Genomic DNA, 230,686 nt, shown 5'->3' on the forward strand with positions numbered 1-230,686 from the left:
TTCTGCAATAAGCTGGCTGACTTACTTTCCAATGGGTGTGTGTCATGCCGTCGATAGAAACAACCGCCTCCCGCACTGCCAGCGAAAGCTCCAGCGGTGCAGGTTTGTCCATCGCGATTCTCGCGCTGGCGGGCTTCGTGATTGTCACCACTGAATTTCTGATCATCGGTCTGTTGCCGTCACTGGCCCGCGATCTGGGAATCTCCATCTCCGCTGCAGGCCTGCTCGTCACGCTGTTTGCCTTCACGGTGATGCTCTTTGGTCCGCCGCTGACCGCCATGCTTTCGCACCTGGACCGGAAACGGACGTTTATCGTCATCCTGCTGATTTTCGCTGCGTCCAACGCCCTCGCGGCGGTATCGAGCAATATCTGGGTGCTGGCGCTGGCGCGATTCATCCCGGCACTGGCTTTGCCGGTGTTCTGGGGCACCGCGAGCGAAACCGCCAGTCTGCTGGCCGGACCCAAACGTGCCGGCAAGGCAGTGGCGCAGGTTTACCTGGGCATCTCGGCCGCCATGCTGTTCGGTATACCGCTCGGCACTGTGTTCGCTGACATGGTCGGCTGGCGGGGCGCGTTCTGGGCGCTGACCCTGTTGTCTGCCCTGATGGCCTTGTTGCTTGCGCTGTCGATGCCGCGCCTGGAACCTACCGCAAAGGTCGGTCTGGCCGAGCAGGCGAAAATTCTGCGTGATCCGCATTTTCTCGCCAATCTGCTGCTGTCCATTCTGCTGTTCACTGCGATGTTCGGCGCCTACACCTATTTGGCCGATACGCTGGAGCGCATCGCCGGTGTCGAATCGGCGCAAGTGGGCTGGTGGTTGATGGGCTTCGGCGCAGTCGGTCTGATCGGCAACGCATTGGGCGGCCGCTTCGTAGACCGCAGCCCGCTGGGTTCGACGGTCGCTTTCGCCCTGTTGCTGGCGCTGGGCATGACGGCCAGCGTTCCGGCAGCCGGTTCGCTGCCGTTGCTGGCCGTGGTGCTGGTGGTCTGGGGGATTGCACACACGGCGTTGTTCCCTATCTGTCAGATCCGGGTCATGAAAGCCGCTCCTCATGCACAAGCCCTGGCCGGGACGCTGAATGTGTCAGCAGCCAATGCCGGGATAGGTCTGGGGTCGATCATCGGAGGCCTGACGATCGAACACCTCGGGCTGAATGCAGTGGGCTACGTCGCAGCGGTGGTTGCGCTGCTGGCCATCGCAATTGCCTGGGTGACGAAACTTCAGCAACACAGAGCATCGATGTAACTCTTTCTCGATACTTGTACTTGCCGGACAGCGTGTTTGCTCCACCGCAGGCACACTGTCCGACTGCACGGATGTATATCCGACTTATATACTTCGTCATAATTTTGAACCTGCTTTTACGCCTGAAATGTCAGTTATTTGACTCCCAAACAAATACCCCGCCTTAATACGTCGATATTTGACGCTTATTCGCAAAATAATCTTCCCATGCCATTACTGAACGCTCAAACTCCAGCTTCTCGGTCGAGGGGTAAGGGTTTCTGACCGATTCAAAAGTAATGTCCGGTAAGAAACTATGAGCACATATCACCGCAGGGGACTGGCATTCGCCAAGCGGATTTATGCCCCGCGAACACTCGGTGTCAGCGTTGGCTTTATTACCGTCGCCGTGTCGTTGTACTACGTGAATGCTGCACACTGGGTCTGGCTGCTGGCAGTGTTCAATACACTGATATGGCCGCACCTGGCCTATCAACTTGCCAAACGCTCACACCAACCTTATCAGGCCGAATGGCGCAATCTGTTGCTCGACTCGTGCACGGGCGGGTTCTGGGTAGCCGCGATGGGGTTCAGTGTGCTCCCCGGCGTGACGTTGCTCGCGATGATGGCCATGCACAACATGGCCGCTGCCGGACCACGCTTGATGCTTCAGGGGCTTTGTGCCCAGGCACTGGGCGTGTTGATCGGGATGGCGCTGCTCAATCCGGTCGTCGACCCGCACAGCAACATGACGCAGATCTACGCCTGCCTCCCGGTACTGGTCGTCTATCCGGTCTTCGTGGGCTGGCTGAGCCATCAGGTCACGCTCAAGCTCTGGGAGCACCGGAACATCCTGCGCAAACTCAGCCGCACCGACAGCCTGACCGGCCTGCTCAATCACGGCTCATGGAAAGACCTGCTCGATCTGGAGTTCGCCAAAAGCCGCAGCCTGCATCGCCAGTGCGTGATCGCCTTGATCGACATCGATCATTTCAAGATCATCAACGACACCTACGGCCACCTTGTAGGCGACACGGTGTTGCAGAATATCAGCGAAGCGCTGGTCGAGAATCTGCGCGATACCGACCTGATCGGACGCTGTGGCGGCGACGAGTTTTGCGTCATTCTGCCGGACACCAGTTCGCGGCAGGCGGAGGAAATCCTCGAACGCCTGCGTCAGGCAATCGACGAGTTCACCTACGCCCTGCACTGTGAACTCAGGGTCAGCCTGAGCATTGGCATCGCCGTTTATACTCCTGAACTGACCGACGCCTCGACCTGGCTGCATGAAGCAGACAAAGCGCTGTACTTCGCCAAAAGTACCGGCCGCAACCGGGTGGTCAATGCTCAGGATGCGCCATCGGAACGACAGACGCTTGGGGCCAAGGCCTGATCGTTCAACGCTGGCCCTTGAGCAACCTATCGAACAGGGATGAGAAACTCTTGAAGCCCATTGCCTTCAGGAAAGTTTCGCGCATGTCGGACCGCAGGCTTTCCAGGGTTAATTCCTTGGGTTTGCTGGTTTTCTTTGCCGATAGTGTTTCGCGAGTGTCACCTTCGCCGGGGGTGTATTTTTCTTTGGACAAGGTTCTGATGTAGTCGTTTTTCTGACTTTTATACGTAGCGAAATCTGCGCCCAATGGCTGATCGCGTTCCCCCGCCGTTGAAAACCTGTTGATCACTTTTTCCATGAATTCAAAATTGTTGTGGCCAAGGGATCCGTAATCCTTGTCAGTGATAAAGCGAATAAACCCCTGATCCAGACGCGTCGTTTTTAACCCCTCGCCCTCGACAATACGCTTGGCCGTGACCGCGTGCTGATCGGTAAAACTGTAGAAAACCTTGTGCCCCTCCATGTCATATACGTTGCCTTGGTTATGGCGAGACCATATTCTTCCATCGTCTTTCTCTCTATACGACGCCAGCGCGAAAGCCAGGTCGTCGACATAGCCCAAGTCTGCGCCTTGGTCATCCGCCCACTCATAGACGTCGCCAAGTAATCTTCGGTCATCCCGGGTTAAAAAAGAGGCTTGAGGCATGGACGTTCCGCATTCGGCTTTACCCAGAAGGGGCGCAGAAAGACCGGGGTCCGCAAGTCCGAACACTCTATGTTTGAGAAGGGCCTGACCACTGATGCTCACTGCAGAATCAGGGGGATTTGATCGGAGTAATGTGCTGGCAGACGCAGACACAGACACATTCTTCACTGCCCTTTTATCGTCGAGTTGTTGCGCGATTATCAGTGCTTCTGCTCCAGAACTTATAGCTCGCATAACGTTGGCTCCTGCCAGTTAAAACCCTGGCGATTATCGCCAGGGATTAGCAATCAGTAAGACAAATGGAAGGTGACTGTTTCAGCCCCTAGGGAGGCGCTGATTTATTCGATTTTTCGTCCCTGCAACGCTCTGGAGGCCTTGATTTATCTGGGGGCAACAGCTGGGTTTTAGAATAAATCAGCGTCTCCCTAGGGAGGCGCTGCAAAAATAGCCAACTGTCCCCACCCTTGGCACACTAAGTTCCTTCAACAGCCTCCCTCTCCGTGAGCGTTACGCGCGTGCAGAAGACCTTCTCCGAACTCGAATATACCGGCAAGAAAAAGCAGACTCGCCGAGATCGCTTCCTGGCTGACCTTGAACAGTTGGTGCCCTGGGCCCTGCTGGAGGCGCAAGTGGCGCCGTTTTATAGCAACACCGCAGGCAAGCGCGGACGCCCTGCGATAGGGGTGTCGCGCATGTTGCGCATGTACGTCGTGCAGCAGTGTTTCGGTTTCTCCGATGAAGGTTGCGAAGATGCCGTCTACGACAGCCAGGCCATCCGCGGTTTTATGGGTATCGACCTGGGTCGCGAGTCTGCACCGGATGCCACCACCTTGCTGCGTTTTCGCCGCTTGCTGGAAGTCCATCAGCTAACCCGGCTGCTGTTTGAAACGATTAACCAGCATCTGGCCAGCCGGGGGCTGCTGCTCAAGGAAGGCACTATCGTCGACGCTACTCTGATCGCCGCGCCGCCCTCGGTCAAGAACCGAGAAGGCAAGCGTGATCCTGAGATGCATCAGGCCAGGAAAGGCAATCAATGGCACTTTGGGATGAAGGCCCACATTGGTGTAGACGCCACGTCGGGGCTGGTGCACAGCGTAGTAGGGACGGCCGCTAACGTGGCGGATGTCACCCAGGTTGGCCAGTTGCTTCACGGTGACGAAACCTATGTTTCGGGTGACGCTGGATACACCGGTGCGGCCAAGCGACCGGAGCATGCTGAACGGGACGTTATCTGGTCGATTGCAGAACGGCCAAGCAGTTACAAGCAGCACGGCGAAGGCAGCGTGCTGTATCGGGTCAAGCGCAAAATTGAATATGCCAAGGCGCAACTGCGTGCCAAGGTCGAGCACCCCTTCCAGGTAATCAAGGTGCGCTTCAATCATCGCAAGGTTCGCTACCGTGGGCTGGAAAAGAATACAGCGCAGTTGTTCAGTTTGTTTGGGTTGGCCAATCTGATGCTGGCCAAGCGGTATTTACAACAGACGGCAGGATAAATCCGTCTGAAAGGCGGGACTGGCCCGCCTTTCAGCAAAATGAGGGCAGAAATCTGCTCGAGAAACGTAAAATAAGGCCGGCAGGTTGAAAAAAACCGGCTTGGAAATGGGGACGGTGCGAACGGGTTAATTGTTCAGCGTCTCCTTAGGGAGACGCTGATTTATTCTAAAACCCAGCTGTTGCCCCCAGATAAATCAAGGCCTCCAGAGCGTTGCAGGGACGAAAAATCGAATAAATCAGCGCCTCCCTAGAGGTTTACTCTTCCAAGGACCACTTTCAGCGTTGTGCGTAATCATTACATCGGACGAATAGCTGAAACCGAATTTATTGAATTTATCAGTACTACCCGCCACGCCTGGAGTGATAGGTACACAATCAGAATCATGTACACCGCCGCTTCTGAAACAAATATTTGCATGCTCACCCACGCTTTCCGGAAACGATGTCGCTGTCCAGGAAAGCTTTCGTAATCGAGATTTATTAGCCGCGCCTTGGGGATAATCAGCCAACCTCAATTGGTGCCGGGAAAAGCATTATGGTTTGGTCCATTGATCGTTATTGGCGTCCTTGTTGTAGTCACCGAATAATCGGCTGCCTGACTGGCAGCGGATACCAACAATAGAACCAAAGGCACTATATTTTTCATCATTGTTACTCCAATAGTTAAAAACAAAATATTTTTTGACGCGTGAAGGCACTGACGCCGGCAAATTTTCGCAAAATCAGCAATGTGTTACCGAAGGGTCTAGCGCTCATCAGCATTTGAAATTGGTTATTAAAAAATCAACATCCACTTATAAAAAATTTTGCCAGCTGACTTCTGCCAACATCAGATTGAATGACGTTCACTTCCGGCAAATATCTGACATTCCGTGTCATCACCTACCCCACACGCTCCCAATCAATGGACAGCTCAAAAGAAGACAGGTTATTCAACAACCATTCAGGCGAGTGCATATTCAGCAGTGCACTGATGGGCTGATCCAGTATCAGCTTGCCGTAAAGGGTTTCTTCATGATCAAGGTGCGCCTGCTGGACAGCCCGATAGTGGAGCGGGTAGATACTTTTTTCGATGGGCAACAGCCTGTCGAAGTGTTCCAGCAGACCATGGAAGACAATCCGGCGCTCGACGGTTTCCCGTGTGGTGGCGATCAGTTTGACGAAGTATTCGCTGTCATGCTGGCGCAGCGCTTCACGGGCGGCGTATCGTTCAACCAGTGTATGCAACGAGCGGTCGTCGAACACGATGCAGCACAGGTCTTCTCGCAACATGCCTTTGAAGGGGTTAGCCGCTTCAGGCCGACGACAATGCTGACCCAGCGCGAACTGGACGGCACGCTCGGCCAGGCTCTGACGTTTACGCCCGCGCAACCATTCCAGGTCTTCGAGCGAAGGTGCCTGACGTCCATACAGTCGGAGCTGACGGGAGAGTTTTACAAAAAGACCTGCGGGGCCCGACAACGCTGCCTGTTGCTCCACCAACTGAGGGACCGGGAGCGCGGATTGTCGCGTCGCCAGTTGCTGAAACTCTGTTGTCAGATTCAGGCCGGATCGGTAAGGGTCCAATCGCATTGACTGATCGGATACTGACTCGCTTTGACGCAGACAAACAGTCATGAATGACTCCTTTATTATTTGGTTTTTGTACTCATCCCTTTGTACAGACAGCCAGACAGAGGGCCAACCCTGTAACCACCAGGAAGCAACATGCTTTTTATCGATGCAGTGGGCAGTGTCCGGAGATACTGAGCGCTTTAATAAGTAGCGCTTATTTCAAGACACATTATGTATGAGCCCGCTCATTGCACAATCCGACAGATGTAGGGGGTGGCGTATTTTTTATCGGTATCAATAGCGATACACAGCGAGCCATAAGCTCGGCGCGGGTTCTGACCTGATTTTTTCTGAGCAGCGAAGACACGTGATCGCGTACTGTATAGCCGCTGATACTGAGCTGCCTGGCGATTTCCTTGTTCGTGAAGCCCTGCAGCAACAGGTCTAGAACCTCTTGTTCTCTCATCGTCACCCACATGATATTCCCTCTTGCCATCATTTTGCCCAAAGACAATTTGTAAGATCAGTCCTACACTTGCAGCCCATGACTTAAAGAATAAATCGGCACAGAGTTCGTTTTATTTAGGTTTATTTCTTCCATTATCCGTACACCTCTCCATGACGCTCTATGACGAATACCCTGATCAAAAAATTAACGTAGTCTTAAAATCTCAACATAAGGAAACTTCCTACAGAAAATACGGAAAACCCCTATATTATTATTTCGCGATCCCCACAAAAAGGCGCAAGCTGACCCGTTTGCTATAGCACAGCTAGAGCAGACCAAGTTAAAAGCAACGCATAGGCGGACAGCCGCAAGATAAACTTGCGCAATGAGAATTACAATCAGTTGTTACAATTACACAGAGGAACTTGCGGAACTTTTCGTTTTTCTTGACTACGCAGCCTTTATGTTCCGACGTCTGCCGTACACCGTAGCAGTGAGCAACCCTGTGATGCCCATGATGAAGCTGTACAACACGCAGACCCAGATATTCCAGGGCATCAGCGCGATCAGCATCAGTGGCGTTGTGCTGGCCCAGAGCGCGTAGGCGATGTTGTAGGTGAAGGAGATGCCCGAAACACGAATGCTCGCCGGGAACAGCCCGATCATCACCGAAGGCACCACACCGACAATACCGCACGCCATCCCGGCAATCGCGTAGGCAACGCCGAGGGGCAGCCACTGCTCGATGAGGCTGGCGTACAGCACGCCGATACCCATCGGCATCAACAGGCTGTAGATCCTGGCCGCACGCCACGCACCGATTCGGTCGACCAGCCTCCCCGCCAGCACGCAGCCGATGTTGAGAAACACGATGCCGATGGCGCTCAGCGCGAAGGTGTCGCCGGCGCTGATACCGAAACGCTGTTGCATGACGGTCGGGGTAATCACCACCAGCACGACCACTGCGGAGGTAAGTACGAATGTCAGCAGTGCCGCAGGCAGCAGGGATTGCCGGTGATCACGCAGCACATGGCCCAACGGCAGCCCTGCCTGATGTTCGCGTTGGGCGTGCATCGCGATGAATACTGGCGTTTCGTTCAGCCAGCGGCGCAGCCAGACACCCACTACACCGAACAGACCGCCGAGCAGGAACGGTATACGCCATGCCCAGTCGAGGATCTCTGCCGGGCTGAAGACCCGTGCCAGCCAGGCGGCGGTGAGCGCGCCCAGCAGATAACCGAACGTCAGGCCCGCTTGCAACACGCCCAGTGCGTAGCCGCGACGGCCCTCGGGCGCATGCTCGGCGACGAACACCCATGCGCTTGGCACTTCACCGCCCACGGCGGCACCTTGCAGAATACGCAGCGTCAGCAGCACCAGCGGTGCCCAGTAACCGATCTGTGCGTAGGTGGGCATGACACCAATCAGCAAACAAGGCAGAGCCATCATCAGAATACTGAGACTGAACACTCGCTTGCGTCCCAGTCGATCGGCAAAGTGCGCCATCAGTATTCCGCCCAATGGACGTGCCAGGTAGCCGGTGACAAAGATTCCGAAGCTTTGCAGCAGACGCAGCCACTCGGGCATGTCCGGTGGAAAGAACAGCTGGCTGAGGGTCAGGGCGAAGAACACGAAAATGATGAAATCGTAGATTTCCAGCGCCCCGCCCAACGCCGCAAGGCTCAGGGTCTTGTAATCGGCTTTGCTGAAGGGCTGCGGAGTGGGCTGTACGATGACCGTCATGAAGCTTCCGAAACATGGCTGAAAAGAGCGCCCGGCGCTCGCAGGGCGCGAAGAATAGCAAAGCTTGCAGGCCCACTGATACGGAACTGAGGTGTGTTCGAGGATATAGGCCGTTCAGGACGCTCCGCGTACCAGTACGGTCTATCCGCTCAAAAGTTGACGGTGGCCGACAGTCTGGCCGTTCTGGGTGCCCCCATGAACAGGTAGTCGTCGCCCAGGTATTCACCGGCATCGCGCCAATAGCGCTTGTCGAACAGGTTGTCCACGGTCAGGCGCAGGACGGTGTCGTAGCCGCTGATTCGGGTGCTGTAACGGCTGCCTGCGTTGAACAGCGCATAGTCATTGACCTGCACCGTTCCTGCGCGGTCGGCATATTTGCTCGCGCTGTATTGCACACCGCCAAGCAGCGCCAGACCGCGGATCGGCAGGCTGTAATCGGCTTGCACGGCGGCGCGGTATCTGGGCACGTTCAGCGCCTGATGGCCGTCATAAGCCTCGGTGCCGCTGCCTTCGACGCGTGCGCGAATGGCCGCCGCACTGGCCGAGAGTTGCAGACGTTCAGTCACCCAACCGCTGGCGCCGAGCTCCAGCCCGGTGTTCTTCTGTTCGCCCTGCTGAACATAGGTAAAGGTGCCGTCATCGTTGGGCCTGGAATACTGATACGCCTGCCGTGCCTGAAACAGCGCAGCCGTGAGGCTCAGGCGCTGCCAGTCGTATTTGATGCCCGCCTCCAGTTGCCTCGACACGGTCGGCGCGAGGATTTCGCTGGCATTGCGGGTGAACCATGCGGCAGTTCCGCCCAGTGTCAGGCCCTTGCTGTAGCTGGTGTAGAGCGAAAGGTTGTCTACCGGCTTGTAGATCAACGCCGCCTGAGGCAGGAATACCGAACGCTCGGTATACCGCGCATCACTGCCATCCTCGGCGAACGCCTGTTCATCAAGCCGCACCTGGCGACCGCCCAGCACAGTCTGCCAGTGTTCGTTGAAGCTGATCCTGTCAGTGACGAACACCCCGTACTGACGACTGTCCAGACGGCGTTCGGTCGACGGCAGGGCCTTGGTCGACGGTGCAACGGCTTCCGGCGACTGGTTGATGTTGCCCGAGCCAACCAACTCGTTGAACGTGCCACGCGTGTCCACCGTGCGCCGATAGGCACTGGTGCCGAACGTCAGCTCATGTTCGAGCGAAGCGGTCGTGAACGTGCCGGACATCGCGGCCTCGACTTCGTCGTTGCGACGCGTGTCATCCGGGCTGCGAAAGTCATAGATATCGTAGCCGCCCTCGGCGCTGAAGTGATTGGGCACCGCCTCTGCCGCGCAACTGGCCGAACCGTAGCAGCCCCACGCGAAAGCGCTGTAGTCGTCGATCACCACCCGGCTGCGCGAGGCGCTGAGGCTGCCCTTCCAGGCATCGCTGAAGCGGTATTCGAAGCGACCGTTCAGGTTCAGCGAATCGATCCCGACCGGGTTGGACCAGCGCTGATAACCCAACAGCTTGCGCGGCGACGCATCGTGGGGCAGCGTCGTTCCACCGAGCAGTTGATAGCCCGGCACCGAACGCTGCTCTCTGGTCTGGTATTCGACGTCGAGTTGCAGCAAGGCGCGCTCGCTGATGTTCCAGTCGAACGCCAGCGACGCGAAATCGCGCTGGCCATCAGCGTGCTGCACATAAGAGCGGATGTCTTCATGGGCGAGGTTGGCGCGCAGTCCGAACTGTTGCTCGCTGCCAAACCAGCCGCCGAGGTCGGTCGCCAGATAACGCTCGCCGTGTTCGTTGGTGGACACCGTGACCGACCGCACGTCCTGCGCCCGTTTGGTCTGATAGTTGATCACGCCACCCGGCGCTGACACGCCACTCTGCACACCGGACAGGCCCTTGAGCAATTCGACCTGCTGTTTGTTTTCCAGTGCTACGTTCTGCTCACCGGTGATGCTTCGGCCATTGATGCGGTAACTATTGGCCGCGCTCAGAGCGAACCCGCGCACCACAAAATTTTCGTAGTAGCCCACCGGCGCGTAGCCGTCACCCACCGAGGCGTCGTTACGCAGTACGTCACTCAGCAGCCTGGGCTGACGATCCTTGAGCAAAGCTTCGGTAAAGACCGATACCGACGCGGGCGTGTCCAGCAACGAGGCCTGATCAAACCCGGCAATCGTCGCCCGATTGGCTTGGTAGTCAGTGGCGCTGTCCTGATCGCTGCGCCCCGTCACATTGACCGCCTCCAGATTCACAGCCTCGGCCGCCAGCACTGGCGAGGCGACGGCCATGCTCAAGGGCAACAGACGCCGGGCGAATCGCAACGCTGGTCGGTAGGGCGTACTCATGGGGATGACTCCGAAGGGGCTGGCCTGGACAGCCGCGAGGCACCTTCCGGCAGGGGGCCACCTTTTACGTTCAACGGTGGTTTTTTTCAAGCCTGACGTGCCAAGCTGGCAGCAAGCATTGCGCTGGAAAATTATACTTACGAAGCAGGCGACAGGCTCATGGACAAAAAGAAAGGCGCACACGGATAATTAAGGGTGGATTAAGTCTGCATGGTTAATCTGGCTTCAACAAGAAAGCGGACCCCATCAACGCATCACATATCCATTAAAACAGATCAACCCGAAGGAAATGTCATGAAACTTATCTCTGCCCTCTTCGCTGCCGCTACTCTAACCGCTGCTGCCGGAGTTGCCCAAGCCGATATCGGCCCTGATGAAGTCGTTCGCCTGCACAAGGCTGGCACTGTCGGCGATTTCGAACAGTTAAACAAGCAGGCACTGGCCAAGCACCCAGGATTCACCATCCACGACACAGAACTGGACAAAGACCGCGCCGGTCGTCTCGTTTATCAGATCGAATTGAAAAACACCAAAGACAGAACCGAGTGGAACTACGACGTTGACGCCAAGACCGGTGAAGTTGTGCGTGACGCCAAGGACAATTGATCCTGTCACCCAACTCGTCAACGATATAAAGAAAATTCCCACACTCTTGTGGGAATTTTCTTTTTCTTACGATTGAAACTTGGTTATTTAGCCAAACCCACTTTCAACACACTTCCATTGTCATCATCGGTCAGCAAGTACAGATACCCGTCAGGCCCCTGACGCACATCGCGTATGCGCTGCTTCATGTCTTTGAGCATACGTTCTTCATGGACGATCTTGTCGCCATCGAACTGCAAGCGAATCAACTCTTCAGTCGCCAGCGCGCCAATGAACAGGCTGTGATCCCACGCCTTGAACTGGTTGTGGTCATAAAACGCCATACCGCTCACCCCCGGCGATTGCTCCCAGACCTGAAACGGTACCTTGGTGCCTTCTACAAACTTGCCTTTGGCCTCGGAAATCGGCACGCCCGAGTAATCAATGCCGTGCGTGGCAAGCGGCCAGCCGTAGTTTTGCCCACGCTCGACGATATTCACCTCATCGCCGCCTTTGGGGCCGTGCTCGTCCAGCCACAACGTACCCGTCCACGGGTTGAGGGTCGCACCTTGCGGGTTACGGTGGCCATAGGACCAGATTTCCGGACGTACATTTTTCTGCCCAACGAACGGGTTGTCTTTCGGTACACCGCCGTCCGCATTGAGGCGCACGACCTTTCCTTGCAGTTTGTCGAGGTCCTGGGCCGTCGGGCGATTATTGTTCTCGCCCAGTGCGATGAACAGGTAACCGTCCCGGTCAAAGACCAGCCGCGCGCCGAAGTGGTTGCCGACCGACAGTTTTGGTTCCTGGGTGAAGATCTTTTCAAATCCTTCCAGCCTGGTCATGTCAGCGGACAGGCGGCCTCGTCCTGCGGCTGTGCCGGCTTTGTCGCCCTCGGCAGCGGTTTTGCCGTTGCCTTCGGAATACGTCAGGTAAACCATCCGGTCTTTGGCGAAGTCCGGAGACAGCACCACGTCGAGCAAACCGCCCTGCTTCTGCGCCCACACTTCCGGCACGCCTGAGAGAGGTGCCGACAACTTGCCGTCGGCCGTCACCAGCCGCAGATTGCCGGAACGCTCGGTGACCAGCATGCCTTTCTTATCGGGCAGGAAGGCCACGGCCCATGGATGATTCAAGCCGCCAGCCACTTGGCTGACAGTGACGGTGCCCAGCTCGCTTTTGTAGTTCTCTGTAGCGGCGCCGGCAGTCAGTGGCAGGCTCAATATGGCCGCCGTACACAGTGTCGCGATCAGGGTTTTTCTCAACATGGGCGATTCCTTATGCATTGAGTGGGCGCGCCGCCTGACAAGGGGCACGCGGTTTTGATGATTCAGTTGTCGCGCTGAAGTGAAGGTGGAGGTGAAATCGAAGGCGTGGCAGGACGCGGTGTCGTCTGGCGGGATGGCTGACCATTGCCGATACCGCCGTTTTCCAGCGTCGGCCTGCGCACCGGCGGCGCAATGTTCGGCGCGCGGCCGGGCGGTGTACTCGATTCGGTCCCCTGACGGCTGTTGGGGTTGGCCCGACGGATCGGACCGTCAGTGGAGTTGCTGCTGGCACCGTTGTTCAGCGTGCTGTTCGGCAGGGTTTGTGCCTGGGCGACACTGACACTCGCTGACACGCCGAGCACGATCCAGACGATATTGCGCGCAAAACTGTTCATCATGACCTCTGCGAAACGGTGAAGACTCGGGTGTTGGATGACAGATGAGCCGTCAGGTTCGACCGGGCGATCCCGATGAGCAAGCAAAGCGGTGCGAGAGTTTGTAACAAGAATGGTCGGCTTCTGCCAACGCCCATCAGTGCAGAGCCAGGCAGAAGGCGGATTCGGAGCGGTTTGACGTGCAGAACGTCAGGGGCTGCGAGCAATGATCGGTCAGTTCAGAAAGCTGTTTTCGCTGAATTGAGCGGCATGCTGAATGTAAAAATCGTGCCCTGCTCACGGGTTGAGCACACGCTCAGCGTGCCCCCATGAGCCAGGGCAATCTCGCTGGCGATGTACAGCCCCAGACCCAGCCCGGCCTGAGGCGCGTCCGTCACCGGCCGCGAGTAAGGCTGGAACAGTCGCGAGCGAACACATTCGGGGATTGGCTCACCCTGATTGGTCACTCTGAGCAGAAACAGCTCACCTTGCACCTCTGCTGCGACCTGCACCGGGCTGTCGGCATCGCCATGGGTGATCGCATTGGAGACCAGATTCGAGAGCAGTTGCGCGATCCGCTCGTGGTCGCAACGAATGCGCTCCAGCCTGCCAATGCCGGACTCGATCAATCGCGACGGATAGACCCGCTGTATCTCCGACACCACGTGCTCAAGCGTGTTGTCCAGGCCTTCGGCATCGTGAATGCTCAGCGGGATGCCGTGCCCCATTCGGCCACGGGCAAAATCGAGCACGTCATCCACCAACTGGGATGCGCGCTTGCCTGACGTAAGGATGTGCCGGGCGATCTGCAGGGTTTTTTCGTCCGGCGTATGGCGCTGCAACAGCTCGGCGCTGGCCGTGATGGCAAACAACGGATTGCGCAGGTCATGACCGAGAACGGCAATGAACTGCTCGCGCAGCTCGGCCACTTCGCGCTCTGCCAGCAAGTCGGCCTGCACCTGCTGCATGCTTTCCTGAGCCTCGATCTGCAAGGCCAGCAGACGCGCGAACGACACCATCATGGCCTGAATGGGCGTACCGTTGAGTTTCGCGGGCTTGGGGTCCAGCGCGCAGATCGTGCCGAAGAAGCTGCCATCGGTAAGAAACACCGGCACCGAAATATAGCTTTGAAAGTTGTACAGCCGTGGAGTGTGATGCTCGCAGAACAGCGCATCCTGAGCCACATGATCAATCACCACCGGCTGATGAGAACTGCGTATCTCGTGACAAATGGTGCTGGTCAGCTCCAGCTCGCCGCCGGGCTCCAGACCAAAATTGAGGTTGTCCCGTACGGCGCAGGCGGTCCACGAACTTTCCGTGACGCGCGCGATAGCAGCGAAACCCAGGCCAGTGGATTCAGTGATGACCTGCAAAATGGCCGGCACAGCACTGATTCGGCTGATGGTGGCGATATCGTTTGCAACGGAGTGCCGCATTTAGGACCTGTCAGCAAGCTTGCGGGGGAATAAAGCCCGCCATGGTAAGGCCGTCGCGGCTTTTGTGCACCAGAGAAGTTAAAGCCCCCGGATGACCGGCTCACCTGCGCAGAAACCGTCCGAAATACCTTGGGACACACGGACCTGTTACCTCTGAGCCCGAGTGTCAATCCGGGGCAGCAGGCGTCAGGCTGCCGGGCGGGGGAAAGTCGCCGTGAAGGTGGTGCCTTCCTCTGCCGAGGAACGCACCGTCACCTCGCCCAGATGCGCCCGGGCGATTTCGCGGACAATGAACAGCCCAAGCCCGACCGTACGGGTTTCGTCACTGTCGCTGACCACGCGCACTACCGGCTCATACAGGTCATCGACTTTCTCCATGGGTATCGGCTCACCGAAGTTGTGCACGGACAGCCTGATCACATGCCTGTCGAATGACGAGACGATCAAGATGTCGCTGCCCTGAGCACCGTAGGCAACGGCGTTGCTCACCAGGTTGCCCAGCAGTTGCAGCAATCGGTCCGGGTCGGCCGTGCAGGCGCCCTCGCCTTCGCTGCGATGAATCAGGACCCGCTCGGGGAACGCCTGACGCAATTCTTCGACGCCACGGGCGATAACAGCGTGCAGGTCGATTGGCTGCAAGGCAACGGTAATGCCGCTGCCGACGCGCGCGTGGGTGAAATCCAGCAGGTCGACGATCATGCGGTCGGCACGGTCAGTCGAATGGTGGATGTGGCCCAGAATCCGTTCTTGCCGCGATTCCAGTTGCGTACGCTCCAGCAGGCCAGCCGCCATTTTTATCGCCGCCAGAGGGTTGCGCAGGTCATGGCTGACAATGCCGATCATCTGTTCGGCAAAAATCGCCCGGATCTCGGCTTCGGCGTGGGCCAGACGCAGACGATTGCGGGCAGACGTCAGCTCTGTCTGAACGGTCATCTGGTGCTGCAGCAGTTCCTCGGCCAGCCGGTGTGCCGCGAGCAGTTCGCGCTCGTATTTATTGCGCTCTTCGGCGAGGAACACCGCCACTTCATGCAGAAAACCGGACGGGTACTCACGGCGCACGGCGTTGAGCATCATCGGCACCGAATGACCGTCGGCGTGGATCAACTCGACTTTGACTTCAGCGATAGACCCCTGAGTCTGCAGCATCGGAGCCCAGTGCGTCTGCAGAAAGACTTTGCCTGCCATGTTCAGCAAGTCCTGAAAACGACGACCCAAGACCGCCTCGCGCTCCAGGCCCAGCCAGCGGCAAAAGGTCAGGTTGGCACGCTCGATGGTGCCATTGGGCAATGTAACCAGCAGTCCGCAGGCGGCGTGCTCGTACAGCACTTCTGTCCCCGGCAGACTCACCTGTTCAACCGCCATGCTCGACGCTCCCGTCAGCATCCAGAAACAGCTTCATGGCTGTGATGCAAGCCTCCGGCGCGCTCATGTGCGGGTAGTGCCCGACGTTGTCGATCATGTACAGCGCGCTGCCTGGAATGACCCGATGCATGTACTCGCCCACCTGAACGGGCACCACCAGATCATCACTGCTTTGCAGGATCAACGTTTTGCTCTGGAGTTTTTCGACATCGGCGCGGTGATCGGACAGAAAGGTCACGCGGGCAAACTGCTTGGCGATCTCGGCGTTGGTGCGGCACAGACTGCCTGCAAGTTCCTCGCCCAACTCAGGACGGTCGGAAGCACCCATCAGGGTCGGCGCCATAGTGCTCGACCAGCCCAGATAATTGCTTTCGAGGGTTTCCAGCAGCGAGTCGATGTCGGCACGGGTGAATCCACCCACGTAATCGCCGTCATTAAGATAATGAGGCGACGGGCCGATCATGATATGGCCGGCAAACCGGCCCGGCGACTGGAGTTCGGCAAGCACGGCGATCATACAACTGACCGAGTGCCCGACATGAATGACCGGCCCGCTTCCGGCAAACTCGTCGACCAGTTCCAGCAGATCAGTTGCGTAGCCTTTGAGCGACGCATATTTGTGCGGGTACCAGGCCGAAACGTCGGAATTGCCGCTGCCCACCAAGTCAAACAGCACGACCTTGAAACGCTCGGCAAAGTGCGGAGCCATGAACCGCCACATGTGCTGATCGCAGCCAAAGCCGTGGGCAAAAATCAGGGTGGCCGGTCCGTCGCCCATGATTTTCACGTTGTTGCGCTGTAGGACCGACATGTCGGGCTCCAAAAAAGATAGCCACGCAACCGCCACGGTGCATGCATTTAATGAGGGTTAGAAGAGACTACCATCGTTAAAGGCACACTAGTGGCACAAACGGAATTTTAACGGTGCCGTTTAATGCGATTGCATTACCGTTTTTATCCTGCGCCCGACGCCCCCATCCAACTGACACTTGCGCCCATGCTCCGCGCAGGTAACGGAGCATCAGGTTTTTACGCCTCACTCACCGATGTCTTCGTTCCACAGTTCAGGCTTGCTTGTAATGAAGCCCTGCATCATGTGCCTGCACTCGGCGTTATCCAGCACCTCGATGCTCACGCCGCGGGAGCGCAACAGCTCTTCTTCGCCCATGAACGACTGGTTCTCACCCACGATCACGGTGCGGATGCCGTAGAGCAGGATCGCGCCGCTGCACATGGCGCAGGGTGACAGCGTTGTGTAGAGCACCGCGTCACGGTAGACGCTGGCCGGTTGGCGACCGGCGTTTTCCAGCGCATCCATTTCGCCATGCCGGGTCGGACTGCCTTCCTGAACGCGACGGTTGTGGCCGCGGCCAATGATCTTGCCGTCATGCACGATAACCGAGCCGATGGGAATGCCACCCTCATCAAGCCCGAGTCGTGCTTCATCAATTGCAGCTTGCATGAATGCGTCCATGATCTTGCTCCGTGTCGTTGACTGTCAGTGTTGCAGCGCCGTGTCGGCCGCTCACTTTCACCATACCGGCAAAAGCGGCGGCGCGCGAGGTCGCTCGATCACCCGGCCAGCCGTCTGGCCAGGCTCACAGACCGGCACTGACCTTGTTCGCGACATCGACAGGCAGCCAGGCTTTCCAGATCTCCGGATGCTGTTTCAGGAAGTCTTGAGCCACGACTTTAGGGTCCCGATGTTTTGCGCTCATTTCGCCCAGTGTCGTGTTGAGCAAATCAATCGGCAGATCGACTTTTTCGAAGACGCTCACCAATTCCGGGTACTGCTTCTTGAACTCGGCAGAAACACCGACAGACAGATTGGCAGGCAGAGACGCACTGCCACGCGGAGCAGGATTGCTGGGCATCGGTCAGGGTTTTCCAGGCGTCGGCGACAAAAGGCGGTTCTTCCAGCTTGATCAGCTTGTAGCTGCCCAGTAGTGGCGTTGGCGACCAATAGTAGAACAGCACCGGCTTGCCGCGACGAATGGAGGATGCGATTTCCGCGTCGAGCGCTGCGCCCGAGCCGGTGCGGAAGTTGACGAAGCTGTCATTCAACCCGTAAGCCTTGAGCTTCTGGGTGTTGACGATCTCCGAGGTCCAGCCGCTCGGGCTGTTGAGAAATCGCCCCTTGTCCGGCGATTCCGGATCTTTGAAGACATCCTTGTAACGCGCCAGATCGGTCACCGACTTCAAGTCAGGCGCCATGGGTTTGATGCCCTTGGCCGCGTCACCTTTGATCACGTATTCCGGCACCCACCAGCCCTCGGTCGCGCCTTTGACGATATCGCCCACGCCGAAAACCTTGCCTTCGGCTTCAGCCTTGATCCATACCGGACTGCGCCCCGTCCACTCCTCGGCGATCACTTGAATGTCGTTTTTCGCCAGCGCGGTCTCCAGGCTCACGGTGCTGCCGGGCAAGGTATCGGTCGGGTAGCCGTAACCTTTTTCAACAAGGGTGCGCAGCACTTCGGTGATCAGGCTGCCACTTTCCCAGGTCAACGCGCCAAAGCGGATCGGCGCAGCGTTGTCAGCCGCAGATACTGACTGACCCAGTAGCCCCAGCGCCAGCAGTGAACAGCCTAGCAGTCGTGTCAGGAGTCTCATGTACACCTCGGATGGCATGGCAGGATCGGATTAGCTTGGGAAGCCTGAAAGTATCGACATCGGCACGGCACCATTAGTTGTCGCGGTATGATGCTAGCCCTTCATTCCGAGCTGTCGAGCCGCCCGCGATGTCCGACATCACCTTTTGTACGCTGCCTGACGATTGCCGCCCCTTGCTGGGCAAGTTCTATCGCGAGCATCAGTCATTGATGCGCGCCGCCAGCAAGGGCGAGGTGTGGGTGGCCAGACAACCGGACATTATCGGCGCGTTGAGCCTCAGCCCGGTGGCGGACGGTCATTGGCTGACCGCTCTGTTCGTGGCGCCTTCGATGCGCGGCAAGCACGTGGCACACGGCCTGATCGGCGCTGCAACCCGCTCGCGGGAAGGCCCCGTCTGGTTGTTTTGCCATCCTGATCTGCTGGCGTTTTATCAACGTATGGGTTTTGACGTTGCCCAGCGTTTGCCACAGACCCTGGGCGAGCGATTGATGCGCTACAGCCGCAGCAAGCCGCTGATTGCACTGTGTCGATAGAGATGTGGAGAAGCCTGAGTTGCTGGCCGATCATTCGTCAGCGTTGGGGTCCATGTCCGGAAACATGACGTCCATGAAACCGAACTTGCTGAAGTCGGTGATGCGCGACGGGTACAGACGGCCGATCAGGTGATCGCATTCATGCTGAACAACCCGCGCGTGAAAACCGTGGGCGATGCGCTCGATCGGCTTGCCTTCGGGATCGAAACCCTCGTAACGGATGCTCTGGTAGCGGTCGACCATGCCGCGCAGGCCGGGCACCGACAGGCATCCTTCCCAACCCTCTTCAAGCTCTGGGCTAAGGGGCGTAATGACCGGGTTGAGCAGGATGGTCTGGGGAACCGCTTCGGCCTGCGGATAACGCTCGTTGCGTTCGAAGCCGAAGATGACCAGTTGCAGGTCGACACCGATCTGCGGTGCGGCCAGCCCCACGCCACTGACGCTGTGCATGGTTTCAAACATGTCGGCAATCAGCGTATTCAGCTCGCTGCTGCCGAACATTTCCGTGGGCACTGGAGGGGCAATACGCAGCAGACGCTCATCGCCCATCTTCAGAATGTTACGGATCATTGCCACCTGCCCTTTATGTAAAAAGCGATCTTGCCACAGTTACCGATCAGGTTTCATCAGGCTTGGCCAGCGGTACGGAGTGATCGCGCCCCAGACCGGACACATGCTGTTTACCGCCGTCCTCGTTCTGCTCGTCGCCAAGACCATCGCCCGGCTCTTTTTCGCCGGCTTCCTTGCCTTCGGCCGACATGTGCTCGATCACCGCATTCATTTCCGCACCCAGCAGCAGCACGGCAGCCGAAATATAGAAGTACAACAGCAACACAATGATCGCGCCGATACTGCCGTACATGGCGTTGTAGTCGGCGAAAGTCTTGACGTAGAAACCGAACGCCAGCGAGGCCACGATCCACACCACAACCGCCAAAACCGAACCCGGCGTGATGAAGCGGAATTCCTGTTTGACGTCAGGCATCACGTAGTAGATCAGCGCGACAGCGATCATCAGCAGCAAAATGATGGCCGGCCAGCGCAGGATGGTCCACAGCGTGACGATGAACTCTTCCATGCCGACCTGGGCAGCGATCCAGTTCATGACCTGCGGCCCGAGCACCATGAAAGCCGCCGCTGCCAGCAACATGCCGGCAATCCCTATGGTGTACAGAATCGACAGAGGAAAACGCTTCCAGATCGGCCGGCCTTCGACCACATCGTAAGCGGCGTTCATGGCGCTCATCATCAGGCGCACGCCAGCAGAAGCGGTCCACAGTGCGATCACAATACCGATCGACAGCAGCCCCCCCTTCGATTGCTGCAACTGATCGATGACCGGGTTGACCTGTTCAAGGGCCTGAGGTGGCAACAGGAACTCGGATTGCAGCCGCAGCCAGGAGAAAAAGTCCGGCAAATGCAAAAAGCCGATCAATGCGATCAGGAACAGCAGGAACGGGAACAACGAAAACAGCATCTGGTAAGCCAGTGCCGAGGCATAGGTGGACATCTCGTCATCGAGAAATTCGTTAACGGTGCGCACCAGCACTTTACTGACTCGCAAATGACGCAAATGGGGGAAAATCATGGCGCTTCCTCTCGCTCCCTACTGGAATACCTAACATCCTGAAGACCGGAATTTGCTGCATCGGCCGGTACTTCCAATGGAACGGTCCTGCGATTACCGATGGCACATTGACTGGACAGGTCATGAAAGGTTTCACTTCCCCGGAGCAGAAAGCATAACGGCCATCCGCAGATGGCCGTTAGCAGTGTCGCCTGTTCCGGTGTTCAAACGCCGGAAACGGTCAGCTTACACCTTGTCGATGCCTTTCTTGACAGCATCTTTCACTTCGCCTTTCGCCTGCTGGCCTTCGCCTTTCAGCTCCTGCGCCTTGCCTTCACCCTGCAGTTTAGTATTGTCGGTAGCCTTGCCAACAGCCTGCTCGACGTTACCAACTGCTTCGTTGGCCATGCCTTTGATTTTATCGCTGGTGCTGCTCATCGAAAATCTCCTGGGTCTGCTGAAGACCGCACTGTAATCGGATGTCGTACTCGACATAACGATTGACCCGCGCCCCTCGCCAAGAGTTGCAAGAATATTTCGGCGCGTTTGTACCGCTCGTCTGCTGCCGTGCGTGCCTGCATTTCATGCGTTCACGGCGAGTTGCGGCGAACTTTGTGCGAGAATGCGCGGCACCGTTGTGCCGGCAAGGCCGACAGGCTGAACAATCCGATTGGCAGGAACATTATGAAACTCGATAAAAAGCTGGCCATTGCGCGCAGAAACCAGGATCTGGGCGGCGCAGTGCTTGGCGTCAACAACACCCACTTTGCCGTGCTCGACCCCAAGCGCAATATCTGGTGGTTCGACCTGCCGGTCCCGCGCCTGCAAGTTGGTCAGTACGAGTGGCTGCACCTGCTGATGCATACGCCTGAGACCGATCAACTGCTGCATCTGAAAGTGACCACAGTCTTCATGCGCGATCACATGGAAGGTCTTGAGGTGCGCAATGCCGACAAGCGCAAGCCCACCGTCAGCCTGGAGTTGAGCGCCGACAAGGACTCGTTCCTCAAAGACATGCGCCCCAAGGGCAGCAACCTGAGCTTTGCCGGCTTTCTGCAAAAGTAAGCATGCTGTTGCGCTGCATGAAAGTCGCCTGATTGCGACTTTCCAGGCTGTCGGCAGGGTTGCTGTCAGCCGACAACATCAAGTGAAGCGATATCAAGCAAAGCGGCGTACCGCCAGATACCCCGCCGTCCCGGCCAGCGCCGAAACTACCGTACCCCAAGCCAGATCCACCAGCGCCAGTTGCGCGGGCCAGCCCTGCAGCGTCGCCCAGTTGGTCAAATCATACGTGCCGTAAGCGACCAGCCCGAGCAGACCGCTGTACAGCGTCGCCCGCCCCAAACGTTGTTCGCGGACCGCAGGCATCACGCCGAACACCACGACGCCCACCCCGTAAAGCAGATAGAACGCTACAGCTGGCCCGATCACCGGCGTGGGCAGCATCAGTGGTCCCAGCCATTCGCGGTAAGTCGGCCCCATGAAAACCCCCAGCCAAAGGCCATCAAGGATCAGAAACGCCAGCAGTGTGGCGAAGTAAGCCGCGAGATATTTTTTCATGGAATTCCTTGGTCAAGATATTGCAGTCTGGGCCTGATTCGCCTGTTTTCGCCTTGTCTAACCTTCGCTCGTGACGTTTTTACACACTCTGAGTCAGACCAGATCGATACGATCGGCGTGAATCACGATTTGTCCCTGCTTGTATAACGCACCAATGGCCTTTTTGAAGTTGCCCTTGCTGACGCCGAACAGACCGCTGATGACCTGCGGATCGCTCTTGTCGCTGACCGGCAGCGTGCCGTTGTTTTCGCGCAGTTTGGAAAGAATCTTCGAATTCAGGCTGCTGGCCGCTTCTGCGCCAACCGGTTGCAGGCTCAGGCTGATGTTGCCATCGGCGCGAATTTCCTTGATGAAGCCTTTTTCCTGCTTGCCGGCACGCATGAACTTGAACACTTCGTTCTTGTGAATCAGGCCCCAGTGCTTGTTGTTGATAATGGCCTTGAAGCCCATGTCGGTCGCCTCAGCCACCAGCAGGTCAACTTCCTGCCCGACGCTGTAGTTGGCCGGGGTCTTGTCCAGATAGCGGTCAAGACGCGCAGTGGCGGTGATGCGCCGGGTGTGCTTGTCGAGATAGACGTGCACCACGCAATATTCGCCGGCCTGCAAGGTGCGCTTCTCTTCGGAATACGGCAGCAGCAGATCCTTGGGCAGACCCCAGTCGAGGAACACCCCGATACTGTTGACTTCGACCACCTTGAGGCTGGCAAACTCCCCCACTTGAACCTTGGGTTTTTCAGTGGTGGCGATCAGCTTGTCTTCGCTGTCCAGATAAACGAAGACGTTGAGCCAGTCTTCATCTTCGGTCGGCACATCCTTGGGGATGTAGCGATTGGGCAGCAGAATTTCGCCGTCCTGCGCGCCGTCCAGATACAGACCGAAGTGAGTGTGCTTGACGATTTGCAAGCTGTTGTAGCGCCCGATTAAAGCCATTTCCAGATACCCTCATTACGTGGGCGGCATTCTACCCGACTTTGTGTCCGGGTTCGCGCTGCGTAGTCCAGGAGCAAACGCGTCATCCGCTCGTCAGTTGCCCTGACAGGCTCACGTCAGCCTGGCGCGCCTGCCGCGCGCAGTTACCCGCGTTCTTTTCATTAAAAACAGTTATTTACGCTGGCCAAGGAGCATTTCTACGGCGGATGCCGTCTTTATATGTCACCTGACAGCTGCCATATTTGCCAAGCAGGATTCCGGCATTTCCTGTATTCTGGCTGGCCGTATTACGTTTATGAAGGTAAATGGCAGCCATGCGTATCAAAGCATCCCACTCGAAAGCCAAACCCGCCCCAGCCGTTGAAACGAGCGACTCGATCAATGCGCAAATCGCGGCTTTCCTGAAATCCGGCGGCGAAATCCAGCAAATTGCCAAAGGCGTGAGTGGCCAGACTTTCGCACCGTCCAAACAGATCAATCTGGGTAAAAAGTAACACTGCCTGCGCCAGTCGATCTCTACGCGTCTTGCCGCCAAGGCGCTAGATTGACGATCCTTCGCTGGATATTCTTCCGGTCTCGCTGCTACTCTCTTCTCTGATATCACTATGGCCACGAGCTGGATCACGCTCTGGACGCTGTCTCATTTGCGGAATGCTCGAATGAAGAACTGGATGCTTTTCGGCGCACTTGTCTATCTCGGTGGCTGCGCGTCGCACCACTGCGAAAATGGCCCCAATGACAGTCAGCTTACCGACAGCCCTTGCCGGGCAGAGCATCTGCTGTATCAGAACGACATGCTCCAGGCCAAACTGTTGATCAGCGAAGACAATCGCGAAAATTACGAACTGGCAGAAGCTATCCTGCGCCGTGCCGGCATCGATGATGCGTCGGGCGAAGCAGAGTTCTATCAGGCAGTATTGCTGATCCGCCAGCAGGCCGATCAGAAGCAGATCGTCGACCTGTTGCAAACCGCTGCAAAACACAAGCACCCGCTGGCCATCGCCCTGCTCTCCCAGCAACTGAGCATCAGCGACCCGACATTGTCCGAGCACTATCGCTCCGAGTACGCCGAACTGGACGTCGCCAAGAGCGGTTATCCATCCTTTGAGCAGGCCCTGGTGGTCATCCGCGGGCTGGTCATTCCGTCCGCCAACGTGGCAACAGTCGACCGATAGACCGGCGGATCGACGAACGGTCATTCCGGGCGGTATTTCAACGGTATCCTTACAGCGCTCTAGCACGCGGCTTGTGTCGGCTCCCCAGCCATTTTTCGATACGCCATTTCTGACCACACTCCTCGCAGATCAAGGAGTGAGCCATGCTCAGCCATCGCTTACATGTGCTGTCTTTCAGCGCTCTGATTTTCTGTCATACCGTTTCTGCCCAGGTTCTGGAGCGGGACCTGGGTCAATTCGACCTGAAACTTGCCACCACCCCCACACGCAGCATGGCGCAAGGGCTGGTAACGCCCAGTGGCAGTTCGGACTCGTTTCATGGCGGGCTGGACCTGACCCTTCAGAGCGGCTTCTACTTCGGCCAGTGGACCCCCAACATGGGCTTCGCCTCCGACTCGGGGATGGAGCTTGACTCGTACATGGGCTTCAAAAAACCCTTCGATAACACGCTGGGCTACGAGTTGGGAATGATCCGCTACAGCTACCCGGATACCGATCAGGTCGACAGCCACGAGTTTTACGCCGGGCTGCGCATGCTCAACAGCCGGGTAGGCGCAGCATTCAGTAACGATGTCGGCAGCCGCGACAGCACCGTGTTCGTCGACCTCGGGGCTATCGAACGATTGGGCGTGGGCGTGCGCATGCAGTACGCCAATCATCAATTCGACATTCCGCAGGCGTCTACCGATGGCAGCCTGATCAGCGGTTTTAACGACTGGTCACTGAACTTGTCACGCCCCTGGCTGGGCATCGACATGAACCTGATCTACAGCGGCTCCAGCCTGAGCGGCGGTGACTGCAGCGTTTACAGCGGCCACAATGCGCGGTGCGACGGCACATTTACGCTAAAAGCCGTGCGAGCGTTTTTTTAACTCACCCGCCGGGTTGAACTGCCAGCCACTACACTCCTCTACTGCAGGTCAGTACGCCAAGGAGTTGTCATGCCGTCTCTTTTCAAAGGCTTCATTACGCTGTTGATGACCGTCTCACTGCTTGCCGGATGCAATCAGGTGGGCTTGGCGTATCGCAATCTCGACGTGATCATTCCGTGGACGCTCAGCGACTATCTGGACATGAACTCGGAACAGAAAGGCTGGCTGGATACGCGCCTCAAAGAGCATCTGAGCTGGCATTGCAGCACCCAGTTGCCGAGCTATCTGGCCTGGCTGGACAAGCTGGAGGACATGGTCAAGAACGATCAGGTGACCTACGAGGGTCTTGAGGCCCGCACCCGTGAGGCCAAAGAGGCGATATCTAAGATTTCCCGAGAAATCACGCCGTCTGCCGTCGAACTGCTGTCGCGCTTTGATGACAAGCAGGTGCAGGAGATGCAGGAGTCGTTTGCCAAGGATCAACGCAAACGCGAGAACAAATACCTCGACCAGCCGCTTGAGCGCCAGATCGCCGAGCGCGCCGACCGTATGCAAAAACGCCTGACGCCGTGGATCGGCAAGCTGAATCAGGCACAGAAAGATCGCATCCAGAGCTGGTCCGCCTCACTCGGCGAACAGAACAAGGCCTGGATCGACAACCGCACGCGTTGGCAAAACCTGTTCCTTGCCACCGTGCAGCAGCGCCAGTCCAACGACTTCCCGCAGCGCATCGCCGCCCTGCTGCAAGATCGCGAGACATTCTGGACACCGGAATACCGCAAAGCCTACGACCAGACCGAAAAGGCTGCAATCTCCCTGATCGTCGACATCACCGCCATGAGCACCCCGGAACAACGCACCCGCTTGCTGAGCCGGATAGCCGACATGCGTAAGGATTTCACTGATCTGGATTGCCTGAAGTCGCAGCAGTAAGCGCTAGACAGAGGTCCCTGGATGCTCGCAGAGCAGGCTCGTGTGGAGACCAGGGGATGCTTCGCTTGTGTAGAAGCGGATTGGGCGACGCTTCGCTTGAGTGGGATCGGACCGGGCGACGCTTCGCTTGTCCGCGAACTGCCAGGAACCGGCAGCAAAACCAGTACACAAGGTACATCAGAGGTAACCGATTCAGGGCCGCTTCGCAGCCCATCGCAGCCGTCGTAACCTCCTGAATCTCCCACGCCCTCCGGGCAGAAGCAGCTCTGGAAGCCTCTTCGCGGACAAGTCCGCTCCCACAAAGTCCGTGCTACACCTCGTGGGAGCGGACCGGGCGACGCTTCGCTCGTCCGCGAACTGCAGGGAACTGCCGGGAACCGGCAGTGCAACGCTGAACAAGGCCTTAGGCAATCTGTGGCTTGGAGGCGATGACGTCGAACGTCGCCGGGTCGAGCGGATCGTCGTGCTCATTCAAGACCTGTAGCGGGTGAGCATTGTCAGGGATGGCACTGTCGATAAGTGCCAGCAGGCTGGCGCCGCGCTTGGTCAGAATATAACTCGAGCCATTCCCGCCCTCTTCGAAGGGACGCGGCTCGATAAACCCGCGATTAAGCAGCGTTTCAAAAAGCTCATCAGATGTCGATTGAGTACCGTCGTTCTGAACTTCGTGCAGCAGACGCTCGATAAGGTCCCAGTTGTAAGTCATTTTTCTAAACCTCCGTCCAGCATGGATTGATTGCCCATGACATCCAGCCACAGGCATACGACTCAGAAAATGTGACCTGCGGTTTTTTTGACGGTTCAGAGAAGTTGCTGGAAGGTATGACAGGCGGCGGTCTGCGCATAAGGCAAACAGGGAAGAAGTTGACCGCTCCCGCCTGCGCGGGAACGGTCACGGCCATCACTCAGCGGCAGGTGCCGGAGTGCTGCGTTTCTTCAGCGGCGCCATGCCGTCCTGGCTGACCAGGTCAGACTTGGGCCGGTTGGCGGTCTTGCGTTTGGTCGGACCTTTGGCAGCGACTTTTTTCTTGTCGCCTTTCACGTCGGTCTTTTTCTTCTTGACGCCAACTGCCTTGCCCGACGCCTTGACCTTTTTAGGGCCGCCATAAGTGCCTTTGACTTCCTTGATGACGCGGCGCTCGAAGCTCTGCTTGAGGTAGCGCTCGACGCTCGACATCAGGTTCCAGTCGCCATGACAGATCAGCGAAATCGCCAGACCGTCACTGCCGGCACGACCGGTTCGGCCGACGCGGTGCACGTAATCGTCGCCGCTGCGCGGCATGTCGAAGTTGATCACCATGTCCAGGCCTTCAACATCAAGACCGCGTGCCGCTACGTCGGTCGCGACCATGATCTTCGCGCCGCCCTGCTTCAGACGGTCGATGGCCGCCTTGCGGTCCTTCTGATCCTTGTCGCCGTGCAGCACGAACGCCTTGTATTCCAGCGCCACCAGACGACCGTACAAACGATCCGCCATCGCCTTGGTATTGGTGAAGATAATGGCTTTCTGATAGGTCTCGTTGGCCAGCAGCCAGTTCAGCACCTGCTCTTTATGAACATTGTGGTCGGCCGTAATGATCTGGTGACGCGTGCCGGAAGCCAGCTCGCTGACGTTGTTGACTTGCAGATGCTGTGGATCCTTGAGCACCTTGCCGATCATTTCACGCAGACCGGCGCCGCCAGTCGTTGCCGAGAACAGCATGGTCTGCTCACGGCCGGCGCACTCGCCCGCCAGACGCTCGACGTCTTCGGAGAAGCCCATGTCCAGCATGCGGTCGGCTTCGTCGAGCACCAGCACTTCGACGTGCTTGAGGTCCAGATTGCCCGCGTTGAGCTGCTCCAGCAGACGACCCGGCGTGCCGATCAGGATGTCCGGCACCTTGCGCAGCATGGCCGCCTGGACCTTGAAGTCCTCGCCGCCGGTAATCAGACCCGCCTTGACGAAGGTGAACTGGGAAAACCGCTCGACTTCCTTGAGCGTCTGTTGCGCCAGCTCGCGGGTCGGCAGCAGGATCACTGCGCGGATATCGACGCGAACCTTGGCCGGGCCGATCAGACGGTTAAGGATCGGCAGTACGAACGCCGCTGTCTTGCCGCTACCGGTTTGCGCAGTCACCCGCAGGTCGCGCCCTTGCAAAGCCAACGGGATGGCGGCCGACTGCACAGGCGTAGGCTCGACAAATTTAAGCTCGGCCACAGCTTTAAGCAGGCGTTCGTGCAGGGCGAATTCGGAAAACACGGGTGCTACCTCGACGAAAAACAAAAATACAGCTGCATAGCGTAACGGTTTCGAGCGCCGGGGCCGAGTTTCTTTACCACCAATGGCCGAATTTGTTTGCCGATACGCCGATCCAGAGGGTCGGACAGGCCCTGCGGCGGCGCGAAATCGCTCTGATCCAGACGCCATTAAACACCGCGAACGGCCGCAAACTTTTTCCCGGCTGCAGATTCGCTCGAAACCTGCTCGCTGCCTCTCGCCGTCGTGCAGATCGAAAACATCCGGGTGGACCGCGACCTGCGCAAGCATCTACCCTTGATCCGTCACCTGAGCACACCCACTGCGGAAGAGAAACCTGCCCCCATGAAAACAATCGCGTTCCTCGTCATGAGCCTGATCAGCCTGCCGCTATGGGCACTGGATGCACCCGACCAGCAACGTCTGGCGGGCATTCAGAAGGAATGGGCACACATTCAATACGGGCTGCCGGAAGCGCAGCATGTCGATGCATTCGAAAAACTGGCCAGCAAGGCGTCGGCATTCACTCGGGAACGCCCGACGGCCGCAGAAGCCTGGATCTGGTCAGGCATCGTCACCAGCAGTTGGGCCGGCGCGAAAGGCGGTCCCGGTGCGCTGGACGAGGCCAAGCAAGCGAAAGCGGATCTGGAAAAGGCGCTGAGCCTGGACCCCAACGCCTTGCAGGGTTCGGCGTACACCCATCTCGCCGCGCTGTACGACAACGTCCCCGGCTGGCCGATGGCATTTGGTGACACCACCAAGGCCGGGCAATTGCTGGAGCAGGCGCTGAAGATCGACCCGAACGGCATGGACCCGCTGTTTTTCTGGGCCAAGCATCAGTTCGATCAAAGCAACTATGCCCAGGCACGGGATGCGCTGAACAAGGCCCTGCAAGCGCCGCCACGTCCGGGCCGCGAAGAAGCAGACGCAGGTCGTAAGAAAGACATCCAGTTGCTGCTGGCGAAGGTCAACAAGAAACTCGACTGAGGAATCAGCCTGCTTCGGCTGTTTATCGAACCCGGTCGCGGCCGGCGCTCACGCCATTGGCAACAACATGTCGACCACCAGCCCCCCGCCCGGCCGGTTGCGTGCGGCGATCTGCCCGCCGTGCATTTCCAGTGCCCGAAGCGCAATCGCCAGGCCCAGGCCGAAGCCCTGCGAGGTATTGTCAGCTCCACGCTCGAACGGCTGGAACATGCGTTGCAGACACTGCGCGCCCACGCCCGGCCCGTGATCGATAACATTGACGACCAGGCTGGGCGGATGGGCCTGCACGCTGGCAACCACGATGACATCGGTGCCGATAGCGGTATGGCGCACCGCATTGCGGATCACGTTTTCAAACGCCCGGTACAGCAATTCACTGTCGACCTGCGCCATGAACGGTGTCGGGGCCTGCAGCCTGACCCTGCACTGTTTGAGCCCGGCCTCGAACTCGGCATCTTCGACGATGGCTGCCAACAGGCTGATGACATCGACCGTCTCACGCGACAGGCTCTCGGGATGACTCTGCAAACGCGCCAGGGTCAGCAGTTCCTCAATGAGCGCGTCCATGCGTTCCGATTCGCGCTCGACCCGTTCCAGCATGCCCAACTGGCTTGGCGCCTGACGCAGCAACCCGATCGCAGCATTCATGCGCGTCAGTGGCGAGCGCAATTCATGGGAAACGTCGTGCAATAACTGTTGCTGGGAATCGGCCATGACTTTCAACTGATTGGCCATACGGTCGCAGTCTTCAGCCAGATCGACGATTTCATCGCGCCGCCGCCCCATGTCGGGCTTCACACGCGTATCGAAACGACCTCTGGCCACTTTGCCCATGGCTTCACGCAGCTTGATCAACGGCGCAACCAGATAGCTGCTGAGAAACCAGCTGAACAACGCGCTCATGAAGGTGCCGGTAATCAGCGGATTGAGATGCGACGGCCGTGCGTCTTCAGCGTCGGGCCGAAGCGTGGACCTGATGTGGACGGTCGCGCCTTCACGGGTATGAACGGCCAGCTCGAAATTCGCAGCCTCCACCGCCTTGCCCGCCAGCAACCGGCCCTGATCATCGTAAAGCCCTACCCGGTCCTGCCGATCAGGCTGCCAGACATTGAGCAGCGCCTGCCCAGCGGGAATCCCGGACTGCTGCAAGATGCGGATTTCGTTGTCGAGCACGGTACGCAAGGAAGGATCGCCGGGGCCGGAGCGGGTAAACATGAACAGCCCCGCACCCACCAGAAAGGTCAGGCTGGTCGCCAGCCAGAACGCCAGAAACAGCTTCCAGAACAACCGGCTCGGCCTCATGGCGTGATCAACATGTAGCCCAGATTGCGGACACTCTGTATCCAGCTCCGGTCATCGTTGCGCGGGCCAAGCTTGTGGCGAATGCTGCTGATGTGCACGTCGATGCTGCGGTCGTAACGAGCCAGCGGTCGGCCCAGCGCGTTCATCGACAGGTTCTGCTTGCTGACCAGTTGCCCCGCATGCCGCGCCAGCTCTTCCAGCAGGCAGAACTCGTTACCGGTCAATTCCAGCACCTGGCCCTGCCAGCGCGCCTCACGCTTGCCCGGCCAGAGTATCAATTCACCGGCATGAATCATGTCCCTGACCGCCTCGTTCAACGGCACCGAGCGTACCCGGCGCATGATCGCCCGCAAGCGCGCCACCAGTTCGCCCGGCGAGCTGGGCTTGGGCACGTAATCGTCAGCGCCCAGTTCCAGCCCGGAGATCCGGTCGATGTTGTCGCCTCGGGCGGTCAGCAGAATCACCGGCACCTGGCTTTGCGCACGGATGCGCCGCAGCACTTCGATCCCGGAGATGCGCGGCATCATGATGTCGAGCACCACGATGTCGTGACGACCGGACAAGGCTTCGACCTCGCCCTCTTCAGCGCTGTTGGTGCAGGTCACGTTGAAGCGTTCACGGGTCAGGTACTGGCTGAGCATGTCCGTCAGTTCCCGATCATCGTCGACAAGCAATACGGAAGTCATGGCAGGCCCTTGATTGGTGGTGGCCGATTATCCCGGCACGGCTGCGGCGTGTCAGCCGGGGCGGATGATCTTTACCTAACCTTACACCGCGTTAACCGTCCCCAACATGCCCTCCCCCTATGCTGCGCAGCCAACAGCCGGACCGGCCCTTTCTGGCGTGTCATCGGCAGCGCTCAAGCGCCTTTGTTCGCAGCTTTTCTGGAAAGGGTTTGATGATTTATTCGCGCCTGCTTGTATCGCTTTGTCTGTTATTCAGCGTCCCGCTGGTTCACGCCGACACATTTGCCATCTCCGAAATTCGCGTCAACGGCCTGCAACGCGTGTCCGCTGGCAGCGTTTTCGCGGCGCTGCCGCTCAACGTCGGTGAGCAGGCGGATGAACAACGGTTGGCCGACTCGGCACGTTCATTGTTCAAGACCGGCTTCTTTCAAGACATCGATGTGGCGCGCGACGGCGCTGTGCTGGTCATCAATGTCGTCGAGCGGCCGTCCATTGCCAGCATCGAGATCGAGGGCAACAAGGCGATCAGCACTGAAGACCTAATGAAGGGGCTGAAGCAGTCGGGGCTCAGCGAAGGCGAGATTTTCCAGCGCGCCACGCTGGAGGGCGTGCGCAACGAATTGCAACGGCAATATGTATCCCAAGGGCGCTACAGCGCCTCGGTCGATGCGCAGGCCGTGCCTGCACCGCGCAACCGTATCGCCCTGAAAATCATCATTGACGAAGGTACGGTCGCGTCCATTCAGCACATCAACGTGGTCGGCAACACGGTGTTTTCCGATGAGGAACTGGCTGACCAGTTTCAACTGAAGACGTCCAACTGGCTGTCGTTTTTCAAGAACGACGACAAGTACGCTCGCGAAAAACTTTCCGGCGATCTTGAGCGTCTGCGCTCTTGGTACCTGGACCGCGGTTACATCAACATGGACATCAATTCGACTCAGGTATCGCTGACGCCCGACAAGAAGGGCGTGTTCATCACCGTCAACATTACCGAAGGCGCGAGATACACGGTGGGCAGCGTGAAACTGGGCGGCGACCTGAAAGTGCCGCAGGATCAGCTCGAACAGTTGATTCTGGTCAAACCGGGCCAAGTGTTTTCGCGCAAAGTGATGACCGACACCACCAACCTGATCACCCGTCGCTTGGGCAACGATGGCTACACCTTCGCCAACGTGAACGGCGTGCCGAAACCCGACGATGCCGATCACACCGTCGACATCAGCTGCGTGGTCGACCCCGGCAAACGTGCTTACGCCAACCGCATCAACTTCCGGGGCAACACCAAGACCGCCGATGAAGTGCTGCGTCGCGAGATGCGCCAGATGGAGGGCGGCTGGGCGTCGACCTACTTGATCGACCAGTCGAAAGTACGTCTGGAGCGGCTGGGTTTCTTCAAGGAAGTGAACGTCGAAACCCCGGCAGTGCCCGGCACCGATGATCAGGTTGACGTCAATTACGCCGTCGAGGAACAGGCATCGGGCAACATCACCGCCAGCGTCGGCTTTTCGCAAAGTGCCGGGTTGATCCTCGGCGGCTCCATTTCGCAGAACAACATCCTCGGCACCGGTAACTTCGCCAGCCTCGGCATGACCCGCTCCGAGTACCAGACCAAGTACAACTTCGCGTTCACCAACCCCTACTTCACCCCGGATGGCGTGAGCCTGGGCTACAACGTTTTCTACAACGCGACCGATTACAGCAAGTATTACGACGATGACGACGAGGTTTCCTATTACTCGCTGAACAGCGTGGGCGCCGGGGTCAACCTTGGCTATCCGATCAGCGAAACGTCGCGTTTGACCTACGGGCTGTCGATTCAGCATGACACCCTTGACCCGGGCAGTTACAGCGCTGACGAAATTTACGATTTCATCCAGCGTGAGGGGGATGCGTTCACTAACCTCAAAGCCAGCGTCGGCTGGTCGGAATCGACGCTCAACAAAGGCGTGCTCGCCACCCGCGGTCACTCGCAAAACCTGACCCTGACCACCACCGTGCCGGGCAGCGACTTGCAGTTCTACAAGATCGACTACAGCGGCCAGACCTTTGTGCCACTCAGCAGCGCCACGTCGCTGCGCCTGCACACCAAACTGGGCTACGGCAACGGTTATGGCGACACCGATGGTCTGCCTTTCTATGAAAATTACAGTGCGGGCGGCCAGTCCTCGGTGCGCGGCTTCAAAGACGGCACGCTGGGGCCCCGCAACACCCCGGCCACTGGCACCTACGCCAGTCAGGGGCAGATTTACTATTCAGACCGCGACACCGAAGCGCTGGGCGCCAATATTCTGATCACCGGCGGCATGGAATACCTGTTTCCGATGCCGTTCGTCAAAGACCAGAAATCCCTGCGCACCTCGCTGTTCTGGGACTTCGGCACGGTGTACGCCGACAAGTGCTACCTGAGCACCACGCAGAACTGCGGCGAACTCAACATTGATCAGATGGCCAGCTCGGTAGGCGTCGGAGTGACCTGGTATTCCGCCCTCGGCCCGCTGTCGTTCAACCTCGCCGTGCCGATCAAAAAGCCCGAGGACGCCGAAACCCAGGTCTTCCAGTTCTCGCTGGGCCAGACCTTTTGAACCGTCAGCCAGGCGCTCTTTACCCAGCATTACCTGGCCCGGACCGCGCTTTACGTTCAGCCATTGAATACTGCCTGGCATCACGATTCAGGTCAGGAGCCGCCACATGAGCCGCACAGTCAGACAAATTACCCCCGACGTGCAGGACATCATCCAGCACACCTTGAGTTCACTGCTAGGCAAAGGTTTTGTGGTCGCACTGTTCGGCAGCGAAGAGCCGACCGGCACCATGCACTACCACCTGCGCATCGATCACGACGCCACTGGCCTCGGCATCGAACATCACGACACCATCGCAGACGGCTTCATCGACGATATCTTCGTGCTCGCCACGCGGATGAAAGCGATGCTCAAGCAACGCGAAACCCTGAGCCGCATGAGCGGCGGCAGTCAGGCCACGGGCGAGGTTCGTCTGCTGACCTGGATGACCGAGGACAATAGCCAGGCAGTGATGCAGGCGGCGCGGAAAGCCGGGCGCGAGTGTCTGAATGCATTGCGCGAGCGGCGAATGCAGGCGTGAGCCAGAAATACTGTGCTTAACCGGGCCGTTAAGTTTTTCCAGCTCGCCCTGCAGTTTTACCCACAGTCAGAATCTACGTCTGGGTCCACTTGAAAACTCATCTTTTGCGGGAATCACCCTCGTAGTCGCGTTTTTTGAAAAGTGCTTGGTAACAAACATTGCCGTGTATTTAACAGGCCTTGTAGGATCTTGAGGTGCTCCGGTTGACGGGCAACTGAGCGCTTATTCATAGACCGACCTACAAGATCAAGGAAGATTAAGTGCATCATGATACTGCTGAAACCCTTTGGCATAGCCTCGACACACAAGGCCGTTTCTATCCAAAAACGCACGACAAAAAATTCTTTGAGGTACTGCGCCAGTCACTGGGCGTCCCGGCCGGTGGAGACATATCAACCTATTTGAAAAACACTAACCTCGACGCGACACGACTGGTCGTTGCGCTGTTGACTGCGCTGCAACCATTCAGCCAGATGCTCAATGACGTTTATGAGATGTTGATTGACGGGAACATCACCCAGAGCAATGAGCAGGTACTGGTAACGTTCGATTTCGGTGAATCGGGAAAGCTGGATTTTGATGCAGAGTCCTTTCGTACTGCGAATGGGATTCTTACGTCTGTCGCCGCTGGCATATTGAGCCCTGCGGTAAGCCCTGAAGGTATGAATATAGTTGCGCAAAGCATTTATCAAGCGCTGTCCAAGGCTTATAAACGAACCACTGGCAAGATCGCCTCGCCCAACAGTTTTTTCATCGGTGAGCGTGATGCAGGACCCGTTAAACGAACGGCTACCGTCTCAGACAGCCGCGTCTTGGGCTGGCTAAAACCTGACTGGCCTTATGCTAATTCAGTCCCGATGCCAACATTGGCCGCTGCAGATCCGCTTGGCAGGGTGCTAAGGCCTTACATCAATGCAGTGAGTCAGCTATCCCGTCGTGCCGGGCGCTATACCGATCAGGCTCACTTGAGAACCGCTTTTGGCGAACCAGTGAAATCCCGCAATACGCGCGCTCCAGTTTTGTTGTGGGACGAAAATGTGTTCTCGCAAGTCATCGATGATCACCCTGTTCGGTTTCTCTGGCTGCCCGCCATTTGGCACTGTTACGAGTTCGCCCCCAAAAGTGCGTTCGACCGGAAAGCGTTGTCGGATGAAGTCGCCAAGGCTATACAGGATAATTTCGATATCCCGCCTCCTCGCCCGGTTGCCCAAAGCCTGAACGATTTGCTCGACCTTCCTCTGTGGAAAGAGCGCTCTCAGATTTATGCCATCTGGCTGATCACACTCTTGAGAAAAGAAGTCATTGCTAAGGAGGCGCTGATTTATTCGATTTTTCGTCCCTGCAACGCTCTGGAGGCCTTGATTTATCTGGGGGCAACAGCTGGGTTTTAGAATAAATCAGCGTCTCCCTAGAGGGTGTAGACAAAATAAATTAAACTTTCACTCCCTTGTCTGAATAGCCCTCAAGCCATGCCTAAAACCGGACGTCCTCGCTCGATTGCCGCCGAGCACTATCCCGTGCTGGTGAAACTCGCTCATGCACAGCCCTATTCCAGCCAGGCCGAATTGGCGCTCGTATTCTTCGCCGAAACCGGTATCACTGCGCATCCCGACACCTTTGCAAAAGCGTTGAAAATGGCAGGGATTACGCGTGTAAAGCAGCGGGCCAAGGGAAGTTTTCAGTCACCTGAACCTAATAAAGCCTATGGCTACAATGAAACCCACCGCCGCCAACTGCCGGAGCAGCTATATCCGAGTTGCTTGACAGATACCGAGTGGGCACTGGTCGCCGACCTGTTTGAAAGCCAGGGCGGACGAGGAGTGCCACCGCTTCACTCTCGGCGCACGTTGCTGGAAGCCTGTTGCTATGTCGTACGCACGGGGTGCTCATGGCGAATGCTACCCCGCGATTTTCCTCATTGGGACAATGTCTACAAAACGTTCCGCCGGTGGAGCGCTCAAGGCAAGTTCGAGCAAATGCATGATCGCTTGCGAGCTCAATGGCGTGAGCGGGAAGAACGCGCTGACAGCCCGTCAGCAGCGATCCTGGATTCACAGTCGACCCGCAGTTCTCCTCAAGGCGGTGACAGCGGCTACGACGCAGGCAAAAAAGTGAAGGGGCGTAAACGAAGTCTGATTGTCGATACATTGGGCCTGCTGCTGGCTGTCAGTATCAGTGCTGCAAGCGTGCAGGATCGTGACGCGGCGGATGATGCGGTGGCGTACTCGAAGGAAAAATATCCGTCACTGAGCACGCTTTTTGTTGATAGTGCGTACGCAGGAAAATGGGCACAGCGCACCCATCAACTGCACGCTATCGATGTTCAAGTGATCCGTGGCCCGAATAACAGAAGAACAGGGCAATGGCACTCTGAACAAGGCGATCTATTTTCCGTGGAGCCTGTTCAGACTGGATTTGTGGTCATGCCCAAGCGATGGGTAGTGGAGCGAACTCATGCCTGGAATGAGAGAGCTCGGCGACTGATCATGCATCATGATCGCCTTTTTGCGGTAAGCGAGGCATGGGTTTGGTTGGCCGAGGCTCGAATACTCGCGCGCCGACTCACTACATGATTTTGTCTACACCCTCCTAGGGAGGCGCTGCAAAAATAGCCAACTGTCCCCACCCTTGGCACACTAAGTTCCTTCAACAGCCTCCCTCTCCGTGAGCGTTACGCGCGTGCAGAAGACCTTCTCCGAACTCGAATATACCGGCAAGAAAAAGCAGACTCGCCGAGATCGCTTCCTGGCTGACCTTGAACAGTTGGTGCCCTGGGCCCTGCTGGAGGCGCAAGTGGCGCCGTTTTATAGCAACACCGCAGGCAAGCGCGGACGCCCTGCGATAGGGGTGTCGCGCATGTTGCGCATGTACGTCGTGCAGCAGTGTTTCGGTTTCTCCGATGAAGGTTGCGAAGATGCCGTCTACGACAGCCAGGCCATCCGCGGTTTTATGGGTATCGACCTGGGTCGCGAGTCTGCACCGGATGCCACCACCTTGCTGCGTTTTCGCCGCTTGCTGGAAGTCCATCAGCTAACCCGGCTGCTGTTTGAAACGATTAACCAGCATCTGGCCAGCCGGGGGCTGCTGCTCAAGGAAGGCACTATCGTCGACGCTACTCTGATCGCCGCGCCGCCCTCGGTCAAGAACCGAGAAGGCAAGCGTGATCCTGAGATGCATCAGGCCAGGAAAGGCAATCAATGGCACTTTGGGATGAAGGCCCACATTGGTGTAGACGCCACGTCGGGGCTGGTGCACAGCGTAGTAGGGACGGCCGCTAACGTGGCGGATGTCACCCAGGTTGGCCAGTTGCTTCACGGTGACGAAACCTATGTTTCGGGTGACGCTGGATACACCGGTGCGGCCAAGCGACCGGAGCATGCTGAACGGGACGTTATCTGGTCGATTGCAGAACGGCCAAGCAGTTACAAGCAGCACGGCGAAGGCAGCGTGCTGTATCGGGTCAAGCGCAAAATTGAATATGCCAAGGCGCAACTGCGTGCCAAGGTCGAGCACCCCTTCCAGGTAATCAAGGTGCGCTTCAATCATCGCAAGGTTCGCTACCGTGGGCTGGAAAAGAATACAGCGCAGTTGTTCAGTTTGTTTGGGTTGGCCAATCTGATGCTGGCCAAGCGGTATTTACAACAGACGGCAGGATAAATCCGTCTGAAAGGCGGGACTGGCCCGCCTTTCAGCAAAATGAGGGCAGAAATCTGCTCGAGAAACGTAAAATAAGGCCGGCAGGTTGAAAAAAACCGGCTTGGAAATGGGGACGGTGCGAACGGGTTAATTGTTCAGCGTCTCCCTAGTGGCACTTGCCAACCATGGCACCATACCCGACAGCCAACGCACAAAACTCACCAAACTCTGCGCGGCCCAGTCAGACAGTAACGTCAGTGAACGCTGCGAAGCTTTCGCAGAGGTTACGCCATTAAATCCTGCCGAATCAAAGCGACTACGTGCACATTTCCGCAAGGCTTTAGAGTTCGCCGTATCTGACCCACCACGACTCATCATTGACACCTCCCTGTCGATGCATGTTTTTTCCAAGCCTGAACTGGAAGAAAAGTGGGCCTGTGTAGCGGAAACCATTGCAGACTTCGGAATGAAGATCCTGTTTTGCTCCCCACGCCAAAGTCCAACCTCCTTCGATCCCGGAGAAGCCTGCAAACAAGCAATGATGTCGCTCTTTGAGCGCGCTCCCAACGGTCCCCATGACCTCTACAATATGCTTGGCTACGAACACCAGAAACCAATGTGGTTCACCGATGCTGACGGACTCAGGGAAACCGAAAGCTACAAACATCTGCTTGCAGGCAGTATCGTTTTGAACAATGACTTCACTATAGATTTGTATATACACAAGGACTTCGAGATCCCTATGGAGGCGCTGATTTATTCGATTTTTCGTCCCTGCAACGCTCTGGAGGCCTTGATTTATCTGGGGGCAACAGCTGGGTTTTAGAATAAATCAGCGTCTCCCTATCAATACGTGGCTTCCCAAGTTGATCCATGCTGCTTCAAAAGTGGAAATATACGACGCCCCCGCCTGAACCTTTCAAGCGCAGCACCGACATTCATGAGCAGCGCTCATCTCGGCATGTACTCCCACGCAGACAAGAAACAGCCGCGCACCCGGTATGCTTCTTTCACGAGATTCACGGGGTACAACGCCATGCCAGACGCACGATTGCGACATTCGAAAACAGAGCTATTCGCAGGCCTGACGTTATCGGCCTGTCTGGGGATGAGCCTTTTGATGCCGATTATTCCAGCGACAGCTTTCGCACAACAATCCAGTCCCTCATCGTCGAGCCAGAACGTTCAGGAGCGCGGTATGAACATCAGAATGTATGCCGGTGACAAGGTGGTCATGTTTCATCTGCAAGACAGCGCAACAACCAGAGACTTCGTCTCGCTGCTGCCGCTTGAACTGACGCTGGAAGACTACGCCGCCACCGAGAAAATCAGCACGCTCCCGCGCAAGCTCGACGTGACCGGTGCAGCGGCAGGCAACACGCCGGTCGAGGGGGATATCGCCTATTACGCGCCGTGGGGCAATCTGGCGATTTACCACAAAGGCTTCAACTACTCGCCTGGTCTGGTCAGGCTGGGGCGGGTTGAATCCGGTATCGAAATCATCCGGCAGCCGGGCACTGTCGCCGTCCGGTTTGAAGTCGCCAAAGACTGATACGCAAAAGGCCCTGCACGTGCAGGGCCTCCTGGCGGGTAGTGATGTTCGGCGGCTTACTTCAGGTTTTTCTTGAAGAACTCACCCAGTTTGTCGAACGGGATAAGGTCGACCCGATCATACAGATCCACATGACCGGCACCCGGTACGATGATCAACTGCTTGGGCTGGCCGGCCAATTTATAGGCCTCTTCGCTGAACTCCAGAGAGTGCGCTTCTGAACCTGCGATGAACAGCATCGGGCGTGGCGAGATCGTTGCTATGTCATTGAACGGGTAGAAGTTCATGAACTTGATGTTGCTGGTCAGCGTCGGGTGAGTGGTCAGTTCAGGTGACTGGCCTTCAGGCGTGAACTCGCCCCGTGGCGTGCGATAGAAGTCATAGAACTCGCGCTCGATCGGGCCGGACTTTTCCGTCAGCTTGTGCACGGTGCCGCTGGTGTATGCGGTGTCGCCGCCGCTGAATTCCACGTCACGCTGACGTGCCGCCTGCTCGATGACTTTCTTGCGCTGTTCCAGGCTCTGCGAATGCTTCAGACCGTTACGATTGGCGGCGCCCATGTCATACATGCTGACCGTGGCGATGGCTTTCATGCGCGGGTCGATCTTTGCCGCACTGATAACGAAACTGCCGCTGCCGCAGATACCCAGAACACCGATGCGGTTCTTGTCGACGAACGTCTGGGTGCCCAGAAAGTCCACCGCAGCGCTGAAGTCTTCAGCATAGATATCGGGCGAAACAGCGTTGCGTGGCACGCCTTCACTTGCGCCCCAGAACGACAGATCCAGCGACAGCGTGACGAAGCCCTGCTCGGCCAGTTTCTGCGCATAGAGGTTGGCACTTTGCTCTTTCACTGCACCCATCGGGTGACCCACGATGATTGCCGGCGCTTTGACGTTCGGGTTCGAGCCCTTGGGTATAAAGAGATTGCCCGCCACTTTCATCTTGTAGTGGTTGTTGAACAGCACTTTTTGCGCAGTGACTTTGTCGCTCGTGTAGAAATTATCGGCACCGTGAGACATGTCTGCTCCTATCGCAGAATATGAGCTTATTAAAAGCCCAAGCATCAAAAGAAACTTTTTCATGGAGCTTTCCCTCGTTGAATGTTTGACCAGCGTTATGTTGTTCAGCGATGCCGTAGCACTTCGTCGAGCGAGGGCTGAGCGTTGCGTCGGGCGGCGCTGGCGAGTGCGGCGGAACCGGCCAGCACCACGCCACCGAACACGAACGGGCTCCACCAGCCGAGGTTGTCGAACAGCGCGCCGCCGATGCCGGCGCCGGCGGTGATCGCCAATTGAATGGTCGCCACCATCAGCCCGCCACCAGCTTCCGCGTCGTCGGGCAGCGTCGTGCTCAGCCACAAACCCCAGGCGACCGGCGCTGGCGTGGCAATCAGCCCCCAGGCGGCAAGGACAATGGCAACGGCCTGAGGCGAATGGCCCAGACCAGTGAGCGCAACCGCCAGCACCGCCATCAGCAACGGAATGGCGATCAGGCAGGCGTACAGGCGGTTGTGCAGCAGCCCGCCAATCAGGTACGTCCCGACCAGCCCGCTGGCACCCAGCATCAGCAGCATCAGCGACAAGGCACTGACGCTCACGCCGGTGATTTCTTCCAGAAACGGACGCAGATAGGTGAAGACCGCGAACTGGCCCATGAACAGCAGCAGGATGGCGGTCATGCCAATGGCCACTTGCGGGTTGCGCAGCAGTCGGAAGGGGTTACGTGCCCGGCTGTTCGGCGTGCTGCTCATCGCCGGCAGGCTCAGCCATTGCCAGACGAACGCCAGCGCGGCGAGCGGGATCACCAGAAAAAACGCCCCACGCCAGCCGATGTATTGCCCCATGAAGCTGCCCAGCGGCGCCGCCACGGTGGCCGCGAGCGCGTTACCGCCATTGATCAGCGCCAGGCCCTTGGCCACTGAATCTTTGGGCACGAGCCTCATCACGGTCGCCGTCGACATCGACCAGAAACCGCCGATGGCGATGCCCAACAGCGCGCGACCGGCCATGAATACCCAGCCATTCGGCGCCAGCGTGACGGTCACTCCGGACACCAGTAACAGCAGGCTGAAGCCGAGCAAAACCTTTTTGCGGTCAAGATGGCCGGTCAGTGGCGTATTGAGCACGCTCGCCAGTACCGCGAAAAACCCGGAAACCGAAATCGCCTGCCCAGCTTGCCCCTGGCTGATGCCGAGATCCTGCGCGACGGGTGTCAGCAGGCTGACCGGCATGAACTCCGAAGCAATCAGCACCACCACGCACAGCGCCATTGAAAACACTGCGCCCCATGCAGGCGGGCGTGAGGCTGTCGTCGGCTTGTCCGGGGTTGATTCGAATGCACTCATGCGTCACTGACCTGCCGGTTATCAAAAATAGTCGGCACAGGTTAGGGCAAAGGCATTAGGATGATTAGACGTCGCAATTTCCACGCGCTTGTGAGAGAGACTCAGTAATGAGCACGCCTAAACTTAACGACCTGCAAGCTTTTCTGATGGTGGCCCGGGAGCAGAGCTTTACCAAGGCAGCCACCAAACTGGGCGTCACGCCTTCGGCCCTGAGCCACACCCTGAGAGCGCTGGAGGAGCGCATGGGCCTGCGCCTGCTGGCGAGGACCACACGCAACGTGGCTCCGACCGAAGCGGGCGAGCGGCTGATGCGCTCGATCGGGCCACTGCTGGATCAGATCAGCGCAGAAGTCGAAGTACTGGGCGAGTTGCGCGACAAGCCCGCCGGGACGATCCGCATTACCTGCTCCGACGACGCCGCAGAAGGCATCATTCGGCCGATGCTTGCCGGGTTTCTGGCGCAATACCCGGACATTCAGATCGAAGTCTGCATCGACTACGGCTTTACCAATATTGTCAGCGAACGTTTCGACGCCGGCATCCGTCTGGGCGAATCCATCAGCAAAGACATGATCGCCGTGCGCCTCGGCCCGGACTGGCGCTTGTCAGTGGTGGGTTCTCCCGCTTACTTCGAGAAACATCCCGTCCCGCTGCAACCCCAGGACCTGACCCAACACACCTGCATCAACATCCGCCACTCCCCGAACGGTAGTTGCTATGCCTGGGAGTTCGAAAAGGACAGCCGCAAACTGAACATCCGGGTCAACGGGCAATTCACCTCCAACAGCATGATTCACGTCCTCAACGCCGCGCTGGACGGCGTCGGCCTCGCTTACGTGCCCGATTCGATGGCCCAGCCGCTCATCGCCAGCGGCCGTCTGAAAGAAGTGCTGGTCGACTGGAGCCCATACTTTGAAGGCTTTCACTTGTACTACCCGAACCGGCGACAGGCGTCGCCGGCGTTCAGTGCATTTGTCGACGCGGTGAGGTATCGGGGCTAGCCCCGATACCTGATTACTGCGCGGCTTTCAGCGCCTCCGCGACCTTGTTCAGCGAACCCTGGGCAGGCTCGGCAAGCAGTTTCAATTCGGTGGTTTTGCCCCGCGCCACCACCTGCATGGCTGTGGGTGCGCCCTTTGCGTCACACACGATCCGGTAAGCGGTGTCGCCACGCATGAAGCTCACGACGTGACTGGCGTCGTCGTACTTCAGTTGCTCACCTTTCGCCTGAGGAAACAGCAGCTCGACCTGATTCTTGCTGTCCACCGCCGCGTAGAAGACCGGGCTTGCGGCCCCTGAGCGGAACAGCACGATGCGCTTGCCGGACGGCGCGAGCCTGAACGACAGGAGAATCTCACGCTGCTCGTCTTCCTCCCAGACAACGCGGGTGGTGTGCGTCATCTTGCCATTCTGATTGCGACTTACTGTTTCAGTCGGCAGTCCCGAGCCACCGGTGTGGTCGAGAACCGTCTGCGTTTCCAACACCGGCTCACCGTTGCGAACGGTGTAAGTGGACGTCTGATGCCAGCAACAACCGTCTTTGGTCATGGTCTCGATCTTGCGGGTTTTCTCATCCACGCTGAACAGGCCGCAGTTGTTTTGCGCCAGTCTGGTAAACGAATCGCTGTGCCGGAAACCATCGGCCGTGCCGAGAAAGACCTGATACGAAGGGCCGTGATAGCAGCTGTTCTGACCGTCCATCAACGCCAGGTCCTTGATGCCATCGAAGTTGAAATCCTGATAGATCAGTACGCTCTGTTCGCCGTAGGGCAACTCGTGCACATTGGTTTTAACCTTGCCTGTTTTCGAGTCGGTGCCGAGCACCAGCTCATCCGACTGCACGCGGATCAACTGAGCCCCGTCAGCCTTGTTGTAGACGCTGATCACGCCGGGACGAAACGTCTCGTCACTGGCTGAAATATCCAGCGTCGCCCGGTAACGATCGGAGAAGTCCTGTACGGTGTAGGTTGTCCGTGGCGATTTTTCGAAGGCCGCCACATCCATCTCGCCATAGGTCGTCAGCGCAGCTGCGAAGCTGGTCAGCGTCGCCAGCATCATCCCTGCCCCGGCAATTACCGCTCGTGACCAGCGCCACTAACTGCCGTCCTGAATGATTGAAATCTGCACACTGCCACTCCTGCTCTGGATAATGATGGGGCTCAAGAATGTAACCACACTCAGCGTCATGCCCGGACGTTATGCTGCGCTACGCGTGTTCGTCAGCCTTTCGCAAAACAATTTTGCCAGCCATTGCCTGACAGAACATCGTTAATGTTTTTTAATCGTGCCCCCTCATCCCCCAGGAGAACCTCGTTTTAATGGATATTCACGCGCTTTGGCTCAAGACCCAGGAACTCTGGGACATGCTCGATCAGCACACGTGGGTACGCACCGGGCTGGCACTGATCCTGTTGCTGACCACCGCCCTGGTGCTGGGCCGCGTCGCGCGTTTTCTGGTGCTGCATGCGGTCAGAATGCTCGGCCGCCAGCCGTCCCTGCACTGGGTCAACGACTTCCGCCATAACAAGGTTTTCCACCGACTGGCGCAGATGGTGCCGTCGCTGGTCATCCAGTTCGGCCTGACATTGGTGCCCGGCCTGAGCACCGCAGGCAGAAACGTGATCGGCAACATTGCCATGGCCTTCACCATTCTGTTCATGACCCTGGCCATCGGCGCACTGCTCAACGCCCTGCTGGACATCTACGCGCGCACCGAACACGCCCGCACGCGCTCGATCAAAGGCTACGTGCAGCTGTCGAAAATGATTCTGTATGTGTTCGCCGCGATCATCATCGTCGCCACCTTGATCGACCGATCGCCGCTGTTGTTGCTGTCCGGCCTTGGCGCCATGTCGGCAGTCATTTTGTTGGTCTACAAAGACACCCTGCTGTCATTCGTCGCCAGCGTACAGCTGACCAGCAACGACATGCTGCGCGTCGGCGACTGGATCGAAATGCCGCAAGTGGGCGCCGATGGCGACGTGGTGGATATCACCCTGCATACCGTGAAGGTGCAGAACTTCGACAAAACCATCGTCTCCATCCCGACCTGGCGCCTGATGTCCGAGTCATTCCGCAACTGGCGCGGCATGCAGCAATCCGGCGGACGCCGCATCAAACGCAGCCTGTTCATCGACGCCAGCGGCGTGCGCTTCGTGCGTGACGACGAAGAACAACAACTCATGCAAATCCACCTGCTCACCGACTACATCGGCCGCAAGCAGGCAGAACTCCGGGCCTGGAACAAGGCACAAGGCAACGTCGCAGAAATGTCCGCCAACCGCCGGCGCGTGACCAACATCGGCACCTTCCGCGCCTACGCCCTGGCGTACCTGAAAAGCCACGCAGAAATAAACCCCGGCATGACCTGCATGGTTCGCCAGCTGGAACCCACTTCACAGGGTATTCCACTGGAGATCTACTGCTTTACTCGCACGACCGTATGGGTGGATTACGAGCGGATACAGGGGGATATTTTTGACTATTTGATTACCGTGATGCCGGAGTTCGGGCTGGGGTTGTATCAGCAGCCGAGTGGGGCGGATATGCGGGTGGGGTTGGGGGCGGAAGCTTTAGGCCAGGCTACCGCTGATTAGGGGCGGTAGCGCCAAGGTTGAGATTTGAAAGTGTTTGGAACGGTGCAGTGGTTCCATTGCTCCCAGCTATCGTGATTTGGGAATATGGAACCACCGAAGAGTTTTAGCCACTCAGTAGCTTTCTTTTTTTGAGCTACACGCATGCGAGTATCAAACTGTTCAACACCTGTGATCAAACATGCCATTCCACATGTGCCGCCTACTCGACCTTGAGTAGTGTCGCCTTCAAACTTCAAGTATCACATCACAAACGGAAAGCAAACTAGCGAACCCTATACATTAGCCATATGAGGCGTGGTAACGACCACACTAAGTTTTCGGCTATGCCGCTACAATCCTAAAGTTTAATCCTGCATTAAAGAGAGAACCGTCATGGGGCTATGTATTTCAAAAAACTCTGGTAGCGGTTACAGCTACAGTGATAGCGACCGTTGGGAAGTGCCTGCAGGCCCTCCAAACGCCAGGTCTGTCTCCAGTCATCAAACGGCATCTGCGAGAGATATAGCATCAGACGAGGTGGATGAACGTCCTGCAACGTTTTCTCATTTTCAACTCGCGCGGTGCGGTGGAGATTATACGCTTAGCATGGTTTCTTCAGCGGCTTATCAAGCAGAAAGACGGCATCGCGGTAACTCAATAAAAGATCGTAGTCAATCCATACTCCCATGGGTCCAGGTATATCATTCTAAAAAAGGTTTGGATTACAGCTTCCAGATCGACAGAACCACGACTGTTAAAGTGGCTGGATTCAACTGCTCTGTCCCCAATGATAGAGGGACTCGGCATTTATACAGCGCTGGTACAAGTCAGATAAACATGCCTGTCATCGCAGACAACATGAGTGCGTGCATTGCTGTCGCGTGTGCGGCAGAAAATGTGGATGCTGCCACCGGTGAACGTGTACCGGGGGCGAAAGTCCGCGTGTTCCATCTGCTCCCTTTTCGCCGCGAAGATCTTGTGCCAAAAGAAGTTCTAGCTTCTGTACGTGACTATTTGCGAACCACCAAAGAACAGGGGCTAACACTGCGCGTAGCCATGCATGGAGGGAATACAGAGGGTGATTTCTCAGTCAGCACTGCGCAGGCTTTGAAAAGCCTGTTTGCAGATGAAGGGATCCCGCTTGAGTTTGACGAGACCTGTGCAAACCGAACGTCTGAAACACTGCTTGGCGCCGTTATCTTAGATGACAACTCGACTCATTTCATAAAACACTTGGTTGCTTCATAATTTAATAAAACGCTACTTGTAATGACCTCAAATAAGAACTACCAACCGATAATCGAAAAGGGTCAAGTGTAGGTATTTCAGATGCAACAAAAAAGGCCCTAATCAGACTGTGTGAAAACCTAGGGAGGCGCTGATTTATTCGATTTTTCGTCCCTGCAACGCTCTGGAGGCCTTGATTTATCTGGGGGCAACAGCTGGGTTTTAGAATAAATCAGCGTCTCCCTAGCAATCTGCGCAGCGCTCAAAGAAAATGCTCCGTATCGAAAGATACAGAGCATTTTTCGTTATGGCCTACATCCAAGGTGAGTCCCGCAGCCAGACCAGCCTATTCCCGGTCTCGCTGGAAGAGTTGATCCCCGAGGATCACCTCGTTCGTGTCATTGACCTGTACGTTGCCAGGCTCGATCTGGTGCAACTGGGCTTCGATAAAGCGATTCCAAAAAGCACGGGGCGCCCTGCTTATGATCCCGCCGATCAGCTAAAACTCTACCTCTACGGCTATTTTCAGCGGATTCGCTCATCGCGACGTCTTGAAGCCGAGTGTCAGCGCAACATCGAAGTGATGTGGCTGATCAACCGGCTCAAGCCCGACTTCAAGACCATCGCCGATTTTCGCAAGAACAATAAACCCGCCTTCATCGCGACCTGCCGTGCTTTCGTTCGGTTTTGTCGCACGGCAGGCTTGATCGCCGGTGAGTTGGTGGCCATCGACGGCAGCAAGTTTCAGGCGGTCGCATCCTCACGGCGTCATGTGAATTTGAAGCAGCTCAAGCGCCAGGAAGAAAAACTGGATAAGCGCATCGCTCAGTATCTGGCCGAGCTGGATGAGGCCGACAAGGCTGAAACCACAGATTCAATTGATCGCAGCGCAATCAAGGTAGCCCTGGCACAGCTTGAGGCTCGACAACAGGATAATCAGAGTTGCCAGGCACTGATGCGTTCGATGGGCATCGAGCAGTTCAACACCCATGAAAGCGATGCCCGAATGATGCGCACGGCCAAAGGGCCACGTGTGGCCTACAACGTGCAAACCGTCGTGGACGCCGAGCATTGCCTGATTTTGCATCATGAGGTCACCCAAGATGGCGATGACCGAAAGCAACTGGAGCCGATGGCCAAGGCCGCCAAAGCAGAGTTACAGCAAGATGATCTGACGGTCACTGCCGATGCCGGCTACTCCAATGGCAAGCAGTTTCAGGCCTGCGAGGATGCTTCGATTACGGCCTATGTACCGCCCAATCGTTCGAAAAACCCTGGCAGTCAGGAAGAGCAGCTCTTTGAGCGAAAAGACTTTATCTATGAGACCGGACACGATCGTTTCCAGTGTCCGGCAGGCAAATGGTTAACGCTAAAACAGCACAACAAAGGTGATCGGATCTATCAGGCTGAGGTCGATGACTGCGCCAACTGCGCGCTGAAAACGCAATGCACTCGAGCCCGGCGCCGTTATGTCTCACGACATGCCCATGAAGAGGCTTTCGAGCGGATGGAGCAAAGAATGCAGGCGCATCCTGAGATGATGGCCAACCGAAGATCCATCGTTGAGCACCCCTTCGGCAACCTCAAGCAATGGCTATTTGGTAATGGCCGTTTCTTGCTGCGACAACTGGAGGGTACAAAAGCTGAAATGGCCTTGGCGGTGAATGCCTATAACCTGAAACGAGCGATTAAAGTGCTCGGTGTGCGCCATCTGATGGCTTTGATGGGCTGAGCGGACATTTTTTTCGTCTGCTGCCAATACAAAAAAAACGCCCCGAACAAGTCGGGGCGTTTGCTTGGGCCTTCATCAGTGTGTTTTCACACAGTCTGTAATGGGCCTTTTCTTGCACTTTTAACAGATCACACCCCGCCCTCCCCCAGAACGCTTCCGCTGACTGGCTAAGAATTGCCTTCGGCCTGGTCAAATGAATCTCCAACGGTATATCCCAGCTCTCATCAAGCGCCCTGACCAAACGCCCGTCCAGCACCTCCTGTTCGGTGAGGCTCTTGGGCAGCCACGCCACTCCTTTGCTTTCCAATGCCATGGACATGAGCACTGCCGCGAGGTGGCTGCTAAACAGCGGTTTGAGGTGCAGGTAATCTTCCTTGCCGCGCAGTCGGTGGGCGACGATGCGTCCCAGTCCGGATTCGTGGGTGTACGCGAGGTAGGGTAGCGCTGCGGGTGAGGTGCCGACGTTGGCGGAGGCGCTGGCAAGCGGAACGAGAACGTCCTCGCCCACTTTCTTGCTAACGAACTGATCGGGTGCCAGCAACGGTGGGACGTCGGGGTGGCGGTGGCAGAGGAGGAACTGCACTTGGCCATGGATCAGCATCTGCTCGCAGACCGCCATGCTGTCCGAATGCAGTTGCACTGCCTCGATCGGCGCACCGTTGCCGGCGCTTCTGAGCCACTTGGGGAAAAACGTGAACGACAGGGAGTGCGTTGCGGCGAACTGCAGTGACCTGGCGGCTACTCCGGCCACCTCTTGGGCCTCGCTGCGCATTCGGTACAAATGTCGGGCAGCTTCTTGGGCGCTGGGCAAAATCTGCCGGCCGGCCTCGGTAAGGGTTGCGCCTTGTGGCGTGCGCACAAACAGCTGAACCCCCATCCAGTTTTCCAGGGACCGAACTCTGCGGCTGAAAGCTGGCTGGGTGACATGCCGTGCTTCAGCGGCGCGCACGAAACTGCCGTACTCCGCGAGCGCTGAAAGATCTTCGAGCCAAACCAGTTCCACGGGCCATGCCTTCTGTGCATAGGGTGCGGCATTAATAGCATTGGGCGGGTGGTGTCGCAACGCATAACGTGACTCCACGAACAACAAGAGGAGCCCGTCATGCGCATCGTAGACATTCGTGAAAAAACCGTTTCCATTGCCTCGCCCAATGCCAATGCCTATATCGATTTCTCGAAAATGACCTGCTCGGTCGTGGCGGTCATCACTGATGTGATTCGCGACGGCAAACCTGTTATCGGCTACGGCTTCAACTCCAATGGCCGCTACGGTCAAGGCGCGTTGATGCGTGATCGCTTTCTGGCGCGGATTACCGAAGCTGATCCGGACACCCTCGTCGACCCTGAAAACGAAAACCTGGACCCGTTCGCCATCTGGAAAGCGCTGATGACCAACGAGAAGCCGGGCGGCCACGGCGAGCGCTCGGTCGCGGTGGGCACCATCGACATGGCGGTATGGGATGCCGTGGCCAAGATTGAAGGCAAACCGCTCTATCGCCTGCTGGCTGACCGCTATCGCGACGGCGTGGCGGATGACAAGGTCTGGGTCTATGCGGCCGGTGGCTATTACTACCCCCGGCAAAGACCAGACCAAGCTCAAGGCAGAAATGCAGAGCTATCTGGATCGTGGCTACGACGTCGTCAAGATGAAGATCGGTGCGGTGCCACTGGACGAAGATATCCGTCGCATCGAAGCGGTGCTTGAAGTGGTCGGGGACGGTCGTCGACTGGCGGTCGATGCCAACGGTCGCTTCGATCTTCAGACCGGCATCGCTTATGCCGAAGCCATCAAAAAGTACAACCTCTTCTGGTACGAAGAAGTCGGCGATCCGCTGGACTACGCGTTGCAGGCCGAGCTGGCCAATCACTATGAACTGCCTATGGTGACCGGGGAAAACCTGTTCTCTCATCAGGATGCCCGCAACCTTCTGCGCCACGGCGGCATGCGTCCTGATCGCGATTTTCTGCAGTTCGATTGCGCTTTGTCCTACGGGCTTGTGGAGTACATGCGCACCCTCACGGTGATGGAAGAAATGGGCTGGTCTTCGCGCCGCGTGGTTCCGCATGGCGGCCATCAGATGTCCCTGAACATCGCCGCCGGCTTGCACTTGGGCGGCAACGAGTCCTACCCGGACGTGTTTCAGCCTTTCGGCGGTTTCGCAGACGGGATCAAGGTAGAAAACGGCTATGTCGGCCTGCCGGATATGCCGGGGGTTGGTTTCGAAGCCAAGTCCGCCTTGTACGCCGTCATGCGCGAGCTGGGCGAAGGCTGATCAACCTTGCTCTGCGGCCCCTTTCGCCAGCGGCCGCAGACGCAGGCTTTACCTACTGACACCAGGCCACATGCCCATCACAACAATAAAATGAGGTGCTTCCGTGGAAATCTCCAAATCCCGCTGGTATGGCCAGCTGTATGTGCAAGTGCTGATCGGCATCGTGGTAGGTGCCGCCATCGGTTATTTCATGCCCGATATCGGCGCCAGGCTCCAACCCTTTGCCGATGGCTTTATCAAACTGATCAAGATGCTCTTGGCACCCATTATTTTCCGCACGGTCGTTGTCGGTATTGCGAAGATGGGCAGTATCAAAGAAGTCGGGCGGATCGGCGTAAAAGCGCTGATCTACTTCGAGATTCTTTCCACCATTGCACTGGTCATCGGCCTTGTTGTGGTCAACATCGTCAAGCCGGGCGTCGGGATGAACATCAACGTCGGCGCGCTCGATGGAAGTGCAATCAGCAAGTACAGCCAAGCGGCCAGTGAACAAGGCGGTACTGTTGATTTCTTTCTCAACATCATCCCGCACACCTTCATGGGCGCATTCTCGAATGGCGTCATGCTGCAAGTTATTTTGCTGTCGGTATTGATGGGCGTTGCTCTGGTTCAAATGGGCGAAACCAGCAAACCGCTGATCAATACCATCGATCTGTTCCTGCAAGGTCTGTTCAGGATTGTCGCGATGGTCATGCGCCTCGCCCCATTGGGTGCAGGTGCGGGTATGGCGTTCACGATCGGCAAGTACGGGATTGGTACGTTGCTGTCACTCGGTCAGTTGCTGGTCGCGCTCTACATCACCACGTTAATATTTATCGTGGTTGTGCTGGGTACGGTTGCCAGATGGTCCGGCATGCCGCTCATGCAGTTTCTTCGGTATTTCAAGGATGAAATTCTCATCACGCTGGGCACCTGTTCAACCGAAGCGGTACTGCCGCGCATGATGGTCAAGCTTGAAAAACTGGGCTGCAAAAAATCGGTTGTGGGCATGGTGTTGCCTACCGGGTACACCTTCAATGCGGACGGCACCTGCATCTATCTCACCATGGCCGCCATCTTCATCGCTCAGGCCACCAACACGCCTCTGACCTTTGTGGATCAGATGATTCTGCTCGGTGTATTCCTGCTGACGTCCAAAGGCTCGGCGGGCGTGGCCGGTGCGGGATTCGTGACGCTGGCTGCGACATTGACCACCATCCACTCCATTCCGCTGGTAGGGCTGGTTTTGCTGTTGGGCATTGACCGGTTCCTGAACGAAGCCCGGGCCGTGACCAACCTGATTGGCAACGGTATCGGCACCCTCGCGATCGCGAAGTGGGACAACTCGTTCGACGCCGAGACCTGCGCGCGTGAAATCGCCGCCATGAACAATGAAAAAGCGGCGAGAAAGGCAGTGCTGACGCATATCCCGACTGCCCAGGAAACTCGTAAATAGATGCGGCCTCTCGTATCGCGGTGGCGCTCGTTTCTGGACGAAATCTTCGACCTGCTCAACACCTCCCCACCCCCACAAGAACGGGTCGTCGAACGCGCCAAGCCGTTGCGGTTTGCTGAAGCAAGCGGTTCACATGGCGAAGTCTTGAAAATGCTGACGGGACACAAACCAACGACAGATTGATGCTGCCCCCGTGGGCAGCAACTGATGCCATCGTGGTGAACAGATGGCATCACCGTCGCGATCAAATCATCCGCGTGCGGTTATCTGCTATGGATGCCCAAGTCGTGACGCCCGGGTGCAAGATGCGGCTTGAGCGTCAACGCCGGAATGTCATAATCCCCGCCATTCTGGCGACGGAACGGCAAGGGCTGATCACTGAACAGGTTATCCAGCCGAGCGGCATAGGCTGCGCATAACTGTTCGAACCGGGCAGCGTCCATTTTGCCGGTTTTATAGATCGGAAACGGCGGCATGACCGTAAAACCCGGATAGAACAGCACCCCATGCTGGATCGGGAACAGCAGGTCATCCAGCGCACCGTTCACCCCTCGGCCACTGTAATGGGACTCCCATCCGCCCATGGTCACCACCAACATTGCACGCTTTCCTGACAGGTTCCCTTCGCCGTAGCGGTCACCCCAATGGTTTTCGCTGTGTTCGCCGACGCCATAAGCAAATCCACAGGCGTAGACCCGCTCGACCCAGCCCTTGAGGATCGCTGGCATCGAGAACCACCAAAGGGGAAATTGAAAGATGACGGCGTCTGCCCATAGCAGTTTGGCTTGCTCTTCCTCAATGTCTGCCGGTTGCGCGCCGGCGGCAAATACACGCTGCGATTCAATGGCCGGGTTGAACGGGTTTTCATCGTCGTAGCCTGGGGCGTCGTCCGGGTCGATGGGTGCTTTCCAGCGCATGGCATACAGGTCTGAGACCTTGACTTCGTGACCTGTGGTTTTCAGGTGAGCAATCGCGAAGTCCCTGAGCGAGCCATTAAGCGAACGGGGTTCAGGGTGGGCGTAAACCAGCAGAATTTTCATGAGGGGCTCCAGGTGGATGTGTTCCTCACCGTAACGACGAATCCGCTATGCTAGAAATGAATTTCCGAAACATCTGGTATTTCCATGCACAATACCTTACGTCGTCTGGATCTTAATTTGCTGATGACGCTGGATGCGCTGTTAGCCGAGCAGAACGTTACACGGGCGGCGCGCTTGCTCAATCTCGCCCAGCCGACCGTCAGCCTGCAACTGGGTCGATTGAGAGAACTTCTGGACGATCCATTGCTGCTGCCCGGCCCCCGAGGGATGTCGCCTACCGAGCGTGCTCGTGAGTTGCGCGGGCCACTGCGTGAAGCGCTGGCTGCTCTGGAGGGCGCATTGAGCCCTGTTGCCACTTTCGAGCCAGCGCTGTCGGAACAGACATGGAGGGTCGCTGCCAGTGATTACGCAACTACAGCTTTAGTCTGGCCATCGCTGGCACTGCTCAGGCGCTTGGCCCCAAAAACCCGTTTGGCGCTGTTGAACAAACATCCCGTCGGCCTTGCCAATGACCTGGAAAACGGCCAGCTCGATCTGGCGTTGCACACTCGCGACGAAGCGCCGCCAAAACTGCGCCAGCGGTCTTTGCTTCACGAACGCTATGTGCTGGCAGGGCGGCGCGGTCATCCCGCTTTGGCAACCAAGCTATCGCTCAAAGCGTTCTGCGGCCTTGAACATGCCGTTATGTCACCGAATGGCGGTGGGTTCGTCGGGAGTACTGACCAGGCGCTGGCAGCTAAAGGTCTGGAACGACGAGTCGTATTATCAGTGTCTAATTTCAACTCGCTCATCTCGGCATTGGCGCACAGCGACCTGGTTGCGGTGGTCCCGGAAAGGCTGGTGCGAGATGAGCCCACACTTCATGTCCAGGCGCCTCCACTCGTCATTCCGGGTTTTGAAATGCTCATGTTATGGCCCGAACGACTGCACCGGGATCCCGCCCATAGGTGGCTACGCGAACTCATCGCCTCGACGCTGGAAACAGCTTCCCACGCTGAGATTTGATTGATATTAATCCCGCCGTTAGCAACTGATGCCATCGCTGCCAGCAGATGGCATCACCGCCACGGCAAGGTCACCCGCGCGCTTTCAAATGAAGCATTGCGTAGTGTTCGTAGTGCCCGCATCCATTCTTCACGATAGGGTCTTGCGATGTCAGCGCCGCGATGTCCTGATCATCTTCAATCTGGTACAGCGAAACACCGTAGCTTCCGGCCGGGTCGATCACCGGGCCGTGGGCCACGATCAAGCCCTGCTCCAGCAACTCATTCAGATAATTACCGTGTTGACTCATCCACTGACGCTCGTCAGACGTCATGGTTGTCAGGAAATCTGCGCGGGGCGGGATGTACTTGCAAAGGTAAGCGTTCATGGGTCAAGTCTCGCTGGTTGAATGCTCAGGAATCAAAAATAGAGGGCTATGGGTGCTCTAAAGCTTTTTGCCTGAGGCAATGCTTTTGAATATCGCTTTCTCGAACACGCTCGGCAGATAGCGCTGAAGGAACAGGATCATTCCGGCCATCTTTGCGACTGGGTGGCTAAACGGAGGATTTTTTGTCGCGATGACGTCGACGATGGCGTTCACGACGGCCTTCGGTGATTCAGCCTCGTCGATACCTTTTTGCGTAACTATGTCTACTTTTTCACGGTAACGATCGTAGTCGGCGATCTTGTGGTCCGCGACCGAAATGGCGTTGTCCCCCAGATTAGTCTTGAACCAGCCTGGTTCAATGACACTGACACTGATATTGAACGGGTTCAATTCAAAGCGCAAAGACTTGAAGTAGCCCTCTACAGCATGTTTGGAGGCCGAGTAGTAAGACAAGTTAGGCGGCCCTATCAACCCGACCATAGAACTGATGGTGATAATCTGCCCGGCTTTTTGTCGCCGCAGGTATGGCAAAACCGCATTCGTGACTTTGACTGTGCCCCAGAAATTAGTCTCGAACTGCTGACGACCTGTTTCTATCGGTGTCTCCTCGGCAAGGCCGGTGACCATATAGCCCGCGTTGTTCACCAGAACGTCCAGTCGAGTGATATGTTTAAAAAGCTCGTCAGTAAACGACTGGACAGAGCTATCGTCATTGATGTCCAGACGCAACAGCTTGAACGGAACGCTGCCCGCGTATTTGTGAGGATAACGACTCGTGCCCACGACGTTGAAGCCTTGTCGATCCAAATGAGTGGCAAGCATCAACCCGAAGCCCGATGAGGCACCTGTAATTAAAACTGTCTTTTTCATATAACTACCTTGAGTGGGAGGAGAGGCAAAAAACCTGTCTCGTTCTCGAAAGTGCTTTGGCCATTCAGCACCTCAGACAGTGCCTACAGTGCCCGCTCAGCGAATGGTTGGCACTCGCCTAACGCGCCAACCTGACCTCGAAACGCGCCAATTGTGTTCTGGCGTATCTGGCGTCATCCGCCGTTGTGGTGGCGTGATCGGCGACCTAAACTGGGCCCGTGGTGACTGAACCCGAATCTTTACTTGAGTGAAATGAATGTTCCCTAAGGAGCCGCTGATTTATTCGATTTTTCGTCCCTGCAACGCTCTGGAGGCCTTGATTTATCAGGGGGCAACAGCTGTGCTTTAGAATAAATCAGCGTCTCCCTAAGAGGGTGTAGACAAAATAAATTAAACTTTCACTCCCTTGTCTGAATAGCCCTCAAGCCATGCCTAAAACCGGACGTCCTCGCTCGATTGCCGCCGAGCACTATCCCGTGCTGGTGAAACTCGCTCATGCACAGCCCTATTCCAGCCAGGCCGAATTGGCGCTCGTATTCTTCGCCGAAACCGGTATCACTGCGCATCCCGACACCTTTGCAAAAGCGTTGAAAATGGCAGGGATTACGCGTGTAAAGCAGCGGGCCAAGGGAAGTTTTCAGTCACCTGAACCTAATAAAGCCTATGGCTACAATGAAACCCACCGCCGCCAACTGCCGGAGCAGCTATATCCGAGTTGCTTGACAGATACCGAGTGGGCACTGGTCGCCGACCTGTTTGAAAGCCAGGGCGGACGAGGAGTGCCACCGCTTCACTCTCGGCGCACGTTGCTGGAAGCCTGTTGCTATGTCGTACGCACGGGGTGCTCATGGCGAATGCTACCCCGCGATTTTCCTCATTGGGACAATGTCTACAAAACGTTCCGCCGGTGGAGCGCTCAAGGCAAGTTCGAGCAAATGCATGATCGCTTGCGAGCTCAATGGCGTGAGCGGGAAGAACGCGCTGACAGCCCGTCAGCAGCGATCCTGGATTCACAGTCGACCCGCAGTTCTCCTCAAGGCGGTGACAGCGGCTACGACGCAGGCAAAAAAGTGAAGGGGCGTAAACGAAGTCTGATTGTCGATACATTGGGCCTGCTGCTGGCTGTCAGTATCAGTGCTGCAAGCGTGCAGGATCGTGACGCGGCGGATGATGCGGTGGCGTACTCGAAGGAAAAATATCCGTCACTGAGCACGCTTTTTGTTGATAGTGCGTACGCAGGAAAATGGGCACAGCGCACCCATCAACTGCACGCTATCGATGTTCAAGTGATCCGTGGCCCGAATAACAGAAGAACAGGGCAATGGCACTCTGAACAAGGCGATCTATTTTCCGTGGAGCCTGTTCAGACTGGATTTGTGGTCATGCCCAAGCGATGGGTAGTGGAGCGAACTCATGCCTGGAATGAGAGAGCTCGGCGACTGATCATGCATCATGATCGCCTTTTTGCGGTAAGCGAGGCATGGGTTTGGTTGGCCGAGGCTCGAATACTCGCGCGCCGACTCACTACATGATTTTGTCTACACCCTCCTAACGGTAAGCGCAGTTCAGCTCTGGACTACTCGGTCTGGCCCGGATGGCGGGTATTGATGCAGGATGCCGGACTGGCAACGGCCCCGGTATTGCGGCGCGCGCAGTTGCCAGGCGATTTGTTCACTCGACAGAATGTTCGTCTGGACTCGGCACACTTCTTCAAACTTTGGGAAGCCATTGAAGCCGAAGCCGCCTCCATCAATGCAGAATTGCCGGCACCTCTGCAAATTGCCCGGGTCATGTCGTCGGACTGGTTTGATCCAGAGCTTTTCGCCGCGCTGTGCAGTGCCAACCTGGGCGACGCCCTCGACCGGATTGCCAAGTATGTGAGGTTGATCGCGCCCATGGTCATTCGGGTTACGCCGACTAGAGCGCACACCACCGTCACCATGGACTTTCTGGATGCCTGCGAACCGCCCACCGTATTTCTGGCGTTCAAGCTTGTGTTCTTTGTGCAACTGGCACGACTGGCGACACGCAGCCCTGTGCAACCGTTGCAAGTGAACTGGCCATCGCCATCAACGCTCGGCCCGGACTTGCTGGCCTATCAAGCCTACTTTGGCATTCCCGTGACTCACGCGCCACAGGCCAGTGTGGTATTTGCCGCGGCGGACGTCGACCGCCCTTTTCTGACGGAAAACCACAAGATGTGGTTGTTCTTCGAGCCCGGTCTGCGACAACGGTTGTCTGACCTGGACCGTACATCCGGAATGATCGAACGGGTCCGCAGTGCGTTGCTTGAGTCTTTACCGGCGGGCGCGGTATCGATGCAGCAGGTCAGTCGAAAACTGGGGGTCAGTACTCGCACGTTGCAGCGCAGGCTGCAGGATGAAGGCACGACGTTTCAGAAAACACTCGATACATTGCGCGACTCCCTCGCACGCCATTACCTGCGCACGACGGCGATGTCGAGTGCAGAGATATCGTTTCTTCTGGGGTTCGAGGACTCCAACTCTTTTGCCCGCGCGTTTCAATCATGGGCAGGCAGTACGCCATTCAAAGTAAGGGCTCAAATGAATGGCTCGCCTGCGACTGATAATTCAGCAGAACAAGGGCAGAGTTCTAGTGCCTGAGCGACCAGGCCAGTAGAGAAACGACCTGCACTTGTGCATCGCACAGAAAGTCTCGCCTTTTCCTAAGAGGGTGTAGACAAAATCATGTAGTGAGTCGGCGCGCGAGTATTCGAGCCTCGGCCAACCAAACCCATGCCTCGCTTACCGCAAAAAGGCGATCATGATGCATGATCAGTCGCCGAGCTCTCTCATTCCAGGCATGAGTTCGCTCCACTACCCATCGCTTGGGCATGACCACAAATCCAGTCTGAACAGGCTCCACGGAAAATAGATCGCCTTGTTCAGAGTGCCATTGCCCTGTTCTTCTGTTATTCGGGCCACGGATCACTTGAACATCGATAGCGTGCAGTTGATGGGTGCGCTGTGCCCATTTTCCTGCGTACGCACTATCAACAAAAAGCGTGCTCAGTGACGGATATTTTTCCTTCGAGTACGCCACCGCATCATCCGCCGCGTCACGATCCTGCACGCTTGCAGCACTGATACTGACAGCCAGCAGCAGGCCCAATGTATCGACAATCAGACTTCGTTTACGCCCCTTCACTTTTTTGCCTGCGTCGTAGCCGCTGTCACCGCCTTGAGGAGAACTGCGGGTCGACTGTGAATCCAGGATCGCTGCTGACGGGCTGTCAGCGCGTTCTTCCCGCTCACGCCATTGAGCTCGCAAGCGATCATGCATTTGCTCGAACTTGCCTTGAGCGCTCCACCGGCGGAACGTTTTGTAGACATTGTCCCAATGAGGAAAATCGCGGGGTAGCATTCGCCATGAGCACCCCGTGCGTACGACATAGCAACAGGCTTCCAGCAACGTGCGCCGAGAGTGAAGCGGTGGCACTCCTCGTCCGCCCTGGCTTTCAAACAGGTCGGCGACCAGTGCCCACTCGGTATCTGTCAAGCAACTCGGATATAGCTGCTCCGGCAGTTGGCGGCGGTGGGTTTCATTGTAGCCATAGGCTTTATTAGGTTCAGGTGACTGAAAACTTCCCTTGGCCCGCTGCTTTACACGCGTAATCCCTGCCATTTTCAACGCTTTTGCAAAGGTGTCGGGATGCGCAGTGATACCGGTTTCGGCGAAGAATACGAGCGCCAATTCGGCCTGGCTGGAATAGGGCTGTGCATGAGCGAGTTTCACCAGCACGGGATAGTGCTCGGCGGCAATCGAGCGAGGACGTCCGGTTTTAGGCATGGCTTGAGGGCTATTCAGACAAGGGAGTGAAAGTTTAATTTATTTTGTCTACACCCTCTAAGTATCCTCTGAAAAAGCCCATTTTTTTGGAGAGGAACCGGGCTGGAGCGCCTGTATTTACTGGCTTCGACTTTTGAAGAAAAGGCTTTTTCAGACCTTCCCTAAAAACACTCACGACTGGAAGGCGCAGACAACATGCGACCGGCCACCTAAGATGAACCCGTCTACATCATCAAGCGGTCACCTCATCATTTAAAACTCGTATTTTAAAACCCGAACCAGATGTTGATCGAGTGGTTGCCGATAGCATGAATCCACAGGTCAGCAAACTCGTGTTGCCAATCTATATAACCTGAAAAAAAGCTGCACCTAATCTCTCCACATATAAAGCACTTGAATAATAGATAAAGGCCAGGGCGGCCGTGAAGCAGTCGACATGCGCTTTATTGCACACGTGGGTAAACCTGTCACTGTAAAAACCGAAGGCAACGCCTGGAAAAAGGAAGAAGGTCCATTTGGTCTTATTTACAACGTGTGTGAAGAGACCTCGCCTGAAAACTGTACGTTCACCCTCCTCACCCGGTAATCGCACGATGCGTAATACTCTTCAACTGGCTTGTGCAAGCCGGTTGAAGCGCCACTCACGTCAGGTCATGCAGGTCCTTGCCCAGCGCAGGCATCACTTCGAAATGAGAAAACATCACTTCAAGCCCTCCCCGCTCCGGGCTGCAGCACATCGGCCCGACGGTATAACCCTCGCTCAGCGGGAACGGCGCGAGACGCAGCAATGGCCAGCGCAGCCCGTCACTGGAATGCTGAATGCGCATCACGCCTTTGGCGACAGTCACTCGCAGCCACAGCCCTGATGAGGAGTCATCGTATGCGCCCGTGGCCCAATCCGACTGCCCGCAGGTCAAAACACTGCCCAGCATCAGGGCACCATCGCTGACCTCGACGCCGGTTTTCACCCAGTTGCGCTCATCGACTCGCACCATCAGGCCCGCCTGGTCATACAGCGTCTTGAAATCACCCTGCACGTGCACTTGCGCGGTGAAATCACCCGTCACTGAAACACCCAGAAAATGCCCGGTGTCGCGACAGAAGCCATAGTGGGTTTGCTGCCAGAAATCGGTTTCGGGGTCTGTGATGACAGTCAGGCGCTGATCCGTCACGCTCCACTGCCTGGGTTCGTTTAGCCAGATACCGTTGTCGAACATGCTACCTCCTGTGTTGAGTTGATGCTGAGGGTAGGTTATTGACCGGCAAACACAATATCTCTGGTCGTTCGATAAGACACGCAACCCTGTCACTGCGCCGTTATTGACACCCCGCCCACCAAAAAACATCATGCATCCAACCTCACAAAACCGGAACGCACTCATGGGCGACAAGAAGAAGCTGTTGCTGACAGGCGCAAGCCGTGGGATTGGTCACGCCACGGTAAAGCATTTCAATGCTGCGGGCTGGGAAGTGTTCACCGCCTCCAGGCAGAACTGGGTCGATGACTGTCCGTGGGCAGAAGGGCTGCTCAATCATATCCATCTGGACCTGGAAGACATCGACAGCGTCAGCGCAAGCATGACGGCGATCAAGGACAAGCTCGGCGGGCGCCTGGATGCGCTGGTGAACAATGCGGGCGTGTCACCGAAGACCGAGGAAGGCGGCCGGATGGGCGTGCTGGAGTCGGATTACAGCACCTGGATCAAGGTCTTCAACGTCAACCTGTTTTCCACTGCACTGCTGGCACGCGGGCTGTTCGATGAGTTGAAAGCGGCCAAGGGTAGCATCATCAATGTCACCTCGATTGCGGGCTCCAAAGTGCACCCTTTTGCCGGAGTCGCCTACGCCACGTCGAAAGCGGCGCTGTCGGCACTGACCCGCGAGATGGCCTTCGATTTCGGCCCGCATGGAGTCCGAGTCAACGCCATCGCGCCGGGCGAGATCGACACCTCGATCCTGTCGCCCGGCACGGCAGAGATTGTCGAGCGACTGGTGCCGATGCACAGGCTGGGCAAGCCCGAGGAAGTCGCCTCGCTGATCTACTTTCTGTGCACCGCCGGGGCTTCTTATGTAAATGGCGCAAAAATTCACGTCAACGGCGGTCAGCACGTCTGATTCAACGGGTGCCGGGAATGCCTTCCAGCACTCGCCGCACGCCAAACCGGCTGATCCACACTGACGCCACAATCACCCCACCGCCAATCAGCAGACGGATGAAGTCCTCATGCTGGTCCAGATCAGCAGATTGATCAGCAGCCCGAGCGGCACATGCAGGTTGTTCATCACCGCCAGCGTGCCGCCGTTGACCATGCACGCGCCTTTATTCCACCAGTACATGCCCAGCGCCGTCGAACACAAGCCGAGGAACAGCAGCACGACCCATTGGGTTGGCGCATCGGGCAGGTGTTGCGGGTTACCGAACATCAGGAACGCAGGCAACACCACCGCCAGCGCGCCCAGGTAGAAATAGCCGAAACGTCGATAGTGCGGCAAGTCGCTGGGATGCCGTGCAACCAGATGTTTGTACAGCACCTGGCCGGCGGCGTAAGTGAAGTTGGCCAGTTGCAGCAGCAGGAAACCGCCGAGGAAATCGCCGTCCAGGCCGTCGTAACGAATCACCCCCGCCCCCAGTACGGCAACCATTGCCGCCAGCAGCGCCCAAGGGTTGAAGCGCCGGTTGAGTGCGTCTTCGATCAGGGTCACGTGCAACGGCGTGAGAATGGTGAAGAGCAGCACTTCGGGCACCGTCAGCACCCTGAAGCTCAGGTACAGGCAGACGTAGGTAACGCCGAATTGCAGCGCGCCGATCAGCAGCATGCCACGCATGAAGCGCGGCTCGACCTGACGCCAGCGCGTCAGCGGAATGAACACCAGCCCGGCCAGCACCACGCGGACCAGTACCGCAAAGTAGCTGTCGACGTGCCCCGCCAGATAGACACCGATCAGGCTGAACGAAAACGCCTGAATCAGTGTGACAAACAGTAGATAACCCATGCCGCCCCCGATTTTGAAGGGCGCGACCATAGCGGTTTGCAGGCGCAACTGTCCACCCGCCACCCCTCTATTTCTGACGTCAGCCGGACGGCGCAATACATTTCGACCGCCATAAATACGACAGCCATAAGATTGACGATTATAGCTACCCGTTCGACGAAAATATAAACCATATCGCGCAACTTTTCCTGTGCGAAAGGTCTTATCCTTCGGCGATGCAATATTGACTTCCCCACCTGAAACCTTCGCCGCCTGGAGCAACCCCATGATATTCAACACAAAAGACTTCGGAGCGCTGGGCGACGGTATCACCGACGATACGGCCGCCATACAGGCCACGATCGATGCGGCGGCGGCAGCAGGGGGCGGCGAAGTCGTTCTGGGGGCTGGTACTTACATCGTGTCCGGCGGCGAAGAGCCGTCCGACGGCTGCATGATGCTCAAGAGCAACGTCACCCTGTCGGGCGCGGGGATGGGTGAAACGATCATCAAGCTCGCTGACGGCTCGGACACCAAGGTGACCGGCATCGTGCGCTCGGCCTACGGCGAAGAAACGCATGACTTCGGCATGAAGAATCTGACCCTGGACGGCAACCGGGACGCCACCACTGGCAAAGTGGACGGCTGGTTCAACGGCTACATTCCGGGCTCCGACGGCAAGGACTCGAACGTCACCCTCGACAGCGTCGAAATCAAGGACTGCTCGGGCTACGGCTTCGACCCGCACGAGCAGACCGTCAACATGGTGATCAAGAACAGCGTGTCGCATGGCAACGGCCTGGACGGCTTCGTGGCCGACTACCTGAGCGACAGCGTGTTCGAAAACAACGTGGCGTATGACAACGATCGCCACGGTTTCAACGTGGTCACCAGCACCCACGACTTCACCCTGAGCAACAACGTCGCCTACGGCAATGGCAGCACCGGCATTGTGGTGCAGCGCGGCAGCGAGAATATTCCGTCGCCCGCCAACATCACCATCACCGGCGGCGCGGTGTACGGCAACGGTGCCGAGGGCGTGCTGATCAAGCTGTCCAGCCAAGTGTCGGTCAGCGGCATGGACATCCATGACAACGGCAGCGCGGGCGTGCGCATTTACGGCAGCACCGGGGTGGATGTTTTCGACAACACGCTGAGCAACAACTCCCTCGGTGCTCCGGTGCCAGAAATCATCATCCAGTCGTACGATGACACTTCGGGCGTTTCCGGCAAGTTCTTCAGCGGCAGCGACAACCTGATCCGCGGCAACGTAATCACCGGCAGCCACAACTCCACTTATGGCGTTGCCGAGCGTAACGAAGACGGTACCGACCGCAACAGTATCGTGGGCAATACCATCAGCCACACCAGCAAGGGTCTGACCCTGGTCTACGGCGACGGCAGCTTTGCCGGCGACGCGTTCCCGCTGGTCACCGTGCAAGGCAGCGAAGCCAACGACATCATCACGGGCAGCGCGGCCAACGAGCTGATCTTCGGCCTTGCGGGCAAGGACACCCTGAACGGCGGCGCGGGCGACGACATTCTGGTCGGCGGAGCGGGTGCCGACAAGCTCAGCGGTGGCGCGGGTGCCGACACCTTCCGCTTCGATCAGTTGACCGACAGCTATCGCACCGCCACTGTCAGCGCGACCGACCTGGTGTCCGATTTCGACATCAGCCAGGACCGCATCGACCTTTCGAACCTCGGCTTCACCGGGCTGGGCAGCGGCAAGGCCGGAACGCTGAACATCAGCTACAACGCGACCCTCGACCGTACCTACATCAAGTCGCTCGACGCGGACAGCAGCGGCAACCGCTTCGAGCTGGGGCTGAGCGGCAACCTGAAAGACACGCTGAATGCCAGTCACTTCATGTTCCAGCGTGTTATTGAAGGCACCGCAGGCGGCGATACCCTGACCGGCACCGAGGGCAACGACCTCATCAACGGCAATGCTGGCGTGGACCGTCTAAACGGCGGCGCGGGTGCGGACACCCTGACCGGCGGTGCCGATGCCGATATCCTGACCGGCGGCGCCGGGGCGGATCTTTTCATCTACACCTCGCGGCTGGACAGCTATCGCAACTACAACGCCAGTGGCACCAAGCAAAGCGACACCATCACTGATTTCAACACGGCTGAAGACCGCATCGACCTTTCCAGCATCGGCCTGCGCGGTCTGGGCGATGGCAGCGCCAATTCCATTTACCTGTCGGTGAATGCCGATGGCAGCAAGACCTACGTCAAGACCAACGCCGTCGACACCACCGGCAACCGCTTCGAAATCGCACTGGAAGGCAACCTGCTCGACAAACTGAGCGCGTCCAACTTCATTTTTTCCACCGCGTCGGCCACCAACCAGGCTCCGGTGCTCAATACGCCGCTGATCGATCAGAACGTGACCGAACTCAAAGCGTTTTCCTACGCCGTGCAGCCCGGCAGTTTCAGCGACCCGGACAGCACCGCGCTGACTTACAGCGCCACCCTGACCGACAACAGCGCCCTGCCCGACTGGCTGACATTCGACAGCAAGACTCTGACTTTCAGCGGTACGCCTGGCGGCACGGCATCCGGGTTGTACTCGATACTGCTGACGGCCAGCGACGCCACCGGTGCTTCGGTGGCTGACAGCTTCGCCATCAACGTGGGCAACGTCGCGCCGGGCACGCTGACCGGCTCTCAAAACGCCGAAACGCTGTACGGCACCGAGGGGGACGACACGCTTCTGGGCCTGGGCGGCGACGACACGCTGCGTGGCGATACCGGCGCCGACATCCTCAACGGCGGCGCAGGCCGGGACACCTTGTACGGCGGAGCGAATGCCGACACCTTCGTTTACAGCACGCTCACCGACAACTACCGCAATTATGAAGCGGGCGGTCTGACAGCCACCGACACGATCGCTGATTTCACCTCCGGCCAGGACAAGATCGACGTCTCTGCGCTGGGCTTCCTGGGGCTGGGCAACGGCGAAAACCACACGCTGTACATGACCCTCAACGAAGCGGGCGACAAGACTTACGTCAAGTCGGCAACGCCCGACGCCGATGACAATCGCTTCGAAATTGCCTTGAGCGGCAGCCTGATCGATACCCTGACCGAAGCCGATTTCGTGTTCGGCCAGCGTGAATCCCAGGAAATCCTTTACCTGCCGACGCTGGGCCAATCCAACGCGCGACTGCTGCGCATGACCGAAGACGATAACCAGTCCGGCACCTCGGAGATGGTCAAGGACCTGATCCGTTACACCGATTACGACGTGCGCAGCCAGTTCAACGATGCCAATGGCGACCCCATCGACCTCGCCGTGGGCGGCAGCACCGTGCACCGTGGTTGGCTACTCGACCGGCACGCAGGAAGAACAGCGTGTTTCCTGGTGGCTAACCGACACCGATCAGCCGGGACCGGCACTGCTGCGCGCCACCGAATTGCTCAAGGCCCAACTGGCGACGCTGAGTACGCTCGATCAAGTCACCACCGGCATTGTCTGGAGCCAGGGCGAAGAAGGCGCTCAGGAGATAGCCCGCGCCACCGACAAACAGGCGGCAGCCGATTTGTACAAAGCGTCGCCCCTCAAAGTGTTCGACTACCTGCACGCGCAGATCGGCGACTTCACGGTGTACATGGCCGAAACCGGTCACTACCAGACGGACGCAGCCAAGGCTCGCGGTTACACCGAGGAAAAAATCAGCGCCATCGTCGAAGGCGTGGGATATGTGCGCAATGCGCAGGAAGCCATCGCCCATGAGCGCACCGACGTCAAGCTGGCGGTGGATTACAACGATTTGCCGTTACGCTATGAGGTCAACCCGCTGGTGTACCCCGATGACGTCTGGCACCTGCACGAAGAGTCGGCCGAAATAGTCGGTCAGCGACTGGCCGATTTCATCGCCAACGACCTGGGTTTCAGCGGCAATCCTGGCGACAACAACAATCCGGCCGACATTGTCAGCGGCGGTCAGAACGAAGGTGGCAACATCTTCGGCACCAGCGACGACGACACACTGGTTGGCGGCACCGGCAACGACATTCTGGACGGTGATCAGGGCGCGGACGACATGACAGGCGGCGACGGCAATGACATTTATGTCGTCGACAACGCTCTGGACACCGTCACCGAAAGCAACGACTCGCCGTCGCAGATCGATACCGTGGTGTCTTCCGTCAGCTGGGAGCTGGGGGCGAATGTGGAAAACCTGATGCTGACCGGGTTTTCTGCCATCAATGCCACGGGTAACGCGCTGAAAAACGTCATCACCGGTAATGCGGCCAAAAATATTCTTGACGGCGGCGCGGGCGCTGACCTGCTCACGGGCGGGGACGGTTCGGACAGCTACGTCGTCGATGACGTAGCTGACCGGGTGGTCGAAACCGCGACTGATGCCCAGACCGGCGGCATCGATACGGTTTACAGCTCGCTGGCGAGTTACACCCTCGGGGCCAATCTGGAAAATCTGGTGATCACCAGCAGCGTCGGCGCCAATGCCACCGGTAACGCGTTGGACAACGTGCTGTATGCAGGCGCTGGCGATAACGTGCTCGACGGCCGCGATGGCAATGACACGGTGTCTTACCTGTTCGCCACCGCTGGCGTCACGGTCGCGCTGAACACCAGCGCTCAACAGGCCACTGGCGGCTCCGGGCTGGACACCCTCAAGGGCACGGAAAACCTGACGGGCAGCCAGTTCGCCGACGCGCTGACCGGCAACAAGAACGCCAACGTTTTGATCGGCGGCGAAGGCAATGACACGTTATCCGGCGGCGCGGGCGACGATGTGCTGATCGGCGGTTCAGGCGCGGACACGCTGATTGGCGGCACCGGTGCCGATCATTATGTGTTCAACAGTGCCAACGACGTGGGTATGGGCGCACTGCGCGACATCATTAACGGCTTCAAGGTGGCGGAAGGCGACAAACTGGACTTCTCTGCCTTCGATGCCCGGCCGTCCACCGATGACGCGGATGCTTTCGTGTTCATCGGCAATGCTGCGTTCAGCGCCGGTAACACAGGCGAGCTGCGCTTCGCCGATGGCGTGCTGTACGGCAACATCGACGACAACGTTGGCGCGGATTTCGAAATCCAGCTGACCGGCGTGCAGAGCCTGCAGGCGGCTGACGTTATCGTCTGAGAGCGACCATGTTCCGCGCTCACGGTCGAATCTCAACTATCGTGCCTGCGCTCTGCGTAGGTATGCCGTTCTGTAAACTCCCCGTCCGATCCTGACTGTGCAGCGCGGCGCAGATTTTGTGACGCAGAGCGTCATCCAATGCATTTCTACGCTGGAGCGTAAGGAACGATAATCGCAACTATCGTGCCTGCACTCCGCGTAGGCCTTTGGTTATCGTACCGACGCTCCGCGTCGATAAGCAGTTCTGGACGCTCTGCGTCCGGTCTTGAGTGTGCGGCGTGCCGCAGTTTGTGAGTTCCACCCGCCAAAACCTCACTTGAAATCCCACGCATCGATCAGAAACGCGAAGCCTCTCTACCCCTCATCCATAAATTTGTTTTATCCATAAGAGCGCTCTACTCTCAGGCTGGCTGACAGGTCAGTCTGATGCGCAACTTGATAATGCTGCGATTGAATTTGGACGACACGTCAACGCTCTTGCCTGCCCCCACTTGCACACGCCGGGTACGCGGCGCTTCTGGCCCATTGGTGAACACTACTGAACATTTGGCGTCTACGTCACCGTAGTTGTTGACGGTGATCGCCCCGGTGTCGTGATAGACATCATGGGTTGCGTAGTCGATCTTCACGCCCTGGTACTGCTTTTCCACTTCGATGGGGTACGCAAACGCTGTGAAAGGCAACATGACCAGCAGTAAACAACACAGTCGATTCATTCGGCAGTCTCCGGGACGATGTAGTCAGAATAGAACAACCGCCAGTATTAAAGAGGAATTACAGCATGAAAGCGCCCCGCGTGACGCTCGACCAGTGGCGCACGTTGCAAGCCGTTGTCGATCATGGCGGTTTTGCCCAGGCGGCCGAAGCCTTGCACCGTTCGCAATCATCCGTGAGTTATACCGTGGCTCGCATGCAGGAACAGCTCGGCGTGCCGCTGCTGCGTATCGACGGGCGCAAGGCCGTGCTGACCGAGGCCGGCGGTGTGTTACTGCGGCGCTCGCGGCAACTGGTCAAACAGGCGAGCCAGCTGGAAGACCTCGCCCACCACATGGAACAGGGCTGGGAAGCGGAGGTGCGACTGGTGATCGACGCGGCCTACCCATCGGCACGGCTGGTCAGGGCGCTGACCGCGTTCATGCCGCAAAGCCGCGGCTGTCGGGTTCGTCTGCGCGAGGAGGTGCTGTCCGGGGTCGAAGAAGTGTTACTCGAAGGCGTCGCAGATCTGGCCATCAGCGGCTACAGCATCGCAGGCCATCTGGGCACGGAAATGAGCGCTGTCGAGTTCGTCGCCGTTGCCCACCCGGACCACGCACTGCATCAGGCCAATCGCGAATTGACCTTTCAAGACCTGGAAAGCCAGTTGCAGGTGGTGATTCGCGACTCAGGCAGGCAGCAGCCGAGAGATTTCGGCTGGCTGGGCGCCGAACAGCGCTGGACGGTCGGCAGTCTCGGCACCGCGGCGACCTTTGTCAGCAACGGCCTGGGTTTTGCGTGGCTGCCGCGGCACATGATCGAACGCGAGTTGCGCGAAGGGCTGCTCAAGCCCCTGCCGCTCGACAAGGGTGGCGTCCGCAACCCGACGTTCTATCTTTATTCCAGCAAAGACAAACCGCTGGGCCCGGCGACGCAGATTCTGGTCGATCTGATCCGCAGTTTTGACACCGCACCACTGACCGCTGCGCTGCCAGCACCCCGACACGCCTGACAGGAGTAGACAGATGGCGTTCTTCGAACATGACGAGTGCACGCTGCACTATGAAGAATACGGCCAGGGCGAACCGGTCCTGCTGCTGCACGGCTTGGGGTCCAGCTGTCAGGACTGGGAGTACCAGATCCCGGCGCTGGCCGCGCGCTATCGCGTCATCGTCATGGACCTGCGCGGCCACGGGCGCTCGGACAAGCCCCATGAGCGCTACAGCATTCAGGGCATGAGCAACGACGTGGAAGCGCTGATCGAACACCTCCGACTCGGCCCGGTGCATGTGGTCGGCCTGTCGATGGGCGGCATGGTCGGCTTTCAACTGGCCGTCGATCAGCCTGCGTTACTCAAGAGCCTGTGCATCGTCAACAGTGCGCCGCAGGTCAAAGTCCGAAGCCCGGGTGATCTCTGGCAATGGGCCAGACGCTGGACGCTGTCGCGCGTTGTCGGCATGGCAACCCTGGGACAGGCTTTGGGCAAGCTGCTGTTTCCCAAACCGGAGCAGGCCGAGCTGCGGCGCAAGATGGCCGAGCGGTGGGGCAGGAATGACAAGCGCGCCTACCTCGCCAGTTTTGACGCCATCGTCGGCTGGGGCGTGGAACAGCATCTGGCGCGCATCACCTGCCCGACCCTGGTCATCGCGGCCGAGCATGACTACACGCCGGTATCGCTCAAAGAGGATTACGTGAAACGCATGCCCAATGCCCGACTGGTCGTCATCAGCGACTCCCGGCATGCCACGCCGCTGGATCAGCCTGAGCGATTCAATCGTACGCTGCTGGAATTCATCGACAGTACCGGGGTCTGAAAACCGTGTGCGGATCGTTCGCCTGCCGCAGCGCAGACCTTCGAGCGCTGGGCAAAAAAGGCCAAACGTGCTTTCCTTGGCGGCCACAGTCGATATCTCTCAATGAAGGACGCGTTGCCACATGCTGAAAAAAATCGCTCTCACCGCCTGCTCCGTGCTGTTTGCCGCCAACCTGATGGCAGCTCAAGACAAGGCCACGCATGTGGTACTCGACACCAGCTTCGGGCAGATTGAAATCGAACTGGCAGACACCAAAGCGCCGCTCAGCACTGCGAATTTTCTGGGTTACGTCGACAGCGGTTTTTACAGCAACACCATTTTTCACCGGGTGATTCCGGGCTTCATGGTTCAGGGCGGTGGTTTCACCCAGCAACTGGTTCAAAAGCCCACCAAGGGCCCGATCAAGAACGAAGCGCAAAATGGCTTGCATAACGTGCGCGGCACCATTGCCATGGCCCGTACTTCGGACGTGAACTCGGCCACCAGCCAGTTCTTCATCAACACCAACGACAACGCGATGCTCGACAACGGTGCCCGTGACTTCGGTTATGCGGTATTCGGCAAAGTCGTCAAAGGTATGGACGTGGTCGACAACATCGTCAACGCCCGCACCAGTAACCAGAAAGGCATGCAAAACGTGCCTGTCGACCCGATCCTGATCAAGTCCGCCAAGCGCGTCGACTGATCGGAAACCTGTACCGCACGAAGCCTTCCCGGCCCGTGCGGCACGGCCGGGACAGCCTCTATTTATCAAGGAGAGCCCACCCTGCGTGGGTCTGATAGCCAATGCTTTATCGTCGTTTTGAAAAGCTGATCGACATCTTCAAAGACGCTCCTACCGCTGCCCCGCCCAATACCGTCTTCGCGTTTTATATGTACTACCTGCGTCAGGTATGGCCGACCTTCACCGCACTACTGTGTGTCGGGCTGATCGGGGCGCTGATCGAGGTGTCGCTGTCCAGCTACCTGAGCCGTATCATCGACCTGGCACAAAGCACACCGCCCAAAGACTTCTTCAGCATTCATGGCTCGGAGCTGATCTGGATGATGGTCGTGGCCTTGCTGCTGCGCCCGATATTTGTCGGCCTGCACGACCTGCTGGTGCATCAGACCATCAGCCCTGGCATGACCAACCTGATTCGCTGGCAGAACCACAGCTACGTGCTCAAGCAGAGCGTGAACTTCTTCCAGAATGACTTCGCAGGGCGCATCGCCCAGCGCATCATGCAGACCGGCAACTCGCTGCGCGACTCGGCGGTGCAGTCGGTGGACGCGCTGTGGCATGTGCTGATCTACGCGGTCAGCGCCATGGTGCTGTTCGCTGAAGCGGACTGGCGCCTGATGATCCCGCTGGGTACCTGGATCGCGGCGTTCATCCTCGCCCTGATGTACTTCGTGCCCAGAGTGAAGCAGCGTTCGGTGGATTCGTCCGATGCGCGCTCCCGGCTGATGGGCCGGATTGTCGATGGCTACACCAACATCACCACGCTGAAACTGTTCGCCCACACCAACCACGAACAGCAGTACGCACGCGAGGCGATGCGTGATCACACCGAAAAAAGTCAGCTGGCCGGCCGCGTCGTGACCTCGATGGACGCCACCATCACCAGCATGAACGGCGTGCTGATTGTCACCACCACCGGGCTGGCGCTGTGGCTGTGGACCCAATCGATGATCTCGGTCGGTGCGATTGCGCTGGCCACAGGCCTGGTGATTCGTATCGTCAACATGTCCGGCTGGATCATGTGGGTGGTCAACGGCATCTTCGAGAACATCGGTACCGTGCAGGATGGCCTGGAAAGCATTTCGCAACCGGTCACGGTCAACGACCGGCCCGGCGCCCTGCCGCTGAAGATCGAAAAGGGCGGCGTGAAGTTCGATGGCGTCGATTTCCATTATGGCAACGGCAACGGGATCATTCACAACCTCAACCTGGACATCAAACCGGGTGAGAAAATCGGCTTGATCGGGCCTTCGGGCGCGGGCAAGTCGACGCTGGTGAACCTGCTGTTGCGCATGTATGACGTGCAAGGTGGCAGGATTCTGATCGACGGCCAGGATATTTCCGAGATTACGCAGGAAAGCCTGCGTGCGCAGATCGGCATGATCACTCAGGACACCTCGCTGCTGCATCGCTCGATTCGCGAAAACCTCCTGTATGGCAATCCGCACGCCACCGATGAACAGCTCTGGGAATCCATTCACAAGGCCCGCGCCGACGAGTTCATTCCACTGCTGTCGGACTCTGAAGGCCGCACCGGCTTCGATGCTCACGTCGGTGAACGCGGTGTGAAACTGTCCGGCGGTCAGCGCCAGCGTATCGCGATCACCCGGGTGCTGCTCAAGGACGCGCCGATTCTGATCATGGACGAAGCCACCTCGGCACTCGATTCCGAAGTCGAGGCGGCGATTCAGGAGAGCTTGGAGACGTTGATGCAAGGCAAAACGGTCATCGCCATCGCCCACCGCCTGTCGACCATTGCCCGGATGGATCGGCTGGTGGTCCTGGAAAAAGGCCAGATCGCCGAAACCGGTACCCACGCCGAACTGTTGGCCCGGGGCGGGCTGTATGCCAGGTTATGGCAGCACCAGACCGGCGGGTTTGTGGGGGTGGATTGAACGTCGACAGTTTGCTGGCTGTGAACCGGATTTGTGGGAGTGAGCCGGGCGACGCTTCGCTTGCTCACGAAGAGACCAGTATGAACGCCAAAAATTTAAGCTCAGCCCACCTTCGCGAGCAAGCGAAGCGTCGCCCGGCTCGCTCCCACAAGATCAACGCAAACTTTTAGCGGCAGCCCACGCGAGCAATGCGGATCGCCGCCCCGCTCCACAGGGGCATCTGATCGGTCAGTCCGCCTGCCGATACGGCAACGCACTCCGCGCATCTTCGGCATACGCCAGCACCCCGACCCGCTCCTGATCCAGAAACTCGCTCACGGCGTCCTTCAATCCGGGGTGCATCAGGTAGTGCCACGAACGGGTGATCTGTGGCTCGAAGCCGCGGATCAGCTTGTGCTCGCCCTGAGCACCGGCGTCGAAGCGTTGCAGGCCGTGGGCGATGGCGTAGTCCATGCCCTGATAGAAACAGGTCTCGAAGTGCAGGCGGTCGAATTCAGCCAGACAGCCCCAGTAGCGACCGTAGAAGCTGTCACCACCGATCAGGCTGAAGGCCATGGCCACCGGGCGTGAGCCTTGCAGCGCGATCACCACCCGGATCGACTCGGGCATGCGTTCGGCCAGCAGGCTGAAGAATTCGCGGGTCAGGTAAGGCGCCTGCCCACGGACTTCGTAGGTATTGGAGTAGCACGCATAGACGAAGTCCCACAGCACTTCGGTCATCTGCGCGCCTTCGAGCCATTCAAACGCGATGCCCTGCCCCGCCACCTGTTCACGCTCTTTGCGCATCTGTTTGCGCTTGCGCGAACTCAATGCGTCAAGAAAGTCCTGAAAATCCCGGTAGCCACGTTTATGCCAGTGGAACTGGCAACCGATTCGCTGCAGCCAGCCCGACTGCGTGCCAAGCAACGCATCGGCAGCCGGGTCAGTGAAGTTCACATGGGCGCTCGACAGCCCTTCGCGTTGCAGATACGCCGGCAACTCGCTGAGCAGCTCGATGCCGCCCTGAGGCGTTGCAGACAGAATTCGCGAGCCGCCAACCGGGCTGAACGGCACGGCCACCAGCAGCTTGGGGTAATAGGCGATTCCGGCCCGCCGGCAAGCGTCTGCCCAGGCGTGATCGAACACATACTCGCCATACGAGTGCCATTTGCGGTAGGCCGGCAACGCCGCAACCAACTGCTCGCTCTCGTACTGCAGCACATGTTCGGGGCGCCAGCCCGAACGCGGCCCCAGGCTACCGCTGTCTTCCAGCGAACTGAGAAACGCATGGCGCAGGAACGGCTGGTTTCCCGTCACCAGCGCATCCCATTGAGTAGGCGCAACGGTGCTGAGGCTGTCGATAACGTGAACGGGCATGCAGGTTCCCCGGTGAGCAGACGTAGTGAAGAGTATCCCTTATTAAGGCCCTGTGTTCATCGTGGCCGAAATCTGCCTGGAAAGACTGATCGCGAAATCATTGACCGCCTGCTCACGCTCTTTGGCTATTTGCGCAATCTGATCGAGATACTGCTGATCGGACTGCTGATTCGGCGGCAGTTCATCCAGAGCCGCGAGACGCTGGAGAAACGGCATTTTTACCGGTTCGAAATCGGGGGCATAACGAACTTCCAGATAATTCATCCAGAACTCTCTGGCGACCAGCGACTCAAAAAAAGCCCGAGAACTTTCACGGGTGGTTATTTCAGTGTATGCAGCCTCCAGATCCGTATCGGTGACCCTCGCCATATTGCTGAACAACATGGTCCTGGGCTGACCGGGCAGCTCGAGTCGCGCCTGCAGACCGATGCGATAGGCCAACCGCACTTCCGCTTCATCTACGGGCTCGCGCATTTCCTGACGCCGCACAATGTCTCGCCGGGCAATTTTTTCCAGTTGATCCAGACGGTCCAGGCTACGGCTCATTTTGAACAGCGCCAGTGGCTGCGCGGCTTCAGATGCGGACGACATGATCGAGAACACCTGCACATGAATCTCCATGTCGCCAAATATCAACGCCAGTCCATCGCCACACGTCTGAGGATGCGCGGCCAGATCGAACAATTGAAAGCGTAGATCCCTGCTTGCCGCGGCCGACATAATCATCGCCCAGACGCGTTCGGTGAGTTCTTCCCGGTTGTTGGAAAAGTCAGCCGAGTGCGTCAGATCACTCAGCATCTGAAAGAAATCGGTAGATCCGGCGCTGGCGCGCAGATCTTGCCAAAGCCTTGTCCGGACAGTCATTCGCTCACGATCAAGACCGGCAAGCCAAGGCGTGCTGTCCGGCCCGACCGCTGGGGGCTGAACGTTCTGGGTAACACCCCAGCGCGGTCGGAGCCTGCCTTCGCGAAACTGCCTGATACGCGCCAGTGTCGGGGAATTCAGCGGATTGCCGTTCAGATGCAGATGAAGGCGAGAGGAGCTGAGCGAGCGATCGATATTATCCAGCTCATCGAGCGATATTTCCGAAATGCTGTTATCGCGCAGATCCATACGAATCAAATCAGACCGTAACCAATTCCACTGGGGCAACCTTTCAATACCCGTACCGCGCAAAAACAGCAGGCGCAATGAGTTGATTGCACTAATGCCCGCACCGGCTCCCAGTGCGCAAAAGTTGAGGTCCAGAATCTCCAGTCGGTTCAGATTTCGCAAAATGGTGTTGGACGCTTCAGTCCACTGCAAAGGGTTATGGCTGAGTGACAATTCTGTAAGCCGCGTCATGTGTGCTATCGACGCCGGCATGGAGTGCAGGTCGTTGAAGTCCAGACTCAGCGATCGCACATTGCTGAAATTCCTCAGCAGTACGTCCGTTTGCGATTGAGTCAGTTGCATGTTGCGCGCTTTCAATACCGCGACATGGGCAAAGCTGGCGGCGATTTCCGGTATTTCCCCTACGCGTAGATTGTCCAGATCGAGCGCATAGCCTAAAAACTCACCCTGAAAGTTTCTGCAGTGGACACTGAGTCTTCTCCAGCACCCGTGAATGCGCCTCGTCGCAATTTCCCGCGCCGTGCGCAGCGTAGAGAATGGCGTTTCATCTACCCATGTGCCCAAGGTGGTCTGAAGGTTGCGCAGCTCATCGGCAAGGCTGCGCAGACGTTGTCGGACGAAATCCTGCAACTGCCCGGCGGCTCCGGTATGTTCGGCGCGCAACCGGATCAGAAAGCCCGTCACCTCGGCATCGGAAAAATCCGGGAACAGACTCTTTACCGCCAGCTCAGGCGAGTGACTGGAAGCACCGATACCCAGCCTACGAAAGAAACCACGCATGCGCCCGCTCATGGGGTAACCCGTTCGACCATCCGGTAAACGCTGCGGCCATTTGAGCCCGGGTCTGGCCGGTTGCATGCGCAGTATCTCAGCGACACGATCACGCCGAGCCGAGGCGATACGCCCAGACAGAATGCGCAGTTGCTCCGCGTCCGCAGTCAGCGGCAGCTCGAGATTGATACGCGCCTCATCAGTGAAGGTATCCAGCAGGGCGCTGAAAAAAGGTTGGGCGGCGTCACCCAGCGAATCGCCCAAATGGTTGAAGCGCTTGAACCCCTCCCCGGTGCTGACCAGAATCCGGTGCACGGCACTGGCGCGGGTGCTTTCGAGGCTCGCGATTTCATCCCCCTCCAGCGTGTCTCTGTGCAGATCGATGGAAATATCACCGCGCCAGCCCGGCAGGTCTCGCAACAGACCAAGCCCTGCAACATGCGTATCCGGATTGTCGGTCGAACTGCGGTAGAAACCCTCGATGGCGCGGTTTATCCTCAGTTGCTGCTGATACTCCCGGGCATGCTCGGCAAGCTCCAGAGGGATTCGTTTCTCTGAAGTCATCCATGTTTTGTCAGCGTCACTTGCCATGCTGACGAGCTCAAGGGCGACGCTGTCAGGCAGCCTGCCAAAGTCGCGCTGGAGCGGTTCGACCAGCGGATCGCTACTACGATTCTCCAGTGCCTGAACACCGTCAAGCAGTCGCTCCACATGGAGCTCAGCGTAGTCGGCCAGATGACGCCTCAAGCCTTGAACCCGAGCGGTTTTGTCTGTGCTGCCGGTGCCGGTCAGAAGCGTGACTTCATCGGATGTCAGCCCTTCCAGCAATTGCCCGAGCACTTGGGTCAGATTGCCTGTCGGCCCCACCACATGAGAGGAAAGCGTCATCTGCCGACCTGCGTTCCAGGCATCGAGCATGTTCCCGTCAGCATCGACCAGCAGCAACCCCCTATCCGTTCGCCAACGCGGCGACGAAGCCAGCAGCTTCATCCATGGCTGGATGTAGACTACCGACACTTCTGGCAGGTCGTCGGCCTAGAGTGCCTCAATGCAGCCTTGCAGCTCCCGCTCGATCGCCACGCGCTGAATGGCATCATTCAACAAGGCCGGAGGCCGGAGGCTTTCGACGTGTATCTGGCGTAACACACCTTCACTGGTGCCGGTAATGCGCATGACCTTGTGGATTTCGTCCTCGGTAAAGGCATCACAGGCCGGGCTCAGACGCCGGAACGCCTTGACTTCATCCCAGCCCATGGGATTTTCCCATTCGTGGTGCCAGATGCCGGCACCGTTGTGTTTCAGCGTCGGCGAGTACGAACGTTCATCCACCGGGTGCTTGATGCGCCAGTTGGCACCGGTCGCATCCGCCTCGACGCGATACAGTTTGCCATCCAGAGGCAGCCAGGTCTTGCCGTCCACCTCGTAGAGCACCAAAGCGTTGACGACCAGCCCTTCAGGCAGGCTGACGGTATCCGCAAAAGCGTTGACCGATGGCTTTCCAAGACGGATCGATCCGTTCACTCTCTTTTGCACCAGGCTTTCAATGAACATCGACGGTTCAAGCCGCGCGACTGCGCCCGCGACACTTCCCAGCACCAGCATCTGGGCAATATTTTCGCCAATGTTGTAAATGTGTTGCATCGCCTCTTCCACTTCACCGTGAGTCCAGTCTTCGTAGGCTACGAACGCTGCACTGGCAAGCTGATAGATCGCAACCACGGCCATGACTTCGCCCAGCACCGGCACAAACAGCCCGGCCGCGTTGAGTACATTCATGCCGTTATCTTTCAGGCTTTCAAGCAGTGCATCACGGGCTTGTTGATCCGCCTGCGCAGACGGCACCGCGATGGCTCGTGAATCACCGTAGGTTTTGGCCAGCAAATGTTCGTAAAGCAGCTCGAAAGGCGGTTTCGAAAAGGGCTGGGGCTGTAACAGCAGGTCAGCGTCGACGTCCAGCGTGTGCGCCGGGGCGGGATAGAGCCGCGATTTCAGCCTGGAAAAGAACTCCGGACTTTGGCTCAGGCTGATGAAACGGCTGAAATAGCGCCGATAACCTTCGCTGTCGAGCGCTTGCACGAGGCTGGCATTGAAGGCCCGTAGCGACGCGTACTGCTTGATCGGATTTGAGGGCTCCGCGGGCAGATAGACAAGGCAAGGCCCGCTGTCCGGGTCGGGAATATTCTGCTGAATCAGCAGGGCACCGTGTAAAAGGCAGCCCGAAAAAGCGTAGGTATCGAGCATGTGCAACTGACAGTAACGCAGGCCTTTGCCATCCCAGCGTCGCGGCCCGGCAGGCTTCAACATATTCAGCAGCATCTGATAAGCCGCCTCGCTAATATCGCTCTTCATCATGGCCGTGTGTGCGAGCACCTCGACAGCATCACGCTCACAGCCAATGAAAGCAGCCGCAACCGCCTTTGCAGCATCGGGCGAGGAAGGCTTGAATACGCTGTTCAGATGGGCTTGATAACGGGCACCCAGGTCCAGGTCGTGGCAAAAATCAGCGAACTGCTCAAGATTGATATTGAGGCGATCCTTGTATTCGACCTTGTACCTTCGTTCAGCGCTGTCGATCAGCCGGTACCGCAAGCCACCTGTGCGCAGGATTGCCGAATACGGATCGAACCGGCTTCGATCGCTGGTGGCGAAGTTCTGCAAGGCGGCCTGCAAAAGTGTTTACTCAAGGGGCGCAGGATTCCAGGCGCTGTCGTAACGCCAGGTCATCAGCTGGAAGGCTTCAACGTCCAGCGCAAGTTTGAAGCGCTCGGAAAACGCCTGCAACAGCAACGGAGCGGCAAATTCCTGCGCCGATATCAGGCGATTACGGATGGGCGCCAGCACATGCCAGGAGCGCAGGCCGTTCTGCTGGCTGGCGTGCAGGGCATGACGCAATGTTGCCGGTGCGTTCAGATACCACACTGGCAGATTGTCGCGGATGAACCCGCCATTGGGATGGTCTGCTTCGAAGGGCGTAGCGTCGAGTTGCTGTGCGGGAAGCTGCGTAGCAGACGCTGCTTGCGTTTCAGGTGCGATGTTGACAGAGAACATGATCGATACCGGCGATGGCTTCTTGAAAAGCCCACACGATAACGACCCAAAGAGGAGCATGTGACATAGCGGGATATGACATGACCAGTAGCGCTCTCTGCTAGAGCGCTACTCTCCTGATCGAGCGTTCTCAGCGCTTGCGCAGAATCACGCTGCCGATCGAATAACCTGCGCCGAATGAACTGAGCACCGCCAGCGCGCCTTTGGGCAGATCATCCTGATAGGTGTGAAACGCAATGACCGAACCGGCCGAACTGGTGTTGCCATACGTGTCGAGAATGACTGGCGCCTCTTCGATGCTGGCATCACGGCCCAGCAGCTTCTTGGTAATCAGGTGGTTCATGCTCAGGTTGGCCTGATGCAGCCAGAAGCGCTTTACGTCACTGATGTTAATGCCGTTGTCCTGCAAATGCGCACTGACCAGCTCGGCCACCATCGGGCACACCTCACGAAACACCTTGCGCCCTTCCTGCACGAACAGCTTGTCCGGGGCATTCTGGCCCTGGCCCGAGGTGCGGTTGAGGAAGCCGAAGTTGTTGCGGATGTTGTTGGAGAATTTGGTCAGCAAACGGGTGCTGACGATATCGAACTGGTAAGGCGAGGTAGCAAGGTCAGCCCGCTCGACCACGACGGCGGTCGCACCATCACCGAAGATGAAATGGCTGTCGCGGTCACGGAAATTCAAATGTGCGGTGCAGATCTCCGGGCTGATCACCAGCATGGCGCGCGCCTGGCCAAGCTGCACGCTGTTGCAGGCAGCCTGAATGCCGAAGGTTGCCGACGAACAGGCCACGTTCATGTCGAAACCGTAACCTGCGATCCCCAGCGCTTCCTGAATTTCGATGGAGATCGCCGGATAGGCCCGCTGCAGGTTGGAGCAGGCGACAATCACGCCATCGATGTCTGCGGCCGTTCTGCCTGCGCGCTGCAATGCCTGCTCGGCGGCTGCAACCCCCATCTGGCAGAGTATCGACCATTCGTCATTGCTGCGTTCCGGCAGGTTGGGCTTCATACGCTGCGGGTCGAGAATGCCCTGCTTGTCCATCACGAAGCGGCTTTTGATGCCCGACGCCTTCTCGATGAACGCAGCGCTGGATTCGCTGAGCGCTTGCACTTCACCGCGCTCGATGGCCGCTGCGTTCTCGCTGTTGAACTGTGCAACCCAGGCATTGAAAGACTGCACCAGCTCTTCGTTGGAAATGCTGTTGGCCGGGGTAAACAGGCCTGTGCCGCTGATGACGACGTTGTGCACGGTCGTTCCTCTTTTATTGAGTTGCAGGTAATGACCTGCTCAGGCACGGCATGTGAAGGCCCGCGCTTTATCGGGGCCCACACGCCAGTGCAAATGTAAAAGCGGCTCACAACAACGAGCAGCATTTCATGACACGGTGAAGACAGGCGCGGAGTGTGCCATACAGCCCGGTTTTGGCGCTATCAGCCAATGAATATAGCCCCGATAGCCATCCGCTAACCCGCTGACAGGTGGCGCAACATCAGCCTTCTACCTGACTCCACTGCTTGCTCAACCGTTTGTCAGACACCGGCATTTTGGTACCCAGCTGTTGAGCGAACAGCGACACGCGATACTCTTCCATCCACCAGCGATACAGCGCCAGTTCCGGGTCGCGCTTGCCTTCCTGTGCATGCTTGTCGGCGCGCGCCCGGTATTGCGCCCAAAGGCCCGCCAGCTCGATGCTCCAGACCCGGTCCTTCTGCACCTGACCGGGCAGTTTCTCCAGACGCATCTCGATGGCTCTGAGATAGCGCGGCAACTCCTTGAGCCAGACCGCCGGTGTTTCGCGGACAAACCCGGGATACACCAGCTTGCCGAGCTGCGCCTTGATATCGTTCAGGGCCACCGCCTGAGCCAGGTCAATCTTGCCTTTGAAGCGCTTTTGCAAACCGTGCCACAACGTGAGAATTTCCAGAGTCAGCTTCGCCAGCCGCTCGGCATGCTCGGTCCAGTCAGCGCGCTTGCGCTCGGCCAGCGACAGCAAGCCGGCACCGTCACGCGGCAGTTCGGCTTCACCTTCCAGCACGCAACTGTCGAGACTGGCCAGCAGAATGTCTTCGACCAGCGCATCGATACGCCCCAGCTCGCGATACAGCAGGGCCAGTTCGGTCTGCCCCGGCAGCTTGTTGCGCAAGAACTTCGCGGGCTCGGCCAGTTGCTGCAATAACAAGCGTTGCAAAGCACGCCGATGCTGATACTCGGCTTCGGCCTGAGTGGAGAAGCGACCTTCCTTGACCGTACCGCCCTCTTCGACCAGCGCCGGGTAGACCGTCATCGACAGCCCGGCAATGTTTTGCTGCGTCTTCTGCGCCACCGGGGCGAAGACCTTGGCCTCCACCGGCTGCTGATGTTTCGCGCTTTGCGGCACCGCCAGCGCCGCCTGGCTCGCTTGCGCGAAACGTGCCGTCAGCTCGGCCAGATCACGCCCTTCGCCGAGAAACTTGCCGTGACCGTCGACGATTTCCAGGTTCATCCTCAGATGGCCTTCAAGCTGTTGCGCAGCCTCGGCCCAGGCTTCGTCGCTGACCCGCGCGCCGGTCATGCGCAATAGCTCGCGGCCCAGTGCCTGCGGCAACGAGCCTTCAGCGAAGGTGATGCGTTGCAGGGCCGCCTTGATAAAGTCCGGGACCGGCACGAAGTTCTTGCGCACGGCTTTGGGCAGGTTGCGGACCAGCGCGATGCACTTGGTCTCCAGCAAGCCCGGCACCAGCCATTCAAGACGCTCGGCGGGCAGCGACAACAGCAAAGGCGCCGGCACACGCAAGGTCACACCGTCGCGCGGATGATTGGGCTCGAAGTGATAACTCAGCGACAGGCTCAGATCGCCCAGGCTCAAGGTGTCCGGGTACTGCGCTGCAGTGACTTCACTGGCCTCGCGGGCCAGCACGTCTTCTTCGCGCATGATCAGCAGCTGCGGGTTCTTCTGGCTCTCGGTCTTGTACCAGCTGTCGAAAGTCGCCGTCTGGTGAATCTCGGCCGGAATTCGCGCTTCGTAGAAGCTGTACAGGGTGTCTTCGTCAGCCAGAATATCGCGACGACGAGCCTTGGCTTCCAGTTCGTCGAGCTGCTCCAGCAGACGGGTGTTGGCGGTCAGGCATTTGGCCCGGGACAGGATATCGCCACGCACCAGTCTTTCACGAATGAACAATTCACGCGATACCACCGGGTCGATGGGCCCGTAATGCACCGGACGACGACCGACCACGATCAGGCCGAACAGGGTGATCTGCTCGAACGCAACCACCTGCCCGCGCTTCTTCTCCCAGTGCGGTTCGAAGTGGTTTTTCTTGATCAGGTGCCCGGCCAGCGGCTCGATCCAGTCTGAATCGATCTTCGCGACCATGCGCGCGTACAGCTTGGTGGTCTCGACCAGTTCGGCAGTCATCAGCCACTGCGGACGCTTCTTGCCCAGCCCGGAAGACGGGTGAATCCAGAAACGTCGCTGGCGGGCGCCCAAGTAGTCGCCCTCGTCGGCTTTTTGCCCGATCTGGCTGAGCAGGCCAGACAAAATGGCCTTGTGGAATTTCGGGTAGTCCGCCGGCTCCTTGTTGACCGTCAGTTGCAGGTCGCGACAGATCAGGCTCAGTTGCCGATGGGAATCACGCCATTCGCGCAGGCGCAGGTAATTCAGAAAGTTACGCCGACACCAGTTGCGCAACGGGCTGGCTGTCAGCGTCTGGCGCTGTTCTTCGAAGCCGCGCCACAGATTGACCAGCCCGGCAAAATCCGAATCGGCATCCTTCCATTGCGCGTGCGCCTGATCCGCCGCCTGCTGGCGCTCGGGCGGCCGCTCACGCACGTCTTGCACCGACATGGCACTGGCGACGATCAGCACTTCTTGCAGGCTGCCCTGTTGCGCCGCTTCCAGCAGCATGCGCCCCATACGCGGGTCGACCGGCAGGCGCGCCAGCTGGCGACCCAGCGGGGTCAGCTGATTCTCGCGATTGACCGCCGACAGTTCCTGCAACAGGTTGAAACCATCGCTGATCGCCTTGCCGTCGGGCGGCTCGATGAACGGGAAATCGGTGATCTCACCCAATCGCAGGTGCAGCATCTGCAGGATCACTGCCGCCAGGTTGGTGCGCAGAATCTCGGGATCGGTGAACTCGGGACGACCGTTGAAATCCTCTTCGCTGTACAGGCGCACGCACAGACCTGGCTCGACCCGCCCGCAACGGCCTTTACGCTGGTTGGCGCTGGCCTGGGAAACGGCTTCGATCGGCAGACGCTGAACCTTGGCGCGATAGCTGTAACGACTGATGCGCGCCGTCCCGGTATCGATCACGTAACGGATACCCGGCACGGTCAGCGAGGTTTCCGCGACGTTGGTGGCCAGCACCACGCGACGGCCGGGATGCGACTGAAAGATGCGCTGTTGTTCGGCGGGTGAAAGCCGTGCGTACAGCGGCAGAATCTCGGTGTGCCTGAGCTGGGCCTTGCGCAGCATTTCGGCGGCATCGCGAATCTCGCGTTCGCCGGGCAAGAACACCAGCACATAGCCGGGGCTCTTGCGCTCACTGCGTTCAAAGTCTGCAAGCTCTTCCAGGGTGGCAAGAATCGCCTGATCGACCGTCAGATCGTCTTCGACGCTGTTGCCCTCTTCGTCCTGCTCGCTGGTCAGCGGTCGATACCAGACGTCCACCGGGAAGGTGCGACCCGACACTTCAATCACTGGCGCATCGTTGAAATGTTCGGAAAAGCGCTGCAGGTCGATGGTGGCTGAGGTAATGATGACCTTGAGGTCCGGACGACGCGGCAGCAGGGTCTTCAGATAGCCCAGCAGGAAGTCGATGTTCAGGCTGCGTTCGTGGGCTTCGTCGACGATGATCGTGTCGTAACGCTCAAGAAAGCGGTCATGCTGGGTTTCAGCCAGCAGAATGCCGTCGGTCATCAGTTTGATCAGGGTATTGCTGTCGCTTTGATCCTCGAAACGCACCTGATAACCGACCAGCGCGCCCAGCGGCGTGCCAATCTCCTCGGCGACCCGGCTGGCCACGCTGCGTGCGGCGATCCGGCGCGGCTGGGTATGACCGATCAGGCCATGCTGACCGCGACCGATTTCCAGGCAGATTTTCGGCAACTGGGTGGTTTTGCCCGAGCCGGTTTCGCCGGCGATGATCAACACCTGATGCTTGAGCAGCGCTTCTTTGATTTCGTCACGCTTGGCGGCGATGGGCAGGTTATCGTCATAACGAATCGCCGGCACGCTCTCACGCCGCGCCGTCACCTGGGCGCACGAAGCATGAACCCGCGCCACCCACTGAGCCAGCTTCGCCTCGTCGGGCTTCTTGCGCAGCTCGTGCAACTGACGGCGCAGACGATGGCGTTCGCTGATCATCGCTTGGTCGAGGTTTTTCAGGAGTTGGTCGATAGAGGGCGATTCGTCGGTCATCAGGCGCGCAGGGTCTTTTTCAAATGGCAGGTGCGGATTGTCGCAGATTGCGGTGGGAACGTGGAGCAACCATCCTCAATTGATACCGGTTCTACACGTATCGCTGCGCGTCAGCCAAACGTGCCAACGATCGCTCCTGCCTCTGGGTTTATTGTTGTGCACTAGCCCTGAAGAGCCCGGAATATGGGCCTCTGCCTGGAGGACCCAGGAGCTTCAGGAGGTTACGACGGCTGCGATGGGCTGCGAAGCAGCCCTGAAACCGGTGACCTCGGTTGCGCCAGTTGTACCGTATGTACCGGTTCGACTAACGTTCCCACGCTCTGGTGGTAATGCCTTTATGGACGCTCTGCGTCCGATCCTGAATGCGCAGTGCAACGCAGAATGCCTACTTCTTCACACCCAGCTTCTTCATTTCCTCGTCACGCAACTCGCGACGCAGGATCTTGCCGACGTTGGTGGTGGGCAGGACGTCGCGGAATTCCACGCTGCGCGGGACCTTGTAGCCGGTCAGGTTGGCGCGCATGTGTTCCATGACTTTCTCTTTGGTCAGCGTCACGCCGGGCCTGGCGACGACGAAGACCTTGATGCTTTCCCCTGATTTCTCGTCCGGTATGCCGATTGCCGCGCATTGCAGCACGCCGGGCAGCGTGGCGAGTACGTCTTCCAGTTCGTTGGGGTAGACGTTGAAACCGGAGATCAGAATCATGTCCTTCTTGCGATCGACAATCCGGATGTAGCCGTCGGGCTGGATGATCGCGATATCGCCAGTCTTGAGCCAGCCGTCGGCGTCGAGCATCTCGTCGGTGGCGTCCTGGCGCTGCCAGTAGCCTTTCATGACTTGCGGCCCCTTGACGCACAGTTCGCCGCGTTCGCCGAACGCCACCTCGTTGCCCGCATCGTCGATGACTTTGCACAGCGTCGAGGGCACCGGAATGCCGATGGTGCCCATCTGGATGTTCTGGATCGGATTGACGGTCGCCACCGGGCTGGTCTCGGTCATGCCGTAACCCTCGCAGATCGGGCAATTGGTGACCTGCTTCCAGCGCTCGGCGGCGGCCTGTTGCAAGGCCATGCCGCCAGACAGCGTGACTTTCAGTGCGGAAAAGTCAAGATTGCGGAAGCCTTCGTTGTTGCACAGCGCCACAAACAGGGTATTGAGGCCGACAAAGCCGGTGAATTTCCACTTCGACAGTTCCTTGACCATCGCAGGCAGGTCACGCGGGTTGCTGATCAGAACGTTGTGGTTACCGAGCAACATCATTGCCATGCAGTGATAGGTAAAGGCGTAGATGTGATACAGCGGCAGCGGCGTGATGAGGATTTCGCAACCTTCGTTGAGGTTCGAAGCCATCAGCGCCCGGCACTGGAGCATGTTGGCGATCAGATTGCGGTGGGTCAGCATCGCCCCTTTGGCAATACCGGTGGTCCCGCCGGTGTATTGCAGGACTGCAATATCTGCGGCGGCGGGCGCGACCTCGGTTACTGGCTGGCCACGGCCCTTGGCCAGGATGTCGTTGAACTTGATAGCCTGCGGCAAGTGGTAGGCCGGGACCATTTTTTTCACGTACTTGACGACGCTATTGATCAGCAGGCGCTTGAGCGGCGACAGCAGGTCGGCCACCTCAGTGATGATGACTGTCCTGACCTGGGTTTTGGGTACGACTTTTTCGGCCAGATGCGCCATGTTGGCCAGACACACCAGCGCCTTGGCGCCGGAGTCATTGAACTGGTGTTCCATTTCCCGCGCGGTGTACAGCGGGTTGGTGTTGACCACGATCAAGCCGGCGCGAATGGCACCAAAAACGGCGATCGGGTACTGCAAAAGATTGGGCAGCTGTACGGCGATACGGTCGCCCGGCTGCAAGTCGGTGTACTGCTGGATCCAGGCCGCGAACGCGCCGGACAGCTCATACAACTCGCCATACGTGATGGTCTTGCCAAGGTTGCTGAATGCCGGCTTGTCCGCGAAACGCTCGCAGGACTGCTTCAGGACTGCCTGGACATTGGGGTACTCATCGGGATTGATATCAACGGGGATACCGGACGGGTACTTGTCCTTCCAGAAGTTTTCATTCATTCAGCCGACTCCGTAGCGATAGCGAATTCTTCACATCGCTCGAAGCGATGATTTTCTTGTGTTTGGAAGTATGCAGTAGACGCTTTTTTCGCTTTATGACTGATCAAAAAGCGCGCCGAGAGTAGCAGCTTTGCCAAAGGCCGCCTAGGGAAGGTCTGAAGTAGCCGGATGTTTTCCGGCTACCGAGTCCTCAGCACTTTTCAAAAAAAGATGCATGTCGAAATTTGCTCAATTATCTTCGCTTTTTAGCTCTTTCGGCCGCTGCAAAGCCTTTTGCGGTAACCATTTCCTGCATTACACGCGCACCTCTCCTGCGCTCGCCAACAAATGTCGGCGGGCCATCCACAGGTTTGACAGGGCGAACAACGTCACCATCTGCGCGGTGTTCTTGGCCAAGCCCCGAAAGCGCACTTTTTCATAGCCAAACTGGCGTTTGATGACCCGAAACGGATGCTCGACCTTGGCGCGAACCTGGGCCTTGGCCTTCTCGATTTTGCGGATCGCCTTGTACAAAATACTGCGTTTTCCGTGCTTTTTGTAAGTGCTGCGGCGGGCGGCAATCTGCCAAATGACCTTGCGCCCAGCGTGTTCTTCGCGCTTCTCGACCCCGGTGTAACCTGCGTCGGCGCAGACTACGTTTTCCTCGCCGTGCAGCAGTTTGGCAACCTGCGTGACGTCTGCCACATTGGCCGCTGTTACTACCACGCTGTGCACCAGGCCTGACTCGTCGTCGGCGCCGATGTGAGCCTTGGCGCCGAAATAGTACTGGTTACCTTTCTTGGTTTGATGCATCTCAGGATCGCGTTTGCCATCCTTGTTCTTGGTCGAACTGGGCGCGTGAATCAGCGTGGCATCGACGATGGTGCCTTGACGCAACGACAAGCCACGGTCGCCCAGATAACCATTAATTACGCCGAGAATCCCGGTCGCCAACTCGTGCTTTTCCAGCAGACGACGGAAGTTGAGAATGGTGGTTTCGTCTGGAATTCGCTCCAGGCTCAGGCCTGAAAACTGACGCAGGATGGTCGTCTCATACAGCGCTTCTTCCATCGCCGGATCGCTGTAGCCGAACCAGTTCTGCATCAGATGAACACGCAGCATCGCCATCAGTGGGTAGGCGGGCCGGCCACCTTCTCCTTTTGGATAATAGGGCTCAATCAGGGCAATCAAACCTTTCCAGGGCACCACCTGATCCATCTCGATCAGGAACAATTCCTTACGGGTCTGCTTGCGCTTGCCGGCATACTCGGCGTCGGCGAAGGTCATCTGTTTCATCATCGAAAAGCTCGGCGACTGGTGTCCGGAGATTTTGCCAAATTAGGAAGTCTTTTTCAGAGTTTCCCTAGAGGCAAAGGTGGGCTTAGCGGTCACTAAAGTGACTGAATTTTATATTTCAGTCACTTTATAGTGCAGGACAATAATCAGGGCTAGATGGGCCAAAAGCATTGTTCCAGAGGGGTCAAGACGCAAAAAAGGCCTGTTTGAAAAGATTCGGCCCTGTGTGCAGCACGCTGCAACAGGGCCAGACATGTCCCGCGATACACAAATAGAGACGATTACTGCAGTCAAGCGATGTCGCGAAGCTCCCTGCGCAGAATCTTGCCCACCGGCGTCATCGGCAACGAATCGCGCAGCACGATATGCCTGGGCACTTTATATGCGGTGAAGTTTTCCTTGCAGAACGCCTTGAGTTCTTCCGTGCTGACCCCCTCCTCCCGCGGCACCACGAACAGCTTGACGGCCTCTCCGGTACGCTCGTCAGGCACGCCGATGCAAGCGCAACTGGCGACTTTCGGATGAGCCATGACCACGTCTTCGATTTCGTTGGGGTAGACGTTGAAACCGGAAACAATGATCAGGTCTTTTTTGCGATCCACGATACTGACGAACCCGTCGGCAGCTATCACGGCAATGTCGCCAGTCTTGAACCAGCCTTCGGCGTCAAGTGCTTCGGCCGTGGCATCCGGACGATTCCAGTAGCCTTTCATGACCTGCGGCCCCTTGATGCACAGTTCGCCGCGCTCGCCGAACGGCAGTTCCACGCCCTCGTCATCGATGACTTTCATGGCCGTGCCGGGCACCGGAATACCGACCGTACCCAGACGCGCCTGCGTTCCATAAGGGTTGGCGCTGGCAACAGGCGACGTTTCGGTCAGGCCGTAGCCCTCGACAATCGTGCAGCCGGTGATCTGCGCCCACCGCTCGGCCGTGGCCTTGACCAGCGCAGTGCCCCCGGAATTGGTGCTCTTCAACGTGGAGAAATCCAGATTCTTGAACTCGGGATGGTTCATCAGCGCGACGAACAAGGTATTGACCCCGATCATGGCCGTGAACTTCCACTTGCGCAGCTCCTTGATAAAGCCTGTGATATCGCGCGGATTGGTGATCAGAACATTGTGGTTGCCGCCGATCATCATGCACATGCAATGCCCTGTGAATGCATAGATATGGTAAAGCGGCAGCGGCGCGATCATCACCTCGGTACCCTCTTCGAACGCCCGCCTGCCGTCAGGATATTGCTGGCGCATGCAGGCATAGACTTGCTGCATGTTGGCGACCAGATTGCCGTGGGTCAGCATCGCGCCTTTGGCCAGCCCCGTGGTGCCCCCGGTGTATTGCAGTACAGCGACGTCATCCAGGCGTTGCGCGACTGATCGGGCCTGACTGTCACGCCCGATGCGCAACGCGCGCTTGAAGCCAATGGCTTGGGGTAGCTGGTAGTCGGGAACCAGTTTCTTGACCTTGTCGACGATGGTGTTGACCAGCCAGCCTTTAGCCGCCGGCTGCATGTCACCCATTTTCACTTCGATCAGGTATTCGATGGCAGTGTCCGGGAGAACTTCCTGCACCAGCTTGCCGAACACATTGAGATAGACCAGCGCCTTGGCACCGGAGTCCTGAAACTGATGGCGCATCTCGCGCGCAGTGTACAGCGGGTTAGTGTTGACGACGATCAGGCCGGCACGTATCGCACCGAACACGGCGATCGGATATTGCAACAAGTTGGGCATCTGCACAGCGATGCGGTCGCCGGGCAGCAGCCCTGTGTGCTGTTGCAGATACCCGGCAAAGGCCAGCGAGTGGCGCTCGAGGTCGGCATAGGTCAGGGTCACGCCCATATTGCTGAACGCCGGGCGATCGGCAAATTTCTTACAGCAGCGATCAAACACGTCCATGACCGATTGCCAAGCCTGCAGATCCACATCCGGGTCGACGCCAGCCGGGCGCTTGTCATTCCAGAAATCAGCTTGCATTATTTTTATCCCTTGCCTGCTTGTGCCTTGCCCGACGTTAGCAGTTAAAGCGCATCAGGCAAAGTCACTTGGGTGTCATCAGCGGCATGAATCTCGCCTCCGTTCAGACTGCCATTCGCTGCCCGCTATACACTGCCCTGCCGACGTGCAATGGCAATCGGTATCAGGCCGCGCGTCAGCGTTGCGACGGCAGTATTCCGCAGCCTTCAGCTATTTATGCAGAACGATGTGATCCGGTGAGCGCCAGCAAACGTCTGATTGTTCTTGCCGGTGTAATGGCGGCAACGGGTCATCAAGTGTTACAAATCAGCGTCTATCCACAGGCGCGGCCCTAGGGAGCCGCTGATTTATTCGATTTTTCGTCCCTGCAACGCTCTGGAGGCCTTGATTTATCAGGGGGCAACAGCTGTGCTTTAGAATAAATCAGCGTCTCCCTAGGGCTCGGCTATATCGGGCGAAACGAACCGGCTCGCTAAATTCATTTTCATTGTTAGGACAGCCACATGACTCAAGTCACCAACACGCCGTACGAAGCCCTCGAAGTTGGTCAGACCGCCAGCTACAGCAAGAAGGTGGAAGAGCGTGACATCCAGTTGTTCGCCGCCATGTCCGGTGACCACAACCCTGTCCATCTGGATGCCGAATACGCGGTCAAGACCATGTTCAAGGAGCGTATCGCCCACGGCATGTTCAGCGGCGCGCTGATCAGTGCGGCCGTCGCCTGCGAGTTGCCCGGCCCTGGCACTATTTACATCGGTCAGCAGATGACCTTCCAGAAACCCGTAAAACTGGGTGACACCCTGACCGTGCGCCTGGAAATCCTGGAAAAACTGCCGAAATTCCGCGTGCGTATCGCCACTCGCGTGTTCAACCAGAACGATGAGCTGGTGGTAGACGGCGAAGCCGAAATTCTTGCCCCGCGCAAACAGCAGACGGTCGACCTGACCGTGTTGCCAGAGATCACCTTCGGCTGATCGCTGAACCGGGTGCGCGTCCGGCCAACACGCGTGCCAGCTCTTTTTTCTACGCCTGCACACAAATTTCATGAAGCATCCCGGAACTCTTTTCCGCTCCTTTCCACTCAGGGGCAGAGCAGTACTTTCTATCCGGGATCACGAATTGTTCATGCCCGCAGGCGGGGAAATCAGTAATGAATACGATCAACAGAAACGTTTACCCCGTTTCAGGACTCTCGACACAGAGCGTCAATCCAGAGACCGATGGAATCCAGCCACCGGACGTGAAGTCGGGCCACAACAGCCAACTGATCGACTTCAGCTCGCCACATCAGGTAAACGGTCTGCAATCATCGCTGTCCCTGTCTGGCTCGCGGCCGCAGGTACCAGCCACGAGCGCGGCTTCAGACGCATCCGAAAACCCTGTCGAATTGCTGCTGAACAAACTGGTAGAGGCTATTCGCAACATCCTCAAAGACCTGCTTTCTCTTTTCAAAGGCGATCAGCAGCAGGATCAGGCACCGCCCCCTTCACAGACTCAACGCGAGCAGGCACCGAGCTTCTCTCAACTGTCGCAGACGCCTTCATCCGCCTCACCTTCGTCGCCGTCGGCGGCCCCGGCCCCAACACCAACACCAACACCAACAGAAAAACCTTTTGTAGTACAGAACGATCATCCGGCAGACAAGCCTGTCACGGTACAGAAAAATACTGCACCGACGCCGCCTGACCCTGTGCAGACTCAAGATAAAACGTCAGTGACTGCGCCGCCCAAACCTGTCGCCGTCACACCGGCCGCGCAACCCAGGGCCACGACGCCCGTCACCGAAAAACCTGACACCGAAGAAAAAGTGGCAAAACCTGCACCGCGCGCCGCTCACGGCCAAGGAGCGGACATGTCCGGCATGATCGGCTTCGCCAAGGAGGCCAACACCACCGGGGGCAACAACGGCGAAGTGGTCACTGTGAACACGGTTGCCGACCTCAAGAAGTACATGGAGGACGACACAGCCCGCACCGTCAAACTGGGGGCCAATCTGTCTGCCGACAGTAAAGTGTCGATAAACTTCGGGGCCAACAAAACCTTGCTGGGTACCGATAAGGGCAACAGCCTGCACAACATTTATCTGGCCAGCGGCAAAACTGCCAGCAACGACATTTTCCAGACCCTGAACTTCACCCACGACAGCCGTTACCGTGAAAACGGTGACATGCAGATGTTCATCAGCAGCGGCCAGAAATACTGGATCGACCACATCACCGCTACTGGCACCAAGGATCAGAACCCTAAAGGTCTGGATAAACTGCTCTACGTGGGCGGCAAGGCCGATAACGTCAGCCTGACCAATTCGAGATTCCAGAACAATGAGTATGGTGTGATTCTCGGTCAGCCGGACGACTCGGAAAAAGCCAAGGCCGAGTACAAGGGTTACCCGCGAATGACCATCGCCAACAACGTGTTCAGCGACCTTGATGTTCGGGCACCTGGCCTGATGCGTCATGGGCAATTTGATGTGTTCAACAACTCTATCAACGACTTCCACCTCGGCTTCACCGCGACAGGGGATGCGACCATCCTGTCGCAGGCCAACTATTTCGCGAAAGGTGTCGATGTTTCCAACAAGGCCAGTAATAGCGGCGTGCTGGATGACTATGGCGATGCGCACTTCAAGGACATCGGCAGCAATGTCAGCTTCACCCAGAAATCACCTGTGACCGCCTGGACACCGAGCTACAACCGCGACATCAAGACAGCAGAAGCAGCGAGAGCCTATGACCTGGCCAATGCAGGCGCCGAAGCCGTAAGGTGACATCGCCCGGGAAGCAACGGCGCAACCGGTACACAGACGAAAAAAAGGGCGACCGAAGTCGCCCCAAATGCCTTGCGTGCTCATTGCCTGAGCGTGCGGATGTGGCCGCCGACGCTGTAATCGATGGATGGAGAGTAAACGAGGGTGTGCTGAGGCGAGTTGATCCAGATCAGCCATTCGTCTACGCAGCGCGTAGCGAGCCGATCAGGAAGCTGTAGCAGAGGTTGAATCAGCGCTTCTTGGGCTTTTTCCCGGACTTTTTCTTGCCTAACGGCATCGCCTGCTCGAAGGCGTTGCGCACTTCATTGAGACGTTTTTCGTTCAGATCGTGGACGCGCCTGGCACGTTCGGCGCTCAAGTCGATCAGTTTTTCGTCGTCGCTCATGGCTTGCGGTTCTCGAACACGGGAAATCAAACCCAAAAATGCTCAATCGCAGCGGCCATGACCAGCGCAAAAACCGGGGAAAACCTGCTGTCAGATCTGAATATCGACCCAGAGGCCCTGACGCGGCTCGTCATCGATGAGCGGTACGACCGGAACCGTGTTGTCGGCATTCAACGAATGTCCGGGAACCACCAGCCCCTGATACTCCTCGGCCTCTTCAGAACCACGACCGTGCTGACCGTGCTGCTGTTGACGCTGCTGCTCTTCACGCAATAGCAATGCGCTGCGTTCAGAATCTTCATTGTGCAAGTCGATGGAGGTCTCGTTGGAGCTCTCCTGTACCGGCGCAACAGGCGGGATGTCCGGCACGCGTCTGGCCGGGTCGGTCTGTGATGTCAAGGGCACCACACTTAACGGAAGCATAGGTTGCAGCATGGTTGTTCTCCTCTTACCGGGGTGTCGGCCGTGCACAAGGCAACTTGAACCGATATGAAAGGGTTGCGGTAATTTATAAGGATTTTTTGACTGCCTTTAGGGAGACGCTGATTTATTCTAAAACCCAGCTGTTGCCCCCAGATAAATCAAGGCCTCCAGAGCGTTGCAGGGACGAAAAATCGAATAAATCAGCGCCTCCTTAGTGAAATAAGTGTCATGGAACTGAATATTCAGTGCGCAGCAGGCGCTTTGGCAGGGTTTTTTCACGCCACCTTTGGTCTTCGGTGCGCGTTCCGTTAACATAGTCAGCTTTTTCAAGCGGGAGACAGGCAGCATGGCGCAGCAGTATCAACCGGGGCAACGCTGGATTAGCGACAGCGAAGCCGAGCTGGGTTTGGGCACCGTTCTGGCACAGGACGGCCGCTTGTTGACCGTGCTCTATCCGGCCACTGGCGAAACGCGTCAGTACGCACTGCGGAATGCTCCGCTGACCCGCGTACGCTTCTCTCCGGGCGATGTGATCACACACTTCGAAAACTGGAAGATGACCGTTCGCGAAGTCGATGATGTCGACGGCCTGCTGGTCTATCACGGCCTGAACGCACAGAACGAAGTGGTTACGCTGCCGGAAACCCAACTGTCGAACTTCATCCAGTTCCGTTTGGCGACCGATCGCCTGTTCGCCGGTCAGATCGACCAGTTGTCATGGTTCTCGCTGCGCTACAACACGCTCGAACACACCAGCCGTCAATTGCAGTCCTCTCTCTGGGGCCTGGGCGGCGTGCGGGCGCAGCCTATCGCGCACCAACTGCACATTGCCCGCGAAGTCGCCGACCGCATCGCGCCGCGTGTTCTGCTGGCTGACGAAGTAGGCCTGGGCAAGACCATCGAAGCCGGCCTGGTGATTCACCGCCAACTGCTCTCGGGGCGCGCCAACCGCGTGCTGATTCTGGTCCCGGAAAACCTTCAGCATCAGTGGCTGGTAGAGATGCGCCGCCGCTTCAATCTGCAGGTTGCACTGTTTGATGCCGAGCGCTTCATGGAAAGCGATGCCGGCAACCCGTTCGAAGACACCCAGCTCGCGCTGGTCGCTCTGGAGTGGCTGGTCGAAGACGAAAAAGCCCAGGACGCGCTGTTTGCAGCGGGCTGGGATCTGATGGTGGTCGACGAAGCGCACCACCTGGTCTGGCACGAAGACAAGGCCAGCCGCGAGTATTCGCTGGTCGAGCAACTGGCTGAAGTCATTCCCGGCGTCCTGCTACTGACCGCAACTCCGGAACAACTGGGCCAGGACAGCCACTTCGCGCGTCTGCGCCTGCTCGACCCGAACCGTTTCCACGACCTGAAAGCCTTCCGTGCTGAAAGCGACAACTATCGCCCGGTGGCCAAGGCCGTTCAGGAACTGCTCGACAAGGGCAAGCTGTCTCCGGAAGCACAGGCCACCATCCATGGTTTCCTCGGTGCTGAAGGCGATACGCTGCTGGCGGCAGTCAATGCCGGTGACGACGAAGCCAAGGCGCGGCTGATTCGCGAGCTGCTGGACCGTCACGGCACCGGCCGCGTGCTGTTCCGTAACACCCGCGCCGCCGTGCAGGGTTTCCCGGAGCGCAAGCTGCACGAATACCCGCTGCCCTGCCCGGTTGAATACCTCGAGCTGCCGGTTGGCGAGCATGCCGATCTTTACCCTGAGGTAAGCTTCCAGGCGCATTCGGACGTCAGCGAAGAAGAACGCTGGTGGCGCTTCGACCCACGCGTCGACTGGCTGATCGATACCCTCAAGATGCTCAAGCGCGTCAAAGTGCTGGTCATCTGCGCCCACGCCGAAACCGCCATGGACCTCGAAGACGCCCTGCGCGTGCGCTCCGGCATCCCGGCCACGGTCTTCCACGAAGGCATGAACATTCTCGAGCGCGACCGGGCTGCAGCCTACTTCGCAGACGAAGAGTTCGGCGCTCAGGTGCTGATCTGTTCGGAAATCGGCAGTGAAGGCCGCAACTTCCAGTTCTCTCACCACCTGGTTCTGTTCGATCTGCCGTCGCACCCGGATTTGCTGGAGCAGCGTATCGGCCGTCTGGACCGGATCGGCCAGAAGCACACCATCGAACTGCATGTACCGTTCCTGGAAACCAGCCCGCAGGCGCGCCTGTTCCAGTGGTATCACGAAGCGCTCAATGCCTTCCTCAATACCTGCCCGACCGGCAACGCCTTGCAGCATCAGTTCGGCCCACGCCTGCTGCCACTGCTGGAAAGCGGTGACGATGACGAGTGGCAAAGCCTGATCAACGACGCCCGCGCCGAGCGCGAGCGTCTGGAAAGCGAGCTGCACACCGGCCGCGACCGTCTGCTGGAACTCAACTCGGGCGGTGCCGGCGAGGGCGAGGCGCTGGTCGAAGCGATTCTGGATCAGGACGACCAGTTCAGTCTGCCGATCTACATGGAAACCCTGTTCGACGCGTTTGGCATCGACAGCGAAGACCACTCGGAAAACGCGCTGATCCTCAAACCGAGCGAGAAGATGCTCGACGCCAGCTTCCCGCTGGGCGACGACGAAGGCGTGACCATCACCTACGATCGCAACCAGGCGCTGTCTCGCGAAGACATGCAGTTCATCACCTGGGAGCATCCGATGGTTCAGGGCGGCATGGATCTGGTGCTGTCCGGCTCGATGGGCAACACCGCCGTGGCGCTGATCAAGAACAAGGCGCTCAAGCCCGGCACTGTGCTGCTGGAGCTGATTTATGTCAGTGAGGTGGTCGCGCCGCGTTCGTTGCAGTTGGGCCGCTACCTGCCGCCTGCCGCCTTGCGCTGCCTGCTCGATCCAAACGGCAATGATCTGTCGGGCCGCGTGTCGTTCAACACGCTGAACGATCAGCTCGAAAGCGTGCCGCGCGCGAGTGCCAACAAGTTTATCCAGGCGCAACGTGATCTGCTGACGCCGAGGATCAACGCGGGCGAGGAGAAGATCGCGCCGAAGCACGCTGAACGCGTGGCCGAAGCGCAGCGTCGTCTGGCAGCCGATACCGAAGAGGAGCTGGCGCGTCTGACTGCGCTGCAAGCGGTCAACCCGACTGTGCGTGACAGTGAACTGGTCGCCTTGCGCACTCAGCGTGAGCAAGGTCTGGCGATGCTGGAAAAAGCGGTGCTGCGTCTGGAGGCGATTCGGGTGCTGGTCGCGGGTTGAAACCACGCTGACTCTCGTCCCCACGCTCCGCGTGGGGATGCATTTCGTGACGCTCCGCGTCACACGGCGGTTCTGCGATGTCAGAGGGATGGAGGCTCGACTCAGGTCACCTTTTCGCCCCTCGGCGAGTGACTTTGAAGGATCAAAGTAACCAAAATCCTGGCTCCGTTTCCGGCCCGACTTCGTCGGGTTCCTTCGCCCTGTCACTGATCCGGGGGCCGCCGCAACGGGCCATCCATGGCCCAGAGTGTGTAAAAACGTCACGAGCGAAGGCAAGACAAGGCAAAAACAGGCGAAAAAGCGGAGTCTAGGTGTTCTAAATGAGCATTTTTCGCCTGTTTTTAACGCAGTATTGCAAAGCGCAGTAGTTTTTACACAGTCTGGGCCCGTTGCGGCTTGCTCGGCGTCCTGCCTCGCATCCCCCGGATCAGCGCCAGAGCTCAGCCGTCACTTACGTCGCAATCTGCGTTGTCAGTGCCATCGCGATAAAGACAGCAGGTTTGACTATCGTGCGACGCTCTGCGTCGGCATGCCGTTCTGGACGCTCTGCGTCCGATCTTGCATCAGAGCAATCACTGTCAGGCCACCACACCCCCCTCCACCAAGTCTTCCGCCGGCTCTTCCGCCATCATCCGCGCTTTCATCCGTTCGGCATCCCGGCTGAAGCAGCGCGATGCCTGATACAGAAACAGCAAGGTCAGGAACAGTGCTGCCGGAATCAGGTACATGGCGTTGTGCAGGCCAATGGCTTTGAAGCTTTCGTTCATGACGTCGATACCCGCCACGGCCATGGCTGTATGGGCGAAGTGGTCGGACAGCAAGCCGACGACCACCGGTCCAAGCCCGCCGCCCAGCAGATAAAGCCCGGCAAAGAACAGCGCCATAGCGGTTGCCCGCAGGCGTGGCTCGACCACGTCCTGGATCGCGGTGTAGACGCAGGTATAGAAGTTGTAGGCGAACAGCCAGCCCAGACTGAACACGCCTACGAACACACCGATCTCGATTCGCCCCGCATGCAATGCATAACCTGTCGCCAGCGCGGCGACCAGCATGCTGAAGGTTGCAAACAGCAGCCTGCCGTTGGAGGAGCGCTGATGCAGTTTGTCGGCAATCCAGCCGCCGAGGGTCAGACCGATCAACCCGGTGACGCCGACGATGATCCCCGTAGCAATCGCAGCCTCTTGCAACGGCAGCAGAAAGTAGCGCTGCAGCATCGGCACCATGAATGAGTTGCAGGCATAAGTCGCGAAATTGAACGTCAGACCACCCAGCACCAGCCAGCGAAACGTGGGGATCGACAGCACACGGCGGATCGGCCTTTCGATCGTTGCCTGCGACATGCGCACGTTTTCAGCCGCACCGCGCTGCGGTTCCTTGATGAAGAAAATGAACAGCGCTAGCAACAGCCCAGGCAGCGCTGCGATGAAAAACGGCGCCCGCCAGCTGTCGAACGCCTTGACCATCGCACCAATCGTGAAGAATGCCAGCAGCAGGCCCAACGGCAGTCCCAGCATGAACAGGCCCATGGCTCGCGCGCGGCGATGAGCCGGAAACAGATCACCGATCAGCGAATTGGCAGCAGGCGCATAACTCGCCTCACCAATGCCAACCCCCATGCGCACCAGCAGGAACGCCCAGAAACTGCCCACCATGCCGTTGACCGCGGTCAGCCCGCTCCATACCGCCAGGCCACAGCCCATGAGCTTTTTCCGCGAGCCATTGTCGGCCATGCGCCCCAACGGCAGACCAGCGATGGCATAGACCAGCGTGAAGGCGGTGCCCAGCATGCCCAGCTGAAAATCACTCAGATGCCATTCGAGACGAATCGGTTCGACGATGATTGCCGGGATGGTGCGATCGAAAAAATTGAACAGGTTGGCGAGGAACAGCAGAAACAGAACCCGCCAGGCGTTGGCGGCCTGTGTGGCGTTTCCCGGCAAAGGCGTGGTCATGGCGGTTCCGTCCTGTTTTTGTCATTCACCTCAATCTAGAAGCCCGCACGCCCGCTGTCTGTAAACATTCGTAAGTGTGAACCCGGGATGATGGCGCGACATAAGCACCGGCTATCACTTTGATACCAAAATGGCACCTCAGACATTGGCAGGTTGAAAACAGCCTCTATACTCACCTTAGATCGCCGGGTTTTCAGGCTCCGGCGCCCTGGTAGTGAATATATAGGGCACGCTATGGAGTGGCTGGGTTTAAACATGTTCGCCGGCCTTCCAGCGGACGGGCAACTGCTGATCGACTGTAGTCACAACATGTTTCTGGTGGCGCTGGCCTATGGAGTCGCGTGCGCCTCGTGTTTTGCCACGCTGGATATTGCCGACCGGGTCATTCTCGTCGAGGCCGTCAAAAGCCGTCGTCTGTGGAAGGCCTTGGGCGCGCTGTGCCTGGCGGGCGGCGTATGGGCCATGCACTTCATCAGCATGCTGGCATTCCAGGCACCGCTGACGATTTCCTATGACCTGACCATCACCCTGACATCGCTGCTGATCGTGCTGGTCACCGCACTGCTGGCCATGAGGGCGCTGACGGTACCGACGCTGACCCTGAAAAACTGCCTGTTCAGTTCAGTGGTCATGGGGATCGGCATCAGCATCATGCATTACCTCGGCATGTCGGCAATGCGTTCCGAGGCCACTCAATATTACGAACCGCAGATGTTCTCGCTGTCGATTCTGGTAGCCATCCTCTCCAGCATTGCGCTGTTGACCCTGGCTCGCCACCTTCGCCAGCACAGCGGCATGTTCCATCAGATGTTTCGTTATGGCGTCAGTCTGTTGCTGGGGGCCGGCCTGCTGACCATGCACCTGATGGGCATGCGCGCATTGCGGCTGGTCATGCCGGAGGGTGCCGAGCTGTTGACCCCCAGCACCGGAAACAGCCAGCAATTGGGGCTGACCATTGCTGCCATCACGTTGCTGATTATTGCCGGGAGCATCAGCGCCGCAATGGCTGACAAAAAGCTGCAAAGCAAAGAGCATGACCTGCAACGGGTCAACGCCCTGCTCAGCCAGCTGGATCAGGCCCGTGTCTCACTGCAGCAAGTCGCGCATTACGACCCACTGACCAACCTGATCAACCGTCGCGGCTTCAACCAGATATTTGCTGAGAAACTGCTGGAACATACCCTCGGCAAAGGCATGCTCGCGGTGATGTTTCTCGACATCGACCATTTCAAGCGCATCAACGACAGCCTGGGGCACGATGCCGGTGACGAGTTGCTCAAAGTCATCGCCGAACGCATTCGCAGCGCCACGCGTGTGCAGGACGTTGTCTCACGCTTTGGTGGCGACGAATTCTGCATTCTGCTGAGCATTCCCGACTACGAAGAGGCCCGACATCTGGCCCATCGGGTCATGCAGAAAATGAAGGAAACCATCGCCCTCGCGGGAAGGCGCATGGTCATGACCACCAGCATTGGCATCGCCGTGTTCCCGCGTGATGGCATCACCTGTGACGAGTTGCTCAAGCATGCCGACCTGGCGCTGTATCAGTCGAAAGGCGCCGGGCGCAACCGGGTCAATTTCTTCAGCCCGGACCTCAAGACCAAGGCCAGTATGGAGCTGCATCTGGAGGAAGAATTGCGCAGTGCGTTGCGCGAAGAGACCGGTCTGCAGGTGTACTACCAGCCTATCGTTGACCTGCGCACCGGGCACATCGCCAAGCTGGAAGCGCTGGTGCGCTGGAATCATCCGCACCACGGTCTGCTGGTGCCGGACCGGTTCATCGGCATTGCCGAGGCCAACGGCCTGATTGCCGAGCTGGACAACTGGGTGCTGCGCCGTGCCTGCCATGATTTGGGCACCTTGCGCCAGGAAGGCCTTGATCAGCTAATCATTGCCGTGAACTGTTCAGCGCTCAACCTGGGCCGCGACGAGCTGGTCGAAGAAGTCGAGTACGCGCTGGCCGACGCCAACGTCGCCCCCGGCAGGCTGGAACTGGAGGTGACCGAAAACGCCTTGATGGGCAACATCAGCAACACCATCCTGATGCTCAAACAGATTCGCAGCCTGGGCGTTTCGCTGTCGATCGACGACTTCGGCACCGGCTACTCGTCGCTGGCCTATTTGAAACGCCTGCCGCTGGACACGCTGAAAATCGATCGCTCGTTCATCATCGACATCCCCAATTCCCCGCAGGACATGGAAATTGTCCAGGCGATTATCGTCATGGCGCACACGCTGCGCCTGAAAGTGGTCACCGAGGGCGTGGAAACCCCGGAACAGCTGGAATTTCTGAGCAAGTTTGGCAGTGATTACGTACAAGGCTACCTGTTCAGCACGCCGCAACCACTCGAGCGCATTTTGCCGCTGGTCAGGCAAATGAACCTGCCTGTTCCGACTCGAACCTCGCCCTCATCGCTGGCAGTGGATACGTCCGAGGCCGCGAGCCACGGCCAGCAGTCAATGGACCTTTTTGGCGAATTGCCAGACAGCAACATCCTTTCCGCCTACCGGTCGCCGCGTGCACAGCGAAGCCGCGCCAACGACTGATGATTGCCTGATCAATGCGCTGAAATCGCGTGTCCTTAAAGTGTGGCCCCGCGCTACTTGAACACCCGGACAGTTACCTTCCAACCCAGTCTGCCAGCCGAGCAGGCACTTTAAGGGTGCAGCATTCAGTCGTTCGCCCTGTTTTGAATCAGAACCCAAGGTGCAACTACGACTGCCCAGAGCAGCGGATCGCTCTCCACCAGCTCAAGCGCCTTGGTTTCAGAGACCTTGCCAACCTGCCCGTCAGCCAGCCACGCAGACACCTTGGCTGCCTCATTTTCGGCCACAGCCTCGGCGACTTCGATGAGATCCAGCGGTGGCTCGACCCACAACAGGGCACCCTTGGCAAAGAATGGTTGCAATTCTGCCCAGCGAATTGATGCGGTTTCTCCGAGCAGTTTGGCATAGAGGGTGCTAGGTTCTTGCGTCATGGGTTTCACCAGAAAGAAAATCGGCCCAATGATAGCGCCGACCCTCTCCGGGAAAAACCCGAAAGCAGGTGATTGGTCGCAGGGAAGTGCAGATAACCTTATGGATCTGAAGTGATTTCAGGCACTCAAGCGGTTGGATTCTGTAACTTTCTTTCGATAAAGCGACACGCATCGGTTTGCCCCTGAACGCCCGGCTTTCCAAGCCAGCGAACGGCGCTCTAAACTGTTCCGGTACAGTTGGCGGCGCGCAGGAAAACCGGTGACCGAATCCGGTCCTGGAGCTTTGGCCATCAGGATTATAAAAACTACAACGCAAGAGTGGAGCATCATGACTAAGGGTACTAATAAGCTGTCCAGGCTGTTTGCCGCACTGGTTATCGCGGGGGTTGCCAGCCATTCGTTCGCAGCTGACACCATCAAGATCGGCATCGCCGGCCCAAAAACCGGCCCGGTCGCCGAGTACGGCACCATGCAGTTCAACGGTGCCAAAATGGCCATCGAGCAGATCAACGCCAAAGGCGGCGTGGATGGCAAACAGCTTGAAGCCGTCGAGTACGACGATGCCTGCGACCCGAAACAGGCCGTTGCAGTTGCCAACAAAGTGGTCAACGACGGTGTTAAATTCGTGGTCGGTCACCTCTGCTCCAGCTCCACTCAGCCCGCGTCCGACGTCTATGAAGACGAAGGCATCATCATGGTGACGCCAGCCGCCACCAGCCCGGACATCACCAGCCGTGGCTACAAACTGGTATTCCGTACCATTGGTCTCGACAGCGCTCAGGGCCCGGCCGCAGGCAACTACATTGCTGACGTCGCCAAGCCGAAAATCGTTGCGGTCATTCACGACAAGCAGCAATACGGCGAAGGTATCGCAACGGCCGTGAAGCAAACGCTGGAGAAAAAAGGCATCAAGGTTGCGCTGTTCGAAGGCATCAACGCGGGCGACAAAGACTTCTCCTCGCTGATCGCCAAACTCAAGCAAGCCAACGTTGAATTCGTCTACTACGGCGGCTACCACCCTGAGCTGGGCCAGATCCTGCGCCAGTCCAAGGAAAAAGGCCTGAAAGCGAAGTTCATGGGCCCTGAAGGTGTCGGCAACGAGTCCATCTCGCAAATCGCTGGCGATGCTTCCGAAGGCCTGCTGGTGACCCTGCCGAAATCCTTTGATCAGGACCCGGCCAACCAGGCGCTGACCAAGGCGTTCCAGGACAAGAAGCAAGACCCGAGCGGCCCGTTCGTGTACCCGTCCTACTCCGCCGTTCAGGTCATTGCTGACGGCATCGCTGCCGCCAAGTCCGAAGACACCGCGAAAGTGGCAGCCGCCATCCATGCGGGCTCCTTCAAGACGCCGATGGGCGACCTGAGCTATGACGAAAAAGGCGACCTGAAGAACTTCCAGTTCGTGGTTTACGAGTGGCACTTCGGCAAGCCGAAGACCGAAGCCGCCAAATAAGCTGCTGCGTCAACCACCGAAGCCCACTGCCTGCGCAGTGGGCTTTGTTTTACAAATCCCGGCCCGTTCGCCCTCTCTGAAAGCAGAGCAGCGCAACGAAGCCCCCTGAAAATCTTAAAACCGTCACCAGCGGTTCTCTGACAGCGTCACGAGCAACGCATCGACAGAATGCGCCCCGGCTCGATTCGGAGAAATGCAGATCAGGTTTTTAGGAGCGCGGTAAATGCCCGAGTTATTCCACTACATGCAGCAACTGGTCAATGGCCTGACCATTGGCAGTACGTATGCATTGATCGCCATCGGCTACACGATGGTCTACGGCATCATCGGAATGATCAACTTCGCCCACGGCGAGGTGTACATGATCGGTTCCTATGTTGCTTTCATGGCACTCGCCGGACTGGCGATGCTGGGGATTCACAGCCTGCCGTTGCTGATGATTGCCGGTTTTGCCGCAGCCATCATCGTGACCAGCGCCTATGGATACAGCATCGAGCGCGTGGCCTACCGTCCGTTGCGCAACAGCAACCGTCTGATTCCACTGATTTCTGCGATCGGCATGTCGATCTTCCTGCAGAACTCGGTTCAGCTTTCCCAGGGTTCCGGCAACTATGCCATCCCCAACCTGCTGCCCGGCAGCCTGTCGTTCGGGCCCGGTGGTTCGCAGGAAGTGCTGATTTCCTACATGCAGATCGTGGTGTTCGTCGTCACCCTGCTGGCCATGACCGGCCTGACCCTGTTCATCTCCCGCTCACGCATGGGCCGCGCCTGCCGCGCCTGCGCCGAAGACATGAAGATGGCCAATCTGCTGGGGATCAACACCAACAACATCATTGCCCTGACCTTTGTGGTCGGTGCGGCACTGGCGGCCGTCGCGGCCATGCTGCTGAGCATGCAATACGGCGTGATCAACCCCAATGCCGGATTCCTCGTCGGGCTCAAAGCATTCACTGCGGCGGTGCTGGGCGGTATCGGCTCGATCCCCGGCGCTGTACTCGGCGGCCTGGTACTGGGTGTCGCCGAAGCCTTCGGCGCCGACATTTTTGGTGATCAGTACAAGGACGTCGTGGCCTTCGGCCTGCTGGTCCTGGTGCTGCTGTTCCGACCGACCGGTATTCTGGGTCGTCCGGAGGTTGAGAAAGTATGAGCAAGTCTTTCAAACAGGCGCTGTTCAGCGCCGCGCTGGTCTGGGCAGTGGCCTACCCGGTGTTCGGCCTGAAACTGGCCTTCTCCGGCGTCACGCTGCAAGTGCAGAATGCCAGCCCGCTGACCCTGACCATCATTGCCGTATGTTCGGTCCTGCTGTTTCTGCGCGTGCTGTTCGCCGAACAGATCAGCGGCCTGCTTCGCGGCTCCGACAAGCCACTGATCCCGCAAAAGACCAGCGACTTCCTGACTCAGCCGACTACCCAACGCTGGGGTCTGGCAGCGTTGATCGTGCTGGCCTTCATCTGGCCGTTCTTCGGTTCGCGCGGCGCGGTGGACATCGTCACGCTGATCCTGATCTACGTCATGCTCGGCCTCGGCCTGAACATCGTGGTCGGGCTCGCAGGCCTGCTCGACCTCGGCTACGTGGGTTTCTATGCGGTCGGTGCCTACAGCTACGCCCTGCTGTCGCATTACTACGGCTTCGGGTTCTGGATCTGTCTGCCGATTGCGGGGTTGATGGCGGCGCTGTTCGGGTTCCTGCTGGGCTTTCCGGTATTGCGTCTGCGCGGAGACTATCTGGCCATCGTGACGCTCGGGTTCGGCGAGATCATCCGGATTTTCCTGCGTAACCTGACCGACATCACCGGCGGCCCGAACGGCATCAGCAACATCGAAAAACCGACCTTCTTCGGCCTGACCTTCGAGCGCAAGGCTGCCGAGGGCATGCAGACGTTTCATGAGTTCTTCGGCCTGCCGTACAACTCGATCAACAAAGTCATTTTTCTCTACCTGATCGCCCTGCTGCTGGCGCTGGCCGCACTGTTCGTCATCAACCGCCTGCTGCGCATGCCGATCGGTCGGGCCTGGGAAGCGTTGCGTGAAGACGAAATCGCCTGCCGTGCACTGGGCCTGAACCCGACGGTGATCAAGCTTTCGGCCTTCACCCTCGGCGCGGCCTTCGCAGGTTTCGCGGGCAGCTTCTTTGCCGCGCGTCAGGGTCTGATCACACCGGAATCCTTCACCTTCATCGAGTCGGCAATCATTCTGGCCATCGTCGTGCTGGGCGGCATGGGCTCGCAACTGGGCGTGATCCTGGCGGCCATAGTGATGATCCTGCTGCCTGAGCTGATGCGTGAGTTCAGTGACTACCGCATGCTGATGTTCGGCGCGCTGATGGTGCTGATGATGATCTGGCGTCCACAGGGCTTCCTGCCGATGCAGCGACCCGAAATGAAATTGAAAGCGGAGCTGCCGAAATGAGCCGCCCATTACTGCAAGCCACTGGCTTGAGCATGCGTTTCGGCGGCCTGCTGGCGGTCAACGGTGTCGCCCTGACGGTCAATAAAGGGCAGGTCGTGTCAATGATCGGTCCCAACGGCGCAGGCAAAACCACGGTCTTCAACTGCCTGACCGGTTTCTACCGGCCCAGCGCAGGCACCATTCTGCTGGACGGCGAACCGATTCAAGGCCTGGCCGGTCACCAGATTGCCCGCAAGGGCGTGGTGCGAACCTTTCAGAACGTGCGTCTGTTCAAGGAAATGACCGCGGTGGAGAACCTGCTGGTTGCCCAGCACCGGCATTTGAACACCAACTTCCTGTCCGGGCTGTTCAAGACTCCAGCGTTCCGCCGCAGCGAACGCGAAGCCATGGACTACGCCGAGCACTGGCTGGAAGCAGTCAACCTGCGGGAGTTCGCCAACCGTCCTGCCGGCACGCTGGCCTACGGTCAGCAACGTCGCCTGGAAATCGCCCGCTGCATGATGACCCGCCCACGCATCCTGATGCTCGACGAACCGGCTGCCGGCCTGAACCCTCGGGAAACCGACGACCTGAAAGCGCTGATTGGCGTGTTGCGCAACGATCACGACGCTACCGTGTTGTTGATCGAGCACGACATGAAACTGGTAATGAGCATTTCTGACCACATCGTGGTGATCAATCAGGGCACACCGCTGGCCGACGGCACACCGGAACAGATTCGCGACAATCCTGACGTGATCAAAGCCTACCTGGGGGAAGCGTAAATGCTGCAATTCGAAAACGTTTCCACCTTCTACGGCAAGATTCAGGCGCTGCACAGCGTCAACGTGGAAGTGCGTCAAGGCGAGATCGTCACCCTGATCGGCGCCAACGGCGCGGGCAAGTCCACCCTGCTGATGACCCTGTGCGGTTCACCCCGCGCCCACAGCGGCAGCATCCGTTACATGGGCGAAGAGCTGGTCGGTCAGGAATCGTCGATCATCATGCGCAAGAGCATCGCCGTGGTGCCGGAAGGCCGCCGGGTGTTTGCGCGCCTGACGGTCGAAGAAAACCTGGCGATGGGCGGTTTCTTCACGGAAAAGGCTGACTATCAGGAGCAGATGGACAAGGTCCTGCATCTCTTCCCGCGTCTCAAGGAACGCTTCAATCAGCGCGGCGGCACCATGTCCGGTGGCGAACAGCAGATGCTTGCCATCGGCCGCGCGCTGATGAGCAAGCCCAAGCTGCTGCTGCTCGACGAGCCTTCGCTGGGGCTGGCACCGATCATCATTCAGCAGATTTTCGAGATCGTCGAACAACTGCGCCGGGATGGCGTGACCGTGTTTCTGGTCGAGCAAAACGCCAACCAGGCCCTGAAAGTCGCCGACCGCGCCTACGTCCTGGAGAACGGCCGCGTGGTCATGCAAGGCACAGGCGAAGAACTGCTGGTCGATCCGAAAGTGCGGGATGCGTATCTGGGCGGGTGACATCACACAAGACAGCTCGTTATCCACGCTCACGGCTTCTGCCCATAGGCGTGGGAGCGGACCGGGCGAGGCTTCGCCCGGTCCGCTCCCGCACGCGATAGACATTCCACCCCTTGTGATGCACCACCAGTCTGAGTAACGTGGCGGCACTTGTCTGGAGATCAATCCATGTTCGCTGTTCGTTCTGTCCTTGTATTTGCCCTTCTTCCCCTGTTCGCCGGATGCCAGCTGCTTGGCAAGCCGGCCGATGCGCCCACGGTGTCCACCGCAGGCATGCTGCGTATGCAGGGCGACCTGACGGGCGAAAACGGTCAGTTGCTGTTCAAACCGTGCAATGAGCAGCGTCGCTACGTGGTCAAGGATCGCGGCAACACCGGTGTTCTTCAGGAAGCCGCCTCGCTCGCCGACAGCAAGGGCAAGGTGTTTGCCGATCTGCGCGGCAACTTCACGGCGAGCAAGGCCGGCAATAGCGACGGTCTGCTGGACCTGCACCAGCTGTATCGTGTCGAGCGCCCGGGCCAGTCCTGTGAAGACCTCAATTTCAAGCGCCTGACCCTGCACGTCAATGGCAACAAACCGGCCTGGAACGTCAATGTCAGTGGCAAGGGCATGGTGCTGGAGCGCGAAGGTGCCGAGCCACTGGCGGTGCCGTATGTCGAAGAGAAGCTTCCCGACGGCAGTTTCAGCATCAGCAGCGAGGCCAATAATCAGCGCATCGAGCTGTGGGTTGCGCCGCAGCGTTGCGTCGACAGCGTCAACGGCTCGGTGCAACACCTGACCGCCGAGCTGCGCATCAACGGCCAGGCCCAGCGTGGCTGCGGCTATTACGGCGGCTCGCGCGACGATTGATCGGGCAGGCTCGCCGCCAAAGGGGTTCAGCGCTTATAATCGCCGGTTCTTGTAGTGCTGTCGGGCTGAACCTGCGGCCCGAAAACTGGACCCTTTAATGTTACGAATCACCGAACTCAAGCTGCCGATCGATCACCCGGAAGAAGACCTGCGCGTTGCACTCTTGCAGCATCTGGGTATCGACAGCAGCGAATTGCTGGACTTCACCCTGTTCAAGCGCAGCTATGACGCGCGTAAAAAGTCCTCCGAACTGTGCTTCATCTATACCATCGATTTTCAGGTCAGGGATGAAGAGGCCTTGCTGCGCAAGCTGGCCAATGATCGCCACGTCGGCCCTGCGCCCGACGTCAGTTACAAAGTGGTCGGTCATGCCCCCGAAGGCCTGACCGAACGTCCGATCGTGGTCGGCTTTGGCCCGTGCGGCATCTTCGCCGGGCTGCTGCTGGCGCAGATGGGTTTCAAACCGATCATTCTCGAGCGCGGCACCGAAGTGCGTCAGCGCACCAAGGATACCTGGGCGCTGTGGCGCAAGAACGTGCTCAACCCCGAATCCAACGTGCAGTTTGGCGAAGGCGGTGCCGGGACGTTCTCCGACGGCAAGCTGTACAGCCAGATCAAAGACCCGAAATTCATCGGCCGCAAAGTGCTGCACGAGTTCGTCAAAGCCGGCGCGCCGGAAGAAATCCTTTACGTCAGCAAACCGCACATCGGCACCTTCCGCCTGACCGGTGTCGTGGAAAACATGCGGCACCAGATCGAAGCCATGGGCGGCGAAGTGCGCTTTCAGCAGCGCGTCACCGACGTGATGATCGAAGACGGACAACTGCTCGGCGTGCAGCTGGACAGTGGCGAGCAGATCGAGTCCCGGCACGTCATTCTGGCGCTGGGCCACAGTGCCCGCGACACCTTCCGCATGCTGCACGGTCGTGGCGTGTTCATGGAAGCCAAGCCGTTCTCGGTGGGTTTCCGCATCGAGCATCCGCAGTCGCTGATCGACCGCGCCCGCCTGGGCAAGTACGCCGGGCACCCGAAACTGGGCGCTGCCGATTACAAGCTGGTGCATCACGCCAGCAACGGCCGCTCGGTCTACAGTTTCTGCATGTGCCCCGGCGGAACTGTCGTGGCTGCGACCTCGGAGCCAGGCCGGGTGGTCACCAACGGCATGAGCCAGTATTCGCGTAACGAGCGCAATGCCAACTCAGGCATCGTGGTCGGTATTTCTCCGGAGCAGGACTACCCTGGCAGCCCGCTGGCCGGTATCGAATTGCAGGAACGCCTGGAATCCCACGCTTACCTGCTCGGCGGCAGCAGTTATGAGGCCCCGGCGCAACTGGTCGGCGACTTCATCGCGGGCCGTGCGTCGACCGCCTTGGGCAGCGTCGAACCGTCCTACAAGCCGGGTGTGAAGCTGGTGGACCTGGCCGACGCCCTGCCCGCCTTCGCCATCGAAGCCATTCGTGAAGCATTGCCCGCGTTCGACAAGCAGATCAAAGGCTTCTCGCTGCACGATGCAGTGCTGACCGGCATTGAAACCCGCACCTCGGCCCCGTTGCGTATCACGCGCGGCCCGACTCTGCAAAGCCTGAACACCAAAGGCCTGTACCCGGCCGGTGAAGGTGCTGGCTACGCGGGTGGCATTCTGTCAGCAGGCGTGGACGGCATCCGGGTTGCGGAGGCGCTGGTGCGGGACATGCTGGGGATCGAGGGCTGATCTGACTATCGTGCGGCGCTCTGCGTCTGACTATCATGCCGACGCTCCGCGTCGGCATGCAGTTCGTGGCGCTCTACGTCACACAGCGGTTCTGCGATGGCAGTAATGTTTGTTTCTGACTCAGGTCACCTTTGCGCCCTTACGGCGCCCTACTTTGAAGGACCAAAGTAGGCAAAGTCCCAGCTCCGTTTCCGGCCCGACTTCGTCGGGTTCCTTCGCCCTGACACTGATCCGGGGGTCGCTGCAACGGGCCATCCATGGCCCAGTGCAGCTTGCTCGGCGTCCTGCCTCGCATCCCCCGGATCAGTGTCAGGACTCAGCCGTCACTTACGTCGCATTCTGCGTCGTCAGTGATATCGTGATAAAAAAGCGCTTTGATTATCAACTAGCGTGCGACGCTCCGCGTCGCATGCCGTTTTGGACGCTCTGCGTCCGATCTTGAGTATGCGGCGCAGATCGGGGACGTTCCGCGTCACACAGCGGTTTTGCGATGTCAGTGATGGTTGTTCCTGGCTCAGGTCACCTTTGCGCCCTTACGGCGCCCTACTTTGAGGGACCAAAGTAGGCAAAGTCCCAGCTCCGTTTCCGGCCCGACTTCGTCGCGTTCCTTCGCCCTGACACTGATCCGGGGGCCGCCGCAACGGGCCATCCATGGCCCGGTGCAGCTTGCTCGGCGTCCTGCCTCGCATCCCCCGGATCAGTGTCAGGACTCAGCCGTCACTTACGTCGCACTCTGCGTTGTCAGTGATATCGTGATAAAAAAGCGCTTTTGTTTATGTGCAGTGACTACGGGCTAGGCATGACGCTATGTTGCAGCATAGATGTGACGCGTAGCGTCCAGAACTGCATGCCGATGCTCCGCATCGGCACGAGAGTCACGGTTGAGATTATCGTTTCCTGCGCGTGTGCAAGCCTTACACGACAATCCATCTGGCGCAGAAAACGAAAAAACCCCGAGCTTTTCGGCTCGGGGTTTTGTTGTGCAGCGTTGCAGATCAGTGGGTCACGCGGCTCGTGCCGTTGACGCTCATGATGCGCACGCGCTCGCCGACCCGGAAAATTTCGTTTTCCTGAACCTGCTGCACGTAGGCACGCATGCTGCCGTCGTCTTCACGCACGGTGATTTCAACACCTTGCGTGCGGGTCAGGCCTTCTTCGGCCGCTGAACCCAGCAAACCACCTGCTACAGCACCGATTACCGCTGCCACGATGCTGCCGCGACCACCGCCGATGGCGCTGCCGCCAACGCCACCAACGACTGCACCCGCAGCGCCGCCGATTGGCGTTTTGGTGCCTTCGATCTTGACTGGACGCAGCGATTCGATGGTGCCCATGCGGACGGTCTGTACGGTCCTGGCCTCATCGCGGAAATAGGAATCGCCGGTCAGATTCGAAGCACAACCGCCCAGGGTCAATGCCAGGGCAGTGAACGAAGCAACCAGAAGAGCAGACTTGCGCATAACGGTATCTCCAGAGGAACCAGTGGCCATTAGACTACCCGACAAGGGTGCTGTCACGGCCTCGGTCCCGCAAATAAAGTTCATTCAGGCGCCATACAGCGAGCGTCTATACAACGCTCAGACGGTCCGGCGGACAAAAAATTCAATCAGGGCGCGAGACGCTCGCGTGTCCACTCACTGTCTACCCAACGATAGTTCAAACGATCGTGAAGGCGACTGGACCTCCCCTGCCAGAACTCGATTCGCTCAGGCAACAGACGGTAGCCACCCCAGTGCTCGGGGCAGTGTGGCTGGGTGTCTGCGAAGCGTTGTTCCGTCTGTCTGATCAGCCCTTCCAGCTCGTCACGACCGGCAATCACCCGGCTTTGCGGTGATGCCCATGCGCCCAGGCGACTGCCCAGTGGACGAACCTGGTAATACGCATCGGATTCCTGTGCGCTGACTTTCTCGACCCGACCTTCAATGCGCACCTGACGCTCCAGCGTCGGCCAGAAAAAAGTCATGGCCGCAAAGGGACGTGCAGCCAGTTGCTGGCCCTTGGCGCTTTCGTAATTGGTGAAGAAGGTGAAGCCTTGGCTATCGAGCCCTTTGAGCAGCAACACGCGGCAGTGCGGACGCCCTTGCTCATCAACCGTTGCGAGGGTCATGGCGTTGGCCTCGACCGGCGGCTGCTCGGTTTTTACAGCTTCCTGGAACCAGGTGTGGAACAGCGCAAACGGCTCTTGCGGCGACTGCGCTTCGGTCAACCCGTCGCGAGTGTAATCACGGCGCATGTCGGCCAGAGTCTGAGTCATGGTTTCATTCCTGCGCAGGTTTTACGTGGTGTTGGTTGTAACAGCGCTCGTCGTATACACAAGCCCGATGAGCGCAAACACAAAGCTTCTGCCCGGAGGGCGTGGGAGCTTCAGGAGGTTACGACGGCTGCGATGGGCTGCGCAGCGGCCCCAGAACTTGCCACCTCGGCTGTGTCGGGTACACCGAGACGGCTGGTTTTGCTGCCGGTTCCCGGCAGTTCGCTGACAAGTCCGCTCCTACAGAAACCTAGGTCGCGGACAAGCGAAGCGTCGCCCGGTCCGCTCACACAAGGTCAAGCCTCAGTTACTGGCCTGGCTGTCATCCTTCTTGGCGGGCGTGGTGGCCTTGGCCGGGGCTTTGGCAGTGGTTTTGGTCGCAGCCGGTTTCTTGGCTGCTGCGGTGGTCTTGGCTGGCGCTGCTTTCTTGGCAGTACTGGCTTTGGCCGGTGCAGCTTTTTTGGCCGTGTCTTTCTTCGCCGGGGCTGCTGCTTTTTTGGCAGGCGCGGCTGGCGCAGGTACGACCGGCTTGACGTCCTGGGTGGCAACCATGACTGGCGCAACCGGCGGCAGCGCGTAACGGGCCATCAGGACGCGCATGGTGTCTTGCGGCGTCATGAGGATTTCAACGCGGCGGTTGAGTGCGCGGCCCTGCAAGCTGTCGTTCGCAGCACGCGGCATGACCGCGCCCATGCCACGCAGGCTCAGGCGATTACGCTCCAGACCACTGAGGCGGAAGATAGCGGCAACCGACTGCGCACGTTCCTGACTGATCTTCTGATTGGCGTCGGTAGGGCCGGACGTGTCGGCGTGGCCGAGAATCAGCACGGCCGTTTTCTGGTCGCCTTCGACCGCTTTGGCCAGACGAGTGATCGGACCCAAGGTGTTGGGCAGCAACATGGCCGGGCGATCCGGGTTGAACGAGCTGTCTACCGGCGCAGTGATCGCCAGCAGGTCTTCGCGACGCTCCAGCTGGAACGGGCTGTCTTTGATGGCAGCGCGCAGGCGCGGCTCGTACTCGTCCAGCCAGGCCTGAGTCACTTTCGGGTCAGGCATCGGCAGCGCTTTGGGCTCGTCCGTCTTGCCGTCGTTCGCGCCAAACGGCCACCACCATTTGGTGTCGGTCTCCGACTTGGCGACCAGCGAAGGCGCAGCAGGCTTGTCCGCCGGTTTGCTGGCCACCGCGTCAGGTTTTGCCTGAGCGTTGTCGTTCGAGCCAAACGGCCAGTACCACGGAGCGCTGCTTTCAGAGCCCGCGGCGGGTGCCGGTGTCGCAGCGGCCTTGGCAACCGGAGCCGGTGCAGGGCCTGGTGCCGGCGCCTGTGCAGCAGCGCCAGCACCGGAAGACTCGTTGCTGGAACCGAACTGCCACCAATGGCCTCCAGTTGCAGCAGAGTCGGATTGAGGAGTTTGAGCGCAGCCGGTAACGGCGATGCACAGAGCAAGAACGAGGCTTTTATTAGACGACATGGGTAACCCGCAACGGTTTTGATCAGACAAGGGAACGTGACTATGTCCGTATAACACGCATAAAGACGCAGTTGGAAAAAGAAACCGTCGTACGGTTCCGGTTACAGCCTATTAACTGACAGTCGGTATTAAACAAGCACTTATGATCGATACTTACTGCAAACACTCACGCAGTTTGCCGACCAGCTTCTGCGCCCTTGGGTCCATCAGGATGTAAGGGCCCAGCGTGTTGGTGACGAAGCCGAACGCCACTTCGTAATCCGGATCCGCGAAGCCCACCGAGCCACCTGCGCCGGGGTGCCCGAACGCCTTGGGGCCCAGGCCATACGTGGCGTTGGGCACCGTCGGCTGATCGAGCATGCAGCCCAGCCCCAGGCGAGTCGAGGTCAACAGCGTCTTGTCCTGACCGATGCTGTGTTCGCGGGTCAGCTCATTGAGCACGTCTGCTTCAAGCAGGCTGCCATCCAACAGACCATTATAGAAACCGGCCAGGCTGCGCGCATTGCCATGGCCATTCGCCGCAGGCTGCTGCATGCGACGCCATTCAGGCTTGTTGGTGCTGGTCATGATTGAAGGCGGATTGGTGAAGGCCTTGGCGGTGATGGAAGCAGGCTCGCGCATCGTCGCTTGCAACACACGCTGAGCGGCATCATCACCCGCATTGCCCTTGCCGCGAGCGATGTGCGCCACGCGATGGAACTGGTCATCGGCCAGCCCGACATGGAAATCCAGCCCTAGCGGACGCGAGATGCGTGCGGCAATGGACTCGCCCGGACCGCGACCGTCGGCCCGGCGCAGCATTTCGCCCACCAGCCAGCCATAGGTGATTGCCGCGTAACCGTGCCCCTGACCCGGCGTCCACCAAGGCTCTTCAGCCGCCAGCGCCGCCGTCATGGTGCCCCACTGATAAAGCGCTTCTGCCGGCAATTGCTCGCGCAGCGCGGGCAGACCGGCCTGGTGGCAGAGCAACTGACGCAGGGTGATCGACGCCTTGCCCGCTGCAGCGAATTCCGGCCAGAGCCTGGCGACAGGTTCGTCCAGCTTCAGCTTGCCTTCTTCGACCAGTTGCAGCACCGCCACACTGGTAAAGGTCTTGGTGCAGGAAAACAGATTGGCGATGGTGTCGGTATGCCAGGCCTCGGCACCGTCCTTGTCCGCCGTACCGGCCCACAGATCGACAACCGTCTGACCACCGACCTGAATGCACAAGGCCGCGCCGCGCTCCTGGGGATCGTCAAACAGCGCTGCGAATGCTTCACGCACCGCTTCGAATTGAAGTTCGTAATGACCCTGGATCTGCAACGGGTGACTCCTGACTGACAGCATCAGCCTGCTGACAGGCTAAAGGTGCATGTTCTGATAGGCGCATATTGTTCCAGCGATCGCGCGCTTTGGGAACCTATGTGAAACGCTCTTCATCTTTGCCTCAGGATATCTCGCGCCGAAACGGCGGCAGCGCGTTGAGAATCGCCTTGCCATAACGCTGGGTGACCACGCGGCGGTCCAGCAGCGTGATGGTGCCGCGGTCTTCTTCGGTACGCAGCAAACGGCCGCAGGCCTGCACCAGACGCAGCGACGCATCGGGCACGGCGATTTCCATGAACGGGTTGCCGCCACGCGCCTCGATCCACTCGGCCAGCGCCGCCTCGACCGGGTCGTCCGGCACCGCGAACGGAATCTTGGCGATCACCACATGCTCGCAATACGCACCAGGCAAATCCACCCCTTCGGCAAAGCTGGCAAGTCCGAACAGCACGCTGGACTCGCCGCTGTCGACCCGCGCCTTGTGCTTGTTGAGGGTTTCCTGTTTGGACAGATTGCCCTGAATGAAGACCTGCTTGCGCCAGTCACGGTCCAGGCCGTCGAACACATCCTGCATCTGCTTGCGCGAGGAATACAGCACCAGCGTGCCTCGCGAACCTTCCACCAGACCGGGCAGGTCACGAATGATCGCAGCGGTATGGGCCACCGAGTCTCGCGGATCGGCCTTGAGGTCCGGCACCCGCAGCACGCCAGCGTCAGCATGATGGAACGGGCTCGGTACGACAGCGGTGACGGCACCTTTGGGCAGACCGGCACGCATGCGATAACGGTCGAACTTGCCCAGCGCAGTCAGCGTGGCCGAAGTCACCAGCGCACCGTAGGCGATGTTCCACAGGTTACGGCGCAGCATTTCGGCCGCCAGAATCGGACTGGCGTTGACCTCGATATCGAACAGCGCACCGCTGTCGGCGAGCGTCAGCCAGCGCGCCATCGGCGGGCTGTCTTCCGGATCTTCGGCGGTGAAGGCGGTCCACAGCTCCCAGTTGCCGTGCGCGCGAGCCAGCAGGCTGCCGAACAACGGATACCATTCTTCGGCCTGATGGCTGGCGATGCCGATATTGACCTCGCCGTCCATGCCTTCTTTGAGTAATTCCGTCAGGCGCGTGAACAGATCGTCCAGCCGCGCAAACCCCTTTTTCAGTTCGATACCCATCTCGCGGATGTGCTCGGGGATCACGCCGCCGACAAAACGGTGACGCGGACGCTCACGCCCCTGCATGTCTTCACCGGCACGAAAATCAGCCAGTTGCTCGCAGGCCCCGAACATGAACTGCTGGTGGCCCTTGATCTCGCGGGCCAGCTCCGGCACCTGCTCGATCAGCTTGCCCAGATCGCCGGGCAAAGGATGCTGGGCCAGCAGTTTGGCGAGGTTCTTGGCGGTCTGTTCCAGCCAGTCGGCGGTAGATTTCAATCGGGTGTAATGAGCGAAGTGGCCGATGGCCTTGTCCGGCAGATGATGGCCTTCGTCGAACACGTACAGCGTGTCTCGCGGGTCTGGCAGCACGGCGCCGCCGCCCAGCGCCAGGTCAGCCAGCACCATGTCGTGGTTGGTGACGATCACGTCGACCTTGCCCATGCCTTCGCGCGCTTTATAGAACGCGCATTGCTGGAAGTTGGGGCAATGGCGGTTGGTGCACTGGCTGTGATCGGTGGTCAGACGCGCCCAGTCCTGATCGGCAAGTTCCTGAGGCCAGCTGTCACGGTCGCCGTCCCATTTATTGCCGGCCAGCTTCTGCAACATGCTGGTGAACAGCTTCTGGCTGGCTTCATCGACCTCGATCTTGAAGCCTTCTTCTTCGAACAGCTGCGCGGTCGCGTTGGTCGCGTCACTTTCCTGCAGCAGCATGTCGAGTTTGGACAGGCACATATAGCGGCCGCGCCCCTTGGCCAGGGCGAAGGTGAAGTTCAGGCCGCTGTTGCGCATCAGGTCTGGCAGATCCTTGTAGACGATCTGCTCCTGCAGCGCGACGGTGGCTGTGGCAATGACCAGTCGCTTGCCCGCGGCCTTGGCCGTCGGAATCGACGCAATGGCATAGGCCACGGTCTTGCCGGTGCCGGTGCCCGCCTCGACCGCGACCACGGCCGGGTCGCCCGAACGACGCCCCTCTTCATCGGTATCAATGTCCCCCAGCACCCTGGCGACTTCAGCGATCATCAATCGCTGGCCATAGCGCGGCTTGAGACTCTTGGCTTCGAGGAAACGCGAGTAAGCGCCCTGGATCTGGGTTTTGAGTTCGGTACTGATCATTGGCTTCGGTTCGGGGGCACGACTAAAAAGGCTGGATAAATTTTCAGTGGTTCTGAGTGGGCGCTATCATAGCGCGCTAAATCCATCCGCGCAGAACGGAGTGTCCGATGACTGCTTTTTCCGCTATTTATACGCTGCATGTGCTGGCTGCCCTGATCTGGGTTGGCGGCATGTTTTTCGCCTGGATGGTCTTGCGTCCAGCCGTCATTGCAGCACTTGAAGGCCCGTCCCGCTTGAAAGTGTGGGTCCAGGTGTTTCCGCGCTTCTTTGTCTGGGTGTGGGCGACCATCGTGATCCTGCCGGTCACCGGCATCGGCATGATCCAGATGAACTTCAGCGGCTTTGAAACCGCGCCACGCTACGTGCAGATCATGATGGGCCTGTACGTGGTCATGGTCGCGCTGTTTCTTCGTATCCATTCATTGCAATTGCCGGACCTGCGCCGTGCAGTGGACGCAGAACAGTGGGCGGAAGGCGCAGCGGCACTTGGTCATATCCGAAGGCTGGTCGGTTTCAACCTGATCATCGGTCTGGCCGTGGTCGTGCTGGCGGCGGCGCGTCCGGACTTTTGAGACGAAACGGAACATCACAAGGCACCGGGGTGACATCGCGCACAGCTAACGGGCAGATTCCTGCCTGTTCGGTCATGTTCTTGACCTGATATCCATGGCTTTCAACACTTTGAAACACTTTGGCATGCGCTGTGCAAACGTTTGCGATCAGCCGTATGCGGTCGACGGTACGCGATCATAAAAAGGAGTTTCAATGCCCAAGCAGTTTTTCATCCAGCCCGCAGCCACCTGCAACGTCATGATTCCATTGCTGCTCGCAGCCGCCGCTGCATTGCCCTGCACCACGGCATTGGCGCAGCCAACGACCACGGAAGACTCCGCGCAGGGCGAAGCACTCAGCCCGCCCGCCGTGCCGAAGGAAAGCAAAGGTGCGTACTTTTCAGACTGGTTCAACCAGGACCTGACCCTGATCGGCAGCAAGGACATCAGTTTCGGCCCCAAGCCGAACGATGACATCTACTTGGAGTACGAGTATTTCGGTCGCAAGGGGCCGTTCGAACTGTACGGCTATGTCGACGTGCCGAAGATCCTCGGCATCGGCAACGATAATGACAAAGGTGTCTGGGATCATGGCTCGCCGGTATTCATGGAGCACGAGCCGCGCATTTCCATCGATTACCTCGCCGGCCGCAGCCTGGCGGTCGGGCCGTTCAAGGAATGGTACGTTGCCTTCGACTGGATCTACGACCATGGCAGCAACTCGGCCAACCGCGCCAACACGCTGTACAGCGGTCTGGGTACGGACATCGACACCCACTCGCGGGTCAATCTGTCGGCCAACTTCTACGGTCGCTATCAGTGGGAAAACTACGGCGCCAGCAATGAGTATTCGTGGGACGGTTATCGCGCCCAGCTCAAGTACATCGTGCCGATCAGCACATTCGACAATGGCGCATCGCTGACCTACATCGGCTTTACTAATTTCGACTTCGGTTCGGACCTCAAGAACGATCCGGCCCGCACCGGCAACTCCACGGTGGCCACCAACGTGTTGCTTTACGCCTTCACGCACCTGCGCTTCACCCTGGTCGGCCGTTATTTCCACAATGGCGGCAACTGGGAAGACGGCAGCGAACTGAACTTCGGTGACGGCAACTTCCGCGCGCGCTCGGACGGCTGGGGTTACTACGCAGGCGTCGGTTATCAATTCTGATTTGACTACAGGAGTTCTCATGAAACACATCACTCGCAATGCACTGTGCGCCACCCTGGCCCTGCTCAGCCCCGGCATCTGGGCGGCGGCCGCACCGGTCACACCCAAAGTCATGCTGGTCGCGATGTTCGCGCCCGAAGCGCAGAACTGGATCGACCGTCTGCACCTGACCAAGGAAATCCAGGTGCCGGGCCTTGCCGCCGAATACCCGGCCATCCGCTGCAACGAGCAGGACGTGTGCCTGATGGTGACCGGCATGGGCCAGACCAACGCTGCCGCTTCGACCCTCGCGCTGGCCCTGTCGCCGCAATTCGATTTGCGTAAAACCTACTTCATCGTCGCCGGGATCGCCGGGATCAACCCGCACCACGGCAGCCTCGGCACCACCGCCTGGGCGCACTATCTGGTGGAGTTCGGTACACAATGGGAGATCGATTCCCGCGACGTGCCCAAGGACTGGCCGACCGGTTATCTAGGCATCAACACCAAAGGTCCGAACGAAAAACCGCCGCTGGACTACAAGACTGAAGTCTTCGAGCTGAACCCCAGGCTTCAGGCCAAGGCATTCGCCCTGTCGCAGAAAGTGACGCTCAGCGAGAGCAAGGAGTCGGCGGCCTGGCGCGTCAAATACCCTTACGCCCCGGCCAATCAGCCACCGCAGGTGACGCAGTGCGACACGGTGGCGGGCAACACCTGGTTTTCCGGCACGCGCTTGAGCGAACGGGCGGAAGTCTGGACCAGGCTATTGACCGACGGCAAAGGCGTGTATTGCACCACCCAGCAGGAAGACAACTCGACGTATGAAGCCCTGTTGCGCGCCAGCAAGGCGGGCAAGGTCGATGTCAATCGTCTGGCCGTGGTACGCGCGGGTTCCGACTTCGATCGTCCGTATCCGGGCTACAGCGAGGTCGATAACCTGCTCAAGTACGCCGATCAGGGCGCGTTCGTGCCAGCGCTGGAAAACCTCTACCGCACCGGCAATCCGTTGGTGCAAGCGATTGTCAGCGACTGGAAGAACTGGGAAAAAGGCGTACCGCAATAAAAGCGTAATGCTATGAACCCGGTCCGGATCTTGGCGTTGCACCTGATCCGGACCGGGCATTGAACCTGGCGACTTAGCGACTTGAAAACTTAGAGGCGCTGCAAAATCAACGCGCCCGCAGGACCGGCAACGCCCGGCTGACCGGCCTCGCCCTCTTTACCGGCTTTGCCACCATCTGCGCGGTACACGAAACAGCCTTTGGAAGCGCCGCCTTTACCCGCCTTGCCGCCCTCGCCGCCCTTGCCTGGCGCGCCGCCTGCGACGTTCACCTTGATGCGATCAGTCGGAAAACTCTGGGGCAACTCCAGTCGAACCTGAGCGCCCGCCGCGCCGTCCCGACCAGTGCTGCCGTTTTGACCATCGTGCCCGCGCCCAGCCGAACCCCATGTACAACCCGGTGCTTCGCCCGTGCCGCCATCGAGGCCCACATAACCCGGGCTGCCCGCGCCGCCGCGTGCGTCGATCGACAACTCTTCCGCGTCGAGGTTTTGCAGGCGCAGGGTCAGGTTGCGGCCTGGCAATGCAGGTTTCTCATAGGTGCCCGGCGCGCCGCGTGCGGTGATCTGGCTGCCGGTGCCGAATTCGCCGTGCGCCACCACCAGATTGAAGGCCTGCACACCGGGGACGATGGCAATGCGCGCCTCATGCCCCAGCACCAGCTGGCCGATTTTCACATCGTCGATATTGGCCGGGATCAACAAGGTGCCGTAATCCGACACCTCGAGGCGATCCAGTTGCAGCACGCTGCTGTTGCCGGGCAGGCGCATCAGCGAGTGCGGTGCGACGATGATGGCTTGCGCCATGGCCAGAGGGCTGAACAGTGCCGCCAGCAGAACGAGATTACGCATGAGAGTGCCCCGAAGCCGAACGGCTGATGGATTGCAGATGAAAAATGCCGAACAGGATGATTTTGCCCCGGTCGCGCCACGGATGCCGGCGACCGCGCAGGCTGCCGTTGAACAGAATCAGTTCCAGCAAATGCGTCAGCAGCAGCACCGCGCCCGCCATGTCGATCATCACGCCGAACGGGCTGGGCGCTTCAAACAGCGCATTGGCCAGCACCACCAGCCAGAAGCCCAGCACCAGGATCTTTCCCAGCCCCCAAAACACCTTCATCGCCTGCCCCCCCTTGTGATGATCCGTTACGACAGCGAAGTCTGCGCACGCTTTTCGTCGCCGCACAGTAGACGTGCTGTTCAGCGAATATGCCAGCAGTGTATTGAAAAAGATCAAGCATAGAAGGTTATCGTTCGTCAGAGGGTATCGACGCACAGACTGGTGGCTGTTCAGAGCCGGTCCGGCAGGCTAGTCTTGCCAGTCAATCAGAGGACTTTCGATGACCGTCGGCTATTCCACTCGCACCCCTCAGCAAGCGCTGGCTGCCCTGCTCGATCTCTATGCGCCTGCACGTCTGCTGGTCATCGGGGCACAGGCGTTCCCTGCGCTGCAAGCCTTTCAGGACGCGCATCCGCAGACCACTGTGGCGCTCGCTGAACCCGGCACGCTGCCTGCGCATCTGGCCGCGCAACGCTTTGATCTGGCGCTGGTGGTCGACTGCCTGGAACACATCCCCAAGCGCATCGGGCTGGAGTTGCTGGGCGGCATCCGCAATCTGAATGCCAGCCGCATTGCCGTACTGGCCGACTTGCAGGCCTGCGACTGGCAGGAGACGGACTTTTTCTCGCTGGCGCTGCAATCCAGCGAACGCTTCGCCCGCGACGAACAGGTGTTGAGTCTGTTCACTTACGATTTGCGCGAATACAAGCAGGTGCCCGACTGGCTGAATGCGAAGTACTGGGCCAACCCGGAGAATTTTGGAAAATATTGGTGGTGAATCATGAGTAGTGCCATTTGCCCGTGCGGCAGCGGCGACCTGTTGCTGGCGTGCTGCGGCCACTATCACGCTGGCCAGCCTGCGCCGTGCGCGGAGAAACTGATGCGCTCGCGGTATAGCGCTTACGTGCTGGGGCTGACGGATTATCTGGTGCAGACCACGCTGCCGGTGCAGCAGAACGCGCTGGACCGTGAAGCCATCGCCCAATGGAGTGCGCAAAGCACCTGGCTGGGGCTGGAGGTGGAAAGCGCGGAGGTGTTCGGCGGCAAGCCCGAGCATGCGTTCGTGACGTTTACTGCTCGCTGGCACGATGGTAATGGCGAGCACAGCCACAAGGAGCGCTCATCGTTCGTGCAGAATCAGGGCCGCTGGTACTTCATTGACTCTACTGTACCGCTGAAGGCCGGCCGTAATGATGCGTGCCCGTGTGGAAGTGAACAGAAGTTCAAGAAGTGTTGCTCGGGGTATGTGGTTTGAGTGAGGCACGATAGTCCAGATTATCGTTCCCTACGCATCAGCGCTCATCGTTATACATAACTACTGAAGAGCCCGGAAAACTGGGCCCTTCAGGCTTCTGCCGCAGGGCGTGGGAGCGGACCGGGCGACGCTTCACTTGTTCGCGAAGACGATGTTTTAGGCGCTGCATTTTCGGAGACTACATCGGCCCTTTCGCGAACAAGTTCGCTCCCACGGCCTTCGGCCAGAATCAAAAGCGGACGTGTGTAACGATGAGCGCTCCAGTGGGAATGTCGTGCGTGACGCTTTGCGTTACAGGTCTGCGCCGCACCCTCGAACTCAAGACCGGACGCAGAGCGTCCAGAAAGGCATGCCGACGCGGAGCGTCGCACGATACTTGAGATAATCGTGCCCACGCATGGGCACGATAGTTTGCGGGGCCGTCGTCAGAACTCTAATTGCGCCGAAAACGCGACGGTACGCGGGTCGCCCAGGTAGCTGCTGTTGAGCCAGTATTCCTTGTTGGCGAGGTTGCTGACGTTGACGCGCAGGGTCAGGTCGTTTTCTGAAACGCGCATGCGGTAGCGGGCGCCGGCGTCGAAGGTGGTGAAGGACGGCAGGTCGTTTTCGTTGCTTTGGTCGGTGTATTGCTTGCCGGTGTAGAACGCACCGCCGGTCACGGCCAGGCCTGGCATCTGGTGAATGTCGTATTCGGCATAGACCTTGGCCAGTTGCTTCGCGACGTTGGTTGGCACGTTGCCTTCATTCTCCGAAACGCCGGTTTTCTTGATCTTCGGGTCCAGCAAAGTGAAGCCGCCGACCAGAGTCAGTTCCGGGATGACCTTGCCGGTGACGCTGAATTCCAGCCCGTTGTTTTCCTGGCGCCCGTCGACCACATAGACGTTTCCGCCAGTGGTGTAGCCGTTGGGCTTCTCGATGTTGAACAGCGCGAGGGTGAACAGTGTTTCGCCCAGCGTGGCCTTGGCGCCGATTTCGTATTGCTCGCTGACTTCAGGCGCGAAAGCCTGACCGGCATTGGTGGTACCGCTCGGGGCGATGCCTCCGGATTGCAGGCCTTCTATATAGGTTGCGTAGGTCGTCAGCCACGGCAACGGCTTGTAGACCAGCGAGATGTTCGGCGAGGTCTTGCTTTCGTTGTAGGTGGTTTCGGTTTCCGCCGAACCGAACGCTCTGGCATAGACGTACTCGTTGGCGTAAGTCTTGATCTGCGTGTGGGTCGCGCCAAGGATCGCCGACCACTGCTCGTTGAAGGTGATGACGTCGCCGATCAGGAAGTTATTGTTCTCGGTGCTGTTGGCCAGCCGCTGGTTGCCGTGACCAATCGAGTAAGACGGTTTGCCGACCTGAGGCGTCTGGTCCAGCGGGATCGTGCCGACCGGCGAGGTGTATTGCGGGCCTGGCTGGGCCGGCGTGTACGGAATGTGATCCTCGTACTGCTTCTGGCGTGACGTGTTGCCCTGATAGCCCATCGTGACCTTATGGCCGAGGAAGCCGGTATCGAACGCAGCATCCAGGAACAGCGAGCCGGTCTTCTCCTCGGTTTCAATCGGCGCAAAGGCGTACAGCGGTTGCGAATAGACGCCTGCACTGGACACCGTAGGGCCGGTGTAGGTGTTTTCCGAGGTGTATTGCTGGGCAGCTAAAGCGGCGCGCAAGGTGAAGGTGTCGTTCAAGCGCCACTTGGCGCGTACCCCGGCTTTGTCGGACTCGTAATCGGAGAACGACCATTTCTGGCTGTAGAGCTTGTCGTTATCCAGCGATGCCGCACTGGGGCGCAACGATTGGTCACTGAAATACCAATAGCTGGTCAGGCCGCGGATTTCGGTCTTCTTGTGCGACGCGTCGAACTGCACCAGCAGGTCATCGGAGACGTTCCAGTCCAGCGCCAGAGAAATCATTTCGCGACGGCGCTTGTTCATGTCAACGGCGGTCTCGCCATCCTGAGTCAGCACGTTGAGGCGATAGGCGAACTTGCCTTCACTGTCGATCGGCCCGCCGAAGTCGCCATGCAGGTAGTAGTTCTCGCCACCGGCATTGCCCAGGGTCACGCTGTTGTAACGCTCGTAGGTCGGGCGCTTCATCACATAGTTGACCAGCCCGCCGGGCGACGCCGGGCCGTACAGAAAGCCGGTCAGGCCGGTGATGACTTCGAGCTGTTCCATTTCTTCCAGATAATTGCTGCCATCAGCCCCGTTGGTGAACCGCAAGCCATCGTTGGCAATGTTCAGGCTGCCCGCGCTGCTGAAGCCACGGATATTGACGGCGCTCGCATAACCGGCGCTGGTCGGCGAGTACATCTGGGTAAACGGATTGTGCTTGATGACGTCATCCAGCGAGGTGGCCTGAATGTTTTTCAGCAAGGCCTGAGGCGTCACGCTGATGGAATACGGCGCATCCTGAAGCCTCATGCCGCCCAGCGCACCGACGCTGCTGATGTTCTCGCTGCGATACCCCGCCGCTTCCGAACCTTCGGCGGGCGCGCTGCTGGCATTGATGTTGACGTCAGACAGGTTCAGCGCGCCCTGTTCTATGACCATCAGCGTGTAAGTCCCGGCACTGCTTTGTGTCAGTTGCAGCCCGCTGCCACGCAGCGCTTCGCGCAACGCCGTCGCTGCATCGAAGTTGCCCTTCACCGGCGCGCTGGTCTTGCCGGCAGCCAGCGCGGGATCGAGGCTCAGCGCAAGGCCGCCCTGGCTGGCGATCTGATTCAGCGTCGTCGCCAAGGGTGCGGCGGGCAGATCATAGGCAACGACGCCAGCTTGTTGCGCCGCCATCAGCAACGGGCTGACCAGAGGCGAGCAAAAGGCAATCGTCACGGCCAACAGACTGGGGCGCAGCAACGTATCTAACGAGCGGGACATCGGGCAACTCCTGATGGAATATTTCTCAATGCCTGTTAGCCGAGTGAAAACTCAAAAGTAGCAGGGCTGATTGAAAATAATTCCGTTTCAGGTTGCGGGCGCCGCAAGAGGCTATTCCTGAATGACGCGCAAACGCGAAGTATCAGGCACCGCTTTCGATACGAGCTTTTCGGCCTGACCCATATCGCTGCCTACAGGTGCCAGGCTCAATCGGGAAAGATCCAGCGGCGGCGCGACCGGCTGAGGTTTCGCAGGCATAAGATCGACGCCCGCTTCGGCAACCGAATAGTCTGGAGCATCGACGTCGACGAATGCCGCCATGTAGACGTCACGCGGCTTGATCTGCAGGCGAGCCTGGCTGGCCGGTGATTTGCGCACCCAGGTCGGCGCGTCAGGTGGTGGTGCCAGCTCGACCTCCTCCATGGGTGGTGAGGTATCGTGTTCCACGACCATTTCCACCACATGAACCCGCGCACCCGCCCGCTCCAGCGTGGCGCGGTATTTCTCGGCGGTCGCCGCGTCGAGGTTGTTTTTCAGTACCAGTCGACGCCCGGAGAACAACAATTCAAGGCGCTCGGCATCCGCCTGGAACAGCTTGCCGAGGTTCGCCCTGACCTTCTCGGGCCGGGCCCCGGCGACCAGTTCGGCGCTGAAGACGATTTCATAGATACTCATGGAGCCACCATTGGCACGTCAGTAAAAAGTATGGCGTAGCGTCAAACCGCGCAACAAGCGCGTTACCCGTGGCCGTCGAGTTGTTAGACTCGGGCTTCGAACGGAGCACATCCATGTCTTTTCAGGCGCACATTACAAGATTCACAAGCCTTGCGTTGATCCTGTTGGGGCTGAGCGGATGCTCGTTACTGAACTTTGACAGCGTTCGGGACCCGGAAGTGCACCTGCTGAAAGTCGAGGTGATCAAGGCACGGCTGACGCATCAGGATTTCAAACTGTATTTCGAGATCGAGAACCCCAACGACTCACGACTGCTGGTGCGCGGCCTGAATTACAAAATCATGCTGAATGAAGAGATGCTGGCCGAGGGCAAATCCAGCGAGTGGTTCTTCGTCGATGGCGACAGCCGGAAAACCCTGCGGATATCGGTGCGGACCAACCTGTGGCAACACGCCCGATACATCGCTAAATTGCTGAAAAAACCCGACCAAAGCATTCATTACCAGCTCGTGGGCAAACTCAAGACGGGCATTCTGTTTCACAACAATGTGCGCATCCTGCGCTCAGGCGACGTGATTCCCGGCGATCTGATCAAAGATCGCCGATAACCAGAGCACCGTCAGCCCATCCGCCCTTTGATCAGTTCCAGCAGAAACTTCCAGACATCTGCCGCCCACAGGGCACGGTTGACTGCGCTGATCAACGCGCCGCCGAAAGAGCCCAACAAAAAGCCGACGCCAGTGATGTTGCGAGGCTCGGCAACGCCCAGGTAATTGCTGGCAATGCCGGTAAGAAACACTGCGCAGGCAACGCCTGTGATCAGAAAAACCATCCAGGCGCGCCAGTCGAGCAGCGCCGCCTTGTGCCACCAGCCAGAGATGATCGCGCCAACCAGGCCGGCAACTAACCATTCGCCTCTGTCTGCCAAACCGTTCAAGAGATCCATTAGCCTGACTCCGTTCAAGAGTTAACAGCCGTTCGAACATAGAAAAACTCAGGTGTGTAACGCCTGCCGGGAATCGGCAGGGAGAGGAGAATGGAAGTCATCCGGTCTGACACGCGGGCCGCCCTGCCCTTGTCGCATCCTTGCGCCGTTGCAGGTCATTGATGGGCGAGATGTGGAGTGGAAAGAACTAAATTTAAGCATACTTAAAAATATAGTCAAGCATGCTGAGGTGTCCGGTCGTCGGCCGTGCGCACTGGGTGATTTTCACTTATCGATTCAGTTATCGATATAGCGCTGCCAGCCGATCCGTACAGACCCGTCCTGCTGACTGTCGACCTGAATGCCTTCGGTTTCTTCAATCTCCCGGAGCACTCTGTCCCAGCTGTCCAGCGGTTCGTCATCCTTGCGCGTCACGATGACCCACTGGATCTTCTGCACGTCCGGGGCCGAGACCAGCCGTTGAATCCGTCTGCCAATCAACTCGTAGGAAGAAGCTGCGCTCGACGTTGAATTATTGTGGTTAGCCATGATGACCTCCCGGCTTAACTGTATATAAATACAGTGTTCCAGCCGTATGATTTCGGCAAGCAGATCGTAGGACGCTTCATATTATCGACCACGCAGAAAAATGGCTGACAAGGCTTTAGATCAGGCCTTACAGCCTGCCCGTCATCCTTACCGCGACGCCGATAATGCGACAGTCGGCACCGCACTCGATCATTTTGTAAGCCGGGTTCAGCGGCTTCAGGTAACGCGTGCCCCCATCCTCGACCAGCTTCTTGAACGTCGCCTCATTACTGGCCGGCAGCTTGGCAATGACCAGCTTGCCAGGTTGAACATCCGCTTCGGTGTCGACCAGAATCATCATCCCTTCCGGCACGCTGACGCCAGTGGGCGCAGTCATCGAGTCGCCTTTGACCTCCAGCCAGAATGCCGGGCCTTTGGAGTCATAATCAGAGATTTCATAGCGGTCGGAGAAGCCGTCGGGATAAGGCTGTACCGCTTCTTCCCACGAGCCGGCAGAGACCCAACTGATGACCGGATAGCGAAACGACATTTTAGGCTGGTCGATCAGTGCAACGTTGGCGTCGAACCCCGGCGCTTTCTCCGGCCCTTCACCGATTGCCAGCCATTCGGCCCGAAAGCCGGTGGCTCTGGCCAGGGCATAGAGGTTCTCAGGCCGCAGGCTCTTGCTCTCGCCGCTTATCCACTGGGTAACCGCCGAGTTGGCGACACCGCACTGTGCGGCGATTTCGCCCTTCTTCATGCCGCTGGCGGCGATGGCTTTGGCAATGCGTTCATGTCGGGTCATAAATGTGGCTCAGCGTTGCAGGAAACACATGGACGCTGAAAACGCCCGCCTGAATCTAAGCATACTTAAAAAAACCGATAGACGCGAAAAACAACTCACTGTTACTGCTGGGCAGCGATTTGCGGGATAATGCGCGTCAGATCGATTACAGATTTCACTGGAGTACACCGATGAACCAGCAAGCCCATATTCATGGCCCCGATTGCAACCACGATCACGACCATGATCATCACGACCACCAGCACGGCCATGTCCACGGTCCGAACTGCGGTCACGCTCACCAGGAACCGGTACGCAACACCCTGAAGGACGTCGGCCGCAACGATCCTTGCCCCTGCGGCAGCGACAAGAAATTCAAGAAATGCCACGGCGCTTGATACACAAATCCTGAGATACATCCTGATTGGGCTTCTGCCCGAAGGGCTGTATGAGTTTCGGGGTAGCGACGGCTGCGATGAGCGGTGAAGCGGGTCCCAGACTGGCCGCCTCGGTTGTGTTTCGCGCACCGAGGCGGCTGGTGTTGCTGCCGGTTCCCGGCAGTTCGCGGACAAGCGAAGCGTCGCCCGGTCCGCTCCCACATATCCAAATCCCTGCATCCCTATATCCTTGCATCCCCACATCCCCACATCCCCACATCCCGAGCTCCCGAGATCCTGGCAGTTCGCGGACAAGCGATGCATCGGCCGGCCAGCCTCTGTAAAATCCTGAAATAAACTCGTCTGTGCCGCTTGCGTGCGGCCTGCCTGCTCTCTAACGTAGCGGCTTTTGTACGTGACCCCTTCAGGAGCTTGCCCATGGCCTCGCCAGCCCTTCTTCATTTTCTCCCCCGATTCGGCGCTGCCGCCGCTGCGGCGAGTTTCCTGAGCCTTGCTGGTTGCCAGTTGGGCAGCAGTGATCCCGACACCGTGCTGCCTGTTTCCGGGACTTTTCCCGTCAAAGGGCTGGCGCAGAACGTCTCGGTACGGCGCAACACCTTGGGCATGCCGCTGATTGAAAGCAGCAGCTACCATGACGCGCTGTTTACCCTCGGTTACGTGCACGCAGGGGATCGCCTCAGTCAGATGCTCGGCATGCGCCTGCTCGCGCAGGGCCGTTTGTCGGAAATGGCCGGGGCGGATGCGCTGGAAGTCGACCGCCTGATGCGTTCGGTCAACCTCAAGCAGAATGCCAGCGACCTGTACGACGCCGCTTCGCCTCGCCTCAAGCGTTTCTTCGATGTCTACGCACGCGGCGTCAATGCGTACCTGTTCCGTTACCGCGACAAGCTGCCAGCCGATATCGCCAGCTCTGGCTACAAACCCGAATACTGGAAGCCGGAAGACTCGGCGCTGATTTTCAGCTTGCTCAACTTCAGCCTGTCGGTGAACTTGCAGGAAGAGCTGTCAGCGCTGGTGCTGGCGCAGCAAGTCGGGGCCGACAAGCTGGCCTGGCTGCTGCCGACCTACCCTGACGAAGAACTGCCGTTCGCCGAAGCCGACAAGCTCAAAGGCCTGAACCTGAACAATCAGGTCACTGGCCTGAACGACCTCAACAAAGTCGCCTTGCAGCTCTCGGACCTGAACATGCTCGGCGTCGCCGCCTCCAGCAACTGGGCCATCGCGCCACAACGCAGCCGCAACGGCAAGAGCCTGCTGGCCAGCGACATGCAGTTGCCTGCCGGTCTCAATTCGGCCTGGAGCTTCGTGCAGATCCGTGCCCCGAAATATCAGGTATCAGGTGTTTCGATTGCCGGTCTGCCGCTGGTCCTCAGCGGCTTCAACGGCAAGCTGGCGTGGAGCATGAGCAACGTCAAAGGCGACAATCAGGACCTGTTTCTGGAGAAGATCAAACGCGAGGGCAATCGCGTCTCCTATATGGCTGACGGCAAATGGCTGCTTGCCACTGCCCATCAGGAAACCTTTCTGGTCCGAGGCGGCAGCCCGCTTCGCGAAACCGTTTACGAGACTCGTCATGGCGCGCTGCTCAATGCAGGCGCAACGCCCCTCGGAAACGGGTTGAGCCTGGCGCTGCAAGTGCCGAGCTTCAAGGATGACAAAAGCCTGGATGCGTTCTTCGACCTGTCGCGCGCGCCCAACGTCGAAAAGGCGTTTGACACCACTCGCGAGATTCGCGCGATCACGCTGAACATGGTGTTTGCCGATGCCTCGAACATCGGCTGGCAGGTGACCGGCCGCTTCCCGAACCGTCGCGAAGGCCAGGGGCTGCTGCCGTCGCCGGGCTGGGACGGCCAGTATGACTGGGACGGCTTTGCCGACTCGATGCTTCACCCCTACGATCAGGACCCGCGTCAGGGTTGGCTGGCAGCCGCCAATCAGCGCATGATTCCGAAAGGCTACGGCATGCAGCTTTCCAACTCCTGGGGCTACCCGGAGCGTGCCGAGCGGATTGCCGAGCTGGCCAATGGCAGCAAGCAGGACCTGCGCAGCACCATCGCCATGCAGTACGACCAGACTACGACCTTTGCAGCCAAACTCAAGATCATGTTGCAGGCACCGGGCATGAGCAAGCCGCTCAAACAGGCCATTGATGCCCTGCCGGAAGCCGATCGCAACAAGGCTCGCGAGGCGTTCACGCGCTTGATGGCGTTCGATGGCAAGCTCAGCGCCGGCTCGGCTGACGCCGCCATTTATGAGCTGTTCCTGCAGGAAAGCGCCAAACAGATTTTCCTCGATGAACTGGGCCCGGAAACCAGCCTGGCGTGGCAGGCACTAGTGGCCAACGCCAGCTCGTCCTATTCGCCACAAGCCGACCATCTGCTGGGCCGTGATGACAGCCCGTATTGGGATGACGTCAAAACCCCGCAGAAAGAAGACAAACCGGCCATCCTGGCGCGCAGCCTGGCGGCAGCCATCACCAGCGGCGACAGCCTGCTGGGCAGCGATCACAAGGCCTGGCAGTGGGGCAAGCTGCATCGCGACAATTGGGTCTCGACCAACCCGCTGGCGAAACAACTGGGTGGCGGCGATTTCAACCGCAGCGCCACATCGGCCGGTGGCGATCACACCACGCTGAACGTGTCCGGCTTCGAGTGGGGTAAAGGTTTCGACGCGCGCATGGCACCCGGCCTGCGCATGATCGTCGACTTCAGCCTGGTCGAACCCATGACCGGCATGATCAGCACCGGCCAGTCCGGTAACCCGGCCAGCCCGTATTACGCCAACAGCATCGAGCAGTGGCAGAAAGCGCAATACATGTCGATCCCGGTGCAGCAGCAGAACTACGAAAAGGGCTACGGCAAACAGCGCCTGACGCTGACGCCGGGCAAGTAGAACCTAGCACCTGGATGGGACGCAGAGCAGGCTTCTGCCCGGAGGGCGTGAGAGCTTCAGGAGGTTACGACGGCTGCGATGGGCTGCGAAGCGGCCCTGAAACCGGTGACCTCGGTGACGTCTGATGTACCGTGTGCACCGGTTTTGCTGCCGGTTCCCGGCAGTTCGCGGACAAGTCCGCTCCCACACCTCAACAATCACGGACAAGCGAAGCGTCGCCCGGTCCGCCCCCACTCACAAATCCCCGAACTTTCCCGCCACGCCCCCGCTCATAGCTAACAAGCCCATCCATACGGTTGCCCCATGGATCTTGTCGTTGCTCGCCCCGAAGGTTTGTATTGCCCGCCCGGGGATTTTTATATTGATCCGTGGCGCTCAGTGGAGCGCGCGGTCATTACCCATGCGCATGGCGATCATGCCCGCACCGGCAATCAGCATTATCTGTCGGCTGCCAGTGGCGAAGGTATTCTGCGCTCGCGTCTGGGTCAGGACATCAATCTGCAGACCCTGGAATATGGCGAAACCATCACCCATCACGGTGTGAAGCTGAGCCTGCACCCGGCCGGGCATGTGTTGGGCTCCGCACAAGTGCGGCTGGAGTATGAGGGCGAGGTCTGGGTCGCTTCCGGGGATTACAAAGTCGAGCCGGATGGCACCTGCGCCGCTTTCGAGCCGGTGCGCTGCCATACCTTCATCACCGAATCGACCTTCGGCCTGCCCATCTACCGCTGGGCACCGCAGTCGCAGATTTTCGAAGGCATCAACCAGTGGTGGCGCGGCAATGCTGCGCAGGGCAAAGCCAGCGTGCTGTTCGCCTATTCCTTTGGCAAGGCCCAACGCATCTTGCACGGGATCGACTCGCAGATCGGGCCGATTCTGGTGCACGGCGCGGTCGAGCCCTTGAATCGCGTCTATCGCGAAGGCGCCATTCGCATCCCGGAAACCCGGTACGCGGGCGACTTCAAGAAGACCGACCCGGCGCTGCGGCAGGCGCTGATCCTCGCCCCGCCCTCGGCCGGCGGCAGCAGCTGGATGAAGCGCTTTGGCGAATACAGCGATGCGTTCGCCAGCGGCTGGATGATGCTGCGCGGCACTCGGCGGCGGCGCGGCGTGGATCGCGGTTTCGTGCTCTCCGATCACGCCGACTGGCCGGGCTTGCTGTGGGCCATCGAGCAAACCGGCGCCGAGCGCGTCATGGTCACCCACGGTTCGGTCAGCATACTGGTGCGCTATCTGCGCGAGCTGGGGCTGGATGCTCAAGGCTTCAGCACCGAGTACGGTGACGAAGAAGACAGCAACCCGGCAGCCGCTGAACCTGAAGCCGCCAGCGCGGGTGAGGCGCAGCCATGAAAGCCTTCGCCGAACTGTACGCGCAACTGGATGCCACCACTTCCAGCAACGCCAAACTGGCGGCAATGCGCGACTATTTCGAGAAAGCCGCGCCGGAGGACGCCGCCTGGGCGGTGTACTTTCTGTCCGGTGGACGCCCGCGCCAACTGGTGCCGACCCGCATATTGCGCGAACAGGCCATGACCCTGGCCAGCCTGCCGGAGTGGCTGTTCGAAGAAAGCTATCAGGCGGTCGGTGACCTTGCGGAAACCCTCTCGCTGTTATTACCCCATGCAGATCACAGCAATGACGAAGGTCTGGCCACCTGGATGGAAGACAAGCTGTTGCCATTGCGCGGCCTGCCGCCCGAAGAGCTGGCCGAGCGCTTGCCGATGTTCTGGTCGCAACTGGACCGCAGCAGCCTGATGGTCTGTATCAAGTTGATCACCGGCAGTTTTCGGGTGGGTGTCTCCAAGTTGCTGGTCACGCGCGCCCTGGCAGCGCTGGCCGATATCGACAGCAAACGCGTTGCACAGCGGCTGGTTGGCTACACCGACCTGTCGCATCGGCCCAGCGCCGAGCGTTATCTGAAGCTGATCGCCCCGGAATCGGAAGACGAACACGCGCAACGCGGCGGCCAGCCCTACCCGTTCTTTCTTGCGCACTCAATGCAGCAGCCCGTCGACCAGTTCGATGCACTGCTCGGGCCTGCCGAAAACTGGCAGGTGGAATGGAAATGGGACGGCATCCGCGCACAACTGGTCAAACGTGATGGCCGGTTGTGGATCTGGTCGCGAGGCGAAGAACTGGTGACTGACCGCTTTCCCGAACTGCACAGTTTGGTGCACTGCCTACCGGACGGCACGGTCATCGACGGAGAAATCGTGGTCTGGAAAGCGCCCGAGGCCAACGCCGACGACGATGCGGCATTCGCCTTGAACACTGACGTGCCGCAGGCTGCGCCGTCGGTGCAACCGTTCCCCCTGTTGCAACAACGCATCGGCCGCAAAACCCTGGGCAAGAAAATTCTTACCGATATTCCGGTGGTGGTGCTGGCTTATGACCTGCTGGAATGGCAGGGCGACGACTGGCGCAGCCGGCCGCAGCACGAACGCCGCGCGCAACTGGAAACCCTGATCGAACGCTGCCAGAGCGAAGTGCTGATGCCCTCGCCGGTGCTCAGCGGCACGGACTGGCTCGACCTCGCGACCCAGCGCGAAGCCTCGCGCAGCCTGGGCGTCGAAGGCATGATGCTCAAGGCCCGCGATTCTTTGTATGGCGTCGGCCGCACCAAGGACATGGGCGTGTGGTGGAAATGGAAAATCGACCCGTTCAGTGTCGATGCCGTTTTGATCTACGCGCAGCGCGGTCATGGGCGGCGTGCCAGCCTGTACAGCGATTACACCTTTGCCGTGTGGGACGGTCCGCCGGAAGCCAGCGAGCGCACCCTCGTGCCATTCGCCAAGGCCTATTCCGGGCTGACCGACGAAGAAATGCGCAAGGTCGACGCTATCGTGCGCAAGACCACCGTCGAAAAATTCGGTCCAGTGAGCAGTGTCACGCCGACGCTGGTGTTTGAGCTGGGCTTCGAAGGCATCGCGCTGTCCAAACGCCACAAGAGCGGCATCGCCGTGCGCTTCCCGCGCATGTTGCGCTGGCGGCAGGACAAACCGGTGGCCGAAGCCGACAGCCTGGTGACGCTGCAAGATCTGCTCAACTGAGGCACCAAAAAGGCGCGCGACTAATCGCGCGCACCTTTTTGAAACACCGCGCGACAAATCAAGCCGTCCGCACGCAGAATACTTCCCACGTTCGTTACCATTCTGCCGTTCGCTCCCGACTGTACATGCACTTGCCGGAAGCCCACGTCGTCTACCTCGGCGCTTTAAACGGGTCGTGGAGGCAGATTGCCAGCGGTTTATACGAAATAGCGACAACCCCTTACATTTCAAACGCACGTTCGTGTCTATGGTTCGGAAATTGCTAACCTTAGCCAGTCTGGCACTCGCCGGTAGCAAGCCTCGCGTGTTCCCAACACCCCATTCAAGGTTTTAAGGACTGAACAATGAAAAAAGCATGGCTGACTCTTTCTGCACTGGCTCTGTGCATCGCCGCCGGCAACACCATGGCCAAGGAATACAAGGAACTGCGCTTTGGCGTTGACCCGTCTTACGCGCCTTTCGAATCCAAAGCCGCCGATGGCAGCCTGGTCGGTTTCGATATCGATCTGGGCAATGCGATCTGCAAAGAGCTGAAAGTCACCTGCAAATGGGTCGAAAGCGACTTCGACGGCATGATCCCCGGCCTCAAGGCGCGCAAGTTCGACGGCGTGATCTCGTCGATGACCGTGACCCCGGCACGCGAGAAAGTCATCGATTTCTCCAACGAACTGTTCTCTGGTCCGACCTCGCTGGTGTTCAAGAAAGGCGCAGGCTTTACCGCTGATCCGGCCAGCCTGAAAGGCAAAAGCGTGGGTTACGAGCAAGGCACCATTCAGGAAGCCTACGCCAAAGCCGTGCTGGACAAGGCAGGCGTGACCACCAAGGCCTACGCCAATCAGGATCAGGTATACGCCGACCTGACTTCCGGCCGTCTGGACGCTTCGATCCAGGACATGCTGCAAGCCGAACTGGGCTTTCTGAAGTCGCCAGCCGGGGCTGATTATGAAGTCAGCAAGCCGATCGACAGCGAGTTGCTGCCTGCCAAAACCGCGATCGGTATCGCCAAGGGCAACAAAGAGCTGAAAGCGCTTCTGGATAAAGGTATCAAGGCGATGCACGATGACGGCACCTACGCCGAGATCCAGAAAAAACACTTCGGCGACCTGAACCTGTACAGCGGCAAATAACACCCCGACGCCCATCGATTTCGGCGATGATTCGCCGCCCCATCGATGGGCGTTTTTGTTGCTAAACGCAAGGCCTTATCCATGTTCGATGCACTCATGCAAAACCTGGGACTCTCGGCGTTCAGCCTGAAGGGCTTTGGCCCGCTGTTGCTGGAAGGCACCTGGATGACGATCAAGCTGGCGGTGCTGTCGCTCGCACTGAGCATTCTGCTCGGGCTGATCGGGGCCACGGCCAAACTGTCGAGTTCGGCGCTGCTGCGCGTACCGGCTCAAATTTATACGACGCTGATCCGCGGTATACCGGATCTGGTGTTGATTCTGCTGATCTTCTACAGCCTGCAAACCTGGCTGACCATGCTTACCGATGCCATGGAATGGGAATACATCGAGATCAACCCGTTTGGCGCAGGCGTCATTACCTTGGGCTTCATCTATGGGGCCTATTTCACCGAGACGTTCCGAGGCGCGATTCTGTCGGTGCCTCGCGGCCAGATCGAAGCGGCAACCGCCTACGGGCTGAAACGCGGCCAGCGATTTCGTTACGTGGTGTTCCCGCAAATGATGCGCTACGCCCTGCCGGGCATCGGCAACAACTGGCAAGTGCTGCTCAAAGCCACCGCGCTGGTGTCGATCATCGGTCTCGCCGATCTGGTCAAAGCCTCGCAGGACGCCGGCAAAAGCACCTATCAGCTGTTTTACTTTCTGGTGCTGGCGGCGTTGATCTACCTGCTGATTACCAGCGCCTCCAATTTCGCCCTGCGCTGGGCTGAACGGCATTACGCCGCAGGCACTCGGGAGGCGCAGCGATGATCGAGTTGTTGCAGGAATACTGGAAACCCTTCCTTTATACAGACGGCGTCAATGTGACCGGACTGGCCATGACCATGTGGCTGCTCAGCGCGTCGATTGCCATCGGTTTCTGCGTGTCCATTCCGCTGTCCATCGCCCGTGTGTCGAAAAACCGCTGGGTGCGCTGGCCGGTGCAGTTTTACACCTACCTGTTTCGCGGCACGCCGCTCTATATACAGCTGCTGATCTGCTACACCGGCATTTACAGCCTGGCAGCGGTGCGCGAGCAGCCGGTACTGGATGCGTTTTTCCGTGACGCGATGAATTGCACCATCCTCGCCTTCGCACTGAACACCTGCGCGTACACCACGGAAATCTTTGCCGGTTCGATCCGCAGCATGGCCCACGGCGAAGTCGAAGCCGCCAAGGCTTACGGCCTGACCGGCTGGAAGCTCTACGCTTATGTGATCATGCCGTCGGCGTTGCGTCGCTCGCTGCCGTATTACAGCAACGAAGTGATTCTGATGCTGCATTCGACCACCGTGGCGTTCACGGCGACCGTGCCGGACATTCTCAAAGTCGCGCGGGACGCCAATTCCGCGACGTTCATGACCTTCCAGTCGTTCGGTATCGCCGCCATCATGTACCTGACCGTGACCTTTATTCTGGTCGGTCTGTTTCGTCTTGCCGAACGGCGCTGGCTGGCCTTTCTCGGACCGGCCCGCTGATCATGCGCCATCACACCCACGACTTGCTGTCCCCTGTGCCGGGCACTGCCCGACAGGTTCACAGCTTTCATTACGGGCCGCGAGACGGCGCGGGCAAGGTCTACATTCAGGCGTCGCTGCATGCCGACGAATTGCCGGGGATGCTGGTCGCCTGGTACCTGAAGCAGCGCCTCGCCGAACTGGAAAGTGCCGGTCGGCTGCTGGGCGAAATCGTCGTGGTGCCGGTGGCCAACCCGATTGGCCTGGAACAGGTGCTGATGGACACGCCGCTGGGGCGTTACGAACTGGAAAGCGGGCAGAATTTCAATCGCCGGTTCAGCGACCTCGGTGCACAGGTGGGTGATGCTGTCGAAACACGGCTGACCGCCAACGCCGAGCAAAACCGCACGCTGGTGCGTGAAAGCCTGCTGGCGGCCCTGAATGCGCAAACGGCGACCACGCAGCTGGAATCGCTGCGCCTGACCCTGCAAAGGCTGGCCTGCGATGCCGACATGGTGCTCGATCTGCACTGTGATTTCGAATCGGTCGAGCATTTATACACCACGCCTGAGGCCTGGCCGAACGTCGAGATGCTGTCGCGATACCTGGGCGCCCAAGCGAGCCTGCTGGCCACCGATTCGGGCGGCCAGTCGTTCGATGAATGCTTCACGTTGGTGTGGTGGCAACTGCAACAACGCTTTGGTGAGCGGTTTCCGATACCGATGGGCAGTTTTTCGGTGACACTGGAGCTGCGCGGCCAAGGCGATGTCAACCATGCGCTGGCCAGCCGCGACTGTCAGGCGATCATTCATTACCTGACCGATGCTGGCTTCATCGACGCTGAATTGTCGCCGCCTCCCGAATTGCTCTACCCCGCTACGCCACTGGCTGCGGTCGAGCCGGTGGCAACGCCGGTCGGCGGCCTGCTGGTGTTTTGCGCGATGCCTGGCGAATACGTCGAGGCCGGCCAACTGATTGCCGAGGTCATCGACCCGATCAGCGACAGTGTGACCTGTGTCCACGCTCTGAATGGCGGCCTGCTGTATGCGCGCTCGCTGCGTCGCATGGCGACGGCGGGCATGGTCATCGCGCATATCGCCGGCACTCAGGCCTATCGCAGCGGCTACCTACTTTCTCCTTGAGGACCTGTCATGTACAAACTGACCATCGATGGCCTGCACAAGCGCTACGGCGACAACGAAGTGCTCAAAGGCGTATCGCTCAAGGCCAGCAGCGGTGATGTGATCTGCCTGATCGGCGCCAGCGGCTCGGGCAAGAGCACGTTTCTGCGCTGTATCAACTTTCTTGAACAGCCCAATGACGGGGCGATGAGCCTGGACGGCAAGCAAGTGCGCATGGTCAGCGACAAGGACGGCATGCGCGTGGCCGATCCGGATGAGCTGCAACGCATCCGCACCCGTCTGGCGATGGTGTTTCAGCATTTCAATCTATGGGCGCACATGACCGTGCTGGAAAACATCAGCATGGCGCCGCGCCGCGTACTGGGCGTGCCCAAGGCCGAAGCCGAGGCACGCGCGCGCAAGTATCTGGAAAAAGTCGGCCTGCCGGAGCGGGTAGCGGATCAGTACCCGGCGTTTCTGTCCGGTGGTCAGCAACAGCGCGTGGCGATTGCACGGGCACTGGCGATGGAGCCGGAAATCATGCTGTTCGACGAGCCGACCTCGGCGCTCGACCCGGAACTGGTCGGCGAGGTGCTGAAAGTCATTCAGGGCCTGGCGGAAGAAGGCCGGACGATGATTCTGGTCACCCACGAAATGGGCTTCGCCCGCAAAGTGGCCAGCCAGGTGGTGTTCCTGCACCAAGGGCAGATAGAAGAATCCGGCCACCCGGATGAGGTGCTAAACCACCCGAAAAGCGAGCGTTTGCAGCAGTTTTTGAGTGGCAATCTGAAATAACGCGGGTTGTTGTGTAAAGCGCCAAGAGCAAGAAACTCGAGCCTCTGCCCGCAGGGCGTAGGGCGTAGGGCGTAGGGCGTAGGGCGTAGGAGCGGACCGGGCGACGCTTCGCTTGTCCGCGATGGGCTGCGAAGCCGCCCTGAAACCTGCTACCTCGGCCGTGTCTGGTACACCAAGGCGGCTGGTTTTGCTGCCGGTTCCCGGCAGTTCGCGGACAAGTCCGCTCCCACACGTAAGCTATCGCGGCCAAGCAAATAAGATATCGCGGACAAGCAAAGCGTCGCCCGGTCCGCGTCTGCATCCTGAGCACCGAAATTCGGGCTTCTGCCCGCAGGGCGTAGGAGCGGACCGGGCGACGCTTCGCTTGTCCGCGATGTGCTGCGAAGCCGCCCTGAAACCTGAGAGAGCTCCATAACCATTTAAAACTATTACCCTTTCTGTGTTGTCTCTGACTTACCGCCACTCAGAGCCTATTCAAACGGATGAGCAGACCCACCGATTTCGCTCGACGATGGTTTCTCGCCCGAGGCTGGAAGCCGTTCGCGTTTCAAAAGGACGTCTGGGCGGCGGTAAAAAAGGGTGAGTCTGGGCTCCTGCACGCCAGCACCGGTTCGGGCAAGACCTACGCCGTGTGGTTCGCCGCCCTCAATCAATTCGCCAAAGCCAATACGCTGACTGCCGACGACAAACCCCGCAAACGCAAACCACCCGCTACGCCGCTGAGTGTCATGTGGATCACGCCCATGCGCGCCCTGGCCGCCGACACCGCTCGCGCCCTTGAAGCACCGCTGGGTGAGCTGGATATTCCGTGGTCGGTGGGGTTGCGCACCGGCGACACCAGCAGCAGCGAACGCGCCCGTCAGGGGCGTCGACTGCCGTCCGCCCTGATTACCACACCTGAAAGCCTGACGCTGTTGTTGACCCGTGCCGACGCGCAGGTTGCCTTGTCGACGCTGAAGATGGTCGTGGTGGACGAATGGCACGAACTGATCGGCAACAAGCGTGGCGTACAGTTACAACTGGCGCTGGCCCGTCTGCGCCGGTGGAATCCGCAACTGATCGTGTGGGGCATTTCTGCAACACTCGGCAATCAACAGCACGCACAACAGGTGCTGATTGGCGACGGCGGCGTGACCGTGCAGGGCAAGATCGTCAAGCAGCTGCAGGTTGATACGCTCCTGCCGCCATCCATCGAACGCTTTCCGTGGGCCGGGCACATGGGCTTGCGCATGTTGCCGCAGGTCGTCGCAGAGGTGGACAGCAGCGCCAGTTGCCTAGTGTTCACCAACACGCGCGCGCAGTCGGAAATCTGGTATCAGGCGCTGCTCGAAGCGCGCCCGGACTGGGCTGGCCTGATTGCGCTGCACCATGGTTCGCTGGCCCGCGAGGTGCGCGACTGGGTTGAACGCGCGCTCAAAGAGGGATCGCTCAAGGCCGTGGTATGCACCTCCAGCCTCGACTTGGGCGTGGATTTTCTGCCGGTCGAGCGCGTGCTGCAAATTGGCTCACCCAAAGGCGTTGCACGCCTCATGCAACGCGCCGGACGTTCGGGCCATGCGCCAGGCCGTCCTTCCCGCGTCACGCTGGTGCCAACCCACAGCCTGGAACTGGTAGAAGCAGCCGCGGCGCATGATGCGGTGGCCGCGCGCATGATTGAGCCACGCGAATCACCGCACCAGCCGCTGGACGTGCTGGTCCAGCACTTGGTCAGCATGGCGCTGGGTGGTGGTTTTCTGCCCGACGAGCTGTTGACTGAAGTGCGCAGCGCCTGGGCCTACCGTGAGCTCAGCGACGAACAGTGGCAGTGGGCGCTGGCGTTTGTGCGCAACGGCGGCCACTCGCTGACCGCCTACCCCGATTACCGGCGCGCAGAGCCCGACGAACACGGCGTGTGGCGGGTACCCGACGCGCGTCTGGCCCGTCGCCACCGGATGGGCGTCGGCACCATTGTCAGCGAAGCGACCGTCAATCTGAAATACTGGAAAAAAGGCGGTGGAGGCGGCTCGCTGGGCAGCGTCGAAGAGGGCTTTATCGCCCGGCTCAAGCCCGGCGACGGCTTTCTGTTCGGTGGGCGTTTGCTGGAGCTGGTCCGGGTCGAGAACATGACCGCCTACGTGAAACGCGCGACCGGCAAGAAAGCCGCCGTGCCGCGCTGGAATGGCGGGCGGATGCCACTGTCCAGCGAGCTGGCGGACGCGGTGGTGGAAAAATTCGATGCTGCCGCCCGTGGCGAATTCAACAGCCCGGAAATGCAGGCCATCAAGCCCTTGCTGGAAGTTCAGCAACACTGGTCCGGCCTGCCGCAACGCGATACATTGCTGGCCGAAACACTCAAGTCCCGCGAGGGCTGGCATCTGTTTCTCTACCCGTTCGCCGGGCGTCATGTGCACTTGGGACTGGGTAGCCTGCTGGCTTGGCGCCTGAGCCGTGACCGGCCGCTGACGTTCTCGATTGCGGTCAACGATTATGGCCTGGAGCTGCTCAGCGCCAGCGAAATCAATTGGACCGACGCTTTGAACGCCGAAATGTTCAGCGAAACCGATCTGCTCGCCGACATCATGGCCAGCCTCAACGCAGGCGAACTGGCGCTGCGGCGCTTTCGGGAAATCGCCCGCATCTCCGGGCTGGTATTTTCCGGTTACCCCGGCGCGGCGAAGAGCAACCGCCAGCTTCAAGCATCGAGCGGACTGTTTTTCGAGGTTTTCAAACAGTACGACGCCGAGAACATGCTGTTGACCCAGGCACAGGAGGAAGTGTTGCGCCAGGAACTCGACCTGCAGCGTCTTGAGCTGACGCTGCGGCAGATCAACAGCCGCAGGCTGGACCTGCACACGATAAAACGTGCGACCCCGCTGGCGTTTCCGTTACTGGTAGAGCGCTTTCGTGAAAGCCTCAGCTCCGAGAAACTGTCTGACCGTATCGCCCGCATGGTCCGCGATCTCGAGAAAGCCGCAGGCCCGGAGCATGAACGATGAAGCCTTATCAAGTCGTCACGCTGGCGGATGAAGAGCTTTGGTTGCTGGCCGACAAAGCCATCTATTACCCCGCCAGACGCGCACTGCTGATTGCCGATGCACATTTCGGCAAAGCCGCTGCCTACCGCAAGCTTGGACAACCGGTACCGCACGGCACCACCCAGGAAAACCTGCGTCGGCTCGACAGCCTGCTGGACGAGTACCCCAGCGAGCATCTGATCTTTCTGGGGGATTTCCTGCACGCACCGGAATCGCATGCCGCTGGCACACTGGCGGCGCTGGAGCAATGGCGGGCAGGACGCCCGACGCTGCCTATCACACTGATACGCGGCAACCACGACAAGCGCGCAGGCGACCCGCCCGCGTACCTGAACATCGACGTCGTACCCGAACCGTTGATCGTGGGCCCATTCGCCCTGCAACACGAACCCGACCCTCACCCTGAGCTTCATGTACTGGCCGGGCACGTACATCCGGTTTATCACTTGCATGGCCGCGGTCGACAACGCTTGCGCCTGGCGTGCTACTACATCGGCACACGCGTCACGCTGTTACCGGCATTTGGCGAATTCACAGGGGGATTTCGCATCAGGCCGGCCGAAGACAGTTCAGTGTATGTGACAGGCGGGGATGCGGTCTGGCGGGTGATCTGACTGGCAGTGCCAGCCAGCAAGAAAGCCCGTTCGCTGAACCGGCGAACAGGCATCGAGAATCAGGCGACAGGCGCAGGCGGCGGCTCGTCCGGCACGGTAGGACCACCCGGTTCAGTGGGCTCCGGATACGGCGTATCAGGGCCCGGATCACCCGGAATGCCCCCACCGACCATATTGAACTCAGGCAGAAGGTCTGAGTGGGCCATCAATGACCAGGCCAGCAAGCCGATCTCGTTAAGTGGAGATTGAACCTGGTCAGAGATTTTAAAATTAGTCTTCATAGGGCACTCCAGATCAAAGGCGATCGCACACAACGATTATGCGAAAGCATGTGAGCAGATAGAGTACGAAATAGAGTATTAATTCAATTCCACTAGTCGCCTGACTCGCGGATCAGGTGCGCGGCAGGGTGACGCCACGCTGGCCCTGATACTTGCCGCCACGGTCCTTGTAGGAAACTTCGCATTCCTCGTCAGACTCGAGAAACAGCATCTGTGCCACGCCTTCATTAGCGTAGATCTTGGCCGGCAAGGTGGTGGTATTGGAAAATTCCAGTGTCACGTGGCCTTCCCACTCAGGCTCGAGCGGCGTGACGTTAACGATGATGCCGCAGCGCGCGTAGGTGCTTTTGCCCAGACAGATGGTCAGGACGTTGCGCGGAATGCGGAAATATTCAACGGTGCGAGCCAGTGCGAACGAGTTCGGCGGGATGATGCACACGTCACTTTTGATATCGACAAAACTTTTTTCATCGAAATTTTTCGGGTCGACCGTCGCCGAATTGATGTTGGTGAAGACCTTGAATTCGTCTGCGCAACGTACGTCGTAACCGTAGCTGGACACGCCAAAAGAGATCACTCGATCTGCGCCTTCGCCACGTACCTGACGCTCGACGAACGGCTCGATCATCCCGTGTTCCTGCGCCATGCGGCGAATCCACTTGTCCGATTTGATGCTCATGGCGATGTCCTGAATAGCGAGGTAAAAAAGGTATCCGGCATCTTACCGGGGTGAAGCCAACGGTTCAAAGACAACAGATGGAGAGTTTGCCCGGTGCGCCTTGCCGATCCGCCGTGAATACAAATAATCATCAACAGACCATTGGCACGTTCGAAAAAAAGGGGTAAGGTGGCGTTACTGTGTTGCTTGTGTCACTGAGAATCTCTACACGATGTTGAATTTCGATCCAACCATCTCCATGAATTTTCCAGCTCTTTGCACTCAGTCTCGGCCAGGGCTCTTCCTACGCCGCAGTTAACTTTGTCCAAGGAGATATACTATGTCTAATCGCCAAACTGGTACCGTTAAGTGGTTCAACGATGAAAAAGGCTTCGGCTTCATCACTCCACAATCCGGTGACGACCTGTTCGTGCACTTCAAAGCTATCCAATCCGACGGCTTCAAAAGCCTGAAAGAAGGCCAACAGGTTTCTTTCATCGCTACCCGCGGTCAGAAAGGCATGCAAGCTGAAGAAGTTCAAGTTATCTAACTTGTACTGATTCGCTTAAAAACCCCGCCCTCAAAAGCGGGGTTTTTTATTGCCTGCTGTTTACATCGATCTGAACGAGGAAGGCCGAACCGCTATCGCCTCCCCCGCCAGAACGTCGCTACAGTCTCAGTCCTCGCTGACGGAAATGGTCGGCATGGCAGGACTCGCCGCCTCCTGCAACACAATGCGGGCGCCAACGTGGCGCGCCAGCTCCTGATAAACCATCGCAATCTGACTGTCCGGCTCGGCAATCGCTGTCGGCTTGCCGCCATCTGCCTGCTCGCGAATCAACATCGACAGTGGCAACGACGCCAGCAGCTCGACATTGTACTGCGACGCCAGCTTCTCGCCGCCGCCTTCGCCGAACAGATGCTCGGCATGCCCGCAGTTCGAACAAATATGCACCGCCATGTTTTCCACGACGCCCAGCACCGGAATGTTGACCTTGCGGAACATCTCGACACCCTTCTTCGCATCCAGCAAAGCCAAATCCTGTGGCGTGGTGACGATCACCGCACCGGCGACCGGAACCTTCTGTGCCAGCGTCAGCTGAATGTCCCCGGTGCCGGGTGGCATGTCGATGACCAGATAATCCAGGTCATTCCACGCAGTCTGGGTCACCAGTTGCAGCAGCGCACCCGAGACCATCGGCCCGCGCCAGACCATCGGCGTGTTGTCATCGGTCAAAAAGGCCATCGACATCACGTCGATACCGTGCGCCTCGACCGGCACGAACCATTTCTGATCCTTGATCTTCGGTCGCGTGCCCTCAGGGATGCCTAACATCACGCCCTGACTCGGCCCATAGATGTCCGCATCGAGAATCCCGACCCGCGCACCTTCGCGAGACAGGGCCAGCGCCAGATTGGCGGCCGTGGTGGATTTGCCTACGCCACCCTTGCCGGACGCCACGGCGACAATGTTCTTCACATTGGCCAGGCCCGGAATCTGGCTCTGCGCCTTGTGCGCAACGATCACACTGCTGATGTCGACGCTGGCCGATGCCACGCCGTCCAGATTCTCGATGGCGGTTTTCAGGACCTGCGCCCAGCCGTTTCTGAACAGATCAGCGGCGTAACCCAGTTCGAGCTGCACGCTGACGTGTGCATCCTGAATGTCGATGGACCTGACGCAACCTGCGCTGACCGGGTCCTGATTCAGATAAGGGTCGGTGTACTGGCGAAGAATCGTCTCCACCGCTGCGCGATTGACTGCGCTCATGGGCTCACTCCGAAAAAAGACTGACTAAAACAGGCGGCTATCGTACCCGTTCTGCCAGGTGACCACATGATTTCGGCATATTTCCAGAAGCATTCCGACCGCCGCGCGGGATGAAAAAAGTTGCTCAGACCTTTATAGTGGACGACCTCCGTTTCACTTCAAGTAGCCGAGCCCCATGTCCGAGCCACGCAAGATTCTCGTTACCAGCGCCCTGCCCTATGCCAATGGTCCCGTTCACCTTGGCCACATGCTCGAGTACATTCAGACCGACATGTGGGTGCGTTTTCAGAAGCACCGCGGCAACCAATGCATTTATGTCTGCGCGGACGACGCCCATGGTTCGGCAATCATGCTGCGTGCTGAAAAAGAAGGTATCACCCCGGAACAACTGATCGACAATGTCAAGGCTGAACACAGCGCCGACTTTGCCGGCTTCCTGGTGGACTTCGACAATTTCCACTCGACGCACTCGGATGAAAACCGTGAGCTGTCGAGCATGATCTACAAGCGCCTGCGCGATGCGGGCCATATTGCCACGCGTTCGGTCACCCAGTATTTCGACCCGGAAAAGAACATGTTCCTGGCCGACCGCTTCATCAAGGGCACGTGCCCGAAATGTGCGGCTGAGGACCAGTACGGCGATAACTGCGAAAAATGCGGTGCAACCTACGCTCCGACTGATCTCAAAGACCCGAAATCAGCGATTTCCGGCGCGACGCCAGTCCTCAAGGACTCGAAGCACTTCTTCTTCGATCTGCCAGCGTTCGACACCATGCTGAAAAGCTGGACACGCAGCGGTACCTTGCAGGACGCGGTCGCCAACAAGATCGCCGAATGGCTCGACAGCGGCCTGCAACAGTGGGACATCTCCCGCGACGCGCCATATTTCGGTTTCGAAATCCCGGACGAGCCGGGCAAGTATTTCTATGTGTGGCTCGATGCACCTATCGGCTACATGGCCAGTTTCAAGAACCTGTGCGCACGTCGTCCGGATCTGGACTTCGATGCGTATTGGGGCAAAGACGCGACCACCGAGCTGTATCACTTCATCGGCAAGGACATCGTCAATTTCCACGCCCTGTTCTGGCCTGCCATGCTGGAGGGCGCAGGCTTGCGCAAACCGACCGGCATCAATGTGCATGGCTACCTGACCGTCAACGGCCAGAAGATGTCGAAATCGCGCGGCACCTTCATCAAGGCACGCACCTACCTCGATCACCTGCCGCCGGAATACCTGCGCTACTACTACGCGTCGAAACTGGGCCGTGGCGTAGACGATCTGGACCTGAATCTCGAAGACTTCGTCCAAAAGGTCAACTCCGACCTGATCGGCAAGGTCGTGAACATTGCCAGCCGTTGCGCCGGATTCATCCACAAAGGCAATGCCGGCATGATGGTCGAAGCCAACGCTGCGCCTGAACTGACGGACGCATCCCTGGCTGCCGCGCCAAGCATTGCCGACGCCTATGAAGCCCGCGACTTCGCCCGTGCCATGCGTGAAACCATGGCGCTGGCCGACCGCGCCAACGCCTATATCGCCGAAAAAGCGCCTTGGGCACTGGCCAAACAGGAAGGCAAGCAGGACGAAGTCCAGGCCGTCTGTGCGCTGGGCATCAACCTGTTCCGCCAACTGGTCATTTTCCTCAAGCCGGTATTGCCGAACCTCGCCGCTGATGCCGAGAAATTCCTCAACGTCGCGCCACTGACCTGGGATGATCACAAGACGCTGCTGGTCAATCATCAGCTCAACCCGTTCTCGGCGCTGATGACCCGCATCGACCCGCTCAAGGTAGAGGCCATGGCCACAGCATCGAAGGAAGACCTGACGGCCACTGATACCGGCGCTGACGCTGCACCGGTCGGCAATGGCGAGCTGGCCAAAGACCCGCTGTCTGCGGAAATCGATTTCGATACCTTTGCCGCGGTCGATCTGCGTGTGGCCCTGATTCTCAAGGCCGAGCACGTGGAAGGCGCCGACAAGCTGTTGCGCCTGACCCTGGATATCGGAGACGAGCAGCGCAACGTCTTTTCCGGCATCAAAAGTGCCTACCCGAACCCGGCCGAACTGGAAGGCCGTTTGACGATGATGATCGCCAACCTCAAGCCACGCAAAATGCGCTTCGGTATCTCGCAAGGCATGGTGATGGCGGCGGGCCCGGGCGGTGAAGAAATCTATCTGCTCAGCCCGGACAGCGGTGCCAGGCCAGGCCAGCGGATCAAGTAATACCTGCGGGGCCCGGTATTCGCTCGACAGCGGATACCGGGCCTTCGTGTGTTCGCAAGACTCCTCTGCGGCCGGTAATATGGGTCGCCATAAAAACCGGACTGTCCGTTCGCCATCCAAAAGATCATGACTGACTTGATTCGTTTACTCCCGAGCGTGGAGCTGGTCCAGCGTATCGACGCGCTTCTGCCGCAGACTCAATGCGGCAAGTGTGGCCATTCCGGCTGCCGGCCTTACGCCGACGGCATTGCGGGTGGTGAAGCCATCAATAAATGCCCGCCGGGCGGTGACGAAACCATTGCTCAGTTGGCCGATCTGCTGGCTGTGCCCAGGCTGGCGCTGGACACCGAACGCGGCGCAGCCCCCGCGCAGGTCGCTTTTATCCGTGAAGCCGAGTGCATCGGCTGCACCAAATGCATCCAGGCCTGCCCGGTGGATGCGATTGTCGGCGCAGCCAAGCTGATGCACACCGTGATCATTGATGAATGCACAGGTTGCGATCTGTGTATCGCGCCCTGCCCGGTCGATTGCATCGACATGCATCCGCTGCCGCTGGCGACCGTCACCCCGATAGTCGGCGGTCTGGCGCCTACCCCGGAGCTGCAACAGGCACGTCTGAAAAAACGGACCCATGCCCGCCTGCGTTTCGAATCACGCAATGCACGCCTGCACCGTGAACAGCAGGCACGCGTGGCAGAGCGACTTGCGCGCAGCAAGAGAGCTGAATCCATCCGTGACACCGTCGTAGGCTCAACGGTAAAACGTGTTCAGGCCAATAAACCTGCCACACCAGAAGACGCCTTGAAAAAAGCCAAAATCGCCTTGGCCATGAGCCGGGCGCAATTGAACAAGTCACTCAAGGCGTTCGGCCATCCCCCGGTTGCAGAGCAGGCAGCCAGGCTTGTGGAGTTACAGCGCGAGTACGAAGCAGCCGAGCAGGCGCTCGAAGCACTGCTGACGGCTTCTTCCCCGACCGATACTCAGGAAACGTTCTGTTCATGAATGCTGCAAAACGTCAGGAAATCTTTCGCAGGCTGCACGAGGACAATCCGGACCCCAAGACCGAACTGGCCTACACAACACCTTTCGAATTGCTGATTGCCGTGATTCTTTCCGCTCAGGCCACCGACGTCAGCGTCAACAAGGCAACCGCCAGACTCTATCCGGTCGCCAACACGCCGCAGGCGATTTACGACCTGGGCGTTGAAGGGTTGTCCGAGTACATCAAGACGATTGGCCTTTACAACAGCAAGGCCAAAAATGTGATCGAAACCTGTCGCATGCTGGTGGAATTGCACAACAGCGAAGTGCCTCAGACCCGGGAAGCCCTCGAAGCGTTGCCGGGCGTCGGGCGCAAGACTGCCAACGTAGTGCTCAATACCGCGTTCCGGCAGGTTGCGATGGCTGTCGACACGCACATTTTTCGTGTCAGCAATCGCACCGGCATCGCACCCGGAAAGAATGTGGTGGACGTCGAGAAGCAACTGATGAAGTTTGTGCCCAAAAACTACCTGCTCGATGCCCACCACTGGTTGATCCTGCATGGGCGCTACGTCTGCCAGGCTCGCAAACCGCGCTGCGGCAGTTGCCGTATCGAGGACTTGTGCGATTACAAGAACAAAACCTCCGACGATTGAGCCAGGCGGGCATTTACTTGGGGTTCGATTGAAAAAATCTTTTTTACCCGCTTGTGGATTGTCGATATAAGGTGCGCCAGAGAGCCCACGCCTTGGAGTCGACTTCATGAGTACTGGCAAAGAACAACTGGATGTTGATGACGAGCTTGTTGTCGTTGATGCGGACGAGAGCGAACAGGTGATCGTCGAACCCGCGAAGACCAATCTGAGCAAACGGCGCACCATCGACAACCTGCTTGAAGAACGGCGCTTGCAGAAGCAACTGGCCGACTACGATTTCGATCTCTGACCGGAGTGCTGGAAGCCTCTGAAAAGAGGCTTCCATGACACGGAACCCGGTGTATCGTCGACCTGGCCTGATCCGAACTCACTGATCAGCGGATTCAGACCAGACCGTTGCGTTGAGCCAGCTCGATCAGATCAACCAGCGAATGAGCATTCAGCTTGAGCAGCAGACGTGTCTTGTAGGTACTCACGGTTTTGTTGCTGAGAAACATGCCGTCAGCGATTTCTTTGTTGGTCTTGCCTCTGGCCAGTTGCTGCAGAACCATCATTTCCCGGCCGGAAAGACGGTCGACCATATCTGACTCGCTCGCATTTCCCATGCCTGACCGGACGGTATGCAGAGCCTGGTTGGGGAAGTAGCTGTATCCCGACAGTACAGCCTTGATAGCACTGAGTAATTCGGTAAGGTCCTGCTGCTTGCAGACATAACCGGCAGCCCCCGCCTGCATGCAGCGCATCGAGAAGTGACCAGGGGCCTGAGACGTCAGGATCAGAACCTTGAATGGCAGTGTCATTGCCGCCAACCGGGCAATGACTTCGAGTCCGTCGAGCTTGGGAATACCGATGTCGAGAATGACGATATCGGGCAGGTGCTCACGTGCCAGCTGCAACGCATCCACACCGTTGTCAGTCTCCGCAATGACCTCATAGCCATGACGCTCCATCAGCATGCGCACAGCAAGGCGAATGACGGGATGATCATCCACGATCAGCACTTTATTTATGGGCAGTCCATTTTTCGCTTTTCGAATTTTCAGAGCCAGCACAATAACTTAGTCGTTTACTGCTTTGCATGGCGCTCACCCCTTAGGACTGACAGCCAAAGACCATTCCTACAATTACAGCAGAAACTTCCTACAAAACTCGGCACGAACGCATACTTTTTATTAATTTTCATAGAGCCTTCCTTTTCGGAATCCGATGAATTGTTGCTGCCGGGGTCGCTGACGTTAAGCATCGCGACTCCAGTAGATCATTTTTTTGTAACACGATCAGACCTATCACTTCGTGTTCAGGCTGATCACGCTATCGCTCTTGAAACCTCTCTGGCCCTTGTTGTACTGATGACCTGTTGCAGCGATAAAGTGGCATATAGCCAGCGATACTGAGCTTCCGCTATTCACTTGAAGCACCATTAAATGAATACAGCGCGTGGACGAGCCGTCATCTGCAAATGATGCTTCTGCCTACCAAAACCGATGCCCGCTTACCCATGCCTTCAACGACAGCAGCCTCTGTCTTTCTGTTCGCCTCCGACAACTGCACTCTTAATACGTAATTGGTGATGAAAAATTACACATTTATTGTTGAATTTTGCACATATATTTATATAAGGATGCTTCTTACATGCTGATCGGAAAAATCCCACAACAGCGTCGCCCAAACAGAGGACTTTAAAATCACCGCACTCAAGGCTGGCACATTGACACCCCTCATCGATCGAACTCCTTGATACGCACATTCACGAATTCTTACAGAGACAATGGCATCACCCTACACTACTCAGGTTCATTAATGGCTAAATCGACAAACAGCTAATACCAGATTTTATGTCAGTTCCATACTTGATGTATCGAACAGGAAACGTACTACGCAGATCCAGGACCTGAAATCGAAATCTGTATGACACTATAAATAGGCATTACTCGATTCATGTACCACGCTGCCTTTTTTACTTGCAAAACTTATTACCAGTCGTTACTTTTTTAACATAAAGCCACTAACAACCGCCCTTTAACATGTGGCGCCCTATGAATAACTCAAACAAACAGTGACTGTTGCACCTGTCATAAGCTCAACTGCCTGGCAGGAAGTCATGTATGCATTCTAAACGTCGGACGGATTTCGACGAACACGCGCATGACCGATCAAGCCCGCCTGAGCGCGCAACGGGGTGCCTGACAACCCCTTTGAAGGGTCATGTGTATAACCATGTTCAAAAAGGGATATACCATGAACAACAAATACGCTCGTTCACGCGAGCCTGCCTCTCTGGATCTGGTCACGGCGGTGCAAACGTTTGTTGCCGAAGGCGGCGTTATCACCGTCATCGCCGATGGCGAAACAGCAGGATCATCGGCAGCTTCCTCAGCTCATACATCTGCAACCCCTGACACCCACCTTGAACACAGGGCCAAGGTGGAACTGCTCAGGTGCCTGGCGGCCAAGGGGGCTGGTTTCACCGCGTTGCAGTACTCATTAAGAATGAACAGGAAGGACATTCGCCAGCTGGCGACCGAGAACGACGTGAGGATCAGCTTCAGCCAGCCTGTTCGTGCGCTGAGGAGGGAGGCACGGGATGATCCCGTCGACGTCGACGACGTGGTTGCCGGCCACGCTCTGCACTACTCAAGCCTGGGTTACACAGCGTCGGAGATTGCACAGGTGCTTGACCTGACACTCGGGCAGGTGTGGGACATTGGTAAAGCCTATCGAATCGAATTCCGACATCGGCGCGACAGCGACACACCCTGACACTGCGTACACGCTGGTTACAGAAGTCCGACTCGGTGTCTGCCTGGTCTCCTGCCAATCATTAGCACGGTGTACACGCATTCCGGAATGCCCGACAAGGGACTGCCTGCAACTGTCGGGAGCGTTGACATAGCCTGAAGGAAATAAAAGCGTTTGTATGCGTACTTACAGGGCGCTGTAAGAAACCACTAACTGTTTAACAGCATTCAAGGGTGACAGCATTGCCGCACAACGACTTATACCGCATGCGTGAAGGCAATGAGTTGATAAGACAGGGGAAGAACATGTGTTAGCCAGGGCTGCCCTGCAAAGGGCTACCCTGACAGACGGGTACGCAATCAGAACAGTTTGCGGCCCTTGTTTGCGGCGATCCGCATACGCAAGGCATTGAGCTTGATAAAGCCCGCTGCGTCGGCCTGGTCGTAGGCACCTGCGTCATCTTCAAAGGTTGCGATATTGGCATCGAACAACGAATCATCGGACTTGCGGCCCGTCACGATCACGTTGCCTTTATACAGCTTCAGACGCACAACGCCGTTTACATGGGCCTGAGAGGCGTCGATCATCTGTTGCAGCATCAGACGCTCAGGGCTCCACCAGTATCCGGTATAGATCAGACTGGCGTATTTCGCCATCAGCTCATCCTTGAGGTGAGCCACTTCGCGGTCCAGCGTGATGGACTCGATGGCACGGTGAGCACGCAACATGATGGTGCCACCCGGGGTTTCGTAGCAGCCACGGGACTTCATGCCCACATAGCGGTTTTCCACGATATCCAGACGACCGATGCCGTTTTCACCGCCAATGCGGTTCAGGGTGGCCAATACCGTGGCAGGAGTCATCTCGACGCCATCCAGAGCGACGATATCGCCATTGCGGTAGGTCAGTTCGAGATAAGTCGCAACGTTTGGCGCGTCCTCCGGGGACTTGGTCCAGCGCCACATGTCTTCTTCATGCTCGGTCCAGGTGTCTTCCAGCACGCCGCCTTCATAGGAAATGTGCAGCAGGTTGGCATCCATGGAGTATGGCGATTTCTTCTTGCCGTGGCGCTCGATCGGAATGTTGTGCTTCTCAGCGTAGTCCATCAGCTTTTCACGCGACAGCAGATCCCACTCGCGCCATGGAGCGATCACTTTGACGCCTGGCTTCAGTGCGTAGGCACCCAGTTCGAAGCGGACCTGATCGTTACCCTTGCCGGTCGCGCCGTGGGAAATGGCGTCAGCACCGGTTTCGTTGGCGATTTCGATCAGACGCTTGGCGATCAGCGGACGCGCGATAGATGTACCCAGCAGGTACTCGCCTTCATAGACGGTGTTGGCGCGGAACATCGGGAAGACGAAATCACGCACGAACTCTTCGCGCAGGTCGTCGATGTAAATTTCCTTGACGCCCATGGCCTGAGCCTTGGCGCGTGCCGGTTCGACTTCTTCACCCTGACCCAGGTCAGCGGTAAAGGTCACCACTTCGCAGTTGTACGTATCTTGTAGCCACTTGAGGATTACCGAAGTATCCAGGCCACCGGAATACGCGAGAACTACCTTGTTTACGTCCGCCATGCCATCACTCCACCGGGTTGTACGGAAAACCGCCGATTCTACCGTTCAAACCAGCAAATTTACAGGGGCGCGACAGCTTGTGACGACCAGGCGACGTTCAGCGCCCCTTGCAGACGGGATTCACGAGGTGTGTGCCGCACTCGCCGAAGAGGCAACCGGCACCGGACGCTCTTCCGGAGCAACACGCTCCAGGTGCACGTTGACGCGACGGTTACGCGCGCGATTGGCGTTGTTGGTGTTGGGTGCCAGCGGGTAGCGTTCACCGTGAAAACGCAGGGTGATCTGCTGCTCGGGAACACCCTGAGCCTTGAAGTAATCCATGACCGCCAGCGCCCGCCGACGGGACAGGTCACGGTTGGTCAGGCGATTGCCGCTGTTGTCGGAATGGCCGTCCAGCTCGATGCGATTGACGGTCGGGTCCGCCTTCAAGTAAGCCACCATGTTGTCCAGACGTGCCTTGGCCGCAGCGTCCAGCTCGATACCGCCCCCCGGAAAGCCGATTTCAGCCTGCTTGATCTGATCGAAATTCATCGGCAAAAGCTTTGCCGTGCAAGCCTGATAATCGCTGAACGCCTTGCTGAATTTGACGGGCAGCAGACGAATTTCCATCTGCCCACCGTCGCGGTTGTAGTGGCGGATCAGCGGACTGCGCCCGTCCATCAGGCCAGTGATCAAGCGCCCGGCCTGCGCTTGGGAGGTATTGAACGGTATGTCGCCGTTGCTGACGCGTACCGAGCCCAGATTGATATCGCCACGCCCCGGTTGCCACGGAGCGGCCGCGGCCAGCAGCGTCGCGGAGCCATTGCCGAGCATGTTATAGGCCGCCTTCAGACGAAAAGTCGCCTGCTCACCCGCGCGACGCACGAACTCGCCCGCACCGAAATCGGTGATCGGCTGAGTCAGGCGGCACTCGAACTGATCGCCTTCGACTTTCCACTCGATGCTCTCCAGACGTGTCTGGAAACTGATAGCCATCGCCGGAAGGCTGGCAAACAAGCTGAGCAGGGCTAAATATCGCTGGCGCACGGGAGGCTCCACTGGAAATGAACGCGAAACAGAAAATACTTCCTTACAAGGGAGCTATCGGTAACTTCATGCAAAACTTGATAGCGGATGCCTGACAGAGTCTTTTCCGGTAGCATTCCCAGCGAGTTTGACCCGCCTGGAATCCCCAATGTCTGACCGCCTGACCCTTCTGCGCCCCGACGACTGGCATATTCACCTCCGTGATGGAGCTGTTTTGCCGCATACCGTTGCTGACGTAGCGCGAACCTTTGGTCGCGCAATCATCATGCCCAACCTCGTGCCACCGGTTCGCAACGCACAGCAGGCCGATGCCTATCGCCAGCGCATTCTGGCTGCACGCCCCGCGGGCAGCCGCTTCGAGCCGCTGATGGTGCTTTATCTCACCGACCAGACCACGGCCGAAGATGTACGCGCCGCCAAGGCAACCGGTTTCGTTCACGCCGCCAAGCTGTACCCGGCCGGTGCGACCACCAACTCCGATTCCGGTGTCACCAGCATCGACAAGATCTTCCCTGCGCTGGAAGCCATGGCCGAAGTCGGCATGCTGCTGCTGGTACACGGCGAAGTGACTCGTGGTGAAATCGACGTGTTCGATCGTGAAAAGGTGTTCATCGAAGAACACCTGCGCCGCGTCGTGGAACGTTTCCCGACCCTCAAAGTGGTGTTTGAACACATCACCACCGGCGATGCCGTGCAGTTCGTCAACGAAGCCTCGGCCAACGTCGCGGCGACCATCACGGCGCACCACCTGCTTTATAACCGCAACCACATGCTGGTCGGCGGGATTCGTCCGCACTTCTACTGCCTGCCGATTCTCAAGCGCAATACCCATCAGGTTTCCCTGCTTGACGCAGCCACCAGCGGCAGCGGCAAGTTCTTCCTCGGCACCGACTCGGCACCGCATGCCCAGCACGCCAAGGAAAACGCTTGCGGTTGCGCCGGGTGCTACACCGCCTACGCCGCCATCGAGCTGTATGCCGAAGCGTTCGAGCAGCGTAACGCCCTGGACAAGCTGGAGGGCTTCGCCAGCCTGCACGGTCCGGCGTTCTACGGCCTGCCCGCCAATCAGGACACCATCACACTGGTACGTGAAGAGTGGACCGCCCCTGCCAGCCTGCCGTTTGGCGAGTTGACCGTTATTCCGCTGCGCGCGGGTGAAAAACTGCGCTGGCGTCTGGAGGAACACGCGTGAGTGAAGATCATTTCGACGACGAACAGGAAGGCCACGGCGGTGGCGGCGGTTCCCGTCACCCGATGGCAGCACGCTTTCGCGGTTACCTGCCGGTCGTCGTTGACGTAGAAACCGGCGGTTTCAATTCGGCTACCGATGCGCTGCTGGAAATCGCTGCGGTGACCATCGGCATGGACGAGAGAGGCTTCGTGTTCCCCGAGCACACCTATTTCTTCCGCGTCGAGCCATTTGCAGGTGCCAACATCGAAGCCGCTGCACTGGAGTTCACCGGCATCAAGCTCGATCACCCGCTGCGCATGGCGGTCAGCGAAGAGACCGCGCTGAACGACATCTTCCGTGGCGTGCGCAAGGCGCTGAAAGCCAACGGCTGCAAACGCGCGGTGCTGGTCGGTCACAACGCCAGCTTCGACCTCGGCTTCGTCAACGCCGCTGTCGCGCGCATGGACATGAAACGCAACCCGTTTCACCCGTTCTCCAGCTTCGACACCGCCACCCTCGCCGGCCTGGCTTACGGTCAGACCGTACTGGCCAAAGCCTGCCAGGCCGCCGGTATCGACTTCGACGGGCGTGAAGCCCACTCGGCCCGCTACGACACCGAGAAGACGGCCGAGCTGTTCTGCGGCATCGTCAACCGCTGGAAGGAGATGGGCGGCTGGGAAGACTTCGACGACTGATGTCGACCCTTCAATGAATCGACCGGCCTTGTGCCGGTTTTTTCATGCTTGCCGAAAGGCAAAGGACGCAAACGACCACTCATCGCCGCTTCCTGAATCGAACCCAAAACAGTTTTGACAAGCATTCTCATTAACATTAAGCTCCTCGGCACCAAGCAATAAACCAGCGACGGTCCATAGCTTATGTATGTTTGCCTCTGCCAAGGTGTCACAGACGGTCAAATCCGGGATGCAATTCTGGAAGGCTGCTGCAGTTACCGTGAAGTCCGCGAAACGCTTGGCGTCGCGAGTAAATGTGGAAAATGCGCCTGCTTGGCAAAGGAAGTGGTGCGTGACACCCTGACCGAACTGCAAAGCAGCCATGCAGCGCTGGCCTACCCTGCAAAATTTTCAGCGGCCTGAATACCCCTTTTTGAAGAACCGGACGCTATGTCCGGTTTTTTTATGCCTGTAATTCAAGCGCTTAGCGTCAAGATGCGGAACTCAAACATTCTTATTCCTATTTAAATTCACTTAATATTCAATTACTTAGGTTTGACAGACGTTTGGACGCAGCTCACACTCGCGGCTTATCGACACAATCCATCGGCAGGACCTCGAACATGAAAGGCGACATTACAGTCATCCAGCATCTCAACAAGATCCTCGGAAACGAGCTGGTCGCTATCAATCAGTATTTTCTGCATGCACGCATGTACGAAGACTGGGGTCTGAAAAAGCTCGGTGGGCATGAGTACCACGAGTCCATCCACGCAATGAAGTACGCTGACAAGCTCATCAAGCGCACGCTGTTTCTTGAAGGGCTGCCAAACCTGCAGGATCTGGGCAAGATCCTGATCGGCGAGCACACCAAGGAAATGCTGGAGTGCGACCTGAAGATCGAACAGAAAGGTCTGGCTGATCTGAAAGCGGCGATTGCGCACTTTGAGACGGTAGGCGACTTCGGCAGCCGTGAGCTGCTGGAAGACATCCTTGAGCCTAAAGAAGAGCAAATCGACTGGCTTGAGACTCAGTTGGGTCTGATCGTCAAAGTCGGCATCGAGAATTACCTGCAATCGCAGATGGGCGACTGATTCCCTGACTGCGCAGCAACGAAAAAGCCCGCCTCAATCGAGAGCGGGCTTTTTCTTGCGTGTAAAACCTTCAGCGCCTCTTGCGACGCAGAGCGTCGTGATCGGCATTACCACACCTCTTCGCGAGCAAGCTCGCTCCCACCAGATTTGTGTATAACGCCGAAGCGCAACGCTTTACTCGGCTTTGGCAGCCGATGCTTCTTTGACCAGGGTCTGCAACGAACCGTCAGCCATCATCTCGGTGATGATGTCGCTGCCGCCGACCAGCTCACCGGCCACCCACAGTTGCGGGAAAGTCGGCCAGTTGGCGTACTTGGGCAGGTTGGCACGGATTTCCGGGTTTTGCAGGATGTCGACGTAGGCAAACTTTTCGCCACAGGCCATCAGCGCCTGGGAAGCCTTGGCCGAAAAACCGCACTGCGGAGCGTTTGGAGCGCCTTTCATGTAAAGCAGAATGGTGTTGCTGGCAATCTGCTCTTTGATTGTTTCGATGATATCCATGGAGCACCTCGGCTGAAATATCCGACTCAGTTGTCGGCACGGTGGCGCATTGTAACGAAATACCAGGCCAGACGCTCGAACCTCAGCACGAGGCCACCTGCACCGGCACCCCGTTCAGTGCCGCATTGCCGGACAGCGCGTCGAGTTGCCGCTCGTCGGTCAGGTCATTGGCACTCACTCCCGGCTGGCTCCGGGCGATTTCCATCTTGACCCCGGCTCGTGAATGGCCCCAGCCGTGCGGCAGGCTGACCACCCCTGGCATCATGTCCAGACTGCCCAACACTTGGACCTCGATCATCCCGACCCGCGAACTGACCCTGACCTGCTGCCCGTCGCTCAGGCCGCGAGTGGCCAGATCGTCGGGGTGCATGAGTAAATGATGACGAGGCTTGCCTTTCACCAGACGATGATAGTTGTGCATCCAGGAATTATTGCTGCGCACGTGCCTGCGACCAATCATCAGCAATTCACCGGCCTTGGGTGCCGGATCGGCGGCGAAGCGCGCCAGGTCAGCCATGATCACTTCCGGCGCAGCCTGAATGCGGCCATTGGCAGTTTTCAGCCGCTCTGTCAGATTTGCCTTCAGGGCGCCCAGATCAAGCCCATGCGGATGGCCGGCCAGCGTTGCAAGCGACAATTTGTGCGGTGACGCATCACCATAAAGACCCGCACGCAGGCCGCGATCGATCATCTGCGCGGGCGGCAGGGTCGGTTTGAGGTCGCGCTCGGCTCTGGCGGCAAAAGCCTTGGCCAGGCCCACAAAAATCTCCCAGTCGTGCAAGGCGCCCTCAGGCTTGTCAAAGATGGGCTGATTGAAGCGTGTGACGTTACGCACCGCCAGGGTATTGAATGTGGTGTCGTAGTGATCGTTCTCCAGCGCCGAGGTCGATGGCAGAATCAGATCCGCATGGCGGGTGGTCTCATTGATGTACAAATCCATGCTGAGCATGAACTCCAGCCCCTCAAGCGCTTTGTCCAGTTGACGGCCATTGGGTGTCGACAGCACCGGGTTGCCCGCGACGGTGACCAGTGCGCGAACCTGCCCGTCGCCCTCCACCAGCATTTCCTCGGCCAGCGCTGACACCGGCAGCTCGCCGCCGTATTCAGGCAGGCCTGAGACGCGGCTTTGCCACAGATTGAAATGCCCGCCGGAGGTCGAACTGACCAGATCGACAGCAGGCTCGGTGCACAGTGCTCCACCGGCGCGGTCCAGATTGCCGGTGACCAGATTGATCAACTGCGTCAGCCAATGGCACAGCGTGCCGAAGGCTTGCGTGGACACGCCCATGCGCCCGTAACACACCGCCTTGTCAGCCGCCGCGAAGTCGCGCGCCAGCTGTCGAATCTGTTCGGCGGGCACGCCGCAACGCGGGCTCATGGCCTCTGCGTCAAAGCTGGTAATGGCTTGCCTGACGTGGTCCAGGCCATCGACAGGCAAATGGCTGTGACGGGTCAGCCCTTCTTCAAACAGCGTATTGAGCAGCCCGAACAGCAACGCGGCATCGCCGCCGGGCCGCACAAACAGATGCTGATCGGCGATGGCCGCTGTCTCGCTGCGCCGTGGGTCGATCACCACCAGCTTGCCATCGCGCTGCTGAATGGCCTTCAGGCGTTTCTCGACATCCGGGACCGTCATAATGCTGCCGTTGGACGCCAGCGGGTTGCCGCCCAGAATCAGCATGAAATCAGTGTGATCAATGTCCGGAATCGGCAATAGCATGCCGTGACCGTACATCAGGAAGCTGGTCAGATGATGCGGCAACTGATCGACCGACGTGGCCGAGAAACGGTTACGGGTCTTGAGCAGGCCAAGAAAATAGTTGCTGTGGGTCATCAGCCCGTAGTTATGAACGCTCGGGTTGCCTTGATAAATCGCCACTGCGTTTTGCCCGTAGCGCTGCTGAATGGCGTAAAGCCGCTCCGCCACCAGGTCGAACGCCTGCTGCCAGGCAATTGGCTGCCATTGATCACCAGCGCGCAGCATGGGTTGGCGCAGCCGGTCGGGGTCGTTCTGGATATCCTGCAGCGCAACGGCCTTTGGGCAGATGTGGCCGCGACTGAACGTATCCAGCGGGTCGCCCTTGATGGACGCAATGCGCGGGCTCTCATCAGGCAGGGCGATGGTTTCGATGACAAGGCCGCAGATGGCCTCGCACAAATGACAGGCGCGGTAATGTTCGGTCCGGGTCATCGCAGCCTCATGGTCTTGTCATGGCAATTCGAACGATTGCTGAACAAGCACTATGGTGCCTCGCCATGCCCCGCGCCACTGACGTGCGTCTTGTGAATCGAGAAGCATCATGCGCGCCGATGGTCAGGCCGGATCAGCTGCCGATAGGGGTGACGACCTTGCGCTGCAGCTGGATTTCCGTGACGGTTTCGACCTGTTCCTGAGCCAGATGAACACCGGTCAGATCGCCGATCAGACGCCAGTGCTCGTCGAGCCCTGCACTGATGGTCGCCATGCGGTCAATCATGCGTCGCCCTGCGGTCCGCGTGACTTCGTCCTCGCTGCGCAGCAGCTCGAAGGACATTGACGTCATTGAAGCGGTCAGATGGGTAAGCGTACGAGCAGTGAGACCCAGTAACTCCGTCAATTGATGCTCTTTTGAGTCCATTCCCCCACCCCTCGATCAGTAATGTATCGGCACTGTTTTATAACCTACGCCCGTCATTAAAGAAACGGTTCCTGTTTCAAGTCCGTGACGTCTTTCGCATAAGCGTGCCCGTGTAATCGCGGACTGTTGCAGGATTGGTACTAATTGCCAAGCGCTATTTGAGCAGTGTACAAATGCTGCCTTCGGAAAAACCCGAGGTGGCAATAAGCCTTCTCAGCGTAGCCAGCTTTTGACGCGCCAACGAACATTTGCAGCGCGTCTCCATGACAAGCGCCAGCGACGTCGGCTTCTCCGAAACACGCATGCTATTGGTAAGACGCGACATTTTTTTATACTATCGCGCCTCTCCTATTCGTCGCCCCGTGCGGCTTCCGCCGCAGGTCTGGCCGTTTTCCCGATAAAAACCGGCTTTGATAACCTGCGGTCTGTTGCAAAAAAGGTAGTTAATCATGAACCCCAGGCACTTTCTCTCGATGATGGATTACACCCCGGACGAGCTACTGGGCCTGATCCGTCGTGGCGTAGAGCTCAAAGACCTGCGCAATCGCGGCGTACTCTTTGAGCCGCTGAAAAACCGGGTGCTGGGGATGATCTTTGAAAAATCCTCGACACGTACCCGTCTTTCGTTCGAAGCAGGGATGATTCACCTGGGTGGTCAGGCAATCTTTTTGTCGCATCGCGACACTCAATTAGGCCGTGGCGAACCCGTTGCCGACAGCGCAAAAGTCATGTCGCGCATGCTCGATGCAGTGATGATCCGCACCTATGCGCACAGTAATCTGACTGAATTCGCTGCCAATTCCCGCGTGCCGGTGATCAATGGCCTGTCCGACGACCTGCACCCCTGTCAGTTGCTGGCCGACATGCAGACCTTTCTCGAGCATCGTGGCTCGATCAAAGGCAAGACCGTGGCCTGGATCGGCGACGGCAACAACATGTGCAACAGCTATATAGAAGCGGCGATCCGGTTCGACTTCCAGCTGCGCGTCGCCTGCCCGGCCGGTTACGAACCCAACCCTGAGTTTATGGCGCTGGCCGGCGACCGGGTCACGGTGGTTCGCGATCCGCAGGCGGCGGTCAGCGGGGCTCATCTGGTCAGCACTGACGTCTGGACCTCAATGGGGCAGGAAGAAGAAACGGCCCGGCGCAAGGCGTTGTTTGCGCCGTTTCAGGTCACTCGCGCATTACTCGATCTGGCTGACAAGGACGTGCTGTTCATGCACTGCCTGCCAGCTCATCGCGGCGAAGAAATCAGTGTCGACGTGCTGGACGACGCACGCTCGGTTGCCTGGGACCAGGCCGAAAACCGCCTGCACGCACAAAAAGCACTGCTGGAGTTTCTCGTCGCACCGGCCTGCCAGCCCGCATGAGCCAGCCGTTGCTGCTGAGCCTGCGCAATCTGGCCTGCGGCTACCAGAACCAGCGCGTGGTGCAGGATTTGAACCTACACCTTAACGCTGGGGATATCGGCTGCCTGCTGTGCTCATCGGGCTGCGGCAAGACCACCACCCTGCGCGCAATTGCCGGTTTCGAACCGATTCACGCGGGCGAAATCAGCCTGGCGGGCGAGGTTATTTCCCGCCCGGGCTGGACGCTGGCTCCCGAAAAGCGCCGCATCGGCATGGTGTTTCAGGATTACGCCCTGTTCCCGCACCTGAGCGTCGCCGAGAACATCGCATTCGGCATCCGCAAGCATCCGCAGCTGGACAACGTGATCGGCGAGTTGCTGGAGCTGGTCAATCTTGGCGCGCTGGGCAAACGCTTTCCTCATGAACTGTCTGGCGGCCAGCAACAGCGTGTCGCCCTGGCCCGAGCGCTGGCGCCGGAGCCCCGATTATTGTTGCTCGATGAGCCGTTCTCAAATCTGGACGGCGAGCTGCGCCGTCGGCTGAGCCATGAGGTGCGAGACATCCTCAAGGCGCGTGGCACCAGCGCCATTCTGGTGACCCACGACCAGGAAGAAGCCTTCGCCGTCAGCGATCACGTTGGCGTGTTCAAGGAAGGTCGCCTGGAACAGTGGGACACGCCTTACAACCTGTATCACGAGCCGCGCACGCCCTTTGTCGCCAGCTTCATCGGTCAGGGCTATTTCATTCGCGGGCAGATGATCGATCCGCAATCGGTGAGTACCGAACTCGGCACTTTGCGCGGCAACCGGGCGTACCCGGGGGTCAGCGGCAGTGCCGTGGATGTATTGCTGCGCCCTGACGATATCGTTTATGCGCCCGACAGTGACTTGAAAGCACGGGTCACGGGCCGGACCTTTCAGGGTGCTTCGACCTTGTACCGCCTGCAATTGCCGACTGGCAGCCAGCTTGAAGCGATCTTCCCCAGCCATGCCGACCACCTGCAAGGTGATGACGTCGGCATTCGTGTAGCGGCGGATCATCTGGTGTTGTTTGCAGCGCCGGGCAGCGTGGCGGCGCATATCTAGGGCGACTGAGGCGAAATCAATCAACCTCGACCGATCGGAGCGAATCTGGCCTGGGTGTGTTCGGCCAACACTGCGGGCGCCAATTCAACTTCCAGCCCCCTCCTCCCGGCACTGACATAAATACTTTCAAAGTTCTGCGCGCTCTCGTCGATGAACGTGCGCAGGCGCTTTTTCTGCCCCAGCGGGCTGATGCCGCCCAGCAGGTATCCGGTGGCACGCTGTGCGGCGGCAGGGTCAGCCATTTCGGCTTTTTTCGCCCCGGCAGCCTGCGCCAGAGCCTTCAAATCAAGCGTTCCGACGACCGGCACCACAGCGACCAGCAATTCCCCTTTTTCGCTGCTGGCCAATAGCGTCTTAAACACCTGCTCAGGCTCCAACCCCAGTTTTTCTGCGGCCTCCAGCCCATACGACGCGGCTTTCGGGTCATGTTCGTAACTGTGAATACGGTGCTCGGCGCGACGTTTTTTCAGTAAGTCCAATGCGGGTGTCATGCAACGCTCCAAAGGGTTCGGGACGACGATCACTTTAAGCCAGGTAAAGTGAACATGCCTTGATTCACGCCACCTGCGACACTGATGGCATTTTGAAAACCACCGTAAAGCGCCGTCATACAGCCTGCGAACGCGCTCTCATGGCAGCGGGAAGATTATCTGACCGTTCAGTTCCGACCTTTGACAGCCGGGTTTCTTGCCTATATTTTTTCGTTTACGAATATTATCGAAAGCGATTTTTCGGTATAACTCGCACCGGCGATCAGAAATGGGGTTTTTCTGATACGCACGAATAACGAGCACCCACGACTGTCTCAGGGTGCCGAGACAAAAACAAAAAATGAGGTATCCATGACCATCGCACTAAAACAACCGACACTCGGCGGGCAATGCCTGGCAGAATTTCTGGGCACCGCGCTGATGATTTTTTTCGGAACCGGGTGCGTCGCGGCGCTCAAGGTCGCGGGTGCAAGTTTCGGTTTATGGGAAATCTGCATCATCTGGGGCATGGCGGTCAGCATGGGGATCTACCTCAGCGCGGGCATTTCCGGCGCTCACCTGAACCCCGCCGTCAGCATCGCGCTGAGCCTGTTCGCCGGTTTCGAAAAGCGTAAATTGCCTTTTTACATCTCGGCACAGATCGCTGGCGCGTTTTTCGGCGCAGGTCTTGTGTACCTGTTGTACATCAGCCTCTTTTTCGACTTCGAACATGCTCACCACATCATCCGCGGCAGCGAGCAGAGTCTCGAACTGGCGTCGGTGTTCTCGACCTATCCAGACCCTGCCATTTCCGTGGGTCAGGCGTTTCTGGTCGAAGTGGTCATCACCACCATTCTGATGGGTGTGATCATGGCCTTGGGCGATGACAGCAACGGCTTGCCACGCGGCCCGTTGGCGCCCTTGCTGATCGGCCTGCTGGTGGCAGTGATCGGTAGCTCGATGGGACCGCTGACCGGTTTCGCGATGAACCCGGCCCGTGACTTCGGTCCGAAGCTGATGACGTTCTTCGCGGGCTGGGGTGAAATAGCGTTCACCGGTGGGCGTGACATTCCTTATTTCCTGGTTCCGATTTTTGCGCCCATTCTGGGTGCCTGCCTGGGTGCTGCCGGCTATCGCGCACTGATTGCGCGTCACCTGCCAAGCGCCCTTCCTGTTGAAAACGAAAAAGATGCTCCAGTGGTTCGCGGCAAAGTTCAGGCTTCATCTTGAATCCCACTTAATAACGCAAGGCAATCGACATGACTGACACACAGAACAAGAATTACATCATTGCTCTTGACCAGGGCACCACCAGCTCGCGAGCCATCATTTTCGACCGCGATGCCAACGTGGTGAGCACTGCCCAAAGCGAATTCGTTCAGCACTACCCACAGGCAGGCTGGGTCGAACACGACCCGATGGAAATCTTCGCCACCCAGACCGCGTGCATGACCAAGGCGCTGGCGCAGGCTGATCTGCACCACGATCAGATCGCCGCCATCGGTATCACCAACCAGCGTGAAACGACTGTCATCTGGGAACGCGACACCGGGCGCCCGATCTACAACGCCATCGTCTGGCAGTGCCGCCGCAGCACCGAAATCTGTCAGCAGCTCAAGCGCGACGGTCTGGAGGAGTACATCAAGGACACCACAGGCCTGGTGCTTGATCCGTACTTCTCCGGCTCCAAGGTCAAGTGGATTCTGGACCACGTCGAAGGCAGCCGCGAGCGCGCCCGCAAAGGCGAACTGATGTTCGGCACCATCGATACCTGGCTGATCTGGAAATTCACTGGCGGCAAAGTGCACGTCACCGATTACACCAACGCCTCGCGCACCATGCTGTTCAATATTCATACGCTGGAATGGGATCAGCGCATGCTTGATGTGCTGGACATCCCGCGCGAGATGCTGCCTGAAGTCAAAGGCTCCTCCGAGGTCTACGGTCACAGCAAGAGCGGCATCCCGATTGCCGGCATTGCGGGCGACCAGCAGGCCGCGTTGTTCGGCCAGATGTGCGTCGAGCCCGGCCAGGCGAAGAACACCTACGGCACCGGCTGCTTCCTGCTGATGAACACGGGCAAGAAAGCCGTGAAATCGGCCCACGGCATGCTCACGACCATCGGCTGCGGCCCGCGTGGTGAAGTGGCCTATGCGCTCGAAGGTGCAGTGTTCAACGGCGGCTCGACCGTACAGTGGCTGCGCGACGAACTGAAGCTCATCAATGACGCGCTGGACACCGAATACTTCGCCAGCAAGGTCAAGGACAGCAACGGCGTGTACCTGGTCCCGGCCTTTACCGGTCTGGGCGCTCCGTACTGGGACCCGTATGCCCGCGGCGCGCTGTTCGGCCTGACCCGTGGCGTGAAAGTCGATCACATCATTCGGGCCGCGCTGGAATCCATCGCCTATCAGACTCGCGACGTGCTCGACGCGATGCAGCAGGACTCCGGCGAACGCCTCAAGTCGCTGCGTGTCGATGGCGGCGCGGTTGCCAACAACTTCCTGATGCAGTTCCAGGCGGACATTCTCGGCACTCACGTTGAACGCCCTCAAATGCGTGAAACAACGGCACTGGGCGCAGCGTTCCTGGCCGGTCTGGCGATCGGTTTCTGGAGCAGCCTGGACGAACTGCGCAACAAGGCCGTGATCGAGCGCGTCTTCGAACCATCATGCGAAGAGGCGCACCGCGAGAAGTTGTACGCGGGCTGGCAGAAAGCCGTTGCGCACACTCGTGACTGGGAACCGCACGAAAACGAGGAGTGATCGCCTCTGTTGAATGAGGGAGGACAGGATTCCGGCTGACAGGTCACACTTTCCTGCGGCATGATGGGCGCCATTTGTAGAGGGCGCTCAAGGAAAAACAATGAACCTGCCTCCCCGCCAACAACAGATTCTCGAACTGGTCCGTGACCGTGGTTACGTCAGCATCGAGGAAATGGCGACGCTGTTCGTCGTGACCCCACAAACCATCCGCCGCGATATCAATCAGCTGGCGGAAATGAACCTGCTGCGTCGCTACCACGGCGGCGCGGCTTATGACTCCAGCATCGAAAACACCGCCTACGCCATGCGTGCGGATCAGATGCGCGACGAGAAACAACGGATCGCCGAGGCCATCGCCGCGCAGATCCCGGACAACGCGTCGTTGTTCATCAACATCGGCACCACCACCGAATCCATCGCCCGCGCCCTGCTCAATCACAACAACCTGAAAATCATTACCAACAACCTGCACGTAGCGTCGATCCTCAGCACCAAGGACGATTTCGAAGTGTTGATTGCAGGCGGCAATGTCCGCCGTGATGGCGGTGTTGTGGGTCAGGGCAGTATCGATTTCATCAGCCAGTTCAAAGTGGACTTTGCACTGGTCGGCATCAGCGGTATCGACGAAGACGGCAGTCTGCTGGACTTCGATTATCAGGAAGTGCGGGTCTCCCAGGCGATCATCGCCAATGCGCGCAAAGTGCTGCTGGCGGCGGACTCCAGCAAGTTCGGGCGTAACGCCATGGTCCGACTCGGGCCGATCACCCTGATCGATTGCCTGGTCACCGACCAGCCTCCGGTGCCTGCGCTGCAGCAATTGCTGACCCAACACAAGATCCGGCTGGAAGTGGTTTGATCGAAGACATCGGATTGCGATGAGCTCACAAGAGGCGGCCGGAAGAATGCCATCGCTATCATCCGTCGCGAACTGAATTCCCACGCTATCTTGCGACGCTCTGCGTCGCATGCCGTTCCGGACGCTCCGCGTCCTCTTTTGCGACGCAGAGCGTCACGAACTGCATTCCCACTGAAACGAGAGGTGTCTGGACTGGCGCTTACAGAACGAGAAGCGTCAGACAGCAAGATCATCCCCGCCTGACATCCCGCCCTACAATGTTCATTTTTGTTGTTTTCATCACGCAGTTATCAGTATTTTCAATCGATTCGCGCTGGCAAGGGTCATTTTATTGAGCTATGATTTTCGAAAATGAACATTAATGTTCATATTCGCCATTCGAGCCATGCTCAAGAATTGTCCAGGAGGCCACCGATGCCCCACGCTACCGTGCCAACCCCACCTCTTTCCGAGGTTTACGACATCGCTGTTATCGGCGGTGGCATCAATGGCGTCGGGATTGCGGCAGACGCCTCCGGTCGTGGCCTTTCGGTTTTCCTGTGCGAGAAAGATGACTTGGCCAGTCATACGTCTTCGGCCAGCAGCAAGCTGATCCATGGTGGTTTGCGCTATCTGGAGCATTACGAATTTCGTCTGGTGCGCGAGGCGCTTGCGGAACGTGAAGTGCTGCTCGCCAAGGCGCCGCACATCGTCAAGCCGATGCGTTTCGTCTTGCCTCACCGCCCACACCTGCGTCCGGCGTGGATGATTCGTGCGGGGATGTTTCTGTACGACAACCTCGGCAAGCGCGAAAAGCTGCCCGCCTCGAGGACCATTCGTTTTGGTGCGGACAGCCCGCTCAATCCGAGCATCACCCGGGGTTTCGAATACTCAGACTGCTGGGTAGACGATGCGCGTCTGGTAGTTCTCAATGCCATGGCGGCGCGTGAAAACGGCGCACATATCCACACCCAGACCCGCTGCGTCAGCGCGCGCCGCATCAAAGGCATGTGGCACCTGCATCTGGAGCGCAGCGACGGCAGCCTGTTCTCGATCCACGCCAAGGCGCTGGTCAACGCAGCCGGCCCGTGGGTGGCCAAATTCATTCGTGAAGACCTCAAGCTCGATTCGGCCTACGGCATCCGTCTGATTCAGGGCAGCCACCTGATCGTGCCTAAGCTGTACGAGGGCGAGCATGCGTTCATTCTGCAAAACGAAGACAAGCGCATCGTCTTCACCATTCCGTACCTGGAGCACTTCACCATCGTTGGCACCACCGACCGTGAATATCAGGGCGACCCTAACAAGGTCGACATCACCGAAGGCGAGATGGATTACGTGCTGAAAGTGGCCAACGACCACTTCAAGAAACAATTGAGCCGCGCCGACGTGCTGCGCACCTTCTCGGGCGTGCGTCCGCTGTGCAACGACGAGTCCGATAACCCGTCGGCCATCACCCGCGATTACACCCTGTCGTTGTCGGGTAGCGGCGATGAAGCGCCGATTCTGTCGGTATTCGGCGGCAAGCTGACGACCTATCGCAAGCTGGCGGAATCGGCAATGACGCAACTGGCGCCATTCTTCAAGCAGATGAAACCGAGCTGGACGGCCAAAGCGGCCCTGCCCGGCGGCGAAGACATGACCACGCCGGAAGCACTGGCTGCGGAAATGACCGGGCGTTACAGCTGGCTGCCTGCTCCGATCGCCAAACGCTGGTCGATCACATACGGCAGCCGTAGCTGGCGCTTACTGGACGGCGCGCAGGGTCTGGAAGACCTCGGCCAGCACCTTGGCGCAGGTCTGTACACCCGTGAAGTCGATTACCTGTGCGAGCAGGAATGGGCGACCAGCATCGAAGATATCCTGTGGCGCCGCACCAAGCTGGGCCTGTTCACCACACCCGAAGAACAGGCAAACGTACGCAGCTACCTGGAAACAGTCGTGCGCAACAAGGCGACGATCGAAGCCGCCTGATGGCTGGCTCATCCACCTGTTCACCCTCCTGCGGGTGAACAGGTGCGCGTTACCCTGCCTCTCCCCGCCTGCCCCACCCATTCGGTTTCCCGAACATTTCCCGCCGGCCTATTCGGCTTCCCGGACGTCAAGCAACGTCTGCGCCCATCAGAAAAAATAAAAAATCATATATTTCAACAATTTACTTGATATGAAAAGCATGGCACGACTCGTGCTCTACACTCTGCATCGACCGTTTCAGCAAAGGCGTGTGTCTCGCAGGACGCCGTTGAAGCATTCGTCAAAAAGCGGGTCGCCCTGCCAGCGGCCCTATCAATAAGAAAATGAAATCGAGGATTCATCGATGCGCATCGTTCCCCAACTTCTGGGTGCCGCTATTGCTGCCGCTCTGATCAGCACTCCGGTTTTCGCCGCCGAACTGACCGGCACACTGAAAAAAATCAAAGAGTCCGGCACCATTACTCTCGGTCACCGTGACGCCTCCATCCCGTTTTCCTACATCGCCGATGCCTCCGGCGTGCCGATGGGCTACTCCCACGACATTCAGTTGAAAATCGTCGAAGCCATCAAGAAAGACCTCGGCATGCCCGAGCTCAAGATCAAGTACAACCTGGTCACTTCGCAGACCCGTATTCCGCTGGTGCAGAACGGTACGGTTGACCTGGAATGCGGTTCGACCACCAACAACGTCGAGCGCCAGCAACAGGTCGATTTCTCCATCGGCATATTTGAAGTTGGCACCCGCCTGCTGTCGAAAAAGGATTCAAGCTACAAAGATTTCGACGACCTGAAAGGCAAGAACGTCGTGACCACTGCTGGCACCACGTCCGAGCGCATCCTCAAGTCGATGAACGCCGACAAGCAGATGGGCATGAACGTGATCTCTGCCAAGGACCACGGTGAGTCCTTCCAGATGCTCGAATCGGGTCGTGCAGTCGCCTTCATGATGGACGACGCGTTGCTGGCAGGCGAAAAGGCCAAAGCGAAGAAGCCGGATGACTGGGCGGTGACCGGCACTGCGCAATCCTACGAAATCTACGGTTGCATGGTTCGCAAAGGCGATGCCCCGTTCAAGAAAGCGGTGGATGACGCGATTGTTGCTACCTACAAGTCCGGTGACATCAACGCCATCTACAGCAAGTGGTTCATGTCGCCCATTCCTCCAAAAGGTCTGAACCTGAATTTCCCGATGAGCGACAAGCTCAAGGAGCTGATTCAGAACCCGACTGACAAAGCGGCTGACGACAAGAAAGCCTGAGCAACCGGTTCGGCTCACCTGAACTGATTGCATCCCGAACAGGCACCCCTGTTCGGGACCGGGGCCTCGCTTTCGACAGTGCGCGCATCTCGATATAAATAGAACAATAGGGGAAGACCCTGATGAATTACAACTGGGACTGGGGCGTGTTCTTCAAGTCCACCGGCGTCGGCAGCGAGACCTATCTGGACTGGTTCATCTCCGGTCTGGGCTGGACCATCGCAATTGCCGTGATCGCCTGGATCATCGCCCTGCTGCTGGGCTCGGTGCTGGGCGTCATGCGCACCGTACCGAACCGCCTGGTGTCGGGTATCGCCACGGTGTACGTGGAAATCTTCCGTAACGTGCCACTGCTGGTGCAGCTGTTCATCTGGTACTTTCTGGTGCCCGACATGCTGCCGGAAAACATTCAGGAGTGGTACAAGCAGGACCTCAACCCGACTACCTCTGCATTTCTGAGCGTCGTAGTGTGCTTGGGCCTGTTCACCGCTGCACGGGTTTGCGAACAAGTGCGTACCGGCATCGAAGCATTGCCGAAAGGCCAGGAATCCGCCGCACGGGCCATGGGCTTCAAGCTGCCGCAGATCTACTGGAATGTGCTGTTGCCACAGGCCTACCGGATCATCATTCCGCCGCTTACCTCCGAATTCCTGAACGTGTTCAAGAACTCTTCGGTCGCGTCGCTGATCGGCCTGATGGAGCTGCTCGCGCAGACCAAACAGACGGCTGAGTTTTCCGCCAACCTGTTTGAAGCCTTCACCCTGGCGACCCTCATTTATTTCACGCTGAACATGAGCCTGATGCTGCTGATGCGCATGATCGAGAAGAAAGTCGCAGTGCCCGGCCTGATCTCTCTGGGGGGCAAATAATGGACTTTACCGGAATCATTCCAGCCATTCCCGGCCTGTGGAACGGCATGATCATGACCCTCAAACTGATGGCGATGGGGGTGGTCGGCGGTCTGCTGCTCGGTACGGTGCTGGCACTGATGCGGCTGTCATCGAACAAGCTGCTGGCCAATGTAGCCGGCGCCTACGTGAACTACTTTCGCTCGATCCCGCTGCTGCTGGTGATCACCTGGTTTTACCTCGCCGTGCCGTTCGTGCTGCGCTGGATCACCGGTGAGGACACGCCGATCGGTGCGTTCGCCTCCTGCGTCGTGGCCTTCATGATGTTCGAAGCCGCGTACTTCTGTGAAATCGTCCGGGCCGGCGTGCAGTCGATTTCCAAGGGGCAGATGGGTGCAGCCCAGGCGCTGGGCATGAACTACTCGCAAATGATGCGACTGATCATCCTGCCGCAAGCGTTTCGCAAGATGACCCCGCTGTTGCTGCAACAAAGCATCATTCTGTTTCAGGACACCTCCCTGGTGTACACCGTCGGCCTCGTGGACTTCCTCAACGCCTCGCGTTCCAGTGGCGACATCATCGGTCGCGCCAACGAGTTCCTAGTCATTGCCGGTCTGGTGTATTTCACGATCAGTTTCGCCGCCTCGTTGCTGGTGAAGCGTCTGCAAAAAAGGTTTGCCGTATGATTTCAATCAAGAACGTCAACAAGTGGTACGGGGACTTTCAGGTCCTGACCGATTGCAGCACCGAGGTCAGCAAGGGCGAAGTGGTCGTGGTTTGCGGACCGTCCGGCTCGGGCAAGTCGACCCTGATCAAGTGTGTCAATGCGCTGGAGCCGTTCCAGAAAGGCGACATCGTCGTCGACGGTACATCCATCTCCGATGCCAAGACCAACCTGCCGAAACTGCGTTCGCGGGTCGGCATGGTGTTCCAGCATTTCGAACTGTTTCCACACCTGAGCATCGTCGAAAACCTGACCATCGCGCAGATCAAGGTGCTGGGCCGCAGCAAGGCCGAAGCCACTGAGAAAGGCCTGAAACTGCTGGACCGCGTGGGCCTGTCCGAGCATGCGCACAAGCATCCCGGTCAACTTTCCGGTGGGCAGCAACAGCGCGTCGCCATCGCCCGCGCGCTGGCCATGGACCCGGTGGTCATGCTGTTCGACGAACCGACCTCCGCGCTGGACCCGGAAATGGTCAATGAAGTGCTCGACGTCATGGTGCAACTGGCCCATGAAGGCATGACCATGATGTGCGTGACCCACGAAATGGGTTTCGCCCGCAAAGTCGCCAACCGGGTGATTTTCATGGACAAGGGGCAGATTGTCGAAGACTGCGAAAAGGAAGAGTTTTTCGGCGATGTCAGCGCCCGTTCCGAACGTGCTCAGCAATTTCTCGCCAAAATCCTTCAGCACTAGGCATTACCCACAGCTGCCTGCCCCGCTCGGGCAGCTGTTCGGTCCAGGACGACTGTGATGAAATGCGACTCCACTCTTTATCGCGCCGCGCCGCCATCACTTGCCGTGAAGCCTCGTCTGGTCCGCCAACTGTTTCTGCCCCCGCTGATCCTCCTGCTGATGATCGGGCTGGGCTACGTCGCCTATCTGATCAGCGAACACAACGGCATCAAGAGCTTGCGCGAAAGTGGCGAACGGCAACTGGAGCTGCACGCCAGTACCGTTGAAAGCGAAATCAGCAAATACACCTACCTGCCCAGCGTTCTGGAGCTGGAATCCAGCGTTTCGCAGCTGCTCAACAACCCCGGCCCCGAGCTGCAGCAACAGGTCAACCGCTACCTCGAGGGTCTGAATCGGCGCAGCCGCAGCCGTGCCATCTACGTGATGGACACCACCGGCCGCGTGCTGGCGACCAGCAACTGGCGTGATGCCGACAGCTATCAGGGCGAAGACCTCTCTTTTCGCGCCTATTTTCAGGACGCGGTGCGCGGCCTGCCAGGACGTTTTTACGGGATCGGCAGCACGTCGGGCGAATCCGGCTACTACCTGGCTCACGGGCTGGAAGACAAAGGCAGGATCATCGGCGTCGCGGTGATCAAAGTCCGCCTTGAAGCGCTCGAAGAACGCTGGCAACGGGCCCGACTGGAAGCATTTGTCACCGATGAAAACGGCATCATCATTCTGTCCAGCGACCCGGCCAGACGCCTGAAATCGGTGCGCCCGCTGACACCCGAAATCAAAGAGCGCATGGCCCGCAGCCTGCAATATTACTGGTGGCCGCTCAATGAGCTGGTGCCACTGGAACGTGAAACGCTGTCCGAAGGCGTCGAGAAACTCACCTTTCCGGCCAACGTCAGCGTTGATCGGGAACACACGCAGGTGAGCTACCTGGCGCAGACCCGGCCGCTGAATGAGACTTCATGGCACTTCACGCTGCTCACGCCTCTGGAGGACCTGCGCAGTGAAGCCGCGAGTCGAGGCATGCTGGTGGCGGTGGCCTGTGCGCTGGTGACGTTTCTGCTGATCGCCTGGAACGAACGACGCAAGGTCATCTCGACCCGGCTCGCTGCCCGGGAAGCGCTGCAGGCTGCCAACGATGAGCTGGAACGCAAGATTGCCGAACGTACCGAGCACTTGCGCGCGAGCAACGAGCGTCTCAAGGCGCAGATTCGCGAGCGAAGGCAGGCGGAAGACACGCTGCGCCGGGCTCAGGATGAGCTGGTCCAGGCCGGCAAACTGGCGGCCATCGGGCAGATGTCGACCAGTATTGCGCATGAACTCAATCAGCCACTGGCCGCCTTGCGCACGTTGTCCGGCAACACCGTGCGCTTTCTGGAACGTGGTGCACTGGATACTGCCAGCGCCAACCTGCGCACCATCAACGATCTGGTCGACCGCATGGGCCGCATCACCGCCAGCCTGCGCGCCTTTGCCCGACGGGGTGACGACAAGGGGCAGGCGCAGCTCAGCAAAGCTGTAAACGCCGCGCTGCAATTGCTGGCCGTACGTCTGGAACAGTCAGGGCTCATCCTGCACCAGGCGTTCGCCGACGCCGCGCTGGGCATCGATCAGACCCGGCTGGAACAGATTCTGGTCAACCTGATCGGCAATGCGCTGGACGCCATGTCCGCCCAGCCGCAGCCGCAGTTGTGGCTTGAAGGTTCGGTCGTCGACGGCCGCTATCGCCTGTTGGTGCGTGACAATGGGCACGGTATCGACGATGAAGTGCGCAAACACCTGTTCGAACCCTTTTTCACGACCAAACCGGGCGAACAAGGCCTCGGTCTTGGCCTGACGCTGTCAGCGAGCCTGGCCGCCGCAGCGGGAGGCAGTCTGGGCGCGGAGCCTGTGGGCGACGCGGGCTCGACTTTTGTTCTGTGCCTGCCGTTCATAACGGACGCGCCGACCGATTCTCGCCAGGGCAAGCTCACATAAGGAACACCCATGAGCATCAACAGAGACCTGACGGTCCTGATCGTCGAAGATGACCCGCACGTGTTGCTGGGCTGCCAGCAGGCGCTGGCGCTCGAGGACATTGCCAGCGAGGGTGTATCGAGCGCCGAAGAAGCGCTGCAACGCATTGGCGACAACTTTGCCGGCATCGTCATCAGCGACATTCGTCTGCCGGGCATTGACGGGCTGGAACTGTTGAGCCGCCTCAAGGCACGCGACAGCAGCCTGCCGGTGGTGCTGATCACCGGCCATGGCGATATCACCATGGCCGTCAATGCGATGCGCGACGGTGCCTATGACTTCATGGAGAAACCTTTTTCGCCCGAGCGCCTGGTCGATGTGACGCGCCGGGCGCTCGAGCAACGCGGTCTGGCCCGCGAAGTCTGGTCGTTACGCAAGCAACTCGCCGAACGCGACTCGCTGGAGGGCCGGATCATTGGCCGCTCACCGGTCATGCAGAACCTGCGGGCATTGATCGCCAACGTCGCCGACACCTCGGCCAACGTGCTGATCGAAGGCGAAACCGGCACTGGCAAGGAACTGGTCGCTCGCTGCCTGCATGACTTCAGCCGCCGCAAGAACAACCCGTTCGTGGCGCTCAACTGCGGCGGGCTGGCAGAAAGTCTGTTCGAGTCGGAAATATTCGGTCACGAAGCCAACGCCTTTACCGGCGCGGGCAAGCGGCGCATCGGCAAGATCGAACACGCTCACGAGGGCACGCTGTTTCTCGATGAGGTGGAAAGCATGCCAATCAATCTGCAGATCAAGCTGCTGCGCGTCTTGCAGGAGCGCACACTGGAGCGGCTGGGTTCGAACCAGAGCGTGGCGGTGGATTGCCGGGTCATAGCAGCGACGAAATCCGATCTGAATGCGCTGGGCAGGACCAACCAGTTCCGCAGCGACCTGTATTACCGCCTCAACGTCGTCACCCTGGAACTGCCGCCACTGCGCGACCGTCGGGAAGACATTCTTCCGTTGTTCGAGCACTTTCTGCAGTTGTCCTCGTTACGCTTCGACCGCGAGCCGCCGCAACTGGATCGGCAGACCGGCTCGAGCCTGATGAGCCACGACTGGCCGGGCAATGTACGTGAACTGCGTAACGTCGCAGAACGATTTGCCCTCGGTCTGCCCGCGTTCAAGCAGAGCGGCACGATCAGTGAAAACCAGAGCCTGGGTTTTGCCGAAGCGGTTGAAGCCTTCGAACGCTCATTACTTAGCGAAGCCTTGCAACGCAGCGGCGGCAAACTCAGCCAGGCCAGTCAGGAACTGGGCATGGCCAAAACCACACTGTTCGACAAGGTCAAGAAATACGGACTTTGAAGGCACGTGCCCGGAATGTGCAGCGCGGCGCAGATTTGTGACACAGAGCGTCACGACAGGCATTCCCACGCTGGAGCGTGCGGAACCTCGACTATCGTGCGACGCTCCGCGTCGGCATGCCGTTCTGGACGCTCCGCGTCCGATCCGTGAGCAGGCAGCGAGTTACTTTGACTCGCTGAGCATCTGCCGGATCGCGCTGACGAACACGTCAACCGGCTGCCCGCCCGAAACGGCGTACTGGTCATTGAAAACCATGGTCGGCACCGAAGTGATGCCTCGCGACGTCCAGAGTTGTTCGGCTTCGCGGACTTCGGCGGCGTACTCGTCGCTGTCCAGAATCGCCTGAGCACGCAGACGGTCCAAACCCACCTTCTGCGCCACGTCCGCTAGGGTTTGGTGATCGGAAGGGTCTTTCAGCTCACTGAAATACGCCACAAACAGCGCTTGCTTCAACGCGGGCTGCTTGCCTTCCTGTTCGGCCCAATGCAACAGACGATGTGCATCGAAGGTGTTGTAGATGCGTCGCTCGCCCTTGCCAAACGTGAACCCCAGCTCGGCACCGCGCTCACGGATCGTCTCGTGAATGGCGTCGATCTGGTCAGGCGTGGAGCCGTATTTCTCGGCGATGTGCTCTTTGATGTCCTGGCCTTCGGCAGGCATGTTCGGGTTCAGCTCGAAGGGCTGAAAATGGATCTGTGCCTGCACCTCATCGCCAAGCACCTCCAGCGCCTGATCGAGTGCGCGCAGGCCGATGACGCACCAAGGGCAGGAAACATCGGAAATGAAATCGATCTTCAGTGCAGTTGCCATGACGGGCCTCGTTCAATCAACAAAGGCCACACGATACACCTCTGCCGCTGCCTTACAACTGAGCCAGGCTGCGGCCGTCTTCGTGCTGGGCTTTCAGGTACGGCAACACTGCGCCCAGCAGCGGCGCCTTGAACGCCTCCTGAAAACGGTGCGCCAGCCCCGGAATCAGGCGCAGTTGGCTGCCCTGATTGTGCGCAGCAACATGCACGCCGTGCATGACCGGCAGCAACGGGTCAGCAGTGCCGTGAACCACCAGCACCGGCAGACGCAGACGATTCAGCAACTCGACGCGACTGGGCTCGGCAAGAATCGCCATGATCTGACGTTTGACGCCTTCAGGGTTGAACGCCCGGTCATAGGAAACCGCAGCCTGATGCAGCAACTGCTCGCGATCATCCTTGACCTGCGGGCTACCCAGCGCGGCAAGCAGATCGGCCTGCTGTTCGATGGCCACTTCCCGATCAGGCGCGCCACGACGTGCCAGCAATTGCATCAGTGCTGCGCTGGGCATCGGCAGCCCCTGGGCGCCGGAACTGGTCATGATCAGCGTCATACTTTCCACGCGCGACGGAGCCATGTCGGCCAGATGCTGGGCAATCATGCCGCCCATGCTCGCACCCAGTACGTGGAACTGGCGAACCTGCAACGCATCCATCAGGCCCAGCGCATCGTCGGCCATGTCGGTCAACGAATAAGGCGCCGACACCGGCAAGCCGAGCTTGTAGCGCAGCACTTCGAACGTCAGGTTGGCGTCAGTCGGCTGCTGCACCCAGGTAGACAGACCGACGTCGCGGTTGTCATAGCGGATGACCCGGTAACCCTGCTGACAGAGCGCGACCACCACTTCGTCCGGCCAGTGGATCAGTTGCCCACCCAGACCCATGATCAGCAATAAGGCAGGGTCGGATTCGCTGCCGATACTTTGGTAGGCAATCCGAACTTCCTTGAGGTCAGCAAACTGCACAGGAGCATTGACATCACAACGATCGGCCGCAAACGACGGCAAGCCGCACAGAAGCGCGGCCAGAAAAATTAAAACCCGCATGAAAAACACCAAAAAACAGATCCCCAGTAAGCCGCGAGTCTGATGATGTTTTGCCAAGCGCGCTGCCACAGTTACGTGACAGTTTGATGAATGGCGCCGAGCGGTCGTTAAACCGTTTCGGACTATGCGGCGGCCTGATCGGCGACCATGAGGTTTTCACCGAAGCGGGCACGCGCTTCCTGCAGCGATTCATGCCCCCAGCCTTCATGCCGGGCGCACTCGCCCAGCGACAGCACCTTGTAGGTTGGCAGGCGATCGAATACCGAGGCCAGTTGCTCAGGCACGCTGACACTGTCCAGATGCAGGCCTGCGACCGGCAACAGCGCTGCAACGCCAAGATTGCAACGCAGGTCGCCGTTATACGTGGCCACCAGCTTCTTCAACGGCGAATACTGAAGGATGTGGTAAGCCCGCTCGAAAGCATTGGTCCATGCCAGCGGCAAGTCCAGCGCCAGGATGGGTTCGTCGACCTGCACCCACTCGACGCCTCGCGCTGCAAGACGCCCGAAAATTTCGCCATAGGCGGGCAACAGTTGTTCCAGCAACTCGAGCCGATCGATTTCACGGCCTTGAACCTCACCCAGCCAGAGCAGCGTCAGCGGGCCAATCAGCGCCGGCTTACGGCCGTGTTCACAAGCCTCTTTGACGCTGGCCAACAGTGGCTGCCAGTTCGGTTGCACGCGTTGGCCGAGGTTCAGCTGCGGCACCAATTGTGGATGATGTGCACGCAGCCAGGTGCGCAGGTGTGCACCAGACATGTCACCGCCCGTCGATACACCCTGATCTTCTTTCCAGAAAGCCTGCATCGCTTGCTGCAATGCTTGATCGGCGCCAATGAGCAGACATTCAGCGTGTGGGGTCAGGGCCATGATGCGTCCTCCATAAAAGATGGCGCTATTGTCGACAGCCGACCCATCATGAGACAAACTCATTTTTTTCGTGTTGATCACAAATACTATTCATGGAGCCGTGACGGTGCTTGAAATACGCCACCTCAAAACCTTGCACGCCCTGCGCGAGGCCGACAGCCTTGTGGAAGCTGCCGAACGCCTGCACCTGACGCAGTCGGCGCTTTCCCACCAGTTCAAGGAACTGGAAGAACGCCTCGGCATGCCGCTGTTCGTGCGCAAGACCAAGCCGGTGCGCTTCACCAGCGCCGGCCTGCGCTTGCTGCAATTGTCCGACTCGCTGCTGCCGCAACTGCGCAGCGCCGAACGCGACATTGCCCGGCTGGCGGGCGGTACGGCGGGCCGCTTGCACATGGCCATCGAATGCCACAGCTGCTTTCAATGGTTGATGCCGACCATCGACCAGTTCCGCGATGCCTGGCCGGAAGTCGAACTGGACCTGTCGTCCGGCTTCTCGTTTGCGCCGTTGCCCGCGCTGGCGAGGGGCGATCTGGATCTGGTGGTGACATCGGACCCGCTGGAATTGCCCGGCATCACTTACGTGCCGCTGTTCACCTACGAAGCCATGCTGGCGGTGGCCAATCAGCATACGCTGGCCAACAAGCCCTACATCGTTCCGGAAGACTTGCTCACTGAAACGCTGATCACCTACCCGGTCGAGCGCGACCGGCTGGACATCTTCACGCGTTTTCTGGAGCCCGCCGATATCGAACCCGCGCAGGTTCGCACCTCGGAACTGACGGTGATGATGATGCAACTGGTCGCCAGCGGCCGTGGCGTGTGCGGCATGCCTCATTGGGCGCTGCATGAATACAGCTCACGCGGCTACGTGAAGGCCAAACGGCTGGGAGAGAAAGGGCTGTTCGCGACGCTCTATGCCGGGATTCGCGCCGACATGCTCGACGCGCCGTACATGCGCGACTTTCTGCTGACCGCCAAAGACACATCGTTCTCGACGCTGGACGGTGTGAGCGTGGTTCGATAGTGAATCGCTCGGCGAAGGGTCGCTCTTAAAGAAAGCGACGCTGACTCAGATAACGTCCGTTTGCCGCTGGCGATACAGCGGCAAAATCAAATCACGGGTCAATGGGGCCAGATGCAGATCAGGATGACTGTCCGCCCCCACCCAGACCACTTCTTCGATCTCGGCGGCGGGCAGCACGTGCGCATCGGTTTTGACTTCATACAGCTGACAACGAACCTCGAAACCCGGCTCGTTGGCCGCCGGTGCCGCGAACTCGCCTAGAAACGTTGCTTGCTGCGGATCGATAATCAGCCCGAGTTCTTCTTCAAGCTCTCTGGCCAGCGCCAACGGTGCCGGCTCGCCGGGCTCGATCTTGCCGCCCGGCTGCATGAATGCCTGCGTGCCACGCTTGCGCACCAGCAAGGTCCGCCCATCTGCGCCGATCAACAGCGCTGCCGCGATGCTGATGATCTTCATGCGAATATCTCCGTCTTCAACAACCGCGCTTCGTCCGCACGCTCCAGCGCCAGCACAATCAGGCGATGGATCAGTTCGGCGTAACTCAGCCCGCTGGCCTGCCAGAGCTTGGGGTACATGCTGATGGAGGTGAAACCGGGCAGCGTGTTGACCTCGTTGATGATGATCTGCCGCGCGTCGGTGACGAAGAAATCGACCCGTGAAAGCCCTGCGCAACCCAGCACCTTGTAAGCCTGCAACGCGACGTCACGCACCTGATCACTCAGATCGGCAGGCATTTCGGCAGGGATGGCGATGCGCGCCTGATCGCCATTCAGGTATTTGGTGTCGTAGGCATAGAATTCGTCGTTGGCAATGACCTCGCCACAGACACTGACCTGCGGCTCGTGGTTGCCCAACACGGCGCATTCCACTTCCCGGCCGACGATGCCCTGCTCGATCAGCAGTTTGTGATCGAACTCGAAGCCCAGCGCCAGTGCGGCGGCGAAACCCGCCTCGTCAGACACTTTACTGACCCCGACCGACGAACCCTGATTGGCCGGTTTGACGAACATCGGCAGGCCCAGTTGCGCAACCGCGTCGGCGAAAGCGAGGGTTTCACCACGGATCAGCACCAGGAACGGCGCAACCGCGATGCCCGCGTCACGCAGCAGACGCTTGGTTACGTCCTTGTCCATGCACGCCGCAGACGCAAGCACATCAGCGCCCACGAATGGAATGGCCAGCATCCGCAACAGGCCTTGCAATGCACCGTCTTCACCAAAAGCGCCATGGATCAGCGGGAACACCACGTCGATACTGGCCAGCGGCTTGCCCGTTTCAACCTCGACAAGCTGCCCGCCCGTGCTGCCGGGCAGCAACGACAACTGCTTGCCTGAACCGCTCAGCTTGATCTGCGCCGGGTCATTGGCGTTGACCAGATAATCGGCCTCATCGAAGCGCAACCAGCGGCCCAGCTTGTCGACGCCGATCAGGGTCAGCGCGTAGCGTTCGCGATCAATCGCATTGATCACGTTGCGTGCCGACTGCAACGAAACCTCATGCTCGCTGGATTGCCCACCAAAAACGATGGCGACTGACTTTTTCAAAGCGGCTACTCCTGTTTTTCAGGCCGCGAAGATAAAAGCAATGCCGCCTGTTAGTCCAGCAGAGGATTGCCCGGACAGCGGAATTTCAGGCAAAAAAATCCCGGTCGCGGGCAATCCATGTGGAGTGCACGCGACTGGGAAGTCAGAGCGCTCATTGAGCCGCTTCGGCGTCTTTCCTGGCGCCTGAGCCGAAGGTGGCGAAACGCTTGTTGAAACCGGCGATCCGGCCTTCATTAGTGGTCTTGCGCTGCTGCCCGGTGTAAATCGGGTGCGAGGCGCTGGAGACGTCGAGCGCCACATAAGGATAGGTCGTGCCGTCGGTGTGCTGATGCGTCCGGTCGGTGTCGACGGTTGAGCCGATCAGGAAGTAAGCGTCGGCGGCAGTGTCGTGGAACAACACGGTGCGGTAGGCAGGATGGATATCGAGTTTCATGGCGATCTCTCCGGTGAGTTGAATACAATCGTTATACAGTAACATAACACTGGATGAGAATGATTGCTGTTGATTGCCGACATTACTGCCCTTGATCGCACCTGCGCGCTTGGCTGCTGTCCCCTGGCAACCTGCTTCTACTTGGGCGCCAGAGACATTCTGTAATAGCCAGCCTTTGCAATTTGCAACATAGAACGGCACCCTGCCGCGCCGCCGAACGTCACTGGTCGACGGCCTGGAACCTGAGCCCTCTGCGGACGATCTTCAATCATTAGCACTTTCAAGAGTCCACCGTTATGACTAACGGACGCGATCACCGAATCGACTTCTTTCGTGGCCTGGCGTTGATCTTCATATTCTGGGATCACGTGCCGGACAACCCGTTGGCGCAACTGACCTTGCGCAACTTCGGCTTCAGCGACGCCGCGGAGGTCTTTGTTTTCCTCGCGGGCTACGCGGCAATCATGGCCTATGGGCGCATCGCCCGACGCGACGGCATGCTGGTGGCTGGCGTGCGGATTCTGCGCCGCACCTGGGTGCTGTATGTGGTGCACATCTTTTTGCTGACCCTGCTGATGGGTATCGTGTTTGTTGCCAATAACCATGTCGAGACCCGCGACATGGTTCAGCAGATGGGCCTCGAATACTTCGTCGGTAACCCGCAACAGGCACTGGCCGACGAACTGCTGCTGCGCTTCAAACCCAACCTGACCGACCCGCTGCCGCTGTACATCGTCCTGCTGCTGACCTTGCCCCTGATATTGCCGTTGATGCTGCGCAAACTCGAAGTGGCGGTCGGCCTGTCGATTGCCCTGTACCTGATGGTGCCGCTGTTCGGCTGGAATCTGCGCGCCTACGAAGGCGGCGGCGTGTGGTACTTCAACCCGGTAGCCTGGCAGTTGCTGTTCATCCTCGGCGGTGCCTGCGCGTTGCGCAGCGAAACATCGACGACACCGGCGCGCCCGCCTCTGCAGCAACAGCCGCTGTTCATAATGGCCGCCGTCTACGTGTTGATCGCCGGGGTCCTGACCTTCAGTGAAAAATGGCCCGGGCTACACGCCACACTGGTATCGGCCCTGCACCTCGACAGCCTGTATCCCATCAGCAAGACCGACCTTGCGCCGGCTCGTTTGCTGCACTTCCTCGCACTGGTCTACGTCGTCGCGCAACTGCTGCCGACCTCAGGCAACTGGCTCGAAAACTGGCCCGCCCGTCAGATCTGTCGCATGGGGCGTTATTCACTGGAAGTTTTCTGTCTGGGCGTGTTGCTCGCTCCGCTGGCAGACATGGCAAATGCACTGGCCGGCGATACGTGGCCGATGCAGGTGACGACGGCGATAGCCGGGTTGGGATTGATGATGCTGATGGCGAACGGGTTGGAGTTGAATAAGCGCTTGGGTAAGTATCAGAGTCACGTAGCCGTTCAAAATTGAAAACATGAACGCAAAAAAACTGGCAAAAAATTTGCCAGTTTTTGAGATTTTATTTATGGGGTGCTGCTGACTAGATTCTGATGGCAGATATGACCGACTTGCCCCCTGTCAGGGTAAGGAGTATGGATCCCCGTGTTTCCAGCATAAAAGCTGTTGACCGTCCAACGGCCTTCAAAATATTGGGTGCGCCAAACATGTGTCCCCCTGTCTTTTTCAGTAAAAATACCCGCATCGTTGCCGCCGACACAGCGACCAATATCTACGACTGTCCGAACTTTTCCCAATGCGTCAGTCTTACCAAGCCACCCAATCGAGATTTATCAGACGCTGGCAGATCGAACGAGTATGAAGCAATGCCTCCTTCCAAAGGCTTTCCAGTCGAGTCAGCCATGTCGATCTCCAGGACCACCTTACTTATCCCTTGGGCAGACAGCGGCCCCAGCGTGGACGCATCAGGAGGTATTCTCGACATGCCGAACGGCTGATCTCGCAAGCGCGCATAAGTGACTTTTGGAAACGAACCCAGTATCAGACCGTATATGGAATCTTTCTCAAACGGTTTCACTTCGTTATGAGAAATCCGAGCAATCACATCTTGGCCAGGCGCCAATGAAGAAAGCACAATTTTCTGACCACTGGCAATTGTATTCCATTTGAAGCCATCGTGAATCTCCAGTTGCAGCGATCCGGACAGATGCCCTTGAATCAGTACCTTCTGCCCGCGAAATGCAGTGAATCCATAGTAATGGCTGTCCGCCGCACTTACTAAAAAATCCTTGATTATATTAAGTTTGTCAGGGAGCACTGTATATTTTGGCTCCACAGACTCCGCTTCTCCTGACTCATTAACACGCCCAAAACCCTCCGATCCGTATACCTGATTTAGGGTGTCCTGATGCGGTTCTTGCGCTATTGCGAGCGGGTGTAATACGAACGTCAGCAACGAGAAAATCAGAATTTTTGCCATTTTTTGGTTGTTCATAAAATTCTCCTGTTATTAGTAAAACTCACTAATCAGGACGTAATAGAAATAATACCAAGCGGTCAACCACAAATCGAAAAATAAAGAAACCTCCTACAAAATAATTAAATTCTCTATTTTTGGGAATATTCCTACAGCTTTATCAGCAAAAGTTTTTTTCAAGCATGCCGTTAATAACGGTTGACCATGAAAAAACAGGTGCACAATGAATATAACTCCGAACTACATCACCGCACAGGAATGGCAAAGCCTGTTTGAGAAAAAAGACCCTGCTGTCTTGGTTCCTATGACCAAGCTCTCCATCGAACCAGAACCAGCAAAACAGCGTGACCCGAACGCTGAGTTTTACCGCAAGGAGGAAACACCTTGGTTTGCCGGATACAAGAAATCGGAAGACGGCCGCGCCGCGCTAGAAAACATGCTTGAAGAAACAGCGACAGCTATTAAAAACGAGTATTTAAGGAAGGTCTGAAAAAGCCTTTTCTTCAAAAGTCGAAGCCAGTAAATACAGGCGCTCCAGCCCGGTTCCTCTCCAAAAAAATGGGCTTTTTCAGAGGATACTTAAAAGCCGAAGTCAAACAATTTGATAAAACAATATACCGCATGTTTGATGATTATCATGAATTCAAAGAGCAACTTCGCTACTTGAACCCTGAGCTGTCAAAAAAGCATTTCGGCTTTACCTTGGGAGGCGCTGATTTATTCGATTTTTCGTCCCTGCAACGCTCTGGAGGCCTTGATTTATCTGGGGGCAACAGCTGGGTTTTAGAATAAATCAGCGTCTCCCTTGGGGTTTAATGAGCAGATTCAGGTGACCGATCCCGACGAGGTGCTTACCCCTGCTGAATTTACGTACCTGACAGAGGCGCTGAACTCGCGGGAGCAGCTGAAGGATGATTTGAAGGCCCATGCAAAAATCGTGATGGGCCTGCTTGATCACTATTCGGAAAAATTTGACAGCCAGTACAAACTCAATCTGGAAAACTACAGCAAAGTCATCGACTACGGGCAAATATTCAGCCGTAATCATATTGGCAACTATATGGACACCATTATCTATCAGATTGAGCGCAATGCGCCAAAGCATGAGGACGAGGAAGAGCGAAAGCCCTTGGTCGATATTCATGCTTGAGCGACTCCGGCAGGATTCAGCCGTGACGCGGATCACATAACGCCATTCCCTCGGATTTTTCCCACATAGTTATCAGCCCAAGTTTTTCCTGAATTTGCCGTTAACCAAAGTACTCACTATTCAGCAAGGAGCTCGATATGAACATCCCCCCAGCAAGTATCACGCGGTTGAATTCTCTGATACCCGTCCCGGCTTCCGCGCGAACGACACCATTGGATACTTTGCCTGAAACCAAATCTACACTAAGCACAAAAGAAGCGGCTGCAAAAGCATTTTATACACGTGAGGATCAGCCATGGCTAAACAGACCTTATCGATATACTGATCACACCCAACCAGAAGTAAAAACCGAAATACGCTCGATGACCAAGCAAGAATACATTGAGGATGCCTATGCTTGGTCCGGCCTTATGTCAAGAATTGAGTCAGATCACCTTAGCAAATTCAGAAATGAACTCATGGAGTTACGTCCCGATTTGGCGGGCATTAATTTCAGTTACACGCTGGGTGACGACGCAGAATTGAAAATCATCAACCTTGACGGAAAACTTGGTGAACACGAATTAAAGTTTCTTACCGATGCAATCAACAAAAAAACAGATTTTAAAGAAGCTGCACGCGAACATGCAAAAATAATAATGACGCTTGTGGACCATGACACAGAGACTTTTAGGGAGACGCTGATTTATTCTAAAACCCAGCTGTTGCCCCCAGATAAATCAAGGCCTCCAGAGCGTTGCAGGGACGAAAAATCGAATAAATCAGCGCCTCCTTAGGGAGGCGCTGCAAAAATAGCCAACTGTCCCCACCCTTGGCACACTAAGTTCCTTCAACAGCCTCCCTCTCCGTGAGCGTTACGCGCGTGCAGAAGACCTTCTCCGAACTCGAATATACCGGCAAGAAAAAGCAGACTCGCCGAGATCGCTTCCTGGCTGACCTTGAACAGTTGGTGCCCTGGGCCCTGCTGGAGGCGCAAGTGGCGCCGTTTTATAGCAACACCGCAGGCAAGCGCGGACGCCCTGCGATAGGGGTGTCGCGCATGTTGCGCATGTACGTCGTGCAGCAGTGTTTCGGTTTCTCCGATGAAGGTTGCGAAGATGCCGTCTACGACAGCCAGGCCATCCGCGGTTTTATGGGTATCGACCTGGGTCGCGAGTCTGCACCGGATGCCACCACCTTGCTGCGTTTTCGCCGCTTGCTGGAAGTCCATCAGCTAACCCGGCTGCTGTTTGAAACGATTAACCAGCATCTGGCCAGCCGGGGGCTGCTGCTCAAGGAAGGCACTATCGTCGACGCTACTCTGATCGCCGCGCCGCCCTCGGTCAAGAACCGAGAAGGCAAGCGTGATCCTGAGATGCATCAGGCCAGGAAAGGCAATCAATGGCACTTTGGGATGAAGGCCCACATTGGTGTAGACGCCACGTCGGGGCTGGTGCACAGCGTAGTAGGGACGGCCGCTAACGTGGCGGATGTCACCCAGGTTGGCCAGTTGCTTCACGGTGACGAAACCTATGTTTCGGGTGACGCTGGATACACCGGTGCGGCCAAGCGACCGGAGCATGCTGAACGGGACGTTATCTGGTCGATTGCAGAACGGCCAAGCAGTTACAAGCAGCACGGCGAAGGCAGCGTGCTGTATCGGGTCAAGCGCAAAATTGAATATGCCAAGGCGCAACTGCGTGCCAAGGTCGAGCACCCCTTCCAGGTAATCAAGGTGCGCTTCAATCATCGCAAGGTTCGCTACCGTGGGCTGGAAAAGAATACAGCGCAGTTGTTCAGTTTGTTTGGGTTGGCCAATCTGATGCTGGCCAAGCGGTATTTACAACAGACGGCAGGATAAATCCGTCTGAAAGGCGGGACTGGCCCGCCTTTCAGCAAAATGAGGGCAGAAATCTGCTCGAGAAACGTAAAATAAGGCCGGCAGGTTGAAAAAAACCGGCTTGGAAATGGGGACGGTGCGAACGGGTTAATTGTTCAGCGTCTCCTTAGGGAGGCGCTGCAAAAATAGCCAACTGTCCCCACCCTTGGCACACTAAGTTCCTTCAACAGCCTCCCTCTCCGTGAGCGTTACGCGCGTGCAGAAGACCTTCTCCGAACTCGAATATACCGGCAAGAAAAAGCAGACTCGCCGAGATCGCTTCCTGGCTGACCTTGAACAGTTGGTGCCCTGGGCCCTGCTGGAGGCGCAAGTGGCGCCGTTTTATAGCAACACCGCAGGCAAGCGCGGACGCCCTGCGATAGGGGTGTCGCGCATGTTGCGCATGTACGTCGTGCAGCAGTGTTTCGGTTTCTCCGATGAAGGTTGCGAAGATGCCGTCTACGACAGCCAGGCCATCCGCGGTTTTATGGGTATCGACCTGGGTCGCGAGTCTGCACCGGATGCCACCACCTTGCTGCGTTTTCGCCGCTTGCTGGAAGTCCATCAGCTAACCCGGCTGCTGTTTGAAACGATTAACCAGCATCTGGCCAGCCGGGGGCTGCTGCTCAAGGAAGGCACTATCGTCGACGCTACTCTGATCGCCGCGCCGCCCTCGGTCAAGAACCGAGAAGGCAAGCGTGATCCTGAGATGCATCAGGCCAGGAAAGGCAATCAATGGCACTTTGGGATGAAGGCCCACATTGGTGTAGACGCCACGTCGGGGCTGGTGCACAGCGTAGTAGGGACGGCCGCTAACGTGGCGGATGTCACCCAGGTTGGCCAGTTGCTTCACGGTGACGAAACCTATGTTTCGGGTGACGCTGGATACACCGGTGCGGCCAAGCGACCGGAGCATGCTGAACGGGACGTTATCTGGTCGATTGCAGAACGGCCAAGCAGTTACAAGCAGCACGGCGAAGGCAGCGTGCTGTATCGGGTCAAGCGCAAAATTGAATATGCCAAGGCGCAACTGCGTGCCAAGGTCGAGCACCCCTTCCAGGTAATCAAGGTGCGCTTCAATCATCGCAAGGTTCGCTACCGTGGGCTGGAAAAGAATACAGCGCAGTTGTTCAGTTTGTTTGGGTTGGCCAATCTGATGCTGGCCAAGCGGTATTTACAACAGACGGCAGGATAAATCCGTCTGAAAGGCGGGACTGGCCCGCCTTTCAGCAAAATGAGGGCAGAAATCTGCTCGAGAAACGTAAAATAAGGCCGGCAGGTTGAAAAAAACCGGCTTGGAAATGGGGACGGTGCGAACGGGTTAATTGTTCAGCGTCTCCTTAAAGGACTCTATGGTCTTAGCCTGATGAATTTTCAGGATGTTATAGATTTGGGCCTTATAGGGGCCAGCAAAAAAAATGACCCACGCGAGATATGGATAAACCAGGTCAAGCAAAATGCGGACAAGAAAGAAACATCTTACGTAGACATACGAGCCTGACAGTCAAGAAGACGCTCTGCACCCGGGATATTGGACAGAGCGTCTTCTTCATGAGTTAATTTCTAGACCAATTTATCAGCCAACGCTTGCAAATGTGTCCAAAATTGTAAACGTATGGCTTATCAGCCAAGTTTTCCAACAGCCTGTTTACAGCCCAGTAATCTCCCACTTCGTAACGAGTGCTCCACGTATTTTTTCCATTGCTGTAATGAACAAAATTATCTGCGAGCCGCCCCCCCTCACAGCCTTCAAATGTCAGCAACTGCATTATTTTTCCTGAGCCATCTGAAATGTACTGCTCCCCTTCTCCACCCTTTCTGATGCTCAGATAAAAGTCTAAAACACCCCCCTCCAGTGGCACCCCTACACTGTCAGTGAAAGTCGCTTCCAGCATCGCTTTTGTAAAAGCCTGCGTAGCTAGAAACGCAGGCGTCGTCCGGCCATGCGGAATTGGTAAAAACCCTTCTTCATTATGCAGGTCATACCTCATGTGCGGGTAAGAACCGAACACCACGCTGTAATCAACACTGTCAAACCTGGCTCCTTCGGTCGCAAGAATGCGTATATTCACCTGCGAACCGGCATTCAACCCACTGATTTTCTCTGCTCCATTATGACGCTTGGCCTGCCACTCCCCGCCATCCACCTGATACTCCAGCCTCCACGTCTGGTTGTACTGGTGGTCAGGGGTCGCGATCAGTACGTTCTGCCCACGTACCGCAGTAAACTCATACTGATGAACCGCCGTGGTGCTTTCCAGAATTTTATTGATCTGATGAATTTTATCCGTCAACACGACCGGAACGGAATTGCCTGTAGCTGGAGCAGTCTGCTCTTGAGGCGTCGGTTGCTCGCTGGCAGTAGGCGCGCCCTCTACTTGCGCCGTCGCATGGCAAGACATTGCCAATAGCAATCCAGACACAAACGCGCGACCCGCCTTGTTTTTCTTGTTTTTCATCTTCCTGATCTCATTAGTAGTTATTAATTACGCAGGGCATCATTGCCACTGACAAACCCGGACGTAATCAGTTGTTAGACCCAAGATCAAGCGATACAAAAGATTATCGGAAACCTCCTACAAAATAGTTAAATCAGATGCTTAACTTCCTACAACTAGGTAGCCGCTGATTTATTCTAAAATCCAGCTGTTGCCCCCAGATAAATCAAGGCCTCCAGAGCGTTGCAGGGACGAAAAATCGAATAAATCAGCGGCTCCCTAACGCTTTAACAACCTGCTGCGCAGAAACTTTCAGGTCAATAAAACTCTTGCTGTAGGACACCTGACTTAGGGAGGCGCTGATTTATTCGATTTTTCGTCCCTGCAACGCTCTGGAGGCCTTGATTTATCTGGGGGCAACAGCTGGGTTTTAGAATAAATCAGCGTCTCCCTAAGGAGACGCTGAACAATTAACCCGTTCGCACCGTCCCCATTTCCAAGCCGGTTTTTTTCAACCTGCCGGCCTTATTTTACGTTTCTCGAGCAGATTTCTGCCCTCATTTTGCTGAAAGGCGGGCCAGTCCCGCCTTTCAGACGGATTTATCCTGCCGTCTGTTGTAAATACCGCTTGGCCAGCATCAGATTGGCCAACCCAAACAAACTGAACAACTGCGCTGTATTCTTTTCCAGCCCACGGTAGCGAACCTTGCGATGATTGAAGCGCACCTTGATTACCTGGAAGGGGTGCTCGACCTTGGCACGCAGTTGCGCCTTGGCATATTCAATTTTGCGCTTGACCCGATACAGCACGCTGCCTTCGCCGTGCTGCTTGTAACTGCTTGGCCGTTCTGCAATCGACCAGATAACGTCCCGTTCAGCATGCTCCGGTCGCTTGGCCGCACCGGTGTATCCAGCGTCACCCGAAACATAGGTTTCGTCACCGTGAAGCAACTGGCCAACCTGGGTGACATCCGCCACGTTAGCGGCCGTCCCTACTACGCTGTGCACCAGCCCCGACGTGGCGTCTACACCAATGTGGGCCTTCATCCCAAAGTGCCATTGATTGCCTTTCCTGGCCTGATGCATCTCAGGATCACGCTTGCCTTCTCGGTTCTTGACCGAGGGCGGCGCGGCGATCAGAGTAGCGTCGACGATAGTGCCTTCCTTGAGCAGCAGCCCCCGGCTGGCCAGATGCTGGTTAATCGTTTCAAACAGCAGCCGGGTTAGCTGATGGACTTCCAGCAAGCGGCGAAAACGCAGCAAGGTGGTGGCATCCGGTGCAGACTCGCGACCCAGGTCGATACCCATAAAACCGCGGATGGCCTGGCTGTCGTAGACGGCATCTTCGCAACCTTCATCGGAGAAACCGAAACACTGCTGCACGACGTACATGCGCAACATGCGCGACACCCCTATCGCAGGGCGTCCGCGCTTGCCTGCGGTGTTGCTATAAAACGGCGCCACTTGCGCCTCCAGCAGGGCCCAGGGCACCAACTGTTCAAGGTCAGCCAGGAAGCGATCTCGGCGAGTCTGCTTTTTCTTGCCGGTATATTCGAGTTCGGAGAAGGTCTTCTGCACGCGCGTAACGCTCACGGAGAGGGAGGCTGTTGAAGGAACTTAGTGTGCCAAGGGTGGGGACAGTTGGCTATTTTTGCAGCGCCTCCCTAGCGCCCATCCACACTTCACCTCGTTTCAGTCTGAAATCCGTCAGACATTTTCCCCCGTTATCCTGACCAGCGTCTAAGCTGAGCTCAGGGGCGTTTACTGGATGACCGGACGATCGACTATGGGCGTATTTCGGCATTCCGATAGCAAGCAGGATGTGATGGCAGCCGACCGTCAGGATGACCCACGCACGCCGAAGCGACCGCGTCGCAGGCGATATGGGTGGTGGCTGTTCTGGGGGATTGTGGTGGCGGGTGGGGTGGCGCTGGGCGTTGCGGTGGCGATGGAAAGTCGCAGCTCCAGATTGCAGGCGCGGGAATTCAGCCGTTTTGCGGCGAACCTGAGCTACTCGATGCAACCCGGGGCAGGCAATGAGGTGATTTATCCCGGTGACGGGCCGATCGACAAGCGTCTCGGCTATTCATCGCTGGATGAGTTTTTGCCGCGCCTGCTCAAGCGCGACTACGTGATCACGCGTCAGACACGCTTTTCACCCGAACTGCGGCGCTACGTGCAGCGCGGTTTTTTCGTGCCTTACGAGGAAAAAAGCCAGGCCGGGCTGTCGATCACTGACTGCCGGGACCCGCAGCAGCCGCTGGCCAACCCGGCCGTGGACTGGCCACGCTTTGCCAAGGCCGCCTGGTCGCAAGTGGCAAAGGTATTTGCCCTGCCCGGTCAGTCCGCCGGTGGCAGTACGCTGGCGACTCAACTGGAAAAATACCGTCACTCACCTGACGGGCTGACACAGTCCGGCTCGGAGAAACTGCGGCAGATGGTGTCTGCCAGCGTGCGTGCGTACCAACCCGGTGAGCAGACCCTCGCGGTACGCCAGCGGGTGGTGCGCGATTATCTGAACAGCGTGCCGCTGTCTGCGGTGCCGGGGCATGGTGAGGTGCATGGCCTGGCGGAAGGGCTGCGGGTCTGGTTCGGGGTGGATTTCGCCAAAACCAATGAGCTGCTGGCTTCGAGCCCCACCGATCAGAAGAGCCTGGCCGACAAGGCGCTGGCGTTGCGCGAGGTGCTGTCGCTGGTGATCGCGCAGCGTCGTCCGTCGCATTATCTGGCCAAGGGCCGTGCAGAACTGGCTGAGCTGACCGACAGCCACATCCGCCTGCTGGCCCAAGCCAATGTCATCGACAAGCCGCTGGCCGATGCCGCGCTGAAAGCAACGGTCACCTACCGCGACTGGGCGCAGCAGCCGACGATTCAACCCATCGAAACCAACAAGGGCATCAGCGTCGCGCGTACCCGGCTGTCGAACCTGCTCAATCGCCCGCTGTATGATCTGGACCGCCTTGATCTGTCGGCCACCAGCACGTTGCACGGCGAACTGCAGCGCAGCGTCAGCCAGTACCTGCGTGATCTGGCCAACCCTGAATTTGCCGCAAAAGTCGGCCTGATGGGCGAACGCCTGCTGACCCCGGCCAGCACGACACAGGTGCGTTACAGCTTCACCCTGTTCGAACGCGGCGCAGATGGTTCGCGGGTCAGGGTGCAGACCGACAGTACCGATCAGCCGTTCGACATCAACGAAGGCAGCAAGCTGGAACTGGGCTCTACCGCCAAGATGCGCGTACTGACCACTTACCTGGAAATCATTGCCGAGCTGCACGGGCGCTATGCCGGCATGAGCAATGCGCAGTTGCGCAAGATCCCCGTCGAAGACCCCGACCGGCTCACTCGCTGGGCGGTGGACTACCTGTTGCAGAACAGCGATCGCGATCTGGCGAAAATGCTCTCCTCGGCATTGGACCGAACCTATTCGGCAAGCCCCGCCGAGGCCTTCTTCACCGGCGGCGGCATGCACCGGTTCAATAACTTCCGACGGGAAGACAACGAGCGTATTCCGACCCTGCGCGAGTCGCTGCGTGAATCGATCAACCTGCCGTTCATTCGCCTGATGCGCGATGTCGTGCGTTACAGCACCTATCAGGCGCCCAATAACAGCGCTTCGCTGCTCAAGGATGATGACAACCCGCGCCGTCAGGAATACCTGAGTCAGTTTGCCGACCGCGAAGGCACCGTGTTTCTGCTGCGCTTCTGGAAGCGCTACAAGAACAAGACCACGCAGGAGCGGCTGGATACCTTTCTGGACGGCATCCATCCGACGGCGATTCGCCTTGCTGCCGTGCATCGCTACCTGTTACCGGGTGCCGATCAGGCTACGTTCAATGCGTTCGTGCGCGCCCATCTGGAAGAAACCCGGACGACGTCGAAACTGACCGACAAGCGCCTGGCCGAGCTGTACACCAGCTACGCTCCGGGTGCTTACAACCTGCCCGATCAAGGCTACATCGCCCGGGTTCACCCACTGGACCTGTGGCTGGTGGGCTACCTGCTCAAGCACCCGGAAGCGCAATTCAAGGATGCAGCGGCGGCCAGCCGTTTCGAGCGTCAGGAAGTCTACGGCTGGCTGTTCAAGAGTCGCCACAAGGGCGCACGCGACAGCCGGGTGCGGACCATGATGGAAGTCGAAGCGTTTCTGGACATCGAACAACGCTGGCAGCGGGTGGGTTACCCGTTCGACCACCTGGTGCCCTCGCTGGCGACGGCAATCGGCAGCTCGGGAGATCGTCCGGCGGCGCTGGCCGAGTTGATCGGCATCATCCAGAACGACGGCATCCGTCTGCCGCCGGTGCGTATCGACAGCCTGCATTTCGCCGCCGACACCCCTTATGAAACCGAGCTGGCCATCAACCCCGAACTGGGTGAGCGGGTCTTGCCGTCGGAAGTCGCCGCAGCCATGCGTGAAGCCTTGTCGCAAGTAGTGGACGGCGGCACGGCCAAGCGCGTGCAAGGCACGTTCAAGATGCAGGACGGCAGCGTGCTGGCGATGGGTGGCAAGACCGGCACGGGTGATAACCGGATCGAGAGCATCGGCGCGGGCGGACGCATTCTCAGTTCCAGAGCGATCAACCGGACTGCGACCTTCGTGTTTTATATCGGCGACAACCACTTTGGCGCATTGACCGCCTTCGTCCCGGGACGCGCTGCCGAAGGCTTTCGCTTCACCTCGGCACTGCCGGTGCAGGTGCTCAAAGGCATGGCACCGATCCTGACGCCGTATCTGGAAAACCACGGGCAAGCCATGTGCAACACCCGGTTACCCGAGCCGCCCAAAGGTGCCTGACGCGTCAGTGACCGTTCGTCTTCATCGCTTGCGATTACGTTTAGATATATCTTAAGGTATATCTAAACGTGTCATCAGAGATGAAAAAACATGCGTGAAGACAAACACCTTGCCCATTACCGTCCGCCGCACCTGCGTGAAGCGGGCGAAGACCGTGACGGTTTCGAAAAACGTCCAGGCCGTGAACGCGGCGGCCGAGGTCCACGGGTCTTTGCCCCCGGTGATCTGAAATTACTGCTGCTGGCGCTGATTGCCGAGCAGCCCGCCCACGGCTATGACCTGATCCGCAGGATCGAAGGCCTGTTCGACGGCGCGTATTGCCCAAGCCCAGGTGTGATCTACCCGACCCTGACGTTTCTCGAAGAAAGCGAAATGATCAGTGGCGACGCTCAGGCCGGCAAAAAACTCTACACCGCCACTGACGCGGGGCGCAGTTCGCTGCTGGATCAGGCCGTTGCCCTGGAAGGCGTGCGTACGCGCATCGACGTCAGCAAGCGCTCGTTGCGCGGCCATGACCGCCCGCCAGAGATTCACGAAGCGGTACACAATCTGCGTCACGCCATGCATATGCATCATGGTCGCTGGAGCCCGGAAGAAATCCTCCGCGTGAGCGAGCTGCTCAATACCACCGCCAAGGCCATCGTTGACGGGCCTCAACCTGCATCGGAGGCTTCTGTATGAATTCGCCACAATCGATCCACCGCGTCATGCACGAAATCAAGCGCCGCAAGCTGGAAGTCCTGCGGGTCACCGACCTGACTCCACTGATGCGCCGCATCACCTTGCACGGGCCGGAACTGACAGGCTTCATCAGCCTCGGGACCGATGACCACGTCAAATTGTTCTTTCCGCAAACCGCGCAAGAGCATGCAGCGCTGGAAGACCTGACCGTCAGCAGCGACAAGGACGCACCGCGCCCACCGATGCGCGATTACACCCCGCGCCGCTACGACGAAACCAGCGGCGAACTGGACATCGATTTTGTCCTGCATGGCGAAGGTCCGGCTGCCACTTGGGCTGCACAGGCCGAACCGGGGCAGTTCCTGCACATTGCCGGGCCGCGCGGCTCGATGGTCGTGCCGGACATGTTCGACAGTTATCTGCTGATTGGCGACGAGACCGCTATTCCGTCTATTGCCAGGCGTCTGGAAGCATTGCCCGCCAACCGTGCGGCACTGGTGGTGGTCGAGGTCGCCAGCCAGCAGGAACAGCAGACGTTGCAGAGCGAAGCGCAGGTCGATGTGATCTGGGTCGTGCGGGGAGAACAGAACCTGGTGGACGTTGTGCGCCGCCTGGAAATGCCTGAGGGCAAGTTGTACGCGTGGGTCGCCACCGAGTCCGGTTTGTCACGCAAGCTGCGGCGGGTACTGCTGGACGAGTTCGGTCTGGAGGAAGACTTCGTCAAGGCTGCCGGTTACTGGAAAGCGGACGACAGCGAGGAGTGAGCCCCGCCGGGCGACTCATGCCTGACGACGAGCCGCCCATTGGTCGATCCCGACCAGCAGCAGCGCGATCAGTACGAACCCGAGCAGCACGCCCAGCGCGTTAATGAACGCGTTCAGAAAGCCGATCGTGCCGACGTCGATGAACGGGTACATGTAGTCGCCGATCATGTCGCCGCGCAGCAGCACGTAGGCAAAATACACAACCGGATACATCGCCCACAGCGCAATATGTTTAAAACGCAAATGGCCTTTGGGCACAAACAGCCACCAGTACAGAACGAACCCCAGCGGCATGACGTCATGCAGCAGTTCGTCGGTCACCCACTGCCAGCCCTGTGGATGCCACAGGTGGCGTAACAGAATGTTGTAAGCCAGGCCGACCAGCGCAATGCTCACCGCAATGCCTGCACACACCACCGGGTGACGGAAAAACCGATGGCCCGCCGATTGGCGCTCGGTCAGCGCGCAGCTCAAAGCAACCGCCACGAGGGTGTTGGTGAGCACGGTGAAGAAACTGAAAAACCGCACCAGACCGCCCAGCAGGCTGGCGTGATCGGCATAGCGCCCGATGAAAATCAGGTAAAGCTGAATCACCAGCCCTGCCCAGCCCAGACACGCGCCGACCAAGGCGTAATAGCGCTGTCCCTGCGCACGTTGCGGATAGTCGCTGTGCATCGATCTGTTTCCTTGAGTTCCGGCGTCCGTGCCGGGCTTTTATGGCGATGCTGAGCGCTTTGACAGGAACGGCTACCAGCCTTTGCCGCGATGCAGCTTTACATACAGCGCTTCGACCTTTTCGCGTGCCCATGGCGTCTTGCGCAGGAAAGTCAGGCTGGATTTGATGCTCGGATCACTCTTGAAGCAACGGATATCGATGCGCTCGGCCAGCCCGGACCATTCGTAGTGTTCGACCAGCGCCCTGAGAATCTGCTCCAGCGTAACGCCGTGCAGCGGATCGGAATTAGCTGTTGTCATGTTGAACCTTGAAGCTGATGAAGAAAAAATCGTACCTGAACAGATCATCGCGACCGCTCGCGGACTTCCAGAAGTCTGCCATTGTAAGCGCCGCGCTTTCATAAAACACATCCCGCTTAACGCACTGTTACGGCCGTCGCAATGATCCATGTCATGTTTAAAGCTTTTCGAGAGATCGTTAGCGCCCTATCATTGTCGTTTACGGATTAAACATCTTGCCTCTTACCGAGGTTTCTTCGAGTAAACGTCGATGCACGAATTCAAACCGCCAGGGTCTACGATTCAATGACCGTGGCAGGCCGGTCGCACCACTGCGTTGTGCGTGGTGCGCTGAATTCGACTGTCGGTGATTCGTTTGAATAAGCAGCTGCAAGGAATGACGCCAGGGTAGGCGATGCATACGAACAAGATATCAATCACTTACTTCTCGCGGAGATTCATTTTATGAGCACTGACGGTGCTTCAAATAGAAATCGCCTGTTGCCGAGCCTGCTCGGGCTGGTGATCCTGCTGATGGGGCTGGCACTGCTGATCGGCGGTGTCCGGCTGCTGCAACTGGACGGCTCTCTTTATTACCTGCTGGCGGGTATCGGTTTTGCAGTGACCGGCGTGCTGCTGATCAGCGGACGCCCTGCCGCGCTTGGCCTGTACGCATTGCTGCTGTTCGCGAGCACGGTATGGTCGTTGTGGGAAGTCGGTCTGGACTGGTGGCAACTGGTGCCACGTCTGGCGTTGTGGTTCGCGCTCGGCATCGTCTTGCTGCTGCCGTGGTTCCGTCGCCCGTTGCTGCTCAAGGGCCCGGCGCGTATGGGTACCGGTGCATTGAGCATCGCGGTCGTGCTGGCCGGTCTGACCGCGCTGGCGAGCCAGTTCACCAACCCTGGCCGCATCGAAGGCCAACTGGATCGCGAAACTGCCGGCACCACCAACACCGCTCCGGCCATGCCTGACGGCGATTGGCAGTCGTACGGCCGCACCGCGTTCGGTGATCGCTATTCGCCGTTGGCGCAGATCACGCCGGAAAACGTCAATAAGCTGGAGCCGGCCTGGACCTATCGCACGGGCGACATCCCAAGGCCGAATGACCCGGGTGAAACCACTGCCGAGAACACCCCGCTCAAAGTCAACGGCATGCTCTATGTGTGTACGCCACACAGCCAGGTGATTGCCCTTGATCCGGATTCGGGCAAGGAAATCTGGCGCTTCGATCCGAAGCTCAGCACCCAGAACGCCGCCAACTTCAAAGGTTGGGCGCACATGACCTGCCGTGGTGTGTCTTACCACGATGACGCCGCGTACGCTGCCAGCGCTCCGGCACAAAGCCCGGCTGCGCCAGCGGCTGACAGCACTGCCACGGCGAGTGCCTGCCCGCGCAGGATCTTCCTGCCGACCGCCGACACCCGTCTGATCGCGCTGAACGCCGATACCGGCAAGATGTGCGAAGACTTCGGCAACAAAGGCTCGATTGATCTGACGGCCAATATGGGAACTTTCGCACCGGGCGGCTACTACTCTACGTCGCCACCGGCAGTGACCAAAGACCTAGTGATCATCGGTGGCCACGTCACCGATAACGTTTCCATGGACGAGCCATCCGGCGTGATCCGTGCGTATGACGTACACACCGGTCGCCTGGTCTGGAACTGGGACAGCGGCAACCCGGAAGAAACCGCTCCGATTGCCGATGGCAAGATCTACACCCGCAACTCGCCGAACATGTGGTCCATGTTCAGCGTCGATGAAAAACTCGGCCTGATCTACCTGCCGATGGGTAACCAGACGCCTGACCAATGGGGCGGCGACCGTACCAAAGAGTCCGAGAAGTACAGCGCTGGCCTGGTTGCACTGGACATCGCAACTGGTCGTGTACGCTGGGACTTCCAGTTCACTCACCACGACCTGTGGGACATGGATGTGGGCGGTCAACCGACACTGCTGGACATGAAAACGGCTGACGGCGTCAAGCCTGCGGTGCTGGCATCGACCAAGCAGGGCAGCATCTATGTGCTGGACCGCAGCACCGGCCAGCCTATCGTGCCGATCAACGAGGTACCGGTTCCGCAGGGCGCTGTTGCAGGTGACTGGACCTCGCCGACACAACCCAAGTCCGAGCTGAACTTCATGCCGCCTCCGCTCAAGGAACGCGACATGTGGGGCGTGACGCCGTTTGACCAGATGATGTGCCGGATCGACTTCAAGTCGCTGCGCTACGACGGTCCGTTTACGCCGCCTTCGCTGCAGGGTTCGATTGTTTATCCGGGTAACTTCGGTGTCTTCGACTGGGGCGGCATTTCGGTCGATCCGGTGCGTCAGATCGCCTTCGTCAACCCGAACTACATGGCGTTCCGCTCGAAGCTGGTGCCTTCCGCTGAAGTGGAAGGCGGTCCGGGTCGCAAGAGTGAAACCGAAGGCGTACAGCCGAACAAGGGCGCACCGTATGGCGTGATCCTCGAACCACTGCTCTCGCCGATGGGCCTGCCTTGCCAGACGCCAGCGTGGGGTTATCTGGCAGCGGTCGACCTGACGACTCACAAAACCATCTGGATGCATAAAAACGGTACGGTGCGTGACAGCTCGCCGCTTCCGCTGCCGCTGACCATGGGTGTCCCAAGCCTGGGAGGTCCGTTCATGACCGCCAGCGGTCTGGCCTTCATGAGCGCTACGCTTGACCAGTACCTGCGTGCTTACGACGTGCGTAACGGTAAGCAATTGTGGGAAGCCCGCCTGCCAGCAGGCGCGCAAACCACCCCGATGACTTACACCGGCAAGGACGGTCAGCAATACGTGCTGGTCGTGGCCGGCGGTCACGGTTCGCTGGGTACCAAACAGGGTGACTACGTGATGGCGTTCAAACTGCCCAAGTAAGGTGGTGTTGAGGTTGTCTAGTCCTGAAATAGGTTTACACCTGTTTCACGCTCAAAAACGCCCGATGCACCGCATCGGGCGTTTTGTATTTCAGGGATAAGTGTGGTCGCTCCCCATTGTAGATCTGCACCGATTCATCCACCATTTTCACTGCATCTGCCAAGTCTTTAGGCCGATGGAGTAGAAACTCGGTCTTCAAAATTCCGTTTATTCGCTCGGCCATAGCGTTCTGGTAACAGTCATAACCATCAGTCATCGAGCACCGGATTTCATGCCTGGTATGCAGCCGCTGATAGAGGTCGGAACAGTACTGGGCACCGCGATCTGAATGATGAATCAGCATCTGATCGGTTTTTCGCTCTCCTACCGCTTTTTCCAGTGCCTTTATCACCGACTGGGTATGCAGGCTTTCATGCACATGATGACCAACGATCTTGCGTGAGTACGCATCTGTCACAAGGCTCACATAGGCCACGCTTTCCTGTGTAGGCAGATAGGTGATGTCTGCAACCCAGACCTGTTCGGGTCCATTGGCCACGACTTGTTCAGGACCTGCTTTGAGCAGGTTGGGGTGGCGGCGAAAGCGATGATGACTATGAGTGGTCTTGTGATAAGCCCGTTTGCGCGGAACCAGCTCGCGCGCATCACGAAGGATGGTAAACAGACGGTCTCTACCCACGCACAACGACGCAGGAGCTTCGACGCTCATCAAGTAGTGCAGCTTGCGCGTTCCCAGCCTGGGCTGGCGACGCCGCTTTTCCAGGACGAAGTCCACCACCTCTTGGTCTTGGCGGACCTTCGCGTCAAAAGCGCGATTACGCTTGTAATACGCTTGACGCGAAATACCCATGAACAGGCAAGCCCTGGTAATGCTCAGGTCTTGGATTTGCCCTTGCGAGAGGACTTGCCGGGTCGCTTTTTTACGATGGAAACACCGTAGTCATTTTTCAAGACGTTCACGACAGCTTCAAAGAACTGGGCCTTCTGATTGCTCAGCACCAGCTGTTCTTCAAGCTCTTTAATCCGCTGCTCAGGTGTCGGCGGGAGTGTTGGCTCGGTCATGGACCTGTTCCTCGGCTCTCGAATTGATGCGCCTTGGCTCCAATCCTGTCGACCGTGCTTTCGTAACCAGACCAGCACCGTCGACCGGCCTTGGATGCCATAGCGTCGCTGGGCTTCTTTATAACTCAACTCGCCTTTTTCAACCTGATCTACGACCGATAATTTAAAGGCTAGCGTGTAATCGCGCTGGCTGCGCCTTTTGCCCGAATTCATTGAGTCCTCCTGAGGAAAGGTCAGAAGGTGTAAACCTTATTCAGGACGGGACAGGTAAATGAAAGGCGGCTATCGAGAGGTAGCCGCTTTTTTTTATCGCCATTGAAGCCTTGACCTAGGTTACGCCTGCTAGCGGGCACGACCGCAGATTTGTGACGCAGAGCGTCACGAAATGCATGCCCACGCGGAGCGTTGGCACGATAGGGTTCAGACGATAATCGTTCCACACGCTCCCGCGTGGGAACGCAGTTCTGGACGCTCTGCGTCCGCTCTTGAGGGGCCTCGATCAGTGCGAATGACTAGCGCGCCTTGGCGCTGCTCTTGCCACTGGCGCGCAGGATGTCGCTCCAGCGGCGGACGAGGTAGTTGTGTTCGTTCATGACCGAGTTCCACACGGCGATGTGGCCCATGCGCTCTTCGTAGGAGCCGCCGTCGCGGAGTTCTCCGGCATCGATCAGGGGCAGGCCGTCGCTGCCGAGCAGTTGTTCGCGGGCAGGCAGGCCGGCGTACCAGTAATCCCATTCGGCCGCGCTCAGATGGTCGCGGCTGCGCGCCGGGTTGCCGATGTAGTAGCCCTGCCGCGCCATCACCGCACCCGGCCAGCCGGACAGCCACCAGTTGAGATACGCATAGGCGGCATCCAGCACCGGACCTCTGGCGTGGCGTGACAACGACAGCCCGCCGAACCAGCCGCGATAGCCCTCTTTGGGCACCGCCACACGGTATTTCACGCCCGCGCGGTGCAGCCTGACCAGCGTCGGCGACCACAGGCTTTGTATGTCGATGGTCGGGCTGAGCATCAGTTCGGCGGCTTCTTCGTCGTCCGACCAGAACGCACCGAAATGCCCCTGCTGCTGTTTGCGCACCAGTACGTCGGCCAGCAGGTCGATCTCTTCGATGCTCATGTTGCCGATGTCCTTGAAGGTCGCCAGTCCCGCGCCCTGCACCGCCAGAGCGGCATCCAGCGCACCGATGGCGGCATCGCTTTGCAACGCGATACGCCCGCCCCAGGCCGGGTCCAGCAGCCAGCCCCAGCTTTCATCGGCCGAGCTCAGACCGTCCGGCAAGCGCTCGGGGCGATAGGCGAAACTGTCGGCATTATGAGTCAGCGGCAGCATGCTGATGCGCTCGGTCACAGTGCTGCCCAGACTGCCATCGTGCTGCACGAACAAACGCTCGCTGGGCACACTGCCGCTACCGGGTTGATCGGAAGGCCGCAGCCGCCCCCGTTTCGGCAAGTCATTGATTTCATGCCACAGCGCGATCCGCCGGGTATCGATGGGCTGGATCGCCCGCGCCGGCCAGACGAAATCAACGTTATGAAACCACTGGTCGTAAAGGTCATAACTGTCTGGCTGCATGACCGCAATGCGTTGCGCGGTCTGCACGTCGTGAATCTGGTAGACCAGCTTGATGCCCAGTTCCTGCTCGGCCCGCTCGCGCAGGGATTCAAGCAAAGTCACCGAGGTGCCGAGTACGCGCAAGGTGATGGTCATGCCGCGGACTCGCCAGGCGGCGCGAAGCTGCTGGAAAACACCTCGAACGAGCGGTGCAGCAAGTCCGGGTCCAGGCCGCGCAGGATGAACACCAGCCGCGACGTGCGATCTTCACCCGGCCAGGCCGCGAGATGCACTGGCGCATGCAGGCAATGCTGTACGCCATGAATCACGATGGGGGCCTGGTTGTCGTTCACGTTGAGCAGTCCTTTGACACGGAGGATTCGTTCGCCGTGGCATCTTAGCAGCATCGACAGCCACACCCCGAAACCGACCCAGTCCAGCGGGCGGTCGAAGCTCAGGCAGCAGACCTGCGCGTCACCGTGACGTGCTGAGGTCGACTCGACACGGTGCAGTTGCCAGCGTGTTACCTCGGCAGCCGGTTCGGCACTGCGCACGCCCTCCCCGAGCAGCAACTGATCACCGCTGTGAACCTGCGCCGTGTCCAGCAGCGGCGCAGAAAAATTCAGTGCTTGCAGACGCTGCCGCAGTGCGTCGAGCGCGGGCGCCTCCACCAGATCGGTTTTGCTCAGCAGCAGCCTGTCCGCCGCCGCGACCTGAGCCAGCCATTCCGGGTGCAACCGCTCCTGCAACCCGGCGTGACAGGCGTCCACCAGCGTGACGATCAGGCCGATGTGAAAACGCCCGCGCAACTGCGGATCGTTGCTCAACGTGGTGAGGATAGGTGCCGGATCGGCCAGCCCGGTGGTCTCCAGAATCACCCGCCGAAACGCGGGTATTTCCCCGCGATTGCGGCGCTCGAGCAGGCTGAGCAATGCATCTTTCAATTCGCCGCGAACGGTGCAGCAGACACAGCCGCTGGGCAGCAGCACGGCGTCCGGCGCGACCTCTTCGACCAGCAGGTGGTCAATGCCGACATCGCCGAATTCGTTGATCAGCAGCGCCGTGTCGCCCATGTTTTCATCGGCCAGCAGGCGCTTGAGCAAGGTGGTCTTGCCGCTGCCGAGGAAGCCGGTAATCACATTCAGGGCAATGCTCATGATGACCTCTGCAGATGGTCAAGCAGACCCGAATCCAGCGGGTCCAGCGGCCGGCCGATCAACAATTCGGCCTTCTGCCAAAGCTGTTCCAGTCCAGTCGCCAGTTCCTGCTTGCCGGTGGCACCGAGCAGCAAGTAGGACACGCCCTGAAAGTCCTCGACCTTGAGGCGAAACGGCGCCACCACCTTATTGATCGCAGCGATACGCCGCAAACGCTCACGCCGCCGGGGCAGCTCGGCAGCCAGCGGATCGCTCCAGTGCACGTCTTCGCCCAACAGGCCGCACAGTCCACACATCAGTGGTGCTCCAGCAGGTTGCTCATGGCATGACATCGCCGGAATTGGGGCCCAGCGTCTGACCGACAAACAGGTTGCCTCCCGGCTCACTGGCCAATAGCACCGCCACAGGCGCGACTTCTTCGGCCAGACCGAAACGGCCCAGCGGCAGCTCGGCAGCCTTGGCGATTTTCCAGGCGCTGCTGATGCCCGCCACCAGCGGTGTTTCGATAGGACCGGGCGCGATGGCGTTGACCAGCACGTTATCTTTGGCAACTTCCAGCGCCAGCGATTTGCTGAAGCCAATGACACCCGCTTTGGCGGCCGCGTAATGGGTCAGTTCGGCACCGCCTTTGATACCCAATTGCGACGCGACATTGATGATACGGCCCCAGCGCTGGGCAATCATGTGCGGCAAAGCGCGCTGGCTGGCGACGAACACGCTGGTCAGATCGACGCGCAACATGTCGTTCCACATCTCGATGCTCAGGTCGACGCAGCGGGCCTGGGTGAGCATGCCCGCGTTGTTGACCAGAATATCGATGCCGCCGAAATGCTCGACACAGGCATCGACGCTGGCCTGCGCACCCTCGACACTGCCGACGTCAGCCACACATTCATGCACCTGCGCGCCGAGCTGGCGGCAGTGTTCGGCGACTTTTGCCAGGCTGGCCGGATCACGATCGCCCAGCACCAGATGCGCGCCCTCAACCGCGTAGGCGCGGGCGATGGCCGCGCCTATGCCGCTGCCTGCACCGGTGATCACCGCGCGTTTTTGTTTGAGTTGTTGCATGGATCGACTCCTTGGTCAGGTTTGCGCGTTTTACTCCGGCCAGCGCACGGTCAGGCCGCCGTCAATCACGATGCTTTGCCCGGTCAGGTAGCTGGCTTCATCGCTGCACAGAAAGCGCACCAGCGCCGCAACCTCATCTGCCCGCCCGACACGGCCCAGCGGAATGGCTTTGGCTGCTTGTGCAAGGCCTTCCGGCCCCAGCGAGTTTTGCCTGTCCAGCGACTGCGGCGTCTCGATCAGGCCGGGAATCGCGGCGTTGCAGCGGATGCCTTTCGGTGCCAGCTCGACTGCCAGCGAACGACACAACCCCGGTACGCCAGCCTTGGCTGCCGCATAGTGGGAATGGTCCTGCCAGCCGTAGACACCGCCGGCAATCGAGGAAATCGCCACCAGCGCGCCGCCCTCGCCCATGTGCCGAACCGCCGCACGGAACGTGCGCATGACGCCGGTCAGGTCCACGTCGAGCATCTCGTTCCAGCGCTGGTCCGTCATTTCCAGCAGCGGCGCACGACGCAGCAGCCCGGCATTGGCCACTGCGTAGTCGATACGGCCAAACGTCTTGACCGCCTGCGCGGCCAGATCGTCGACGGATTCTGTGAAGGTCACATCCAGCGGCAGCATCAGACATTCGCCGCCCGCTTCCTCGACCAACAGACGGGTTCGCTCAGGATCATGCGGGTCAGCCGGGTAATACCCGCCTGCCACCGCAACCCCCTGGCGGGCGAAGGCCACTGCCAGCGCCTGACCGATGCCGCTGGCGGCACCGGTGACCACTGCAACTTTACGAATCATGGGCTGCTCCTTATTTAACGGTTTCAGGTCGCACGTGTTTAGCGGCGAACATCAGCGCGCCCGACAGGAAGCAAGGCACGGCGCCGAAGTACAGCGCCGAGGTCTGCCAGTCGCCACCGGCACTCAATACCGAGGTGGCACCGAAGCCCGCCACGACAGCGCCGAGCGGCCCCATGGCGTGGATGATTGCGCCACCGGTTGCACGAATGCTGGTCGGAAAGCTTTCACTGATGAAGAACAGCGCCGCCGAGTAAGGTCCGATCAGGAAGAACAGCCCCAAGCTATAAAGCCCGACCACCATCGCCATATTGCTTGGCCCGTACAACATGCCCGCAAAAGCCAGGCCGCCAAGCATCCAGCCCAGGCCGATCACGTTGCGCCGGCCGATACGGTCGCCCATCCAGCCGTGAGACAGGTAGCCGCAATAACCCACCAGGTTGGACAGCACCAGAATGATCAGCGAGTTTTCAAAAGAGATGTGGTGAACGCTGACGATCACCGTCGTGCCCAGCACACTGAACACTTGAATCGCCGCCCAGTTGAGCAGGATTGCCGCACCGATCACCAACGTGGCGCGGCGCGAAGAACCCCGGAAGGCCGCACCAATCCCCGCTTTGCTGTGCTCGTCATAATCGACACCGTACGTTTGCGCCACAGCCTGCGCCTGACTGACGTCGCCTTTTTTGCGCAGTTGAGTGATGCGCTGATGAATCTGGAACTGCGGGCTCTCCTTGAGCTTGCGCGCCAGGATCGCGATGACAATGGCCGGGATCGCCGCAAAAACGAAGCAGCCCTGCCAGCCGATGATCGGCAGCAACACCGCCGTCAGGCCAGCCGCGATCAGTGCGCCGACCGGCCAGCCGCCCTGCACCAGGCTGTAGATGAAGCCACGGCGTTTGGCCAGTCGCGGGTCATCCGAGGCGGCGTAGATTTCGCTGAGGTAGGTCGCGTTGACCGTCTCTTCCGCATACCCCAGACCGCCCAGCGAACGAATCAGGATCAGCGGCGATTTGCCCCATGACCCACCAATGGCCGTGAGCGCCGAGCAGATTGCCGAACCGCTCACGGTAAAAATGATACCCACGCGCCGTCCCAGGCGATCTACCAACGGACCGATGGCCAGTGCCACCACCGCCGTGCCGACCGCGACCCACGTCGCGATTTCGGCCTGTTCGACCTCACTCCAGCTGAAATGCCGACCGATTTCCGGTAGCAGCGTACCAAACAGAATGAAGTCATATACCGCAAACACCCACGCGAAAAACGCAATCCATGTGGCGAACCGTACTTGCTCCGGAGTCAGTTGCTCAGGTTTCCAGCCGGTCAGGTCGAGCTTATTGTAAATGGACATGAGTGACGCCTCGGACAGGGCAATGAATCAGCGGGTACGGGGATTGCGACGCACGAAGTCGTCGGCAATCTCGTCGAACGTGACGAACTTGACGCCAGCATGGCTTTGAATGTGCTCGATCAAGCGCTCCAGCATCAGCAGCACTTGCGGGCGACCAGACACGTCCGGGTGAATGGTCATGGTGAAAACGGCGTGTTCGTGCTCGCGATAGACCCAGTCGAACTGGTCGCGCCACATCTCTTCCAGATGCCGGGGGTTGACGAAACCGTGGCTGTTCGGCGCTTTCTTGATGAACATCATTGGCGGCAGGTCGTCGAGGTACCAGTTGGCGGGAATTTCCACCAGATCAGTTTCTTCGCCACGCACCAGCGGTTTCATCCAGGTATCCGGATGCTGGCTGTAATCGATCTTGGTCCACTTGTCGCCGACGCGCACGTAGTACGGATGAAAGTCGTTGTGCATCAGGCTGTGGTCGTACTTGATGCCTTTCTTGAGCAGCAGCTCGTTGGTGACGTTGCTGAATTCCCACCACGGCGCGACATAGCCGGTCGGGCGCTTGCCGGTCATTTGCGTGATCAGGTCGATGGATTTGTCGAGCACGATCTCTTCCTGCTCGGGGGTCATGGCAATCGGGTTTTCATGGCTGTAACCATGCACGCCGATTTCATGCCCGGCGTCAGCCACGGCTTTCATCTGCTCGGGAAAAGTTTCCATCGAGTGGCCCGGAATGAACCAGGTGGTACGCAGGCCATAGCGTTCGAACAGCTTGAGCAGACGCGGCGCCCCGACTTCACCGGCGAACAGCCCGCGAGAAATGTCGTCCGGCGAGTCCTCGCCGCCATACGAGCCGAGCCAGCCTGCGACGGCATCGACATCCACCCCAAACGCACACAGAATTTCTTTGGCCATTTTGCTTCTCCCACTGGTTTATCAGAGCGGCAGCGCGGTGTTCAGCACGCGTGCCGGTTTGCTGTTGTTCAGGATTTGAGCAGCGACTCCACGGCCAGGGCCGCTCGCAGCAGACGTGCGTCCTCCCCCGCTGGCGCGCTGATCAGCAAGCCAGTGGGCAGGCCTGCGGCATCGACTCCGCTGGGCAATGAAACGCCGGGCATGTTCAGCAGGCTGCCGGGCATGGTCAGGCGCAGCGTTGCGAGGTTGGTCTGGATGAACAGCTCGTCATCGGCCAGCAATGGCGCAAGTGGCGGAGCGACATGAGCGACACTGGGCGTCAACAGCAGCGCGCCATCGAGTTCGAGGGTCAGTTGCTCTTGTAACGTTTCGCGAGCGCTGTAGAGGTTGACTAGCAGGCTGGCAGGCATCGACCGCGCCGCTTCCAGACGCTTGCGTACCCGAGGGTCGAGCTGGTTGGCAGCGTCGCTGTCGAGCAGCGGCTGGTGCAGGGCAAACGCCTCGGCCGCACCCAGCCAGCCGTGGTGCTGGATCAATTGCAAGGTGGCCTGAAATGCCTGACACGGACGCAACTCGACAAGCGCGCCGCCCGCACGTAACGCCTCAACGGCGCGCAACAGATTTTCGCGAACCGCAGGCGCCACGCGCTCGTCCTCCAGCACGGCCTGATCGACCAGAAAACGCTGCCCGGCGAGACTGCGCGGCAGCAGCGAGGTCGGTTTGCTGCGCGCACACAGCAAGTCATCGATCACCAGCGCATCGCGCACGCTGCGGGTCAACGGGCCGACACTGTCGAGGGTCAGCGCCAGCGGGAACACACCGTCACGGCTGTAGCGGCGGCTGGTACTGCGAAAGCCGACCAGCCCGTTGAACGCTGCCGGAATGCGGATCGATCCGGCGGTGTCGGTGCCCATCGCAATCGGCACGATGCCCGACGCGACCGCCACGGCCGAGCCCGACGAAGACCCACCCGGGATACGCGGTACGGCGTCGCTCAGCGGGTTGACCGGCGTGCCGAAATGCGGATTCAGTCCCAACCCAGAGTAGGCGAATTCACTGAGATTGGTCTTGCCCAGGCTGATCATGCCAGCGCGCGCCAGCAGCCCGACGCTCGGCGCGTCCAGCAAGGCGGGCGAAAGAGTGTGACGCAGCGCAGCACCTGCGGTAGTGACGCAGCCAGCGACGTCGAACAGGTCTTTCCAGGCAATCGGCACGCCGTCGAAAGGACTCAATGGCTGCCCGTGCTTCCAGCGTACTGCCGAGGCTTCGGCTTCACGGCGCGCACGCTCGACGCTCATGGAGATGAACACATGGTCGACCTGCGTCGCCTGCTGCAACGCCTGATCCAGCACGCGCACAGGATCACTGCGGCCCTGTGCAAAGTCATCAGCCATTGCGCAGGCATCACGGGTGACACTGTGACTCCCGGTATCGATCATGAACGTCACGCCTCTAAAAATGTACTTATTACTAAAATGTACATTTAACAAAGGCAGATTCCATGCCAATCTTCACCGAGCGACGTCGCACACCAGTCGCCGATCAGGCCCGCCGAGCTGGAACCAGCGTGCTAGAACTCTTTTCGCAAAAAAGCAGTTTCAGTTCGGCGGCAGTTTTCAAGAGAAACGAATCGTCATAAAGAAATAATGTATCTTTTATAAAAGATACATTTAAGTGCAAAAAAGTAACGGTGGCCCCATGAGTGAGCATCTGGACGTAGCCCAAGGTGACAGCCGTGCATCTGTGCGAGAATCGTCCGTCAGCCGTCACATGTGTAAGAAACCCATGTCAGAAGAGGATCCGCGCACCGCGTCGCGCTACGCCATGATCCGTGAGGTATTGCGTAACGCGATACTTTCCGGTGCGGCTGCCAATGGACTGGTGTTGCTCGAAGCACCCTTGGCGGAATTGTTCGGCACCAGCCGCGTGCCGGTGCGCAAAGCGCTCAATTTGCTGCATGAAGAAGGCCTGATCAGTCGTTTCGACGGCCGCGGTTATCTGGTCAATCCGGAGTCTCGTGAGGTCGAACCGCTGCGCCTGAGCCTCAGCCACACGCAATTCGGCCTGGACAGCAGTGAAGAACTGGTCGACACCCGTCCGCTGGGCGAACGTATCCATGACGAGATTGGCGCGGCGCTGTCGGCGTGCATTGCGTTTGGTCATTATCGGCTGGATGAACAGAGCGCCGCGCAGCACTACGGTGTCAGCCGTGCGGTGGTCCGTGAGGCGCTGATGCGTCTGCGCGATCGAGGGCTGGTGGAAAAGGAGCCTTACTCACAATGGCTGGCCGGGCCGCTGACCGCTCGGGAAATCACCGAAGATTACGAGCTGCGCGCCTGTCTGGAGCCGGAAGCCTTGCGCCTGACAGCCCCGACGTTGAGCCGTGACACCCTTGAAGCGATGCTGGCCAGAGTCGTCCACGCACAAAGCGCCGAGCGATGCAGCCTGGAAGACATCGAGCGCCTTGAGGACGACCTGCATCAGCAGTGCCTGGCGGGCCTGCAAAACCGCAAGATTGCGACGCTGATCAGCCAGGCGCAGAGCCCGATGATCATCAACCGGATTTTCTACCGCTTGCTGGACATCGGCGCAGACGAAGCAATGCTTGCCGAACACCGGCTGATCATTGAGTTACTGCTGCACGGCGCGTTCGACGCCGCCGCTCTCAACCTCAAGGAACACCTGCAACGCGCCCGACAACGCATGCTCCAGCGCCTGAAGGTACTGTCGGTGTTGCCGGAGCAGGAAGTGCCGGGGTATCTGACGCGGTTGAGTTGAGCTGCGCCTGAAACCACCAAGCCTTTCGCCAGCAGCCGCGCGAAGCCGTAAGTACCTGAAGAATCGCTCTCGTGCACACGCTCCGCTTCGCACAGCGGTTCTGCGATGTCAGTGATTTCTGTTTCCGGCTCAGGTCACCTTTGCGCCTTTACGGCGCCCTACTTTGAGGGACCAAAGTAGGCAATTTCCGGCCCGACTTCGTCGGGTTCCTTCGCCCTGACACTGATCCGGGGGTCGCTGCAACGGGCCATCCATGGCCCGGTGCTGCTTGCTCGGCGTCCTGCCTCGCATCCCCCGGATCAGTGTCAGGACTCAGCCGTCACTTACGTCGCACTCTGCGTTGTCAGTGCCATCGCGATGAAAGAGCGCTTTCGTTTACATGCAGTGACTACGTGCAAGACATGACGTTGTTCAGCAGCATAGATTTGACGCAGCGCGTCATTTCACTTGCCAATCACTTCACCCCGCATCGGCGCCAGTCGGGCGATGAGGCGGTTTTGTACGGGGACGGGGATGTGCTCGGCGTCCATCGAGGCGATCAGGTTTTCGACCAGTGCGTTGAAGTCGCTGGGCGTCAGGTTCTGGCCTTTGTGGGATTCAGCCATGCTGTCGCCGGTGTAGCGACATGGCCCGCCGGTTTCGACGCAGAGCTTCTCGACCAGTCTGTCGCGCAGCAGCACAATGTTGACCCGTTTGAAGCGGGCAACGATGCGCTCGTCCCTGGCAACATTGATCAGCATGCCTTCGACGATGCGCTGAATACCGGCGCGCTGGCCGAGGTCCTGATAAAGACTGTCGTCTTTCACGGGTTGCTGCGCACAACCGGCCAGCACCGTCAGCATCAGGCAAATAAACAAACGCCTCATCAGAAGCTCCCCTGTACAGACAGATAGGTGCCGTTCTGGTTATCCAGCGTGGCGATTTCACCCAGACGCGCGTAGGCCAACACCACGGACAGGTGCTTGTTGGGGAAATACCCGACGAACAGGTCCGCCCAGTCGCTTTCGCCCGCGAACGAAAGGTTGTCCGGCTTCTCGCGATACTCGACGCCGAGCGCCCAGCGCGGGTTGAACAGGACCGCTACCGATCCCTCTTTGAGCACGCTGCGGCGGTCGCGCCGGTCACCGCCGAAACCGAGCAGGCCGGTTTCGTTGGCGCGGCTGTAACGCACTCCACCGTTGACCACCACGTTGTAGCCAAATGCAGCGCCCATGAACAACCGGCTGGCCGTCAGGTAGCCTTCGACGTCCGAATCACGTTGCGCACCGACCAGGCTGGGGATTAGAAAATCATTCTGATGCTTGTACTGCACACCCAGCGACACCTGCGGCAGGCTGTCGTAGATCAGGTCGCCGAACAGCCGCAGTTTGACGCCGAACACGTCCTGGCTGAGGTTATCGTCCGGCAGGCTGAGCCGGTGCTGCAAGGTGCTGATATCAAAACGCTGGTGAGCATAGGACAGGTCGAGGCGGTTGCCGTAAGCGAACGCCAGGCCCGCCACGTCCAGGTTGTAATCCGGCAGATTGACATGCGTGGCGAAGGCGGTTGCGCCCCACTCGCCCTGCTCGCTGTAGCCGGTGATCACCGCCCATGGCGTGATGCCGCCGCCAGCGCTGCCTTCGATGCTGGTGGCGCCTCCCGTGGCGATCAAGCGACCGTTGTCAGCCAGCACAAGCGGTGCGAAAGCGCCCAGAACACAGCCCAACAGCAACGGAATTTTATAGGACATGACTTAGTTCACCCTAAGGCCGGGTGACACCTGAGACTTGGCAATCCATGCTTCAAAGGCGGCCGCCGGCAGCGGACGGCTGATCAGGTAACCCTGTGCCGTGTCGCAATGCCAGCGCCGGAGCAGGTCCAGGCTGTGTTGATATTCAACGCCTTCGGCCACGACTTTGAGCCCCAGGTTGTGGCTCATTTCGATGGTCGAACGCACGATCACGGCGTCTTCACTGGTTTCATCCAGATCGCGCACGAAAGACTGGTCGATTTTCAGTTCCTGCACGGGCAGTCGCTTCAAGTGCGCCAATGACGAATAGCCAGTGCCGAAGTCATCGATCGACAAGCTGATGCCGCAGTCGCGCAGGCGATGCAGAACGATCAGCGCCTTTTCCGGCTCGCTCATGACGGCGCTTTCGGTGATTTCGAACACCAACTGCTCGGCAGGCACGCCGTATTGTTTGATCAAGCGCATGACATACCCGGCCAGGTCACCGCTCAACAAGTCATCGGCAGAGATGTTGACCGACACCTGCAACACCAGCCCACGCTGGCGCCAGTCGGCCAACTGCCGAAACGCTTCTTCGATAACCCAGTCGGTCAGCAGATGAATGCTGCCGGTGCGCTCGGCCAGCACGATGAATTCAGCCGGCGAGACGTTGCCGAACCGTGGGTGAACCCAGCGTAGCAAGGCTTCGGCCTGCCGCACATAGCCTTGGCGGATATCCAGCTTGGGCTGGTAATGCAGCGTCAGCTCGCCGTTCTGCGGTGCCTTGCGCAGGTCACGAATCAGACAGATCTGGCGCTGGTGGGCAAGGTCACGACCGTCTTGATAGATCTGCAGACGGCCAGGCAGGAAGGTCGCGTCTTTGCGGGCAATCGCGGCACGACTGACCAGCTCGTGAGCAGAGCCACCGTGTTCCGGGTACACCGTGATGCCGACACAGCATTCAAGCGCCAGATCCAGATTGTCGATGCGCGGCAACCCGGCGAGCGAACGTTGCACGGCGTCGCCCATGCCCACGGCGCCGTCGCTGGTGGTGTTGTCCAGCAGTAGCAGAAACTCGGTGGCGGCCAGCCGGGCAACTGTATCACCAGCACGCAGAATGCCTTGCAGGCGTTGCCCGACCTGAAGCAACAACGGCTCCACCCCCTCGGCACCCGCGCTTTCACTGATCGCCGCGAGATTGCTGATACCCAGGTACAGCAGCGCAACCGGACGCTCGGCAGCAATCGCGCTGCCCAGACGCTCCATGACCAGCGCCCGGTTGGGCAGGCCGGTCAGATTGTCATGCAGCGCGTTATGCGCAAGCTGGCTCTCGCGCACGGCGATGCCATGCTGCATGGTGTTGATGGCATCAGCGAGCATGCCCAGCTCATCGTCGCGGGCCATGTTGACCGGGGTTTCATAATCACCGTCGCCGATGCGCTTGGCGGCAATCGCCAGAGCCCGCACCGGTAACGAAACGCTGCGCGCCAGTGCCAGCGTGCCGATCAAGGACGCCAGCAAGGCGGCCATGGAAATCCAGAAAATCTTTTCATCCAGCGGCGCAAAGGCTTGAAAGGCCTTGTCCAGCGGGCTTTGCAACAGCGCTATCACTTGCCCGTCGCCGGCATTGCCGGTGTTGGCCAGCATCAGGGTCTGACTGAGGAATTTCTGGTTGGCCTGTTCGGTGACGCGCATCTGACCGCCGGAGGAGTTTCTCATCAGCTCGACCAGTCCTGCATGCATCGCGGGCGACTGGGTGCTGATCAAGTTGCCGGGCTCACCGTTTTCCACCGTGAGAAAAGACACTTCCAGGCCGCTGAGCGAGCGCAGTTCTTCGGCAATATTGCTGTCGATGGCGAACCCCATGACCACCCGACCGATCGGCAACGGTGCCAGCACGGTACTTTCCACCAGCAAATGCGGTGTTCCGCCACCGGGAATGATCAATACGGACTGCCCGGCGCGTTTGGCATTGCGCAGCGCCTGGTCGTAGATGAATCTGGAGCCCTCTGGCACGTCGGGAATGGTGCTGGCAATCACCACACCGTCCATGCCCAGCAGGAACATGTCACTGGCATTGATCCGCTTGCCGTGGTTAAGCAGTACCGAGCGAATCGTCGATGCGTCAGAGCTGGCCACCGCATCGCGAAAACCGAAGTCGGCAGACAGCAACTGCACGCCGTCACGCAAGCGCTTGCCACGCAGATCGATCAGACGCTCAAACACCCGGCTACCCACTTCCAGTTGCGCCTGCGCCTGGGTACGCACGGCATCGCCGGTCGCGAACTTGACCGCCAGAAACACTGCGCCCACGACGATCAGCAACAGGGCAATCAGAACCCCGGCGATACGCGCCTGAAAGCTGATTTTAAGCTTCATTCATGGGCGGCCTTGTGAAAGGCGTCACCAAAACCGCTGGACTCCGGCCTGGCAGGTTTGTCCTCCGCTTTCGCCTCGACCTCCAGCTTGAAGCGCTGAACAAGGCCTGCAGCGGGCACCTCGAATTCGCCACCCGACACCGGCTGCATATTTTCAAGCTGTGGGTGCCAGAGGGTGGCGGCATAGTGCCCGGCGGGGATCTGATCGAGCTTCAGCAGGCCTTTGCTGTCCGTAACGCCGAACCATGGCTCGTCGGTCACGTAGATATAACCCACCATCCAGTCATGAATGTTGCAACCGAGAACCACGACGCCAGGCTTGTCGAACAGCAACGGTTCCGACGGGGTGCCTTCATAAAGACGCAATTCAAAGCGTTTGGCCGGAGAAAACGAATACACCTGATGGCGAATGTTGTCGCTGTTGGGGAACTTGACCTGCGTACCGGTGTGCACCGCCAGCACGTAGGGCGAAAACTCCTGGTCGCGCTGATCCATCGACGCCTGAAGCACAGCGGGCGCAGCACCAGCTGGCCCTTTGAGCGTTACCACTGCATCAGCGAGAGGCTTGCCCTGGCTGTCGAGCATTTGTGCAGTAAAGGTCGCGGCCGATGCTGTGGTGGCCGATGCTATCCATAATCCGGCCAGCAATGCCGAAAAAAATACGTTGGTCATACCTGATTCAACCCATAGCGGCAGGGCCGCAATTAAATAAGCCAGCGCCATTCAGGTGCTGACTGCCTCCGTGCCACGAAAACGGTTTTATTGTCGCTTTACAGACTATCGACCAAGACTATTGAAACCTGAGGGTAGCTGCCCCATCTAAGAGCCATGTTCAACTTCTCAGGTGCCCCATGAGCGACCAGCAGACAGCCTCGCCAGATTTGCCCAATGACGCAGACGAGCACGACGTGTCTCTGAGTTCCGACAGCACCTCGCTTGCCCTGCCCGGCCAGAACCTGCCGGACAAGGTGTACATCATCCCGATTCACAACCGCCCGTTCTTCCCTGCGCAAGTGTTGCCGGTGATCGTCAACGAAGAGCCGTGGGCCGAGACCCTGGAGCTGGTCAGCAAGTCCGAGCATCACTCGCTGGCGCTGTTCTTCATGGACACGCCACAGGAAGATCCACGCCACTTCGATACGGCGGCGCTTCCCGAGTATGGCACTTTGGTCAAGGTTCACCACGCCAGCCGCGAAAATGGTCGCTTGCAGTTCGTGGCTCAGGGCCTGAGCCGCGTGCGTATCCGCACCTGGCTCAAGCACCATCGCCCGCCGTATCTGGTTGAAGTCGAATATCCGCAGCAGCCTAACGAGCCGACCGACGAGGTGAAGGCGTACGGCATGGCGCTGATCAATGCGATCAAGGAACTGCTGCCGCTTAACCCGTTGTACAGCGAAGAGCTAAAGAATTACCTCAATCGCTTCAGCCCCAACGACCCCTCACCGCTGACCGACTTCGCCGCGGCACTGACCTCCGCCACCGGCGTTGAGCTGCAACAGGTGCTCGACTGCGTGCCGATGCTCAAGCGCATGGAAAAAGTCCTGCCGATGCTGCGCAAGGAAGTCGAAGTTGCACGCTTGCAGAAAGAGATTTCCGCCGAGGTGAACCGCAAGATCGGCGAGCATCAGCGCCAGTTCTTCCTCAAGGAACAGCTCAAAGTCATTCAGCAAGAGCTGGGGTTGAGCAAAGACGACCGCAGCGCCGATATCGAACAATTCGAGCAGCGCCTTGAAGGCAAGACCTTGCCGCCACAGGCGCGCAAGAAGTTCGACGAGGAAATCGGCAAGCTCAAGGTGCTGGAAACCGGCTCGCCTGAATACGCCGTGACGCGTAATTACCTGGACTGGACCAGTTCGTTGCCGTGGGGCGTCTACGGTGCGGACAAACTGGACCTCAAGCACGCCCGCAAAGTGCTCGATCAGCACCACGCCGGGCTGGATGACATCAAGGCGCGGATTCTCGAATTCCTTGCCGTGGGCGCCTACAAGGGCGAGATCAGCGGCTCGATAGTCTTGCTGGTCGGCCCGCCCGGCGTGGGCAAGACCAGCGTCGGACGCTCGATTGCCGAATCACTGGGTCGGCCGTTCTATCGCCTGAGCGTCGGCGGCATGCGCGACGAAGCCGAGATCAAGGGCCATCGCCGTACTTATATCGGTGCCCAGCCGGGCAAGCTGGTGCAGGCGCTGAAAGACGTCGAAGTCATGAACCCGGTCATTATGCTCGATGAAATCGACAAGATGGGTCAGAGCTATCAGGGCGACCCGGCGTCGGCGCTGCTGGAAACCCTGGACCCGGAACAGAACGTCGAATTCCTCGATCATTATCTGGACCTGCGTCTGGACCTGTCGAAAGTGCTGTTCGTGTGCACCGCCAACACCCTGGATTCGATCCCCGGCCCGTTGCTCGACCGGATGGAAGTGATTCGCCTGTCGGGCTATATCACCGAAGAGAAACTGGCGATTGCCAAGCGCCACTTGTGGCCCAAGCAGCTGGCAAAAGCCGGCGTTGCGAAAAACAAGCTGAGCATCAGCGACACCGCCTTGCGCGCCGTGATCGAAGGCTATGCGCGCGAAGCCGGCGTGCGGCATCTGGAAAAACAGCTCGGCAAACTGGTGCGTAAAGCGGTCGTCAAACTGCTGGACGCGCCTGATTCGGTGATCAAGATAGGGCCGAAAGACCTCGAAGCGTCGCTGGGCATGCCGGTGTTCCGCAGTGAACAGGTGCTGTCGGGAGTGGGTGTCATCACCGGTCTGGCCTGGACCAGCATGGGCGGCGCAACCTTGCCGATCGAGGCAACGCGTATTCACACCCTGAACCGAGGCTTCAAACTGACCGGGCAACTGGGCGATGTGATGAAAGAGTCGGCAGAAATCGCCTATAGCTACGTCAGTGCCAATCTGTCGAAGTTTGGTGGCGACGCGAAGTTTTTCGACGAGGCCTTTGTGCACGTTCACGTTCCCGAGGGCGCAACCCCGAAAGATGGACCGAGCGCAGGCGTGACCATGGCCAGCGCCCTGCTGTCGCTGGCGCGCAATCAAGCGCCGAAGAAAGGTGTGGCCATGACCGGAGAACTGACCCTGACCGGCCATGTACTGCCCATCGGTGGCGTGCGCGAAAAAGTCATTGCGGCGCGCCGACAGAAAATCCACGAACTGATCCTGCCGGAACCGAACCGGGGCAATTTCGAGGAGTTGCCGGATTACCTCAAGGAAGGCATCACCGTGCACTTCGCCAAGCGCTTTGCCGATGTGGTGAAGGTGTTGTTTTAAAGGTTGATGCGGGGACAAGTCTCACACTGACGCTCGTTCCCGCGCTCTGGTGTTATTCACAAATCTAACTGACTATCGTGCCGATGCTCCGCGTCGGCACGCAGTTCTGGATGCTCTGCGTCCGATCCTGAGCGCGATACCTGTCGTACTCCCCCACAAAACCCTGATCGGTTATCCTTCGGCCTCGTCTCGCACTACCGGAACTTGCCATGATCCCTGCCCGTTTTGTTGCACCGTTGAGCCTCGCGCTGCTGACGGCGTGCGCTCAGACACCGAGAAACATCGTCTCCATCGACACGCAGAGCGATTGCCCGCTGACGCTCAAACCCGGACAGACGCTGATCCTCACGCTGCCCAGCAACCCGACGACGGGCTTTCGCTGGTTGATCCAGAACCCGGCGCCGACTGTCCTGCGCAGCCTGGGGCCTGAGGTGTATGCCAATGCCGAAAGCAAGGAAATGGTCGGCAGTGGCGGACAGTCGGTGTGGCGCTACAAGGCAACGGACGTCGGCACCGGGAAGCTGCTCATGACCTATCAACAGCCGTGGGCGCCGGAAGTGCCGCCGGAGCAGACGTTCGAGTGCGCGATCAGTGTGAACTGAGGCTTTCGGTGCGGCTGGTCCGAGCGCACGCGCTGCACCATGCATCCCGGCGACAAGTTGGCTAGAATGCCCGCCTTTCAAAGCCTTCGCCGGAACCGCCGTGAGCAAAGAACCCGACCGCATTTTCGCCCAGCCTCTGGCTCAGGTGCCTGACTTCGCCTTCAATGAAGACGTGGTTCGGGTATTCCCGGACATGATCAAGCGCTCGGTGCCCGGCTACCCGACGATTGTCGAAAACCTCGGCGTGCTCGCCGCGCAGTTCGCGCAGCCCGACACCGTGCTGTATGACCTTGGCAGTTCGCTGGGTGCTGTCACGCAAGCCTTGCGCCGTCACGTACGCGGCGAAGGCTGTGAAGTCATCGCGATAGACAATTCCAGCGCGATGGTCGAGCGCTGCCGTGAGTACCTTAACGCGCAGAACTCCATGTTTCAGGAGCTGCTGCCAGTGCAGGTCATCGAGGGCGATATCCTCGCGCTGGAGTTCAAGCCTGCCTCGGTGGTGGCGCTGAATTTCACCCTGCAATTCATTGCGCCCGACCAGCGTCTGGCGCTGCTCGGCCGCATTCGTGATGCACTGGTACCGGGCGGCGCGCTGATCCTCTCCGAGAAACTGCGCTTTAACGATGAGCAGGAACACGCGCTGTTGACCGATCTGCACATCGCCTTCAAGCGCGCCAACGGCTACAGCGATCTGGAAATTTCCCAGAAACGCAGCGCCATCGAAAATGTCATGAAACCCGACAGCCTTGAAGAACACCGTCAGCGCCTGCTGGCAGCAGGCTTCTCCAAGGTCGTGCCCTGGTTCCAATGCCTTAACTTTGCCTCGTTGATTGCCCTGCCATGATTGATCTCGCTCCCCTCGTCCGTCGTCTGGCGGGCACCCCTCTTGCTGAATGGGCCAACGGCCTGCAAGCCCAGCTCAACACCAAGATGACCAAAGGTCACGGCGACCTGCAACGCTGGCAAAGTGCGCTGGATGCGTTGCCGGACCTGCAACCCGAGAGGGTCGATCTGACGGACAGCTTTACCCTGGAAACCGAGTGTGACGGCGAAACCCGTACTGTGCTGCGCAAGGCGTTGCTCGGCTTGTCGCCATGGCGCAAGGGGCCGTTCAACGTGTTCGGCGTGCACATCGATACCGAATGGCGCTCGGACTGGAAGTGGTCGCGAGTGTCGCCACACCTCGATCTGAAGGGCAAACGCGTCCTCGACGTAGGCTGCGGCAATGGTTACTACCAGTGGCGCATGCTCGGTGCCGGGGCCGACAGTGTGATTGGTGTCGACCCGAACTGGTTGTTCTTTTGCCAGTTCCAGGCCATGCAGCGCTACCTGCCAGACCTGCCCGCCTGGCACCTGCCCTTCGCGCTGGAAGATCTGCCCGCCAGTCTGGAAGGCTTCGACACGGTGTTTTCCATGGGCGTGCTCTATCACCGCAAGTCGCCCATCGACCATTTGCTGGCTTTGAAAGACTGCCTGGTCAAAGGCGGGGAACTGGTGATGGAAACGCTCGTGGTGCCAGGCGATGTGCATCAGGTGCTGGTGCCTGAAGACCGCTATGCGCAAATGCGCAACGTATGGTTCCTGCCGTCGGTGCCCGCGCTGGACCTGTGGATGCGCCGCGCAGGCTTTACCGACGTGCGGTGTGTGGACGTCAGCCATACCACGGTCGAAGAACAGCGCAGCACCGAGTGGATGCGCTTTCAGTCGTTGAGTGACTACCTGGACCCCAATGATCACAGCAAGACCGTCGAAGGCCTGCCTGCGCCCATGCGTGCAGTGATCGTGGGGCGCAAGCCTTGAACAGAAACTGCATCTGTAGTAATGATAGATAGCATATAGATATCATGGCTTAAAATATTTTGACTCGATTGTGGGGCTGAAGTGCAAGCCAGAGATGGCTAGCCTGATGCAGGCTATAAAAGAAAATTTAATTCGAAGCAAGGAGAGCTTACTTGAATTACAACCGCTCGCGCGCCCTGGAATTACTCCGTACTGGCTCGAACAAGCCAACCGCACAATTCCGTAACGGTCAAGAAGAGGCTATCCAGGGTACAGTGGATGGTCATCGTAGAATGCTTGTGGTGCAGAAGACGGGATGGGGTAAAAGTTTTGTATACTTTATCGCCACTAAGCTACTGCGCGAACAGGGAGAGGGACCCGCCATATTAATCTCGCCCTTGCTGTCGCTCATGAGGAATCATGACCTCGGCGGCAACGCGTATGGGTGTAAAAGCTGTCCACATAAATTCAGATAACGAGGATGAATGGACATCAATTGAGCAACAGATTGAAGAAGACGAAGTGGATGTTTTAATCATCTCTCCTGAGCGACTTGCCAACAGTCGGTTCCGCGAAAAATCGCTGGCACAGCTGGCTTCAAACATTTCTCTTCTGGTGGTAGACGAAGCACATTGCATTTCCGACTGGGGACATGATTTCAGACCGCACTACAGGCTGCTGGAAAGAACCATAAAAAAGCTGCCTCAGAACATGAGAGTTCTGGCAACGACGGCCACCGCAAACAATCGGGTTATCCATGATCTTATTCACGTACTGGGCCCTGACATTGAAGTATCACGAGGCGATCTAAATCGTGCTTCGCTGACGCTCCAGACGTTATATGTACAGCATCAAGCGCAACGCATGGCCTGGATCGCCGATCACCTGAATTGTTTGAAAGGCAGCGGAATAATATATGCACTCACGGTCCGCGACGCGGACGAACTTACCCGCTGGCTTAAGCACAAAGGTTTTGACGTTGAGGCGTATACAGGACGTACAGAAGACCGGGCAGCCATTGAAAAGAAACTTGACGACAATACGCTAAAGGCAGTAGTAGCTACGACAGCGCTGGGCATGGGCTACGACAAACCTGACCTTGCATTCGTCATCCACTACCAGATGCCCGGATCCGTCGTAGCTTACTATCAACAAGTGGGGCGAGCTGGTCGGGCCCTGCCCGACGCTTACGGCATACTGCTTTTCGGAGATGAAGAAAAAAGTGTCAATAATTACTTTATTGACACTGCATTTCCTCCTCCTGAACTGGTGGAAGATATAATTGCCGTTTTGACAGAACACCCAGAGGGCTTGACGCTTCCCTCCCTGATGAAATGTTTGAATTTCGGCAAAACCCGTATTGAACAGGCACTCAAACTGATGGCATTGGAGCTTCCCACGCCGGTCGTGCATGAGAACTCCAGATGGTAACTCACCTCTTCAGAACTGAATCCAGACTTCTGGGGACGCGCCGAGCGAATGACATCTCTACGCCAGCAAGAACTTCAACAAATGAAGGACTATTGTGAGCTTCCATTTGGGCAGCACATGAAGTTTTTGATAGAAGCACTGGACGGCGATCCCCGCTTTGTATCGCCTCCTGGCCTCAAACCCTTTGCTGCCACCGTCAGTGAGCAAGCTGAACAAGAAGCACACAACTTCTTAGGCCGATCAAATCTACCCATTGAGCCGAGAAAAATGTGGCCTCCCGGCGGAATGCCTTACTACCAGACAAGCGGTAAAATCTCGCCAGCCCATCAAGCGCAAAAGGGACGGGCACTCTGCATATGGGGAGACGCTGGATGGGGTGCCCGGGTCAAACAGGGTCGATACGTGAGCAAGTCTTTCGATAATGAGCTATTGGAAGCCTGTGTAAAAATGTATAACACGTGGAATCCTCAACCTGCCCCGACATGGGTAACAGCAATCCCGTCTCTTCGTCATCCTGATTTGGTTCCCGAATTCGCCCGCCGTGTTGCCTGCAAATTAGGCTTGCCTTTTCATGCAGTACTGAAAAAAACAGAGCATCGGCAAGAACAAAAAACCATGGCTAATTCAGCTCAACAAGCCTTGAACGTCGACGGTTCAATGGAACTCGTATCTGAAAAAATACCTGCTGGCCCTGTATTGCTGATAGATGATATCGTCAACTCACGTTGGACATTCACCCTGGCCGCCTGGCTTCTGCGAAAAAACGGAGGTGGCGAGGTATGGCCATTAGCACTTGCCTTTAGCGGACACCAAGAATGACGCCGGACCTGTCTCCGAATACTCAAGCTATATTACTGCTGACTGCGCCCTTGATTATTGGAAATGCGCCTTCCAAGGATTTGCTCACGCCTGCAGAATATAAACGTTTGGCTATGCACCTGAGGCACATGCAGCGGCAACCGGCGGATCTAATGGCGGCGAATGGATCCACATTAATCTCTGATTGTCAGGCAATCGTTGATGAGACAAGGCTTAGAAAGCTACTTAACAGAGATTTTCTATTAAGCCAGGTGATTGAACATTGGCAAGCACGTGGCATTTGGGTAATTAGCCGGGCGGACAGTATGTACCCGCGCCGACTGAAAGCCAGATTAAAAGAAAATGCTCCAGCCATTTTATATGGTTGCGGCAATATAGAACTTTTCGAATCGGGCGGACTGGCTGTTGTAGGCCCTCGCGATGTGACACAAGACTTGGTCGACTACTCAACCACTGCCGGTCAACTCGCGGCACGTGCGTCGATCCCTATCATTTCTGGAGGGGCCAAAGGCGTTGATCGCGCAGCCATGAATGGATCGCTGCACGAGAATGGGTATGTATGTGAGGTTATGGCCGAGCGACTGGACCGAGGAGCGCTTGATCGAAATAATCGGCCTTGCCTAATGAGCGGACAGCTCGTCCTTGTTTCCGCCTATGACCCAGGCTCCGTCTTCAGCGTCGGGCATGCGATGCAAAGAAACAAACTCATCTATGCTCTTTCAGACGCCTCGCTCGTGGTCAATGCGGAAGTTAATAAGGGCGGCACATGGTCGGGTGCGGTAGAGCAACTGGACAAACTTAAACTGGTTAACGTTTACGTGCGCTCGACAGGCACTTCCTCTGAAGCCTTGAACTTACTGGCAGAAAAAGGTGCGCTGCCATGGCCGAACCCAAAAACAAGATCAGATTTCAAGGACATGTTTGAATACCCGGTAATGAGTGCTTTGGAAAAGCAGGGTCTGCCGCCTTCTATTAAAAATAACATGGACGCAAACAGTTCTAATGATCTGCTGTCACAGACGGGAATAAATGAAGTGTCGCCCGTTGAGTATCGTCAGTCGGCAGCCAGCGCAACTGCCCCCTTAGGGAGACGCTGATTTATTCTAAAGCACAGCTGTTGCCCCCTGATAAATCAAGGCCTCCAGAGCGTTGCAGGGACGAAAAATCGAATAAATCAGCGGCTCCTTAGGTATCCTCTGAAAAAGCCCATTTTTTTGGAGAGGAACCGGGCTGGAGCGCCTGTATTTACTGGCTTCGACTTTTGAAGAAAAGGCTTTTTCAGACCTTCCTTAGAGGGTGTAGACAAAATAAATTAAACTTTCACTCCCTTGTCTGAATAGCCCTCAAGCCATGCCTAAAACCGGACGTCCTCGCTCGATTGCCGCCGAGCACTATCCCGTGCTGGTGAAACTCGCTCATGCACAGCCCTATTCCAGCCAAGCCGAATTGGCGCTCGTATTCTTCGCCGAAACCGGTATCACTGCGCATCCCGGCACCTTTGCAAAAGCGTTGAAAATGGCAGGGATTACGCGTGTAAAGCAGCGGGCCAAGGGAAGTTTTCAGTCACCTGAACCTAATAAAGCCTATGGCTACAATGAAACCCACCGCCGCCAACTGCCGGAGCAGCTATATCCGAGTTGCTTGACAGATACCGAGTGGGCACTGGTCGCCGACCTGTTTGAAAGCCAGGGCGGACGAGGAGTGCCACCGCTTCACTCTCGGCGCACGTTGCTGGAAGCCTGTTGCTATGTCGTACGCACGGGGTGCTCATGGCGAATGCTACCCCGCGATTTTCCTCATTGGGACAATGTCTACAAAACGTTCCGCCGGTGGAGCGCTCAAGGCAAGTTCGAGCAAATGCATGATCGCTTGCGAGCTCAATGGCGTGAGCGGGAAGAACGCGCTGACAGCCCGTCAGCAGCGATCCTGGATTCACAGTCGACCCGCAGTTCTCCTCAAGGCGGTGACAGCGGCTACGACGCAGGCAAAAAAGTGAAGGGGCGTAAACGAAGTCTGATTGTCGATACATTGGGCCTGCTGCTGGCTGTCAGTATCAGTGCTGCAAGCGTGCAGGATCGTGACGCGGCGGATGATGCGGTGGCGTACTCGAAGGAAAAATATCCGTCACTGAGCACGCTTTTTGTTGATAGTGCGTACGCAGGAAAATGGGCACAGCGCACCCATCAACTGCACGCTATCGATGTTCAAGTGATCCGTGGCCCGAATAACAGAAGAACAGGGCAATGGCACTCTGAACAAGGCGATCTATTTTCCGTGGAGCCTGTTCAGACTGGATTTGTGGTCATGCCCAAGCGATGGGTAGTGGAGCGAACTCATGCCTGGAATGAGAGAGCTCGGCGACTGATCATGCATCATGATCGCCTTTTTGCGGTAAGCGAGGCATGGGTTTGGTTGGCCGAGGCTCGAATACTCGCGCGCCGACTCACTACATGATTTTGTCTACACCCTCCTAGGGAGGCGCTGCAAAAATAGCCAACTGTCCCCACCCTTGGCACACTAAGTTCCTTCAACAGCCTCCCTCTCCGTGAGCGTTACGCGCGTGCAGAAGACCTTCTCCGAACTCGAATATACCGGCAAGAAAAAGCAGACTCGCCGAGATCGCTTCCTGGCTGACCTTGAACAGTTGGTGCCCTGGGCCCTGCTGGAGGCGCAAGTGGCGCCGTTTTATAGCAACACCGCAGGCAAGCGCGGACGCCCTGCGATAGGGGTGTCGCGCATGTTGCGCATGTACGTCGTGCAGCAGTGTTTCGGTTTCTCCGATGAAGGTTGCGAAGATGCCGTCTACGACAGCCAGGCCATCCGCGGTTTTATGGGTATCGACCTGGGTCGCGAGTCTGCACCGGATGCCACCACCTTGCTGCGTTTTCGCCGCTTGCTGGAAGTCCATCAGCTAACCCGGCTGCTGTTTGAAACGATTAACCAGCATCTGGCCAGCCGGGGGCTGCTGCTCAAGGAAGGCACTATCGTCGACGCTACTCTGATCGCCGCGCCGCCCTCGGTCAAGAACCGAGAAGGCAAGCGTGATCCTGAGATGCATCAGGCCAGGAAAGGCAATCAATGGCACTTTGGGATGAAGGCCCACATTGGTGTAGACGCCACGTCGGGGCTGGTGCACAGCGTAGTAGGGACGGCCGCTAACGTGGCGGATGTCACCCAGGTTGGCCAGTTGCTTCACGGTGACGAAACCTATGTTTCGGGTGACGCTGGATACACCGGTGCGGCCAAGCGACCGGAGCATGCTGAACGGGACGTTATCTGGTCGATTGCAGAACGGCCAAGCAGTTACAAGCAGCACGGCGAAGGCAGCGTGCTGTATCGGGTCAAGCGCAAAATTGAATATGCCAAGGCGCAACTGCGTGCCAAGGTCGAGCACCCCTTCCAGGTAATCAAGGTGCGCTTCAATCATCGCAAGGTTCGCTACCGTGGGCTGGAAAAGAATACAGCGCAGTTGTTCAGTTTGTTTGGGTTGGCCAATCTGATGCTGGCCAAGCGGTATTTACAACAGACGGCAGGATAAATCCGTCTGAAAGGCGGGACTGGCCCGCCTTTCAGCAAAATGAGGGCAGAAATCTGCTCGAGAAACGTAAAATAAGGCCGGCAGGTTGAAAAAAACCGGCTTGGAAATGGGGACGGTGCGAACGGGTTAATTGTTCAGCGTCTCCCTAGGAGGGTGTAGACAAAATCATGTAGTGAGTCGGCGCGCGAGTATTCGAGCCTCGGCCAACCAAACCCATGCCTCGCTTACCGCAAAAAGGCGATCATGATGCATGATCAGTCGCCGAGCTCTCTCATTCCAGGCATGAGTTCGCTCCACTACCCATCGCTTGGGCATGACCACAAATCCAGTCTGAACAGGCTCCACGGAAAATAGATCGCCTTGTTCAGAGTGCCATTGCCCTGTTCTTCTGTTATTCGGGCCACGGATCACTTGAACATCGATAGCGTGCAGTTGATGGGTGCGCTGTGCCCATTTTCCTGCGTACGCACTATCAACAAAAAGCGTGCTCAGTGACGGATATTTTTCCTTCGAGTACGCCACCGCATCATCCGCCGCGTCACGATCCTGCACGCTTGCAGCACTGATACTGACAGCCAGCAGCAGGCCCAATGTATCGACAATCAGACTTCGTTTACGCCCCTTCACTTTTTTGCCTGCGTCGTAGCCGCTGTCACCGCCTTGAGGAGAACTGCGGGTCGACTGTGAATCCAGGATCGCTGCTGACGGGCTGTCAGCGCGTTCTTCCCGCTCACGCCATTGAGCTCGCAAGCGATCATGCATTTGCTCGAACTTGCCTTGAGCGCTCCACCGGCGGAACGTTTTGTAGACATTGTCCCAATGAGGAAAATCGCGGGGTAGCATTCGCCATGAGCACCCCGTGCGTACGACATAGCAACAGGCTTCCAGCAACGTGCGCCGAGAGTGAAGCGGTGGCACTCCTCGTCCGCCCTGGCTTTCAAACAGGTCGGCGACCAGTGCCCACTCGGTATCTGTCAAGCAACTCGGATATAGCTGCTCCGGCAGTTGGCGGCGGTGGGTTTCATTGTAGCCATAGGCTTTATTAGGTTCAGGTGACTGAAAACTTCCCTTGGCCCGCTGCTTTACACGCGTAATCCCTGCCATTTTCAACGCTTTTGCAAAGGTGTCGGGATGCGCAGTGATACCGGTTTCGGCGAAGAATACGAGCGCCAATTCGGCCTGGCTGGAATAGGGCTGTGCATGAGCGAGTTTCACCAGCACGGGATAGTGCTCGGCGGCAATCGAGCGAGGACGTCCGGTTTTAGGCATGGCTTGAGGGCTATTCAGACAAGGGAGTGAAAGTTTAATTTATTTTGTCTACACCCTCTTAGCTAAAAAAAGAAAGCCCAGAAAGAAAGTGTCAAAAAAATCGTCGCTGAGTCCCGCAGAAACCCTGTTAAAAACCGTTCATGATATTTTGAAAGACCGGTTGAAACACCCGATGAAAGAAGAGGAAATAGCCACCCTTCTAGGGACCTCAATTGTGCAAACCAGAGCCTGGCTAAAGCGTCTGATGGAAGAAGGTCGCATCGAAAAACAAACCAGACCTGCGCGCTACTTTCTTGCTCCAGAACGTTTATTCGAATAATGAATGCCAGCATAAAGTAACCCGGTGGCACGCCAGGTTACTCAGGAACAAAGATTTAACGTGAATTCGCAGCCGCCACGATCAGCGCTTTCATTTCTGACACTGCCGCCTTGAAGCCAACGAACAACGCATGGGCCACCAGCGCGTGGCCGATGTTCAGTTCGTTGATGCCCTTGATGGCCGCAATCGCTTCGACGTTGTGATAGTGCAGGCCGTGACCGGCGTTGACGATCAGGCCCTGAGCGAGACCGAACGCGACCCCATCGGCCACGCGTTGCAGTTCTTCGGCGACTTCGGCCGGTGTCTGAGCATCGGCATAGCGGCCGGTGTGCAGTTCGATGGCGGGCGCACCCACACGTTTTGATGCCGCGATCTGACGCTCGTCGGCGTCGATGAACAGCGAGACCTCACAACCGATCTTTGCCAGCCGCTCGACTGCGGCTTTGATGCGTGCTTCCTGCCCGGCTACGTCCAGACCGCCTTCGGTGGTCAGCTCCTGACGCGTTTCCGGCACCAGGCAGATATGCGCCGGGCGGATACGTTCGGCAAAGGCGAGCATTTCTTCGGTTACACCCATCTCGAAGTTCATGCGCGTCTGCAGCACATCCTTGAGCAATAGCACATCACGTTCCTGAATGTGTCGACGGTCTTCACGCAGGTGCACGGTGATGCCATCGGCACCCGCCTCTTCGGCGTCCAGCGCAGCTTTCACCGGGTCCGGGTAACGCGTGCCGCGAGCCTGACGCAAGGTGGCCACATGATCGATGTTCACGCCAAGAAGGATACGAGTGCTTTGGGTCACGGTTGTCTCCAGAAAAAGGTACGAACTGATGTTTATCGACTTGATGCTGGCTGTGGAGCATAAAGCCTGATTACGGCTTGCGAAACAGTTCACGACTGACTAAAGGGCGACCGCCCAGATGCACCGCCAGCGCCTGACGCATCAGACGCTTGGCAGCAGACAACGCGCCCGGCGTGCTCCAGTCGGCCTCCGCCATGGCCAGCAGCTCGACGCCTTGAAACAAGCCTGGCTGTAACAGATGGACACGCTCGAGCCCTGCGTCCACTTGCAGACGGTACATGCCGTCTGCTGCCAATGGTTCGCCATTGATGTCCGTGTCCATGGCAAAACCGTAGCCGAGATCGTCTAGCAATCGCCATTCGAAAGAGCGCAGCAACGGTTCCAGCGGACGCCCCGCGGCCAGCGCCAGCAAGGTGGCGGCATAGTGATCGAATACCGCAGGGTGCGGATCTTCGGCGGGCAACAGGCGAATCAGCAGTTCGTTGAGGTACATGCCGCTGAACAGCGCTTCACCGGTCATCCAGGTGGCCACACCTGCGCTTTCCATGCGACCGACGTTCTTCAGTTCGCCACGCCCGCGAAACTCGACTTCCAGCGGCACGAAAGGACGCGCCAGCGAACCGGCCTTGCCTTTGGCGCTGCGCAACACGGCTCGAAAAAGCCCTTGCGGCGTGAGGAAGTCGACCAGCGCGCTGTTTTCGCGATAGGCACGGCTATGCAGCACATAAGCAGGTTGGCCGGTGGGCGTGCTCATCAGGCGGGCTCGAAAGAAAAGGGTTCGCCCGACCGCAAAGAAGTCGGGCGAAAGGACAGCTTAGAGGTCGCCGTAACCCAGCGAGCGCAGCGCACGCTCATCATCGGACCAGCCACCCTTGACCTTGACCCACAGGTTGAGCATGACTTTGGAGTCGAACAGCAGCTCCATGTCGCGACGGGCATCACTGCCGATGCGCTTGATGCGATCGCCCTTGTCGCCAATGATGATCTTCTTCTGACCATCACGTTCGACGAGGATCAGCGCGTGGATATGCAGCGTGCGGCCCTGCTGCTTGAACTCTTCGATTTCGACGGTGATCTGGTACGGAAGCTCGGCACCCAACTGGCGCATGATCTTCTCGCGGACCAGTTCGGCAGCCAGGAAACGACTGCTGCGGTCGGTGATCTGGTCTTCCGGGAAGAAGTGCTCGTTCTCCGGCAGATGGGACGCGATCAGGCTTTCCAGCGCTTCAAGGTTGTGCCCGTGCTGCGCGGAAATCGGCACGATAGAGGCATTTGGCAACTGGCCTTGCAGCCACTCCAGATGCGGCATCAGATCGCTTTTGTCTTCGATGCGGTCGGTTTTGTTGATCGCCAGAATGACCGGACCCTGCACGTACTGCACGCGTTCCAGAACCATCTGGTCTTCGTCGGTCCAGCGAGTACGGTCGACCACGAAGATCACCACGTCGACGTCTTTCAAGGCCGCCGACGCGGTCTTGTTCATGTAGCGGTTGAGCGCTTTTTCGCCATTCTTGTGCATGCCGGGGGTATCGACATAGACCGCCTGCACGGCGCCCTCGGTCTTGATGCCCAGCATGTTATGACGCGTGGTCTGCGGCTTGCGCGAGGTGATCGCCAGCTTCTGACCCAGAATATGGTTGAGCAGCGTGGACTTGCCTACGTTAGGGCGGCCGACGATGGCAACATAGCCACAGCGAGTTGCGGTTGTATCAGTCATGACCGTTCTCCACGCCCAGGGCAATGAGTGCGGCTGCTGCGGCTACCTGTTCGGCAATCCGGCGGCTGACACCCTGTCCTCGGCTCTTTTCATTCAAAAGGTTGATCTCGCATTCGACGAAAAACGTCCGGCAATGCGGTTCGCCCTGAATATCCACCACTTCGTAACGCGGCAGATCGCAGGCGCGCGACTGAAGGAATTCCTGCAGTCGGGTTTTCGGGTCCTTGTTGGTGTCCACCAGCGTCAGGCTGTCGAACTCGGTGGTCAGCCAGGCCAGCACACGTTCGCGGGCCGCTTCCATGCCGGCATCGAGATAGATCGCACCGATCAGCGCTTCCAGTGCGTCAGCCAGAATGGACTCACGACGGAAACCGCCGCTTTTCAGCTCGCCGGAGCCCAGACGCAGGTATTCGCCCAGATCGAAACCACGCGCCAGCAGCGCCAGGGTTTCGCCTTTCACCAACCGCGCACGCAAGCGTGACAACTGACCTTCGCGGGCCTGCGGAAAGCGTTCGAACAGCGCCTCGCCGGCGACGAAGTTGAGTATGGCATCGCCGAGGAATTCCAGACGCTCATTGTTGCGACCCGCAAAGCTGCGGTGGGTCAGCGCCAGGACCATCAGCTCCTGATCCTTGAAGGTGTAGCCGAGCTGACGCTCCAGGCGGCTCAGGGATACGCTCACGGTTTACCCACGCTGAATTGCTTGTCGAACTTCAACACCAGATCGATGTTCTGGAACCACGGCTCACGCTGCTCATAATTCAAATGGGCTTTGAACGCGTTGTTCTCCACCGTCACTTTCAACGCCTTGTTCAAATCTATATCCCGAATGCTGTTGACCTGCATGTTCTTACCGACATAACCGTAAAATTCGTCGACCGTGGTGATGTCCAGGGTCTTGTTGGTGTCGACTGTTTCGATGATGTTCGTCATCGTCCTGTAGTCGAGGTAATGGGGGACGAGCTTGAAGGCCGTGGTGGTCGCAAAGGCAACCAACATCAGAACCAGCAGCCATCCCACCAGCGAAAAACCTTTTTGAGAAGTAGAAAACTTCATGCTCGACCTCAAACGTGCGCAGCCTGCCCGATCGGGCCGGCTCATCGTTCAGAGGCGCTTCCCGTCAGCCGAAATGACAAACGGCGCTGCCCCAGGCAGCGCCGCATCGATTACTTGATCAACCCTACGCGTGCGAAGTTGGGGAAGTGGCTGAGCTTCGGCTCTGGCCAGCTCATCCACACCGCAAAGGCTTTGCCGACGATGTTCTTGTCTGGAACCATGCCCAGCTCGTCCTTCGGAATGTTAGGGTCATCCCAGTAACGGCTGTCATTGGAGTTGTCGCGATTGTCACCCATCATGAAGTAGTGAGCGGCAGGTACTGTCCATTCACTGTCAGGCGGAGCACGGTAACGGGTCATTTCCTGACGGATCTGATGCTCGACTGCACCCAGTTGCTCTTCATACAACTCCGCGCTGCCCAGCGTACCCGGCTCAGTGCCGATCAGCTTCTTGGCAACCAGCTCGCCATTGATGAACAGGCGCTTGTCGCTGGTATAACGGATGCGATCACCGGGCAGCCCGACGACACGCTTGATGTAATTGACGCTCGGATCGCTCGGGTAGCGGAACACCATCACATCGCCACGCTGCGGGTCACCGATCTCGATCACTTTCTGGTCCAGGACCGGCAGGCGGATGCCATACGCGAACTTGTTGACCAGAATGAAATCGCCTACATCCAGCGTCGGCT

The 230,686-nt window shown here is 58.3% G+C and carries 197 protein-coding genes and 10 pseudogenes (1 of these 207 cut by a window edge); 110 read left to right on the top strand and 97 right to left on the bottom strand.

Annotated elements, in window-relative coordinates; translation table 11 throughout:
- Positions 1-44 precede the first annotated feature (44 nt).
- On the top strand, positions 45-1,247 hold the full coding sequence (locus tag BLT55_RS14590) for an MFS transporter (RefSeq protein ID WP_007248604.1): 1,203 nt from the start codon (positions 45-47) through the stop codon (positions 1,245-1,247).
- Positions 1,248-1,542: 295 nt separating this feature from the next.
- The gene (locus BLT55_RS14595) at positions 1,543-2,619 is read left to right on the top strand and encodes a diguanylate cyclase (protein WP_055001299.1); all 1,077 of its coding nucleotides are present in this window, start codon (positions 1,543-1,545) and stop codon (positions 2,617-2,619) included.
- 4 nt (positions 2,620-2,623) lie between these two features.
- Here BLT55_RS14595 and BLT55_RS14600 read toward each other — a convergent pair whose 3' ends face one another.
- Complete coding sequence (locus tag BLT55_RS14600) at positions 2,624-3,499, bottom strand: hypothetical protein (RefSeq protein WP_055001298.1); 876 nt, start codon at positions 3,497-3,499, stop codon at positions 2,624-2,626.
- 281 nt (positions 3,500-3,780) lie between these two features.
- Here BLT55_RS14600 and BLT55_RS14605 point away from each other — a divergent pair, with 281 nt between their 5' ends.
- Positions 3,781-4,758, top strand: coding sequence for an IS5 family transposase (locus tag BLT55_RS14605; protein ID WP_007247761.1), 978 nt, complete (start codon positions 3,781-3,783; stop codon positions 4,756-4,758).
- A gap of 883 nt (positions 4,759-5,641) precedes the next feature.
- On the opposite strand, the gene BLT55_RS14615 is transcribed toward BLT55_RS14605, so the two are convergent.
- The 4 genes from BLT55_RS14615 to BLT55_RS14630 all read right to left on the bottom strand — a co-directional run bounded on the left by BLT55_RS14615 (position 5,642) and on the right by BLT55_RS14630 (position 10,828).
- Entirely contained in the window at positions 5,642-6,376 is a 735-nt protein-coding gene (locus BLT55_RS14615) for a hypothetical protein (RefSeq protein WP_007248607.1), read from the bottom strand.
- A 166-nt stretch (positions 6,377-6,542) separates the two neighbouring features.
- A complete protein-coding gene (locus BLT55_RS14620; RefSeq protein ID WP_042912440.1) occupies positions 6,543-6,812 on the bottom strand; it encodes a helix-turn-helix domain-containing protein in 270 nt (89 codons plus the stop codon).
- Positions 6,813-7,211: 399 nt separating this feature from the next.
- On the bottom strand, positions 7,212-8,504 hold the full coding sequence (locus tag BLT55_RS14625) for an MFS transporter (RefSeq protein WP_054999354.1): 1,293 nt from the start codon (positions 8,502-8,504) through the stop codon (positions 7,212-7,214).
- 149 nt (positions 8,505-8,653) lie between these two features.
- Positions 8,654-10,828, bottom strand: coding sequence for a TonB-dependent siderophore receptor (locus BLT55_RS14630; protein ID WP_054999355.1), 2,175 nt, complete (start codon positions 10,826-10,828; stop codon positions 8,654-8,656).
- A gap of 294 nt (positions 10,829-11,122) precedes the next feature.
- Here BLT55_RS14630 and BLT55_RS14635 point away from each other — a divergent pair, with 294 nt between their 5' ends.
- Entirely contained in the window at positions 11,123-11,434 is a 312-nt protein-coding gene (locus tag BLT55_RS14635) for a PepSY domain-containing protein (protein WP_054999356.1), read from the top strand.
- An 83-nt stretch (positions 11,435-11,517) separates the two neighbouring features.
- On the opposite strand, the gene BLT55_RS14640 is transcribed toward BLT55_RS14635, so the two are convergent.
- From BLT55_RS14640 to BLT55_RS14670, 7 genes and pseudogenes are all read right to left on the bottom strand, one after another.
- The gene (locus BLT55_RS14640) at positions 11,518-12,681 is read right to left on the bottom strand and encodes a PQQ-dependent sugar dehydrogenase (protein WP_054999357.1); all 1,164 of its coding nucleotides are present in this window, start codon (positions 12,679-12,681) and stop codon (positions 11,518-11,520) included.
- 62 nt (positions 12,682-12,743) lie between these two features.
- Entirely contained in the window at positions 12,744-13,076 is a 333-nt protein-coding gene (locus BLT55_RS14645) for a hypothetical protein (RefSeq protein ID WP_007248613.1), read from the bottom strand.
- A 218-nt stretch (positions 13,077-13,294) separates the two neighbouring features.
- Positions 13,295-14,491, bottom strand: a complete 1,197-nt coding sequence (locus BLT55_RS14650; RefSeq protein ID WP_054999358.1) for a GAF domain-containing sensor histidine kinase — start codon at positions 14,489-14,491, stop codon at positions 13,295-13,297.
- Positions 14,492-14,677: 186 nt separating this feature from the next.
- A complete protein-coding gene (locus BLT55_RS14655; RefSeq protein WP_054999359.1) occupies positions 14,678-15,853 on the bottom strand; it encodes a PAS domain-containing sensor histidine kinase in 1,176 nt (391 codons plus the stop codon).
- Positions 15,843-16,664 carry an alpha/beta fold hydrolase gene (locus tag BLT55_RS14660; protein ID WP_054999360.1) on the bottom strand — a complete coding sequence of 274 codons (822 nt, stop codon included), beginning with the start codon at positions 16,662-16,664 and terminating at the stop codon, positions 15,843-15,845. Before BLT55_RS14660 ends, BLT55_RS14655 begins: the two co-directional genes overlap by 11 nt.
- A gap of 225 nt (positions 16,665-16,889) precedes the next feature.
- The gene (locus BLT55_RS14665) at positions 16,890-17,327 is read right to left on the bottom strand and encodes a nucleoside deaminase (RefSeq protein WP_054999361.1); all 438 of its coding nucleotides are present in this window, start codon (positions 17,325-17,327) and stop codon (positions 16,890-16,892) included.
- Between the two features lie 124 nt (positions 17,328-17,451).
- Positions 17,452-18,466, bottom strand: a pseudogene (locus tag BLT55_RS14670) (ABC transporter substrate-binding protein).
- Between the two features lie 128 nt (positions 18,467-18,594).
- On the opposite strand from BLT55_RS14670, the gene BLT55_RS14675 reads away from it, so the two are divergent.
- Complete coding sequence (locus BLT55_RS14675) at positions 18,595-18,999, top strand: GNAT family N-acetyltransferase (protein WP_054999362.1); 405 nt, start codon at positions 18,595-18,597, stop codon at positions 18,997-18,999.
- A gap of 30 nt (positions 19,000-19,029) precedes the next feature.
- Here BLT55_RS14675 and def read toward each other — a convergent pair whose 3' ends face one another.
- From def to BLT55_RS14690, 3 genes are all read right to left on the bottom strand, one after another.
- Complete coding sequence (gene def, locus BLT55_RS14680; RefSeq protein WP_007248620.1) at positions 19,030-19,569, bottom strand: peptide deformylase; 540 nt, start codon at positions 19,567-19,569, stop codon at positions 19,030-19,032.
- A 46-nt stretch (positions 19,570-19,615) separates the two neighbouring features.
- On the bottom strand, positions 19,616-20,587 hold the full coding sequence (locus tag BLT55_RS14685; RefSeq protein ID WP_007248621.1) for a YihY/virulence factor BrkB family protein: 972 nt from the start codon (positions 20,585-20,587) through the stop codon (positions 19,616-19,618).
- A 225-nt stretch (positions 20,588-20,812) separates the two neighbouring features.
- Complete coding sequence (locus BLT55_RS14690) at positions 20,813-21,004, bottom strand: CsbD family protein (RefSeq protein ID WP_054999363.1); 192 nt, start codon at positions 21,002-21,004, stop codon at positions 20,813-20,815.
- Between the two features lie 246 nt (positions 21,005-21,250).
- Between BLT55_RS14690 and BLT55_RS14695 the strand changes: the two genes are divergently transcribed.
- The gene (locus BLT55_RS14695; RefSeq protein WP_007248623.1) at positions 21,251-21,631 is read left to right on the top strand and encodes a hypothetical protein; all 381 of its coding nucleotides are present in this window, start codon (positions 21,251-21,253) and stop codon (positions 21,629-21,631) included.
- A 93-nt stretch (positions 21,632-21,724) separates the two neighbouring features.
- On the opposite strand, the gene BLT55_RS14700 is transcribed toward BLT55_RS14695, so the two are convergent.
- Positions 21,725-22,126 carry a DUF2177 family protein gene (locus BLT55_RS14700; protein ID WP_007248624.1) on the bottom strand — a complete coding sequence of 134 codons (402 nt, stop codon included), beginning with the start codon at positions 22,124-22,126 and terminating at the stop codon, positions 21,725-21,727.
- A 93-nt stretch (positions 22,127-22,219) separates the two neighbouring features.
- Positions 22,220-23,056 carry a CvfB family protein gene (locus BLT55_RS14705; RefSeq protein WP_054080098.1) on the bottom strand — a complete coding sequence of 279 codons (837 nt, stop codon included), beginning with the start codon at positions 23,054-23,056 and terminating at the stop codon, positions 22,220-22,222.
- Positions 23,057-23,361: 305 nt separating this feature from the next.
- On the opposite strand from BLT55_RS14705, the gene BLT55_RS14710 reads away from it, so the two are divergent.
- The 4 genes from BLT55_RS14710 (at position 23,362) to BLT55_RS14725 (ending at position 26,036) form a co-directional block, all read left to right on the top strand.
- Positions 23,362-23,550, top strand: coding sequence for a hypothetical protein (locus tag BLT55_RS14710; RefSeq protein WP_002554403.1), 189 nt, complete (start codon positions 23,362-23,364; stop codon positions 23,548-23,550).
- Between the two features lie 165 nt (positions 23,551-23,715).
- Positions 23,716-24,231: a hypothetical protein gene (locus BLT55_RS14715; protein WP_007248627.1), complete on the top strand. Its 516-nt coding sequence runs from the start codon at positions 23,716-23,718 to the stop codon at positions 24,229-24,231.
- 143 nt (positions 24,232-24,374) lie between these two features.
- The gene (locus tag BLT55_RS14720; RefSeq protein WP_054999364.1) at positions 24,375-25,103 is read left to right on the top strand and encodes a TorF family putative porin; all 729 of its coding nucleotides are present in this window, start codon (positions 24,375-24,377) and stop codon (positions 25,101-25,103) included.
- A 69-nt stretch (positions 25,104-25,172) separates the two neighbouring features.
- Positions 25,173-26,036, top strand: a complete 864-nt coding sequence (locus BLT55_RS14725) for a DUF6279 family lipoprotein (RefSeq protein ID WP_054999365.1) — start codon at positions 25,173-25,175, stop codon at positions 26,034-26,036.
- 403 nt (positions 26,037-26,439) lie between these two features.
- Here the strand turns inward: BLT55_RS14725 and BLT55_RS14730 are convergent, their stop codons facing one another.
- Positions 26,440-26,742, bottom strand: a complete 303-nt coding sequence (locus BLT55_RS14730; RefSeq protein WP_054999366.1) for a hypothetical protein — start codon at positions 26,740-26,742, stop codon at positions 26,440-26,442.
- Positions 26,743-26,937: 195 nt separating this feature from the next.
- Positions 26,938-28,275, bottom strand: a complete 1,338-nt coding sequence (locus tag BLT55_RS14735; RefSeq protein WP_054080110.1) for a DEAD/DEAH box helicase — start codon at positions 28,273-28,275, stop codon at positions 26,938-26,940.
- 342 nt (positions 28,276-28,617) lie between these two features.
- On the opposite strand from BLT55_RS14735, the gene BLT55_RS14745 reads away from it, so the two are divergent.
- Positions 28,618-29,259: a tetratricopeptide repeat protein gene (locus BLT55_RS14745; protein WP_054999372.1), complete on the top strand. Its 642-nt coding sequence runs from the start codon at positions 28,618-28,620 to the stop codon at positions 29,257-29,259.
- A 48-nt stretch (positions 29,260-29,307) separates the two neighbouring features.
- On the opposite strand, the gene BLT55_RS14750 is transcribed toward BLT55_RS14745, so the two are convergent.
- A complete protein-coding gene (locus BLT55_RS14750) occupies positions 29,308-30,546 on the bottom strand; it encodes a HAMP domain-containing sensor histidine kinase (protein ID WP_054999367.1) in 1,239 nt (412 codons plus the stop codon).
- Positions 30,547-30,557: 11 nt separating this feature from the next.
- A complete protein-coding gene (locus BLT55_RS14755) occupies positions 30,558-31,247 on the bottom strand; it encodes a response regulator transcription factor (RefSeq protein WP_054999368.1) in 690 nt (229 codons plus the stop codon).
- A 212-nt stretch (positions 31,248-31,459) separates the two neighbouring features.
- On the opposite strand from BLT55_RS14755, the gene bamA reads away from it, so the two are divergent.
- The 7 genes from bamA to BLT55_RS14795 all read left to right on the top strand — a co-directional run bounded on the left by bamA (position 31,460) and on the right by BLT55_RS14795 (position 39,540).
- Positions 31,460-33,832, top strand: a complete 2,373-nt coding sequence (gene bamA / locus BLT55_RS14760; protein ID WP_054999369.1) for an outer membrane protein assembly factor BamA — start codon at positions 31,460-31,462, stop codon at positions 33,830-33,832.
- Between the two features lie 106 nt (positions 33,833-33,938).
- Positions 33,939-34,352: a hypothetical protein gene (locus BLT55_RS14765; protein ID WP_054999370.1), complete on the top strand. Its 414-nt coding sequence runs from the start codon at positions 33,939-33,941 to the stop codon at positions 34,350-34,352.
- A gap of 260 nt (positions 34,353-34,612) precedes the next feature.
- Positions 34,613-35,743, top strand: coding sequence for a hypothetical protein (locus BLT55_RS33475; RefSeq protein ID WP_054999371.1), 1,131 nt, complete (start codon positions 34,613-34,615; stop codon positions 35,741-35,743).
- Between the two features lie 78 nt (positions 35,744-35,821).
- A complete protein-coding gene (locus tag BLT55_RS14780) occupies positions 35,822-36,925 on the top strand; it encodes an IS5-like element ISPsy19 family transposase (protein WP_004663854.1) in 1,104 nt (367 codons plus the stop codon).
- Between the two features lie 106 nt (positions 36,926-37,031).
- A complete protein-coding gene (locus tag BLT55_RS14785) occupies positions 37,032-38,009 on the top strand; it encodes an IS5 family transposase (RefSeq protein WP_007247761.1) in 978 nt (325 codons plus the stop codon).
- A gap of 148 nt (positions 38,010-38,157) precedes the next feature.
- Positions 38,158-38,814 carry a hypothetical protein gene (locus tag BLT55_RS33480; RefSeq protein WP_167359960.1) on the top strand — a complete coding sequence of 219 codons (657 nt, stop codon included), beginning with the start codon at positions 38,158-38,160 and terminating at the stop codon, positions 38,812-38,814.
- Positions 38,815-39,186: 372 nt separating this feature from the next.
- Positions 39,187-39,540, top strand: a complete 354-nt coding sequence (locus BLT55_RS14795) for a cyclophilin-like fold protein (RefSeq protein ID WP_054999204.1) — start codon at positions 39,187-39,189, stop codon at positions 39,538-39,540.
- 56 nt (positions 39,541-39,596) lie between these two features.
- Here the strand turns inward: BLT55_RS14795 and BLT55_RS14800 are convergent, their stop codons facing one another.
- Both BLT55_RS14800 and BLT55_RS14805 read right to left on the bottom strand, forming a co-directional pair.
- Positions 39,597-40,625 carry an alpha/beta hydrolase gene (locus tag BLT55_RS14800; RefSeq protein ID WP_054999205.1) on the bottom strand — a complete coding sequence of 343 codons (1,029 nt, stop codon included), beginning with the start codon at positions 40,623-40,625 and terminating at the stop codon, positions 39,597-39,599.
- A gap of 41 nt (positions 40,626-40,666) precedes the next feature.
- The gene (locus tag BLT55_RS14805; protein WP_054999206.1) at positions 40,667-41,887 is read right to left on the bottom strand and encodes an MFS transporter; all 1,221 of its coding nucleotides are present in this window, start codon (positions 41,885-41,887) and stop codon (positions 40,667-40,669) included.
- Positions 41,888-41,994: 107 nt separating this feature from the next.
- Here BLT55_RS14805 and BLT55_RS14810 point away from each other — a divergent pair, with 107 nt between their 5' ends.
- Positions 41,995-42,888, top strand: coding sequence for a LysR family transcriptional regulator (locus tag BLT55_RS14810; protein ID WP_054999207.1), 894 nt, complete (start codon positions 41,995-41,997; stop codon positions 42,886-42,888).
- A gap of 13 nt (positions 42,889-42,901) precedes the next feature.
- On the opposite strand, the gene BLT55_RS14815 is transcribed toward BLT55_RS14810, so the two are convergent.
- Positions 42,902-43,945 carry an XAC2610-related protein gene (locus BLT55_RS14815; RefSeq protein WP_054999208.1) on the bottom strand — a complete coding sequence of 348 codons (1,044 nt, stop codon included), beginning with the start codon at positions 43,943-43,945 and terminating at the stop codon, positions 42,902-42,904.
- 260 nt (positions 43,946-44,205) lie between these two features.
- Here BLT55_RS14815 and BLT55_RS14820 point away from each other — a divergent pair, with 260 nt between their 5' ends.
- From BLT55_RS14820 to BLT55_RS14840, 3 genes are all read left to right on the top strand, one after another.
- The gene (locus tag BLT55_RS14820) at positions 44,206-45,483 is read left to right on the top strand and encodes a mechanosensitive ion channel family protein (RefSeq protein ID WP_054999209.1); all 1,278 of its coding nucleotides are present in this window, start codon (positions 44,206-44,208) and stop codon (positions 45,481-45,483) included.
- 585 nt (positions 45,484-46,068) lie between these two features.
- On the top strand, positions 46,069-46,710 hold the full coding sequence (gene xopAF / locus BLT55_RS33975) for a XopAF/AvrXv3 family type III secretion system effector (RefSeq protein ID WP_310886899.1): 642 nt from the start codon (positions 46,069-46,071) through the stop codon (positions 46,708-46,710).
- Positions 46,711-46,996: 286 nt separating this feature from the next.
- Positions 46,997-48,421: an IS1182-like element ISPsy6 family transposase gene (locus BLT55_RS14840; protein WP_055001182.1), complete on the top strand. Its 1,425-nt coding sequence runs from the start codon at positions 46,997-46,999 to the stop codon at positions 48,419-48,421.
- A gap of 133 nt (positions 48,422-48,554) precedes the next feature.
- On the opposite strand, the pseudogene BLT55_RS14845 reads toward BLT55_RS14840, so the two are convergent.
- A pseudogene (locus BLT55_RS14845) lies at positions 48,555-49,424 on the bottom strand (LysR family transcriptional regulator); the annotation flags it as partial.
- Positions 49,425-49,523: 99 nt separating this feature from the next.
- On the opposite strand from BLT55_RS14845, the pseudogene BLT55_RS14850 reads away from it, so the two are divergent.
- From BLT55_RS14850 to BLT55_RS34520, 3 genes and pseudogenes are all read left to right on the top strand, one after another.
- Positions 49,524-50,694: pseudogene (locus BLT55_RS14850) on the top strand (mandelate racemase/muconate lactonizing enzyme family protein).
- Between the two features lie 103 nt (positions 50,695-50,797).
- Positions 50,798-52,129 (top strand): C4-dicarboxylate transporter DctA, encoded by a 1,332-nt coding sequence (gene dctA / locus BLT55_RS14855; protein WP_055000223.1) that lies wholly within the window; start codon positions 50,798-50,800, stop codon positions 52,127-52,129.
- Between the two features lie 30 nt (positions 52,130-52,159).
- Positions 52,160-52,312 (top strand): annotated as a pseudogene (locus tag BLT55_RS34520) (oxidoreductase); the annotation flags it as partial.
- 80 nt (positions 52,313-52,392) lie between these two features.
- Here the strand turns inward: BLT55_RS34520 and BLT55_RS14865 are convergent.
- Positions 52,393-53,169 (bottom strand): NAD(P)H-dependent oxidoreductase, encoded by a 777-nt coding sequence (locus tag BLT55_RS14865; protein WP_055000221.1) that lies wholly within the window; start codon positions 53,167-53,169, stop codon positions 52,393-52,395.
- A gap of 84 nt (positions 53,170-53,253) precedes the next feature.
- On the opposite strand from BLT55_RS14865, the gene BLT55_RS14870 reads away from it, so the two are divergent.
- The gene (locus BLT55_RS14870; RefSeq protein WP_055000220.1) at positions 53,254-54,174 is read left to right on the top strand and encodes a LysR family transcriptional regulator; all 921 of its coding nucleotides are present in this window, start codon (positions 53,254-53,256) and stop codon (positions 54,172-54,174) included.
- 70 nt (positions 54,175-54,244) lie between these two features.
- Here the strand turns inward: BLT55_RS14870 and BLT55_RS14875 are convergent, their stop codons facing one another.
- Together BLT55_RS14875 and BLT55_RS14880 are read right to left on the bottom strand one after the other, a co-directional pair.
- The gene (locus BLT55_RS14875; RefSeq protein WP_055000219.1) at positions 54,245-54,541 is read right to left on the bottom strand and encodes a YciI family protein; all 297 of its coding nucleotides are present in this window, start codon (positions 54,539-54,541) and stop codon (positions 54,245-54,247) included.
- 57 nt (positions 54,542-54,598) lie between these two features.
- Complete coding sequence (locus tag BLT55_RS14880) at positions 54,599-55,411, bottom strand: SDR family NAD(P)-dependent oxidoreductase (protein WP_055000218.1); 813 nt, start codon at positions 55,409-55,411, stop codon at positions 54,599-54,601.
- Positions 55,412-55,839: 428 nt separating this feature from the next.
- Here BLT55_RS14880 and BLT55_RS14885 point away from each other — a divergent pair, with 428 nt between their 5' ends.
- On the top strand, positions 55,840-56,943 hold the full coding sequence (locus tag BLT55_RS14885) for an IS5-like element ISPsy19 family transposase (protein WP_004663854.1): 1,104 nt from the start codon (positions 55,840-55,842) through the stop codon (positions 56,941-56,943).
- A 75-nt stretch (positions 56,944-57,018) separates the two neighbouring features.
- Positions 57,019-58,035 (top strand): AraC family transcriptional regulator, encoded by a 1,017-nt coding sequence (locus BLT55_RS14890; protein WP_055000649.1) that lies wholly within the window; start codon positions 57,019-57,021, stop codon positions 58,033-58,035.
- Positions 58,036-58,117: 82 nt separating this feature from the next.
- Here the strand turns inward: BLT55_RS14890 and BLT55_RS14895 are convergent, their stop codons facing one another.
- The gene (locus tag BLT55_RS14895; protein WP_004663854.1) at positions 58,118-59,221 is read right to left on the bottom strand and encodes an IS5-like element ISPsy19 family transposase; all 1,104 of its coding nucleotides are present in this window, start codon (positions 59,219-59,221) and stop codon (positions 58,118-58,120) included.
- Between the two features lie 415 nt (positions 59,222-59,636).
- On the opposite strand from BLT55_RS14895, the pseudogene BLT55_RS14900 reads away from it, so the two are divergent.
- Positions 59,637-59,807, top strand: a pseudogene (locus BLT55_RS14900) (DUF3757 domain-containing protein); the annotation flags it as partial.
- Positions 59,808-59,862: 55 nt separating this feature from the next.
- On the opposite strand, the gene BLT55_RS14905 reads toward BLT55_RS14900, so the two are convergent.
- On the bottom strand, positions 59,863-60,438 hold the full coding sequence (locus BLT55_RS14905) for a DUF1349 domain-containing protein (RefSeq protein WP_055000110.1): 576 nt from the start codon (positions 60,436-60,438) through the stop codon (positions 59,863-59,865).
- A 163-nt stretch (positions 60,439-60,601) separates the two neighbouring features.
- Here BLT55_RS14905 and BLT55_RS14910 point away from each other — a divergent pair, with 163 nt between their 5' ends.
- The gene (locus tag BLT55_RS14910; protein WP_055000109.1) at positions 60,602-61,336 is read left to right on the top strand and encodes an SDR family NAD(P)-dependent oxidoreductase; all 735 of its coding nucleotides are present in this window, start codon (positions 60,602-60,604) and stop codon (positions 61,334-61,336) included.
- 1 nt (position 61,337) lies between these two features.
- On the opposite strand, the pseudogene BLT55_RS14915 reads toward BLT55_RS14910, so the two are convergent.
- Positions 61,338-62,215: pseudogene (locus BLT55_RS14915) on the bottom strand (carboxylate/amino acid/amine transporter).
- Between the two features lie 265 nt (positions 62,216-62,480).
- Between BLT55_RS14915 and BLT55_RS14920 the strand changes: the two are divergent.
- A pseudogene (locus BLT55_RS14920) lies at positions 62,481-67,320 on the top strand (M10 family metallopeptidase C-terminal domain-containing protein).
- Positions 67,321-67,721: 401 nt separating this feature from the next.
- Here the strand turns inward: BLT55_RS14920 and BLT55_RS14925 are convergent.
- Positions 67,722-68,036 (bottom strand): hypothetical protein, encoded by a 315-nt coding sequence (locus BLT55_RS14925; protein WP_055000108.1) that lies wholly within the window; start codon positions 68,034-68,036, stop codon positions 67,722-67,724.
- A gap of 65 nt (positions 68,037-68,101) precedes the next feature.
- On the opposite strand from BLT55_RS14925, the gene BLT55_RS14930 reads away from it, so the two are divergent.
- The 4 genes from BLT55_RS14930 to BLT55_RS14945 all read left to right on the top strand — a co-directional run bounded on the left by BLT55_RS14930 (position 68,102) and on the right by BLT55_RS14945 (position 72,446).
- A complete protein-coding gene (locus BLT55_RS14930) occupies positions 68,102-69,025 on the top strand; it encodes a LysR family transcriptional regulator (protein ID WP_054080069.1) in 924 nt (307 codons plus the stop codon).
- Positions 69,026-69,038: 13 nt separating this feature from the next.
- A complete protein-coding gene (locus BLT55_RS14935) occupies positions 69,039-69,827 on the top strand; it encodes an alpha/beta fold hydrolase (RefSeq protein ID WP_007248664.1) in 789 nt (262 codons plus the stop codon).
- A gap of 121 nt (positions 69,828-69,948) precedes the next feature.
- The gene (locus BLT55_RS14940) at positions 69,949-70,512 is read left to right on the top strand and encodes a peptidylprolyl isomerase (protein WP_055000107.1); all 564 of its coding nucleotides are present in this window, start codon (positions 69,949-69,951) and stop codon (positions 70,510-70,512) included.
- 101 nt (positions 70,513-70,613) lie between these two features.
- Positions 70,614-72,446 (top strand): ABC transporter ATP-binding protein, encoded by a 1,833-nt coding sequence (locus BLT55_RS14945; protein ID WP_055000106.1) that lies wholly within the window; start codon positions 70,614-70,616, stop codon positions 72,444-72,446.
- Between the two features lie 228 nt (positions 72,447-72,674).
- Here the strand turns inward: BLT55_RS14945 and BLT55_RS14950 are convergent, their stop codons facing one another.
- The 7 genes and pseudogenes from BLT55_RS14950 to fadD2 all read right to left on the bottom strand — a co-directional run bounded on the left by BLT55_RS14950 (position 72,675) and on the right by fadD2 (position 89,470).
- Positions 72,675-73,802, bottom strand: a complete 1,128-nt coding sequence (locus BLT55_RS14950) for a GNAT family N-acetyltransferase (protein WP_055000105.1) — start codon at positions 73,800-73,802, stop codon at positions 72,675-72,677.
- A 42-nt stretch (positions 73,803-73,844) separates the two neighbouring features.
- A pseudogene (locus BLT55_RS14955) lies at positions 73,845-78,734 on the bottom strand (NEL-type E3 ubiquitin ligase domain-containing protein).
- A gap of 130 nt (positions 78,735-78,864) precedes the next feature.
- Positions 78,865-79,986 carry a beta-ketoacyl-ACP synthase III gene (locus BLT55_RS14960; protein WP_055000104.1) on the bottom strand — a complete coding sequence of 374 codons (1,122 nt, stop codon included), beginning with the start codon at positions 79,984-79,986 and terminating at the stop codon, positions 78,865-78,867.
- Positions 79,987-80,227: 241 nt separating this feature from the next.
- On the bottom strand, positions 80,228-84,139 hold the full coding sequence (hrpA, locus tag BLT55_RS14965; RefSeq protein ID WP_055000111.1) for an ATP-dependent RNA helicase HrpA: 3,912 nt from the start codon (positions 84,137-84,139) through the stop codon (positions 80,228-80,230).
- A gap of 385 nt (positions 84,140-84,524) precedes the next feature.
- Positions 84,525-86,216 carry a long-chain-fatty-acid--CoA ligase FadD1 gene (gene fadD1, locus BLT55_RS14970; protein ID WP_054080071.1) on the bottom strand — a complete coding sequence of 564 codons (1,692 nt, stop codon included), beginning with the start codon at positions 86,214-86,216 and terminating at the stop codon, positions 84,525-84,527.
- A 294-nt stretch (positions 86,217-86,510) separates the two neighbouring features.
- Positions 86,511-87,491: an IS5-like element ISPsy2 family transposase gene (locus BLT55_RS14975; RefSeq protein ID WP_054078085.1), complete on the bottom strand. Its 981-nt coding sequence runs from the start codon at positions 87,489-87,491 to the stop codon at positions 86,511-86,513.
- A gap of 290 nt (positions 87,492-87,781) precedes the next feature.
- The gene (gene fadD2, locus BLT55_RS14980) at positions 87,782-89,470 is read right to left on the bottom strand and encodes a long-chain-fatty-acid--CoA ligase FadD2 (RefSeq protein WP_055000596.1); all 1,689 of its coding nucleotides are present in this window, start codon (positions 89,468-89,470) and stop codon (positions 87,782-87,784) included.
- Between the two features lie 68 nt (positions 89,471-89,538).
- On the opposite strand from fadD2, the gene BLT55_RS14985 reads away from it, so the two are divergent.
- The 3 genes from BLT55_RS14985 (at position 89,539) to BLT55_RS14995 (ending at position 92,237) form a co-directional block, all read left to right on the top strand.
- Complete coding sequence (locus BLT55_RS14985; protein WP_055000595.1) at positions 89,539-89,805, top strand: hypothetical protein; 267 nt, start codon at positions 89,539-89,541, stop codon at positions 89,803-89,805.
- Positions 89,806-89,973: 168 nt separating this feature from the next.
- Complete coding sequence (locus tag BLT55_RS14990; protein ID WP_055001309.1) at positions 89,974-90,444, top strand: MaoC family dehydratase; 471 nt, start codon at positions 89,974-89,976, stop codon at positions 90,442-90,444.
- A gap of 176 nt (positions 90,445-90,620) precedes the next feature.
- Entirely contained in the window at positions 90,621-92,237 is a 1,617-nt protein-coding gene (locus BLT55_RS14995; RefSeq protein WP_055001310.1) for a pectate lyase family protein, read from the top strand.
- A 229-nt stretch (positions 92,238-92,466) separates the two neighbouring features.
- Here the strand turns inward: BLT55_RS14995 and BLT55_RS15000 are convergent, their stop codons facing one another.
- From BLT55_RS15000 to BLT55_RS33490, 3 genes are all read right to left on the bottom strand, one after another.
- Complete coding sequence (locus BLT55_RS15000; RefSeq protein ID WP_054080095.1) at positions 92,467-92,622, bottom strand: hypothetical protein; 156 nt, start codon at positions 92,620-92,622, stop codon at positions 92,467-92,469.
- Positions 92,623-92,712: 90 nt separating this feature from the next.
- Positions 92,713-93,057, bottom strand: coding sequence for a hypothetical protein (locus tag BLT55_RS15005; RefSeq protein ID WP_055001312.1), 345 nt, complete (start codon positions 93,055-93,057; stop codon positions 92,713-92,715).
- A gap of 117 nt (positions 93,058-93,174) precedes the next feature.
- A complete protein-coding gene (locus tag BLT55_RS33490; RefSeq protein WP_055001313.1) occupies positions 93,175-93,393 on the bottom strand; it encodes a hypothetical protein in 219 nt (72 codons plus the stop codon).
- Between BLT55_RS33490 and rapA the strand changes: the two genes are divergently transcribed.
- Entirely contained in the window at positions 93,392-96,238 is a 2,847-nt protein-coding gene (rapA, locus tag BLT55_RS15015) for an RNA polymerase-associated protein RapA (RefSeq protein WP_055001314.1), read from the top strand. The genes BLT55_RS33490 and rapA overlap by 2 nt on opposite strands.
- 578 nt (positions 96,239-96,816) lie before the next feature.
- Here the strand turns inward: rapA and BLT55_RS15030 are convergent.
- Positions 96,817-98,190 (bottom strand): spinster family MFS transporter, encoded by a 1,374-nt coding sequence (locus BLT55_RS15030; protein ID WP_055001897.1) that lies wholly within the window; start codon positions 98,188-98,190, stop codon positions 96,817-96,819.
- A 234-nt stretch (positions 98,191-98,424) separates the two neighbouring features.
- On the opposite strand from BLT55_RS15030, the gene BLT55_RS15035 reads away from it, so the two are divergent.
- On the top strand, positions 98,425-100,737 hold the full coding sequence (locus tag BLT55_RS15035; RefSeq protein ID WP_055001898.1) for a putative bifunctional diguanylate cyclase/phosphodiesterase: 2,313 nt from the start codon (positions 98,425-98,427) through the stop codon (positions 100,735-100,737).
- A 125-nt stretch (positions 100,738-100,862) separates the two neighbouring features.
- Here the strand turns inward: BLT55_RS15035 and BLT55_RS15040 are convergent, their stop codons facing one another.
- The gene (locus BLT55_RS15040; RefSeq protein ID WP_007248680.1) at positions 100,863-101,168 is read right to left on the bottom strand and encodes a DUF2288 domain-containing protein; all 306 of its coding nucleotides are present in this window, start codon (positions 101,166-101,168) and stop codon (positions 100,863-100,865) included.
- Between BLT55_RS15040 and BLT55_RS34525 the strand changes: the two are divergent.
- From BLT55_RS34525 to BLT55_RS15080, 8 genes and pseudogenes are all read left to right on the top strand, one after another.
- A pseudogene (locus BLT55_RS34525) lies at positions 101,167-101,412 on the top strand (hypothetical protein); the annotation flags it as partial. The gene BLT55_RS15040 and the pseudogene BLT55_RS34525 overlap by 2 nt on opposite strands.
- Positions 101,413-101,496: 84 nt before the next feature.
- Positions 101,497-102,621: a branched-chain amino acid ABC transporter substrate-binding protein gene (locus BLT55_RS15050; RefSeq protein WP_055001899.1), complete on the top strand. Its 1,125-nt coding sequence runs from the start codon at positions 101,497-101,499 to the stop codon at positions 102,619-102,621.
- A gap of 223 nt (positions 102,622-102,844) precedes the next feature.
- Positions 102,845-103,768 carry a high-affinity branched-chain amino acid ABC transporter permease LivH gene (gene livH, locus BLT55_RS15055; RefSeq protein WP_054080074.1) on the top strand — a complete coding sequence of 308 codons (924 nt, stop codon included), beginning with the start codon at positions 102,845-102,847 and terminating at the stop codon, positions 103,766-103,768.
- A complete protein-coding gene (locus BLT55_RS15060) occupies positions 103,765-105,030 on the top strand; it encodes a high-affinity branched-chain amino acid ABC transporter permease LivM (protein WP_055001900.1) in 1,266 nt (421 codons plus the stop codon). The genes livH and BLT55_RS15060 overlap by 4 nt, the downstream gene beginning before the upstream one ends.
- Positions 105,027-105,794, top strand: a complete 768-nt coding sequence (livG, locus tag BLT55_RS15065) for a high-affinity branched-chain amino acid ABC transporter ATP-binding protein LivG (protein WP_054085339.1) — start codon at positions 105,027-105,029, stop codon at positions 105,792-105,794. Before BLT55_RS15060 ends, livG begins: the two co-directional genes overlap by 4 nt.
- Complete coding sequence (locus BLT55_RS15070) at positions 105,795-106,496, top strand: ABC transporter ATP-binding protein (protein ID WP_007248684.1); 702 nt, start codon at positions 105,795-105,797, stop codon at positions 106,494-106,496.
- Between the two features lie 168 nt (positions 106,497-106,664).
- Positions 106,665-107,345: a COG3650 family protein gene (locus BLT55_RS15075; protein WP_055001901.1), complete on the top strand. Its 681-nt coding sequence runs from the start codon at positions 106,665-106,667 to the stop codon at positions 107,343-107,345.
- 97 nt (positions 107,346-107,442) lie between these two features.
- Positions 107,443-109,056, top strand: coding sequence for an NAD(P)/FAD-dependent oxidoreductase (locus tag BLT55_RS15080; protein WP_055001902.1), 1,614 nt, complete (start codon positions 107,443-107,445; stop codon positions 109,054-109,056).
- A gap of 995 nt (positions 109,057-110,051) precedes the next feature.
- On the opposite strand, the gene BLT55_RS15095 is transcribed toward BLT55_RS15080, so the two are convergent.
- The 5 genes from BLT55_RS15095 to dinG all read right to left on the bottom strand — a co-directional run bounded on the left by BLT55_RS15095 (position 110,052) and on the right by dinG (position 116,348).
- Positions 110,052-110,516: an outer membrane lipoprotein gene (locus BLT55_RS15095; RefSeq protein WP_055001903.1), complete on the bottom strand. Its 465-nt coding sequence runs from the start codon at positions 110,514-110,516 to the stop codon at positions 110,052-110,054.
- Between the two features lie 146 nt (positions 110,517-110,662).
- Positions 110,663-111,310, bottom strand: coding sequence for a pyridoxamine 5'-phosphate oxidase (pdxH, locus tag BLT55_RS15100; RefSeq protein ID WP_055001904.1), 648 nt, complete (start codon positions 111,308-111,310; stop codon positions 110,663-110,665).
- A 300-nt stretch (positions 111,311-111,610) separates the two neighbouring features.
- Positions 111,611-112,777, bottom strand: a complete 1,167-nt coding sequence (locus BLT55_RS15110; protein WP_055001905.1) for an OmpA family protein — start codon at positions 112,775-112,777, stop codon at positions 111,611-111,613.
- Positions 112,778-112,930: 153 nt separating this feature from the next.
- Positions 112,931-114,079, bottom strand: a complete 1,149-nt coding sequence (locus tag BLT55_RS15115; protein WP_054080077.1) for a serine hydrolase domain-containing protein — start codon at positions 114,077-114,079, stop codon at positions 112,931-112,933.
- Positions 114,080-114,203: 124 nt separating this feature from the next.
- Complete coding sequence (dinG, locus tag BLT55_RS15120) at positions 114,204-116,348, bottom strand: ATP-dependent DNA helicase DinG (protein WP_007248690.1); 2,145 nt, start codon at positions 116,346-116,348, stop codon at positions 114,204-114,206.
- 107 nt (positions 116,349-116,455) lie between these two features.
- On the opposite strand from dinG, the gene BLT55_RS15125 reads away from it, so the two are divergent.
- The 3 genes from BLT55_RS15125 (at position 116,456) to BLT55_RS15135 (ending at position 119,115) form a co-directional block, all read left to right on the top strand.
- The gene (locus BLT55_RS15125; RefSeq protein WP_055001906.1) at positions 116,456-116,920 is read left to right on the top strand and encodes a CopD family protein; all 465 of its coding nucleotides are present in this window, start codon (positions 116,456-116,458) and stop codon (positions 116,918-116,920) included.
- A 193-nt stretch (positions 116,921-117,113) separates the two neighbouring features.
- Positions 117,114-118,073 (top strand): nucleoside-specific channel-forming protein Tsx, encoded by a 960-nt coding sequence (locus tag BLT55_RS15130; RefSeq protein ID WP_055001907.1) that lies wholly within the window; start codon positions 117,114-117,116, stop codon positions 118,071-118,073.
- A 19-nt stretch (positions 118,074-118,092) separates the two neighbouring features.
- Positions 118,093-119,115 carry a purine-nucleoside phosphorylase gene (locus BLT55_RS15135; protein WP_007248693.1) on the top strand — a complete coding sequence of 341 codons (1,023 nt, stop codon included), beginning with the start codon at positions 118,093-118,095 and terminating at the stop codon, positions 119,113-119,115.
- An 89-nt stretch (positions 119,116-119,204) separates the two neighbouring features.
- Here BLT55_RS15135 and BLT55_RS15140 read toward each other — a convergent pair whose 3' ends face one another.
- Both BLT55_RS15140 and BLT55_RS15145 read right to left on the bottom strand, forming a co-directional pair.
- A complete protein-coding gene (locus BLT55_RS15140; RefSeq protein WP_054080078.1) occupies positions 119,205-119,963 on the bottom strand; it encodes a hypothetical protein in 759 nt (252 codons plus the stop codon).
- Positions 119,956-120,231 carry a DUF1145 domain-containing protein gene (locus BLT55_RS15145; RefSeq protein WP_054085328.1) on the bottom strand — a complete coding sequence of 92 codons (276 nt, stop codon included), beginning with the start codon at positions 120,229-120,231 and terminating at the stop codon, positions 119,956-119,958. The genes BLT55_RS15140 and BLT55_RS15145 overlap by 8 nt, the downstream gene beginning before the upstream one ends.
- A 220-nt stretch (positions 120,232-120,451) precedes the next feature.
- On the opposite strand from BLT55_RS15145, the gene BLT55_RS15150 reads away from it, so the two are divergent.
- The gene (locus BLT55_RS15150; RefSeq protein WP_007248696.1) at positions 120,452-120,949 is read left to right on the top strand and encodes a DUF6231 family protein; all 498 of its coding nucleotides are present in this window, start codon (positions 120,452-120,454) and stop codon (positions 120,947-120,949) included.
- A gap of 3 nt (positions 120,950-120,952) precedes the next feature.
- A complete protein-coding gene (locus tag BLT55_RS15155; RefSeq protein WP_054999335.1) occupies positions 120,953-121,426 on the top strand; it encodes a YchJ family protein in 474 nt (157 codons plus the stop codon).
- 425 nt (positions 121,427-121,851) lie between these two features.
- On the opposite strand, the gene BLT55_RS15160 is transcribed toward BLT55_RS15155, so the two are convergent.
- The gene (locus tag BLT55_RS15160; protein WP_054999334.1) at positions 121,852-124,287 is read right to left on the bottom strand and encodes a TonB-dependent receptor; all 2,436 of its coding nucleotides are present in this window, start codon (positions 124,285-124,287) and stop codon (positions 121,852-121,854) included.
- A 111-nt stretch (positions 124,288-124,398) separates the two neighbouring features.
- Entirely contained in the window at positions 124,399-124,962 is a 564-nt protein-coding gene (locus tag BLT55_RS15165) for a hypothetical protein (protein WP_054999333.1), read from the bottom strand.
- 113 nt (positions 124,963-125,075) lie between these two features.
- Between BLT55_RS15165 and BLT55_RS15170 the strand changes: the two genes are divergently transcribed.
- On the top strand, positions 125,076-125,570 hold the full coding sequence (locus tag BLT55_RS15170) for an LEA/WHy family protein (RefSeq protein ID WP_007248714.1): 495 nt from the start codon (positions 125,076-125,078) through the stop codon (positions 125,568-125,570).
- Positions 125,571-125,581: 11 nt separating this feature from the next.
- On the opposite strand, the gene BLT55_RS15175 is transcribed toward BLT55_RS15170, so the two are convergent.
- From BLT55_RS15175 to BLT55_RS15185, 3 genes are all read right to left on the bottom strand, one after another.
- On the bottom strand, positions 125,582-125,908 hold the full coding sequence (locus BLT55_RS15175; RefSeq protein WP_054999332.1) for a hypothetical protein: 327 nt from the start codon (positions 125,906-125,908) through the stop codon (positions 125,582-125,584).
- Positions 125,909-126,184: 276 nt separating this feature from the next.
- Positions 126,185-126,436, bottom strand: coding sequence for a DUF1654 domain-containing protein (locus BLT55_RS15180; RefSeq protein WP_054085321.1), 252 nt, complete (start codon positions 126,434-126,436; stop codon positions 126,185-126,187).
- A 127-nt stretch (positions 126,437-126,563) separates the two neighbouring features.
- A complete protein-coding gene (locus tag BLT55_RS15185; protein ID WP_054999331.1) occupies positions 126,564-127,220 on the bottom strand; it encodes a LexA family protein in 657 nt (218 codons plus the stop codon).
- Between the two features lie 170 nt (positions 127,221-127,390).
- On the opposite strand from BLT55_RS15185, the gene BLT55_RS15190 reads away from it, so the two are divergent.
- The 11 genes from BLT55_RS15190 to pdeM all read left to right on the top strand — a co-directional run bounded on the left by BLT55_RS15190 (position 127,391) and on the right by pdeM (position 141,706).
- A complete protein-coding gene (locus BLT55_RS15190) occupies positions 127,391-127,597 on the top strand; it encodes an SEC-C metal-binding domain-containing protein (protein WP_074800604.1) in 207 nt (68 codons plus the stop codon).
- Positions 127,598-128,014: 417 nt separating this feature from the next.
- Positions 128,015-130,489, top strand: a complete 2,475-nt coding sequence (locus tag BLT55_RS15195; protein WP_054999330.1) for a penicillin acylase family protein — start codon at positions 128,015-128,017, stop codon at positions 130,487-130,489.
- A 303-nt stretch (positions 130,490-130,792) separates the two neighbouring features.
- The gene (locus BLT55_RS15200) at positions 130,793-131,839 is read left to right on the top strand and encodes a ligase-associated DNA damage response exonuclease (RefSeq protein ID WP_054999129.1); all 1,047 of its coding nucleotides are present in this window, start codon (positions 130,793-130,795) and stop codon (positions 131,837-131,839) included.
- The gene (locus tag BLT55_RS15205; RefSeq protein ID WP_054999130.1) at positions 131,836-133,539 is read left to right on the top strand and encodes an ATP-dependent DNA ligase; all 1,704 of its coding nucleotides are present in this window, start codon (positions 131,836-131,838) and stop codon (positions 133,537-133,539) included. Before BLT55_RS15200 ends, BLT55_RS15205 begins: the two co-directional genes overlap by 4 nt.
- Positions 133,540-133,883: 344 nt before the next feature.
- A complete protein-coding gene (locus tag BLT55_RS15210) occupies positions 133,884-134,666 on the top strand; it encodes a transporter substrate-binding domain-containing protein (RefSeq protein ID WP_054085316.1) in 783 nt (260 codons plus the stop codon).
- 81 nt (positions 134,667-134,747) lie between these two features.
- A complete protein-coding gene (locus BLT55_RS15215) occupies positions 134,748-135,476 on the top strand; it encodes an ABC transporter permease (RefSeq protein ID WP_054999131.1) in 729 nt (242 codons plus the stop codon).
- Complete coding sequence (locus BLT55_RS15220) at positions 135,473-136,183, top strand: ABC transporter permease (protein WP_007248723.1); 711 nt, start codon at positions 135,473-135,475, stop codon at positions 136,181-136,183. The genes BLT55_RS15215 and BLT55_RS15220 overlap by 4 nt, the downstream gene beginning before the upstream one ends.
- 2 nt (positions 136,184-136,185) lie before the next feature.
- Positions 136,186-137,304, top strand: a complete 1,119-nt coding sequence (locus BLT55_RS15225) for a succinylglutamate desuccinylase/aspartoacylase family protein (RefSeq protein ID WP_054999132.1) — start codon at positions 136,186-136,188, stop codon at positions 137,302-137,304.
- A gap of 9 nt (positions 137,305-137,313) precedes the next feature.
- Positions 137,314-138,078: an ABC transporter ATP-binding protein gene (locus BLT55_RS15230; protein ID WP_054080082.1), complete on the top strand. Its 765-nt coding sequence runs from the start codon at positions 137,314-137,316 to the stop codon at positions 138,076-138,078.
- A gap of 482 nt (positions 138,079-138,560) precedes the next feature.
- The gene (locus BLT55_RS15240) at positions 138,561-141,053 is read left to right on the top strand and encodes a ligase-associated DNA damage response DEXH box helicase (RefSeq protein ID WP_055001683.1); all 2,493 of its coding nucleotides are present in this window, start codon (positions 138,561-138,563) and stop codon (positions 141,051-141,053) included.
- A complete protein-coding gene (pdeM, locus tag BLT55_RS15245) occupies positions 141,050-141,706 on the top strand; it encodes a ligase-associated DNA damage response endonuclease PdeM (protein ID WP_055001682.1) in 657 nt (218 codons plus the stop codon). The genes BLT55_RS15240 and pdeM overlap by 4 nt, the downstream gene beginning before the upstream one ends.
- A gap of 59 nt (positions 141,707-141,765) precedes the next feature.
- Here the strand turns inward: pdeM and BLT55_RS15250 are convergent, their stop codons facing one another.
- Together BLT55_RS15250 and dcd are read right to left on the bottom strand one after the other, a co-directional pair.
- A complete protein-coding gene (locus tag BLT55_RS15250) occupies positions 141,766-141,987 on the bottom strand; it encodes a hypothetical protein (RefSeq protein WP_007247739.1) in 222 nt (73 codons plus the stop codon).
- A gap of 112 nt (positions 141,988-142,099) precedes the next feature.
- Positions 142,100-142,666 carry a dCTP deaminase gene (gene dcd / locus BLT55_RS15255; protein ID WP_002554836.1) on the bottom strand — a complete coding sequence of 189 codons (567 nt, stop codon included), beginning with the start codon at positions 142,664-142,666 and terminating at the stop codon, positions 142,100-142,102.
- 319 nt (positions 142,667-142,985) lie between these two features.
- Between dcd and BLT55_RS15260 the strand changes: the two genes are divergently transcribed.
- The gene (locus BLT55_RS15260) at positions 142,986-143,195 is read left to right on the top strand and encodes a cold-shock protein (RefSeq protein ID WP_002554837.1); all 210 of its coding nucleotides are present in this window, start codon (positions 142,986-142,988) and stop codon (positions 143,193-143,195) included.
- Between the two features lie 126 nt (positions 143,196-143,321).
- Here BLT55_RS15260 and apbC read toward each other — a convergent pair whose 3' ends face one another.
- Positions 143,322-144,416 carry an iron-sulfur cluster carrier protein ApbC gene (gene apbC, locus BLT55_RS15265; RefSeq protein WP_055001681.1) on the bottom strand — a complete coding sequence of 365 codons (1,095 nt, stop codon included), beginning with the start codon at positions 144,414-144,416 and terminating at the stop codon, positions 143,322-143,324.
- A gap of 175 nt (positions 144,417-144,591) precedes the next feature.
- Here apbC and metG point away from each other — a divergent pair, with 175 nt between their 5' ends.
- The 4 genes from metG (at position 144,592) to BLT55_RS15285 (ending at position 148,566) form a co-directional block, all read left to right on the top strand.
- A complete protein-coding gene (gene metG, locus BLT55_RS15270) occupies positions 144,592-146,640 on the top strand; it encodes a methionine--tRNA ligase (protein WP_055001680.1) in 2,049 nt (682 codons plus the stop codon).
- A gap of 126 nt (positions 146,641-146,766) precedes the next feature.
- Complete coding sequence (gene rsxB / locus BLT55_RS15275; protein ID WP_055001679.1) at positions 146,767-147,642, top strand: electron transport complex subunit RsxB; 876 nt, start codon at positions 146,767-146,769, stop codon at positions 147,640-147,642.
- On the top strand, positions 147,639-148,277 hold the full coding sequence (gene nth / locus BLT55_RS15280) for an endonuclease III (RefSeq protein WP_055001678.1): 639 nt from the start codon (positions 147,639-147,641) through the stop codon (positions 148,275-148,277). The genes rsxB and nth overlap by 4 nt, the downstream gene beginning before the upstream one ends.
- A 106-nt stretch (positions 148,278-148,383) precedes the next feature.
- The gene (locus BLT55_RS15285; RefSeq protein WP_007248733.1) at positions 148,384-148,566 is read left to right on the top strand and encodes a PA3496 family putative envelope integrity protein; all 183 of its coding nucleotides are present in this window, start codon (positions 148,384-148,386) and stop codon (positions 148,564-148,566) included.
- Positions 148,567-148,660: 94 nt separating this feature from the next.
- On the opposite strand, the gene BLT55_RS15290 is transcribed toward BLT55_RS15285, so the two are convergent.
- Entirely contained in the window at positions 148,661-149,287 is a 627-nt protein-coding gene (locus BLT55_RS15290; RefSeq protein ID WP_055001686.1) for a response regulator transcription factor, read from the bottom strand.
- A gap of 1,228 nt (positions 149,288-150,515) precedes the next feature.
- On the opposite strand from BLT55_RS15290, the gene BLT55_RS15295 reads away from it, so the two are divergent.
- Positions 150,516-151,037 carry a hypothetical protein gene (locus BLT55_RS15295; RefSeq protein ID WP_055001685.1) on the top strand — a complete coding sequence of 174 codons (522 nt, stop codon included), beginning with the start codon at positions 150,516-150,518 and terminating at the stop codon, positions 151,035-151,037.
- Positions 151,038-151,375: 338 nt separating this feature from the next.
- On the opposite strand, the gene BLT55_RS15300 is transcribed toward BLT55_RS15295, so the two are convergent.
- Positions 151,376-152,593, bottom strand: a complete 1,218-nt coding sequence (locus BLT55_RS15300) for an argininosuccinate synthase (RefSeq protein WP_003412906.1) — start codon at positions 152,591-152,593, stop codon at positions 151,376-151,378.
- A 120-nt stretch (positions 152,594-152,713) separates the two neighbouring features.
- Positions 152,714-153,619 carry an OmpA family protein gene (locus tag BLT55_RS15305; RefSeq protein ID WP_007248737.1) on the bottom strand — a complete coding sequence of 302 codons (906 nt, stop codon included), beginning with the start codon at positions 153,617-153,619 and terminating at the stop codon, positions 152,714-152,716.
- 148 nt (positions 153,620-153,767) lie between these two features.
- On the opposite strand from BLT55_RS15305, the gene pyrC reads away from it, so the two are divergent.
- The 4 genes from pyrC to bfr all read left to right on the top strand — a co-directional run bounded on the left by pyrC (position 153,768) and on the right by bfr (position 156,558).
- A complete protein-coding gene (gene pyrC / locus BLT55_RS15310) occupies positions 153,768-154,811 on the top strand; it encodes a dihydroorotase (protein WP_055001677.1) in 1,044 nt (347 codons plus the stop codon).
- On the top strand, positions 154,808-155,485 hold the full coding sequence (gene rnt / locus BLT55_RS15315; RefSeq protein ID WP_007248739.1) for a ribonuclease T: 678 nt from the start codon (positions 154,808-154,810) through the stop codon (positions 155,483-155,485). The genes pyrC and rnt overlap by 4 nt, the downstream gene beginning before the upstream one ends.
- A gap of 183 nt (positions 155,486-155,668) precedes the next feature.
- Positions 155,669-155,887 (top strand): bacterioferritin-associated ferredoxin, encoded by a 219-nt coding sequence (locus BLT55_RS15320; protein WP_005889343.1) that lies wholly within the window; start codon positions 155,669-155,671, stop codon positions 155,885-155,887.
- Positions 155,888-156,087: 200 nt separating this feature from the next.
- Positions 156,088-156,558, top strand: coding sequence for a bacterioferritin (bfr, locus tag BLT55_RS15325; protein ID WP_005889341.1), 471 nt, complete (start codon positions 156,088-156,090; stop codon positions 156,556-156,558).
- A 174-nt stretch (positions 156,559-156,732) separates the two neighbouring features.
- On the opposite strand, the gene grxD is transcribed toward bfr, so the two are convergent.
- The 3 genes from grxD to BLT55_RS15340 all read right to left on the bottom strand — a co-directional run bounded on the left by grxD (position 156,733) and on the right by BLT55_RS15340 (position 159,677).
- On the bottom strand, positions 156,733-157,059 hold the full coding sequence (gene grxD / locus BLT55_RS15330) for a Grx4 family monothiol glutaredoxin (protein WP_004396490.1): 327 nt from the start codon (positions 157,057-157,059) through the stop codon (positions 156,733-156,735).
- An 82-nt stretch (positions 157,060-157,141) separates the two neighbouring features.
- Positions 157,142-159,250, bottom strand: a complete 2,109-nt coding sequence (locus tag BLT55_RS15335; protein WP_055001676.1) for a molybdopterin oxidoreductase family protein — start codon at positions 159,248-159,250, stop codon at positions 157,142-157,144.
- Between the two features lie 133 nt (positions 159,251-159,383).
- A complete protein-coding gene (locus tag BLT55_RS15340) occupies positions 159,384-159,677 on the bottom strand; it encodes a hypothetical protein (RefSeq protein ID WP_042912487.1) in 294 nt (97 codons plus the stop codon).
- 449 nt (positions 159,678-160,126) lie between these two features.
- Between BLT55_RS15340 and argF the strand changes: the two genes are divergently transcribed.
- Both argF and BLT55_RS15350 read left to right on the top strand, forming a co-directional pair.
- The gene (gene argF, locus BLT55_RS15345; RefSeq protein ID WP_007248742.1) at positions 160,127-161,047 is read left to right on the top strand and encodes an ornithine carbamoyltransferase; all 921 of its coding nucleotides are present in this window, start codon (positions 160,127-160,129) and stop codon (positions 161,045-161,047) included.
- The gene (locus BLT55_RS15350; protein WP_055001675.1) at positions 161,044-162,111 is read left to right on the top strand and encodes an ABC transporter ATP-binding protein; all 1,068 of its coding nucleotides are present in this window, start codon (positions 161,044-161,046) and stop codon (positions 162,109-162,111) included. Before argF ends, BLT55_RS15350 begins: the two co-directional genes overlap by 4 nt.
- A 20-nt stretch (positions 162,112-162,131) precedes the next feature.
- Here the strand turns inward: BLT55_RS15350 and ybaK are convergent, their stop codons facing one another.
- Positions 162,132-162,602: a Cys-tRNA(Pro) deacylase gene (gene ybaK, locus BLT55_RS15355; RefSeq protein WP_055001674.1), complete on the bottom strand. Its 471-nt coding sequence runs from the start codon at positions 162,600-162,602 to the stop codon at positions 162,132-162,134.
- 351 nt (positions 162,603-162,953) lie between these two features.
- Here ybaK and BLT55_RS15360 point away from each other — a divergent pair, with 351 nt between their 5' ends.
- The 10 genes from BLT55_RS15360 (at position 162,954) to aauR (ending at position 174,990) form a co-directional block, all read left to right on the top strand.
- Complete coding sequence (locus tag BLT55_RS15360) at positions 162,954-163,811, top strand: MIP/aquaporin family protein (protein WP_055001673.1); 858 nt, start codon at positions 162,954-162,956, stop codon at positions 163,809-163,811.
- A 29-nt stretch (positions 163,812-163,840) separates the two neighbouring features.
- Entirely contained in the window at positions 163,841-165,346 is a 1,506-nt protein-coding gene (gene glpK / locus BLT55_RS15365; protein ID WP_055001672.1) for a glycerol kinase GlpK, read from the top strand.
- Positions 165,347-165,446: 100 nt separating this feature from the next.
- Entirely contained in the window at positions 165,447-166,202 is a 756-nt protein-coding gene (locus BLT55_RS15370) for a DeoR/GlpR family transcriptional regulator (RefSeq protein ID WP_005889322.1), read from the top strand.
- 414 nt (positions 166,203-166,616) lie between these two features.
- The gene (gene glpD, locus BLT55_RS15375; protein WP_055001671.1) at positions 166,617-168,155 is read left to right on the top strand and encodes a glycerol-3-phosphate dehydrogenase; all 1,539 of its coding nucleotides are present in this window, start codon (positions 166,617-166,619) and stop codon (positions 168,153-168,155) included.
- Between the two features lie 343 nt (positions 168,156-168,498).
- Positions 168,499-169,413 carry a glutamate/aspartate ABC transporter substrate-binding protein gene (locus BLT55_RS15380; RefSeq protein ID WP_055001670.1) on the top strand — a complete coding sequence of 305 codons (915 nt, stop codon included), beginning with the start codon at positions 168,499-168,501 and terminating at the stop codon, positions 169,411-169,413.
- 122 nt (positions 169,414-169,535) lie between these two features.
- Complete coding sequence (locus tag BLT55_RS15385; RefSeq protein ID WP_055001669.1) at positions 169,536-170,282, top strand: amino acid ABC transporter permease; 747 nt, start codon at positions 169,536-169,538, stop codon at positions 170,280-170,282.
- The gene (locus BLT55_RS15390; RefSeq protein ID WP_174518642.1) at positions 170,279-170,947 is read left to right on the top strand and encodes an amino acid ABC transporter permease; all 669 of its coding nucleotides are present in this window, start codon (positions 170,279-170,281) and stop codon (positions 170,945-170,947) included. The genes BLT55_RS15385 and BLT55_RS15390 overlap by 4 nt, the downstream gene beginning before the upstream one ends.
- Positions 170,944-171,678 carry an amino acid ABC transporter ATP-binding protein gene (locus BLT55_RS15395; protein ID WP_054079762.1) on the top strand — a complete coding sequence of 245 codons (735 nt, stop codon included), beginning with the start codon at positions 170,944-170,946 and terminating at the stop codon, positions 171,676-171,678. The genes BLT55_RS15390 and BLT55_RS15395 overlap by 4 nt, the downstream gene beginning before the upstream one ends.
- Positions 171,679-171,735: 57 nt before the next feature.
- Positions 171,736-173,652: a two-component sensor histidine kinase AauS gene (gene aauS, locus BLT55_RS15400; protein ID WP_055001667.1), complete on the top strand. Its 1,917-nt coding sequence runs from the start codon at positions 171,736-171,738 to the stop codon at positions 173,650-173,652.
- 9 nt (positions 173,653-173,661) lie between these two features.
- On the top strand, positions 173,662-174,990 hold the full coding sequence (aauR, locus tag BLT55_RS15405; protein WP_055001666.1) for a two-component response regulator AauR: 1,329 nt from the start codon (positions 173,662-173,664) through the stop codon (positions 174,988-174,990).
- A gap of 162 nt (positions 174,991-175,152) precedes the next feature.
- Here the strand turns inward: aauR and BLT55_RS15415 are convergent, their stop codons facing one another.
- The 3 genes from BLT55_RS15415 to BLT55_RS15425 all read right to left on the bottom strand — a co-directional run bounded on the left by BLT55_RS15415 (position 175,153) and on the right by BLT55_RS15425 (position 177,714).
- Positions 175,153-175,800 (bottom strand): DsbA family oxidoreductase, encoded by a 648-nt coding sequence (locus BLT55_RS15415; protein ID WP_055001665.1) that lies wholly within the window; start codon positions 175,798-175,800, stop codon positions 175,153-175,155.
- 52 nt (positions 175,801-175,852) lie between these two features.
- Positions 175,853-176,845, bottom strand: coding sequence for an alpha/beta fold hydrolase (locus tag BLT55_RS15420; RefSeq protein ID WP_074801404.1), 993 nt, complete (start codon positions 176,843-176,845; stop codon positions 175,853-175,855).
- 122 nt (positions 176,846-176,967) lie between these two features.
- Positions 176,968-177,714, bottom strand: a complete 747-nt coding sequence (locus BLT55_RS15425; RefSeq protein WP_055001664.1) for a uroporphyrinogen decarboxylase/cobalamine-independent methonine synthase family protein — start codon at positions 177,712-177,714, stop codon at positions 176,968-176,970.
- A gap of 106 nt (positions 177,715-177,820) precedes the next feature.
- On the opposite strand from BLT55_RS15425, the gene metR reads away from it, so the two are divergent.
- Positions 177,821-178,738, top strand: coding sequence for a transcriptional regulator MetR (metR, locus tag BLT55_RS15430; RefSeq protein ID WP_055001663.1), 918 nt, complete (start codon positions 177,821-177,823; stop codon positions 178,736-178,738).
- 45 nt (positions 178,739-178,783) lie between these two features.
- Here the strand turns inward: metR and BLT55_RS15435 are convergent, their stop codons facing one another.
- The 3 genes from BLT55_RS15435 to BLT55_RS15445 all read right to left on the bottom strand — a co-directional run bounded on the left by BLT55_RS15435 (position 178,784) and on the right by BLT55_RS15445 (position 180,715).
- Positions 178,784-179,194, bottom strand: coding sequence for an NUDIX hydrolase (locus BLT55_RS15435; RefSeq protein ID WP_055001662.1), 411 nt, complete (start codon positions 179,192-179,194; stop codon positions 178,784-178,786).
- Positions 179,191-180,282 carry a D-alanine--D-alanine ligase gene (gene ddlA, locus BLT55_RS15440; RefSeq protein ID WP_055001661.1) on the bottom strand — a complete coding sequence of 364 codons (1,092 nt, stop codon included), beginning with the start codon at positions 180,280-180,282 and terminating at the stop codon, positions 179,191-179,193. Before ddlA ends, BLT55_RS15435 begins: the two co-directional genes overlap by 4 nt.
- A 151-nt stretch (positions 180,283-180,433) precedes the next feature.
- Positions 180,434-180,715, bottom strand: a complete 282-nt coding sequence (locus tag BLT55_RS15445; RefSeq protein ID WP_055001660.1) for a type B 50S ribosomal protein L31 — start codon at positions 180,713-180,715, stop codon at positions 180,434-180,436.
- A gap of 296 nt (positions 180,716-181,011) precedes the next feature.
- Here BLT55_RS15445 and BLT55_RS15450 point away from each other — a divergent pair, with 296 nt between their 5' ends.
- Entirely contained in the window at positions 181,012-182,148 is a 1,137-nt protein-coding gene (locus BLT55_RS15450; RefSeq protein WP_055001659.1) for an OpgC domain-containing protein, read from the top strand.
- Positions 182,149-182,407: 259 nt separating this feature from the next.
- Here BLT55_RS15450 and BLT55_RS15455 read toward each other — a convergent pair whose 3' ends face one another.
- The gene (locus BLT55_RS15455) at positions 182,408-183,130 is read right to left on the bottom strand and encodes a hypothetical protein (protein ID WP_223862739.1); all 723 of its coding nucleotides are present in this window, start codon (positions 183,128-183,130) and stop codon (positions 182,408-182,410) included.
- A gap of 205 nt (positions 183,131-183,335) precedes the next feature.
- Here BLT55_RS15455 and BLT55_RS15460 point away from each other — a divergent pair, with 205 nt between their 5' ends.
- The 5 genes and pseudogenes from BLT55_RS15460 to BLT55_RS15485 all read left to right on the top strand — a co-directional run bounded on the left by BLT55_RS15460 (position 183,336) and on the right by BLT55_RS15485 (position 187,315).
- Positions 183,336-183,602 (top strand): hypothetical protein, encoded by a 267-nt coding sequence (locus BLT55_RS15460; RefSeq protein ID WP_169790204.1) that lies wholly within the window; start codon positions 183,336-183,338, stop codon positions 183,600-183,602.
- Between the two features lie 86 nt (positions 183,603-183,688).
- Positions 183,689-184,262 (top strand): annotated as a pseudogene (locus tag BLT55_RS34785) (hypothetical protein); the annotation flags it as partial.
- Between the two features lie 137 nt (positions 184,263-184,399).
- Entirely contained in the window at positions 184,400-185,038 is a 639-nt protein-coding gene (locus tag BLT55_RS33980) for a hypothetical protein (protein ID WP_223862740.1), read from the top strand.
- 86 nt (positions 185,039-185,124) lie between these two features.
- Positions 185,125-186,102, top strand: a complete 978-nt coding sequence (locus BLT55_RS15480; RefSeq protein ID WP_007247761.1) for an IS5 family transposase — start codon at positions 185,125-185,127, stop codon at positions 186,100-186,102.
- A gap of 235 nt (positions 186,103-186,337) precedes the next feature.
- Entirely contained in the window at positions 186,338-187,315 is a 978-nt protein-coding gene (locus BLT55_RS15485) for an IS5 family transposase (RefSeq protein ID WP_007247761.1), read from the top strand.
- A gap of 361 nt (positions 187,316-187,676) precedes the next feature.
- Here BLT55_RS15485 and BLT55_RS15490 read toward each other — a convergent pair whose 3' ends face one another.
- Both BLT55_RS15490 and BLT55_RS15495 read right to left on the bottom strand, forming a co-directional pair.
- A complete protein-coding gene (locus tag BLT55_RS15490) occupies positions 187,677-188,579 on the bottom strand; it encodes a hypothetical protein (RefSeq protein WP_055000425.1) in 903 nt (300 codons plus the stop codon).
- Positions 188,580-189,158: 579 nt separating this feature from the next.
- Positions 189,159-190,136, bottom strand: coding sequence for an IS5 family transposase (locus tag BLT55_RS15495; RefSeq protein ID WP_007247761.1), 978 nt, complete (start codon positions 190,134-190,136; stop codon positions 189,159-189,161).
- Between the two features lie 208 nt (positions 190,137-190,344).
- On the opposite strand from BLT55_RS15495, the gene BLT55_RS15500 reads away from it, so the two are divergent.
- The 3 genes from BLT55_RS15500 (at position 190,345) to BLT55_RS15510 (ending at position 194,798) form a co-directional block, all read left to right on the top strand.
- Complete coding sequence (locus tag BLT55_RS15500; protein WP_055001688.1) at positions 190,345-193,353, top strand: transglycosylase domain-containing protein; 3,009 nt, start codon at positions 190,345-190,347, stop codon at positions 193,351-193,353.
- A 90-nt stretch (positions 193,354-193,443) separates the two neighbouring features.
- The gene (locus BLT55_RS15505; protein WP_055001689.1) at positions 193,444-194,034 is read left to right on the top strand and encodes a PadR family transcriptional regulator; all 591 of its coding nucleotides are present in this window, start codon (positions 193,444-193,446) and stop codon (positions 194,032-194,034) included.
- Entirely contained in the window at positions 194,031-194,798 is a 768-nt protein-coding gene (locus tag BLT55_RS15510; RefSeq protein ID WP_007248768.1) for a siderophore-interacting protein, read from the top strand. Before BLT55_RS15505 ends, BLT55_RS15510 begins: the two co-directional genes overlap by 4 nt.
- A gap of 15 nt (positions 194,799-194,813) precedes the next feature.
- Here BLT55_RS15510 and BLT55_RS15515 read toward each other — a convergent pair whose 3' ends face one another.
- Positions 194,814-195,473: a Pr6Pr family membrane protein gene (locus BLT55_RS15515; protein WP_055001690.1), complete on the bottom strand. Its 660-nt coding sequence runs from the start codon at positions 195,471-195,473 to the stop codon at positions 194,814-194,816.
- A gap of 72 nt (positions 195,474-195,545) precedes the next feature.
- Positions 195,546-195,773: a VF530 family protein gene (locus BLT55_RS15520; RefSeq protein ID WP_007248770.1), complete on the bottom strand. Its 228-nt coding sequence runs from the start codon at positions 195,771-195,773 to the stop codon at positions 195,546-195,548.
- A gap of 444 nt (positions 195,774-196,217) precedes the next feature.
- Between BLT55_RS15520 and BLT55_RS15525 the strand changes: the two genes are divergently transcribed.
- Entirely contained in the window at positions 196,218-198,638 is a 2,421-nt protein-coding gene (locus BLT55_RS15525; protein WP_055001691.1) for a glucose/quinate/shikimate family membrane-bound PQQ-dependent dehydrogenase, read from the top strand.
- A gap of 34 nt (positions 198,639-198,672) precedes the next feature.
- On the opposite strand, the gene BLT55_RS15530 is transcribed toward BLT55_RS15525, so the two are convergent.
- The 9 genes from BLT55_RS15530 to BLT55_RS15575 all read right to left on the bottom strand — a co-directional run bounded on the left by BLT55_RS15530 (position 198,673) and on the right by BLT55_RS15575 (position 207,969).
- Positions 198,673-199,913 (bottom strand): IS3 family transposase gene (locus BLT55_RS15530; protein WP_167359962.1). Its coding sequence is split into 2 segments (ribosomal slippage): positions 198,673-199,562 and positions 199,562-199,913, totalling 1,242 coding nucleotides; the frame shifts between segments, so codons are not numbered across the junction.
- 299 nt (positions 199,914-200,212) lie between these two features.
- The gene (locus BLT55_RS15540; RefSeq protein ID WP_055001021.1) at positions 200,213-201,409 is read right to left on the bottom strand and encodes an ABC transporter substrate-binding protein; all 1,197 of its coding nucleotides are present in this window, start codon (positions 201,407-201,409) and stop codon (positions 200,213-200,215) included.
- On the bottom strand, positions 201,406-202,410 hold the full coding sequence (locus BLT55_RS15545) for a CobW family GTP-binding protein (protein ID WP_055001022.1): 1,005 nt from the start codon (positions 202,408-202,410) through the stop codon (positions 201,406-201,408). Before BLT55_RS15545 ends, BLT55_RS15540 begins: the two co-directional genes overlap by 4 nt.
- On the bottom strand, positions 202,407-202,706 hold the full coding sequence (locus BLT55_RS15550) for a hypothetical protein (protein WP_003405362.1): 300 nt from the start codon (positions 202,704-202,706) through the stop codon (positions 202,407-202,409). Before BLT55_RS15550 ends, BLT55_RS15545 begins: the two co-directional genes overlap by 4 nt.
- A 22-nt stretch (positions 202,707-202,728) precedes the next feature.
- Positions 202,729-203,478 (bottom strand): SDR family NAD(P)-dependent oxidoreductase, encoded by a 750-nt coding sequence (locus BLT55_RS15555; RefSeq protein ID WP_055001023.1) that lies wholly within the window; start codon positions 203,476-203,478, stop codon positions 202,729-202,731.
- 30 nt (positions 203,479-203,508) lie between these two features.
- Positions 203,509-204,270: an SDR family NAD(P)-dependent oxidoreductase gene (locus BLT55_RS15560; RefSeq protein WP_055001024.1), complete on the bottom strand. Its 762-nt coding sequence runs from the start codon at positions 204,268-204,270 to the stop codon at positions 203,509-203,511.
- Between the two features lie 10 nt (positions 204,271-204,280).
- Entirely contained in the window at positions 204,281-205,621 is a 1,341-nt protein-coding gene (locus BLT55_RS15565; protein WP_055001025.1) for an MFS transporter, read from the bottom strand.
- A 27-nt stretch (positions 205,622-205,648) separates the two neighbouring features.
- Positions 205,649-206,530, bottom strand: a complete 882-nt coding sequence (locus BLT55_RS15570) for a polysaccharide deacetylase family protein (RefSeq protein WP_002554892.1) — start codon at positions 206,528-206,530, stop codon at positions 205,649-205,651.
- Positions 206,531-206,598: 68 nt separating this feature from the next.
- Positions 206,599-207,969 carry an amidase gene (locus BLT55_RS15575; RefSeq protein WP_055001026.1) on the bottom strand — a complete coding sequence of 457 codons (1,371 nt, stop codon included), beginning with the start codon at positions 207,967-207,969 and terminating at the stop codon, positions 206,599-206,601.
- Positions 207,970-208,315: 346 nt separating this feature from the next.
- Between BLT55_RS15575 and BLT55_RS15580 the strand changes: the two genes are divergently transcribed.
- A complete protein-coding gene (locus tag BLT55_RS15580) occupies positions 208,316-209,308 on the top strand; it encodes a GntR family transcriptional regulator (protein WP_055001027.1) in 993 nt (330 codons plus the stop codon).
- 443 nt (positions 209,309-209,751) lie between these two features.
- Here BLT55_RS15580 and BLT55_RS15590 read toward each other — a convergent pair whose 3' ends face one another.
- From BLT55_RS15590 to BLT55_RS15605, 4 genes are read right to left on the bottom strand one after another with little or no spacing between them, the layout of a single operon-like run.
- On the bottom strand, positions 209,752-210,174 hold the full coding sequence (locus BLT55_RS15590) for a group I truncated hemoglobin (RefSeq protein ID WP_055001943.1): 423 nt from the start codon (positions 210,172-210,174) through the stop codon (positions 209,752-209,754).
- Complete coding sequence (locus tag BLT55_RS15595) at positions 210,174-211,037, bottom strand: DUF3034 family protein (RefSeq protein ID WP_055001942.1); 864 nt, start codon at positions 211,035-211,037, stop codon at positions 210,174-210,176. The genes BLT55_RS15590 and BLT55_RS15595 overlap by 1 nt, the downstream gene beginning before the upstream one ends.
- A 3-nt stretch (positions 211,038-211,040) precedes the next feature.
- Positions 211,041-213,395 carry a putative bifunctional diguanylate cyclase/phosphodiesterase gene (locus BLT55_RS15600; RefSeq protein WP_055001941.1) on the bottom strand — a complete coding sequence of 785 codons (2,355 nt, stop codon included), beginning with the start codon at positions 213,393-213,395 and terminating at the stop codon, positions 211,041-211,043.
- A complete protein-coding gene (locus BLT55_RS15605; RefSeq protein ID WP_055001944.1) occupies positions 213,392-214,066 on the bottom strand; it encodes a methylamine utilization protein in 675 nt (224 codons plus the stop codon). The genes BLT55_RS15600 and BLT55_RS15605 overlap by 4 nt, the downstream gene beginning before the upstream one ends.
- A gap of 179 nt (positions 214,067-214,245) precedes the next feature.
- Here BLT55_RS15605 and lon point away from each other — a divergent pair, with 179 nt between their 5' ends.
- The 10 genes from lon to BLT55_RS15645 all read left to right on the top strand — a co-directional run bounded on the left by lon (position 214,246) and on the right by BLT55_RS15645 (position 224,832).
- Complete coding sequence (lon, locus tag BLT55_RS15610) at positions 214,246-216,663, top strand: endopeptidase La (protein WP_055001940.1); 2,418 nt, start codon at positions 214,246-214,248, stop codon at positions 216,661-216,663.
- 209 nt (positions 216,664-216,872) lie between these two features.
- Positions 216,873-217,265 (top strand): protease inhibitor I42 family protein, encoded by a 393-nt coding sequence (locus BLT55_RS15615; RefSeq protein ID WP_055001939.1) that lies wholly within the window; start codon positions 216,873-216,875, stop codon positions 217,263-217,265.
- Positions 217,266-217,365: 100 nt separating this feature from the next.
- Positions 217,366-218,109: a carboxy-S-adenosyl-L-methionine synthase CmoA gene (gene cmoA / locus BLT55_RS15620; protein WP_007248787.1), complete on the top strand. Its 744-nt coding sequence runs from the start codon at positions 217,366-217,368 to the stop codon at positions 218,107-218,109.
- Positions 218,106-219,065, top strand: a complete 960-nt coding sequence (cmoB, locus tag BLT55_RS15625; RefSeq protein ID WP_055001938.1) for a tRNA 5-methoxyuridine(34)/uridine 5-oxyacetic acid(34) synthase CmoB — start codon at positions 218,106-218,108, stop codon at positions 219,063-219,065. Before cmoA ends, cmoB begins: the two co-directional genes overlap by 4 nt.
- Positions 219,066-219,337: 272 nt before the next feature.
- Positions 219,338-219,520, top strand: coding sequence for a DEAD/DEAH box helicase family protein (locus BLT55_RS34530; protein ID WP_328585856.1), 183 nt, complete (start codon positions 219,338-219,340; stop codon positions 219,518-219,520).
- Complete coding sequence (locus BLT55_RS33985; RefSeq protein ID WP_223862797.1) at positions 219,465-220,475, top strand: helicase-related protein; 1,011 nt, start codon at positions 219,465-219,467, stop codon at positions 220,473-220,475. The genes BLT55_RS34530 and BLT55_RS33985 overlap by 56 nt, the downstream gene beginning before the upstream one ends.
- A 48-nt stretch (positions 220,476-220,523) precedes the next feature.
- Positions 220,524-221,294, top strand: coding sequence for a ComF family protein (locus tag BLT55_RS33990; protein WP_223862796.1), 771 nt, complete (start codon positions 220,524-220,526; stop codon positions 221,292-221,294).
- The gene (locus tag BLT55_RS15635) at positions 221,291-222,391 is read left to right on the top strand and encodes a DNA-processing protein DprA (RefSeq protein WP_083379496.1); all 1,101 of its coding nucleotides are present in this window, start codon (positions 221,291-221,293) and stop codon (positions 222,389-222,391) included. The genes BLT55_RS33990 and BLT55_RS15635 overlap by 4 nt, the downstream gene beginning before the upstream one ends.
- A gap of 253 nt (positions 222,392-222,644) precedes the next feature.
- Positions 222,645-223,748, top strand: coding sequence for an IS5-like element ISPsy19 family transposase (locus BLT55_RS15640; protein WP_074800621.1), 1,104 nt, complete (start codon positions 222,645-222,647; stop codon positions 223,746-223,748).
- A 106-nt stretch (positions 223,749-223,854) separates the two neighbouring features.
- On the top strand, positions 223,855-224,832 hold the full coding sequence (locus BLT55_RS15645; protein ID WP_007247761.1) for an IS5 family transposase: 978 nt from the start codon (positions 223,855-223,857) through the stop codon (positions 224,830-224,832).
- Between the two features lie 165 nt (positions 224,833-224,997).
- Here BLT55_RS15645 and BLT55_RS15650 read toward each other — a convergent pair whose 3' ends face one another.
- The gene (locus BLT55_RS15650) at positions 224,998-226,101 is read right to left on the bottom strand and encodes an IS5-like element ISPsy19 family transposase (RefSeq protein WP_004663854.1); all 1,104 of its coding nucleotides are present in this window, start codon (positions 226,099-226,101) and stop codon (positions 224,998-225,000) included.
- 88 nt (positions 226,102-226,189) lie between these two features.
- On the opposite strand from BLT55_RS15650, the gene BLT55_RS32220 reads away from it, so the two are divergent.
- Complete coding sequence (locus BLT55_RS32220) at positions 226,190-226,420, top strand: FaeA/PapI family transcriptional regulator (RefSeq protein ID WP_082438163.1); 231 nt, start codon at positions 226,190-226,192, stop codon at positions 226,418-226,420.
- A 55-nt stretch (positions 226,421-226,475) separates the two neighbouring features.
- On the opposite strand, the gene pdxJ is transcribed toward BLT55_RS32220, so the two are convergent.
- The 6 genes from pdxJ to lepB all read right to left on the bottom strand — a co-directional run.
- Positions 226,476-227,222, bottom strand: a complete 747-nt coding sequence (pdxJ, locus tag BLT55_RS15660; protein WP_055000557.1) for a pyridoxine 5'-phosphate synthase — start codon at positions 227,220-227,222, stop codon at positions 226,476-226,478.
- Between the two features lie 70 nt (positions 227,223-227,292).
- On the bottom strand, positions 227,293-227,976 hold the full coding sequence (gene recO / locus BLT55_RS15665) for a DNA repair protein RecO (RefSeq protein ID WP_055000558.1): 684 nt from the start codon (positions 227,974-227,976) through the stop codon (positions 227,293-227,295).
- A gap of 60 nt (positions 227,977-228,036) precedes the next feature.
- Positions 228,037-228,939 carry a GTPase Era gene (gene era / locus BLT55_RS15670; RefSeq protein WP_007248791.1) on the bottom strand — a complete coding sequence of 301 codons (903 nt, stop codon included), beginning with the start codon at positions 228,937-228,939 and terminating at the stop codon, positions 228,037-228,039.
- The gene (gene rnc, locus BLT55_RS15675; protein WP_007248792.1) at positions 228,932-229,621 is read right to left on the bottom strand and encodes a ribonuclease III; all 690 of its coding nucleotides are present in this window, start codon (positions 229,619-229,621) and stop codon (positions 228,932-228,934) included. The genes era and rnc overlap by 8 nt, the downstream gene beginning before the upstream one ends.
- The gene (locus tag BLT55_RS15680) at positions 229,618-229,995 is read right to left on the bottom strand and encodes a DUF4845 domain-containing protein (RefSeq protein WP_055000559.1); all 378 of its coding nucleotides are present in this window, start codon (positions 229,993-229,995) and stop codon (positions 229,618-229,620) included. Before BLT55_RS15680 ends, rnc begins: the two co-directional genes overlap by 4 nt.
- 110 nt (positions 229,996-230,105) lie before the next feature.
- Positions 230,106-230,686, bottom strand: the 3' portion of a protein-coding gene (lepB, locus tag BLT55_RS15685) for a signal peptidase I (protein WP_007248794.1). The gene runs 274 nt beyond the window's last position; only the last 581 of its 855 coding nucleotides appear in the window; the start codon falls outside the window, past its right edge; the stop codon is at positions 230,106-230,108.

This window comes from Pseudomonas cannabina (assembly GCF_900100365.1).
Classification (GTDB): Bacteria; Pseudomonadota; Gammaproteobacteria; order Pseudomonadales; family Pseudomonadaceae; genus Aquipseudomonas; species Aquipseudomonas cannabina.

Excerpts from the sequence above, each read along its gene's own strand:
- BLT55_RS15060 (WP_055001900.1), top strand. The coding sequence starts at position 103,765 with ATGAGCAAGTCTTTCAAACAGGCGCTGTTCAGCGCCGCGCTGGTCTGG.
- BLT55_RS14810 (WP_054999207.1), top strand. The coding sequence starts at position 41,995 with ATGAGCACGCCTAAACTTAACGACCTGCAAGCTTTTCTGATGGTGGCC.
- BLT55_RS15460 (WP_169790204.1), top strand. The coding sequence starts at position 183,336 with ATGAATATAACTCCGAACTACATCACCGCACAGGAATGGCAAAGCCTG.
- aauS (WP_055001667.1), top strand. The coding sequence starts at position 171,736 with ATGAAATGCGACTCCACTCTTTATCGCGCCGCGCCGCCATCACTTGCC.
- dinG (WP_007248690.1), bottom strand. The coding sequence starts at position 116,348 with ATGATCAGTACCGAACTCAAAACCCAGATCCAGGGCGCTTACTCGCGT.
- BLT55_RS14910 (WP_055000109.1), top strand. The coding sequence starts at position 60,602 with ATGGGCGACAAGAAGAAGCTGTTGCTGACAGGCGCAAGCCGTGGGATT.
- fadD1 (WP_054080071.1), bottom strand. The coding sequence starts at position 86,216 with ATGAATGAAAACTTCTGGAAGGACAAGTACCCGTCCGGTATCCCCGTT.
- BLT55_RS15170 (WP_007248714.1), top strand. The coding sequence starts at position 125,076 with ATGTCTTTTCAGGCGCACATTACAAGATTCACAAGCCTTGCGTTGATC.
- BLT55_RS15435 (WP_055001662.1), bottom strand. The coding sequence starts at position 179,194 with ATGAAGATCATCAGCATCGCGGCAGCGCTGTTGATCGGCGCAGATGGG.
- cmoB (WP_055001938.1), top strand. The coding sequence starts at position 218,106 with ATGATTGATCTCGCTCCCCTCGTCCGTCGTCTGGCGGGCACCCCTCTT.
- BLT55_RS33980 (WP_223862740.1), top strand. The coding sequence starts at position 184,400 with ATGAACATCCCCCCAGCAAGTATCACGCGGTTGAATTCTCTGATACCC.
- BLT55_RS15680 (WP_055000559.1), bottom strand. The coding sequence starts at position 229,995 with ATGAAGTTTTCTACTTCTCAAAAAGGTTTTTCGCTGGTGGGATGGCTG.
- BLT55_RS14945 (WP_055000106.1), top strand. The coding sequence starts at position 70,614 with ATGCTTTATCGTCGTTTTGAAAAGCTGATCGACATCTTCAAAGACGCT.
- livH (WP_054080074.1), top strand. The coding sequence starts at position 102,845 with ATGCCCGAGTTATTCCACTACATGCAGCAACTGGTCAATGGCCTGACC.
- hrpA (WP_055000111.1), bottom strand. The coding sequence starts at position 84,139 with ATGACCGACGAATCGCCCTCTATCGACCAACTCCTGAAAAACCTCGAC.
- BLT55_RS15225 (WP_054999132.1), top strand. The coding sequence starts at position 136,186 with ATGCGCCATCACACCCACGACTTGCTGTCCCCTGTGCCGGGCACTGCC.
- BLT55_RS14885 (WP_004663854.1), top strand. The coding sequence starts at position 55,840 with ATGCCTAAAACCGGACGTCCTCGCTCGATTGCCGCCGAGCACTATCCC.
- grxD (WP_004396490.1), bottom strand. The coding sequence starts at position 157,059 with ATGGATATCATCGAAACAATCAAAGAGCAGATTGCCAGCAACACCATT.
- BLT55_RS15030 (WP_055001897.1), bottom strand. The coding sequence starts at position 98,190 with ATGACCACGCCTTTGCCGGGAAACGCCACACAGGCCGCCAACGCCTGG.
- BLT55_RS15005 (WP_055001312.1), bottom strand. The coding sequence starts at position 93,057 with ATGCTGCAACCTATGCTTCCGTTAAGTGTGGTGCCCTTGACATCACAG.
- BLT55_RS15450 (WP_055001659.1), top strand. The coding sequence starts at position 181,012 with ATGACTAACGGACGCGATCACCGAATCGACTTCTTTCGTGGCCTGGCG.
- BLT55_RS15095 (WP_055001903.1), bottom strand. The coding sequence starts at position 110,516 with ATGCGCAAGTCTGCTCTTCTGGTTGCTTCGTTCACTGCCCTGGCATTG.
- BLT55_RS33490 (WP_055001313.1), bottom strand. The coding sequence starts at position 93,393 with ATGCTGCCTGTCTCCCGCTTGAAAAAGCTGACTATGTTAACGGAACGC.
- BLT55_RS15080 (WP_055001902.1), top strand. The coding sequence starts at position 107,443 with ATGTTACGAATCACCGAACTCAAGCTGCCGATCGATCACCCGGAAGAA.
- BLT55_RS15130 (WP_055001907.1), top strand. The coding sequence starts at position 117,114 with ATGCCCAAGCAGTTTTTCATCCAGCCCGCAGCCACCTGCAACGTCATG.
- BLT55_RS14590 (WP_007248604.1), top strand. The coding sequence starts at position 45 with ATGCCGTCGATAGAAACAACCGCCTCCCGCACTGCCAGCGAAAGCTCC.
- BLT55_RS15370 (WP_005889322.1), top strand. The coding sequence starts at position 165,447 with ATGAACCTGCCTCCCCGCCAACAACAGATTCTCGAACTGGTCCGTGAC.
- BLT55_RS15525 (WP_055001691.1), top strand. The coding sequence starts at position 196,218 with ATGAGCACTGACGGTGCTTCAAATAGAAATCGCCTGTTGCCGAGCCTG.
- BLT55_RS15230 (WP_054080082.1), top strand. The coding sequence starts at position 137,314 with ATGTACAAACTGACCATCGATGGCCTGCACAAGCGCTACGGCGACAAC.
- BLT55_RS14695 (WP_007248623.1), top strand. The coding sequence starts at position 21,251 with ATGAAACTCGATAAAAAGCTGGCCATTGCGCGCAGAAACCAGGATCTG.
- BLT55_RS15035 (WP_055001898.1), top strand. The coding sequence starts at position 98,425 with ATGGAGTGGCTGGGTTTAAACATGTTCGCCGGCCTTCCAGCGGACGGG.
- BLT55_RS15190 (WP_074800604.1), top strand. The coding sequence starts at position 127,391 with ATGAACCAGCAAGCCCATATTCATGGCCCCGATTGCAACCACGATCAC.
- BLT55_RS14905 (WP_055000110.1), bottom strand. The coding sequence starts at position 60,438 with ATGTTCGACAACGGTATCTGGCTAAACGAACCCAGGCAGTGGAGCGTG.
- BLT55_RS14880 (WP_055000218.1), bottom strand. The coding sequence starts at position 55,411 with ATGAAAAAGACAGTTTTAATTACAGGTGCCTCATCGGGCTTCGGGTTG.
- BLT55_RS15075 (WP_055001901.1), top strand. The coding sequence starts at position 106,665 with ATGTTCGCTGTTCGTTCTGTCCTTGTATTTGCCCTTCTTCCCCTGTTC.
- BLT55_RS15200 (WP_054999129.1), top strand. The coding sequence starts at position 130,793 with ATGGATCTTGTCGTTGCTCGCCCCGAAGGTTTGTATTGCCCGCCCGGG.
- BLT55_RS14890 (WP_055000649.1), top strand. The coding sequence starts at position 57,019 with ATGCAGGATGCCGGACTGGCAACGGCCCCGGTATTGCGGCGCGCGCAG.
- BLT55_RS15505 (WP_055001689.1), top strand. The coding sequence starts at position 193,444 with ATGCGTGAAGACAAACACCTTGCCCATTACCGTCCGCCGCACCTGCGT.
- BLT55_RS15160 (WP_054999334.1), bottom strand. The coding sequence starts at position 124,287 with ATGTCCCGCTCGTTAGATACGTTGCTGCGCCCCAGTCTGTTGGCCGTG.
- BLT55_RS34530 (WP_328585856.1), top strand. The coding sequence starts at position 219,338 with ATGCTTGTGGTGCAGAAGACGGGATGGGGTAAAAGTTTTGTATACTTT.
- BLT55_RS15000 (WP_054080095.1), bottom strand. The coding sequence starts at position 92,622 with ATGAGCGACGACGAAAAACTGATCGACTTGAGCGCCGAACGTGCCAGG.
- BLT55_RS14730 (WP_054999366.1), bottom strand. The coding sequence starts at position 26,742 with ATGACTTACAACTGGGACCTTATCGAGCGTCTGCTGCACGAAGTTCAG.
- BLT55_RS14815 (WP_054999208.1), bottom strand. The coding sequence starts at position 43,945 with ATGATGCTGGCGACGCTGACCAGCTTCGCAGCTGCGCTGACGACCTAT.
- BLT55_RS14650 (WP_054999358.1), bottom strand. The coding sequence starts at position 14,491 with ATGCGGCACTCCGTTGCAAACGATATCGCCACCATCAGCCGAATCAGT.
- BLT55_RS14745 (WP_054999372.1), top strand. The coding sequence starts at position 28,618 with ATGAAAACAATCGCGTTCCTCGTCATGAGCCTGATCAGCCTGCCGCTA.
- BLT55_RS14935 (WP_007248664.1), top strand. The coding sequence starts at position 69,039 with ATGGCGTTCTTCGAACATGACGAGTGCACGCTGCACTATGAAGAATAC.
- BLT55_RS14660 (WP_054999360.1), bottom strand. The coding sequence starts at position 16,664 with ATGTCGGTCCTACAGCGCAACAACGTGAAAATCATGGGCGACGGACCG.
- BLT55_RS15350 (WP_055001675.1), top strand. The coding sequence starts at position 161,044 with ATGAGCCAGCCGTTGCTGCTGAGCCTGCGCAATCTGGCCTGCGGCTAC.
- BLT55_RS15320 (WP_005889343.1), top strand. The coding sequence starts at position 155,669 with ATGTATGTTTGCCTCTGCCAAGGTGTCACAGACGGTCAAATCCGGGAT.
- BLT55_RS15220 (WP_007248723.1), top strand. The coding sequence starts at position 135,473 with ATGATCGAGTTGTTGCAGGAATACTGGAAACCCTTCCTTTATACAGAC.
- BLT55_RS14640 (WP_054999357.1), bottom strand. The coding sequence starts at position 12,681 with ATGTTGAGAAAAACCCTGATCGCGACACTGTGTACGGCGGCCATATTG.
- def (WP_007248620.1), bottom strand. The coding sequence starts at position 19,569 with ATGATCCGTAACATTCTGAAGATGGGCGATGAGCGTCTGCTGCGTATT.
- BLT55_RS15420 (WP_074801404.1), bottom strand. The coding sequence starts at position 176,845 with ATGCGGGTTTTAATTTTTCTGGCCGCGCTTCTGTGCGGCTTGCCGTCG.
- BLT55_RS15545 (WP_055001022.1), bottom strand. The coding sequence starts at position 202,410 with ATGAGCATTGCCCTGAATGTGATTACCGGCTTCCTCGGCAGCGGCAAG.
- pyrC (WP_055001677.1), top strand. The coding sequence starts at position 153,768 with ATGTCTGACCGCCTGACCCTTCTGCGCCCCGACGACTGGCATATTCAC.
- BLT55_RS15565 (WP_055001025.1), bottom strand. The coding sequence starts at position 205,621 with ATGTCCATTTACAATAAGCTCGACCTGACCGGCTGGAAACCTGAGCAA.
- BLT55_RS15260 (WP_002554837.1), top strand. The coding sequence starts at position 142,986 with ATGTCTAATCGCCAAACTGGTACCGTTAAGTGGTTCAACGATGAAAAA.
- xopAF (WP_310886899.1), top strand. The coding sequence starts at position 46,069 with ATGGTTTCTTCAGCGGCTTATCAAGCAGAAAGACGGCATCGCGGTAAC.
- BLT55_RS14710 (WP_002554403.1), top strand. The coding sequence starts at position 23,362 with ATGGCAGCCATGCGTATCAAAGCATCCCACTCGAAAGCCAAACCCGCC.
- livG (WP_054085339.1), top strand. The coding sequence starts at position 105,027 with ATGAGCCGCCCATTACTGCAAGCCACTGGCTTGAGCATGCGTTTCGGC.
- BLT55_RS14940 (WP_055000107.1), top strand. The coding sequence starts at position 69,949 with ATGCTGAAAAAAATCGCTCTCACCGCCTGCTCCGTGCTGTTTGCCGCC.
- apbC (WP_055001681.1), bottom strand. The coding sequence starts at position 144,416 with ATGAGCGCAGTCAATCGCGCAGCGGTGGAGACGATTCTTCGCCAGTAC.
- BLT55_RS14755 (WP_054999368.1), bottom strand. The coding sequence starts at position 31,247 with ATGACTTCCGTATTGCTTGTCGACGATGATCGGGAACTGACGGACATG.
- BLT55_RS14720 (WP_054999364.1), top strand. The coding sequence starts at position 24,375 with ATGCTCAGCCATCGCTTACATGTGCTGTCTTTCAGCGCTCTGATTTTC.
- BLT55_RS15490 (WP_055000425.1), bottom strand. The coding sequence starts at position 188,579 with ATGAAAAACAAGAAAAACAAGGCGGGTCGCGCGTTTGTGTCTGGATTG.
- BLT55_RS15385 (WP_055001669.1), top strand. The coding sequence starts at position 169,536 with ATGAATTACAACTGGGACTGGGGCGTGTTCTTCAAGTCCACCGGCGTC.
- BLT55_RS15455 (WP_223862739.1), bottom strand. The coding sequence starts at position 183,130 with ATGAACAACCAAAAAATGGCAAAAATTCTGATTTTCTCGTTGCTGACG.
- BLT55_RS14995 (WP_055001310.1), top strand. The coding sequence starts at position 90,621 with ATGAATACGATCAACAGAAACGTTTACCCCGTTTCAGGACTCTCGACA.
- BLT55_RS14870 (WP_055000220.1), top strand. The coding sequence starts at position 53,254 with ATGCACAATACCTTACGTCGTCTGGATCTTAATTTGCTGATGACGCTG.
- metG (WP_055001680.1), top strand. The coding sequence starts at position 144,592 with ATGTCCGAGCCACGCAAGATTCTCGTTACCAGCGCCCTGCCCTATGCC.
- BLT55_RS15590 (WP_055001943.1), bottom strand. The coding sequence starts at position 210,174 with ATGAGGCGTTTGTTTATTTGCCTGATGCTGACGGTGCTGGCCGGTTGT.
- pdxH (WP_055001904.1), bottom strand. The coding sequence starts at position 111,310 with ATGACTCAGACTCTGGCCGACATGCGCCGTGATTACACTCGCGACGGG.
- BLT55_RS14800 (WP_054999205.1), bottom strand. The coding sequence starts at position 40,625 with ATGAAAAAGTTTCTTTTGATGCTTGGGCTTTTAATAAGCTCATATTCT.
- BLT55_RS15510 (WP_007248768.1), top strand. The coding sequence starts at position 194,031 with ATGAATTCGCCACAATCGATCCACCGCGTCATGCACGAAATCAAGCGC.
- BLT55_RS14600 (WP_055001298.1), bottom strand. The coding sequence starts at position 3,499 with ATGCGAGCTATAAGTTCTGGAGCAGAAGCACTGATAATCGCGCAACAA.
- rsxB (WP_055001679.1), top strand. The coding sequence starts at position 146,767 with ATGACTGACTTGATTCGTTTACTCCCGAGCGTGGAGCTGGTCCAGCGT.
- BLT55_RS15600 (WP_055001941.1), bottom strand. The coding sequence starts at position 213,395 with ATGAAGCTTAAAATCAGCTTTCAGGCGCGTATCGCCGGGGTTCTGATT.
- BLT55_RS14865 (WP_055000221.1), bottom strand. The coding sequence starts at position 53,169 with ATGAAAATTCTGCTGGTTTACGCCCACCCTGAACCCCGTTCGCTTAAT.
- BLT55_RS14950 (WP_055000105.1), bottom strand. The coding sequence starts at position 73,802 with ATGCCCGTTCACGTTATCGACAGCCTCAGCACCGTTGCGCCTACTCAA.
- BLT55_RS15150 (WP_007248696.1), top strand. The coding sequence starts at position 120,452 with ATGACCGTCGGCTATTCCACTCGCACCCCTCAGCAAGCGCTGGCTGCC.
- BLT55_RS15240 (WP_055001683.1), top strand. The coding sequence starts at position 138,561 with ATGAGCAGACCCACCGATTTCGCTCGACGATGGTTTCTCGCCCGAGGC.
- BLT55_RS15415 (WP_055001665.1), bottom strand. The coding sequence starts at position 175,800 with ATGGCAACTGCACTGAAGATCGATTTCATTTCCGATGTTTCCTGCCCT.
- BLT55_RS15540 (WP_055001021.1), bottom strand. The coding sequence starts at position 201,409 with ATGACCATCACCTTGCGCGTACTCGGCACCTCGGTGACTTTGCTTGAA.
- BLT55_RS15380 (WP_055001670.1), top strand. The coding sequence starts at position 168,499 with ATGCGCATCGTTCCCCAACTTCTGGGTGCCGCTATTGCTGCCGCTCTG.
- recO (WP_055000558.1), bottom strand. The coding sequence starts at position 227,976 with ATGAGCACGCCCACCGGCCAACCTGCTTATGTGCTGCATAGCCGTGCC.
- BLT55_RS15360 (WP_055001673.1), top strand. The coding sequence starts at position 162,954 with ATGACCATCGCACTAAAACAACCGACACTCGGCGGGCAATGCCTGGCA.
- ybaK (WP_055001674.1), bottom strand. The coding sequence starts at position 162,602 with ATGACACCCGCATTGGACTTACTGAAAAAACGTCGCGCCGAGCACCGT.
- BLT55_RS15175 (WP_054999332.1), bottom strand. The coding sequence starts at position 125,908 with ATGGATCTCTTGAACGGTTTGGCAGACAGAGGCGAATGGTTAGTTGCC.
- BLT55_RS14645 (WP_007248613.1), bottom strand. The coding sequence starts at position 13,076 with ATGAACAGTTTTGCGCGCAATATCGTCTGGATCGTGCTCGGCGTGTCA.
- BLT55_RS14675 (WP_054999362.1), top strand. The coding sequence starts at position 18,595 with ATGTCCGACATCACCTTTTGTACGCTGCCTGACGATTGCCGCCCCTTG.
- BLT55_RS14840 (WP_055001182.1), top strand. The coding sequence starts at position 46,997 with ATGGCCTACATCCAAGGTGAGTCCCGCAGCCAGACCAGCCTATTCCCG.
- BLT55_RS15335 (WP_055001676.1), bottom strand. The coding sequence starts at position 159,250 with ATGACCCGGACCGAACATTACCGCGCCTGTCATTTGTGCGAGGCCATC.
- pdeM (WP_055001682.1), top strand. The coding sequence starts at position 141,050 with ATGAAGCCTTATCAAGTCGTCACGCTGGCGGATGAAGAGCTTTGGTTG.
- BLT55_RS14685 (WP_007248621.1), bottom strand. The coding sequence starts at position 20,587 with ATGATTTTCCCCCATTTGCGTCATTTGCGAGTCAGTAAAGTGCTGGTG.
- BLT55_RS14665 (WP_054999361.1), bottom strand. The coding sequence starts at position 17,327 with ATGGACGCATTCATGCAAGCTGCAATTGATGAAGCACGACTCGGGCTT.
- rapA (WP_055001314.1), top strand. The coding sequence starts at position 93,392 with ATGGCGCAGCAGTATCAACCGGGGCAACGCTGGATTAGCGACAGCGAA.
- BLT55_RS15580 (WP_055001027.1), top strand. The coding sequence starts at position 208,316 with ATGTCAGAAGAGGATCCGCGCACCGCGTCGCGCTACGCCATGATCCGT.
- BLT55_RS15555 (WP_055001023.1), bottom strand. The coding sequence starts at position 203,478 with ATGCAACAACTCAAACAAAAACGCGCGGTGATCACCGGTGCAGGCAGC.
- BLT55_RS14925 (WP_055000108.1), bottom strand. The coding sequence starts at position 68,036 with ATGAATCGACTGTGTTGTTTACTGCTGGTCATGTTGCCTTTCACAGCG.
- BLT55_RS15185 (WP_054999331.1), bottom strand. The coding sequence starts at position 127,220 with ATGACCCGACATGAACGCATTGCCAAAGCCATCGCCGCCAGCGGCATG.
- BLT55_RS15295 (WP_055001685.1), top strand. The coding sequence starts at position 150,516 with ATGAACAACAAATACGCTCGTTCACGCGAGCCTGCCTCTCTGGATCTG.
- BLT55_RS15635 (WP_083379496.1), top strand. The coding sequence starts at position 221,291 with ATGACGCCGGACCTGTCTCCGAATACTCAAGCTATATTACTGCTGACT.
- BLT55_RS15050 (WP_055001899.1), top strand. The coding sequence starts at position 101,497 with ATGACTAAGGGTACTAATAAGCTGTCCAGGCTGTTTGCCGCACTGGTT.
- BLT55_RS15650 (WP_004663854.1), bottom strand. The coding sequence starts at position 226,101 with ATGCCTAAAACCGGACGTCCTCGCTCGATTGCCGCCGAGCACTATCCC.
- dcd (WP_002554836.1), bottom strand. The coding sequence starts at position 142,666 with ATGAGCATCAAATCGGACAAGTGGATTCGCCGCATGGCGCAGGAACAC.
- glpD (WP_055001671.1), top strand. The coding sequence starts at position 166,617 with ATGCCCCACGCTACCGTGCCAACCCCACCTCTTTCCGAGGTTTACGAC.
- fadD2 (WP_055000596.1), bottom strand. The coding sequence starts at position 89,470 with ATGCAAGCTGATTTCTGGAATGACAAGCGCCCGGCTGGCGTCGACCCG.
- BLT55_RS14875 (WP_055000219.1), bottom strand. The coding sequence starts at position 54,541 with ATGAACGCTTACCTTTGCAAGTACATCCCGCCCCGCGCAGATTTCCTG.
- BLT55_RS14975 (WP_054078085.1), bottom strand. The coding sequence starts at position 87,491 with ATGAAACAGATGACCTTCGCCGACGCCGAGTATGCCGGCAAGCGCAAG.
- BLT55_RS15210 (WP_054085316.1), top strand. The coding sequence starts at position 133,884 with ATGAAAAAAGCATGGCTGACTCTTTCTGCACTGGCTCTGTGCATCGCC.
- BLT55_RS15520 (WP_007248770.1), bottom strand. The coding sequence starts at position 195,773 with ATGACAACAGCTAATTCCGATCCGCTGCACGGCGTTACGCTGGAGCAG.
- BLT55_RS15595 (WP_055001942.1), bottom strand. The coding sequence starts at position 211,037 with ATGTCCTATAAAATTCCGTTGCTGTTGGGCTGTGTTCTGGGCGCTTTC.
- BLT55_RS14595 (WP_055001299.1), top strand. The coding sequence starts at position 1,543 with ATGAGCACATATCACCGCAGGGGACTGGCATTCGCCAAGCGGATTTAT.
- BLT55_RS15180 (WP_054085321.1), bottom strand. The coding sequence starts at position 126,436 with ATGGCTAACCACAATAATTCAACGTCGAGCGCAGCTTCTTCCTACGAG.
- BLT55_RS15070 (WP_007248684.1), top strand. The coding sequence starts at position 105,795 with ATGCTGCAATTCGAAAACGTTTCCACCTTCTACGGCAAGATTCAGGCG.
- BLT55_RS33990 (WP_223862796.1), top strand. The coding sequence starts at position 220,524 with ATGACATCTCTACGCCAGCAAGAACTTCAACAAATGAAGGACTATTGT.
- BLT55_RS15285 (WP_007248733.1), top strand. The coding sequence starts at position 148,384 with ATGAGTACTGGCAAAGAACAACTGGATGTTGATGACGAGCTTGTTGTC.
- BLT55_RS15205 (WP_054999130.1), top strand. The coding sequence starts at position 131,836 with ATGAAAGCCTTCGCCGAACTGTACGCGCAACTGGATGCCACCACTTCC.
- glpK (WP_055001672.1), top strand. The coding sequence starts at position 163,841 with ATGACTGACACACAGAACAAGAATTACATCATTGCTCTTGACCAGGGC.
- BLT55_RS14690 (WP_054999363.1), bottom strand. The coding sequence starts at position 21,004 with ATGAGCAGCACCAGCGATAAAATCAAAGGCATGGCCAACGAAGCAGTT.
- BLT55_RS14780 (WP_004663854.1), top strand. The coding sequence starts at position 35,822 with ATGCCTAAAACCGGACGTCCTCGCTCGATTGCCGCCGAGCACTATCCC.
- BLT55_RS14990 (WP_055001309.1), top strand. The coding sequence starts at position 89,974 with ATGACTCAAGTCACCAACACGCCGTACGAAGCCCTCGAAGTTGGTCAG.
- BLT55_RS14635 (WP_054999356.1), top strand. The coding sequence starts at position 11,123 with ATGAAACTTATCTCTGCCCTCTTCGCTGCCGCTACTCTAACCGCTGCT.
- BLT55_RS14820 (WP_054999209.1), top strand. The coding sequence starts at position 44,206 with ATGGATATTCACGCGCTTTGGCTCAAGACCCAGGAACTCTGGGACATG.
- BLT55_RS14655 (WP_054999359.1), bottom strand. The coding sequence starts at position 15,853 with ATGGCGGTTGAACAGGTGAGTCTGCCGGGGACAGAAGTGCTGTACGAG.
- BLT55_RS14620 (WP_042912440.1), bottom strand. The coding sequence starts at position 6,812 with ATGATGGCAAGAGGGAATATCATGTGGGTGACGATGAGAGAACAAGAG.
- argF (WP_007248742.1), top strand. The coding sequence starts at position 160,127 with ATGAACCCCAGGCACTTTCTCTCGATGATGGATTACACCCCGGACGAG.
- BLT55_RS15165 (WP_054999333.1), bottom strand. The coding sequence starts at position 124,962 with ATGAGTATCTATGAAATCGTCTTCAGCGCCGAACTGGTCGCCGGGGCC.
- lon (WP_055001940.1), top strand. The coding sequence starts at position 214,246 with ATGAGCGACCAGCAGACAGCCTCGCCAGATTTGCCCAATGACGCAGAC.
- BLT55_RS15145 (WP_054085328.1), bottom strand. The coding sequence starts at position 120,231 with ATGAAGGTGTTTTGGGGGCTGGGAAAGATCCTGGTGCTGGGCTTCTGG.
- BLT55_RS15640 (WP_074800621.1), top strand. The coding sequence starts at position 222,645 with ATGCCTAAAACCGGACGTCCTCGCTCGATTGCCGCCGAGCACTATCCC.
- BLT55_RS15125 (WP_055001906.1), top strand. The coding sequence starts at position 116,456 with ATGACTGCTTTTTCCGCTATTTATACGCTGCATGTGCTGGCTGCCCTG.
- BLT55_RS15340 (WP_042912487.1), bottom strand. The coding sequence starts at position 159,677 with ATGGACTCAAAAGAGCATCAATTGACGGAGTTACTGGGTCTCACTGCT.
- BLT55_RS14805 (WP_054999206.1), bottom strand. The coding sequence starts at position 41,887 with ATGAGTGCATTCGAATCAACCCCGGACAAGCCGACGACAGCCTCACGC.
- BLT55_RS14765 (WP_054999370.1), top strand. The coding sequence starts at position 33,939 with ATGAGCCGCACAGTCAGACAAATTACCCCCGACGTGCAGGACATCATC.
- BLT55_RS15215 (WP_054999131.1), top strand. The coding sequence starts at position 134,748 with ATGTTCGATGCACTCATGCAAAACCTGGGACTCTCGGCGTTCAGCCTG.
- BLT55_RS14930 (WP_054080069.1), top strand. The coding sequence starts at position 68,102 with ATGAAAGCGCCCCGCGTGACGCTCGACCAGTGGCGCACGTTGCAAGCC.
- bamA (WP_054999369.1), top strand. The coding sequence starts at position 31,460 with ATGATTTATTCGCGCCTGCTTGTATCGCTTTGTCTGTTATTCAGCGTC.
- BLT55_RS14625 (WP_054999354.1), bottom strand. The coding sequence starts at position 8,504 with ATGACGGTCATCGTACAGCCCACTCCGCAGCCCTTCAGCAAAGCCGAT.
- BLT55_RS15300 (WP_003412906.1), bottom strand. The coding sequence starts at position 152,593 with ATGGCGGACGTAAACAAGGTAGTTCTCGCGTATTCCGGTGGCCTGGAT.
- BLT55_RS15425 (WP_055001664.1), bottom strand. The coding sequence starts at position 177,714 with ATGGCCCTGACCCCACACGCTGAATGTCTGCTCATTGGCGCCGATCAA.
- BLT55_RS15445 (WP_055001660.1), bottom strand. The coding sequence starts at position 180,715 with ATGAAACTCGATATCCATCCTGCCTACCGCACCGTGTTGTTCCACGAC.
- BLT55_RS14795 (WP_054999204.1), top strand. The coding sequence starts at position 39,187 with ATGAACATCAGAATGTATGCCGGTGACAAGGTGGTCATGTTTCATCTG.
- BLT55_RS15500 (WP_055001688.1), top strand. The coding sequence starts at position 190,345 with ATGGGCGTATTTCGGCATTCCGATAGCAAGCAGGATGTGATGGCAGCC.
- BLT55_RS14700 (WP_007248624.1), bottom strand. The coding sequence starts at position 22,126 with ATGAAAAAATATCTCGCGGCTTACTTCGCCACACTGCTGGCGTTTCTG.
- BLT55_RS15250 (WP_007247739.1), bottom strand. The coding sequence starts at position 141,987 with ATGAAGACTAATTTTAAAATCTCTGACCAGGTTCAATCTCCACTTAAC.
- BLT55_RS33985 (WP_223862797.1), top strand. The coding sequence starts at position 219,465 with ATGACCTCGGCGGCAACGCGTATGGGTGTAAAAGCTGTCCACATAAAT.
- BLT55_RS15395 (WP_054079762.1), top strand. The coding sequence starts at position 170,944 with ATGATTTCAATCAAGAACGTCAACAAGTGGTACGGGGACTTTCAGGTC.
- BLT55_RS15040 (WP_007248680.1), bottom strand. The coding sequence starts at position 101,168 with ATGACGCAAGAACCTAGCACCCTCTATGCCAAACTGCTCGGAGAAACC.
- BLT55_RS15195 (WP_054999330.1), top strand. The coding sequence starts at position 128,015 with ATGGCCTCGCCAGCCCTTCTTCATTTTCTCCCCCGATTCGGCGCTGCC.
- BLT55_RS14715 (WP_007248627.1), top strand. The coding sequence starts at position 23,716 with ATGAAGAACTGGATGCTTTTCGGCGCACTTGTCTATCTCGGTGGCTGC.
- aauR (WP_055001666.1), top strand. The coding sequence starts at position 173,662 with ATGAGCATCAACAGAGACCTGACGGTCCTGATCGTCGAAGATGACCCG.
- BLT55_RS15140 (WP_054080078.1), bottom strand. The coding sequence starts at position 119,963 with ATGCGTAATCTCGTTCTGCTGGCGGCACTGTTCAGCCCTCTGGCCATG.
- BLT55_RS15605 (WP_055001944.1), bottom strand. The coding sequence starts at position 214,066 with ATGACCAACGTATTTTTTTCGGCATTGCTGGCCGGATTATGGATAGCA.
- BLT55_RS15560 (WP_055001024.1), bottom strand. The coding sequence starts at position 204,270 with ATGATTCGTAAAGTTGCAGTGGTCACCGGTGCCGCCAGCGGCATCGGT.
- BLT55_RS14630 (WP_054999355.1), bottom strand. The coding sequence starts at position 10,828 with ATGAGTACGCCCTACCGACCAGCGTTGCGATTCGCCCGGCGTCTGTTG.
- BLT55_RS15135 (WP_007248693.1), top strand. The coding sequence starts at position 118,093 with ATGAAACACATCACTCGCAATGCACTGTGCGCCACCCTGGCCCTGCTC.
- bfr (WP_005889341.1), top strand. The coding sequence starts at position 156,088 with ATGAAAGGCGACATTACAGTCATCCAGCATCTCAACAAGATCCTCGGA.
- BLT55_RS15575 (WP_055001026.1), bottom strand. The coding sequence starts at position 207,969 with ATGATCGATACCGGGAGTCACAGTGTCACCCGTGATGCCTGCGCAATG.
- BLT55_RS15570 (WP_002554892.1), bottom strand. The coding sequence starts at position 206,530 with ATGGCCAAAGAAATTCTGTGTGCGTTTGGGGTGGATGTCGATGCCGTC.
- BLT55_RS15615 (WP_055001939.1), top strand. The coding sequence starts at position 216,873 with ATGATCCCTGCCCGTTTTGTTGCACCGTTGAGCCTCGCGCTGCTGACG.
- BLT55_RS15515 (WP_055001690.1), bottom strand. The coding sequence starts at position 195,473 with ATGCACAGCGACTATCCGCAACGTGCGCAGGGACAGCGCTATTACGCC.
- BLT55_RS15550 (WP_003405362.1), bottom strand. The coding sequence starts at position 202,706 with ATGTGTGGACTGTGCGGCCTGTTGGGCGAAGACGTGCACTGGAGCGAT.
- BLT55_RS15155 (WP_054999335.1), top strand. The coding sequence starts at position 120,953 with ATGAGTAGTGCCATTTGCCCGTGCGGCAGCGGCGACCTGTTGCTGGCG.
- nth (WP_055001678.1), top strand. The coding sequence starts at position 147,639 with ATGAATGCTGCAAAACGTCAGGAAATCTTTCGCAGGCTGCACGAGGAC.
- BLT55_RS14725 (WP_054999365.1), top strand. The coding sequence starts at position 25,173 with ATGCCGTCTCTTTTCAAAGGCTTCATTACGCTGTTGATGACCGTCTCA.
- BLT55_RS14615 (WP_007248607.1), bottom strand. The coding sequence starts at position 6,376 with ATGACTGTTTGTCTGCGTCAAAGCGAGTCAGTATCCGATCAGTCAATG.
- BLT55_RS14895 (WP_004663854.1), bottom strand. The coding sequence starts at position 59,221 with ATGCCTAAAACCGGACGTCCTCGCTCGATTGCCGCCGAGCACTATCCC.
- BLT55_RS15110 (WP_055001905.1), bottom strand. The coding sequence starts at position 112,777 with ATGTCGTCTAATAAAAGCCTCGTTCTTGCTCTGTGCATCGCCGTTACC.
- era (WP_007248791.1), bottom strand. The coding sequence starts at position 228,939 with ATGACTGATACAACCGCAACTCGCTGTGGCTATGTTGCCATCGTCGGC.
- BLT55_RS14705 (WP_054080098.1), bottom strand. The coding sequence starts at position 23,056 with ATGGCTTTAATCGGGCGCTACAACAGCTTGCAAATCGTCAAGCACACT.